Genomic DNA, 228,818 nt, shown 5'->3' on the forward strand with positions numbered 1-228,818 from the left:
ACCCCGAAGGGCCTTACCGCTCGACTTGCATGTGTTAAGCACGCCGCCAGCGTTCGTCCTGAGCCAGGATCAAACTCTCCGTTGAAGACTCTCGATTTCCTCCGAAGAGGCAATCAGAAAAATCACGTGAGTCCGAAAACCCAGCAAGATAACGCCAGCCGGAAATTAGCTGACTAAAAATGTCCGACCCTCACACGGGGGGTGAAAGGCCGGAACCAAATTAAATATTTGGCACTGACATTCATCGACACACTATTGAGTTCTCAAAGAACACACGCACAAACGATCTCCCGGGCTCTTTGTCCCGCTCGATCGTGAGGCAACTTTTACAGCTTAGCTCGCCAGTCGCAGCAGAACCAAATCCGCTGGTCAGGTGAAGCTAGTGTGATCATCAGGCGCTCCTCGTCCAACCTCGTTTCCCAGGCCCTCGGGGCTCCGGGTCGGTGTCCGTGTCGCTCTGACCTGGAATAAGTTACGTGTTGCCCCGAAGCGATGTCAAATCGCCTGGTCAGAGGCCCGAATTGCGCGGTTAGTACCAAGTGGTCTCGTAGCTGGCGGGTCAAACTCTTGAAAGCGGACGCCCGGCGTACGACCTTGGTTGTGTGTACGTCTGCGATTGGTCGATCACGAGCGCCCTCGTCGACGAGTTCGCGGAACGACTACCCGGCCCGCACGACACCTGGCGCGTCAGCTGGCTCCCCGGCCGCCTTCTCAGCAAAGCCGAGGCCATGGCCGCCATCGAATTGGTGGAACTCCTCTACGACCCCACCTACCCCAATGACGCCGACACCCAGGCGACCATCGCCGAGTCCGCCGCCCGCCTCGGCATCCGCCCCATCGATGCCGCCGTCACCCTGTCCGAACGCCACCCCCACCCCTGACGCGCGGCCGGCGACTAGCCCTCCAGATGTCCCAGCACCGCGAACATGGTGACGGACATATGGAAGTCGCCGGAGCGCACGCCGGCTTCGAGGTCCGCGAACAGCTGCTCGGCCTGCGCGGCCGTGATGACGCCCGCGGCGACGGCGGTCTCGGTGAACATCCGCTCCATCGGCAGCACGGCCTCCGGATCCCAGATCAGGGCCTGCGAACCGATGTCGTCGATGACGAATCCGGCCCGCACCAGCAGACCGCGCAACAACCGTCCCGACCCGGGATTGGTGCTGCGCGCCAGGGCGTCCGCGTCCAGAGCGGCCACCACCTGGGGATCCCCGGGATGGGTGATGGCGGTGTACCAGTCACTGTCGATCAGCACCACCCGCCCGCCCGGGCGCAGAATGCGGGCTATCTCCGCGGTCGCCGCCGCCGGATCATCCAGGTGCTGGTAGACGCGTTCACAGCGCACCGCGTCGAAACTGTTGTCCTCGAACGGCATCCGGTACACGCTCGCCTCGGTGAACTCGGCGTCCACCCCGATCTCGGCGGCCCGGGCCCGCGCGACCGCGAGCATGGCGGGATTCGGGTCCACACCGACCGCCGATCCGGCCGCGCCCACCCGACGTGCGAATTCGAACACCTCCGACCCGGTTCCGGACCCGATATCCAGCGCCCGCTCACCCGTGCGCACCGCCAGCGCCTGCTGCGCCCACTCCCGCAACCGCCGGATACCGGGCAGGGCGGCCTGCATATCGAGCACCTCGACCAGCTGGTCGATGGCCGTCGGCTCGATCTGGTCGGAACGGAAGGAGGGCATATGGTTCGAATCCGTCATCGGCTTCCTCTCTGCTCACTCTCGTCGAGGTCGGCGAGCTTGCGGCGCAACAGCCCGCGCTCGCGCTCGTTTCCGCAGCTGTCGATCGCGCGCTTCAATTCGTCGCGGGCCTCGGCGGTCCGGCCGAGCCGGATGAGCAGTTCGCCGCGCACGGTCGGGAGCAGATGCGACTTCGCCAGCGCGCCCGCCGCCACCAGATCGTCGGCAATGGCCAAGGCGGCGGCCGGGCCCTGCGCCATGGCGACCGCGGCGGCGCGATTGAGCTCCACGATCGGGGATGGCGCGAGCCGGCCCAGCGCCTCGTAGATGAGGACTATGCGCTCCCAGTTCGTGTCCGCCACCGAGCGCGCCACCGCATGGCATTCGGCGATCGCCGCCTGCAACCCGTAGGCGCCCAGCCCGCGGCCCAGTTGCTCGGCGCGCGCGAGAGCGGCGCGGCCACGGCGGATCTCGGCGTGATTCCAGCGGCGGCGGTCCTGGTCCTCGAGCAGGACCGGGTCGCCGTTCGGGGCGGTGCGCGCCGGAAAACGGGCGGCCGTGAGATCGAGCAGCGCCGAAAGTCCGTGCGCCTCGGGCTCGTTCGGGACGAGATGGGTGAGCACCCGCGCCAGGCGCTGGGCTTCCCCCGCGAGGTCGAAACGGATCAGGTCATCGCCGGAGGTGGCGGAGGAACCCTCGGTGAAGATCAAGTAGATGACGCTCAGGACCGAACCCAGGCGTTCGGTGCGCTCCGCCGCCGATGGCAGTTCGAACCGGACGCGGGCGGCGGCGAGTGTTTTCTTAGCCCGGGTGATGCGGGCCTGGACGGTGGCGGTCGGAACCAGGAACGCCTTGGCGATCTCGTCGCTGGTGAGGCCGCCCACCACGCGCAGGGTCAGCGCCACCCGGGCTTCGCGGGACAGCACCGGGTGGCAGGAGATGAACATCAGGGCGAGCACGTCGTCGTCGATCCGATCGGGATCCCAGAGCACGTCGCCGGACGGTTCGGCGGGCGCGCCGCCGGTCACGGCGCCGCCCTCGCCCAAGTCGCGGGCGAGGACGGCATAGCGCTCGTCGAGCGCGGAGCGGCGGCGGAAGGCGTCGATGGCGCGGCGGCGGCCGACCGTCAGCAACCAGCCGGCCGGATTGCGCGGCACGCCTTCGCGCGGCCACGTCACCAGCGCCTCCGCCAGCGCTTCCTGGGCGAGATCCTCGGCCAGCGCGAAATCGCCGGTATAGCGCGCCAGCGCACCGACGATGCGCGCGGATTCGATCCGCCAGATGGCGGCTACGGCCTCACGCCCGGTGGGATCGCCCATCGGCCGGCTCAGAGCTGACCGGTCTGCTCACGCCACTTGCGTTCCTTCTGAACCCACTCGTTGTCCTGCGGAAATTCGTCGATGGTGGGGACGCGGCGAATCTCGGTCTTGACGCCGGGCCGGGTCATGGGCAGGCGTTTGGCCCACTCCACGGCCTCTTCCTTCGAGGCCAGATTCAGCAGGTAGAAGCCGCCGAACAATTCCTTCGTCTCGCCGTACGGCCCGTCGGTGACAATCGGCGGCTCGGCGGAGTAGTCGACGACCACGCCCTCGCTCGCATCATCGAGACCCTCCGCGGCGAGCAGCACGCCCGCCCGCATCAACTCGTCGTTGAACTGCCCCATCGCGTTCAGCATCTCGTCGAAGTCGATGTCCTGCATCGACTTCATCGCCTCGTCGGTCGCGCGAAAGATCAGCATGTATTTCATGGTGGTGTCTCCTCGGTTGTCCGGGTCCCTCTCGACCCTCTCACCACTGGGTCGAACGGGGAGCGGCATCGATCGACACGACCGTCAGAATTTTCTTCCAGTTTTTCGAACCGACCGAGCGAACCGATTAGTTTCGCCGGTACCGGGCGTCTGCATCGATGTCCCCGGCGACCCGAACCAGAGAGATAGGCCCATGAGCAGCACCGACTTCACCCTCACCCACGTCTCGATCCTGGTCGACGATCAGGACAAGGCGGTCGAGTTCTACCGCGATGTCATCGGCTTCGAGGTACGGCAGGATATTCCGTTCCTCCCCGAGGCCCGCTGGCTGACCGTCGGCCCGGCCGCGCAGCCCGGCCCGGAGATCCTGCTGGAGACCCCGGCCATGAACCCGTCCGCCGAGGCGAGCGCGGCGGCCCGGACCCGCCTCGACAGCCGGGCCCAGGGCACCCTCATCTTCAGCGTTCCCGATGTGACCGCGCTGTTCGAGCGCCTCCAGAGCGCCGGCGCCGAGGTCGAGCAGCCGCTCATCGACCAGCCCTACGGCGTGCGCGACTGCGGCTTCGCCGACCCCTGGGGCAACCACCTGCGCTTCGCTCAGCCCTTGGGCTGACCGGCGCGGCGGTCCTGCACCATGGCCAGGACCGCCTGTTCGGTCGGCGTGGGCTCGATACCGAAATGCGCGATCGCCGCGGCGGAGTCGAGCACGAAGGGCCGGTCGAACTGGTAGCGCAGCTCGCGGATCTCCTTCGCGTCCGCATTGAACAGACCCGCCACCCACAGCAGGGCGTAGGGCATCCGGCTCACCCGCGCCGGCGGTGCGCCCGCGACGGACGCGACCAGCTCGGCCAGGGCGCGCATCGACATGGGCGGCGGGGTCGGCACATGCCACGGCCGGCCCCACGCGGTGTCATCGGCGGCGGCCGCGACCAGGGTGCACGCCACATCGTCGATGGCGGTCCAGCTGTGCGCCGCATCCGGATCGGCGGGCACCATGGCCTTCTTCCCGGCGAGCAGCGCGGGCAAGGCCATGGCGGTGAACGTCGAATTCGCGCCCGCCCCGAGGTAATCCGAGCCGCGCACCTCGACGGTGCGGATGCGGCCCGCCCGATGCGCGGCCAAGGCCGAATTCCACATCTCGGCCCGCACCCGCCCCTTCACCGAATTGGGCTGCAGCGGATGCGATTCGTCGACCGGCCCGTCGAATTCGCCGTAGCCGTACAGGTTTCCGACGGTCGCGAGCACCGCGCCGGTCTTCTCCGCCGCCGTCACGCAGGCCGCGGCCAGCGGCGGGAAGTCCGTGACCCAGTTCTTGTAGGGCATCCCCGCGCACTGGTAGAGCGCGGTCGCGCCATCGGCGTGCCCGATCAGCGTGGGCGCGTCCGTCGCGTCGGCGGCGACCAATTCGATGGCGGGATGCTCGGGACCGGTACCGCGGCGGGTCAGCAGGCGAACCCGCTCGCCCCGGTCGGCCAGCAGGCGGGCGGCGGCCGTGCCGACCGGGCCGGCTCCGATAACGATATGCAGGGACATGGCGTCCTCGATCCTGTGTTGTGCTCCGATGCGAGAACACTGTTCTCGCGATGGATTCAACGGTAGACCCGCGCCGCAGCGGCGTCAAGAACGATGTTCTCGCAATGACGCACTGTTCTCGAAACGGGCGAATGTTCTCTATACTGCGACCATGTCCGGACCGTCACTCCGCGCCCGCGTGCGCGCCGAAATGATCGAGGAGATCAAGGCCGCCGCCCGCAAACGGCTGGCCGTGGACGGACCCGCTCTCTCGCTGCGCGGCGTGGCCCGGGACATGGGCATCGTCGCCTCGGCCCTCTACCGGTACTTCCCGAGCCGCGACGACCTGCTCACCGCACTGCTGCTGGAGGGATACGAGAACCTCGGCGCGGCCGCGACCACCGCCGCCACCGCCCGCCCCGCATCCGATCACCGCGGCCGCTGGCTCGCGGTGTGCACCGCCGTCCGCGACTGGGCCATCGCCCACCCCGCCGAATACGGCCTGCTGTACGGCAGCCCGGTGCCCGGATACCGAGCGCCGCAGGACACCGTCGCACCCGCCGCGACCGTCGTCCTGCTGCTCGCCGATATCGCCACCGCCGCCGCCCTCGACGGCCGGCTGACGCCCCCGCCCCTGCCCTCGCCGCTCCCCGCCCCCGTCCGGGCGGACCTGCGCACGCTCATCGAACAGCGCCCCACCGCCGCACCGGCCGACCTCCCCGAGGAAACACTCGACCGCGTATTCGCCGCCTGGACACAGCTTTTCGGCCTGATCACCTTCGAGATCTTCGGCCGACTCGAAGGCACGGTCACCGCCCGCGCCGAATACTTCGATCACCACATGAACCTCATGGCCGACCTCATCGGCCTGCCCGCCCAGCCCTGAAAACGCCGCGGCCCGGCCCACCCCGGGGTGGGCCGGGCCGTGATCGGCCGACGCTCAGCTCGCGTAGCCGCTGCACTCCGAATCCAGCAGTTTGGCCTCACTGGCCGCCGCGCTCATGGTCGCGGGCCGCGGCGGGCCGAACGCGGCGATCGCCGCGCGCTCCGCATCGGCGCGGGTCGGGCCCACGGCCGTGGCGTAGCGGCCGTCGCGCTTCGCCAGCGCCACACACTCATCCACGAAACGCGCGATGACCGAGCAGTTCGAGTAGCCGCACTCGTCGACCGCGTCCCAGTCGGCTTCCTCCTGCGACGGGTAGTTCCAGGTGACGCCCCATACGGCCCCCTCCGGAGTGTTCGTCGCGAGGGCGAGCGAGCCGTAGTAGCGACCGTCCGGCCCGGGTTCGGCCGCTGCCGTTCCCGCCCCGCCGGTGACCGCCACCGCCGAGACGACCGCGAGACCCAATACCACCTTGCGCAGTGCAAACATCTGAATTTCTCCCCATCAGAACGGTTCCGGATCCGAAACCGGTTCCGATCTTGGCGGAACCCACCGACAAGTTCCACCAGAAATACTGCGCCCCAAGGACATCGACCGATTCACCGACCGATTCACCCCCGAAACGCCGAAGACCGGCCCACCCGAAGGTGAGCCGGTCCCCGGTTCGAAACAGGTTGCCGGAAGGCAGGACTCAGAAGTCCATGCCGCCCATGCCGCCGGTCGGGTCGCCCGCGGGGGCGGCCTTCTCCGGCTTGTCGGCGACGACGGCCTCGGTGGTGAGGAACAGCGCCGCGATGGAGGCGGCGTTCTGCAGCGCCGAGCGGGTGACCTTGACCGGGTCGGCAACGCCGGCGGCCAGCAGGTCGACGTACTCGCCCGAGTCGGCGTTCAGGCCGTGGCCGGCCGGAAGGTTCGAGACCTTCTCGGCGACGACGCCCGGCTCCAGGCCGGCGTTGAAGGCGATCTGCTTCAACGGAGCCGAGAGCGCGACGCGGACGATGTTCGCGCCGGTGGCCTCGTCACCGGTGAGGGACAGCTCGTCCAGGGCCGGAGCCGACTGCAGCAGGGCCACGCCGCCACCGGCGACGATGCCCTCCTCGACGGCGGCCTTGGCGTTGCGCACGGCATCCTCGATGCGGTGCTTGCGCTCCTTGAGCTCGACCTCGGTCGCGGCGCCGGCCTTGATGACCGCAACACCGCCGGCCAGCTTGGCCAGGCGCTCCTGCAGCTTCTCGCGGTCGTAGTCCGAGTCCGAGTTCTCGATCTCGGTGCGGATCTGCGCGACGCGGCCCTTGATGGCCTCGGCGTCGCCCGCGCCCTCGACGATGGTGGTCTCGTCCTTGGTGACGACGACCTTGCGGGCCTGGCCCAGCAGCTCCAGACCGGCGGTCTCCAGGGAGAGGCCGACCTCTTCGCTGATGACCTCGCCACCGGTCAGGATGGCGATATCGGCCAGCATGGCCTTGCGGCGGTCACCGAAGCCCGGGGCCTTCACGGCGATGGACTTGAAGGTGCCGCGGATCTTGTTCACGACCAGGGTCGACAGGGCCTCGCCCTCGACGTCCTCGGCGATGATCAGCAGCGGCTTGCCGGCCTGGATGACCTTCTCCAGCAGCGGCAGCAGGTCCTTGACGGTCGAGATCTTCGAGCCGACCAGCAGGATGTACGGATCCTCGAGGACCGCTTCCTGACGCTCCGGGTCGGTCACGAAGTAGCCCGAGATGTAGCCCTTGTCGAAGCGCATGCCCTCGGTCAGCTCCAGCTGGAGACCGAAGGTGTTGCTCTCCTCGACGGTGATGACGCCTTCCTTGCCGACCTTGTCCATGGCCTCGGCGATGAGCTCACCGATGGACGAGTCGCCGGCCGAGATGCCCGCGGTAGCAGCGATCTGCTCCTTGGTCTCGACCTCCTTGGCGGTGGCGAGGAGCTTGGTGGTGACGGCCTCGACGGCCTTCTCGATGCCGCGCTTCAGGCCCAGCGGGTTGGCGCCGGCCGCGACATTGCGCAGGCCCTCGCGAACCAGAGCCTGGGCGAGCACGGTGGCGGTGGTGGTGCCGTCACCCGCGACGTCGTCGGTCTTCTTCGCAACTTCCTTGACGAGCTCCGCGCCGATCTTCTCGTACGGGTCCTCGAGCTCGATTTCCTTGGCGATGGAGACGCCGTCGTTGGTGATGGTGGGGGCGCCCCACTTCTTCTCCAGCACGACATTGCGGCCCTTGGGGCCCAGGGTCACCTTGACAGCGTCGGCGAGGCTGTTCAGACCGCGCTCGAGACCGCGGCGAGCCTCTTCGTCGTACGCAATTGTCTTGGCCATTGCGTTGAGATCCTCCAGATCAGGGGATTGACACGATCTGGCCAGGCTCGGTGCCCGCGACGGACGACCTTGATTGGCCTCACCGTCCCGACCTAGCACTCACGGGTATGGAGTGCCAAAGCCATTTCTAGCACTCAGCACTCCCGAGTGCAAGGTTGGGGGCTCCGCCCCCAAACCCCCGGAAGAGGAAAACGGGGGCTAAGCCCCCGAACCCCCTTAGGGCTGCGCCCACCAGATCCCCCGGGACTACGCCCCACCAGAGCCCCAGGGCTGCGCTCACCGGATCCCCAGGCTATGCCCGCCAGATCCCCAGGCTGCGCCCGTCGGGCCCCAAGGCCGCGCCCGCCAGGCCCCCACTGCGTGCCCGCCAGATCCCCAGGGCTGTTGCCCGCCGGGCCCCAAGGCTGTGCCCGCCAGGCCCCCACTGCGTGCCCGCCAAGCCTGCGGACTGCGCCCGTCAGATCTCTGGGCCGTGCCTGCCGGACCTCCGCGCTATACCCCAGACGCTGAGCTATGCCCGCCGGACGTCGGGGCTCTGTCCGCCGAATCCCTGGCTGTTGCCCACCAGAGCTCTTGGGCTGCGCTCGCTCGACTGCCACCAGAGTCCTTGGGCCGCACCCGGCCGACTGCCACCAGAGCTCTTGGGCCGCACCCGGCCGACTGCCACCAGAGCTCCTGGGCCGCACCCGCTCGACTGCCACCAGAGTCCTTGGGCTGCGCCCGGCCGACTGCCACCGGAGTTTTCGGGCTGCGCTCGCTCGGCTCGGGCGGGGTTTCAGGGGCTTGCCCCTGAGAGTTTCGAGAGTTGTGGGATTTACATGACGAGGCGGTCGTCTACTCGGAGGAGGAGGGCTATCAGGGCGTCGGTGCGGCGTTCTTCGGGGGTGCGGGGTTCGCCGTGGTCTATGTCGACCAGGGCGGCGTCCTGGAGGAGGAGTTCGGCTTCTATGCGCATGATGGCGCGGATGAACGGCGGCGCCAGGTCGGGCGGTAGGTCGCCGTTCACTATGTAGCCGCCGTCCGGGGTGTCTTCGGTTGAGACATAGGAGAGGGCACGCAGCAGGTCGGCGCGTCTTTCCCCCGCAACTAGGTCGGAACCCTCGTCGTCCGCCATTGCTCCATGGTATCCGGCGCGGGGGCCGAAGCTGGGGAACTGGACGGCCGGTATTACTTCGCGTCGGATGGGCCGGGGGTTATCGAGGCCAGCAGGGCTGCTACGTCGGCGGAGATGGTGTCCTTGTCGAGGCCCAGACCGGAGAGGACGCCGGTGCCGTTTTCCTGGTCGAGGAGGGCGAGCAGGAGATGTTCGGTGCCGATGTAGTTGTGGCCGAGGCGGAGGGCCTCGCGGAAGGTGAGTTCCAGGGCCTTCTTGGCCTCGGCGTCGAAGGGGATCATGGCGGGGAGTTCGCCGTCGGCGGCGGCGGGCAGGGCGGCGGTGGCGACGCGGCGGACGGCGTCGACGCCGATGCCCTTGGCGGTGACGATGTGCACGGCGAGGGAATCCGGATCGCGCAGCATGCCGAGAATCAGGTGGGCGGTGGTGATCTCGGCATTGCCGGCGTCGCGGGCCTCCTCTTGCGCGGCCACCACGGTGGCGCGGGCCCGGGGGGTGAAGCGGGCGAAACCGGCGTTCGGGTCGAGCGCGGCGGCGTCACCGGCATCGACGGGCGACTTGGGGACGAAGCGCTTCTGGGCGGCCTGCTTGGTGACGCCCATGCTGCCGCCGATATCGGTCCAGGAGGCGCCGGAGCGGCGGGCCTGGTCGACGAAGTGGCCGATCAGGTGGTCGGCGAGTTCGCCGAGATGGTTGGCGGCGACCACGGCGTCGGAGAGTTGTTCCAGGACGTTGTCGGGGCGGGCCTTCTTGATGCCGTTGATCAGGTCATCGAGGCGGAAAGGGTTTGTCACGCGTCAACGTTAGGTTGACCATCTGTCGATAGTCAACCATTCATTGACGATTTCGCTGTGAGCAGATCGGGCTGTTCACACTCGACGGCCCGCCGCTCAGGGACGCGCCGCCTTACCCGCGCCGCGCACGACCAGCTCCTTGAACCTGGCCGCGGTGCGACCGGTCAACACGGTGCGGGCCGGGGCGTCATCGGCGCGCACGAACTGGATGACGCCATCGGCGCGGCCGAGGCTGAGGCACTGGATGACATAGCGGAACCGCCGCGGCGCGGGCTGCTTGCCGCGCAAGCGGGCGGCGATCGCGGTGGCCGCGTACGTGCCCGCGGGCAGCGCGGTCGCGCAGGCCATGCGCAGCTCGCGATCGCCGGGACCGGCCATGGTCGCCGCATCGCCGACCGCATAGATCTCCGGATGCGAGCGGGACCGCAGTTCATCGTCGACGAGGACACGACCGTGCGCGTTCACGGCCAGGCCGGAGTCGGCGGCCACCGGCGGAACCGCGAAACCGGTTGTCCACAGCACGATGTCGGCCGGGATCCGGTCGCCGCCGGCCAGTTCGACGCCGTCGGCGAGAACTTCGACGACCTTCGCACCGGAGTGCACCTCGACGCCCAGCCGGTCGAGGACCGCGCGAATGTGACCGCGCGCCTTGTCCGAGAGCCAGGCGCCCGGCTCCTCCGCGCTCAGCAGCAGCACGGTGAGATCCGGTCGGGCCTCGGCCAATTCGGCGGCGGTCTCGATTCCGGTGGAGCCGCCGCCCACCACGGCCACCCGTCCGGAGAGCGGCGGCAGGCCGCGCACATCCTCGGGAGTCGCCACCGTGCAGGCGAATTCGGCCACGCCGGGCACGCCGTCGGCCTGCCCGAAACTGCCGAGCGCGTAGATCAGCGAATCGTAGGAGACGGACCCGTCCCCCTCCAGTTCCACGCGCCGCGCCGCCGGATCGATCCGGGTCACCCGCGCCCGCACGAATTCGATTCCCTTGCGCTCCAGCAGTTCCCGCAGATCCCAGCGCGGAATCCGCTGCCCGGCCAGCTCCTGGTGCAACCGCACCCGCTCGACCAGCTCGGCCCGCGTGTCGATCACCGTGACCCGCGCCCCGCGCACGCGTGCCGCCCGCTTCGCGGCCGACAGTCCGGCGTATCCGGCGCCCAAGACGACGATCCGATGTTCTCCGGTCATGAGGGTGACTTCCTTTCGGTGGTCCGACACCCTCTAGACGGGATGGTCTCCGGATCCATGACGGATCCCGAGGTGTGCTGTGTCACAACCGGTTCAGCGGCTGGCGGCCTTGTCCGCATTGCTGAAGAAGGCCAGCTTGTCGGGGTTCAGGACCAGGTGCACGCCCGCGACCTTGTCACCGAGGAAGTCGACGGTGGCGATGCCGAAGACGGCTCCGAAGGTCCGGACCACCAGGGCGACGGCCCCGTTCACCTCCTCGACGGCGAGCTCCATGCCGGGCACCTCCTGCGCGAACAGACCGGCCACGTAGCGGGCGACCCGGGCCGGCCCCACGATCGGGCGGCGCGCCGCGGTGACCTTGCCGCCGCCGTCGGCCGTGGACACGATATCGGCGGTGAACATGGCCTCGAGCGAGGCCAGATCGCCGGAAGCCGCGGCGGCCAGGAACTTTTCGAACAGCTCGCGGGCGTGCGCCGGGGCCGGATCGAACCGCGGCCGATCCTCGCGAACGCGCTGGGTGGCGCGGCGATAGAGCTGCTGGGAATTCGCCTCGGTGAGATCGAGCATGTCGGCGATCTCGCGGTGGGCGTAGCCGAAGGCCTCGCGCAGCACGAACACCGCGCGTTCGGCGGGAGTCAGCCGCTCCAGCAGCGTGAGGAAGGCCAGCGACACCATTTCGCGCTGCTCGGCCGATTCCAGCGGGCCGAGTTCTCCCGCGGCCGTGGGCACCGGTTCGGGCAGCCACGGCCCGACATAGGTCTCGCGTCGCGCGCGGGCCGAATCCAGCCAGGTACGACACAAATTCACCAGAATGGTGGTCAACCACGCTTCCGCGGACCGGATTTCGCCGCGCAGCGTCGCATCCCACCGCAGGTACGTCTCCTGCACCGCATCCTCGGCCTCCCCGGCGGATCCGAGCATGCGATACGCGAGCGCGAACAGCCGAGGGCGATGCCGCTGGAATTCGATCAGCCCGTCGGCGTCCATCCGTCCACCCGTCCTCGCACTTCGCAACCGTTTTCCGACGATACGCCTGCGCGACGCGCGGACAGCGGTGACTATCCACACGCGCATTACGGTGCGCGCCACCCCTTATGAGGTGCCAACAACTCTCTAACGGAGATCGGGCGGGAAGTGTTTCGGGATTACTTGGGGGCGACGCGGATTGCCACGGCCACCGGGGTCTGGGTGTAGGCGTCGGCGAGGCAGGCCAGCTTGGCGGTGCCGAGGGCCACATTGGGGCTGCCTTCGAGGATGGAGCCCGGATTGGCGGCGAGGATCTGGTCGATGACGGTCTTCTCGGTGGCGTCGTCGAGGTCCCGGAATTCGCCACAGGTGGTCTGCGCGCCATTGGGCGCGGTCGTCTTCTTGGTCACCGGCGACACCGGGGCCTCGGCGGGCGGCTCGATCGGCGCGGCAGCCGTGGTGGTGGGCCGGGGGTCGGTTAGTCGGGCCGTCGTCGTCGCGGTGTTCGAGTTCTGGCCGGTCGCGGTGGTGGAACCGTCCTGCCCGCATCCGGCGAGCGCCAACGCCATCGCGCCTGCCGTGAGGGCGACGATCGAAATCCTCTTCATACCCTGCTTTCCGAGCTTCCGGGAGTGCCTGCGCGCCGAGCCGCCCGGCGCTCGCAGCAGCGTACCCGGACTCGGTGATTCACGCGGCGATAGTTCGCACACGCAAACGTCGAGCAGTTGACGGCGGGCACAGTGTCCACGCCGCATCGAAATGCATGCTCGCCGCGCCGAGTCAGATGCTCACTCCCGCTCGGCCACTGTGGGCGGCCGCGCGACCGACGCCTGGCGCCAGTCGCGCGGCCGCATTCCATAGGCGGCGCGGAAGCGGCGCGCGAAGTGCGATGGATCCTGGAAGCCCCATTTGCCCGCGATCGCCGAGATGGAGCGACGGCTGTTCTCCGGGCGGGCCAGCTCGCGACGAACCTGTTCCAGTCGTTCCTGGATGATCCACTGCTCGAGCCGGAGATCGGCACTGCCGCAGAGCTTGTACAGGTAACGCACCGATACGTTGTGTGCCCGTGCAATCATCGGCGCGCCCAACCGCGGGTCCGACAGGTTATCGCGTATGAACTGCCGAATCCGAGTCAAGAGGATCTCGCTCGGTACGGCAGCGCCGTCGCAATTGTCCGAGCCGGCGGCCGATGCCATCAGCGCACGCACCAGCTCCACACACGCACTGCCGATTTCCCGCGCCGCGGGGTCGCCTGCGACCTGGTCGGCCATTGCCGTCAGCTCGGAGATATGACCGGTCACCAGCCGATAGAGCGGGCTGGCCTGCGGTCTGGCGGCGCCGATGCGGATCATCTGCGAAGGTATCGCCAACTGATCCAGTGGCACCATGAGCAGGGCATGCTCACCCGCACCGTGCCAGTCGACCTCATACGGCACATTGAAGTCCATGACGAACAGCGCCCCTTGGCGGATGGTCTCGCGCACATCGCCGAACTGGCGACGCATCGTGCCCGTTTGCCGCACCGCCACCGCCAAGATCGGCGATGGCGCTCGACGCACCTGCCGCATGGTGCGCATGAAATGCAGACCGGTGGCGCGAATCCGGTAGATCCCGGCGGTGCCAAGGTCCCAGAGATCGACGCGCGCCTCGAGCCGGTCATCCGTGGGCACGACGTGCTGGGGCACCGATACCATCCGCACGGTCTCTTCCATGGCATCGGCGCGCAGATCGGGGTCGACAGCGTCGGTATCGAGTACTACGACCATGCCACGCCTCCGCAGGGTACCCGCACGACCGCCCCCAAGGGATCGATGCACTGAGGAGCCCGAGTCGTGCACGCTCAGTCCATTGTGCGCGTACCGGGTCACCTATGTTATCGAAACCGGTGCTCTCACAGACCAATCCGAATACCGGGTACCTGTCCGCACGCTGGCAGCGGCGCTGGATACCCGAGTCTGCCCGCCGTGCGGGCCGGCAAAGACGCCGAGCCCGTGCGGCGGGTGGCTCGGCGGCCGGGCGACTCAGTGAAGACGGCTCTGCCAATCCGCCGGCACCCGGTCGCGCGGGCCGGGAACGGTCTGGTCGAGCGGGTGATGGCGGGGCGGCTCGAGTTCGGGACCGCCGTCGTACATCTCGTCGGTCTCGTAGTTCCAGAACCAGTCCTCACCGGGTTCGAAGCTCTGCACGAACGGGTGACCGGTGTTCTTGAAATGCTTGGTGGCGTGCTGCGACGGCGAGGTGTCGCAGCAGCCGACGTGACCGCACTGCGCGCACCGGCGCAGGTGCACCCACCACCCTTGCGCCGCTTCGCATTCCACACAGCCCGGCCCGCTGGGCGCCATGGTGGTGTCGATTCCCGGAATCTGCTGCGACATCGAATGCCTCCCGTATCAGCTTGCGGTGCTTGTGGTTTGCAGTTCCTCGGCGAGCTCCGGGCTCTCCAGCGGCAGCCGGACGATGAAACGGGTGTTGCCCGGCTCGGATTCGACCCGGATATCGCCGTGGTGCTTGTTCACCACGATGCGGAAGGAGATGTCCAGGCCCAGCCCGGTGCCCTCGCCGACCGGTTTGGTGGTGAAGAACGGCTCGAAGATGCGGTGCCGCAACTCGTCCGGGACACCCGGCCCGGTATCGCCGATTTCCACTGCGGCGCAACCGTTCTCGCGATAGGTGCGGACGGTGAGGGTGCCGCGCCCGGCCATGGCCGCAATGGCATTGTCGATCAGGTTGGTCCACACCTGATTCAGCTCCGCCGCGAAGCACGGCACCGGCGGCAGCGCGTGGTCGTACTCCTTGACCACCTCCACCTCGTCGCCGATCTTGCGGCCCAGCATGACCAGCGTGCTGTCCAGCAACTCGTGGATATCGACCACCTGGAACGGCGCCCGATCCATCTGCGAGTACTGCTTGGCCGCATTCACCAGCGAGGAGATGCGCGTGGTGGAATCGGCGATCTCGTTCATGAGCAGCTCGGTCTCGACCGTGTAGTTGAGCCAGCGGATCGCGCCCTCGAAAACGCCCTGGCCGCAACCGGACAGCGTGCCGTGAATCCGCTCCAGCCAGTCGATGTCGAATCCGGCCTGCACGAAATTCGGCGCCAGATCCCAGCCATTGGCGATGTCGTGGCTCTCCAGCCAGTCGCCGAACTCGTCCTCCCGGTCGGCGGCCTCGAGCGAGGTCAGCGTCGGCGCCTTGCCGACCTGTTCGGCCGCCTCCTCCTGCAGGGCCACCAGCTTCTCGAGCGTCTTGGAGTCGAATTTGCCGTGCGCCATCATCTTCAGCTTGTGCCGCATGCCGGCCACCCGTTCGCGCAGCGAGTCGGTGGCGCGCACCGCGGCGGCGGCCGGATTGTTGAGCTCGTGGGTGAGGCCCGCCGACAGCGAGCCCAGCGCCACCAGCCGCTCGCGCTGCCCGATGATCTCGTTGGCATTGCGGTTGCCGAAGAACACGCCTTCGAGCAGGTGCAGCGCCATCGGGAACCAGGTCTGCACCATGCGCGCGAAGGTCCCGGCGTCCAGCACGAAGAACTTCGACGGCCGGGTCACATAGAACGATCCGGTGTAGTTCTGGTCGACCTTGTCGCCCATATAGGCCGTCCACGCGCCCGCGTAGGACCCGTGATGGTCGGTGCGGACGAGTTCGATCTCCTCGCCGCCGGACATCTTGGTCAGCCGGACCTCGCCGTCCATGAGCACGTAGAAGCAGGTGGCCGGATCGCCCTCGCGGAAGACCAGTCCCGGCTCGAAGTTCTCGACCCGCCCGTCGCGGCACAGCCAGGCCAGCTGCTCGTCGTCGAGCTTCTCGAACAGGAACAGCTCGCGCAGTTCCTCGGGGTTGCAGATCAATTGGGTACCCACGGCACTCCTACTGTTTCGCCAGATAGCGATGAACGAGCATGACGGCCATCGCGCCTTCGCCGACCGCGGACGCCACCCGCTTCGCCGATTCCGACCGTACGTCGCCGGCCACGAACACACCGGGAACGCTGGTCTCCAGATGTTGCGGCGGCCGCGGCAGCTCCCAGCCGGCGGGCCGGTCGCCGTCCACCATGAGGTCGGGCCCGGCCAGCACGTATCCGGCCTCGTCGCGTGTCACCAGGCCGTCGAGCCACTCGGTTTCCGGCGCGGCGCCGATGAACAGGAACAGCCGTTCCGCGTCCACCTTCTCCTCGACGCCGGTGTCATTGTCGCGCAGCACGATCCGCTCCAGATGATCGTCGCCGTCGACGGCGATCACCTCGGTGCGGGTGTGCAGCTTGATATTCGGAATCTGCTCGATCTGCTGAATCAGATAGTGCGACATGGAATCTTCCAGCGAGCCCGCCCGCACCAGAATGTGCACGGTGCGCGCGTGCCGCGACAGGTACACCGCCGCCTGCCCCGCCGAATTCGCGCCGCCCACAATGTAGACGTCGCGATCCGAGCAGTCGGCGGCCTCGGTCATGGCCGAGCCGTAATACACGCCGCGGCCGGTGAAATCGTCCACGCCCGGCGCCGGATGACGCCGGTAGTTGACGCCGGTGGCGATCAGCACCGAATGCGCCGCAATGGATCCGCCGTCGGCGAATTTCACCACGCGCGCCGAGCCGCACGCCTCCAGCGCCACCACTTCCCGCGCCGTGATCAATTCCGCGCCGAATTTCACGGCCTGCCGCCGCGCCCGGTCCGCCAGCTGCGCACCGGACAAGCCGTCCGGGAAGCCCAGGTAGTTCTCGATGCGCGAACTCTGCCCGGCCTGGCCGCCGGTGGCGGTGCGCTCCACCAGCACGGTCCGCAAGCCCTCCGACGCGCCGTAAACCGCCGCGCCGAGACCGGCCGGGCCGCCGCCCACCACGATGAGGTCGTAGAAATCGCCGGACGGGTCGGTGGACAGGCCCACCGCGCTGGCCAACTCCGCGTCCGAGGGCCCGATCAGCACCTCACCCGACGGATTGATGATCACCGGGCACTGGTCCTCGGTGGCGCCCGCGGCCGTCAGCAGTCGCGCGCCCTCCGGCTCGTCGAACTGATACCAGCGGTAGGGCAGCTGATTGCGCGCCAGGAATTCCCGGACCTCCGAACAGCGCGCCGACCAGCGATGCCCGACCACCTTGGTCTCGGTCACCGGCCGCTGCGGATCGCTGCGCCAGGCATCGAGCAGCGCGTCGATCACCGGATACAGCTTCTCCTCCGGCGGATCCCACGGCTTGAGCAGGTAATGGTCCAGATCGACCACATTGATGGCCTCGATGGCGGCATTGGTGTCGGCGTAGGCGGTGAGCAGCACCCGCCGGGCATGGGGATGCAGGTCCATGGCCTGCTCCAGGAATTCGACGCCGTTCATATTCGGCATCCGGTAGTCCGCGATGAGCACTGCCACCGGTTGACCACGCAGTTTCATCTCGCGCAGGGCGTCGAGCGCGTCCGCACCCGATTCGGCCCGCAAGATCCGGTACTCCGCGCCGTAGCGGCGGCGCAGGTCGCGGACCACGGCGCGGGAGACGCCGGGATCGTCGTCGACACTGAGGATGGCCGGCTTGGCGGCGGTTGCTGAGGTCACCCAAGAAGTATGCGGGGGGCCGTCAAACCCGCTGAAGAGCAGTTCACCATCGGCTAAATCCGATGATGCTGAACCAGATCCAGCTCGTTCGGAGTGAGCAGTCGTTCCAATCGTTCCTCGAGCGCGCCATTGGCCTTGCGTTTGGCCCCCTTGGCCGGCCCCGGCGCGATAGTCTCCTCGGCGGGGAGGAGCGGGACCGTCTTGGTCCTACGATGCAGGAGCGAGCGCAGTTTCACGGCCGATCACCTCACGTTTCCCATTCGGAAGCTCGTGGCTGTGTCGTTGCTTCGTCTATCCCATATTGTGCGCCGCCCATTACATTCGCCGGTCTTGCAACACCGGAATGTGATCTAGTTGATTTTCAGTGTTCGAACTAGGATTCGTGGTACCGATCGTCACACTCTTGGAGGGGCAGCGTTGCCGAAGAATCTCGAAGCCACCATCGATATCGCCGCGGCGCCCGACCAGGTCTGGAAGGTGGTCTCCGACCTCAAGCGGATGCCCGAATTCAGCCCGCAGTGCATCCGCATGCAGCCGCTCGGGGCCGTGAAGACCGGTACCTGGACCATCAACTTCAATCGGGACGGCCGCAAGGTCTGGCCGACCACCTCGCGCGTGGTGCGGTTCGAGCCGAATACCGCGATCGCCTTCCGCGTGAATGACAACCGGACCATCTGGAGCTTCACCCTCGAACCCACCGAGGGCGGCACCCGGCTCATCCAGCGCCGCGACTGCCCCAATGGCACCAGCTGGATCTCGCGCAAGGCCATCGAGGCCGCGCTCGGCGGCGAGGAGCCGTTCGAGAAGGCTCTGCTGCAGGGCATGAACGAAACCCTCGGCAAGATCAAGGCCACCGTCGAACGATGATCTGCGTGTTTCCCGGTGGCCGGGCGGCCGGGGCCGTAGGTTCGCAGCATGCGACGACTTACAGGTATCTGCGCCGCGGCCGCCGGGACCGCGCTGCTGTTGACCGGTTGCGGTAGCTCCGATTCCGATGGCGGCGCCCGCACGGTCACCGTGGTCGGCACCGGCAAGGTGCAGGGCGCGCCCGATGTGCTCAATGCCGACCTCAGCGCGGATGTGACCGCCCCCGATGTGTCCGCCGCCGTGGACGGCGCGAATGCCAAGGCCAAGGCCATGACCGACGCCATGGTCGGGGCCGGGGCCAAGCGGGAGGACATTCGCACCAGCGATCTGTCGGTGCAGCCCGAGTACGGGCCCGAAGGGCGGACCATCACCGGTTATCGGGCCACCAACTCGGTGCACGTCGCCATCCGGGAGCTGCCGAAGGCCTCGGCGGTGCTGGACGCGGCCGTCAAGGCGGGCGGCAATGAAACCCGCATCGGCTCGGTGTCGTTCGGGCTCGAGGACAATACGAAGCTGCTGTCCGATGCCCGCGCCCGCGCGTTCGAGGACGCCAAATCCCGGGCCCAGCAATACGCCGACCTGTCCGGGCTCGGGCTGAAGAGCGTCCAGACCATTTCCGAGGACAGCAGCGGCGACTGGCCGTCGCCGCTGACGCGCGAGAACGCGCCCAGCGGCGCGGCCGATTTCAGCCTCGAACCCGGCCAGCAGACGGTGACCTTCACCGTCACCGTCGTCTGGGAGATCGGCTGATCACCGCCTATTTCCAGTTCGGCAGGGTCACCACCTGCGCCGCGTAGGACAGCCCGGCGCCGAAGGCGATGAGCAGCGCGGCGCCGCCGGGTTTGGCATCGCCCTTGCGCAGCAGTGCTTCCATGGCCAAGGGGATCGAGGCGGCCGAGGTATTGCCGGTCTCCTCGATGTCATTGGCGAGCGCGCAGTTGTCGGGCAGCTTCAGCACCCGGGCCATGATCTCGATGATCCGGCCATTGGCCTGATGCGGGACCATGGCGTCCAGATCGCCGGGGGTGAGGCCGGCGCGTTCGATGGCGTCGCGGCACACCTTCTCCAGCGAGTGTGCGGCCCAGCGGAATACGGCCGTGCCCTCCATGGCGAGGTACGGGCGGACCGCGTCCAGGCCCTTGTCGTCGATCTCGCGGAAGAAGTCCATCCAGTCCTTGTCCTGGCGGATGGCGTGATGCTGGGTGCCGTCCGAACCCCACACGGTGGGGCCGATGCCGGGCTCCTCGGAGGGGCCGACCACCACCGCGCCCGCGCCGTCGGCGAACAGGAAGGCGGTGCCGCGGTCCTTGGGATTGACGGCGTCGGTGAGCTTTTCGACCCCGATGACCAGTACGTGCCGGGCGGTGCCGCCCTTGACCAGGTCCGAGGCCAGCGCCAGGGCGTGGCAGAAACCGGCGCAGCCGGCGGAGATGTCGAAGGCGGCGGGATGGTTCAGGCCCAGTTCGCCGGCGACCTGCGGCGCGGCGGCCGGGGTGAGCAGCAGCCAGGTGGAGGTGGCGACGATGACGCAGTCGATCTCGCCCGGTTCCAGTTCGGCGGCCTCGATGGCATCGCGGGCGGCCGCGACGCTCATGCTCAGGATGGTCTCCTCGTCCGAGGCGAAGCGGCGGGTATGGATTCCGGATCGGGTGCGAATCCACTCGTCGCTGGACTCGATCGGTCCGGCCACCTCCTCATTGGTGACTATGCGGGCCGGGCGGTACACGCCGAGCCCGAGGATTGCGGTGTGCTCTACCCCGCTGATCGAGGCAATTCGAGCAGCCATGGTGCTTCTCCTATGTACTGCGCGTCGAACGTGACCTTCATCGGGCCCTCACCCCCCGCGGAACAGCCGACACCGCAGACATGAGGCCCCCTCATATTAATTGAGGCAGCCTCTCATGTGTGTGCGTATGCTCACAATCGAGGGGTATTGCCAGGCCGATCACCCTCATTTCATATGCCGAGAACGCGAGCGCCGCACCACGTTCCCGTATCGTTTGAACGCGGTCCCCCCGGTCAACTTGAAACAGGGTCTCGACCGCACCTATCCGCGCATGAAAGAGGAGCTTGTGGCCCGCCGTCCCACCCCGCCCGGCACTCCCGAAGCCACCGGACTCGCCCACGTGGCCGATCTGGTTCGCACCGCCATTCCGCCGCTGCACCCGGCCGGCCTGCCGTTCGTGGCGGCGCCGCTGGCCGTCGCCGTGGTCGGCGTCCGGCACAAGTGGATCCGCCGCGCGGGACTGTTCGCGGCCGCGGCCTGCGCCGCCTTCTTCCGGCATCCGCACCGGGTGCCGCCGAACCGGCCGGGCGTGGTGGTCTCCCCCGCCGACGGGGAGGTCGCGCTGGTCGACACCGCGGTGCCGCCCGCCGAGCTGGGCCTGGGCGAGGCGCCGCTGCCGCGGGTGAGCATCTTCCTGTCGGTGCTGGACGTACACGTGCAGCGGGTGCCGGTGAGCGGCGCGGTGACGGAGATCGTCTACAAGAAGGGCGAATTCCTTTCCGCCGACCTGCCCGAGGCCAGTGACGCCAATGAGCGCAACACCATGGTGCTGGAGACCGAGTCCGGGCAGCGGCTCGCGGTCGTGCAGATCGCCGGGCTGCTGGCGCGCCGGATTGTGTGCGAGGCCAAGGTGGGCGACAAGCTCACCATCGGCGACACCTACGGCCTGATCCGGTTCGGTTCCCGCGTGGACACCTACTTCCCGGCCGGGACCAAGCCGCTGGTGTATCCGGGCCAGCGCACCATCGGCGGGGAAACGGTGCTGGCCGAACTGGATTCATGATGGAACAACTCGCGCCCGCACCGGTCGTGCGCCGCCGGAACCGCACGGTCCGGCTGCTGCCCAGCATGGTCACCATTCTCGGGCTGTGCTCCGGGCTGTCGGCGGTCAAGTTCGCCATGGAGGGCAAGCTCGGAGTGGCGCTCGCCCTGGTGGGCGCGGCCGCCATTTTCGACATGCTGGACGGTCGCATCGCCCGCATGCTGGATGCCACCACCAAGATGGGCGCGGAACTGGATTCGCTCTCCGACGCCATCGCCTTCGGCGTCGCGCCCGCCCTGGTGCTGTACGTGACCTACCTGCACGCCGACAGCGTCGGCTGGATCGTGGCGCTCATGTTCGCGGTCTGCATGGTGCTGCGGCTGGCCCGGTTCAACACGCTGCTGGACGACGACAATGTGCCGGACTGGCAGCGGGAGTACTTCGTCGGCGTGCCCGCGCCCGCCGGGGCGCTGATCGTGCTGCTGCCGCTCGCGCTGGGCGAGCAGTTCGGCGACGGCTGGTGGGTGAGCGTCGCGGCGGTGTCGGTGTGGACGGTGTTCACCGGGCTGCTGTGCGTGAGCACGCTGCCGACGCAGGCCATCAAGGCCGTGTCGGTGGCGCCGCGGACCGCGCCGGTGCTGCTGGTGCTGGTGGCGCTGGCCGCCGCACTGCTGGTCACCTACCCGCTGATCCTGATGATCGCGCTGGTGGTGCTGTACCTGGGGCATATCCCGTTCGCGGTGCGGTCGGCCCGCTGGGTCGCGGCCCGGCCGGAGACCTGGCATCACAAGCCCGCCGAGCGACGGGCGCAGCGCCGGGCCCAGCGGCAGCGGCGGTTGCCCCGGCCCATGGGCCGGGTGGGCCGGGTTTCCTCGGCCCGCCTGCGGCTGCGCCGGCCCGGCAGCAAGGTCTGACAGGGCACGATCGGCTTCACCCTCGCACCCCCGGCAGCGGTCCGTACCGACGCCGGGGGTGCGAGGTTTTGAAGGTCGGGTCAGCACCGCTCGACAGACGGCAGAATTGAACGCGTGCCTGAACTCGCGCTGACAGCTCGCCTCAATACGTCGGCCGCCGATGCCCGCAGAGGGCTGGTGCGGTTGCATCCGGAGGCGCTGACGGCGCTCGGGCTGCGGGAGTGGGATGGGATCGCGCTCATCGGGGCGCGGCGGACCGCCGCGGTGGTGGCCGTCGCTCCGCTGGGCACACCGGCCGGGGTGGCCCTGCTCGACGATGTGACACTGTCCAATGCCGGGGTGCGGGAGAACGCCGGCGTGGTGGTCATGCCCGCGACCGTCTATGGGGCCCGCCAGATTTCGGTGACCGGATCCGCCCTGGCCACCGGCACGATCCCGGAGACCACCCTGCGGCAGGCCCTGCTGGGCAAGGTCGTCACGGTCGGCGACACGGTCTCGCTGCTACCGCGGGATCTAGGCCCCGGAACCAGTACTTCGGCTGCCACGCAGGCGCTTTCGAAGACCTTCGGCATTGCCTGGACGGCGGAGCTGCTCACCGTCACCGCCACCGATCCGACTCCGGGCCCGGTGAGCGTGCAGCCCAATAGCGCCGTGGTGTGGGGACCGGGCATCGCCGCCACCGACAGCCCACGCCTGCTCATGGGAGATACGGCGGCGCAGGCGCCGGACCGGCTGGACCGGCCGTCGGCACCCGCCCCCATGTCGGCCGTGGCGGTGGCCGATCTGGCGGGTGTGCAAGCGCAGGCCGCGAAACTCACCGAATGGCTGAACCTGGCCCTGGACGAGCCGGAGTTGTTGAAAACCCTTGGCGCGCCCTCACATCTGGGCGTGCTCGTCACCGGCCCCGCGGGCGTCGGCAAGGCCACGCTGGCGCGGGCGGTGATCGGCTCCCGGCGCATGGTCGAGCTGGACGGGCCGTCGGTCGGCGCCGCCGAGAGCGGCTCCCGCCTGCGCGAAGTCGGAATGGCGGTCTCCGAGATCTGTTCGGGAGCAGGCGGAATCCTGCTCATCACCGATATCGACGCCCTGCTGCCCGCGGACGCCGAGCCGGTCGCCACGCTGATCCTCGATCAGCTGCGCGCCGCCGTGGCGGCGCCGGCGGTCGCGGTCCTGGCCACCACCGCCCACCCCGCCGCGGTGGACGCCCGGCTCCGCGCTCCCGATCTGTGCGATCGCGAAGTGTCGCTGCCGCTGCCCACGGCCGGTGTCCGGGCCGCGCTGCTGGAGCAGCTCTTGCGCAAGGCCCCCGTGGACGGCCTGAAGCTCGACGAGATAGCCGCACGCACACCCGGATTCGTGGTCTCCGATCTGGCCGCCCTGGTGCGCGAGGCGGCGCTGCGAGCGGCGTCGCGGGCCAGCCGGGAGCAGACCGAACCCATGCTCACCCAGCCCGACCTGGTGGGAGCACTGGAGGTGATCCGCCCGCTGTCCCGTTCCGGCTCGGAGGAGCTGGCCATAGGCAGCCTGAGCCTGGACGACGTCGGCGATATGAAGGAGACCAAGCAGGCCCTGACCGAGGCCGTGCTGTGGCCGCTGCGCCATCCGGATTCGTTCGCCCGTCTGGGCATCGACCCGCCTCGCGGCGTCCTGCTCTACGGCCCACCCGGCTGCGGCAAGACCTTCTTGGTGCGAGCCCTCGCCGGCACCGGCCAACTGAGCGTGCACGCCGTGAAGGGCGCCGAGCTCATGGACAAATGGGTGGGCTCCTCGGAACGCGCTGTACGCGAACTCTTTCAGCGAGCCCGGGACTCCGCCCCCTCGCTGATCTTTCTGGACGAAATCGATGCGCTCGCTCCCCGTCGCGGCCAATCCAGCGATTCCGGCGTGAGCGACCGAGTAGTGGCGGCGCTGCTCACCGAGCTGGATGGAGTCGAACCGCTACGGGACGTCGTCGTGGTCGGCGCTACCAATCGGCCCGATCTGATCGATCCGGCGCTGACTCGACCGGGACGCCTCGAGCGCCTGGTCTTCGTTCCGCCGCCGGATGCGGCGGCCCGCGCCGAAATCCTGCGGACCGCCGCCAAATCCGTGCCGCTGGCCAAGAGCGTGAATCTCCGGAAGCTGGCCGCGGAGCTGGATGGCTACTCCGCGGCCGACTGCGCTGCCCTCCTACGCGAAGCCGCCCTGGCAGCAATGCGGCGCGATGTGGACGCGGCTACCGTCACGGCCCAGGACATGGCAGCCGCACGCGCGACGGTGCGCGCGTCGCTGGACCCCCTCCAGGTCGAATCCCTTCGGCTGTACGCCGCCCAGCGCGCCGCCTCGAACTGACCGATCCCGTCACCCGGGTCTGCGAACCCACCCGACCAGCATTTTCAGACCAGTAAGTCTGTTTGCTGAATCGGGTTAGCAAACCTCACAACTCAGGCGAGTCGGACCGACCAGTCCGGGTTTGGGCGGTAGTTTCACCCAGGTGAGGGCGTATCAGGTAGCCATCGAGACCGTGACAGCGCTGGTCGCAACCACGGTTGCTGGGCTCTCGCTGGCGCTGCCGATCAACTTCGGCTGGACTTCGCAGTCATCGGCCCTGCAGCTGGACCTGCTCGCCTACAGCCTCCCGCGAGCAGTGGGCGCCGGGGTCTTGACCGCAATGATCATCGCGGTCCTCATCACCACCCTGGGCAGCATCGTCGCGGCGTGGGGCACGGCCCTGGTCGGGCTCCTGGTTCTCACCGCCAACCACGTCTTCGGCCAGACCGCGGAACCCCAAGCCGCCCTGACGACAATGAACTTCATCGATTCGCTGGCCGGCGGCGTAGTGCTCGGCGCGCTCGGCGCGGCGGTCCTGCACCACAAGCTCCCGGCCTTCGGCTGGACCCTGGGCGTGCTGATCAGCATCCTGCTGGGCTCGGTGAACCCGCTGCCGCACATCGGCGGCCTGCTGAGCCAGGATGTTTCGGACCAGTTGGGCGAATCCGATATGCCACCCCTCTGGATGATCGAACTGGCCCTGGTGCTGGTGATCATCGGCACCCTGGCCAACCGTCACCGCCGCCCGGCCGAACGCCCGTCCATCGAACTCCCCCTCGCCCCGATCCTGGCCGGGGTCGTCCTGGTACTGGTCACCCTGGCCAGCGCGGAATGGCTGGCGCGCCACGGCGACAGCCTCGCGGGCATCGGCCTGGCGGTGGTCAGCACCGTGGCCACGGGCATCATCGCCGCCATGCTCCTCCCGGGCCGCGACGGCGAGCTGGTCCTGATCGCGGTGGCCATCAGCGCCGTCGGATCCTCGGCCCTGGCGGCGGAGGTCCCGGCCTGGTCGATCCCCATCGCGGTAGCGGTCGCGGTCCTCGGCATGTGGTACGGCAGCCGCCGCGGCGCGCCGATCGCCTGCCTGCTCCTGCTCCTGGTGCTCGGCCTGTTCACCGCCGCGACCGCGAACACCGACCGCGCGATCCTGATCATGGGCGGTACGGCCGCCCTGGTCTGGCTGACCGGCTACGGTCTCTACTCCGCCGCTCCCCGCTACGTACCCAACCGAATCCTGGGCAGCATGGTGCTGTTCATCCCCTCGGCCACACTCGGCCTGCGCGACTATGTCGCCCGCGGGCACTACGCCATCCAGGACACCACGCAAGCCGCCGTGTGCACCGTGACCGCCCAGGATGCCTCCGCGCCCGCGTGGACCGCGGTGCTGATCACCATCGGCTGTATCGCGGGCCTGCAGGTACTCCGCAGCTGCCGTCCACCGGCGAGCCCGGCCACCGCATCGCCGGATCGTCCCGGCGACACCGAATCCAACGGCGGCACAGTACAAGAGCCGTAGCCGGCCTCAGGCCCGCGCGGTCTCCTCGATGCGCACCGGTTCCCGATCGGCGGCGAACCAGGTGCGGTAGAAGGCCGTGATGTAGGCCGTCAGCAGCGTAATGATGACGAGCGCCGCCGGAACCGGGTATTCGGCGTACGCCACCGACAGATAGCGGTAGGACAGCAGCAGCGCCGCCAGCAGCGCGGCCCCGGCCGCGACGAGCCGAATGCGCACCCGATCCCATCCGCGCTCCGGTTCCCGCAGCGCCGATTCGATGGCCAGCAGCACCACCACGCCGGCCACCAGGTCCGCGCCGTAGTGGTAGCCGAATCCGAGCGTCGCCGCCAGGGTGGCAATGAGCCAGAAAGTCCCGCCCCACCGCAGCCACCGCGGCGCGGGCGCGCCGGAGGCGTCCCGGCGCGAGTGCACGAAGATCGACAGCGCCCACGCGGTGTGCAGCGACGGCATGCAGTTGCGCGGCGCGAAATCGCCGAACGGCAGCGCGCCGGGCGTGAAGTCGATGGGCGGCACCACATGCGGCCAGTAGTCGCCGACCTGGAACCCGAGCCCGGCGGACCCGTAGGCGAACATGGGCCCGACCACGGGGAAGATCACGTAGAAGATGGGCCCGATCAGCCCGACCACCAGGAAGGTCCGCACCAGATAGTGGCTCGGCCAGGCGCCGGTCTTCACTACATTGCGCAGCTGCCAGATGGTCACGATCATGGCGCCCACGGGTAGCTCGATGTAGACCCAGTGCAGCACGTGATAGAGCACCGGACCGAAGAACTCGACGACCTGCCCCATCAGCCAGGAGGGATCACCGAGCGCGTGATCGACCAGCACCAGATGCTCGTCGAGCACCTGCGGTCCGGCGAGCACGGTGACGAACAGCCAGACCTCGGCCACCTTGCTGGACAGCACGAGCAGAATGCCCAGGGCCGCGGCATGCAGCGCATTGCCGCGCTCCTTGTCCCGCCACCGCCACGCCGCGATGATCACGATGCCGGTCAGCACGATGACGGGACCATTGCCCAGCGCCAGCGGCCCGCCCAGCAGGGTCCGCACCACCTGGTACGCGATATCGATGCCCGCCGCCGCGCCCACGGCGATGAACCGCCGCCGCCAGCTCAATCCGATGAGCGCGAGCCCGAGCCCGGCCCACGGCACGGTCACCGATCGCGGTGTTCCCGTGTAATCGAGCCAGAGGCTCTCGACCGGTCCCAGGAATCCATTGCGGGAAGCGACTATCTGAAGGGCTATGAGCAGCACCGGAACCGCGGCCAGCACGGCGGTGATCCGAATGCGCCTCGACGGCATCCGACCCCCGCGTGCCCCACCGCTGAGTTCGGAACGCGGACCGTCGAGCAACACCCAGCCATAGTAAACGTCATGTGAACGCAACCCCCGCAGCCAGGCAAACACGGGGTCGGCACCCAGATGAACAGGTCCCGGTCAGGGCATTGTCATTGCTGGCCAGGGCATACGGCGTACGCGTCCGGCCGTAGTCAAGATCACACCCTGGAAATGGCGGCGGGACGGCGCCGGCGGCGGTCTATTGATCGAGTTCCTTGACCAGGGAGTCGACCACCGCGACCAGATCCCCTTGGGCGGCCGCGGCGACCTTGCGCTGCCGCTGATAGCTCGCGCCCTTCTTCGGAATCTCCGCGACCAGCGCCAGCTCGGCCTCGCAGCCCAGGCTCTTGGCGGTCGGCTCGAGCCGGTTCAGCAGATCGTCGAGGTCGTCGGTGACCAGCCGCTCATTGCTGTCGGCGTCGGTGATGATGATGGCGTCCAGGCCGTAGCGGGCGGCGCGCCATTTGTTCTCCTGGACGTGCCAGGGCGGAATCGAGGGCATGGTCTCGCCCGCCTCCACGCGCCGGTCCAGGTCGACGATCAGGCAGTGGATCAGGGCCACCAGGGCCGATAGCTCGGTGCGGGTGGGCGTTCCGTCGCAGACGCGGACCTCGATGGTGCCCCATTTGGGCGCGGGCCGGATGTCCCAGTGCATGCCGCCGAGCTGTTCGAACACACCGGTTTTCATCTGGTCGTGCGCGAAAGCCTCGAACTGCGACCAGTTTTCGAATTGGAACGGCAGTCCGGCGGTGGGCAGCTGCTGGAACATGAGCGCGCGGTTACTGGCGTATCCGGTGTCGACCCCGGCCCACATGGGCGAGGACGCCGAGAGCGCCAGCAGGTGCGGATACGACAGCAGCAGCGTGTTCAGGATCGGGAAGACCTTCTCCGGATGCGAAATCCCCACGTGCACATGCACGCCCCAGATGAGCATCTGCCGCCCCCACCACTGGGTGCGTTCGATCAATTCGTCGTAGTGCGCACTGCGCGTGAGCTGCTGGGTGGACCACTGCGCGAACGGGTGCGTGCCGGCGCAGAACAGGTCGACCCCGAGCGGGTCGGCGGCGCGGCGCACCAGGTCCATGGTCCCGTGCAGTTCGTCCACCACTTCGCCGACGGTGTCGTGCTTGCCGGAGACGATCTCCACGGTATTGCGCAGCAATTCCTTGGTGATCTGCGGTGTCCCGTCCCAGGCGCGCAGGTCCCCGCAGGCCTCGAAAACCGCTGCGGCCGTGTTGGACAGGTCGCGCGTGTGCTTGTCGACGAGCGCGACTTCCCATTCCACGCCGAGCGTGGGCCGGGGCGAACTATTGAAGGGTACCTTCATATTGCCTGCCCCGGCCATGGTTCACCTCGGGTTATGCGACGACGCCGCAGGCCACCCGCGCGCCCGCGTCGCCGGTCGCCTTGGTGTCGGCGTCCGGCCCGGTGGCGCCGCCGGGCTGGGTGTAGCGGCTGGGGATATTGCCGAAGTTGTCCGCACCCGCGTGGATCATCAGGGCCTTGCCCTTGATGTCGTCCAGGGTGACCTTGTCGGTGGTGGTGGTCAGCTTGGCGGTGCCGTCGGAGCGGACCTCGAGGGAAGTCAGGTCGCCGCTGGCCGGATGGGCGCTCTGATCGCCCACCTGCAGGTGGCCGCCCGCGGAGAGGAAGTCGCCGGGCGCGCCGCCGCTGGGGGCGGTGGAGTTGGGCTCGCACTTGCCGAACTGGTGGAAGTGCAGGCCGTGGAAGCCGGGGGTGAGGCCGTGGGCCTCGATGGAGATCTCCAGGTGGTCGCCGACCTTGCCGATGGTGGCGGTGCCGACGGTCTCGCCGTTGGAGTTCTTCAGCGTCGCGCTGGTGGATTCGGTGGGCGGGTTCTGCATACCGCCGCCACCGCCGCCGCCATGGCCGCCGCCGTGTCCGGTCTCCAGGCCGGCCGGTGCGGGCGAGCTGGTGAACACCGGCGGGGTCGTCCCCTTGACGTCACTCGATTCCTGGCTGTTGGTGCAGCCGGCGAGGCCGAGGACCGCGACCGCAAGCACCGGGGTCACAGTCCGCCAGGACGGGCGACGAGTTGTGGACGGGGCCATCGGGGAACTCCTTTACGAGTACCGAGTTTACGGGTACGACTAGGGGCACATGGTTGGTACCGGACAAGATGATGCCAGAGGCAGCACCTCGTCTCGTGCAGGGGCTGTCCGAGTTGTTCAGTTACCGGTGACGATGACGATGACGCCGGCGGGCGAGTCCGCGATTCCGGGGAAACGCGGTTCCGCGCTGACGCCCAGCTCTTCCGCGATGGCCAGGGCCGCCGCCTTCTCGCTTGCCGAACTGCCGTAGTACACAGTTGTTTTGGGGATCACACCGGCGGCGTAGTTGCCGGTTTCGGCAATGGTCCAGCCGCTGGCGCTGAGCTCACCGGCGGTCTTGGCCGCCAGGCCCGCGACGGTGCTGTTGTTGTAAACCCTTACGGGGACCGATTTGTCGGCTTGGGCCGCAGCCGTGGTGGTGGGCGGCGCGGTGCTGACCGGCGGGGTCGTGGTGACCGGCGGCGTGACGACGACCGGCGGCAATGATGATGAAAGTCCCGGCGCCAGAGTGACACCCGGCACAGTGCTGCTCACGGCGGCGGTATCGGTCTCGGCGCCCTCGGAATCCGAACTCGACAGCGACATGGTGCCGATGCCGGCGAACACGATGGCCAGGGCGATCAGCACCATGGCCAGGGCCCGCAGCGGCGGGCCACCGGACGGCGAATTCGGGTTGCTCACAGCGCCGAGCCTAGTAGTTGAACGCTGCTCACACCTGGAACCCGAGACGGCGTGCGGCTCTGGTCTTCTGCCGGCTGGCGCGCAGCCGGCGCAGCCGCTTCACCAGCATGGGGTCGGCGGCCAGGGCTTCGGGCTTGTCGACGACGGCATTGAGGACCTGGTAGTAGCGGGTGGGCGACAGGTCGAACAGCTCCCGGATGGCTTCTTCCTTGGCGCCGGCGTACTTCCACCATTTGCGCTCGAAGTCCAGAATGTCGAGTTCCCGCCGGGAAAGTCCGTGCGCGCCATCCTCGTCGGGGGCGGCTGGGTTTTCCTCGCTTGCGGAAATGTTCCGTGCCGCTGCGCTGTCCATAGTGCTCCCTCGCCGAGTGGTCACCAGACGAATATGGTGCTTGTGCGTCGCCGATCATTCAACCACGCGGCGGAGACTTCCGAATGTGTACCTCTCGGCGTGTTTCTGTGATCGACACCCGGCGTGTCGCGTCTCGCTCGGGCAGCGAGCCGGGTCCGGCAACCACCCAGTAGGCTCTTCGACATGGCTATTCTCCCGATCGTCATCGTCGGCGACCCGGTTCTGCACAATCCGACCGAGAAGGTCACGCAGACACCCGAGGAACTGGCCGAGCTGATCGCGGACATGTACGAAACCCTCGACAAGGCCAATGGTGTGGGCCTGGCCGCCAATCAGGTCGGCGTGCCGCTGCGCCTGTTCGTCTACGACTGCCCCGACGAGGGCCCGGACGGCACCATGGTGCGCCGCCGCGGCGCGGTCATCAATCCGGTGCTGGAGACCTCGCAGCTCCCGGAGACCATGCCGGATCCGGACGACGACGAGGAGGGCTGCCTGTCGGTGCCCGGCGAGCAGTTCCCCACCGGCCGCGCCGACTGGGCCAAGGTCACCGGCACCGATGAGCAGGGAAATCCGGTCGAGATCGAGGGCGAGGGCTTCTTCGCCCGCATGCTCCAGCACGAGGTCGGGCATCTGGACGGCTTCCTGTACGTGGATGTGCTGATCGGGCGCAATGCCCGCGCCGCCAAGAAGGCCATCAAGCGCAACGGCTGGGGTCGGCCCGGGCTGAGCTGGGTGCCGGGCACGGTGCCGGATCCCTTCGGGCACGACGACTGAACCGAGCCGGACCGACGCCAGATTGGATGCTGCCCGCGGCATGCCGCCCAACCCCGCAGACTTCCCGCCACTCGGCCGCCGGGTGGTGGTGCGCTATCGCCTGCCCGAGGGGTATCCGCAGCCGCTCACCGATGTGATCGGCGAACTCGTGGACACCGATCCGCTCACGGTGCGCACGGCGGACGGCCAGGTGGTGTCGGTCGCCCTGGATCGGGTGCTGGCGTGGAAGGAGCTCGGCCCCCGGCCGATTCGCACCAGCGAGATCCGCGCCCTGGAGGCCGCGGCCGCCGACGCCTGGCCGGGCCTGCAGCGCTCCTGGATCGACGGCTGGCTGCTGCGCGCCGGCAACGGCTACACCAATCGCGCGAATTCCGCGGTGCCGCTGGGTGGTTCGGACGGTCCGGCGCTGGCCTCCGGGGAAACGCTGCACCGCATCGGCGAGTGGTACACCGCGCACGGCCTGCCACTGCGCCTCATGCTGCCCGACCGCCTGGCCCCCATTCCCGGCGGCTGGCAGACCTGGAGCGAAACCCTGGTTCTCGCAGTCGATCTCGAGAACGTGACGCTGCCGCAGGGCCCGCCCATGGTGCGTTTCGCCGACACCCCCGACGGTGGCTGGCTGTCGGTGCACCGGCATCGCGGCGGCGACTCGGATGTGGCGCCCATGCCGGACGTGGAGGTCCTCACCGCCGTGCGCGACGGCGAAGTCGCCTTCGCCGCACTGGGATTGCCCACTCCCCTGGCCGTCGGCCGGGTCGCGGTCACCACGGCCCCCGACGGCCGCATCTGGGCGGGCCTGACCTGTGTCGCGGTCACCTCCGGCCATCGCCGCCGCGGCCTGGGCACACTGGTCTGCGCGGAAATGCTGCGCTGGGGGCAAGCGCGCGGCGCGACCCACGCCTACGTCCAAGTGGAGGACGGCAATGAGGCGGCCCTGGCGTTGTACCGGGAGATGGGCTTCGTGGACCATCACCGATACCGCTACGCGGCCCCGTAGTCATCGACATCAATAGTCCCGAAAGGTTTACCGTGCGGCTCGCGACCTGGAACGTGAATTCGATTCGCTCCCGGCTGGATCGGGTGATCTCCTGGCTGGACCGATCCGATATCGACGTGCTGGCCATGCAGGAAACCAAGTGCAAGGACGAGCAGTTCCCCTTCGAAGCCTTCGAAGCCGCCGGCTACGAGGTCGCCCACGTCGGCCACAGCCAGTGGAACGGCGTGGCCATCGCCTCACGCGTGGGCCTGGAGAACGTCGACGTCGCCTTCCCCCACCAGCCCGGCTTCGACAAGGACGCCGGTGCGGCACTGCTGAGCACCCCCGTCGTGGAGGCACGGGCCTTGGGCGCGACCTGCGGCGGCGTGCGGGTGTGGAGCCTGTATGTGCCCAATGGCCGCGCGCTGGATGATCCGCACTACACCTACAAGCTGGAATGGCTTGCCGCCCTGCGCAATGCGGGCAGCGAATGGCTGACCGCGGATCCGCACGCGCAGATCGCACTGGTGGGCGACTGGAACATCGCACCCACCGACGTGGACGTGTGGTCCCCGGAATTCTTCAAGGGCAAGACACACACCTCCGACAAGGAGCGCGCCGCCTTCGATTTCATCAATGCGGCGGGATTCTCCGATGTGATGCGGCCGTTCCATCCCGGCCCGGGCGTCTACACCTACTGGGACTACACCCAGCTGCGCTTCCCGCGTAAGGAAGGCATGCGCATCGATTTCATTCTCGGCTCCCCCGCCCTCGCGGCCCGCGTCACCGATGCGAACGTGGACCGGGAGGAGCGAAAGGGCAAGGGCGCCAGCGATCATGCGCCCGTCGTCGCGGAGCTCGCCGACTGATCCCCCGCCTGCCCGTCAAACGGGCCTGGTTTTTATGGCGTCGCGCGATATGAACACGTCGTATGTCCCCGGCGTGGCGATGACCGCATTGCCGTAGGCCGAGCGCACGAACGGTTTGGTGAACCAGGTTTCCTTCTTCATATCGTCGAAGAACTCCCCGTCCCCGCCATTGAGGAAGATGTGGTTCTGGGTGGTGGCTACGCCGTCCAGCCGCTGGCCGTAAATCCTGGTGATCTTGTAGCCGGAGTTGAAGCCGAGCGCGTTCACCCATGGTTCCAGTTCGACGATATTGGCCTGCAACACCCACATATCGCCCTGGATCTGATACTTCAGATGCTGTTCGTCGTGCTCCTTGTCCCCGAACAGGGTGAGCTCCACATCCATCATGTGCTCTTGTCCCGCAACGGGAGTCGCCACGATATGCGCCGCCTTCACCTCCCCGGTGAGTCCGAGGAAGGTCTGCAACAGCGTGGTGACCCAGAGGATCACGACCGCCACCAGAATCAGCGAGATAGCGCCCGCGCCGCGCCCGGCGAGCACCTTGAATCCCACCTTGCGCGCTTTGAAGATCGCGGTCACCAGCAGTGCCACCGCCGCGACGGCCAGCACCACCAATAAGACCTGGATCCAGCCGAAAGTCACCGGGAAGACCATGCGGTAGTTGTACCCGCAACTGCCGACACAACACAGCAGGTCAACCCCGAAAAGCGCGTGTCCCCCCGGACGTGCCGCAACACGCCGGGCGGGACACGCGCTGAAGTCGTGTCAGTTCCGCGTCAGAACGCGGCCTCCTCCAGCTTCATGATGTCGTTGTCGATGTTCTCCACCACGGCGCGCACACCGGTGATGAGCGGCAACTTGTTCTTGGCGAACCACGAGGCCACCGCGACCTTGCCGGTGTAGAAGTTCTTGTCCTTCTCCGCCGCGCCCGCGTCCAGCGCATTCTGGGCGATGACGGCCTGCTCCAGCAGTCGCCAGGAGATGACGAGATCGCCCACGGCGTACAGGAATCGAACCGACCCCAGCCCGACCTTGTAGATCTCCTCCGCATTCTGCTGCGCGGCCATCAGGTACCCGGTGAGCGCGGCGGCCATGGCCTGCACATCGGCCAGGGCGGTGCCGAGCAGCCCCCGCTCCACCTTGAAGGCGTCCGGACCGCTCTCCACGAAGGTGTTGATGAGCCCGGCGACATGCCCGAGCGCCACGCCCTTGTCGCGAATGATCTTGCGGAAGAAGAAGTCCTGCGCCTGGATGGCGGTGGTGCCCTCGTACAGCGAGTCGATCTTGCAGTCGCGGATGTACTGCTCGATCGGGTAGTCCTGCAGGTAGCCCGAACCACCCAGGGTCTGTAGCGATTCGGTCAGGTTCTCGTACGCGCGATCCGAGCCGCAGCCCTTGACGATCGGCAGCAGCAGATCGTTGACCCGCTCGGCCAGCTCGGCGTCCACCCCGAAGTTGGCCGCGGCCACATCGGCGTTCTGGTAGGCCGCGCAGTACATGTACAGCGCGCGCAGACCTTCCGAGTACGCCTTCTGCTGCGCCAGCGAGCGGCGCACGTCCGGGTGGTGGGTGATGGTGACGCGCGGGGCGGTCTTGTCGGTCATCTGGGTCAGGTCCGCGCCCTGCACGCGCTGCTTGGCGTATTCCAGGGCGTTCAGGTAGCCGGTGGACAGCGCGCCGGCGGCCTTGGTGCCCACCATCATTCGCGCGTTCTCGATGACCCGGAACATCTGCGCGATGCCATTGTGCACCTCGCCGACCAGGTAGCCGATGGCCGGCTTCTCGCCGCCGAAGGTGATCTCACAGGTGGGCGAGGACTTGATGCCCATCTTGTGCTCGACGCCGGTCACGTAGGCGCCGTTGCGCTCGCCGATGGCCATGGTCTCGGGATCGAACAGGTACTTCGGCACGGCGAACAGCGACAGGCCCTTGGTGCCCGGTCCCGCGCCCTCGGGGCGGGCCAGCACCAGGTGGATGATGTTGTCGGCGGTGTCGCCGACATCGCCGCCGGAGATGAAGCGCTTCACGCCGTCGATGTGCCAGTCGCCATTGGGCTGCTGGGTGGCCTTGGTGCGGCCCATGCCGACATCGGAGCCGGCGTCGGGCTCGGTGAGCACCATGGTGCCGCCCCAGCGGTTCTCCCAGGCGTGCGCGGCCCAGCGCTTCTGCTCGTCGGTGCCCTGCTCGAAGAGCACCTTGTGCATGAGCGGGCCCATATTGAAGAAGGAGGCCGAGTTGTTGGCGGCCACGATCATTTCCTGGATGGCCCAGATGAGGGCGTTGGGGGCGGAGACGCCGCCCATTTCCTCGGGCATGCCGAGGCCGGAGTAGCCGGCCTCGTTGACCGCGGCGACGGTCTTCTTCAGCAGCGGCGGGACGCTGATGCTGTGGGTGGCCGGGTCGAATTCCACGGGGGTGCGGTCGCCTTCGATGAACGAGGCGGCGATCGGTCCCTCGGCGAGGCGCAGCGCCTCGGTGAGCATGTCACGTGCGGTCTCGGAGTCGAGATCGCCGTAGGCGCCCTGATCGAGCAGCGCGTCGATTCCCAGTACTTCGAACAAGTTGAACTCGATGTCACGCAGGTTCGCCTTGTAATGGGACACGGACTGGCCTCCTAGCCGAAGTTGTGGTGATCAAACTGAAGGCTGCCGTACGCTTGTCCGGCTACGCAACCGTAGGCGGAAGTGCCCCCGGTCACGCGCAGGGTTTATGTGCCCTCGCAGCGCAAACAGCGGAATTCCGAGTGCAGGGGCACAACTCTCGTGGCTCTCGGGGGCTTCGCCCCCGAACCCCCAACGACGGGAGCGGGGGGCGGGCCCAGCCTCTTTCTCAGGCGCTGGGTCGGGCGGCGCGGCCGTAGCGTTCGCGGGCCTGTTGGGGCGTGACCGTCACCGGGTTGTCCGGGATTCCGGCGTCGAGGTGTTCGCGCAGGAGGCGGCCGGTCATGGGGCCGATGGCGTTTCGGGCTACGAGGGCCAGGCGGCGGTCGCTTTTCATGGTGGCCATGGCGATTCGCATGGCGGGGCGGTAGGCGGCGTCGAGGAGGGCGGGTTGGTCGAAGCCGCCGGTTTCGCGCATCCATTTGGGGAGGGTGGCGATGGCGGCGGGGGCGACGAGGCGGCTGCCGGCCCAGAGGCGGGGGCCCTTCTCCCTGGGGGTGAACAGGAGGTAGTGCATGCCGCGGTGGGCGCGCTCGGAGGAGGAGAGTTTGGGGCGCATCCGGGCGAAGTATTCGCGGACTTCGGTGCGGGAGGTGGGGACGTCGGCGGGTTTGCAGGTCTGGAGTTCGGCGGCGATGACGCATTCGGCCCAGTACTGCTTCTCCTCGGCGGGGGTCAGCGGGCCCGGGCCGTACATTTCGTAGCACTTGAGGACCGAGTGCCAGCCGGTGACGTGGATCCACAGCTGGGAGTCGGGGTTGTTGGCGCTGTAGCGCTTTCCGCTGATCGGCTCGATGCCGGTGGCCTTGGCGTGCACCTGCATCAGGTGCTCGGACGCCTCGATGGCCATGCGGCTGTCGGCGACGGCCGCGATGAGGAAGTAGGCGAAGGTGTGGTCGAGCCGGCCGCGCGGATCGGTGTAGATCCCGCCGACGTCGGCGACGGCGGCGGTGAGCGCGGGATCGAAGTGCTCGAGGACCACCGCGCGCTGGAAGCCGATGAGTGCGGTGGGTGAGGTCCAGACCTTCCAGGTGGGCGAGTCCGGCCCGAAGAAGCCGTAGTCGATCTGGCGGATGGTGCGTGCGGGTGCGTCGAACTGGGGACGCGCGGACGCGGTCGTCATCGGGCTGCTCCTTTGCAGTGTCGATGGCATAGGTGTTTCGTACGGTTTCACCTATTCATTCACGAATGTAGCATTTGTCAGTCATTCATGGCGTAAGCCCCGGCCAGGCCCCTGACCTGCGTCAACACGCGTTCGAAGCGAGCCGCGTCGGCGACCGGACGGCGGATCAGATCGAGCGCGCGGGTCTGCTGCGCCTTGGAGGCGGACGGCTTGCCGTGCAGGGTGACCGCGTGGCTGGAGACCTCGCGGACGAACAGGTCGAAGATCTGGTCCAGCACCGGGGCATCGACGCCCTCGATCTCGGCTTGTTCGAGGATGAGCTGGGCGAAGGGGATCACCGTGAACAGTTCGCCGATGCCGAAGAGGAAGTCGACATCGCGCTGCTGCTCGGCGGTCGGGGTGGCGACGGCGAGCAACGTTTGCAGTGCCTGCGCCTGCTCCAGGAAGACCGCCACATTCGGGATGTGCGCGAACCGCTCGAATACCGGCCGCCAATCCTCGAAGCGAATCCGCCCGAGGCCACTGCTGGGACCTTGGCGGAACAGGAATTCGTCATCGGCGCTGTCGCGGCGCACCGGCACCGGAGCGTATGCGGCACTGGCGAATTCACTCTTCAGCTTGGGCACTGCCCGGCTGGCGGGTTTGGCGGCGCGGCGGCTGGTCCAGCTCAGCGCGTCGGAGACGGCGCGCACGGCCGGCTTCGGTGCGACACCCGCGCCGGGCAGGTAGCGCAGCGCGGCCAATCCGGCGTAGGACGGATGGAACATGTAGTTGGGCATGAACTTCAGCGACAGCGCCATGTTCACGTGCACCGTGCCCTCCAGGCGCGGCAGGCCGAACATGGGCGGCAGCGCCATGGCGAAGTAGGTGTCGTTCTCGAATCCGCGCGCGGCGATCACATCGGCGAGGTCCTCGAACAGCTGCTGGCCGTTGCGGGTGACCGACATCTTCTCGATGGCGTTGAAAAGCAGGTAGCGCCGGTCGTTTTCGTCGGCCGAGCGCATGTAGTCGATGGCCCGCTCGCTGTAGAGCTTCATGGCCAGCAGTCGCGCATAGCAGTCCACCAGCAGCGATTTCACCTGCGGGAACTCGGTCACGCGGTGCCCGAACAGCTTTCGATTCTCGGCGTGGGTGACCGATTCGTACATGGCGTGCTCGCAGGCGCCGATGGCGCCGAAGCCGAGGTTGAACTTGCCGACGTTCACGGTATTCATGGCGGCGTCGAAGGCGGCGCGACCGGTGTGCAGGATATCGGCGGCCGCGACCGGATAATTGTCGAGATCGAAAGCGGCGACGTACATCTGGGAGTCGATGACGTTCTTGCGCAGCTTGTAGTTCTTGTGCCGGGAGTCGGCGGCGAAGAACAGGTAGCCGGAGTACTCCTCCTCGGCCATCTTCCGCAGGAAGTCGGAGCTGTCGATGATCGGCTTGTCGGCGCGGCGGCCGAAGACCGAGACCATGGCGGCCGCATTGCCATTGCCGATGTAGTACTTGCCGCCGGTGGCGATGAAGCCGCCGCGTGCCCCACCTCTGGCTTGTGATGAATTCGGTTCGAGAACCATGTCGGTGGAGTAGACGTCCGCGCCGTGCGCCTGCTCGGAGAGACCGAAGGCGAAGATCTCGCCGGAATCCAGCAGCGCCGCCGCCCGCGCCTTGGCCTCGGCATTGGGGCTCTGCCAGATCGGGCCCAACCCGAGAATGGTGACCTGCCATACGTACCAGTACTGCATCCCATAAAAGCCCAGGATCTTGCTCATCATGGCGATGCGCGCGGTGTCCCAGCGCTTGTTCGGATCGCCATTGGCCTCGGCCGCCGGTGTCAGGAAGGTGGCGAAGACCCGCTCGCTCTTCACGAAGTCGAGGAATTCCGAGTACCAGATCCGGTCGCGGGCATCGGCCAGCAGGCGTTGCTTGCCGCGGGATTCGAACCAGTTGACGGTGGCGCGCAGCAGGCGACGGGTCTCGGCGTCGAACTCGGCGAATTCACAGGTCTTCGGATTGAAGAGGGTCTCGGTCATCTCGTCTTCCTCGGGCCGGGCGGGCAGTGCGCCGGAGCATTTCCTTCGTGAATGTAGCATTTTTGTTCGCGAATGTAGGAAATGATCTTGCAACCGCCCCGGACCTGCTGTTCCGGCTTCCGTCCGCGCTGCTATCGTCGGTGCCCATGGCTTCCGATTCGGCTGTACGACCCCGCCAGCGCGCGCGGCACCTCGGGCCGGAACGCCGCCGTCCGCAGGTGCTCGACACCGCGCTCACCATTGCCGCCGAGGACGGGATCGCCGCGGTCACCATCGCGGCCGTCGCGGATCGGATGAAGGTGACGCGGCCGGTCGTGTACGCCTGCTTCGCCGATCGGGTGGAGCTCATCGATGCGCTGATCCAGCGCGAAGAGGCCTTCATGATCACCGGGATTCTGGAGGCGCTGCCGCGGCGGCGGGTCGAGGCCGATGAGGCGGTCTTCGTGGAGGGCTTCCGCGCACTGCTGCACACCGCCACCGCGCGCCCGGACTCGTGGCGGCTGCTGTACGGGAATCCCGATCCCGCCGTGGCGAAGTCGTTCGGGCGGGGGCGCGAACTGGCGGTGGAACGCTGCACCCGTCGCCTGCGCCCGACCCTGCGCGCCTGGGGCACCGAGGATGCCGAGCGCAAACTGCCGGTTCTGGTCGAACTGTGGGTTTCGGCGGGCGAGGGCGCGGTCCGCACGCTGCTCAACGATCCGGGCGACTGGACCCCCGACACCCTGGGCGAATTCGTGGGCGCGGCGGTGTATCGGGCGCTGCGGCACGCCTGACGTGCGATCTGCTCAGCAAAACCGCCGTCTTCTCGGCAACTTGATGATTACCATGGGCCCCGGGACCATCCTTATCCCGCGAGAGGCCTGCGATGACGTTTTATCGACAAGTTGGGTCCGTGCCACCAAAGCGGCATACCCAGCACCGCAATGAGCAAGGACAGCTCTACTACGAGGAGCTGATGGGAGAAGAGGGGTTCTCGGGGGACTCCTCGCTGCTGTATCACCGCGCACTGCCGCCCGCCATCGTGGATTCCTCGGTGTGGGTGCTGCCGGAACAGCGGCTGTATCCGAATCATCCACTGCGGCACCGGCATTTGAAGCTGCACGAGCTGTTCCTGGGCGACAAGCCCACCGAGAGCGACGTGGTGAACGGGCGGCGGCTGCTGCTCGGCAATGCCGATGTGCGCATCTCCTATGTGGCGGCGCTGCAGGCATCGCCCTTGTACCGCAATGCCATCGGCGACGAGCTGGTGTACATCGAATCCGGCAGCGGCATGGTGGAAACGGTCTTCGGCGCCCTCGGTGTGCGACAGGGCCATCAGGTGCTGCTGCCGCGCGCCACCACCCACCGCTGGATTCCGGACGGCCCGGAACCGTTGCGCGCCTACATCATCGAGGGCTCGGGGCATATCACCCCGCCCAAGCGCTACCTGTCCAAGTACGGGCAGCTGCTGGAGCACGCGCCCTACTGCGAGCGCGATCTGCACGGCCCCGCCGAGCCGCTGCTGGCCGAGGGCGAGCAGGTGGAGGTGCTGGTCAAGCATCGCCCCGCCGGTGAGATCGTCGGCACCAGCATGGTTTACGCCACGCACCCCTTCGACGTGGTCGGCTGGGACGGCTGCCTGTACCCGTTCGCCTTCGATATCGCCGATTTCGAGCCGATCACCGGGCGCGTGCACCAGCCGCCGCCGGTGCATCAGGCCTTCGAGGGCCAGAACTTCGTGATCTGCAATTTCGTGCCGCGCAAGGTGGACTATCACCCGCTGTCGATCCCGGTGCCCTACTACCACTCCAATGTGGATTCCGACGAGATCATGTTCTATTGCGGCGGAAACTATGAGGCGCGCAAGGGATCCGGCATCGGGCAGGGTTCGGTGTCGGTGCACCCGGGCGGGTACGCGCACGGCCCGCAGCCGGGGGCCTATGAGCGCAGTATCGGTATCGAATTCTTCGACGAACTGGCGGTCATGGTTGATACGTTCCATCCGTTGCAGCTCGGCGAGGGCGCGCTGGCCTGTGAGGATCCCGGTTATGCGTGGACCTGGTCGGGGCAGGGGCCCGAGTAGTGGAGAGTATGGGTGCGGAGGAGAGGCGTGGGGTGGATATGAGCAGCCGGGTGCGGATCGAGGTCCCGGACGGTTCCGGATTCGGTCCCGCGCATCTGCCCTATTGCGTGTTCCGCCCGCGCGGCGGGCAGCCGCGGGTGGGTGCGCGGCTGGGGGATTCGATCATCGATCTGGCGGTGGCCCTGGATGATCCGATGTTCGCCCAGCCCAGCCTGAACGCCTTCATGACCCAGGGCCCGCAGTGCTGGCGGGAGGTGCGCGAGCGGGTGCGCACGGCGGCGGATTCGGAATTGCCCGCCGCCGCGGTGCATTCGGTCGCGGCGGTGACCCTGGATCTGCCGGTGGAGATCGCCGATTACGTCGATTTCTACGCCAGCATCGATCACGCCACCGCCATGGGCCGCATCTTCCGGCCCGACGGTGACGCGCTGCTGCCGAACTGGCGGCATCTGCCGGTGGGGTATCACGGCCGCGCGGGCACGGTGGTGGTGTCCGGCACGGAGATCGCCCGCCCGCACGGTCAGCGCCGGACCGAGTCCGGCGCACCGGATTTCGGCCCCAGCCGCCGCCTGGACATCGAGGCGGAGCTGGGCTTCCTGGTCGGCGCCGGTTCACCGCTGGGCAGCCCCATCGGCACCGGTGAGTTCGCCGAGCACGTCTTCGGCGTGGCGCTGGTGAACGACTGGTCGGCGCGCGATATCCAGGGCTGGGAGGCGCAGCCGCTGGGCCCGTTCCTCGGCAAGTCCTTCGCCACCACGCTGTCGGCGTGGGTGACACCGCTGGAAGCCCTGGCCGAGGCCAGGATTCCGCTGCCGGAGCAGCAGCCCGAACCATTGCCCTATCTGCGTGACAATGCGCCGTGGGGGCTGGATATCGAGCTGAGCGTGGAGTGGAACGGCCACCGGATCTCCACTCCCCCGTACGGCCGCATGTACTGGTCCCCCGCGCAGATGCTGGCGCACCTGACCGCCAATGGCGCGTCCACCCGCACCGGTGATCTGTTCGCCTCCGGCACCATCTCCGGTCCGGAGCGGCACGAGCGCGGGTCCTTCATGGAAATGAGCTGGGGCGGCACCGAACCGATCGATATCGGCGGCGACAAGCGCACCTTCCTCGAGGACGGCGACGAGGTGATGATCACCGCCTCGGCGCCGGCGGCCGGGGGCGGGCGGCTGACGCTGGGCGAGGTCCGGGGCCGTATTACCGGGTGATTGCGGGCGCACCGGCCGGTGCGCGATCAGCTGACCGATAGCTGATTTACATGATCATGAGCATGGTCACTGGCCGGTACCTGCACTGGTTCGGGAACGCTACCGTTCCGAAGTCAAGGGACCTTCGGAGGTGCGCGTCGATGTTGACCACTCTTGCCCGGTTCGCCATGACGCGTCCGCGCGCTGTTCTGGTGACCGCGCTGTTGCTGATGATCATCTGCGGTGGCTTCGGAGCCACGGCCAAATCCCACATGGTGGGCGGCGGCTACCTGACCGATGAGCTGGAGGCCGTGCAGGCCAACGACTTCATCGAGGACAACTTCCCGGGCGGCAATCCGAATCTGGTGGTCCTGCTGACCGCCCCGGACGGCGGGGTGAACGGCCCGGCGGCGCGCACCGAGGCCGAGCGCATCACCGGCCTGCTCACCGCCGACCCGAGTGTGACCGGCGTCCGGTCGTATTGGAACACCGTGACCGTGCGGTCCGATCTCGCGACGGCACTGCGCAGCAAGGACAGTCAGCGCGGTCTCATCCTGGCCACCATCACCGGCACCGATACCGAGGTGCAGAACCGGGCCAATGTCCTGAGCGCCGAACTCAATGGCGACCGCGACGGCGTGCAGGTGCGGGTGGGCGGCATGGCCGGCACCTTCGCCGATATCAATCACCAGGTCGAGAAGGACCTCATCCTGGCCGAGGCCATAGCGGTGCCGATCTCCGGCATCCTGCTGGTGCTGGTGTTCGGGAGCGTGGTCGCGGCCGCGCTGCCGCTGGGCGTCGGATTCTTCGCCATCGCGGCGACGCTGGGCATCCTGCGCCTGCTCACCACCGTCATGGACGTGTCCATCTTCGCGCTGAACATGACCAGCGCCCTGGGTCTCGCCCTGGCCATCGACTACAGCCTCTTCATTGTCAGCCGCTACCGCGAGGAGCTGGCCGCGGGCCGCGATACCCGCGCCGCCATCCTGCGCTCGGTGCAGACCGCGGGCCGCACCGTGGTGTTCTCCGGCCTCACCGTGGCGCTGGCCCTCGCCGCGCTGGCGGTGTTCCCGCAGCCGTTCTTCAAATCGTTCGCCTTCGCCGGTGTGGCGGTGGTGGCGGCGGCCGTGGGCGCGTCGATCCTGCTGCTGCCCGCGGCGCTGATCCTGCTGGGCGATCGGGTGAACGCCTGGGATCTGCGGAAACCGCTGCGCCGCTTGTTCGGTCGCGGTGAGCCGACGCCGAAGCCGGTGGAGCAGAGCTTCTGGTATCGCCTGGTGACCGTGGTCATGCGCCGCGCGCTGCCGGTCGCGATTGTGGCCGGTGCGGCGCTGCTGGCGCTGGGAACCCCGTTCCTGTCCGCGCATTTCGCCAGCCCGGACGATCGGGTGATCGGCGATTTCGCCTCCAGCCGTCAGGTCGGCGACGCCCTGCGCGAGGACTTCAATGCCGATATGGCCAATAGCGCGGTCGTGGTGCTGCCCGGATTCCACGGCGCGCCCAATGAACTCGGCGCCTACGCGGCGGCGCTGTCGAAGGTGCCGGACGTGCCCGCGGTGCTCTCCAGCGACGGCGTCTACGTGAACGGCGTCAAGATGGCGGCGGGCATTCCGGAGATGACCGGGTCCGAGGGCGCGTACCTGTCGGTGGGCGCCAAGGCCGCGCCCGGCTCCGAAGCGGGCGAACAGCAGCTGGCGGCCCTGCGGGCGGTGCCCGCGCCGGGCGAGACGCTCTTCGGCGGCGCGGCGGCGCTCAACGAGGACACCATGGATTCGGTCATCGAGCGACTTCCCGTGGCGGGTGCGCTCATTGCCGTCATCACCCTCATCCTGCTGTTCCTGTTCACCGGCAGCGTGGTGCTGCCGGTGAAGGCGCTGCTGCTGAACATCCTGTCGCTGACGGCCACCTTCGGCGCCATGATCTGGGTGTTCCAGGAGGGCCACCTGTCCGGCCTGCTCGGTTTCACCTCGACCGGCAGCATCGACCTGTTCATGCCGATCCTCATGTTCTGCCTGGCCTTCGGCATGTCCATGGACTACGAGGTGTTCCTGCTGTCCCGGATCCGGGAGGAGTGGCTGGCCTCGGATCGCAGCAAGGCGGCCAACACCACCTCGGTGGCGCTGGGCGTGGCGCGCACCGGCCGGATCTTCACGGCCGCAGCGGGTTTGATGGCGGTGGTGCTGCTCGCCGTCGCGACCTCCGCGGTGGCCGCCATGAAGCTGTTCGGCATCGGCCTGGCCCTGGCGGTCATCGCCGATGCGACGGTCATTCGCGGCCTGCTGGCCCCCGCCCTCATGCGCCTGATGAGCACCGGCAATTGGTGGGCCCCGAAACCCCTTGCCGCCCTGCACAAGCGGATCGGACTGGAGGAGGAGCCGGGCGACCTCGGAACCGAGGTCTTCGCAGCGGAGCGTTCACTCGGTACCGTTCGGTCCGGCTGATACAGCCGGATTGTACGAATAGAAGAGGGATTTCATGAAGAAGCGTATGGCCGGTGTCGTCCTGGCCGGTGCCCTGCTGTTCCCGGCCCAGCCGGCGGTCGCCGGCGCCGCGCCGGTGAGCCCGATCGTCGGCTCCTCGGGCTCGTCGGATCCGGGCTCCGCGGGTGGTTGCACCTCCGCACAGCCGCCGACCTGCTCCTCGCCGCTGGCGAAGGTGCTCATCGAGCTGCTCACCACGGGCTCGGCCACCGCGTCCGCCGACGGCAAGGCCAACTGAGCTATTCCAGCGCCCGCCTGCCCATCTCGACGACGGTGACGAACCGCGTCAGATCCTCGACCAGCGTCTCGACCACATCGGGGGCGCCACCGTCGTCGTGATGGTGCAGCCAATCCGCGACCAGTTCGAACATGCCGCCGATGGTCGCCAGGCTCAGCGCCAGGCTCTGCCGTTCGTCGAGCGAAACCTGTTCCGGCCACAGCTGATTCAAGAAGGCCGCCGACCAGCGCCGGTTGCTCCGCCGCTGCCGCTCCACCGCCGGTGAGATGCCGCCCGCCTCACCGAAGGTCACCTTGGCCAGCCGCGGGTCGTCCGCGATGGCGTGCACGAAGGCCGCCATGACCGCCCGCTTGCGCTCCGGCCATGCCAGTCCGGCCGTCTCCGCCGCGACTTCTCCCACGCGTTGCTGGATGCCCGCCGTGATCTGTTCCAGCAATGCGGTGTAGCAGGCTTCCTTACTGTCGAAGTGATCGTAGAAGCCCTTGGTGCCGACATAGGCGGCCTGGCAGATCTGCTCGATGGAGGTCCCCGAATAGCTTTGCCGGGCAAACAGTTCGGTGGCGGCGGCCAGCAGTTGCCGACGGCGTTGCGCGCTGCGCTCGTCGGCGTCGAGGCCGCGGATGCGACGCCGCGCGGGTGTCCGGTCTGGCGCCGCGGCTGGTTTGCTGCGGGTCATGCAACGACCTTAGCGGTGCAGGTTTGAGAAAGACATCTTGTTGATAACAGGATGCCATGTTGTAATCGCTGTCACGTCGATGAGGAAGGGAACGGACGTGGCAATCAATGGGGATCGCCGGCGGCGGGGATGGCGGCGGTGGACCGCGGCCGCGCTCGCGACGGCAGTGGCGGCGGCGGGGGCGGTGCTGGCGGCGGGGACCGCGGCCGCGCCGGCGGCCGCGCAACCCGGGCCCTTGAACGTGGACTCGTTCTATCAGGCGCCCGACGGCTTCGAAGCGGCCGCGCCGGGCGAGATTCTGAAGACCCGCGAGGTGCAGCTGGCCGTGCTGACCGTGCTGCCGGTACGAGTCCGGGCCTGGCAGTTGCTGTATCGCACCACCGATCTGTTCGACCAGCCGACGGTGGCGGCCACCACGGTGGCGGTGCCCATGGGCGCCGACACTTCTCGCAGCCGCCCGCTGGTATCGCACCACTTCTTCTACGACAGCACCGCGCCGCACTGCGCGCCGTCCTATGTCCTGCAGCAGGGGGCCGGGCTCCAAGCCTTGGAGGGCATTCACTCCACCGTCGAGTACCTGGAGCTGGCGGCCTCGATCAGCCAGGGCTACGCGGTGAACGTGCCCGACTACGAGGGCATGAACGGGAATCTGGCCGTGGCCAAGGAACCCGGCTACATGATTCTTGACAGCATTCGCGCCGCGCAGAACTTCGAACCGCTGGGCCTGGACACCGCGTCGCCGGTGGCCATGTGGGGTTACTCCGGCGGCGGCATGGCCACCGGCTGGGCCGTGGAGATGCAGCCGACCTATGCCCCCGAACTGAATATCAAGGGCGCGGCCATGGGCGCGCCGGTCTCGGATGTGCAGTCGCTGCTGCACGTGAACGGCTCCATGTTCGCCAGCCTGATCGGCATCGGCATCTCCTCGCTGCGCAATGCCTATCCGGAGTTCGCGGCCACCACCGAGCGCTATCTGACGCCGGAGGGCCGGGCCATCATGGACCGCACCGAGGGCCAGTGCCTGGTGCGCAATGTGATCACCCTGATGTTCACCGATTACCAACGGCTGCTGACGATTCCGATCCAGGAGTATCTGGCGCTGCCGGAGATCCGCGCGGTGTTCGACGCCACCGTGCTCGGCAAGAACCCGCCGACCGTGCCGGTCATGGTGTACCAGGGCATCTTCGACGAGGCCGTGCCGTACACGACCAATGACAAGCTGGTCGGGGAATGGTGTGCGGGCGGCTCCTCGGTGCTCTACAAGCGCGACCACCTGTCCGAGCATCTGACGCTCACCACCCTCGGCATGGGCGACGCCTTCAACTGGGTCAAGTCCCGGCTCACTCCCGGTGCGCCGGATCCGGTCGGCTGCCAGACCGAGAACCACCTGTCGCTGTTCCTGGACATCAACGACATCCTCACCATGACCGAGATCAACCTGAACGCCACCTTCGGGGCCCTGGGTTGGCCGATCGGACCGCAGGAGCGCTAGACACCTTCTCCTGGCTCTCCTGTGACTCGTGCCCTCGACCGAAACCGGATCGGTCGGGGGCACGGGCGTTCGTATCACCATCCAGGAGTCGCGGGGTGCGGTCGTTGGGTAAGGTCGCGGGCGTACAAATTCACACGCCAACGGGGGCTCGCACCAGCGGGCTGAGAGGACGGCTAGCCCATTCCGGGCGGACAGGGCCGTCGACCGTATGAACCTGACCGGGTAATGCCGGCGTAGGGAGGATTCACATGTCACACAACCGTGCCGCGTCCAATGGGACTCCGGTCGACACCGTGACAACCGGCCCCATCCAGGGCAGCGTCAAGCACTACGAGCAGGTCGAGGCCGAGGGCACGACGCTGCGGATTCCGGTGCGGCGCATCAACCTCACCAATGGCGAGCACTTCGACGTGTACGACACCTCCGGGCCGTACACCGACGACAGCGCGGTCATCGATCTGGAGGGCGGGCTGCCCAAGCTGCGCGACTCGTGGGCCAAGCCGGAGGTGCCGGGCCCGCGCACCCAGCTGGCCTGGGCGCGGCAGGGCATCATCACCCACGAGATGCGCTATATCGCCGCGCGCGAGGGCGTCGCGCCGGAGCTGGTGCGCGATGAGGTGGCCGCCGGGCGCGCGGTCATTCCGGCCAACCACAACCATCCCGAATCCGAGCCGATGATCATCGGCAAGAAGTTCGCGGTGAAGATCAACGCCAATATCGGCAACTCGGCGGTGAGCTCCTCCATCGCGGAGGAGGTGGAGAAGATGGTGTGGGCGACCCGCTGGGGCGCGGACACCATCATGGACCTGTCCACCGGCAAGAACATTCACGAGACCCGCGAGTGGATCCTGCGGAACTCGCCGGTCCCGGTCGGCACCGTGCCGATCTACCAGGCCCTCGAAAAGGTGAACGGCGATCCCACCAAGCTGACCTGGGAGATCTACCGCGACACCGTGATCGAGCAGGCCGAGCAGGGCGTCGACTACATGACCGTGCACGCGGGCGTGCTGCTGCGCTACGTGCCGCTGACCGCCAAGCGCGTCACCGGCATCGTCTCGCGCGGCGGGTCCATCATGGCGGCCTGGTGTCTGGCGCATCATCAGGAATCGTTCCTGTACACCAATTTCGCCGAGCTGTGCGAGATCCTGGCGAAGTACGACATCACCTTCTCCCTCGGTGACGGCCTGCGGCCGGGTTCCATCGCCGACGCCAATGACGAGGCCCAGTTCGCCGAGCTGCGCACCCTGGGCGAGCTCACCAAGATCGCCAAATCGCATGGCGTGCAGGTGATGATCGAGGGTCCGGGCCACGTGCCCATGCACAAGATCGTGGAGAACGTGCGGCTGGAGGAGGAGCTCTGCGAGGAGGCCCCCTTCTACACCCTCGGCCCCCTCGCGACCGATATCGCGCCCGCCTACGACCACATCACCTCGGCCATCGGCGCGGCCATCATCGCCCAGGCGGGCACGGCCATGCTCTGCTACGTCACGCCCAAGGAGCACCTGGGCCTGCCCAACCGCGATGACGTGAAGGTCGGCGTCATCACCTACAAGATCGCCGCGCACTCCGCCGATCTGGCCAAGGGGCATCCGGGCGCGCAGGCGCGCGACGACGCGCTGTCCAAGGCGCGCTTCGAATTCCGCTGGAACGACCAGTTCAACCTGTCGCTGGATCCCGACACCGCGCGCGAGTACCACGACGAGACCCTCCCGGCGGAGCCGGCCAAGACGGCGCACTTCTGCTCCATGTGCGGCCCGAAGTTCTGCTCCATGCGCATCTCGCAGGACGTGCGCGATTACGCCGAGAAGCAGGGCCTCACCGATGTGGAGGCCATCGAGGCCGGGATGGCCGCGAAGTCGGAGGAGTTCGCGGAGGCGGGCGGCAAGGTCTACCTGCCCGTCGTCTCCTGACCCACCTCGTCATCCCGGCGCGCTTCTTGGCCGGGATCCACCCGCTGCGGTGGATACCGGCCAAAAGCATGCCGGAATGACTGGGGTGCGGTGTTTTTCAGGCCCGCGAGGAAATCTGCTGCACACCCCAGGCATTGCCGTCCGGATCCTCGAAGAACAGGAACCCGACATTGTCCAGTGGGTGCGGTGTGGGGCGCGGATTCTTTCCGAGCACCTGCACCTCGCCTACTTCGAGCCCGCGTTCGAGGAGTTCGGCGCGGGCCTTCTCGATGTCCGGCACCACCAGTTGCAGGCCCTTCACGCTCCCCGGCGCCATGTCCGGGACCGCGCCCTGCGTGCCGATCTGGATCGAGCAGCCGGATCCGGGCGGCGTCAGCTGCACCACGCGCCTGCCCTCGCCGAATTCCGAGTCGAAATCGACGTGGAATCCCAGTGGCCCACTGTAGAAATCCTTGGCGCGATCGACATCCGACACCGGCACGATCACGACCTCGAGCGTCCAGTTCATAGCGCTTCCTTCCGGAGACGTGGTTCCCCCTGAGCAGAGACGGTCGGACTCGGCGAAATTCATCACTGGCCGCGCGGTTGCCATCGATGCGCGAATTCGTCCGGGGCCGGCGGAGGGCCCGGCAGCTCCCCGGGGGTGGCGAGGCCGTCGATGAGCAGGGCCAGCACGCGGCGGCGCAATTGCGCGGTCCGGGCCGCGTCCGGCAAGGTCAGGGCGGCGCAGGCCTCCAGCAGCAGGCCCAGGTCCTGCGCGGTGAAACTGGCCCGCAGGCGGCCGGATCGATGGGCGCGGGCAATGATCGACTCGCTCAGTTCCCCGGCGCGCAGCACCTCCGGCAGGATCGAATCATCGGGGGTGAAGGTGCCCGCCAGATGCACGGTCAGCGAGTGGACGTCGGCGTCCACCACCCGCACCAGGAACTCCACCAGCACCTGCCAGTCGTCCGGATTCTCCAGGGCGGCTTCGGCTTCGGCGTTGTAGCGGCGCAGGCCGTCGTAGCAGAGGGTGCGCAGCAGTTCTTCCTTGCCGGCATAGCGCCGGTACAGCGCGCTGATGCCGACGCCGGCGCGTTCGGCCACCGCGGAGATGGGCGCCTTCGGATCGGCGAGGAAGACCTCGCGCGCGGCGGCGAGGATCAGTTCGTCATTGCGGGCGGCCTGCGCCTTGCGGCCGGGCAGGGGGCGCGGGGCTGTGGCTTCGGCGGGGTTCGGCATGACTCCAGCATAGCACTTGAACGGAATGATCCGTTCCGTCGTGTGCGATATGGCTGAGACCTTGCCGCATGTCCGCGAGACTCACGACGATGGTTCCCGGCATCTCCCGCTGATGTACTGAATTCACCTTCGGAACAACGAAATTCACCGAACATCAGCAAGGAGAAAGACAATGCGAATCGCCATCTTCGGAGCCACCGGGACCATCGGCCGTCAGGTCGTGCGGCAGGCCCTCGCGGCGGGCCACGAGGTCACCGCACTCACCCGGAATCCGGCCAATATGACCGAATCCCATGAGCGGCTGCACGTCATCGCGGGCGATGTCACCGATCCGATCGCGGTGGACCGCGCGGTGGCCGGGCAGGACGCCTGCATCGTCACCCTCGGCGACGGCCGCAAGGGCGTGGTCCGGGCCGCCGGTACCCGCACCGTCATCGACGCCATGGAACGGCAGGGCGTGAAGCGGCTGATCGTGCAGTCCACCCTGGGCGCGGGCGACAGCCACGGCAACCTGAACTTCCTGTGGAAGTACGTGCTGTTCGGGATGCTGCTGCGCAAGGCCATGGCCGACCACAACACCCAGGAGGGCTATGTGCGCACCAGCAATCTGGATTGGACCATCGTGCGGCCCAGCGCCTTCACCGACGGTCCGCGCACCGATGCCTACAAGCGCGATTTCGGGCCGGACGCCAAGGATCTCACGCTGAAGATCTCGCGCGCCGATATCGCCGCCTTTCTGCTCGAACAGCTCGGCAGCGACACCTACCTGCATCGCACCCCGGGCATCTCGAACTGAGCGGCCCTGCCGAATCGAGCCTCCGGACCCGCATTTCGCCATACGGTGGAATGCGGGTCCGGTCGTTTCACGCGTGCTCGTGCAGTTCCCAATGCGGGAAAGGATCCGGATACGTGGCCCAAACCTCCGGTCCCGCAGCCAATTCCGCGTCGGTCAGCAAGGCGGAGTTCAGCAGATCCCGCACATGCGGGCGATCCAGTTTCACGCCGATGAACACGATTTCCTGCCCCCGCGGCATATCCAGCGCCGACCAGTACGCGCCCGCCTCGAAGGTCAGATTCGGGCCCGCCTGCGACCAGATGGCGCACAGGTCGGGACGGCTCGCCAGCCAGAAGAAGCCCTTGCTGCGCAGCAGCCGGTGCAACTGCTCCAGGGCCGAGTCCAGCCGCTGCGGATGGAAGGGGCGATCGGCGGTGAAGGTCAGGCTGCTGATGCCGTATTCCTCGGTCTCCGGGGTGTGGCCGCCCGCGAGTTCGTCCTCCCAGCCTTCGAATTGGGCCGCGAGGTCCGGGTTGTAGCGGCCGGTGCCCAGCACCTCGGACAGCTCCACCACGCCGTGCGCGGCATGCACGATGCGCGCGGCCGGATTCAGCCGCCGAATGGTGGCCTCCACGGTTCCGACGGCATTGGCGCTCACCAGATCCGTCTTGTTCAGGATCAGCACATTGGCGAATTCCACCTGATCCACCAGCAGATCGGCGATGGTGCGCGCATCCCCTTCGCCCGCTTGCATATTCCGTTCCGCCAGCGCCTGCCCCTTGACCACCTCGGCCAGGAAGGTGGAGGCGTCGACGACGGTCACCATGGTGTCGAGGCGGGCGATCTCGCCGAGCCGGAAGCCGTCCTCGAATTCCCATTCGAAGGTGGCCGCCACCGGCATGGGTTCGGAGATGCCGGTGGACTCGATGACCAGGTGATCGAAGCGCCCCTCGCGCGCCAGCTTGCCCACCGATTCGATGAGGTCCTCGCGCAGCGTGCAGCAGATGCAGCCATTGGTGAGCTCGACCAGCTTCTCCTCGGTCCGGTCCAGGTGGCCCTGTCCGGCCACCAGGGCCGCGTCGATGTTCACCTCGCTCATGTCATTGACGATGACCGCGACCCGGCGGCCCTCGCGATTGGCCAGGATGTGGTTGAGCAGGGTGGTCTTGCCGGCCCCCAGGAAGCCGGACAGCACGGTCACGGGGAGCGGGGCGGTGGGCTGGGCTGTAGTCATATCTTGATGATAATGGTTTTCATTAACAGTGTCGGCCCGGGGCCCGTTGCCCGCACTGTGCGTTCCTCCAACCGCGTAGGGTCAGCAGCTGTGAAACTCCTGCCGCTTACACCCAACGGGCAGACCCCCGTCCGCGCGCTCACCATTGCGGGCACCGACTCCGGAGGCGGGGCCGGGATTCAAGCCGATTCGCGGACCATGGCCATGTGCGGCGTGCACGCGTGCGTGGCCGTCGCGGCGGTGACGGTGCAGAACACGCTGGGGGTCAGCGGTTTCCACGAGATTCCGCCGCAGATCGTGGCCGACCAGGTGCGGACCGTGGTCGGGGACATCGGGATCGGGGCGGCCAAGACGGGCATGCTGGCCTCCACCGCCATCATCGAAGCCGTGGCGGCGGTGTGCCAGGAGGTCGGGATCGGGCGGAACGGGACCATTCCGCTCGTCGTCGACCCGGTGGCGGCTTCCATGCACGGCGATCCGCTGCTGCACGCCTCAGCGCTGGATGCCCTGCGCGACACCCTGATTCCGCAGGCCACGGTCATCACGCCGAATCTCGACGAGGTGCGGCTGCTCACCGGCATCGACGTCGTGGACGAGCAGACCGCGCGCAAGGCGGCCGAGGCGCTGCACGCGCTCGGACCGCAGTGGGCCATCGTCAAGGGCGGGCACCTGCGCTCCTCCGCCTTCAGCACCGATCTGCTGTTCGACGGGGAGACCTTTCACGAGCTCACCGCGCCCCGCATTGACACCGGCAATGATCACGGCGGCGGCGACACCCTGGCCGCGTCCATGACCTGCGCGCTCGCACACGGATATACGGTGCCCGAGGCTTTCGCCTTCGCCAAGGAGTGGACCCGGCGCTGCCTGGAGGCCGCCTACGATCTCGGCGCGGGGCACGGACCGGTGTCACCGCTGTGGCGACTCCGGCTCCCCGCCGAATAGGAGCGCCTACCCGGCCCCCAGGATCCGGTCGAGGAGCCGATCGACCAGGCCGAGAGCCACATCCGGGGTGTAGCGCGCGGGCTGCTGCACCATGGCCCCCGAGAGGCCGGCGACCGTGCCCGCGACCAACTCCCCGTCCAGCTCCGGCGAGACCGTGCTCGCCGGATCCAGCTCCAGCTGCCGGCGCAGCTGCTCGGCGCACGCATCGACCAGCCAGAGCGCCGCGCCCGCATTGTCGTCCCCGGTGATCGGCGAGCCGGCCAGTGAGGCCGCGTGATAGGCGGCGAAGATGACGACCTGCTGCCGACGTTCCTCGTCCAGCGGCAGCAGCTGAGTGATGATGGCCCGCAGCACCTCCCGTGGCGCGGCCCCGTCCCCCAGCGCGAACAGGGCCGCCGCCATGCGCTTGCCCGCGTCCTCGACCACGGCCAGGTGGGTGGCCAGCAGGAATTCGCGCTTGTTCCCGAAGTAGTACTGCACCAGCCGCACCGAGATCCCCGCCTCGGCGGCGACGGTCTGGAAGGTGGCGGCCTCCAGCCCGCCGCGCGCGATCACCCGCCGGATGGCATCGGTGATCTCGCGTCGCCGCTGCGTGTGGTCGACCAGCTTCGGCACGGGACGGCCTCTTCCTTTCGATCGTTCGGGCGAAAGTGTGGATGGTACGCGCATATCAGACAGGGGCCGCGTTCCGAATCGGAGAGGTGTCCGAAATGCGTCACGATCTCTCGCCGAATTAGGACCGCAACTGTCCTATCTCCGCGACATACTCGAATCATGAGCGAAACCGAATCGACTGCGGGACAGCCGGATCAGAACGACATCACCGACTACAACGATCCCAATGCGCCGTGGAACCAATCCTGGGACCAAGAGGGCAGCATCGCCAACTGGAACGATGACGTGATCAAGGAGTTCCGGGAGAACTCGGGCAAGGTCGGCGGGGCCTACGCGGGCGGCGACCTCATCCTGCTGACCACCACGGGCGCCAAGAGCGGCAAGCAGCACACGACTCCGCTGGGTCCGCTGTTCCGGGGCGACACCATGTACGTCAGCTCGTTCATCGAGGACAAGTACCCGGCCTGGTGGTACAACATCAAGGCGAATCCGCAGGTCACCGTCGAGCTGCGGGACAAGACCTACAAGGCGACCGGCAAGGTCCTCGAGGGCGCGGACTACGACGAGTTCGCGGCCTGGGTGCTCGCGAACAATCCGCTGCTCGCGGACTTCCAGTCCAAGATCGACCGGCCGATGCCGCTGGTGGTGCTGACCCTCGAGGGGCAATGACCGATCACCCCACAGGACCGGATTCCGTTCCGCCGCAACCACCGAAACTCCCAACCGGGGCGCGTTCGGGACTGGTTCGCGGTGTGGTCGGGGCACTCGTCGTCGCGGTGGGTACGGGCCTGTATTTCGGTGTCGTGCGAGACAGCGGTGGATCATCGTCCGACAGCCTGGACGGTGGCGGGTTCGACAATTTGCTGACGCTCGATCCGTGCTCGTATCTGGATCCGGATTCGTTCGCCGGGTTCGCCGACAAGGGCGTCGGGGACGCTCCCGCGGTGCGCATCGAGCCGACCGGGTTCGACTCGTGTGCCGTGGAACTCGAGCGCTCGGAAAAGGGAGGTCCGCGGTACACGGTCACCGTGCGCACGGAAACCGGGTACATCGTCCCGAGCGAGGTGCCCGACGACCTCGAGGTGGCGGAACGCGGTGCGGTGCAGGTGACCACGGCCGACGTGGCGCTCGATTGCGCCCAGCTCATCTTCCGCCCGGATGGCACCACGGTCTCCGTGGACACGAAGGCATCCGTGACCGACGCCGAGGGCGGCTACAGTCGCGAAACCCTGTGCCGGATACAGGACATCGCCACGGACGCCGCGGTGGCGGCGCTCGGTGCGAACACCGCGGACAGGATGGCGTATCCGGCGGATTCGCTGGGCGGGACCCGTCCGTGCAGTCGGCTCGAGGACGCGGAGATCATGTCCGCGACGGGTGCCGTGGAGGTCAGCAAGCGCGAGCGCGACCGTGACTATGTGTGCATTTGGTCTGCGGGACCAGCCAGTGTCACTCTCGCCGCCAAGCTCGTGCCGACCGCGGCCGACCGGCCGGACGGGGCGAGGGAGACAATCGCCGGCCGCCAGTCCACGATCGTGGACCAATTCTTCTTCAGCAATACGGAGACCTGCGACATCACGCTGTACGGCCGGACCTGGACGCCGTGGCCGGGCAAGCAGTACGACTACGCCGAAACGGGCGACGACAGCTCGTCCGGATTCATCGAGCTGACGGAGCTGAGTGTCTCGCTGTTCTCCGGGGGGTCGAGGGAGGAGGCATGCCGCATGGCGCGGGAGCTGGCCGAGCGCGCTTGGCCGAGACTGCCGGGGGCGTAGTCGAAAGCGCGGTGATCATGGGGTGCCGGGATTTACCCTGATGGCATTCCCCACCAGCACTTTTCAGGGATGGTCGGTATGTGCGATCCCTTCAGGTCAGGACCGTTGAGCGACGAGCACCGCGAAGCCTTCTGGCGCAGAGTGGGCTGGTCTCCGGACCTCCCGGAACCCGAACGCGAGGTCATCGAACAACGCTGGGATGACGAATCCATCGAGATGGCAGAGGTTTTCGGCTGGTAGCCAAGAGAAGGGGGGTGGGGGCTAAGCCCCAAACCCCCTTAGGCTGGCGCAGCCCCCAACCCCATCGGCTGGCGCAGCCCCCAACCCCATCGGCTGGCGCAGCCCCCAACATCCTTGGCTGGCGCAGCCCCAATCTCCTTGGCGGGCGTCAGCCGCGACTCCAAAGGGGGTGTGGGGGCTTGCCCCCACATCTCTTATCCCTCACCACTTTGGGTGAGCGCCATATGCAGTGTCGCCGCCCACTGCTGGACGATTTCCTTGCGGCGCAGGGAGTCGTCGGTGAGGACGTCGGCCAGGCCGAGGCCGCGGGCCAGGTCGAGGGTGGCCTGGACCAGGTGGTGGGCTACCGGGTCGGTGTCGTCCACGCCGAGGGCTGCTACCGCCATGCGGTGGGAGATGCGGCCGAAGCGGGCCTCGAGCGGGACTATGCGTTCGCGGAGGACCGGGTCGGCGGCGGCGTGGGTCCAGACTTGGAGGGCCGCTTTGAAGAGGGTGGTGGTGTAGGACTCGACCAGGCCGGCGACCACGGCTTCGGTGCGGGCCTGGCCCTGGGCGATTTCGGCCAGAGCCAGGGCGTCGGCCTTGGATTGCTCCATGCGGGTGTCGAACATGTACTCGAGGGCGGCGGTGATCAGGTCTTCCCGGGTGGGGAAGTGGTGTTGCGCCGCCCCGCGGGATACCCCGGCGCGCTCGGCGACCACGGCCACGGTGGCTGCCGCCCAGCCCATTTCGGCCAGGCAGTCGATGGTCGCCTCCAGCAGCCGCTGCCGGGTGGCCCGGCTGCGGTCCTGCTTGGGTTCGTGGGGTGTCGCCATGGTTGCCTATTGTGCCGAGTCGGCTATTCGGCCCAGCCGGGTGGGCGGCGCTGGAAGAAGGCCGTCATGCCCTCGATCACCTCGGGGGTGCCGAAGAAGCTCGCGGAGCGTTTGGCCAAGTCCTCGGCGGAGCGGTCGAAGGCGGTGAGCAGGTCGGCATTGACCAGCCGCTTGCTCTCGGCCAGTCCTTGCGGTGAGCCTTTGCGCAGTTCCGCGCACAACCGGTCCGTCTCGGCCGCCGGGTCTTCGGCGGCCACGGTGATGAGCCCGATGCGCTCGGCCTCGGCGGCGTCGAAGGTCTCGCCGGTCGAGAAGTACCGGGCCGCCGCGCGGGCGGACACACGCGGCAGCAGCGGCAGCGAGATCATGAACGGGGCCAGGCCGATGCGCACCTCGGTGAGACCGAAACTGCTGTTCCGCCCGGCCACGGCGATATCGCAGGCGGCCAGGATGCCCATCCCGCCCGCGCGCACATTGCCGTCGACCCGCGCCACCACCGGTTTCGGCATTTCGAGAATGCCGCGCAGCACCGAGATCATCCAGCGGGTGCGGATATCGGCGGCGGCCGCCGGATCGGCGTCCACCGCCTCCTTCAGATCCGCGCCCGCGCAGAAGGTATTGCCGGTGTGGGTGAGCACGACGCCGCGCACCGCCGCATCGGTCCCCGCCCGCTCCAGGCCCGCGAGCAGCTCGGTGATCAGCCGCGCGGACAGGGCATTGCGGTTGTGCGGGGAGTCCAGGGTGAGCGTGGCGAATCCGCCCGCCACCTCGTACCGGACGTAGGGCCCCTCGGGAGCGTCACTCATCAGTACGACCTCGGCAGACCCAGCGAATGCTGTGCGACGAAGTTGAGGATCATCTCCCGGCTGACCGGGGCCACGCGGGCGATCCGGCTGGCCGCGAGCATGCCCGCCAGGCCCACATCGGCGGTGAGACCGGACCCGCCGTGCGTCTGGATGGCCTGGTCGAGAGCCTTGATACTGGCTTCGGCCGCAGCGTATTTCGACATATTGGCGGCCTCGGCGGCGCCGAAGTCGTCACCGGAGTCGTAGAGGACCGCGGCCTTCTGCATCATGAGCTTGGCCAGCTCCAGTTCGATCTTCACCTGGGCTAGGGGATGCGAGATGCCCTGGTGCGAGCCGATCGGCGCGCCCTTCCACACCGCGCGCTCCTTGGCGTAGGCGACCGCCCGGTCGATGGCGTAGCGGCCCATGCCCACCGCCATGGCCGCGCCCATGATGCGCTCCGGGTTGAGGCCCGCGAACAGCTGCGCGATGGCCGCGTCCTCCTGGCCCACCAGCGCGGTGGACGGCAGCCGCACATCGTCGAGGAACAGCGTGAACTGGTTGTCCGGCTCGATGATGTCCATCTCCTGCTTCGTCTTCACGAAGCCGGGCGCATCGGTCGGCACGATGAACAGGGCGGGCTGCAGATTGCCGGTCTTGGCGTTCTCGGTGCGCGCCACGATGAGCACCGCCGCGGCCTGGTCCACGCCGGAGATGAAGATCTTGCGGCCGTTGAGGATCCAGTCGTCGCCGTCGCGGCGGGCGGTGGTGGTGATCTTGTGCGAGTTGGAGCCGGCATCCGGTTCGGTAATGCCGAAGACCATCTTCGACGAGCCGTCGGCCAGCCGGGCCAGCCAGTACTGTTTCTGCTCGTCGGTGCCGTATTTGGTGATGATCGTGCCGCAGATGGCCGGGGACACCACCATGAGCAGCAGGCCGCAGCCCTGGGCGGCGAGTTCCTCCTGCACCAGCGCCAGCTCGTAGATGCCCGCGCCGCCACCGCCGTACTCCTCCGGCAGGTTCACGCCCAGGAAGCCGAGTTTGCCCGCCTCGTCCCACAATTCGGTGAGCGGTTCGCCTTGGCGCGCCTTCGGCCCGGCGTAGTCGCGCAGGTTGTATTTGGCGGCCAGCTTGGCGACGGCGGCCCGCAGCGCCTTCTGCTCGTCGGTTTCGATGAAGCTCATCGTCTACTCCTGGTTGTCGCTGTCATCGGTCTGGACCACGGCGAGGACTGCGCCCACTTCGACCTGCTGGCCGGCCGTGACATTGAGTTCGGTGAGCAGGCCCGCGGCGGGGGCCGCGATGGTGTGCTCCATCTTCATGGCCTCCAGCCAGAGAATCGGCTGCCCCTTCGCCACCCGCGTGCCGACCTCGGCGCCGAGCCGGATGACCGAGCCGGGCATGGGGGCCAGCAGTGAGCCCTCGGCCACTTGATCGGCGGGATCCTCGAAGCGCGGGAGGCGGCGCAGGGCCACCGGGCCGAGCGGGGAATCCACCGCCACCAGGTCGCCGTAGCGGGCGATCTCGAAGCGGCGGCGTACCTTGCCGCGCTCCCCCGGCACCAGCAGGGTCACCGAATCCGGTGTGGCTTCGAGCAATTCGAGGCCCTCGACGCCGTCGACCGCGAGCCCGGCGCGGGTGATCCGGTACCGCACCACGTGCTTGCCGGTGACCCGGCTCTCGTAGGACTTGGATTGCGGCTGCGACGGGAGGTTCCGCCAGCCGCTGGGCAGGCCCGCGCCGACGCGCGCCTTCGCCCGATTGGCCGCGGCGTCCGCGAGCGCGGCGGCCACCACGGACAGCTGCTCATCGGACTCGGAAACCAGTGGGGCGGACAGATTCTCCAGGCCGTGCGTGGCGAAGAACGCCGTATCGGTGTCGCCGGCCAGGAACGCCGGATGCCGCAGCACCCGCACCAGCAGATCCCGGTTGGTGACCAGGCCGTGGATCTTCGCGCGCTGCAGCGCGGACGCGAGCAGATGCGCTGCCTCGTCGCGGGTTTCGGCGAAGGAGATGACCTTGGACAGCATGGGGTCGTAGTGCACGCCGACCACGGAGCCGTCCACCACACCGGTGTCCAGGCGCACGCCAGGCTGCTCCAGAACGACAAATTCGCCGATAGTGCCCGGGATTTCGATTCGATGCACGGTGCCGCTCTGCGGCTGCCAGTCGTGCGCCGGATCTTCGGCGTAGAGCCGGACCTCGATGGAGTGGCCGCGCATGGCGGGCGGCTGCGCGGGCAGCTTGCGGCCCGCAGCCACCTGCAACTGGGTGCGCACGAGATCCAGTCCGGTGACGTTCTCGGTGACCGGATGCTCCACTTGCAGACGGGTGTTCATCTCCAGGAAGAAGAACTCGCCGCGCTCGTCGGCCAGGAATTCGACGGTGCCCGCACCCTCGTAGCCAATGGCCTCGGTCGCCAGCCGGGCGGCCTCGAACAGTCGCGCCCGCATTCCGTCGACCCGCTCCACCAGCGGTGACGGCGCTTCCTCCACGACCTTCTGATGCCGCCGCTGGATCGAGCACTCGCGCTCGCCGACCGCCCATACGGTGCCGTGCGTGTCGGCCATGACCTGCACCTCGATATGGCGGCCGGTCTCCAGGTAGCGTTCGCAGAACACCGTGGGATCACCGAAGGCCGACTCCGCCTCGCGCCGTGCGGCTTCCAGCTGCTCGGGCAGGTCCGCCAGATCGCGCACCACGCGCATGCCCCGGCCGCCGCCACCGGCGGATGCCTTGATGAGCACCGGCAGCATGTCCGCGGTGACCTCGGCGGGATCGAGTTCGGCCAGCACCGGGACCCCGGCGGCGTCCATCATCTTCTTGGATTCGACCTTGGAGCCCATCTGCTCGATGGCGCTCACCGGCGGCCCGATCCACACCAGTCCGGCGGCCTGCACGGCGCGCGCGAAATCGGCGTTCTCGGAGAGGAATCCGTAGCCGGGGTGTACAGCGTCGGCACCTGCGGCGAGCGCGGCTTCGATAATCAGCTCCGCGCGCAGGTAGGTCTCGCCGGGCGTATTGCCGGGCAGCCGGATGGCGGCGTCCGCCTCCGCCACATGCGGGGCGTGCGCATCGGCGTCCGAATACACCGCGACCGTGCCGATTCCCATGCGCCGGCAGGTGGCGAACACCCGCCGCGCGATCTCTCCGCGGTTGGCGACCAGAACGTTCGTGATCTCCATACCTGGCCTCACATCCGGAAGACGCCGAAGCCCTCGGCGCCCTTGATCGGGGCATTGTGGATGGCGGACAAGGCCATTCCCACTACCGTGCGGGTATCGCGGGGATCGATGACGCCGTCGTCGTAGAGGCGGCCCGACATGAACATGGGCAGCGATTCGGCCTCGATCTGCGCCTCGATCATGGCGCGCAGCCCGGCATCGGCGGCCTCGTCGAACGGCTGGCCCTTCGCTTCGGCGGCGGCGCGGGCCACGATGGAGATGACGCCCGCCAGCTGCGCACCGCCCATGACGGCGGATTTCGCACTGGGCCAGGCGAAGACGAAGCGCGGATCGTAGGCGCGCCCGCACATGCCGTAATGCCCCGCGCCGTAGGACGCGCCCATGAGCAGCGAGATGTGCGGCACCTTCGAATTGGACACCGCGTTGATCATCATCGCGCCGTGCTTGATGATGCCCTTCTGCTCGTACTCCTTGCCGACCATGTAGCCGGTGGTGTTGTGCAGGAACAACAGTGGCGTGTTCGACTGGTTGGCCAGCTGGATGAACTGGGTGGCCTTCTGCGATTCCTCGGAGAACAGCACACCGCGCGCATTGGCGAGAATGCCCACCGGATACCCGTGCAGCTCCGCCCATCCGGTGACGAGGCTGGAACCGTAGAGCGGTTTGAACTCGTCGAAATCGGAGCCGTCCACCACGCGGGCGATGACCTCGCGCGGATCGAACGGGATCTTGAGGTCGCCGGGCACGATGCCGAGCAGTTCCTCCTGGTCGTACAGCGGTTCGATGACCTCGGTCAGCGGGCGCGGGGCCGGGCCCTGCTTCTTCCAGTTCAACCGCTTCACGATGGAGCGGCCGAGACGGATGGCGTCCTGCTCGTCCACGGCCAGGTAGTCCGCCAGACCCGAGACGCGCGCGTGCATTTCGGCGCCGCCGAGGGATTCGTCGTCGGACTCCTCACCGGTGGCCATCTTCACCAGCGGCGGGCCGCCCAGGAACACCTTGGAGCGCTCCTTGATCATGACCGTGTAGTCGGACATGCCCGGGATGTACGCGCCGCCGGCGGTCGAGTTGCCGAAAACCAGTGCGATGGTGGGGATTCCGGCCGCCGACGCCCGGGTCAGATCCCGGAACATGCGCCCGCCCGGCACGAACACTTCCTTCTGCGTCGGCAGATCCGCACCACCGGATTCCACCAGCCCGATGACCGGGAGGCGGTTCTCCATGACGATGTCGTTCATGCGCAGGTTCTTGCGCAGCGTCCACGGATTCGAGGTGCCGCCGCGCACCGTCGGATCCGGCGCCACGATCATGCATTCGACGCCCTCGACAATGCCGATGCCCGCGATCACGCTGCCGCCGACATGGAAGTCACTGCCCCACGCGGCGAGCGGGCACAGTTCCAGGAACGGCGAATCCTCGTCGATGAGCAGTTCGATGCGCTCGCGCGCGGTCAGCTTGCCGCGCTTGCGATGCCGCGCCATCTTGTCCGGGCCGCCGCCGGCGATGTTCTTGGCGTACTCCGCCTCCACCTCGGCCAACTTGGTGGTCATCGCCTCGGCGGCGGCCCGATACTCCGCCGAGCTCGAATCCAGGGACGTGCGCAGAATGGTCAAGACTGGAACCCCAATCGCTTTGCCGCCAGGGCGGTCAGGATCTCGTTGGTGCCGCCGCCGATGCCGAGGATGCGGACATCCCGGTAGTGGCGTTCCACTTCGGACTCGCGCATATAGCCGAGCCCGCCGAACAGCTGCACGGCCTGATGGGCGACCCATTCGGCCGTTTCCACCGCGGTGTTCTTGGCGAAGCACACCTCGGCGATCAGATCGGTGTCGCCGTGCGCGGCGCGCTCCACCACATGGTGGGTGTAGACGCGGGCGATATCGATGCGGCGCGCCATCTCCGACAAGGTGTTCTGCACGGATTGCCGGGAGATGAGCGGGCGGCCGAAGGTCTCGCGATCGCGGCACCATCGCAGGGTCAGGTCCAGGCAGCGCTGGGCATGCCCGTACGCCTGCGCGGCCAGGCCCACGCGTTCGCTCACGAAGGCCATGGCGATCTGCGCGAAGCCGGTGTTCTCCGGGCCGACCAGGTTCGACACCGGCACGCGCACATCGACATACGACAGCTCGGCGGTATCGGAGGCCAGCCAGCCCATCTTCTCCAGCTTGCGGCTGACGGTGAAGCCGGGCGTGCCCTTCTCCACCACCAGCAGCGACACACCGGCCGCGCCCGGACCGCCCGTGCGAACCGCCGTCACCACGTAGTCGGCGCGCACGCCGGAGGTGATGAAGGTCTTGGCGCCATTGACGATGTACTCGTCGCCGTCGCGCACCGCGCTGGTGGTGAGGTGCCCGACATCGGAGCCGCCGCCGGGTTCGGTAATGGCCAGCGAGCCGATCTTCTCGCCCGCGAGAGTCGGCTTGACCCAGCGGTCGATGTGCTCGGCATTGCCGGAGGCGATGATGTGCGGCACCGCGATACCGCAGGTGAACAGGGAGGCGAACAGGCCGCCCGAGCAGCCCGCGTAATGCATCTCCTCGCACACGATGGCGGCGTCGATGCCGTCACCGCCGGAACCGCCGACGGCTTCGGGGAACTGGATGCCGAGCAGGCCCAGCGCACCGGCCTTCTTGTGCAGTTCGCGCGGGATCTCCCCGGCGCGCTCCCAGCCGTCCAGGTACGGCAGCACCTCGCGTTCGGCGAAACCGCGCACGGTGGCGCGTAATTCGCGGCGCTCGGGCGTCTCCCAGGGATTCACGTATCCGCTCATGACAACAGCTCCACCGGAATATCGATATGGCGGGAGCGCAGCCATTCGCCGAGCCCCTTGGCTTGTGGATCGAATCGGGCCTGATAGGCCACGCCCTCGCCGAGCAGACCCTCGACGATGAAGTTCACGGCCCGCAGGTTCGGCAGCACATGCCGGGTGATGGGCAGCTTCGCGGTTTCGGGCAGCAGCAGGCGCAGTTCGTCGGCGGTCAGCGCGTGCACCAACCAGCGCCACTGCTCGTCGGTGCGCACCCAGACGCCGATATTGGCATTGCCACCCTTGTCACCGCTGCGGGCCAGCGCGATGGTCCCCAGCGGGACACGCTTGGTCTCCCCAGGCGAAAGCGGCTGCGGGAGTTCCGGTTCCGGTACGTCGGCGAGTTCGAGCGTCTCGGCGGCCGGTGCGATCTCGACGGTGCTGTCATCCGGCAGGACGGCGATGTGCGGGACATCGGTCGCGGCCACATAGCCCGGTTTGAACACGCCGTAGGGTCCGCCGTTTCCGGGCGGGGCCGTCAGCGAGAAGCCCGCGTAGCTGGCCAGCGCCAATTCCACGGCCACACTGGAGAATCCGCGGCCCACCTTGTTCGGATCCGGATCGCGCACCACACAGCGCAGCAGCGCGCTGGCCTGCTCCTCGGTCTCGGAATCGGGCCGGTCCAGTCGCACCAGCGACCAATCCAGTTCGGCCGGACGGACTTTCAGCCACGACTCCAGCTGCTGCTGGACGAGCCGCGCCTTGGCCTCGATATCCAGGCCGGTCAGAATGAACTCCACCTCGTTGCGGAATCCGCCGATGGTATTGAGCGACACCTTGGTTCGCGGCGGCGGCGCCTCGCCCGTGACACCGCTGATGAGCACCCGATCCGGGCCCTCCTGCGCGAGCCGGATGGTGTCCAGCCGCGTGGTCACATCGGGCCCGGCGTAGCGCGCGCTCTGGATCTCGTACATGAGCTGCGCTTCCACCGTGTCCACGGTGACCGCGCCGCCGGTGCCCGCATGCTTGGTGATCACGCTGCTGCCATCGCGGCGCACCTCCGCGATGGGGAAGCCGGGCCGGTTCAGATCGGCGATCTCGGTGAAGAACGCGTAGTTGCCACCGGTGGCCTGGGTGCTGCATTCGATGACATGACCCGCCACCACGGCCCCGGCGAGCGCGTCGTAATCGCCACGCCCCCAGCCGAAGTGCGCGGCCGCCGGCCCGACCACCAGCGCGGCGTCGGTGACCCGGCCGGTCACCACCACATCCGCGCCCGCGTTCAGGCATTCGGCAATGCCCCAGGCGCCGAGGTAGGCATTGGCGGTGAGCGGCGTCCCGAGCCCCAGCTCCGCGGCGCGCGGCAGCAGATCGTCACCGGTCACATAGGCGACCTTCGCCGCGAGACCGAGCTTGTCCGAAACCTCCCGCACCCGCTGCGCCAGCCCGGCGGGGTTCAGCCCGCCCGCATTGGCGACGATCCGCACCCCCGATTCGAGGGCCAGCCCCAGGCAGTCCTCCAACTGCCGCACAAAGGTTTTCGCGTATCCCAGGTTCGCGTCCTTCATGCGATCCCGCCCCAGGATCAACATGGTTAGTTCGGCGAGATAGTCGCCGGTGAGCACATCGAGCTGCCCGCCCTCGAGCATCTCCCGCATGGCGCTCAACCGGTCGCCGTAGAAGCCGGAACAGTTGCCGATCCGGAGGAGTTCCGGGTCTTCGGCGAGCTGACTCATAACTGGGCCTCCCTGTGCACCCGAGTCCGGGCGCAGCGTCATCGCTGCGGTCGGTTACAGGGTCACATCGGCCCGTCAGAAAATCAAGCCTGCGCGCTTGTTTTTTCCCTGAAATCGGCGCGACCTGCGAATTTGCGGGTGAATTACCCAGCTACCGCGCGCCTGGGGGTTCGGGGGCGAAGCCCCTGAGAGTCCCGAAAGTTGGATCAGGGCACACTTGTCGGGTGTCCTCCGACGTCATCGTGGTCCTGCTGCTCGCGCTCGCCGGCTTTCTGCTGGGCGGCGCCTACAGCCTGTGGAAATCCACCCGTCCGCTCGCCATCGGCATTGGAGTTTGCGGAGTGTTAGCTCTCGCGGGTGCGATCCTCTATTTGGTCGGCTGACAGGAGTCGCCGCGGCTTCTGGGGGTTCGGGGGCGAAGCCCCTGAGAGTCCCGAGAGTTGGGTGGAGTCACTCGGCTTCGAGCCGGAAGATGCGCAGGTCCTCCGGGACCCCGCTCAGCGGCGCGGCGAAGAAGCTGCGCCGATACGGCCGCACCCCGAAACCCAACTCCTCCAAGGTTTCCGGATCCAGCGCGTCGAGGGTGGCCGCCGACATCATGGTGTTGCCATTGCCGCCCGCCTCCATGACGCGCGCCGCGATGGTCACATCGACTCCCAGCCAGTCCCCGCCGATCTCGCGCGGGCTGCCGGTGTGCAGGCCCATCCGCATCTGCGGCTTGTAGCCATCGACGGCGACGGCGGTGAGGTTCTCCTTGGCCGCCACGGCCGCCCGAACCGCCCGGTCGGCGGACGGAAACACGGCCATGACCCCATCGCCCATGCGCTTCACGACCGACCCGCCCCGATCCACGATGGGCGGTTCGATGGCCTTGGCGACCCGGCGCAGCAGTTCCAGGGTGGCCTCGTCGCCGGCGGCCAGCGACCAGCTGGAGAACGCCACCAGATCGGTGAACATGATGGTGATGTCCTGCGGGCCGCGACCCTTGCCCACCCGCTCCAGCATGGCCTGCCAGACCTGGAGCGCGCCGAGGCCCAATTCGCGCGCGGCACTGGGACTGTCACCGACGATCTTGTCCGCGGCCCGCGCCACGGCGCGGGCGCTGCCGGGACCCGACACCGACAGCGGATCACCGAACGCGGGATCGCCGGGCAGGTTCTCGCGGGCCTTGCGGATCACCCCGATGAGGTCCCCGCGCTGGTTCGCGGCCGACATCAGAGCCGACAGCTGGCCGGGCAATCGGCCGCGGCGCGGCCGCACCGGCTCGGCATCGATATCGGACGGCGTCAGCGGTATGACGACCTCGGGTTCGATGCCGGGCTCCTCGGACTCGGCCGCAGCACCGTCGGAGGGTCGTTCGCTCACGCCCAGAGCGTATCTCAGCGCTTGTTCGTCGGATGGATGAATGATTGCCACCTGGACACCTCCCGATCGGAACGAGCGGCCACACCATTGGACCCGCCGATGTTCGAGTGCTTTGGTTGCTGAGGCGATGCTACTCACGGTTCAGGACCGCGGCTAGATGCTTCCGGCCGGAAGCGAAACTTTTCACAGGCCGTTAAACAACCACCCTGGTGACGACATCGGCCCGATACGGAAGAACCGTATCGGGCCGATGCACACCGTCGATCGGGCAGTGACCGACGGCCCCGGGCAGGGCTTGTTACGCGTCGCGCTCGTTCACCACGAACAGCGCGGCGCCGAACACGAGGGCGCAGAAGACGGCGAAGTACACCAGGCTGCCCCACGGGCCCCAATGCCAGTTCGCGCTGGAGGACTCCTGCATGCTGAAGAACCGCTGGCCGTTCTGGAAGGGCAGCCACGGGCCCACATTGCGGCCGAAGCTGCCGAAGGCGCTCAGCAGCGGCTCGATGACCAGCGGCCACAGCACGATGATGGAGATGGCCGCGGCCGACTGCCGCACCAGCACGCCGACGCCGATGGCGAAGAGAATGCCCAGCAGGGCATAGACCGGCACGCCCCACAGGGCCCGCTGCTCCTCGCTGGTCGCCAGCTCCAGCCCCGGCACGCTGCCGTAGATGCCCCGGGTCAGGAAGAGCGCGGCCACGGCCAGCACCGCGGTCAGCACGGTCGCGTACACGGCCAGCAGGGCCGTCTTCACCGCGATCACCGTGGTGCGCTGCGGCGTCGCCAGGAAGGTGGTGCGGATGATGCCGAAGCGGTACTCGCTGGTCACCGACAAGGTCGCCATGATCATGAGCACCAGGACGCCGAAACCGCTCACGCCCGCCACCGCGGAGGCCACGTTCAGCGGCGGCACCTCCGGATTGTCCTTGGTGGAGCTCGATACCGCGGCGATGAGCGCCGCGAAGCCCAGTCCCAGCACCACCACCACGGCCGAGCACCACCAGGGCGAGCGCGTCGAGGTGAGCTTGATCCGTTCCGCTGCCAGCACGCCCATCAGAGCGCACCTCCCATCACCTGGTCGAAACCTTCGGCGTGGTATTCCACCGCGCCTCCGGTCATCCGCATGAACGCCTCCTCCAGCGAGGCCCGCTGCGGGGACAGCTCGAAGAGCGTGATGTCGTTGGCGCCGGCCAGTTTTCCGACCACGTCGCTGGTCACCCCGGCCACCACCAGCGCCGGGCCGTCCTGGTCCGCGCCGTCCTCGCGCACGGTCATGCCGTTGGAGGTGAGCAGGCTGCGCAGCTGGTCCAGCTGCGGACTGCGCACGCGCACCGACGATTCCGACGCCTTCTCGATGAAATCCTTGGTGGTGGTGTCGGCAATGAGCTTGCCGCGGCCGATCACGACGAGATGATCCGCGGTCTGCGCCATCTCCGAGAGCAGGTGGCTCGACACCAGCACGGTGCGGCCCTCGGCGGCCAGGCGCTGCATGAAGCGGCGGATCCACAGAATGCCCTCGGGATCGAGGCCGTTGACCGGCTCGTCGAACAACAGCACCTGCGGATCGCCCAGCAGTGCGCCCGCCAGGCCCAGCCGCTGCGACATGCCGAGCGAGAAACCGCCGGCGTTCTTATTGGCCACCTCGGCGAGGCCGACCAGGCGCAGCACCTCCTCGACCCGCGAGTTCGGGATGTTGTTGGAGGCGGCCAGCCAGGCCAGATGCGCGCGCGCCGAACGATTCGGGTGCACCCACTTGGCGTCCAGCAGCGCGCCCACCGATTCGAGCGGGTTCTTCAGCTCCTTATAGGGCTTGCCGTCGATGAGCGCGGTTCCGGAGGTCGGCTTGTCCAGGCCCAGGATCATGCGCATGGTGGTCGACTTGCCGGCGCCGTTCGGGCCGAGGAAGCCGGTCACCTGGCCGGGACGGACGGTGAACGTCAGATCCGACACCGCGACGGTCTGGCCGTAGTGTTTGGTCAGGCCTCTCAGTTCGATCATGGGGACCAGTCTTCCTCGAGATCCGGCGGCCGACCATCGATCGCAGGTCGCGCGTCGACTACCTCTTTCGGATTACCTGGTCCGGGGATGCGCCAGGGGGCTTACCCCGAGGCGGCCCCCAGCGCTTTCATCGAGGTCAGAACCCCGGCGACGAGGCTTGTGCCCAGAACCGCTTGGGAATCCGGCCCGCCTCGCGAGCCAGGTATCCGGCCCGCACCGCCGCGGCCATGGCGGCCGCCATGGTGGCGGGCTTGCGGGCGCGGGTGACCGCCGTGGCCAGCAGCACCGCGGAGCAGCCCAGTTCCATGGCCAGGGCCGCGTCACTGGCGGTGCCGATGCCCGCGTCCAGGATCACCGGGACCCCCGCGTCGGCGACGATCATCTCGATATTGTGCGGATTCCCGATGCCCAGACCGGTGCCGATGGGCGAGCCCAGCGGCATGACGGCCGCGCAGCCGGCGTCCTCGAGGCGGCGGGCCAGCACCGGATCGTCGGTGGTGTAGGGCAGTACGGTGAAACCGTCGTCCACCAACTGCTCTGCGGCGCTGACCAATTCGATGGCGTCCGGGAGCAGGGTGCGCTCGTCGGCGATGACTTCCAGCTTGACCCAATCGGTTTCGAGGGCCTCGCGCGCCAGCTGCGCGGTGAGCACGGCCTCGGCGGCGGTGCGGCAGCCCGCGGTATTGGGCAGCGGCGCGATCTCCAGCCGCTTGAGCAGATCCAGCACGCCGGTGCCGCCGGCGGCGTCCACCCGGCGCATGGCGACCGTGGTCAGCTCGGTGCCCGAGGCCACCAGGGCCTCCTCCAGCACCGCCAGGTTCTCCGCGCCGCCGGTGCCCATGATCAGCCGGGAGCCGAAGCTGCGACCCGCGATCACCAGGGGTTCCATACCGTTATCCACCCTGCACCGCCGTCAGCACCTCGATCTCCCAGCCGCGCCCGACCCGCTCGTCCCAGCGGGACTTGGGGAACAGCGCGCCGTCGACCGCCACCGCGACACCCTGGCACGGGAGATTCAGGGTCTCCAGCAGTTCCCGCACCGTGGGCGGCTCGGCGAACGAATGTTCTGCGCCATTGACGGTGACGCCGATCGGGATTGCGGTCATCGGGCTCCTCCTTAAGACGGGGCGGCGGTAGTAGCTGTGGGGTGCGCGACGGCGAAACGACTCGGCGCGGCGGCGCGGGCGGCGGGCAGCTCGCTACCGTCGAGCAGGGCCGTCACTGCGTCAACGGTGACGGGCACACCGAGAATTCCATTGCGGCCGTGGCCGGTCGCGGCGATCACGCGGTCGTCGAGGTGGCCGATGAGCGGCAGATTGTCCGGGGAGCCGGGGCGCGAACCCGCGATGGCCTCGGCGAATTCGTATTCGCCGATACCCGGGAAGACCGCTTCGGCATCGGTGATGAGGTCGCGGACGCCCGCGACGGTGACGGCGGTGTCGAAGCCCGCCTCGTATTGCGTTGCGCCGAGCACGATCCCGTCGTGGCGGGGCACCAGATAGATGGGGTGCCCATGCACGCGGGCGCGAATGACGCGCTGCGGCGGCGGGGGCGCGCTCGGACGGCGGCGCAGGCGCAGGATCTCGCCCTTCACCGGATGCACGGGCAGGTCCGGCCAGAGTTCGGCGGCCGCGGCGCCCGTGGCCAGGACGATCCGGTCCTGCGGCAGGTCAGTCAGGGCCCGAACCTTTTCGGCCCGCAATTGCACGCCCGCCGACGCGCAAGCCTCCCGCAGCGCCGCCACCAAAGCGCGGTTGTCCACGGCCGGTTCGGTCGGAGACAGCAGCCCCGCCCGGATGCTCCGGCCCAGACCCGGCTCGGCGGTGCGCACTCCGGCGCGGTCCAGCACACGCAGCGCGCCGCCGCGCTCGTTCACCCAGTCGGCAATGGTGTGCAGATCGGCGGCGTCGGCCGCGTCCAGGGCCACGGTCAGCGTCTCGTCGGCGGTGAAGACGTCCACGCCGGTGCTCGTTTTCAGGCGCGCGGCGAAGTCCGGCCAGCGGTCCAGGGAGGCTGCCCCGAACTCGAGCGCGGCGTCCTCACCGGGCCAGCCCTCGGACAGCGGGGCGAGCATGCCGCCCGCCACCCAGGAGGCTCCGGTTCCGATCGCCGGGTCGTACAGCGTGACCGTCCAGCCCGATTCGGCCGCCCGCCAGGCCGCCGACAGCCCGATCACACCGCCGCCAACGACGGCCAGGGTCCGCATGTAATTCCACCTCACTCGCCCGGATCACCCGGGACCTGCACAGACGTCGCGCTGAGGAATCCGTGTTCTGCGCCGGACCGATATTCGTCCGACGGGCGCGTCGCGCGTTCCACGGTAGCGCGACTACCGTCAGTCAGGTGCAACCCTCCCACCCGAATCGGCCAGTACCACCGCGGGAGCGCCTGGCCAGCGCCCGGCTGTACCTGTGCACCGACGCCCGCCGGGAGAAGGGCGACCTGGCCAAGTTCGCCGAAGCGGCGCTGGCCGGCGGCGTCGACATCATCCAGCTGCGCGACAAGGGTTCGCCCGGAGAAAAGCAGTTCGGCCCCCTGGAAGCCAAGGCCGAACTCGGCGTCCTCGCCGAGCTGAAAGCCGCCGCCCGCCGCCACGGTGCCCTGGTCGCGGTCAACGATCGCGCCGATGTGGCCTTCGCCGCGGGCGCCGATGTGCTGCACCTCGGCCAGAACGACCTGCCGCCCTGGTACGCCCGGCGCCTCCTCGGCCCCGACGTGGTCATCGGCCGCTCCACCAACAACCGCGCCCAAGCCGGACTGGCCGCCATCGACGAGCACCTCGACTACTTCTGCACCGGGCCCGTCTACGCGACGCCCACCAAACCCGGCCGGCAGCCCTCAGGACTCGACCTGGTGCGCTCGACCGCCGAATCGCACACCCACCGGCCCTGGTTCGCCATCGGCGGCATCGACGACGTGAGTCTGCCGGAAGTCCTTGCGGCAGGGGCGACTCGCGTGGTGGTGGTCCGCTCCATCACCGAAGCCCGCGACCCGGAAGCCGCGGCGCGCGCGCTCAAACAGCGAATTCTCGATAACGTCGCGCCCTGAGCCGAACGGCTGCGCTAACATGGCGGAGTCACGAAAGTGATGGTTGATGAGGGGCAGGCCGCCCTGGTACGACGGCCCACCCCGTGGATCAGCGGTCCGGCCGGACCAGGTCCAAAATCAACCTGACCGCTTGGAAGAGAGCCCCGGTGACTGCGGCGGCCGTCCGTACAGACGCCCAGTTGATCCGGGGTTTCTCATTCGGATTCGTCATCCAATCCACACCTCCTTCCTGGCGACGGCGTAGACCGTGCCGCCGTCCCTCGGAGGGAGGTGATGCACACGATATCCGCTGGTGCAGACGCATTTTGGCGTGTTGCACTAACTACTGCGCAGTAAATCTGCTGGTCTGATTTCTTCAGGCCGACGCCACGGGGTCGAGGCGGATGGGGACGCCATTGAGGTTGGACATCCCGGCCAGGCGTTCGACATCCGTTGTGGCGGTGGACATCAGATCGTTGACGTTGGCGCCGCCCGCGGCGTTGGCTCGCCACCACCCGCCGCGGTGACCCCAGCCGTGCGGAATGGCTACCGCGCCTTCGGTCATGTCCTCGGTGAGGCGGGCCGTTACCTCGATCGAGCCGTGCGGGGAGGTCACCCGGCAGCGGGCGCCGTCGGAAATGCCCGCCGCGGCGGCGTCTTTGGGGTGGATGCGGGCGGTGTGGTCGCGGTCGCCGCGCATGAGCAGTTCGGAGTTGTGCATCCAGGAGTTGTGGGATTTCAACTCGCGCAGGCCGATTACCCGCAGCGGGTAGGCGGGATCCTGCGGCGGTGCGGTCAAGGACGCCAATTCGGCGATGATCTCCGCCGGAGCCAGCTGGACGCGACCGCCCTTGTGCCGCACTACTTCCCGCAGTACGCCGGTGGCGATCCTGTCGGCGAGCACGATGCCGTGCGGGTGGCGGCGCAACATGCGCAGGCTCAGGCCGCCGCGGCGCAGCCCGAACCAGTCGCCGTACGGGCCGGTGCGCAGGGCCAGATCGGCGAGCAGCGGCGGGGTGGGACGGGCCGCGGATCCGCCGGGCAGGCGGCGCAGGCTGCTCAGGACGCGACCGGCCGCGCGGGCGGGGCCGAGAACGAAGGGCTGGATGCCGATTCGGGTGGCGATGGCATCGATGATCTGCCATTCCTCACGCGCCTCGCCGTACGGCTCCAGGACCCGCTCGGTGTATTGGGTGTACGGGGTCGTGGACAGCGCGGTGAAGGGCAGCGGCAGATCGTCGCGTTCCAGGAATGTGGTGGCGGGGAGGATGTAGTCGGCCAGCCGGTTGGTGTCGTTGATGTACAGGTCTATCGACACGAAGAGATCGAGTTGGGATAGGGCTGTGGATAATTCGCGCGTGTTGGGGACCGAGGAGGCCGGGTTGCCCGCCGAAGTGAACAGTGCGCGCAGCCGGCCGGGACCGGGCGTGGTGATCTCCTTGGCCATGACAGCCGCCGGGAAGGTGCCCAGCACGTCCGGGAAATCGCCTACGCGGGAACGTGTTCTGCCGTAACCGATCAGGCCCAGGCGGGCATTGAGTTCGGAGACGGCCGCCAGTTCCTTGCCGAACACACAGCCGCCGGGGCGGTCCAGATTGCCGGTGACCAAGGCGAGAGCATCGATCAGGAATGCGACCAGGGTGGCGTGGCGGCCCAGGCAGGTACCGGTGCGGCCGTAGACGGCGGCGGATTCGGCGCGCGCCAGGTCGCGGGCCAGTGCACGGACCCGATCCGGATCGAGACCGGTTGTCGCGGCGGTGGCTTCCGGGGTGAATCCGGCTACGGCCCGGCGCAATTCGCGCACGCCCGCAGCATGCCGTTGCAGAGCGGGGCGATCCTCGAGGCCCTCGGCGAAGATCACCTGCAAGAGCGCGGCGAGCAGCCAGGCGTCACCGTCGGGCCGGATGCCGACATGCTCGAACAGGCGCGCGGTTTCGGTGCGGCGCGGATCCACGACCACCACGCGGCCACCGCGCTTGGGGATGGCGGTGAGCTTCTCGCGAATACGCGGAGCACTGATCGCACTGCCGTGCGACACCAGCGGATTCGCGCCGAGCATGAGCAGGAAATCGGTGCGGTCCAGGTCGGGGACGGGCACCGAGGTGAGCGAGCCGTAGAGCAGGTGGCTGGCGACGAAGCGATTGTTGATGTCCTGTGACCCTGCGGAATACACGTGGCGCAGGCCCGCGGCGAGCTGGAAGCCGACTATCCACAGGGTGTGTGAATAGGAGAACGTGGCGGGATTGCCGAAATACCAGCCGAGGCTTTCCCGGCCGTGCGCACCGATGAGGGTGCGCAGGCGGGCGCCGATCTCGTCCAGGGCGGTATCCCAGGAGACGCGCTCGAATTCGCCGTCGGGCCGGCGGCGCAGCGGGTAGAGCACGCGATCCGGGTCGTTCTGAATATCGGTGAAGGCAATGCCCTTCGGGCACGCCGTGCCCTGGGACAGCGGATGCGCCTTGTCGGGCCGCAGGCGCACCAGCTTGCCGTCCTCGACGGTGGCGATCAGCCCGCAGAGCGGTTCGCAGATCCGGCAGTACGTGGGGACTTCACGGATGCTCACGCACCTAAGACAACACCTGGGCCAAGGTGAGCAACAACACATTTCCGGCCAAATCGGGCGGCCCCGCGGGCGGGTCGGCGGCCGCGATCCGGGCGGTGCGGCCATTCCCATTGGCCTCGGCCCGCAACCAGAGGAAGCCCTCCCCGGCCAGATCCAGGGTGCGTGGCAATGCGGCCGCCACCGCCGCCGGATCCGCCAGGCCGTCCAGGCTGACACCGATCGGGGTGGCGCGCAGCGCGGGCCAGGCGGCGGCGAAGCCGGGATGCAATTCGCGGGCGTCCACCTCGTCCTCGGGAATCCACGCCAGTTCGCGGCTCTCCTTGTTGCCGCGGGTGCGCAGCGGGGCGGCGGCATCGGCGATGACCGTGGTGTACGTCCAGCCGCTGGGCGCGGTGGTGGTCACCCGGGAGCCGCGCACCCGGATGGCGTCCGGCGTGATGCCCGCTTCCTCGCCGGCCTCGCGGACGGCGGCGTGCACGGTGCTCTCGTGGCTGTCGCGGGCGCCGCCGGGCAGGGCCCAGGTACCGCCCTGATGGCTCCACGCGGCGCGGTGCTGGAGCAGCACGGCCGACCCGCCATCCGCGAGCGGGGCGCGCAGCAACAGTCCAGCAGCCCCGAATCGGCCCCAGTGCCGGCTCCCATCGGGACTTTTCGACCAGCCGTCGCCGTCACCACGCATACTCGATCCCATCCTCGAATCCACCGTGCGGACCGGCGGGTGTTCCCGCGTCACGGCATCGGTAAGTCCACAATAAGCTCAATCGACAGAAACCAGTCGGGCGATCGTTTTCGGTAAGTGGGAGGTGAGCATGGCTCGCACCGAGCAGTTGCGGCTCGACGAGCTGTCACCGCGCGCCGCTGCCGCCGCCGTCCGCGAACGTCTCGCGACCACCGAACTGAGGATCTTCGCGCAATCCTCACCGGCCAAATTGATTGCGGTCGGTTTGATTCTGCTGAGTATGTGCCTGACGGCCGGCGCGGTCACCGCCGTGGCGGTCAACGATCGGCAACACGCCCTGGACGTACTGCTGGTACAGGCCGAACCGGATGCCTTCTCCGCGCAGCGGCTCTACACCGCGCTGTCGGTGGCCGACGCCTCCGCGGGCACCGCGTTCATCTCCGGCGGGCTGGAACCGAAAACCGTGCGCGACCGCTACAACCAGGCCGTCGGCGAGGCGGCGGCCGAACTGGTGATCCAATCCAATCGGACCGACGGGGACTCCGATACGCACCTGCGCACCGGCATCGCCACCGGGATCCCGGTGTACTGCGGCCTGGTGGAGACCGCGCGCGCCAATAATCGCAGCGGCTTCCCGGTCGGGGCGGCCTATCTCAGCGAGGCCTCCAATCTCATGCAGGCCACCATGCTGCCGATGGCGCAGGAATTGCAGGAGCATCGCTCCGAGGCCATTACCGCCACCCAGCGCAATCATGTGCGGCCGCCGTGGCCGGCCATCGTGCTGCCGCTGCTGGCGGTGGGCGCGCTGGTGGCGGCGCAGTGGTTCCTGTTCCGGCGCTGGCATCGCGTGCTGAACGCCGGACTGCTGCTGGCCACCGGGACCATGGTGGTGCTGTTGTCCTGGACGGTGATCGCGGGCGTCATCTCGGCGGTGTCGACCACGCATTCGCGCGACTACGGCAGCATTCCCGCCGCCGCGCTCACCGAGAGCCGGATCCTGGCGCAGCAGGCGCGCACCGCGGAGACGCTCAAACTGGTGCGCCGCGATACCAGCACCGAATACGACCGCACCTATGACGAGGCCACCAATAAGCTGAAGGCGATTCTGCTCGGCTATCCGGGCGACGCGCCCGGCGCGAAGGATGTCGGCAGCGCCGGCGCCGCGCTGGATCGCTGGCTGGCCGCGCATCAGCGCATGAACGAGGCGCTCTCGCGCGGCGATTTCATCGGCGCGGGCGCGGTGGCCACCGGGCCCGGGGCCAATGAGGCGACCGCGCAGGTGGACGCCCTCGACAAGGCCCTCGCCGACGGCATTACCGACAGCCGGAACATGTTGCGCACCAATACCTCCCATGCCGCCCGCACGCTCGATCTGCTGGCGCCGGGGGCGCTGGTGCTGAGCACCGCGGCGGCGGTGTTCATTGCCGCCGGGCTGTGGCCGCGACTACGGGAGTACCGATGACGAGCCGAAGACGCATTCTGGCCGCGGCGCTGGCCGCGCTGTCGCTGACCATGGCCGTCGGCTGTAGCACCGAGGACCCGCCGCCCGCGCCGTCCACCCGGGTGCCGAGTTATGTGGAGCCGCCGCTGCCCTCGGGAGCCGTTGCGGCGCAGACCCACGCACCGCTGCCGCCGGACACCCAGACCTGTGACGATCCGACCGCCAGCCTGCGACCCACCAGCAAGGACGGGCCCACCGTCGAGGCGATCCGGGCGCGCGGGCGACTATTGGTGGGGCTGGATCCCGGCAGTAACCTCTTCAGCTTCCGTGATCCGACCACCGGCGCGCTCGCCGGTTTCGACGTGGATATCGCCCGCGAGCTGGCGCGCGATCTGCTCGGCAATCCGGAGCTCATCGAATACCGCATTCTCGGCTCGGCCGATCGCGAACGCGCGCTGCAGGAGAAGTCCGTCGACGTCGTGGTGAAGACCATGACCATCACGTGCGATCGGCGCCAGCGTGTTTCGTTCTCAACGCCCTATCTCCAGGCGCATCAAAGGGTGCTGACGGTCCGCAATTCCGGGATCGGCGGTCTCGGGGATCTGGCCGGCAAACGCGTGTGCGTGGTCCGCGGCACCACCTCGCTGGACCGCATCCGCCGCGAGCAGCCCGCGGCCTCCATCCTCACCGTGCCCAGCTGGGCCGACTGCCTGGTGGTGCTGCAACAGCGCCAGGTGGACGCCATCAGCACCGATGACGCCATTCTCGCCGGCCTCGCCGTGCAGGACCCGCTCACCGAGGTCGTCGGCCCCAACCTGAGCACCGAGAACTACGGCATCGGCATGCCCAAGGACGCCGACGATCTGGTCCGCTACGTGAACGGCACCCTGGAACGGATTCGCGGCGACGGCACGTGGAATCGCCTCTACAGACAGTGGCTCGCCACCGTACTCGGCGACGCCGCGGTACCGCCGCTCCCGAGGTACCAGGACTGATATGACCGAACCCGCCGAACCCGAGAATCCCGCCCCCGCCGGCCAACCCGCCGACGGCGGGGAACCCACGCGCGCGACCATGCGGGGCGATGACGGCGGTGATGCGACGCGAGCGACCGCACGCGGCGAGGAGGGCGGCGCGACCGCGGCTACGGTGCGCGGTGGTGACGGCGGCGACGAGACCCGGGCCGAGCTCCGGGTGGCGGAGGGCGACGAGGGCGCCGCGGCCGATGAGGTGCAAGGGGTTTCGGGGGGAGCGGGTAGCGGGCGGCCGGAGTCCGGGTCCGAGGGCGATGGGCGGACGCCGACGCGGCCGTCGCAGCGCACGCAGCGGTTGACGCGGCCGCGGCCGCCGGTGCGGCGGCTGGGGGCGGGGCTGGTGCCGATTCCGGCGGTGGAGCCGGTGGATCCGGAGCGGGCGGTGCTGGCGGATCCGGAGGTCAAGGAGGGGCGGCGGTTCTGCTGGCGGTGCGGGAAGCCGGTGGGGCGGGCGACCGCGACGACACCCGCCACGACAACCGGGACCTGTGAGACGTGCGGGGCGCCTTATGATTTCCGGCCTTCGCTCATGCCGGGGGATCGGGTGGCGGGGCAGTACGAGATTCAGGGGTGCATCGCGCACGGCGGGCTGGGGTGGATCTATCTCGCCATCGACCGGAATGTGAGCGACCGGTGGGTGGTGCTCAAGGGCCTCTTGCATGCCGGTGACGCGGAGGCGCAGGCTGTTGCCGTGGCGGAGCGGCAGTTCCTCGCGGAGGTCGTGCATCCCGGCATCGTGAAGATCCACAACTTCGTGGAGCATCCCGGACCCGACGGGGAGCCGATCGGGTACATCGTCATGGAGTACGTGGGCGGGCATTCGCTGCGCGACATGCTCGACAAGTACGCCAAACCCGAGCGGATGCCGGTCACCGAGGCCATCGCCTATGTGCTGGAAGTGCTTCCGGCGCTGGACTATCTGCATTCGGTGGGGCTGGCCTACAACGATCTCAAGCCGGACAACATCATGGTCACCAGCGACCGGGTGGAGCTCATCGACCTGGGCGCGGTGGCGCAGTTCGAGGCCTACGGAAATCTGTACGGCACCAGAGGTTTCCAGGCTCCCGAGATCGCCCGGACCGGGCCGACCGTGGCCTCGGACATCTACACCGTGGGCCGCACCCTGGCCGTGCTGACCCTCGACATGCCCATGGAGAAGGGCGCTTACGTCGAGGGCATTCCGGATGCGGCGACGCAGCCGGTGCTGGCGCGGCACGAGTTCTACCACCGCCTGCTGCTGCGCGCCACCGATCCGGATCCGGAGCGCCGCTTCCCCACCGCGCGATTGTTCGCCGGCCAGCTCACCGGCGTGCTGCGCGAGATCCTGGCGGCCGAGACCGGCGCCGAACATCCGCAGCTGTCAACGCTTTTCAGCCCGCCCCGCACCAGCTTCGGCACGGCGGAGTACGTGGCCCAGACCGATGGACTGATCGACGGCGTCGCGCGCAGCACCCTGCTGCGCCCGCGCGAGGTGATGGCGGCGCTGCCGGTCCCCATCGTCGATCCGGCCGACCCGTCCGCACCGCTGCTGGCCGGTGCGGCGCATCCGGAGCCCGAGCACGCCCTGGACGAACTGCGGCATGCCCGGCAGCGGGCCGCGGCCGAACCCGGCGGCGCGCCCGATACTTTCGAGCTCGAGGTCACCCTGGCCGAGGCGCGCGCCCACCTCGATCTGGAGGAGCCCGCCGCCGCCCGGCTGCTCTTGCAGCGCCTGCTGGAGGAGGCCGCGCCCGCCGTTCCGGACTGGCGCATCGACTGGTACCTGGGCATGACCGAACTGCTGGAACAGGATTACGAGAGCGCCTTCGAGCGCTTCGACGCCGTGCTGCAGGCGCTGCCCGGCGAGATCGCACCCAAGCTGGCGCTGGCGGCGACCGCGGAACTCATTCTGCAGCAATGGGACTCCGCCGATCCGGAGCAGTGGCGCGCCTACGCCGAGAAGTACTACGCCACCGTCTGGCGCACCGATCGCGGCGTGGTGAGCGCGGCCTTCGGGCTGGCCCGGCAGCTGGCCGCGGGCGGGGACGTCACCGCCGCGGTGCACGCGCTGGACGAGGTGCCGCCCGCGTCCCGGCATTACGCGGAGGCGCGCATGACGGCGGTGCTGATGCTGCTGACCTCCGCGCCCGTGCACGAACTCGACGAATCGATTCTGCACGTGGCCGCCGCCCGGGTGCAGGCGCTGCCGCCCGGGGAGAGCCGCACGGCGCAGCTGCGGGTGCTGGTGCTGGGCACCGCGCTGGGCTGGCTGCAGGCCGGGAAGATCCCGAAAACCGTTGACGTCAGGATCTTCCGCGCGCCGTTCACCGAACGCGAGCTGCGCCGCGGCATCGAATCCGGCCTGCGCGGGCTGGCGCGCTCGGCGCCGGGCCGGACCCACCGCTACGCCCTGGTCGATCTCGCCAATGCGGTGCGCGCCAAATCCTGGTTCTGACTCCCCCGCGTACCGCACAGCCCCGATCCGGCCCGCCTGAGCCAACGGTGGCGGGACCGGATCGGGTCCGGCGTCCGGGGATCCCTGATGTCCACGACTGCGGCGGCCTGCGGGGGCAGCCGCAGGCCGGTAGGGGCAGGCGAGGGAGAGTTCAACCCCAACCGCAGGTGCGTCTCGTGGCACGGATTCCGGTGGACCGGAGGAACCGGATCCGAGAACTACTGTGCCAAATCGATCGTGATGTTTTCGTGAAGCGGATATGCCCAGGTCAACCGACCAGGCGGGCGGACGCGCGGGCGATGGCGAGCTCCTCGTTGGTGGGCACCACCAGCACCGCGACCTCCGCGCCCTCGGGCGAGATGTAGCGGGCGGAGCGGTCTTTCGCGGTATTGCGGGCCTCGTCGACCCGAATGCCGAAGTGCTCCAGCCCCGCCAGCGCCGCCGCGCGCACCGCGGCATCGTTCTCGCCCACGCCGGCGGTGAAGGTGATGGCGTCCACCCGCCCCAGTTCCACCAGGTACGCGCCGATATAGCGCCGCAGCCGATGGATGTAGACCTCGAAGGCGAGTCGCGCTGCCACATCACCGGTTTCGATGAGCTGCCCGAGTTCGCGGAAGTCGTTCACGCCGGACAGGCCCTTGATGCCGGAGCGGCGATTGAGCAGCGCGTCCACCTCGTCCACGTCCATGCCCGCGGTGCGGATGAGGTGGAAGATGATGCCCGGATCGAGATCACCGGAGCGGGTGCCCATCACCAGGCCCTCGAGCGGTGTCAGGCCCATGGTGGTGTCGACGGCCTTGCCGCCGCGCACGGCCGAGGCGGAGGCGCCGTTGCCCAGGTGCAGCACGATCTGGTTCAGCTCGCCGCGGTCCCGGCCCAGGAACTCCGCGACCTGCCCGGAGACGTATTCGTGCGAGGTGCCGTGGAAGCCGTAGCGCCGGACGCCGTGCGCGGCGGCCACTTCCGCGTCGATGGCGTAGGTCTTGGCGGCGGCCGGCAGCCCGTGGAAGAAGGCGGTGTCGAAGACCGCCACCTGCGGCACATCCGGCAGCAGCGCGCGGGCGCCCTCGATGCCCACCACATTGGCCGGATTGTGCAGCGGCGCGAGCGCGGACAGGTCCGAGATGGCCTCGACGACCTTGTCGTCGATCAGCGTGGGCTCGTAGAACACCTCGCCGCCGTGCACCACCCGGTGCCCGACCGCGCCCAGCCCCTCCGCGGCCAGGTCGTGCCCGCTCTCGGCGAACAGCTCGAACACCAGACGCAGCCCGGCGGCGTGATCGGGCACCTCGCCGTCGTGGGTGAAAGTCTTTCCGTCGGTTTTGTGTTCGATGGTCGGCGACCCGTTCGCGACGGGTTCCCCGATGCGCTGCACCACGCCGGAGGCCACCACGGCCGCCGAATCCGCGTCCAGCAGCTGGTATTTGATGGACGACGACCCGGAATTGATCACCAGGACCTTCACTGCGCCTCCTGCTGGGCCTGAATGGCGGTGATCGCCACGGTGTTCACGATGTCGGCGACCAGCGCACCGCGCGACAGGTCGTTGACCGGCTTGCGCAGACCCTGCAGGACCGGGCCGATGGCGACCGCGCCGGCGCTGCGCTGCACGGCCTTGTAGGTGTTGTTACCCGTATTGAGGTCCGGGAAGATGAACACCGTCGCCTGCCCGGCCACCGCCGAATCCGGCAGCTTGGTGCGCGCCACCGCGGGCTCGATGGCGGCGTCGTACTGAATCGGGCCCTCCACCAGCAGCTCCGGCGCGCGATCGTGCACCAGCTTGGTGGCGGCGCGCACCTTGTCCACATCCGCGCCGGACCCGGATTCACCGGTCGAGTAGGACAGCATGGCCACCCGCGGCGAGATGCCGAACTGGTTCGCGGTGGTCGCCGAGGAGATGGCGATATCGGCCAGCTGATCGGAGGTCGGATCGGGCACCACCGCGCAGTCGCCGTACACCAGCACCCGGTCGGCCAGGCACATGAGGAACACGCTCGACACCGTGGAGACGCCCGGCGTGGTCTTGATGATCTCGAAGGACGGGCGGATGGTGTGCGCGGTGGTGTGCGCCGCACCGGAGACCATGCCGTCGGCCACGCCCATGTGCACCATCATGGTGCCGAAATACGAGATGTCGCTCATGAATTCGCGGGCGCGATCCACCGTCATGCCTTTGTGGGCGCGCAGCCGCGCGTACTCCTCGGCGAATTCGTCGCGCAGCGGACAGGTCTTGGGATCGAGCACCTCGGCGGCGTCGATGTCCACGCCGAGTTCGGCGGCGCGGCCGCGCACGGCGCCCTCCTCGCCGAGGATGGTGAGATCGGCGATCTTGCGCTGCAGCACCCGTCCGGCGGCGCGCAGGATGCGGTCGTCGTCGCCCTCGGGCAGCACGATGCGCTTGCGATCGCCGCGGGCCCGCTCGATGAGCTGATACTCGAACATCTGCGGGGTCACCACGCTCGGGATGGGAACCTCGATCTGCTGCAAGAGTTCTCGCACGTCCACCCGCTCCTCCATGAGCGCCAGCGCGGTGTCCACCTTGCGAATGCTGGACAGCGACACCCGGCCGCGGGTGTTGGCGGCGGCCTTGGCGGTCTCGAAGGTGCCCAGGTCGGTGGCCAGGATGGGCAGCTTGGGCTTGAGGCCCTCGATGAGCCGCGCGATGGACGGCGCGGGCTTCATGCCGCCGTTCATGATGATTCCGGACAGCGACGGAAACCCTTCCGCCTCATGGGCGTTCACCAGCGCCAGCAGCACGTCGGAGCGATCGCCCGGGGCGATGACGGCGACGCTGTCGGTGAGCCGCTCCAGAATGTGCTCGGTGGTCATGCCGCCGATGATCACGTCGAGGGCCTCGCGCTGCATGAGTTCCGGGTCGCCGCTGTAGATTTCGCCGCCGATGGCCTCGCGCAGCTCTTCCATGGTGGGCGCGGTGAGCAGCGGCACCTCGGGCAGCGTCCAGGACGGCACCAGCGCGGCTTGCGCGAGCGCGGCGCTGTCGGCGTCGATCTGCTCGGGCGCGCAGCGGTTGGCGATGACGGCGACCAGTTTGGCGTGCTCGCCCACCAGCTCGCCGCGGCACAGCTCGACCAGCTGGATGAGTTCCTCGGGCCTGCGGTCCGCGCCCTTGACCACCAGCAGCACCGGCGCGCCCAGGTTCACCGCGATGCGGGCGTTGTAGCGCAGCTCGCTGGGGCTGGCCACATCGGTGTAGTCGCTGCCGACGATGAGCACGGCATCGCAGTGCTTGGCCATGGCGTGATAGCGCATGACGATCTCGCTGATGGCGGCGTCCGGATCGGCGTGCACCTGCTCATAGGTGACGCCCACGGCGTCGTCGTAGTCCACATCGGCGGTGGAGTGCTCGAGCAGCAATTCCAGGATGTAGTCGCGGCCGGTGGCCGACCGCGTGATGGGCCGGAACACGCCCACGCGCGGCGTGGTGGCGGCCAGTGCCTGGAGCACGCCGAGCGCCACCGTCGACTTGCCGGTGTCACCCTCGGGGGACGCGATGTACACACTGGAAACCGTGTGGGCAGCCATAGCCGCAAAGCCTACCGACCGTTATGTGCCGATTCGCTGTGGACCAGGCGACACGTGCGCTGTGCCACAGCGTGCTGATCGTTTGCCGATAGGCTCCGCGGCATGGTCGGCGCTTCCGGTCTCGACTGGGGACACGAAACGTTTCACAGCCTGTTCTGGATCGCGAAAGCCTTCGTCATCACCGCGATCGTCTTCCTTCTCGGCGCCGCCGCCATCGTGCGGTTCACCGAGTGGGGGCGCATGTTCTGGCGGATCGGCGGCGGGTACTTCACCGGGCGGCAGAGCTGGCCGGCCTGGGGACTGTTCGCGGTCGTGCTGCTGCTCACCGTGTACAGCGTGCGGATGACGGTATTGATGACCTACTTCTACAACGATCTGTACACCTCGCTGCAGCGGGGCGTGCAGGCGCTCGCGGAAGGAAAGTCGACTGCCCCCGCCAAGGCATTGTTCTGGCACGCCCTCGCGGTGTTCGGCGTGCTGGCCACCATCATCGTCGTCATGGGCGTGGTCGCCTACTACCTGCAGCAGGCCTTCCAAATTCATTGGTGGCAATGGCTGAACACGCGTTATCTCGACGACTGGATGAGCGGGAAGGCGTACTACCGCAGCCGGTTCATCGACAAGACCATCGACAATGCCGATCAGCGCATCCAGCAGGATGTGAAGGATTTCGTGGACGGGTCCTACGCGCTCTGTTTCGGCGGCAATGTCGGCCCGTACCAGATCAGCGGCAATGGCGTGATCGGCAGCGGGCTCTCGCTGGTGTCCTTCACACCGATCCTGTGGCGATTGTCCGGTCCGGTCGACGTCCTCGGCACGACGATCCCCCGGGCGCTGGTGTTCGCGGCCTTCCTGTGGATCGCGTTCGCCACCGTGGTCGCGTTCTGGGTCGCGAATCCCTTGATCAAACTCAACTTCTGGTTCCAGCGGCGTACCGCCGACTACCGTTTCGCGCTGGTGCGGCTGCGGGAGAACGCCGAGAACGTCGCTTTTTACCACGGTGAACGCGAGGAGCGGGAGGAGCTGGACAACCGGTTCGGCGCGGTCATCGACAACGCCTGGGCGCGGGTGTACCGGTTGCTGAAGTTCTACGGCTGGAATCTGGTGACTCAGCAGACCGCCAATGTTTTCACCGTGCTGCTGCTCGGGCCGCGTGTCTTCGCGGGCACCACCACGATCGGCGATTTGCAGCAGGCCGCCAGCGCATTCAGCCAGGTGCAGAGCGCGCTGTCCATGCCGCAGAGTTCCTACGACGCGTTCACCTACTACCGCGCCACCCTCATCCGTCTCGACGGGCTGCGCGAGGCCGACCGCAAGGGGCGGGAGCTTCCGGCCATCGAAACAGCGGACACTCCAACGGGTTTGGAGCTCGAGCAGGTGTGGGTGAGCAAGCCGGACGGCACCGAGCTCATCGCCGATCTCTCGCTGCGGCTGCGGTCGGGTGACGCGCTGGTGGTGAAAGGCCCCTCGGGCGTAGGGAAGACGACGCTGCTGCGCAGTATCGGCGAACTGTGGCCCTACACCGAAGGCCGGGTGAAACGACCGCTCGGCAATGACACATTGTTCCTGTCGCAGCGGCCCTATATCCCGCTCGGGGATCTGCGCAGCGCCCTCACCTACCCGGCAGGTCCCGGCGAGATCGGCGAGGCACGGCTGCGCGAGGTGCTGGTCAAGGTCAACCTCGGGCATCTGAGCGACCGCCTGGACGAGGTGATCGACTGGGCGTCAACGCTTTCCCCGGGTGAGCAGCAGCGCGTCGCCTTTGCGCGCATTCTGCTGCTGCAGCCGAAACTGGCCTTCCTGGACGAGGCCACCTCGGCGGTCGACGAGGGCCTCGAATTCACGCTCTACCACCTGGTGCGGACCGAGGCGCCGGACACCGTGCTGGTGAGCGTGGCTCATCGCAGCACGGTGGACCGGCATCACAATCAGCGCCTCGAACTCGCCGGCGGCGGGCAGTGGAAGCTGTCGCCGGTCGAGCTCGCCGAGGTCTGAGCCAGGCGGAAATCCGGAGCGGCCTACGCGAGGGCGCGCAGGCGCGGCGCGAGATCGCGCTTGAACAGGTCGAGGAATCGCATCTGGTCGTGACCCGGGGCGTGGAAGACCAGGTGGTTCAGGCCCGCGTCCAGGTACGGCTTGATCAGCTCCACGGCCTGATCCGGATCGCTGGCCACGATCCAGCGCTTGGCGATCTGCTCGATGGGCAGCGCGTCGGCGGCGGCCTCCATCTCGATGGGGTCGGTAATGGAGTGCTTCTGCTCGGCGGTCAGCGACAGCGGCGCCCAGAAGCGCGTGTTCTCCAGCGCCAGTTCGGGATCGGTGTCGTAGGAGATCTTGATCTCGATCATCCGATCGATGTCCTCCACCGTCCGCCCGGCCTTGGCCGCGCCCTCGGCCACCGCCGGCATGAGCTTCTCGGTGTAGAGGTCCATGCCCTTGCCGGAGGTGCAGATGAAACCGTCGCCCGCGCGCCCCGCGTACCGGGCCACCAGCGGGCCGCCCGCCGCGATGTAGACCGGGATGCCGCCCTTGGGCACGTCGTAGATGGAGGCGCCGACGGTCTTGTAGTACTGCCCGTCGAAGTCCACCCGGTCACCGGTCCACAGCGCCCGCATGAGCTCCACCGACTCGCGCAGTCGCGCGAAACGCTCCTTGAATTCCGGCCATTCGCCCTGGAAGCCGGTGGCGATCTCGTTCAGCGCCTCACCGCTGCCCACACCCAGCATGATGCGATCCGGGTACAGGCAGCCCATGGTGGCGAAGGCCTGCGCGATGACCGCCGGGTTGTAGCGGAAGGTCGGCGTCAGCACCGAGGTGCCGAGCTGAATGCGCTCGGTGCGCTCGCCCACCGCCGCCATCCACGCCAGTGAGAAGGGCGCGTGCCCGCCATTGTGCCGCCAGGGCTGGAAGTGATCGCTCACGGTCGCGCTGTCCAGGCCGTGCTCCTCGGCCGCCACCGCGATCTCCACCAGTTCGCGGGGACCGAACTGTTCCGCCGACGCCTTGTATCCGAGCTTGAGGTTCTTCACCTGCGCCACTCCTGTCGCCTTGCTGCGCTAGTTGTGCGGGCTGATCTCCCGCTCGTCCTCGACGATAGTCAGCTCCGGGCGGGGGTGTGTCAGGGGTCGCACCGGCAGCTGGGCCATCCGAGCCCGGGCAAACCGGACGCTAATTAGACTCGGCGGTGTGACCTCCACCGATGAACCGATCCTCTCGTACCTGACCGACATGGACGGCGTCCTGGTGCACGAGAACCACATGATCCCGGGAGCCGATCAGTTCCTGGCCGAGCTCCGCGACAACGAGATTCCGTTCCTGGTGCTCACCAACAACTCGATCTACACCGCGCGCGATCTGCAGGCGCGGCTGCGGCACACCGGCCTCGACATCCCGGTCGAGTCCATCTGGACCTCCGCACTGGCCACCGCGACCTTCCTCAAGGAACAGCGGCCCAATGGAACCGCTTACGTGGTGGGCGAATCCGGCCTCACCACCGCCCTGCACGAGGTCGGCTACGTGCTCACCGACAGCGATCCGGAGTACGTGGTGCTGGGCGAGACCCGCACCTACTCCTTCGAGGCCATCACCACCGCCATCCGCCTGATCGCGGCGGGTGCGCGCTTCATCGCCACCAATCCCGACGTCACCGGGCCCTCCCGCGAGGGCATCCTGCCCGCCACGGGTTCGGTGGCCGCGCTCATCACCCGGGCCACCGGCAAGGAGCCGTACTACGTGGGCAAGCCGAATCCGCTCATGATGCGGTCGGCGCTGCGGCGCATCGGCGGGCACTCGCAGTCCAGCGTCATGATCGGCGATCGCATGGACACCGATGTGATCTCCGGCCTCGAAGCCGGAATGCGCACCATCCTGGTGACCACCGGCATCTCCACCCAGTCCACGGTCGAGCAGTACCCGTACCGCCCGACCAGCATCCTGAAGTCGGTCGCCGACCTGGTCGGCCACACCAAGGACCCGTTCGCGGCCTGAACACCCGTCATCGGCGACCAAGCGTGCGGACAGAAGTCCCACTCGTCATCCCGGCGGGTCCCACTCGTCATCCCGGCGTGCTTGTGGCCGGGATCCACCACGCGGGGGGAGAGAGATTCCGGCCAAAGCACGCCGGAATGACGGGGAGAGCTTTCGAGCAGGCGCTCAGGCGGACTGTTCGCCGAGTTCCGCCAAGGCGTCGAGTGCGGCGGACAGCTCGGTCAGACCGTCGACGATCTGCGCCAGCCGTTCCACGCCGAGTTCGGCCGTCAACCGGGCCGCCATCTTGGCGTGCTGCGGCTCGATCCGCCGCAGCGCCTCGTGACCGGCCTCGGTGATGGCCACGAGCTTGGCGCGCCGATGCGCCGGATTCGGCCGGTACTCGGCCAAACCCTTGTCCACCAGCAGATCCGCGATGCGCTGCACGCTCTGCCGGGTAATGCCCATCGCCCGCGCGACCCCGGCCACCGGCAGCGGCTCGTGCAGCACCGCACCGAGCACCTGCCACCAGGCCGCCGTAATGCCGGCCGGCTTGGCCAATTCCTCTGCGATGGCGAGGAATTGGCCATTGAGCCGGAACGACGTGATCGCCGCCGTGCTGAACAGCTCTTGGTCGGTGTTCACCGCGCCGCCTGCTCGGCCGCCCGCTTCTCCTCGTACTCGGCGAGGGCGAAGAATCCGGCCGGATCGCTGTCGGCGTAGAGCTTGGTCCACGCGTCGAGAATGTGCGGTTCGTAGACGCCGAGCCGCGCGAAAATGGCCCGCGCGAAATCAACCGGCTTGGTACCGCTGGCGGTGATCAGATCACCGTCGAGCACGGCGGGTTCGTACACGAAGTGGTCACCGCCCGAATATCCGCTGAACGCAAGGTATTCCGCCGCATTGCTGGTGTGCGGGCGACTATCGAGCAGGCCCGCCGCCGCGAGCCCGAAGGTCGACCCGCAGATGGCGGCCACCGGCACGCCCGCCGCGAGGAATTCACGCGCCTTCTCCGCGAACGGCGCGAGCTCACCGGCCTCCCAGGTATCAGCGCCGGGCAGGATCAGCATGGCGCTGTCCCCCGGCGCGAGATCGGCGAGCACGACGTCCGGCACGACCCGCATGCCACCGGCCGACACGACCGGCTCCGCAGTCGGCCCGACCGTCTTGACCTGCCAGGTCCCGGGTTCCCGCTGCCACATCGCGCGATTGATGTGCGCGGTGGCGTGGCCGGTCTCCCAGTCGGAGAAGGTGTCGTAGATGGCCAGGTGCACTGTCTTCATCGTCATGACAGTATCCTGTCATATTTGACAGCACGCTGTCAATGGACCGCGTCCCGGAAAACGACGAAGGCCGGAACCGTCGATAGACGGTTCCGGCCTCACGGCGAAACACTCAGCTCAGTGCGTGATCCAGATCGCCGAGCAGATCCTCGACATCCTCCAGGCCGATCGAGATGCGCACGACGCCATCCGAAAGGCCGATGCTGGCACGGCCTTCCGGCCCCATCGCGCGGTGCGTCGTGGTGGCCGGATGGGTGATCAGGGTCTTGGCATCACCGAGATTGTTGGAGATATCGATGATGCGCAGGCGGTTGAGCACCTCGAAGGCGCGCTTCTTGGCCTCGTCCGCGGGTGCTGCCAGTTCGAAAGTGACGACCGTGCCGCCGCCCGACATCTGGCTCTTGGCCAGCTCGTACTGCGGATGGGAGGGCAGGAAGGGGTATTTCACCCAGGAGACCGCCGGATGCTGCTCCAGGAATTCGGCAATGCGCAGGGCGGAGGCATTGGACTGCCGCACCCGCAGCGGCATGGTCTCCAGGCCCTTGAGCAGCGTCCAGGCATTGAACGGGCTCAGCGCCGGACCCGTGTGGCGCATGAGGTTTTTCACCGGGCCGTCGATGTAGTCGTGCGGGCCCAGAATGGCGCCGCCGAGCACCCGGCCCTGACCGTCGATGTGCTTGGTGCCCGAGTAGACGAGCACGTCCGCGCCGAGGTCGAAGCCGCGCTGCAGCAGCGGGGTGGCGAAGACATTGTCCAGCACCACCTTCGCGCCCGCGGCGTGCGCGAGCTCGGTGACGCGGCGGACATCCACCAGGGTCTGCATGGGGTTCGAGGGGGTCTCGAAGAACACGGCCTGGGTGGGCACCGACAGCGCCCGCTCCCACTGCTCCAGATCCTCGCCGTCGACGAAGACGGTCTCCACTCCCCAGCGCGGCAGAATCTCGTTGGCCACCACAAAACACGAGCCGAACAGGCTGCGCGCCGCGACCAGGCGGTCACCCGCGCCGAGCAGGGCGCCCAGGGCGGTGAACACGGCCGACATGCCCGACGCCGTGGCGAAGGCCGCCTCGGCGCCGTCGATGAGCCGCAGCCGCTCCTCGAACATGGCGACGGTGGGATTGCCGTAGCGGGAGTAGACGAAATGCTCGATATCGCCGGTGAAGGAGGCCTCCGCCGCCTCGGCGCTCTCATAGACGAAGCCCGAGTTCAGGAACAGCGCCTCGGACGTCTCGTCGTAGCCGGAGCGCCGGATGCCGCCGCGCACGCCCAGGGTGGCGGGGCCGACGCCCTCGGGCAGCGGCTTGTCGAACGAGCCACCGGTGATCATGACTGCCTCCACGGAAGTCCATCGGCCCGCCAGCCGGTCTGGCCGCGATGCCCGCGCGCGTCCAGCGCGCCTTCGAAACCCTCGACCACATTGAACGACGGCGCGAAGCCGACGGCGGTGGCGGCGGTGGCCGCGCCGATGGACCGCTGACCGGACCGGCAGATGAAGATGACCGGCGCGTCCGACTCGGCGGCACGATCCGCGAGGGCCTGCTTCAGCTGGTCCACGAAACGGGCATTCGGGGTGCCGCTGGTGTCCACCCACTCGATCAGCGCGGTCGGCCGGCCGATACCGCTGGTGTCGGGCACGCCGACGAATCGCCATTCGGCTTCGGTGCGCACGTCCACCAGCACCGCATCCGGATTGTCCCGCAACAGTTCCCACGCCTGTTTCGGCGTGATGTCACCCGCGTAGCTCACTTCGAACCTCCTGTGAATCCGCACTTGCCGCACCATTTTTCCGGTGCGCGGCCAGGTCGTCACCCGGAGCACCCCACCGCGGAGGAGGGTTGCCGACCAGCCAGCCGGGGCTTGGCGCTGGTACTCATGACCTGGGATGAGAGTGCCTGGGCCGGAGCCCGGCTGTCAAACGTTCAGTTGCAGACCAGCCAGCGGCTGCCGGATTTGGTGAAGGTCCAGGTCGCCGTCCGTTCGGCGCCGTCGGCCTTGTAGGTGACCTGCGCGGTGGCGCGATCACCGGTGATCACGGGGTCGGTGAGCCGCACGAATTCGAACTGGACGCCCTCGTCACGAGGGTTGCTCAGGGGTGAGCGGTTCTCGTCGAAGCCCTGGCACACCGTATTCGGATCCAGGACGTCGGTGCCGCTGCGGGATTGGGTGAAGGCGCTGGCGGCCACCGCGAGCCGGTCGGAGTCTGTGACATTCTTCTCAACCGGCGACACCAGGGCAGCGACCACGATGCCGATGATGACGACCAGGATTACGCCCGCAGCCAGCAGGAACGGCCACAGTGAACGAGTTTCGCTCTGGCTGATTTTAATTGGCTGATCGGATTGGCCGTCATCGCTCATGACTAGATCATGCCTGGTCGGAATGGGTGCGATGACCGCGACACCGGGTACTCGTGAGGATGAGGGGCCGCCGGGATCCAGCACACCGACGCGGGGGACAATCCAGACGCACGATTAGAATCGGCACAATTCCCGCAAAAATGCGGGAATTACCGAGAACCATGCAGCAACGCCGCAGCGTCGGGGGTTCCTATCCCGGCACCGCCCGCAGCCGGACCATCAACTTAGCCTAAGCTAAGAACGAAGGCCGCAGGCCGACGACACGTAGCTCCAACCAAAGGGTGCGCATAAGAATGACCGAACAGAGTGCAGCGACCCGCCCGCTCCGCATTGCGATCGTGGGCGCCGGCCCCGCGGGCATCTATGCCGCCGACGCGTTGATGAAATCCGACGCCGAGGTGAGCATCGACCTGTACGAGCGGATGCCCGCTCCGTTCGGTCTCATCCGCTACGGCGTCGCACCCGACCACCCGCGCATCAAGGGCATCATCACCGCCCTGCACAAGGTGCTCGACAAGCCGCAGGTCCGCCTGCTCGGCAATATCGACTACGGCGTCGACATCACCCTCGAGGACCTGCAGGGCTTCTACGACGCGGTCATCTTCTCCACCGGCGCCAATGCCGACCGCGCCCTGGAGATCCCGGGCATCGAGCTGGACGGCTCCTACGGCGCCGCCGACTTCGTGTCCTGGTACGACGGGCACCCGGACGTGCCGCGCACCTGGCCGCTGGACGCGGAGAAGGTCGCGGTCCTCGGCGTCGGCAATGTCGCCCTCGACGTGGCGCGCGTGCTCGCCAAGACCGGCGACGAACTGCTGCCGACCGAGATCCCGCCGAACGTCTACGAGGGTCTCAAGGCCAACAAGGCCCTGGAAGTGCACGTGTTCGGCCGCCGCGGTCCCGCGCAGGCCAAGTTCACCCCGCTCGAGCTGCGCGAGCTGGATCATTCGCCGACCATCGAGGTCATCGTCGATCCCGAGGACATCGACTACGACGAGGGCTCGGAAGCGGCCCGCCGCCATTCCAAGCAGGTCGACATGATCTGCAACACCTTGGAGCAGTGGGCCATTCGCGATGTCGGCGCCCGCCCGCACAAGCTGTTCCTGCACTTCTTCGAATCCCCCGCCGAAATCCTCGGTGCGGACGGCAAGGTCGTGGGCCTGCGCACCGAGCGCACCCAACTCGACGGCACCGGCAACTGCAAGGGCACCGGCGAGTTCAAAGACTGGGACATCCAGGCCGTGTACCGCGCGGTCGGCTACCTGTCGCAGAACATCCCGTCGCTGCCGTTCGACGACCAGGCCGGCACCGTGCCCAACGAGGCCGGTCGCGTGCTGGTGAACGAGGACGCCGACGGCGCCGAGCGCTACCTGCCGCAGACCTACGTCACCGGCTGGATCAAGCGCGGCCCGGTCGGCCTCATCGGCCACACCAAGGGCGACGCCAACGAGACCATCGCCTGCCTGCTCGACGACGCCCCGACCTTCACCCCGGCCGCCAAGCCGGAGCCGGAGGCCGTGACCGAGTTCCTGGAGGCCAAGGGCATTCCGTTCACCACCTGGGCCGGCTGGTACCGCCTGGACGCGCACGAGCGCGCCCTCGGCGAGCCCGAAGGCCGCGAGCGGGTGAAGGTCGTGGAGCGCGAGGACATGCTGCGCGCCAGCGAGCCGGACAAGGTCGGCCACTAGTCCATCCCCTGACCTGGCCCAATAAGCCAGGTGGACAAGGGCTTCGGCACTTGTCACCGTTCTGAGGCATGCTGATCACGTGTTCGATGCCCATGTCCACATCATCGATCCGCGGTTCCCGCTGATCGAAAACGAAGGCTACCTGCCCGACCCGTACACCATCGGCGACTATCGCGCGCGCATGGCGCGCTTCGATATCGACGGCGGGGCCGTGGTCAGCGGGTCCTTCCAGGGCACCGATCAGAGCTATCTGCGCGCGGCCCTCGCCGAACTGGGCGAGGGCTGGGTGGGCGTCACCAACCTGCACGTGGACGCCTCCGACGCGGAGATCATCGAACTGGACCGGGCCGGCGTGCGCGCGGTCCGGTTCAACCTCAAGCGCGCGGCCCTCGACATCGTCGGGCTCACTATGCTCGCGCTGCGCGCCTACGACCTGGTCGGCTGGCATGTGGAGCTGTACATCGACGGGTCCATGCTGGGCTCGCTGGAACCGGTCATCTCCAAGCTGCCCACGCTGGCCATCGATCACATGGGCATGAGCGACGACTGCCTGCCGTATCTGCTGAACCTGGTGGACCGCGGCTCCAAGGTGAAGGCCTCCGGCTTCGGCCGGGTGTCGATGCATGTGGGGCAGGCGCTGCGCAAGATTCACGCGGTCAATCCGGAAGCGCTCATGTTCGGCTCCGACCTGCCCGGCACCCGCGCCGGGCGGCCCTTCCGCGATACCGATATCGAGGTCATCGCCGACGCCGTCGGCACGGATCTGCACAAGGTCCTGGAAGACAATGCGCGCGCGTTCTACCGGCTGCCCGCCAAGGAACGGCCCTTCGAGGATCCGGCCCCGACCCGGCCGCTGTACACCGCGGAGTCGCCGACACTGCGGCTGCACCGCTCGGAACTGCCGAAACCACCTCCGCCGCTGCCGGATACGATTCCGCTGCCGATCATCGAGAACTAGACGACCACCGCGCCGGACGCCCACACGGCGGTGGCGATCAGGGCGCCGAGCAGTTCGATGAGCATCGACAGGCCGACGCCCTTCAAGGCGTGCTTGGTGGACTCCCAGGCGGGCTGCTGCACGCGCAGCCGCTGGAATTCCGAAAGATAAACGCCCAGCACGAATCCCAGGAACAGGCCGACGATCGGGACGACGAAGAACCCGATGATGCCGAGCACCGCGCCCAGGAACAACGAGCGGTTGGCGACTCCCGCCTCGCGCAGTTTCGCGCCCGGCCAGGTGTACTTGATGACGCCGCTGATCACGAGAAGCGTTGTGCAGATGGCGAATACCGCCCAGGCGGTGGTGCCGCCGGTGAGGATCGCCCACACCAGGATCGCGGCGAAGATCAGAATCACGCCGGGCAGGATGGGCACCACGATGCCGATCAGGCCGACCAGGATCGCGAGGCCGACCAGAACCTCACCCCATGCGCTCACTTCGATGCCTTCCGCTGGTAGCTGCTACGCATTCTCGCCCACACTGGTCGGGGAGGGTACCTGCGCGACCGCTCACGCCCTATTGTCACAATGTCAACACCGGCGCGTGCTGCCGGTCACAGGATCGACGATGAACCGAGGTAGGGCGTGAGCACTCCATCCACCGCCACCAAGCAGGGCCCGCTCGCGGGCATCCGGGTTGTTGAACTGGCCGGAATCGGACCGGGTCCGCATGCGGCGCTGCTGCTCGCCGATCTCGGCGCGGACGTGGTGCGGGTGCAGCGGCCGAATCAGCTGCCCGGCTTCATGGAACGGCCGCAGTGGCGCGGGCGCACCATTGTCGAGGCGAACCTCAAGGATCCGGCGGACATCGAGCAGGTCCTGGGCCTGATCGAGAAGGCGGATGTGCTGCTCGAGGGCTTCCGGCCCGGCGTCACCGAGCGCATGGGCCTGGGTCCGGAGACCGCGCTGGAACGCAATCCGCGCCTGATCTACGGCCGCATGACCGGCTGGGGCCAGTACGGCCCGCTGGCCGACCGCGCCGGGCACGACATCAACTACATCTCCCTCACCGGCGTGCTGAATGCCATCGGCCGCAAGGGCGAACGGCCCGTCCCGCCGCTGAACATGGTCGGCGATTTCGGCGGCGGCTCCATGTTCCTGGTCTTCGGCATTCTGGCCGCCCTGGTCGAGCGGCAGTCCTCCGGCAAGGGGCAGGTCATCGATGCCGCCATGATCGATGGGGCGCTCGCCCTCTCGCACATGATCTGGGGCATGAAGGGCATGGGCCTGTGGTCCGATGAGCGCGGCACCAACCTGCTCGACACCGGCATGGCCTTCTACGACACCTATGAGACCTCCGACGGCAAGTACATGGCGGTCGGCTGCATCGAGCCGCAGTTCTACGCCGAACTGCTGCGGGGGCTGGAGATCGATCCCGAGGGTCTCCCCCATCAGATCGATCCGGCGGGCCAGGACCAGCTGCGCAAGCTGTTCACCGACAAGTTCAAGACCAAGACCCGCGACGAGTGGTGGGCCATCTTCGAGCACACCGACGCCTGCACCACCCCGGTGCTGACTTTCACCGAGGCGGAACAGAATCCGCACATCCAGGCGCGCACCGGCCTCATCGAGATCGACGGCGTGGTGCAGCACGCCCCGGCCCCGCGGTTCTCCCGCACCCCGGCCGGGACGCCGACCCCGCCGCCGACCGAGGGCACCCCGATCGAGCAGGTCTGGGCGGACTGAGACCGAACACGAAGGGGCGGCGTCCATTCGGATGCCGCCCCTTCGTAATTCGTTATCAGGCAGTCGGTTCCACGAGCTGGATGTCGAGCTCGATGGCGATCTTGTCGCCGAGCATGGCGGTGGGCAGGCCGGGCGCGACATTGAAGTCGCTGCGCTTGAAGGTGCCGGTGGCGGTGAAGCCGGCGTGCTGCTTCTGATCGCCGGGGAAGACCTGGACGCCGCCCCACTCCACGTCGAGGGTGATGGGCTTGGTGACGTCACCGAGGGTGACCTCGCCGGTGACCTCGAACTCGGCGGCCAGTGCCACCGGCTCGACGACGCGGAAGTGCAGCTTGTCGAGGTTGGCGGTGTCGAGGATCTCGGCGGAGCGGACGTGGCCGTCGCGCATCTCGTTGCCGGTGTCGAAGGAGTCCAGGTAGATGGTGGCCTCGATGGCGGCCTTACCGGACTCGTCGGCGACGAAGCTGGTCTCGAAGTTGTTGAAACGGCCGCGAACCTTGGAAATGCCCAGGTGGCGGACGGTGAAGTTGACCGAGGAGTGGTTGGCGTCCAGGGTCCAGGAGCCGGGGGCGATCACGGTCTGTTCGGAAGTCGTCATGCCGACAATTCAAGGGGACCCTGGTCCGGTTAGCCACACCGTCTTGATCCTGGACCTGACAGGGCGGGGATAACGGAGCTGGGATCGGGCACCATGGTGGGGTGTCCAGATCCGAATTCGCCGAGTTCCTGATCGCCCGGCGCGCGCAGCTGCAACCCGAGGACGTCGGGCTGCCCGCGGGCCGCCGGCGGCGGACACCCGGACTGCGCCGCGAGGAGGTCGCCGCGCTGGCCGGGGTGAGCGCCGACTATCTGGCACGGCTCGAGCAGGGCCGGGACACCAATCCCTCCACCGCGGTCCTGGGCGCGCTCGCGGATGCGTTGCGACTCAACGAGGTCGAGCGGCATCACCTCGGCACGCTGGCCATCCACATGGAGCAGCGCAACAACTGCCCCTCCGCCGGGCAGGCCCGCGAACAGGTCAGCGAGACCATGCAGGCCGTCATCGACGCCCTGCACCCCACCCCGGCGTACCTGCTCGGGCGGGGCATGGACATGCTGGCCTGGAATCCGTCCTGGCGGGACTTCGCCGAACCGCTCGGCATGTTCGACGAGGCGGTGCACGGCAACTTCGCGCTCTACCTGTTCGCGCATCCGGAGGCGACCCGCCGGATCACCAACTGGGCCGAGGCCGCCGACCTGATCACCTCCGCCCTGCGCGCCTCCTATGCCCGGTTCTCCGACGACCAGAACCTGGACGCCCGCATCCGGCAACTGCAGCGGTTCCCCGAGTTCGAATGCCGCTGGCGCGAACACCGCGTGACGCTCACCCGGTCGGTGGTCCTGCACATCGATCATCCGGTGCGCGGGGCGGTCGAGGTGGAGGTCGAGACCCTCGATCCGGCCGCCGACCAGAGCATCATGGTGTGGCTGGTGGACCGCCGGCAGGCCCGCAGCCCCGGATTGCGGCTGGTCAACGAGTAAGACCCCGGTTTGTGGGACTTTCGTTCACGCTGCTCACTAACGGTCCTGGAACTACAGTTGACACATGGCTCGGAATTGGCCGATGGTCGAACGCGAGAGCGAACTCGATCTCATCCGGTCGGCGCTGCAGGGGGACGACTTCGTCGGCGCCGTTCTCACCGGTGACGCGGGGGTAGGCAAAACGACGCTGGCACGACTGGCCACGGCCGGCGTGGGCGGGAATATCCGCTGGGTGGCGGGCACCGAATCCGCCCGCAGCATCCCGCTGGGGGTGTTCGCGCACATGGTGGGGGTGTACACCGCCCACGATCCGGTGACCTTCATGGCCGCGGCGCGCGAGGCGCTGCTGGCGGACGGGCACACCATCATCGGCGTCGACGACGCGCATCTGCTGGACCAGCTGTCGGCGACCCTGCTGCTGCAGCTGGCCATCGACAAGGCGGCGCACATCGTGTGCACCGTGCGCAGCGGGGTGCAGGTGCCCGACGCGGTGACCTCGCTGTGGAAGGACGGGCATCTGCTGCGGATCGACCTGTCGCCGTTCACGCAGCGACAGAGCGTCGAGCTGGTGGAGTCCATGCTGGGCGGGCAGCTGGAGGGGTTCACCGCCAATCTGATGTGGGAATCCTCCGGGGGGAACGCGCTTTTCCTGCGGCACCTGGTGGAGGGTGCGCTGGAAGCCGGGACGCTGCGGCAGGTGAAGGGCGTGTGGCAGTTGCGCGGCCGGGCCGCGGTCACCTCGGAATTGGCCGCGCTGCTGGAGGATCGGGTGGAGCAGCTGCCCGAACCGGTGCTGCGGGTGCTGGAGCTGCTCACCTTCTGCGAGCCCATCGATCTGGACGTGCTGGCCGAGCTGGCCGGTGAAGAGGCCGTGGAAACCGCCGAATCACGCAGTCTCATACGGATTGTGGAGAACAGCCACCAGTTGCTGGTGCGATACAACCATCCCCTGTTCGGCGAGGTGATCCGGCGGCGGCTGGGGATCGCGTCGGCGCGGCGACTGCGCGGACGGCTGTACTCCTCGCTGAAGGAACGGCCGATCAACTCGTCCTCGGATCGCATCCGGTTGGCCGAATTGGCTTTGGACAGCGATAAATCCGCGGATCTGGAGCTGTTCGAGGCGGCCGCGGCCGATGCCATCGGGTTGGCGAATCTGCCACTGGGCGAGCGGTTCGCGCGGGCGGCCGTGGAGCGCCGGGGCGGTGTCGAATCGGCGGATCTGCTGGCGCGGGCGCTGCTGTGGCAGGGGCATCGCATCGAGGCCGAACGGACGCTCGCCGGGTTCGATCCGGACCGGCTGAATCAGGCGCAGCTGGCGCGCTGGGGCGGCACCCGGGTCGCGAATCTGTTGTGGTCCATGGGCGATGCCGATCGCGCCGACGAGGTGCTGCACTCCGTGCGCAGCCGCGCCAAGCATCCCAGGGTCGTCGCCATACTGGACGGGCTCGCCTCCGCCTGTGCGGTCAACGAGAACAAACTCGACGAGGCCTTCGCCCTCGCCGAACCCGTCATGAATACCGAGGGCGCGCCGCCGTGGGCGGTGTGGTGGGCGGCCTTCGGCGGCGGGCTCGCCCTGGCGCTCATGGGTAAGGGCGATGCGGCACGGCAGTACGCGGCGCGCAGCCACCAGGTCGAGCACGAGATCGACGGGCTCAACCGGTTCATGTCCACTCATGCGGAAGTCCTGGCGCTCACCTTCACCGGTGATCTGCAGGCCGCACAGCGTTGTGCCAGTAGCCCTTACGCGTATTCCGCGCCCGGGCAGTACCTCGCCTGGGGCATGTCGAAGATCCTGCAGGGCACCGTCGACGTCGCCCAGGGCAATTTCCCGGTGGCCATCGACAATCTCGAACAGGCGCTGGCCGCGCTCACCACCGAGGGCGCCGCCGCCTGGATGTTCCCCGCGAGACTCCGTCTGGCCGAGGCGTATTCGGCGCTGGGGCGGGCCACCGAGGCCGCCGAATCCATTGCCGCCGCGGTGGAGCGCGGCGGGCGGCACAGCGCCGTCTACGAACCGCAGCTGGAGATCGCCAAGGCCTGGCAGGCGGCCGCCGAGGGCACCGCCACCCCCGCCATCCGCCTGGCCCTGGGCGCGGCCGACGCCGCGGCCCGCTCGCATCAGCACGCCATCGAGGCCATCGCCCTGCACACCGCCGCCCGCTTCGGCGATCACAGCGTCGCGGGCCGCCTCGCCGATCTGGCCGCCCGCGTCGACGGCCGCCTGGTCCAGGTCCAGGCCCGGCACGCGGTGGCCGTGGCCGCCCACGACGGCCCCGGATTGGACGCCGCCGCAGCCGAATTCGAAGCCATCGGCGTCCTGCTCTCCGCCGCCGACTCCGCCGCCCAGGCCGCCTCCGCGCACGAGCGCGCCGGCGACCGCCGCCGCCTGCTGGAATCCGCCGCCACCGCCAACCGCCTGGCCGCCGCCTGCGGCGGCGCCTCCACCCCCGCGCTGCGCCAATCCGCCCAGCCCCTCCCCCTCACCGCCCGGGAACGCGAAATCGCCAACCTGGTCGCGGCGGGCCTGTCCAACCGCCAGATCGCCGACCGCCTGACCGTCTCCGTCCGCACCGTCGAGGGCCACCTCTACCGCGCCTGCATCAAACTCGACGTCACCGATCGCGAGGCCCTGGCCGAACTCATGCGCGGCGGGTAAACTCCCGGCAAATCCGAACCCTGACGGGCGGATCCCCAAGGAATCCCATTTGACCAGCGAATGTGTCACTTCTCTCGCTCGTCAACGTCAATCCACAGTTCCGACCAGTCGTGACTGGAACCACCAGTTTCTCATCAGCTAACATCCCCGCCGAGGCGGCCGAATCGCAGGCCGCGGGGGGCAGTTCCAATCTGATCCAACCTGATGAGGGTGGTGTATTCGGCGTGAGTCGGCATCGAGAATTGAAGACCGGCGCGGCCCGCCGCGCACTCTTCGTTGGCGCAATCCCCCTGGCCCTCGCCGTGGCCTGCGCCAACACCAGCAACCCCCAGTCCGCGGCCCCGGCCGGCACGGCTCAGTCGACCCCGGGTGCACCCAACACCGCCACCCCGCCCACCGGCCCTCGGACCGGAACCGGCGACGTCGCGGCTCCCCAGCCCGCCGAGCGCCCGGTCACCGGCGAACGCTGGATCGGCCAGCAGCCCCTCCTCACCGACAACCCGCATCAGCCCGGCGTCACGGCCCCCGCCGCCGACCGCCCGTCCCGGCCCGGCCCCCAGCAGCCCGGCGTGACCACCCCGCCCCGCCCGCAGGCGGACTACCCGGTGCCCGCCAACTACCGTCCGATTCCGAATGCGGAACCGGCCCCGCCGGTCGACATCCAGGCCCTGCACGCCCCCGTCGGGGTCGCGCCGGTCGCCCCGATCGCTCCCCCGCCGCGCACGCTGCGCCTGGGCAACTTCACCTCCCCGGTCCCGGACGACGTCCCTAACAATGTCCTCGACGGCGTGAACACCACTGCCGCCAATGGTGAAGCGGCCCTGGCCACCACGCTCAACTCCGTCGGCATCAACCCGAGCCGCTCCGACAAGATCGCCGCGGGCACCATTGCCGGCGCTGCCGCCGGTGCGGTCGCCGGCGCCGCGCTGGCCGGTATCCCGGCCGCGGCCCTCGGCGGCGCGGCCGGCGCGATCGTGGGAGCTCCCATCGGCGCGGGAATCGGCCTGGGCGTCGGTATCGCGACGAGCGCCGCCGCCGGCGGCATTGCGGCCGCCGCCACTGCCGTGCCCACCGGCGGCGTCGGTGCTGCCATCGCACTCGGCTCCGCCGTGGTCGCCGCACTTCCGCTGGGTGCAGCAGGTGCTGGAGCCGGCGCACTGATCGGCCTCGGCGTCGGCGCCGCCGCTGGCGCCGCGATCGCGGGCATCCCGGCCGCAGCCGTCGGTGGTGTCGTCGGCGGCATCGCCGGTGGCGCGGCGGGCGCTTTCCTCGGCGGCGCGCTCTAGTCCCGAACGGCGACCGCCGGGCCCACCCCTCCCAGGTCCGGCGGTCGTCGCTGTGGAGTGTGCCGGGCGGGCTGCGGGGCGTGCATCTCCATTCGGACAGGGCCGAAGGGTGTGGGACCGCGGGGTCAGAAGAGGGTGGGTTCGCCGAAGCCGGGGGTGCGTTCGATTTCCAGGAGGCGCTGTTTGGTGGTGATGCCGCCGGGGGCGGAGAAGCCGTGCAGAGCGTTGTCGGCGGCCAGGACGCGGTGGCAGGGGATGATGAGCGGAATCGGGTTGCGGCCCAGGGATTGGCCTACGGCCTGGGCTCCGCCGGGGGCGCCGATGCGGTTGGCGATGGTGCCGTAGTTGAGGGTGTGGCCGGGTGGGATGGCGCGGGTGACCTCGTAGACGGCGCGGTCGAAATCGTTGAGGGCCTTGGTGTCCAAGGGGATCCAGTGCAGGTCGTCCAGGTCGCCCTCCAGATGGGCGCGGATTTTCGTTATGGCCGCGGCGATTTCGGGTGAGGGGTCGGCTTCGCGGAGGGTCACCAGGCGGTGGCGGCGCAGGATGTAGGAGCGGGTCGCGTCCGGATCGGGTTCGGGAAGCGCGAAGCGCAGCACCCCGGCGGCGCTCCAGGCGATGGCGCAGGCGCCGATCGCGGTGTCGAAGAGCGCCGCCGAGGCGAGCGGGCGGTCACGGTCGGACATAGGGCCAGTGTGCACCGGGATACCGACAGAACCTTGTTTTCAGGCCAGTTATTTAGAACTGGACTGTCTCCTGGCGGCAGGGGATATCCGCGAGATCTGAGAGCGCGGATCTGCGGGTGCGCACGCGATGCGCGGGGTTGAGGGTGACGTCCAGGTCGTGCCGGGCGTGGATGGCGGCCAGGTCGGCGTGCTGGCGGACATAGTCATAGTCGCCGACCGACCAGTCCGACATGGGGGCATGCGGACGGTAGCGCTCGAGCATCGCACCCCAGCGCTCGCCGGGCGTGGGTGCGAACCAGTACACGAGACCGGCGAACGCGGCGACAACCAGCAGGGAGACGAGCAGAGCGATCATGAATCCATAGTGGCCTGGCACTGGACTTGAAGAAAATATCCAGTACCCCGATACTGGCCTTTATGGCGACACGAGTTATCGGCGCGGCCAGTCTCACGCGCGACCTGGGACGGTGGCGGCAGGAGGAGCCCGGCGCACCCGCCGGCGACAATGCCAAGCGGTCCACCCGGCCCGCGTATGTGGCCTTGGCGGAGAGCATCCGGCTGCTCATCCACGATGGGCGCGCACCCCTGGGTGTGGCCCTGCCGAGCGAGCGCGATCTGGCCACCAGCCTGAATGTCAGCCGGACCACCGTCACCTCGGCGTATTCGCTGCTGCGCGAACACGGTTACCTCATCAGCCGGCAGGGCTCGCGCAGCACGGTCGCGCTGCCGCCCACGGTCGTGCACGACGGCACCAAACCGGCCCGCAGCCTGCTCGCCATGATGGCGCAGCCGGAGGTGCACACCATCGACATGACCTACGCCGCCATGTCCGCGCCCGCGCAGATGACCGACGCGTATGCGGCGGCGCTGCAAGGACTTCCGACCTATCTGGGCACGCACGGCATGGATCCGGTCGGCATGCTCATGCTGCGCGAGGCGCTGGCCCGCCGCTACACCGAACGCGGGCTGCCCACCGATCCGGACCAGATCCTGGTCACCCTCGGCGCCCAGCACGGTCTCCGGCTGCTGCTCAATGTGCTCACCACGCCCGCCGAACGGGTGCTCATCGATCACCCGAGCTATCCGAATGCCATCGAGGCCATTCGCGATGTCGGCGCCCGCCCGGTGCCGGTCCCGCTGCGCCCGGACGGCTGGGATCTGGACGGAATCCGCAGTGCCGCACGGCAAACCGCGGCCAGCGTCGCCTATCTCGTGCCGGACTACAACAATCCGACGGGCCTGCTCATGGACGCCGAAGGCCGCGCCGCCCTGGCCGCCACCGCCCGCGAAACCCGCATGACCGTCATCGTCGACGAGTCCATGGTCGACCTGCACCTCAGCGACGGCGAAATCCCGCCGCCCGCAGCGGCCTTCGCGCGCAATTCGGAGATCGTCACCATCGGCTCCGCGTCCAAGTCCTTCTGGGGCGGCCTGCGCGTCGGCTGGGTCCGCGCCAACCAGGCCCTGATCACCAAACTCCTGGGCACCCGCTCCACCATGGACCTCGGCACCCCCGTCATGGACCAGCTGGCCACCGTCCACCTGCTCCAGCACGCCGACGAAATCCTCACCGTCCGAAGGGAACAGCTCCGCTCCCGCCGCGCCACCCTGCTCGACGCCCTGGCCGAGGACCTCCCCGACTGGCGTGTCACCCCCGGCGAAGGCGGCATGTCCCTGTGGGCCCAACTTCCCACCCCGGTCTCCACGGCCTTGGCCGCCACCGCCCCCAACCACGGCGTAATCCTCGCCGCGGGACCACGTTTCGGCGTCCAGGGCGCCTTCGAACGCTTCATCCGCATCCCGTTCACCCACGAGGAGTCCGACATCCGCCTCGGCATCAAATCCCTCGCCGCGGCCTACTCCTCGCTGAGCCCGCACGCCGCGGACCCACTGGCGCCGCTCATCACCTACTAGCCGTCACGCCCCGGCGGTCCGGCGTCGTTCGGCGCGGTGGGCAAGCGCGGACATGATGCGCTGCCACGCCGGCGATGCCTCGGAGATATTGGATGAGACCAGCGGCTGTGCTACCGGATCGCCGCTGCCGGTTTCGTGTGCGATCTCCCAGGCGTCCAGGTCGTCGATGAGCTGATCCAGGCGTGGGTCGCGGGGCTCCCAGTCGACCGCTCGATCGCAGGCGAGCATCAAGCGTGTCGTCTCCGGGTCGTCGAGTTCGTCCTTCTTCTCGCGTATCCGCTGGGGCATGGCCTGCGGGTGCAATGCCTGCATCAGGATCCACGAATCGCGCTCGAGCCGGACCCTCAGTTCGCTGATACCGAGGCCGCGCATCCGGTTCAGGATGGCGACCACTTCGGTGGGCAGGACCAGACTTTCACCGCTGTCCAATTCGGCGATCCGGCGGCGGTATTCGGCGAGCTGATCGATCTTCCGCCGCAGCTCGGCGTCGATGTCGATGATCGCCGCGGCGAACTCGGCCGGTCGCGCGTGCAGCAGCGCGTCGATCCGGGCCAGCGGCACCCCGGCGTCCGCGAGGGTCCTGATCCGGATGAGATCCACGGCCGCCTGCGCGCTGTAGCGGCGGTAGCCGGAGGCGTCGCGCTCGGGCTCGGGCAACAGGCCGACCTGGTGATAGTGGCGAACGGTGCGCACGGTCACGCCGGCGGTCGCCGCCAGCTGCCCGATCGTGAGCACCGTCCTCCTAGGGTCTCCGTGAAACGTGATCGTGCCGAGTCTAGGTGCGGCCCGCTCGGTCGACGACGTCGCGGATGGCCTGCACCACCGCATCGGGACGGTCGAAGCAGAGCCGGTGGTGGAAGGTGTCGGGGACGAGGCGCTGCTCCCCCTGCGAGACCGTGGACACCAATGCCGCGTCCAGTCGCTTTCTCCCCTCGACCATCTCGTGCGCCAATCCCGCGGACAGCGCGGGATCGATGCCCGACACGGTGAGCGCGATGACCGGCACATCGGGCAGGCCCGGCCCCGCCCGCAATTCCGCGGCACGGTCCGCCAGCCCGCCCCGCTCGGCGACACCGGAACGCAGCCACTCGTCACTTCCCTTGGCCGCGATCAGCGGTTCCCGCACATGCTCCGGATAGTCCGCGAGCAACTCCACCCGCATCGCGTGCAGGGCCGGGCGCATTTGCTCGAGCTGCTCCAAACCGGGCGCCATCCGCTCCGCCTCCGCCAATCCCGCTGCGGCAGGCATGAAGTCGTCCCAGTCGCGGTGCAGAGCATCCAACCAGACCAGCCCCGCCACATCCTGTGGATACAACTGCGCAAACCGATACGCATAGAACCCGCCGAGTGAATGCGCCGCGAGAACGTAAGGGCCGGCGACGCCCTGGGCATTCAACAACTCGTGCAGTTCCGTGGCCACCGCAGCAGCGGTGCGCGGCAACGGGACAGGATCGCTGTACCCCGTCCCCGCCCGGTCATAGACCACAGCGGTGGTGAACCGCGAAACCTCCTGCTGGACCCCGAAATAATCCAGCCCCACCGCACTGGCCCCCGGCAGAAACACCACCGCCGGTCCCCCGGTCCCCAGCCTGTGCACGAAAACCCGTCGCCCGTCGATCTCCTGAAACCCCCCGACCGGCGGAACAAGCCGAGCCAGGGAAATGCCGTCCTTCGTCATAAGACAAGCCTCCAACCCTGACGCAGCGTCAAGGTCAACCCCGAGCTCGAGCTTCGCCCAAAGCACCCGTGCGTATTGGTCAAGCGATCACCGGGAACTGGTGGCGGCATCGTGCGAGAAGCCACCGCCACCAGTTCCCGGTCGGCGTCGTTTCAGATGGGCGCGGGGTTTTAGCCGGCGGCGTTGGCCGGATCGCACACCTTCCAGCCGCCGTCGGTGTTCTGCAGGTCGAATGTGCGCGCCGACTGCTTCGACGGGTCGGCTTCGGTGTACACGGTCGCCTGCGCCATGGCGGTTTCGCCGGTGATCCGAATGGCATCCACGCTCTTCACGACAGGAATGCTCTTCTGCTCCTTGGAGGTCTGGTAAACCCCGGCGAACTGCTCCGCCGAAATATTCTGATAGAAGTCGTGCTGCGCCCCGCACGTGATCCCGCGCAACTGCTCCAGATCCCCGGAAGCCAGCGCATCGGTATACGTCGAAATAGCCCGCTTCACCTGCCCCTCAGGCGAATTGTCGGTCCGATTGGCCACCACCGCGACCACCACACCCACGATCACCAGCACCGCCACTACGGCCGCGGCGAGAATGCCCAGCTTCTTCTTCGAACCACTGGCGCCACTCGCCGCCGGAGTCCCGGCATCAACGGGCACCTCACCGGTAGCCGGAACCCGCTGCGGCGCCGCCACCGGTCGCGGCTGCGCTCCACCGGCCGAACTCAGTTGCCCGCCTTGCCCTTGCTGCCCGCTCCGGCCCTGTGGTCCGTCATGCCCCGGCCCCTGCGGCCCACCGCCCTGACCCGCTCCCGCACCGGCCTTCTGAAGCCCGCCCGGTCCCTGCGCGCCCGCGCCAACCTTCTGCGGCCCAGCCGGTCCGGAGCCCTGCGGCGCACCAGCGCCGACCTTCTGCGGACCGGCCGGCCCGCCCTGAGACGCTCCCGGCCCAACCTTTTGCGGCCCCGCTTTGCCGGGCCCCTGCGGTCCCCCGGGTCCCTGAGGTGCTCCGGGTCCAGCCTTCTGCGGGCCGGCCTTACCCGGCCCCTGCGGCGCACCCGGCCCGCCCTGCTGCGGCGCGCCCTTGCTCGGTCCTTGCGGTCCGCCTTGCCCGGGTCCCTGCGGTGCGCCGGGCCCGACCTGCTGCGGCCCGGCCTTCTTCGGTCCGATAACCCGCGCGCCCCCAATCGGATTCGCGGGCATGGTCGGCTGCATGTCCGCGGGCGACGGCGCGCTGGCCGGTCGCCGCGGCCCCATCGGCGGCCGCACGGACGGCGGCGACGGGCGAGTCTCCTCGATGCCTCCGGCCTTGCCGTGCGGACCTTCCGGCCCCTGCGGTCCTTGCGGCGAACCCCCGCGCGGCCCAGCATTCCGCGGCCCCGCATTCCCCCGCGGCGTCTGCGGCGGCTTGCTGACCGCTCGCCCCTGCGGACCCTGCACCCGCATCTTCTCGGTAGCTTGCTCACCCGAGACCACCGGGAACGCGGTAGTCGGCGCATCCGCTCCCGAAACCTGCTGCATAGCAACGGTTTCAGCGTCGGAAGTGGCGGATTCCCGGCTGCCCTCACCAGCCTGCGGCGCGTCCCCGCGCTCATCGGCATCCGACGGCTTCCCGGATCCGCTCCGCGCACCGCCCTCCGCAGCCGACTGCGCGGCAGCCGCGCCCGCCGCTCCGGAACCTGTTCCCGCGGCAGCGGCGCCGGGCTTCCATGCGCCCGTCGGCCCGCGATCACCCGGAGCGGCCGACGGCTGCGCCCCCGCACCGGACACGTCGGTGGGCCGACCGGACTCGCTCCGATTGCCCGGTTCTCCGCCCCCGGCCACACCGCCAGTGCTCGACTCGCGGTCGCTCCGGCTCACACCTTGGTTCGGAACCTTGATGATCTGCGTCGTAGCGGAGTCGGCCGGGCCGGATTCCCCGGTTCCGCTCCGGCCCGCTTGCGCGGTGTCGATACGCGCGGTGTTGGCATCGGCCGCAGTGCTTGGCTTTTGGTTCGCCGCTTGCCCTTCGCGGCCGGCTCCGGCCAGGCCGGCGGGCCGCTGTCCGATACCGGACGCGGGCGGGCGCTGGCCGCCTTGCGCAGTGTTTACGCGGGGGGTGTTCGCGTCAGCCTCCGCCGAGGCGCCCGGGGTTCGGCCTGGCGCCGATCCTGGTTGCCCTGTCCCAGCGGTGCCGCCGGGTCGCTGTCCACCGCCTGGTTGCGTCGCATCGTCGTTCCCGGCTGCTCGGCCGGAGGCGCTCGCAGGGGTTCCGGAACCGCCTGGTGCACCGGCGGTTCCGGGCTGTCCGCTACCACCAGGTGTGGCTTGCGGCGCCGGCGGCCGACCGCCTTGCGGGGCGTTGGCGTCGGCTGCGGTGTTCGGGGCTGGTTTCGACCCGGCTGGGCCGGAGGCCGGTGGCTGGACGCGGCCGGAGCCGGCGGCTTGGAAGCGGGCGGCTGGGCCGACCGGTTTGGGGGCCTCGTACTGGATGGTGGCGAAGCCGGGGGTGCCGGAGTCGGCGGGTTTCGCGGCCGGGCCGGGCTGGGTGGCTTGCGGCTGCGGGTTGTCCTGGGCGGGGGCCGGTTCGGCCGCGCCGGTGCGGATCACTTCGGTGGCCGCGGTGGCGGAGGGGTTCGGCTTGGGGGATGGGATGGCTTCGGTGGCGGCCGTGGCGTCGGTGGGGGTGGCGGGTTTTGCGGTGTCCTCGGCGGCCGGGCCCGGGGTCGGGTCGGCAGAGCCTTGCGGCTGCTGGTCGTCGTTCGAGTCGGACACGCGCTACCCCTCGCTTCGGCGGAACTGTGATTCGGTGGTCAGCCTACTGAGCAATCGGGCGGTCGGTGCAGAATGATCGGCATGACCTCCTTCGGTGATCTGCTCGGACCGCAGCCGGTACTCCTGCCCGAAAACTCCGATGCGGAGGACGCGCTGCTGGAGAAACAAGATCCGGTGCAGGTCGCCGCCGCGCATCCGACGGCCTCGATCGCCTGGGCGTATCTGGCGGAGGCCGCGCTGGCGCGGGGCGAGGCCGCCGAGGGCGAGGTGAATCACGACATCATCGCCGCCTACGCGTTCGCGCGGACCGGCTACCACCGCGGGCTGGATCTGTTGCGCCGCAACGGCTGGAAGGGCTTCGGCCCGGTGCCGTGGTCGCACGAGCCGAACCAGGGCTTCCTGCGCAGTGTCGGCGCGCTGGCGAAGGCCGCCCGCGCCATCGGCGAGAACGACGAGTACGCGCGCTGCCTGGATCTGCTCGAGGACTGCGATCCGCGCGCGGCCGCCGAGCTCGGCCTGGACTGAGCCCGCCGACTTGACCAGCGGCCTAACCGAAACCTTCGACGCCGCGAAGGAGTCCACCGCGGCGCGGCTGCGCAATGCCACCAAGCGTGTGCGCACCTCCCTGCTGCCGATCGTGCAGTGCGCGATCGGCGCGGGCCTGGCCTGGTTCATCGCCCACAATGTGATCGGCCATCCGCAGCCGTTCTTCGCGCCCATGGCCGCCATGATCTCCATCGGCGTGTCCTATGGTGCGCGGCTGCGCCGGGCGGTGGAGCTGATCGTCGGCGTCGCGGTCGGCATCGGCATCGGCGACCTGTTCGTCTCCCAGTTCGGTACCGGCGTGTGGCAGATCGGCCTGCTGGTGCTGGTCGCCATGAGCACCGCGGTGTTCATGGACGGCGGCCCGGTCATCACCATGCAGGCGGCCAGTTCCGCGGTGCTGGTGGCGACGCTCATCCCGCCGCACACCGCCGGTTCCGGGCTGCGCATGATCGATGCCCTGGTGGGCGGTCTGGTCGGCATCGTGGTGGTGGCGGCCATCCCGCTGCATCCGGTGCGCCGCGCCCGGCAGCAGGAAGCCGACATTCTCTCGGTCGTGAGCAAGTCCCTGGCCGAATGCGCCGACGGCCTGCTCGAACACGATGCCGCCAAGATCAAGGCGGCCCTGGACGCGGCCCGCAAGACTCAGGCGCCCATCGACGCGCTGCGCAACACCCTCGAGGGCGGCGCGGAGATCAGCCGGATCTCCCCGATGTACTGGAACTCCCGTAAACGCCTGGAGACGCTGCGCGCCACCGCGGACCCGGTCGACAATGCCGTCCGCAATACCCGTGTGCTGCTGCGCCGCGCGCTGAGCGCCGTGCAGGACGACGAGATTCTCGACCCGCGCCTCATCGAGGAGGTGCGCAAGCTCGGCCAGGCCGTGGACGTGGTGCGCAGCTACGTGCTCGCCGATCCGGACGAGCAGCCCGATGCCGCCGAGGCCACCCGCGTGCTGCGTTCGGTCGGCAAGGGCGCCACCAAGGATCTGGTCACGGGCGCGGGCATCTCCGCGCACGTGGTGTTCGCGCAGATTCGTTCCATCGTGGTGGATCTCATGCAGGTATGCGGTATGCGCCGGCTGTCGGCGATGGCCCTGCTGCCGCCTACCGTCCCGAACCCCTACGTGACCCCGGTCGACTGATCTGCGCGCGCTGATGTTGATCTTCGAGTAGTCGTCTACTCGGGTGTACGCGCTTGTGCGCCTATACCGTTCGAATCAAAGCCGGGCCCGGAGGGGTGGTCCGGCTTTTACTCTGTCCGGAGGATTCGCTCAGAGCCAGAATTCGCTCAGAGCCAGAACCGGGTGAGCGATCCGCCGTAGCCCGGCCACCGCGACGGCACGCCCGACAGGTCGAACAGCGCGTGAATCGCGTTGAAGAACAACTGATTCAGCTCCGGCACGAACAGCAGCGCCACCAGCAGCAGAATCCCGTACGGCTTGATCTGATCCAGCGACCGCCGCGTCTGATAGCTCAGCGACGGCTCCAGGATCCCGTAGCCGTCGGTGCCCGGAATCGGGATGAGATTCAGGATGGTCGCCGTGATCTGCAGGAAGGCAAGGAAACTCAGCCCGAACCAGAACGCGGCATGGGATTCGTCGCTGCCGAACAGCTTCACGATCACCAGCAGCACGATGGCGCACACCGCGTTCACCGCCGGTCCCGCACCGCTGAGGATCCGCTGCGTGCGCGGGCTGAAGTTGTGCGAGTGCACGTACACCGCGCCGCCGGGCAGGCCGAATCCGCCGAGCGCGATGAAGACCACCGGCAGCACGATCGACAGCAGCGGATGGCTGTACTTGAGCGGGTTCAGGGAGAGATACCCGCGCATCTCCACCTCGTGGTCCCCGGCCCGCCACGCCACGTACGCGTGCGCGAACTCGTGCAGGCAGACCGACAGGATCCAGCCCGCCACCACCATGACGAAGACGCCGAATTGCGCCCAGCGCGAGAACAAGTCGGCATTCCAGGCGAGCGCGCCGCCCGCGACCGTGATCGCGACGACGAGCAGGAAGACGGGACTGGGCCGCACCGCACCGGCCCGGCCGATCGCGCGTGGAGAGTTCATCGGACTCCTCGAGTGGAACCCGGTCCGTCGAGCCGGGTGTACTCGCAGTATGTCAACGGACCAGCAGCCACGGCTCGTGGTGCCGGTAGAAGGTGGAGCGCGGCACGATCCGCTCGGTGGTGATGCCGTCGCGGGTCACCACGCCGCCGCTGGTGCCGAGCTGCATGGCGCGGCCCTCGATCCAGCGCTTCTTGCGCAGGCCGCGCTGCACGGTGGCGTGCAGGCCGGGCATCTCCAGCATGGGTGAGACGTGCAGGGCCGCGACTTTCCCGGTGAACAACCGCGTGTCGTCGACGTAGGCCTCGCCCTCGAGCTTCTCCCCGCGCGGGCCGACGATGGTGGCGCGGCCGATGAGCACCTTGCCGGTGTCATCGCGGATCAGGGGGGTTTCCATGGCTTTGCCCTCGAGCGCGCGCTTGGCGGCGGCATTGCCGGTGCCGGTCTGGTAGGCGCGCGAGCCGTAGGTGCGGTCGACCGGCACGAAGCCGATCTCCACGCCGAGCCGTTCGGTGCGCATGAGATGGGTGAGCACCGCCGCGAGTCCGGCGTCCTCGCCGAGCACGATCAACCGGGGCAGGCTGTCGGCGGCCATGACGGGCAGCAGCTCGTCCAGATCGTCGGTGTCCGGGATCGCCGAAGTCTGCGTGAGCGGGAGTGAAGCCAGGGCGATCGGTACCGGCGCGCCGTCGCAGCGGAGAACATGGGTACTCAACTGCCGAACACCCTCCTCTGGGCCAACTCCATCGCCTCGCTGCGCTCCGTGCCGGACCCCCTTGCCGGTCCGTCTCCCCGTGTCACCATAGCCCCGTTGGATTTGCCGCGCCGTTCGCGCGACCCATCCGTTACGTCGCGTTCGTCCGGTGCCGGGCCGTAAACCAGGAGGTATTCGGGCATCTACTAGACTGTGCCTCCGGCCACCGCCTTCTGACGGCGGGTAGCTGCAGCATCACCGATGTTGCGCGTCGAACCCGTAGGAGACTCCAAGATGCCGGCAATCGTGCTGATCGGCGCCCAGTGGGGCGACGAGGGCAAAGGCAAAGCAACCGATCTGCTCGGTGACCGGGTCCAGTGGGTAGTTCGCTACCAGGGCGGCAACAACGCGGGTCACACCGTGGTGCTGCCGAACGGTGAGAGCTTCGCCCTGCACCTGATCCCCTCCGGCATCCTCACCCCCGATGTGACCAACGTCATCGGCAATGGCGTGGTGGTCGATCCGGGCGTGCTGCTGGCCGAGCTCGCCGGCCTGGAAGAGCGCGGCGTGGACACCACCCGCCTGCTGCTCTCGGCCGATGCGCACCTGATCATGCCGTACCACGTGGCCATCGATAAGGTCACCGAGCGCTTCCTCGGCAACAAGAAGATCGGCACCACCGGCCGCGGTATCGGCCCCTGCTACCAGGACAAGGTCGCCCGCGTCGGCGTGCGCGTGGCCGATGTGCTGGACGAGAAGATCCTCACCCAGAAGGTCGAGGCCGCCCTGGAATTCAAGAACCAGGTGCTGGTGAAGATCTACAACCGCCGCGCCCTGGACGCGGCGCAGGTCGTGGACGAGGTGCTCACCAAGGCCGAGGGCTTCAAGCACCGCATCTCCGACACCCGCCTGCTGCTCAACCAGGCCTTGGAGGCGGGCGAGACGGTGCTGCTGGAGGGTTCGCAGGGCACTCTGCTGGATGTCGACCACGGCACCTACCCGTACGTGACCTCCTCCAACCCGACCTCCGGCGGCGCGGCCGTGGGCGCCGGCGTCGGCCCCAACAAGATCACCACGGTGCTCGGCATCCTCAAGGCCTACACCACCCGCGTCGGCTCCGGCCCGTTCCCGACCGAGCTCTTCGACGAGTCCGGCACCTACCTGGCCAAGACCGGCGGCGAGGTCGGCGTCACCACCGGCCGCGCCCGCCGCACCGGCTGGTTCGACGCCGTGATCGCCCGCTACGCCACCCGCGTCAACGGCATCACCGACTACTTCCTCACCAAGCTGGACGTCCTGTCCAGCCTGGACACCGTCCCGATCTGCGTGGCCTACGAGATCGACGGCGAGCGCGTCGAGCAGATGCCCACCACCCAGACCGATTTCCACCACGCCAAGCCGATCTACGAGGAAATGCCAGGCTGGTGGGAGGACATCTCCGGCGCCCGCACCTTCGAGGAACTCCCCGCCAATGCCCGGGCCTACGTCGAGCGCCTCGAGGAACTATCCGGCGCCCGCGTCTCCTGCATCGGCGTCGGCCCCGGCCGCGACCAGACCATCGTCCGCCACGACATCCTGAGCTGAGCCTCGTAAACCGCTCGCGCCCACTGTGAATCACAGTGGGCGCGAGTCGTTTCAGGGAGCACGCCGGTGTCAAGCCAATGAAAATTCGTGCTGCACAAGGTTTCTCGATCGGCTAATGTCGCACTGTTGTTCGACCGGCTAGTCGCGATCGTGGGGACCCAATGGCCGATATCTTGAAGGTGGACGCGGATGCGCTACGGGCACTGGGCAATTCGCTGAGTACGTATGCGGATGACATTGCGGCCATCAAAATCGGCGTGGCGGTGACGATGCCCGGATCGCCGGTGCACGGCGTATCCACTGCCATGGACGAGAACGCGGAGGCGGCATTCCACGCCCTGGGCGGCCATGTGCGAAAGATGGCTCAGGTGGCCAAATCCGGTGCGAAGACCTACGAGGAAGTCGACCAGGCCTTCGGGGAGCATTTCCGGCAGTTGGAGCGTGAGTCGCCCTCGCCCCGCCCGCGCGGACGGATTCCCGAATGACCACGATCAGCCATGTGCGCGGCTGCCTGCCGTCGACCATGGTGAGCTTCGGGACGGCCCTCACCACGGGCACCAGCGAATTCACCAAGCAGGTCGGCAATATGGGCAGCGCCGTGGACAAGACCTCGCTCGGCTGGAAGGGCTCAGCCAGTGTGGCGGCGACGGCCAGCGCGATCTCGCGAAAAGTGACGGCCACCCGAATCGACGAGATCGTCACCCAGGTCGCCGACTATTACAAGACCTACGGCGCCCGGTTGGACGGGACCCGGACGGCATTGCTGACCATCGTCGACAATACCGCGCCCGCGGCGGGCATGAAGGTCGCCGACGACGGAACCGTCACCGCGCCGACATATCCGAAAACCGAGGGCAACACCATGCTCGCCTTCATCATGCAGGCGCGGCTGGACAGTCAGGCGAGCTGGCTCCAAGGCCGGCTGCGGGAATTGCTGAAGGACTTCGGTGACGGTGAGCAGCAGTCCGCCACCTTCATCAAGAAGGGCGTCGACGCGCTGCAGACGCTGAAGGACAAGCCGACGGCGCCGATGATCGACCTGCCGCCGATCCCGCCGCCGAAATCCCCGGACGGCCGCTACACGATCGGGGATCCCAAGCGTCCGTTCCTGCCGCACGACGACACCTTCCTCTACGACTCCAAGGACGCCGGCTTCAAGGACTGGCTGAAGAAGATGGAGTGGCAGGGGAAGATGCTGGGCGGCGAGTACGTCAGGTCCGACTTGGACGACGCGACCGCCCTGTACCGCCACTACTGGGAGAACAACGGTAAGACACAGGAATTCGACTACGACGAGGCCTACCGCGAAGACGGAGCCATTCGGCGTTCGGTGGATTCCGAGATCAGCCGCGCCGCCATCGCGGCCGACCACTTCGCGCGCACCGGAAATCGCAACTTCCAGATGACGGGTGACAAGACCACCATCGGGAAGAACAACAACTATCCCGAAACCGAGAACTGGCAGAAGGCGATCGGCGGATATCAGCAGTGGAGTCACGCCAATGTCCGCGTCGAAGGCAATCGCGTCACCATGGACATCACGGTGGAGGCCGACGACTACTACAACTTCGACAAGGGCAAGAACGACAAGGGAACCGGCACACCCGATGAGGTGAACGGCCGCTTCACCGAGGTCGGCTGGGCGAAGCCCTTCGAATCCCACGGCAGCGTGACCAGAACCGTGTCCTGGGAAGTCGGGCAGCCGCCCGCGAGCGGGTCCACCGACGCCGCCTCCACCCCCGATCGGAACGTGGGCCGCGAGGACCGCTCCGACGGCCGCGACGACGGTGACGACGCGCGCAAACCGGATAACGACCGGGGTACCGGGACGGCCCGGCCGAAGTGACGACTCCGAAGCGGGCCGTCCTGGTGGCCGTCCACCTCGCCGCGCTGTCCGTACTCGGCTGCTCCGCAACGCCTTTCGATTCGACGCCGGCAGCGGGCACCAGCGCAGCCGAGGACCCGCGCAGCGATCCGGAGCCGCTGCGGCAGTACTTCCCGATCATCGGCGCCCCGGTCGCCGTCTCCTGGCTCGGCCGGGACAACTCCGGCGGGAGAGCGCCCGGCCCGTCCATCTATTGGATCGACGCCGTCGTGGAACTCCAGCCGGACACGGCGGCGGCACTGCGCACCCGCTACGCGCCGAGCGAATCGGCATCACCGCCGGATCTGCCGGAGGTACTGCGGAACCGGGTGCCTGCCGGAACATACGTCACCGGAACGGAATTCGACGCCGCGCTCGGCGGCGCCGCCGAATGGGGCGGCAGCGCAACGGGATACCTGCACACCACGAGACCGGTTCTGGTCTTCACCGCATCGGCCGGGGGATAGATGGCAAGTGAATACGACGAGCTGGGCCTGAAGGTCCAGCGGGCCCAGCACGCGCTGGAGAAGATTCGGGGCACCGGCTCCGTCGACGGCGTGACGGTGGAAGTCGACGCCGAGAACCGGCTGGTCGCGGTCAGCGGCTCCCGAGGGGAGACGATCATGGCCGCCTACCTGCTCGCGGTGCGGGATCTGCAACCGCGGGTGGCGGAGGCACTGCGTGAACTCGCCGCCGATCCCCAAGTGACCTCGGCAATGGTCTTCACCGAGGCGAATGCCGCCCACCTGGAAGCCGAGCGCGTCGACCGCGCCGCCGCCGAGGTCGACGAGTATTTCGAACGCAGCTGGTAGTCGTTTCGCTGCGGGTTGGCCGGGGATTTGCGCGAGTCGTTTTGCCCGGATTCGGGGCGGGACACATTCGGGCCGGGGCCGCGATGAAGGTCACAAGCCCCTGGTCAACGGACCGGTCCGCCGGTAGCATGGCCCGGATTGTCTGGGCCAGCCACGACGGCACGTCCGCGCCATGGCGGCTCCCCTGCCGTTGTTTGCGTGGACACGGAAGTGGCGTGGGCCCACCAGATTTCGAATGCAGGGAGCAGAACACCATGCCGGAGACGGCAGAGGCGGTCGCCGCCACCACCGCCGCCGAACTGGTCGGCCGGCACTTTCGAGTCCGTGATCACTACGACGTGGGCCGCGAGAAGATCCGGGAATTCGCTCGCGCGGTGCGGTGCGATCACCCCGCCCATCATCAGGAGGCAGGCGCCGCCGAGCTCGGGTACGACGCGCTGCTGGCGTCGCCGACCTTCGCGTCCGTCATCGGGGCCGCCACCACGCGCGCGCTGATCGGCACCGTGCTCACCGAGTACGACGTGTCGCAAATCCTGCAGACCGATCAGATCTTCGAGTACTACCGCCCGGTGCTGGCCGGTGACCGCCTGTCGGTGGACGTGGTCGTGGAGAACATCCGCAGCTACGGCGACAACGACTTCATCACCATCAAGGTGACCCTGGCCGATGCCGAGCGCCTGCCGGTGCTGGTCTCGACCACCACCATCGTGGCCCGCAAGGGCGTGGAGATCGATCCGGACACCGTGCAGACGGTGGCGGGCGTGGTCATGCACGGCCACGTCTCCGACGGCCTGTCCGACGCCCCGAGCGATCTCATCCTGCTCGCCCCGGACGAGGTCGCCGACTTCCCGGCCCCCGCCGCGGCGCGCCCGGTGCACACCGTCCCGACCGCCGCCGCCGTCACGGCCGGCACCGAACTGCCCGCCGCCAAGGTGCCCGTCACCCGCGGCGACCTGGTCAACTACGCCGGCGTCTCGGGCGACCCGAACCCGATCCACTTCAGCGACACCGCGGCGAAGCTGGTCGGCCTGCCCACCGTGGTCGCCCACGGCATGCTGACCATGGGCCTCACCGCCGGCTACCTGACCTCCTGGCTGGGCGACCCGTCGGCGCTCACCAAGTTCAGCGTCCGCATGTCCGGCTTCGTCCCGGTCGAGCCCACCAGCCCGACCATTGTCGAATTCACCGGCAAGGTGAAGTCGATCGACGCCGAATCCGGCGCCGCCACCGTCGTTCTCGGCGCCACCTCCGACGGCAAGAAGCTCTTCGGCCGCGCCGTCGCCGAGGTCCGGCTGTCCTAGCCCGGCTGCTCCCGTCACCCGGCCTTCGTGTCGAGGTAACAAATCAGCCACGGAGGGCACTGCCCGACTGGCACCATATGTCCTATGACATCGCGGACCGGGCGCAATACCGAGCCGACCGCCGCGCTCTGGGCGGAGCGTGCCGATCTGGCGGAGTCCGCGATCGTATCCCGGCATCTGAGATCGCTATGGGGCATTCCGGGCACCTCACTCGGGGTGGTGGGATGGCCGCCGACGAAACGGGACCGGACCTTCACCTCCTGGCACTACTGGTGGCAGGCGCATCTCATCGACTGCGCGGTCGACGCCGCCAATCGCCATCCCACGCCCGCGCGGCAGCGCCGCATTCCGGCGGTCGCGAAGGGCGTGCGAATACGCAATATGCGCGGCTGGACCAATAACTACTACGACGATATGGCCTGGCTGGCAATCTCTTTGGAGCGGGCCGAGCGCACGCAGGGCATCGAGGAGGTGCGGCGCGGGCTGGCCATCCTCGACAAAGAGCTCTACGACGGTTTCGACCCCCGGTTCGGCGCGGTGCCGTGGCGCAAGGGATCCGACTTCTTCAATGCCCCCGCCAATGGCCCGGTGGGCATCGCGATGGCGCGGCTCGGCCGCTACGCCCGCGCCCAGGAGATCTCCGACTTCATCGACAACACCTTGCGGGACAAGGAGAGCGGTCTCATCTTCGACGGCATCCACCTGCCCTCGGGCGAACTGGAGACGCCGATCTACAGCTATTGCCAGGGCGTGGTGCTGGGGCTGGAGACCGAATTGGCCGTGCACACCGGCGATACCCGGCATGTCGAGCGCGCGCTGCGACTACTGTCCGCCGTCGAGGAGAGCCTGGTCGCCGGCGGCGTCGTGGCCGGTGGCGGGGGTGGCGACGGTGGCCTGTTCAACGGGATCCTCATCCGCTATCTGGCGCTGACGGCGGTCATGCTGCCCGGTGAGGAGCCCGAGCACGTCAATGCCCGCCGGTCGGCCGCCGCCATTGTCCGCAATTCGGCCAAGGCCGCGTGGGAGAACCGGCTCGATGTGGAGGGCGAACCGCTCTTCGGCCATGACTGGCGGCAACCCGCCCAGCTGCCCGGTATCAAGGGCGCGGGCCACAGTACCCCGGGCGGCTCGGTGAAATCCTCGCGCAGCCCGGAACGCGATCTGTCGGTGCAGCTTTCCGGTTGGAAGCTCATGGAGGCGGCACACACTGTGACCGCCGCCGGGTTGTAGGCGAACGCTCGGGCCGGGTTGTCGGCGGAACGCTCAGGCGTTGTGCCGGTGCACCTTGGGGAGCGGCACCGTCTCGGTGTCCAGGTCGAAATCCTCGGCGGGGCGCGCCATTTCCAGGCGGTACTGCCGAATTCCGACAATGGTGCCCAGAATCAGGCCCACCACGAGCGTGCCGATGACCGCGGGCATGAGCCAGGACATGTCCTGGATGAAACTGCCTGCGTAATAGCCGATGAGCAGCAGCACCGGCGCCCAGATGATGGCCCCGATGGTGGAGGCGATGGTGTACTTGCGGTGCTCCATGCCCGCGGCGCCCGCCACCAGCGGGCACAGCGTGCGCACCCACGGAATCCAGCGCGCCACCAGGACCGCCAGGAACCCGTGCCGGTGTAGCAGTTCGGCCACCCGCGTGAGGTTGCGGGTATTGATGTACTTGCCGTTCTTGCGCGCCACCAAGTGATGCCCGGTGCGCTGGCCGATCACGTAGCCGACCTGATTGCCCGCAATGGCCGCGATCATGGCGCCGACCGACAGCGCCCACACCTGCGCCTCGCCGGTGGCATGCGCGGCCAGCACCACGCCGGCGGTGATGAGCATGGAGTCACCGGGCAGGAACAGCCCGATGATGAGCGCGCACTCCAGGAAGACGAAGGTCAGCACGATCGTCCAGACGAGCGCGGGCCCGGCTGTGTCGAGCGGGTTGAAACCGCCCATCGCGAGGTTCAGCGGGGTGGCGGTCAATTTCTCAGTGGGTGTGTTCGTTGGTGCGTGCGGGTGATTCAGCGGTGTCGGCGGCCGCGGCGGCCGGGCGACGACCCAGCAACGCCCGCGCGACGGAGCCGATCATCGGCAGCACCGACACGAAGACGATGACCAGGAAGATGGCCTCGATGTTGTCGCGGATGACGGCCACATTGCCCAGGAAGTAGCCGAGCACGGTGACGCCGCCGCCCCACAGGATGGCGCCCACGATGTCGAAGGCCACGTACTTGCGGTAGCTCATGGCCGACACACCCGCGAGCACCGGCACGAAGGTGCGGGCGATCGGGACGAATCGGGCCAGGATAATGGCGGCCGGGCCCCACTTCTCGAAGAACTCGTGCGCCTCGGTGATGTACTTCTTCTTCAGGAAACGCCCGTCTTCCCGGTGGTAGAGGGCGGGCCCGAAGCCCTTGCGGCCGATCCAGTACGCGCACTGGTCGCCGAGGAAGGCCGTGAGCGCCACGGCGGGCGCGAGCACCCAGATGGAGACCGGCGGGTTCGGCTGCGCCGCGAGCAGACCGCCGGTGAACAAGAGCGAGTCGCCCGGCAGTAGCGGGAACAACAGCCCCGTCTCGATGAAAACGATCACCAGGATGGCCGGCAAGACCGCGTTCTTCAGCCATGACTCCGTCAGGAGGTACATGGGATCGAGAATCTGGGGCATCGCCAGAGTGGTCGTCACGGTCTCGGAAGCGGCCAGCAAGGTCACGGCCACCACAGTACCGGTGATTCGCACATCACACCGAACCCTGAACCAACCTCACAAACTTGTCGGGTATTCCGAGGCCATTGCCGGTGGAAAACCGGACTGGCCTATGGTGTGGCCTGACAGAATTTGTTGTACGCAGCACACACAACGGAGGTCATTGTGCCCATCGCGACTCCGGAGATCTACGCCGAGATGATTGCTCGGGCCAAGGAGAACTCCTTCGCGTTCCCCGCGATCAACTGCACCTCGTCCGAGACGATCAACGCGGCCATCAAGGGCTTCGCGGATGCGGGCAGCGACGGCATCATCCAGTTCTCCACCGGCGGCGCCGAATTCGGCTCCGGCCTGGGTGTGAAGGACATGGTCACCGGCTCGGTCGCGCTGGCCGAGTTCGCGCATGTCGTCGCCGCCAAGTACGACATCACCATCGCGCTGCACACCGACCACTGCCCCAAGGACAAGCTGGACGGCTTCGTCCGCCCGCTGCTGGCCATCTCGGCCGAGCGCGTGAAGGCCGGGCAGAACCCGCTGTTCCAGTCGCACATGTGGGACGGCTCCGCCATTCCGATCGACGAGAACCTGGAGATCGCCAAGGAACTGCTCAAGCAGTGCCATGCCGCGAACATCATCCTCGAGGTCGAGATCGGCGTCGTCGGCGGTGAAGAGGACGGCGTCGAGAACGCCATCAACGACAAGCTCTACACCTCGCCCGAGGACTTCGAGAAGACCATCGACGCGCTCGGCGCGGGCGAGAACGGCAAGTACCTGCTGGCCGCCACCTTCGGCAATGTGCACGGCGTCTACAAGCCGGGCAATGTGAAGCTCAAGCCCGAGGTGCTCGCCGAGGGCCAGCGCGTGGCCGCCGCCAAGCTGGGCCTGGGCGCCGACGCGCAGCCGTTCGACTTCGTCTTCCACGGCGGTTCCGGCTCGCTGAAGTCGGAGATCGAGGATTCGCTGCGCTACGGCGTGGTGAAGATGAACGTCGACACCGACACCCAGTACGCCTTCACCCGCCCGGTGGCCGCGCACATGTTCTCGAACTACGACGGCGTGCTCAAGGTGGACGGCGAGGTCGGCAACAAGAAGGTCTACGACCCGCGCTCCTACCTGAAGAAGGCGGAGACCAATATGGCCGCCCGCGTCGTCGAAGCTTGCAACGACCTGAAGTCGGCTGGTCGTTCCATCAGCGCCAAGTAAGCTCGTGCAGTCGGGATTTCACCGCCGCGCGCGGTGGAATCCCGCATGCAATGAGAGCGGCGAGTGTCGTGCCCGGAATGTTCGGGGGCGATGCAGGCTTCACCTGAGGTGGCAATGACTGTGGATGTGCGGGTCCTCGGCCCCGTGCAATTGCTGGTCGCCGGACGGCCCGTGGCCGTCGGCGGCCCGAAGCCGCGCGCCCTGCTCGCCGCCCTCACCGTCAACCGGCGGCGAGCGGTGTCCTCGCAGGCGCTCGCGGATATCGTCTGGAACGACGATCCGCCGGACTCGTACCAGGCCAGTTTGCAGGTGTTCGTCTCGAACATTCGCAAGACGCTGCGCACCGCCGGCTTGGACCCGGCGGCGCTGCTGCGCACCGAATCCTCCGGGTACCGGCTGGAAATCGAGGACGACGAATGCGATCTGGGGCGGTTCGAGGCGGTCCGCCGCTCCGGCCGCGAGGCCGCCGGAGCCGGTGACCACGAGGCGGCCGCCCAGTTGTACGGCGCGGCGCTGGCCGAGTGGAGCGGGCGCGCCCTGGACGATCTCTCGGGGCTCTCCTTCGCCGAGAGCTTCTCCACCGCCATGGACGAGGAACGGCTGCTGGTCGCCTCCGCGCGCATCGACTCCGAAATCGCTTGCGGGCGTGCCCAGTCGGTGGTGAGCGAGCTGTTCACCATGACCAATGCGCATCCGCTGCGGGAACCGCTGTGGGCGCAGTTGATCACCGCGCTGTATCTCTCGGGGCGGCAGGCCGACGCGCTGGAGGCGTGCCGGCGGGTGCGTCAGGTGCTCGACGACGAACTCGGCATCGATCCCGGACCGGCGCTCATCGATCTGGAACAGCGGGTGCTGCGGCAGGAATCGCTGCCCACCGCGCAGCTGGCCGAGGTGAACCGGATCGCCAAGGCCATGACCGAGACCGTCACCGAGATGCCGCGGGCGGTGCGGCGGGGACAGCTGCGGCTGCCCGACGGGCGGGTGGTGCCGATCGGCGTGAGCGGGATGAAGATCGGCCGCATGACCGATAACGACCTGGTTCTCGACGACCCCAAGGCCAGCCGCTATCACGCCCAGATCACCCCCAGCAGGGCCGGACTGATCATCAAGGACCTGCATTCGGCCAATGGGGTGTACATCAAGGAAGAGCCCATCGATTCGGCCGCGGTGCTGGCCGATCGGGACGCCATCCGGATCGGCGCGACCGTGCTGATCTTCGAGGCGCTCGACTAGTCCGGGGCGGCGAGTCGCCCGGTCGGCGGGACGGTGACTTCCCTGCGACGGTGTGCACGCTGTATTAGGCTGCTGCCCTGTTGAATTCGGTGCGCAGTGAGCTTGCTGTCGTCTGCTAGGTCTCGATTCGGTTGATCTTGGGCGAGTGCCGGGGGTTCGCCCGCAGCCGAGGGTAGGGTCGTGGGCCGGATGTGTCCGGTTCGACCCGAAATATCGAGAGGTTGAATGCATGGCCAAGCGGCTCGTGGCCGCTGTGGGAGCGGTCGTGTTCGGGGCAGGCATGCTGGTGTCCGCGAACCGTCCGATCGCCACCGCGCTACCGCCGGAATCCGATGCGACAGCAGCGATTCCCGGGGTGGGCCCGTGTAAGTCCGATCCGGCGCCGGTGCACGAGTCGATCGTGCCCAGGACGCTCGAGGTGCCGATCAACTACCCGGTCATCACCGTGGATCCCGGCCCGCCGCCGGAGAACCGGACCCGGGTGAAGATGGAGCTGCCCGCGGACCCCTGCGTCAATCCCTGCCCGGACCTCACCGACGGGCCGGCGCGCCCGCCGAGCGTCTTCGAGCAGCTGGGGATCCCGCAGCTCATCCTGCGGCCGCAGCCCTTCCACTTCGCCTTCCCCAATCCGAACGAGCCGGAGAAGCCGCCCGCCCCGGAACCGGCGGATCCGCCCGTCGAAACCGCCCCGCAGTCACCCGCCCGCGCGCTGCCGCAGGTCTCCCAGGTGCGCGAGGTGGCCAAGCTGACCGGCGCCAACTCCATCAACCGCACCGATAAGCGCTGGCAGGTCATGGGCACCGACCTGGGCATCTTCTGGGAGAGCAAGCCCGGCGAGGTGGCCATCGCCTTCGGCGACACTGTCGGCGCCAACTTCCATCCGCCCGGCGGCTTCGGCGACGACTGGCGCTCCAACCTGCTCGCCTTCAGCACCGACCGCGACCTGACCGACGGCGTCACCTTCGACCGCATGGTCACCGACAGCCGCTGTCACGCCGTGGAACTGCTGAGCAGCAAGAAGCTGGACAATATCGAGATCACCACGATTCCCACCTCGGGCTTCGCCATCGGTGACCGCCAGTACATGAGCTACATGTCCATCCGCACCTGGAACAGCATTCCGGGCACCTGGTTCACCAACTACGGCGGCATCGCCTACTCCGACGACCACGGCGAAACCTGGACCAAGGACCCGCACGCCCAGTGGGACAACATCTTCGGCGTGGCCAACTTCCAGGTCACCTCGATGGTGCCGCAGGGCGACCACGTCTATATGTTCGGCACCGCCAATACCCGCCTGGGCTCGGTCGGCCTGGCGCGCGTGCCGAAGGACCAGGTCCTCAACAAGACCGCCTACCAGTACTGGGTGGACGGCAACTGGACCCCGGTCGGCGGCCAGCACGTGGCCTCCGCCATCGCCGAGGCCCCCGCCGCCGAACTCTCCGTCCGCTACGACGAGACCCGCGACGTATGGCAGATGAGCTATCTCGACACGGCGAAGGCGGGACTCGTTATCCGCGAATCGGATTCACCCCAAGGCATCTGGTCCCCCAGCGCCGTCACGGTGAGCGCCCTGCAATTCCCGGAACTCTACGGCGGTTTCATCCACCCGTGGTCCACCGGCAACGACCTGTACTTCACCATGTCCACCTGGAGCGACTACAACGTCTACCTGATGCACGCCAAGGTGGACTGAGCGCACAACGCCGCGACGAGCGCACCACACAAGCCGGTGCGCTCACCTGTGATTGATCTGAGCGGAATCAGCTGGGCGTTTCTCCTCGTTACTTCCCTGATCATGTCTCGACTCGAACGAGCAGTTTCCTGAGCGCCCTCGGCCTAAGATGCCACCAAGATCACTGTTATTCGATCGTTATAAACCGGTCTGGAAGTACCGATCAACCTGCAGTGAAAGCGCTGAGCACTGGGTTTGGACAGGGTTTGAATGGCCACTTGGAATCCGAAGATCATCGTTGCGTCGAGATTGCCGGGCCGCTGTAACGCTTGGAGACGGTTCCGAGCTATTCACGTTGGCCGTACACGCGCCCGGTGGCGCTCGTCGGTGAGCCGGGTCGCATTTGCGCACCCGGCTGTTTGTGCGCAGTGAGTGCTCGGAAGTGTTCCACAGGCACACGAAGATCGCCCCAAGCTCGACAGCGTTGTCGCCGTAGCCGGTATGAGCTCGCACCGACCCGACATCACCCTGGGAGTGGCTTCGTGTCGTCGAAAGCCGTGGTTTCGACCAACAAGGAGTTCGAAGATGATCAGTTCGGTATCCGGCCTTGCCTCAACCCGCAGAGCGGTCAGAACACAGTCCGTCCGAGTGCGCGCGCGACGACTACCCGCGATTGACATCGCCGATCGCGGCCGTTGCGCACCTTCATGAGTGCCACGGCAGCAGAAGCTGCGCAGATCGCTCGCAAACTCAACCTCGTGCTGGACCTGGACGAGGAGTCCTATCCCGCCGTACGCGCGGAGTTCTTCGATATGACGAGGGCGGCGAAGAAGCGATCCGGACTAACTTTGGACGAGATCGCGGCGCGAGCCAACGGACTGTTCCAGCGGACTACGGCCGCAAACTACGCTGGTGGTTCTGGATATGACTGTTGGCCTTCCACCAATCACCTCGAGGTTTTCCTGCGGATCTGCGGTTTCAGTCCTACGCACGTGCAGGTCGCCGTCAATCGGATGACGGAAATCCAGCGACGCTGGCCGAATGGCCGTGCGATCCTGCGTGAATTGGCACCGGAGTCCTTACGCAGCAGGTTTGCGCTGCACCACGTCGGGATCCACGTCCCATCGCCGGGTGAGAACGCGCTGAAGGTAGCCCTGAAACTAGTCAAGACCAGGGCTGATCCAGACGGAATAAGCGGTCCAGCGTTGGTGTCCATGGCGTTTGCGTTTGAGGACTTTCCCCGCCGAGGGGAATATCTTCCGGCTACCCTGCGGGGGCAGGCTCGTATGGGCGAGGCCGTCAACGGCAAGCTGAGGCGCGGTGACATTGTTGTCCTCAGCAGAAGCCGAAGCTCCGGCTTCTACCTCGGCGCCAGTACGGTTCTCACCGGCAATGCCGACAACCCCGAGGTGAAGTTGGTGCAGAAGGGCACCGCCGAGACGGACGGTACCGACGTACCTGAAGCTGTCCGACGCTTTTGCTGGCCTTCGGCACCTCTACCTGCGCCGCCGGGCATCCAAGCACTGGAAGCGGCCGGCACCATACGATCAACGACACCGTTCGACGGAAGTCAAACCGACTTCGTGCGCGCCCTCTTTGCCAACATCGGAGTCGCCCTACCCTCGAACACCTTCGAGATGCCTGTAGTTTCGTTCCCGGAGAAGCGGTTACGGCCATACCTTGGAGACATCATCTTCACCACAGGCGGGAACGTGGGTGTATACGCTGGCCCCCGCCAGCTGCTGTACCTGGGGCCGGATCGCTGGCCCACCACTCTCGCAATAGGCCCCAAGGAGTACGTGGCCGCGCGACGTGTCCTCTCGCGGCCTGGATCCCAGCCTCCGGTGGCCCTCCTCGATGTTCCGGGGATCAGAGAAGCGCACGAAATTTTCGTCCCTCAACGCATTGTCGAGCTCAGCGAAACCCGAGAATCGCGCCTGCGGGAAGCGGCGGAACTCGCTACGTGGGGCGCCGCGCACCGTGCTGAAGAAGAACTCGCTCGCATCTTCGCTCAAGTCATCTACCGAGTTCAGGAGGCCGAGGCAAGACAGATTCGCCCCGGAACCAGCGCCAAAGAATTCCGTGATGCGGCCAAGCAGCGGGTCGCCCACCGCATCCTCGACATCGCCGAGGCTCGTCAAGCACGGTACCCACTGCTGCACAGCACGAGAGTTCCCAACATCGTGTTCAGCCCAACCGAGCCGCTTCCTGTCGGGGACAGTGTTCCTCTTCGCACCCGCGGTTGGATCGATCACGCCAGAATTCCGCCTCACGCTTAATCGAATATTACCAAGTATCAAATGCTGCGTAGCTGCAGACGAGGGCTGCAGCTACGCGCGCTCCCTTCATCGGGTGCGAAGGTGCGTTGACCGTTTTCGATTCACCGGATCCGATCACTGAGATTCTGCCGCTCGCAGGGCGTATCGAGTTGATTAGAGTGGGCCTCCGCTTGCCGACAGGGCCCACAGATTCCACCATTGCTTCGATCACATCCCCAAATGCGCGTGATGACTCTCCGGAGGAAGCGACGCCGAACGCGGAGGCGTGCAGTCACGATCGGCTTCGGTCAAATCGAATCAGGCTTGAGGATAGGTAGCAACAGGCAAATTTGAAAGAATTAAGGAACCGAAAGGTACGGTGTCGTCCAAAACGTTCAAATATGCAGGTAGAGGCTGATTTTGAGTTCGCTAAAATTTTTGGTTTGGACGAAAAGTTTGCTGCGATATCGGTTGTTTGGACAACATTTGGATAGAGGCGTCCAATGGCTGATGAGCAAGAACTGGACAACCTTGAGCAGGCATTGATCCAGGGCGTCCGATGTGCTGTAGTACTCCCCGAACCTCCACCGTCAGGTGGAGGTTCGGGCGCGACTGAAGATTTGCCGATCGATGGTCACGCTGAAGGTTCACGGTCTCCAAACCCCAAATGCGCAGAAGATTCAGGAATGTTGAAGGGAGCGTAAGTTTGATGAATCTGTCGGCAGGAACTATTGCCTTCATATTCGGCGTGATGGTCCTGATTGGGATTGTCTGTGGTTTTGGCGCATACCTGCTACTTCGAGCACGAAGCCAAAGTATTCCGGCGTCTGTCGCAGTTGCGTTCACTGCAGTCGCTGCAGTTCTGATCATCGGCTGCAGTTTCGTGCAAGCTCTGGCGGCAATGGTCTAAAGACATAGTCGCGAGGGGTAGGCCATCCGACCGTATGGCTTGCCCCTCGCACTACACTTCAGCTGCCCGGTCGGACGCAGCATTCGTCGTACCTGCACCCGCCGTGCCGAGTAGGCGATTGAGCACGGCGGTGACCTCGTCGACGCCGGGTGGGTCAGGAGCGGTCATGCCCATGTCGACCGCGGCGGCGGTGCGGGCAGTCAGCGGATCGGTGCAGCGGGCAATGGCGGACTCGCTGGCTCGGGTCATGCGGCCGGCGATGGGGCGCAGCTCGGGGCGGCGCATGGCGGCGAAAAGGGGATCGCATTCGATGGCCGTGCGATCCCGTCCAGCCGTACATGGTGGGGAAGTGGGAGGTGTTGTCATGTCAGAGGACGCTCGGAACCGCCGCTGTATCCGGCCTGAACGGTCAATACACCCTCGAACTTGGCGGTTTCCCGCCGAATCCGGCGCGTTAGTGTCCGCCCAGGCCGCCGGACCTCAGCGGGAGCGCAGGCAGTGAGTAAGGCGTCGCCGTTCGATCACCGCGGCTGCTGTTCCGCGATGACCGCCCAGTCGTCCGCGCCGTGACCGTTGGCGATGGCCTCATCGAAGACGGCACGCAGTAGTTGACCGATGGGGAGCGGAATGCCTTGGTGGGTCGCTGCGTCGAGTGCGAGGTGGAGGTCCTTGCGGCCCAGGGCTGTGGTGAATCCGGCGGGCTGGTAGCGCCGTTCGGCGATCATCGATCCGTAGCCGGTGTAGACGGGTCCGGGGAAGAGCGTTGAGGTCAGTAGTTCGACCAGCTGCGCGGAGTCGACACCGGCGCCTTCGGCGATGCTGACGGCCTCGCCCAGTGACTGGATCGCGCAGGCGATCAGGTAGTTGCCGAGGATCTTCACGATGTTGGCTTGCTCGGGACGATCGCCTAGTCGCCATGTCCGCGAGCCGATTACGTCGAAGAACGGCTGCACGCGGTCGAGCAGCGCAGGCTCACCGGCCGCGAGGATGTTGAGCGCTCCGGCTTCGGCCACCGGGACACGGCCGAAGACCGGTGCCGCGACATATCCGACACCGTGCTCGGCGTGCGCTATCGCGGCCCGGCGGGCCAGGTCGGTGCTCACCGTGGCGAGGTTGACGTGAACAGTTCCGCCCGGGGTCTGGGCGAGGACGCCGGAGTCGATGAACGTTTCGGCGACGGCCCGGTCGTCGGACAGGACCGAGAAGACCACTGGCGAGCGCATGGCCTCGGGGACCGATGCGGCACGACGGGCACCCAGTGCGACGAGTTCGTTCGCGGGCCCGTCGGAGCGGTTCCACACCAAGACGTCGTGACCGGCCTTCACGAGGTTGCGTGCGATGGGTTTCCCCATGGCTCCCAGACCGATGACCGCAATGCTGCTCACTTCAGCACCCCTTCCCTTGAACCGTCTAAAGAGGTTCAAGCATGCCATGGGGCTACGATCACAAAGAACCGTCTGAAGCGGTTCGTCGCGTGTTGTCGCTCACTGCGGAGGATGGAATGACCGGGGATGTACGTCGTGTGTTCCGGATGGACAACGAAGTCCTGGCGTTCCGGTTCACCGCCACCGTCAGCGATCGCGGCGGCCTGACGCCGCGAGAACGCCTGGCCGACCCCGCACGACTGAAGGTGTGGCTAGGGGCTACCGGGCTCGATGTCGCCGACGTGTCGCCGGGCGATCTGGCGGATGCCATCGAACTACGCGAGGCGATCTACCACATCGGTTCGGCGATCGCCGCAGGCGGACAACCAGATTCCAAGGATGTCCGCACACTCAACATGATGGCTGCCGCCGGTCACGCGAAGGCCGTGCTGGAACACGAACACGCAGGGTGGCACCTGACGAAGACGACCCCGGTCCGTGACGCCCTCGGGGTCCTCGCCACGGATGCCATCCACATCCTCGGCGGCCCCGACCGCGCCCGCATCAAGAACTGCGAAGGCCCCGGATGCGCGGGACTGTTCCTCGACACCAGCCGGGCGGCCAACCGCCGTTGGTGCTCGATGAACACCTGCGGCAACAAGGTCAAGAAGTCACGAATCGCCGCGGGCTGACCCAATCGACGCCTGGCGGGGCTCAGCGCGCGCGGAGGGCGGACAGCAGGGCGTCGCCGTCGGCTCCGGCCCACCAGGCGGTGTGGCCGAGAAAGTAGTCCCGGTAGGCGATTTCGGCATTGTCGGGGTTGCCGCCGGGGACCACGCTGAGGAAGTAGTCGATCTCCGACAGCTCGTATTCGGCGTGCACCAGGGGGACGAGTTCGGGCAGGGCCAGGGATTCGATGACGCTGAGTGGGCGGAGGGATTCGTAGCCGGTCAGGAAGGCTTCCACCTGTTCGAATTGCACGTGCGCCGGGCCGCCGTCGCGCAGGGAGATCCAGTCGACGGCGCTGCGTTCGAGGGCGATGGCGATGTCGTGGACGGCGGTGGTGCGGTCGCAGAGGCCGAAATCGATGACCGTCGACGGGGTTTCGCCGGTCCACAGCAGGTTGGTGCCGTGCCAGTCGTTGTGCGTCCACAGTGGTTCGAGTTCGTCGAGCCAGGGGTAGAGGCGGGCGTGGAAGGGCAGTTGCAGGCGCTCGACATCGGCGCGCCAGCGTTGTGAGGTGAGGAAGATGCCGAGGTCGGGGCGGGTCGCGGCGAGCCGTTCGATGGCGCCGATAGGATCCAGGGAGGCGAAGACGGTGAAGCTGGCCAGAAGCGGGCGGGGCGGGCGCGGGGGAGCGTCGTAACCGGTTGCGGCCAGGTGTGATTGGGCGAGCATGCGGCCGGCTGCCTCGGCCTGGGCGCGGGAGAGGTACGGCGACCAGGAGAAGGCGCCGCGATAGAGATCCTCGCCGCTGCCGAGTTCCTGTACCTCGTAGACGAATTCGCCGGTTTCCCGGGTGCGCAGCACCTCCGGAACCGGAATCCCGCGCTCGCGCAGGTGATTCATGAAACCGTGTTCCTCGCCCAGCGCCGCCGCGTCCCGCAGCGTGCACGGCAGGCGTTTGACGATCACGGGTTCGCCGTCGCCCGTCCGCACCCGCGCGGTGGCGGAAAGCGGCCGGGGACTGCGCCATTCGATGACGGCGTCCCCGCCGAGCAGCGCCCCGACCTCGGCCGCGGACAGCGGCGGCCAGTCGGGGTCGACCAGCGGATCCGAGCCCATCCCGAAAACCCGGTCCCCCGTCATTCGCTCAGCCCCTCCGGCGCTCGACGAACACGATGATCCCGGTGACGGCCGCGGCCACCAGGAACGAGAACAGTGAAGCCGACGTCCACCACTGCGCGTGAATCCCGGTGGCGTCCTGCACCTTGGTCCAGAAGTCCGCCCACCAGCTGATGGATCCCGGATTGAGCAGCTGATACGTCACGAATCCGCAGGCCCACGGCAGCAGCATGAGCGGCCGCGCGGGCGCGTCCTGGGTGAGGTTCCAGCCGTGCCGGCCGCTGCCGAAGAAGTAGTCCACGATGAGCACGGCGCACAGCGGCACGAACACCGAGCCGATCAGGTACAGGAAGTTGGCGTATCCGCTGAAGTCGCGCACCGGCAGCGCCAGCAGGGTGACGATCGTGCCCACGCCCAAGGCCAGGACGCGGCGGTCGATGCGCGGCAGCAGGTTCTGAATGGACATCACCGTCGAATACACATTGGCGAAGGACTGATCCGCCTCGCGCAGCACCAGCACCGCGAAGAAGGCCCAGCCGGCGGTGACGCCGAGGAAGGTGTCGAAGATCTTGGTGGCGTCCCCGCCCGCCTGCAGGATGGCGAGAATGCCCAGGAAATAGCACCAGATCTGAGCCGTCGAGTAGCCGATGATGGTGGCTCCGGCGGCGGTGCGCGCCCGCAGCGAGTGCCGGGTGTAGTCGGCGGCCAGCGGCACGAACGACACCGCGACGGCGAGGGTGGTGTCCACGGCGGGGAAGAATCCGCTCCAGTCGGTATCTTCCGGCGCCGGAATCGGTTGCCGCAGTAGCTGAACCGAGAAGTAGACCAGCGCGATGCCGACGGCGATCGTGATGTACTTGCGCAGGATGTGCAGCACCCGCAGCGGCCAGATGGCCATGACGGTCGACAGCACCCCCGCGGCCACGATCACCAGCCCGTGCGGCACCCGGTCGTCGGCCAGCGCGGAGACGCCCAGTGCGATGACGGTCAGCTCGTACACGCCCCACCCGATGCACTGCACGATATTGGCGATCGTCGGCAGATACGAGAGCTTGGTGCCGAACAGCCCGCGCAGCACCGCCATGGCCGGGGCTCCGGTGCGCGTCCCCACCATGCCGGCGCCGGCGACCATGGCCGTGCCGACCAGGGTGCCCAGCAGGGTGGCCAGCAATGCCCCGGCGATCGGCAGCGGCGGATGGCCGGTTGGAAACAGGACATACGCCGCGCCGCTGAAGCCGATGAGGCTGACGCCGAGGTTGAACCAGAACGCCCCCTGATCGGCGAAGCTGAGCGTGCGCGGCGGCTCGGTGTCGAGCAGCAGCGGCGCTTCCTGGTCCGCGTCCTTACGACTCTCGGGCATAGCGGTGGTCATGGGCTGTGATGCTACGGCTCTTGACGGGCAAAACGGGCAGGCTGCCCTGGTCATCCCGGCGTGCTTGTGGCCGGGATCCACACCTGCGGCCTGCAGATTCCGGCCAAGAGCACGCCGGAATGACGGGGCGGGTGCTCCGATCTCAGAGGCAGATCATGATCCGATCGCGGTTGCGCGGATCCACGCGGATCGAGATCGTCCCGCCCACAGTGATTTTCGGCCGCACCACCGGTTCCACATCGAAGACGACCGTGCCGTGATAGGTCTCCGAGCCCGGCACGACCAGTTCCAGATCGAGTTCGGTGAGCTCGGTGCAGTGGTCGGTCGGCAGCAGCGGATGCACGCCCTCGATGGTCGCCCAGCCCTCCAGCCCGTGCCGCAGCAGTCGGCGGTCCGCCCGAGTGGGGCGCTGAGCCAGGAGCATTCCGATGCCGAGGAAGGATCCGAACAAGCCGACCAGTGTGATCACCTGGACGGGCAGCGTGCCGGGCGGTGTCAGCGGCATCAGCCAGCCGAGCCAGACCGCGAGGGCGATGACGTAGGCGACGGTCACGCCGAGCACTGTGCGGAGCATGCGCGCGTGGTCCATGACGACCTCCAAACCACGGCTTCCGGAATTCCAGGATAGTCCGGTATACCCCGCCCGGTGGCGGATCACACGAGGTCAGGCGGGCGAACGGAGGGCGATCAGCGCATCCAGATCGAGCGGCAGGGCGATGCCGTCGAGATCGAGGGTCACCTGCCCGGAGTATTGCCCGGTCATTTCGTATCGGGTGCCCTGCAGCTTGTGCGCGGTCAGCCGCACCGACCCCTGGATGTCCAGCAGCCAGTAGTGCGCGATGCCGCATTCGGCGTACTCGGCGAACTTCATGATCCGGTCCACCCGCCGCGATCCGGGCGAAAGGATCTCGATGGCGGCCAGCACATCCGCGGGCCGCACCCGGGTGGCGTGCGCCGCCCCGGCCGCACCGCCCACCACCAGCACGTCCGGCACCCGCACCGTCGGCGGCGTCCCCTCGTCCACCACCAGTTCGATGCGCGCCAGGGCCGCGACGCGCCGCGGCAGCGCCCGCTCCAGCTGGGCGGCCAGCCGCCACACTGCCAACTGATGCCGCGGCGGCTGCGGGGCCAGGACCAGCACTCCGTCCACCAATTCGCGGGCCTGCCCGCGCTGCAGCTCCGGTAGCGCCGACCATTCCGCGAGGGTCAATAGGTGATCAGGCCAGTACGCAACAGCTTTCAGCAATTCCGCGGAACTCGACCGGGTCATGCAGCCAGTCTTCCACGCTCCGCAACCGCGCAGCGACGTTTCACCCCTTCAACCGCAGAACCGCCAGCACGCGCCGGTGATGCATATCCGAGGGCGGCAGTTCCAGTTTGGTGAAGATGTTGCCGATGTGTTTTTCGACCGCGCGCTCGGTCACCGTGAGCGCCTCCGCGATGGCGGCATTGGACAGCCCCTGCGCCATGCGCTCGAGCACCTCGCGCTCGCGCGGGGTGAGCCGGGCGAGCGAATCCTGTTGCCGGGCAGCGCCCATGAGCTGGCTCACCACTTCCGGATCGAGGGCGGTGCCGCCGGTGGCGACGCGGCGCAGGGCATCGGTGAAATCGCCGATATCGGCGACCCGGTCCTTGAGCAGGTAGCCGACGCCGCCGGCGCCGGCGGCGAGAAGTTCGGTGGCGTAGCGGGTTTCGATCCATTGCGAAAAGACCAGTACGCCTGTTTCGGGATGGCTGCGCCGCAGTTCCAGGGCCGCCAGCAGGCCCTCATCGGTGAAACTGGGCGGCATGCGTACATCCACCACCGCCACATCGGGCCGATGCTCGGCCACCGCCGCGCGCAGCGCCGCGGCATCGCCCACCGCGGCCTGCACCTGGTAGCCGCGCTCGGCCAGCAATGCGGTCAGGCCGTCGCGGAGGATGGCATTGTCCTCCGCGACGATCACCCGGAGCGGGGCGTTCATTGCGGTCCCGCCAGCGGGAGGGTCATGGTGACCACGGTAGGCCCGCCGATCGGACTGTCGACCAGCAGATAGCCGTCCACCGCGCGCGCCCGCGCCGCCAGCCCCGAAAGCCCGCCGCCGACAGCGCGTTCCACGGTGCTGTCCAGGGGTTGCAGCGCCCCGCCGGTGCCGTTGTCGCGCACGCTCACCGCGATCATGTCCGTCCCGGTGGGCAGCACCGACACCCAGATGCGGGTGGCGCCCGCGTGTTTCACCACATTGGTGAGCAGCTCCGCGACCGAGAAGTAGGCGATGGCCTCGATGGCCGGGCTGGGCCGCTGCGGCAGCATGACGCCCAGCTCCACCGGGATGGCGCAGCGCGCGGCCAGGGTCTGCAGGGCGGGCTCGAGCCCGAGGTCCAGGGCGGGCGGATGGATACCGCGCACCAGCTCGCGCAATTCGGTCAGCGCCTCCTTGGAACCGGCGCAGGCATCGGCGATGAGGGTGCCGGCGTCCCCGCCGGCGGCCAGGCGCTCCTCGGCGCGGGCCAGCGTCATGGCAATGGTGACCAGGCGCGCCTGCGTGCCGTCGTGCAGATCGCGTTCCAATTGCCGCAGCGTGGCGGCGGCGTCGTCGACGGCGGCGCGACGACTCTCCTGCAGTTCCGTGATCCGCCGATCACGCGCGGTAGGGCCCAGCAGCAGCACCGTCAGCCACCGCTGCACCCAGCAGACGCCGCGAACCAGCCACGGCAGGAACAGGCAGAGCACCACGCCGATCGCGGCGACGCCGAGGACCTGCGGCCAGGTTTCGATATAGGTGTCGTTGAACTGGAACAGCGAGTGGTGCTCGACGCCGTTCTCGTCGACATTGATCGGATGCACGAGCACCCAGGGAATAGGGGAGATGGCGGTGAACACGGCCATCGCAATGGCGACCAGCACGAAGTAGCCGAGCAGCACGCCCATGAACGCCTGGGTGAGCAGGAACAGCAGCGCCCGCCAGCTGGTGCGATCGGTGAACACGCTCTTGAACCAGCCGAGGAAGCCCGGGTCCGGACGGAAGTCCGCCGGCGCCGCCACGTCGATGTCCAGTAAGCCGCGGGCAATCGCGCGGTAGACCGCGCCCCAGATCCGCCCGCCCAGGATGATCACCGCCAGAATCGGCAGGCCGACCACGAAGATCGAGAGGTACACGCCGCCGCCGATACCGAGGAACAGGTAGCAGACCGCCAGGCAGCCGAGCACGAAAGCGACCACCAGATAGGCGAATTCCTTCCAGGTGCGCGCCTGGAAGGGGGCCGTGAGGATTGCGCGCAGCACGGCGGCCGGGCCCGTGCGCACGGTGGATTCGGGTACCGGTTCGGTCATCTCGAGCACGACTGTGGGTTGGTCGGCGGTTTCGCTCATGGTCTCCATCGTTGTTTGCCAGGGGTTGCGAGCGCGAGGGAGCAGGCTCGGAAATCCCCGGTGGTGCTGGCACCACCACCTAGCATCATGCCTATGACGTATGACTCGCCGCCGCCGGGCTACAACGCGCCGCCACCCGGCTACTACGGTATGCCGCCGCAGGATCATCCACAGGCCACCATCATTCTCATCCTCGGCATCCTGAGTCTGGTGCTGTGCCAGTTCCTGGGCCCGGTGGCCTGGGTGATGGGCCGCCGGGCGCTCACCGAGATCGATACCGCGCAGGGCGGGCTCGGCGGACGCGGCATGGTGCAGGCCGGATACATCTGCGGGATCGTGGCGACCGCGCTGCTCGCACTGGGCCTGCTGGTCGTGCTCGCCGCCCTCGTCCTGGGCGCTTTCGCGAGTACCACCTCGGCCTGACCCGGTCGTCCGGCTCGCCCCGCGCACCCGCATCGAAATACGATGCGGCCGTGAGTTATCCCGAATACCAGTACAACCCGTACCCGGAGCAGCCGTTTCCGGGTTACCGGCCGCCGGCGGACCATCCACAGGCCGTCACCATTCTGGTGCTGGGCATCCTGAGCCTGACCTGCTGCCAGCTGCTGGGCCCGGTGGCCTGGATCATGGGCCACAAGGCGCGCCGGGAGATCGATCAGTCCGGCGGCATGCTGGGCGGGCGCGGGAATGTGACGGCGGGGTACGTCTGCGGGATCGTCGGCACCTGCCTGATGATTCTCTACGGCGTGGCCATCCTGATCTCCATCCTGTTGGACAGCGGCTCGAGCAGCTACTGACCAGCCCATTAGGCTGGTCCGGGTGAGTCCCATCCCGACCTCCGACGAATCGCTCGCTCCCGGTCCCACCGAGTGGGGTGAGCATCCGCACGGTGTCGGGCCGTGGCGCGACGAGTTCGGCACGGAGCCGCCGGCGGATCCGCGTCTGGATCCGGAACTGCTCGCGCACGGGGACCGCCGCAATGTGGTGGACGCCTACCGCTACTGGACCCGCGAGGCGATCGTCGCCGATATCGATCGCCGCCGACATCCCTTCCACGTGGCCATCGAGAACTTCGGCCACGACGCCAATATCGGCACCGTGGTCCGCACCGCGAATGCCTTCGCCGCGGCGGCCGTCCACATTGTGGGACGCAAGCGCTGGAATCGGCGGGGCGCCATGGTGACCGACCGCTATCAGCACATTCGGCACCACACCGATATCGACGAGTTGCTGGAGTATGCGGCGGCCGAGGATCTCACCGTAGTGGCGGTGGACAATGTCCCGGGCTCCGTGCCGCTGGAAACCGCCCAGCTGCCTCGCAATTGCCTGCTGCTCTTCGGCCAGGAGGGCCCGGGAGTCACCGACGCGGCCAAGAAAGCCGCCACCCTGACCGTCTCCATCGCCCAATTCGGCTCCACCCGCAGCATCAATGCGGGTGTCGCCGCCGGTATTGCCATGCACGCCTGGATTCGCCAGCACGCCGACTTGACTACTGCCTGGTGATCCAGCAGGGCGGCACCCTCGCTAGGCCAGGTGCCGCTCACGCACCCGATGCAGATTGTGGAGGGGCACCCGCCGGAACGGGTAACCGTCGGCAAGGCGGAGCTCGGCAACCCCCAGAAGTGCAGTGTGACAGCAGATTCAGGACTGATCGACCGGTCCGGACTCGAACGCCGCGACATCGTCGACGGCCAGCTCGATCAACTCGGCGAAGGTGAACGGCGAGCCGATGCGCCCGTCCCGCCAGACGGGCGCCCATGACCCGTCGTGGTACTGAAGCCAACCGGCGGCTCGCTCCCCGCCGATCAGCGCGAGCGCGTCATCGGCTTCCATCGGGACCGGTCCGGGTGTAGGTGTTCTCGGGACTCACGGTGAACACGTCCACCAGCCGCCGCAGCTCGCGAGGAATGGTCGCAGACTCGAAATGCATTGTGCTCGGCACGAATACGGCTTCCACCGGGATGCGAGCAATGGTGGCCTTCAGCCCCGCGAGCAAAGGCTTTCCGGTCCGCCCGTCGATGACGATCATCTTCGCGAAGTCGAATCCGCGCAGCGCCGCCGTGCTGCGAACCTCCGTCTCGTCCCACGCCTGCCTGATGCCGCTGATGTCGGATCGGATGTAGCCGATCGCGGTTGGCCGGAATTTCATGATGTGTCCGTTCTGTCTGGTGATGGTTGCGGATGAACAGCACCGGGCGCACCTCAATGGCACACCCCGCAGAAACGACACGCCCACCGAATCGGAGGCTCCGGGGAAACTGCCGCGAAACCCCTGCATGACCTCCGCGCCAGGTGAGACGATTTCACCGCAATGGTGAATCCGACCTCCCCGCAACGGAGGATTGCAATGACACAGCCAATCGCTGAGGCTGGATCGACACTGCCGCGCCGTCAGCTCGGTCGCTATCTGCTGGAGTGGCGCAATCGCGCCGGATACACGCAAACCAAGGCCGCCCAGCTATTGGAAATGGGGGCAACCAGTCTCGGGCGATTGGAGAAGGGCGAGAACTCTCGGATCAAGTCTCGGGACATTCAGGCCGCGTGCGACTTGTACGGCGTGCCAGAGGATCTCACCGCCGGCCTGGTCGGGTTGGCGAAGCAGGCCAATGTGAAGAACTGGTGGCATCAGTACGGCGACCTCATCCCCAAGGACTTCGATGTCTACGTGGGTCTCGAGGCCGCTGCATCCAAAGTCGTTACCTATCAGCCTGATCTGGTACCTGGCCTGCTTCAGATCGCGGACTACGATCGATCACTCGTCAGTCATATCTGGCCAGACGATTCCCCCGAAGAATGGGAACGGCGAGTGCAGTTGAAGATGCAGCGCCAGCGGATCATCACTCGACGAACCCAACCGGTTTCGCTGGACGCCGTTGTCGGCGAAGCCGCATTGCGCCGGGTCACAGGCAGTCGGAACATCATGGCCGCTCAGCTCCGGCATCTGGCGGATCGATCGACCGAGGACAATGTTGAACTGCGAATACTCCCCTTCGAGGCCGGGTTTCCGGGTGGCACGTCGATGCCCCCATTCGTTCTGCTCCAATACGGAGACTCGGCACCCGGAGAGCCGGTAGAGCCCCCTGTTGTGTTCCTGGAGGGCATCGTGGGCAACATGTACATTGAGGACGCGGACGACGTGGCCAACTTCTCGCGGTCGTTCGATCGTCTGAAGAACGGGGCACTCGACGGCAACGACAGCCGACAGATGCTCAGGCAGATAGCAAGGGAGCACGAGAGTGGACGTTGACCTGTCCGGTGCGCACTGGTTCAAGAGCAGCTACAGCCAGGGCGGCGGCGAATGCGTCGAGGTCGCATTCCTCGATGGTGGCACCGTCGGCGTCCGCGACTCCAAGAACCCGACCGGCCCGGCGCTAATTTTCACGCCCGGCGAGTGGAGCGCCTTCACAGCGGGTGTCACTGACGGGGAATTCAACCACCCCAACTGATTCCGCAGCCTATCCCGCGAGCCGAGCGACTATCGGTCGGCTATTGTGCTCACCTGCGATGCGGCGAACGAATCCACCAGCACGAGCCGCTTGGCCGGATTCTTGTTGCAGGCCACCGCCCACAAGAATCGCGGCGAGGCGCGGTCCGGCTACGAGATGGACGCGCGATTCGACAAGAACGCTTCCGAGGTCACCTCCAGCGGTGCGCTGTCCGGTCTCGGCTCCGAGGCGTTCTTCGTCTGGACGCAGCGCGGGTTCAACTCCGGCGCCGTCCCCTCCACTCAGTTCGACACGACGGTTCTCGAGCGGATCGTCGCCTACAACGAGAAGGCATGCATGAAGTAGCCCCCGGGGCTGCGATCAGCCCTGTCGCTCGCCTCCAACAGCGATGAGCTTGGCAGCAAAGGCGTCGGCCTGGGCGGACACTAACGCGATGGATTTGGCGGGAAACCGCCAAACTCCGGGGTGTGTTGACCGTTCAGGCCAGTGCTTATGGTCGGGAATCACCGTTCGTGCGGTGGCAGCTTCACTGTCCGGTGACGGACCGCCTCCGCTATCCCGAGTTGTTCGGCGAAGGCGACCAAACCGGCTGTGAGAGCGGCAAGGCCGGGTTCACCGAGCCGTCGGGCAAGGGCTGCTTGGGATTTGGCGCGCGCCCGGCGCGCGGTCGTGATGCAGGCGGTTCCGCGTTCGGTGAGGGTGATGCGTCGCGCCCTGCGGTCGGCGGGGTCGGCGTTGCGGGTGACGTAGCCCAATGATTCGAGCTCGACCACGAGTTTCGATGCGCCCTGCTGGGTCATGCCCAGCTGCTCGGCGAGCTCGCCGACGGTGGGATTGCGGTCGATCAGATGTTGGAAGACGAAGCCGTGCGCCGGGCGGATATCGGCGAACCCGGCGGCATGCATCTGCTCGATCACCTTGGCGCTCACCGCTTCACCGGTGAGCATGACCAGGGTCGGGATGTCGAGCCCTTCCAGTGCTACATCACCCATATGCACAACTATAGTTGAACAACTACAGTTGTGCATATGACGCACTTCGACGACAAAGCCCGTGACCTGATGGCGGCTCTGGAAAGCGGGGCCACCGGTGATCAACTGCGCCCGTTCTTCCACCCCGACGCCGTCCAAGTCGAACACCCCAGCCGTGTAGTGCCGGCCGGCCGCACCCGCGCCTTGAACGCGATGCTCGAGGCGTCCATTGCCGGAGCGCGATTGTTCGCATCGCAGCGCTACGACATCCAGAACACGATCGCCGTGGAAAACCGTGTCGCAGTTCAACTTCGGTGGTCCGGCGTACTGGCGCAGCAATTGCAAGACCACAAACCGGGCGATGTCTTGGAGGCCGATGTGGCCATGTTCCTCACCTACGACGACGCGGGCCGAATTCTGCGGCAGGAAAGCTACGACTGCTATCCGTGATCGATCGGAGAGCGGACTAGCGGCGGTGTGCCCGGGGGTCGGCGAGCAGGTATTGCGCCGCCGCGTAGGTGCCCAGGATGACGCCTTCGGTGACGCGGCGCGAGCGCTCGGTGCGCGCGAAGATCTTGCGGAGCACGATGAGTCCGTCGGAGAGGGTGAACAGCAGTGCGCCCACGCCCAGGCGACTGCGCGGATCGGAGTTCGGGATATTCAGGCCCGCAATGTTTTTCGCGTCCGCGGCCAGGCCCGGATCGGAGGCCAGGGTGGCGGCGGAGCCCAAGGTCGCGCCATAGGCGGTGAGCGGCAGGGCAACTGCCGGAGCCTTGGCTCGCATGAGCGCGGCCGCGCCCAGCCAGGCCGCGAGTCGCTGACCCGCGATTGCCGGGCGCGGGCGCGCCCCACGACGCCACCACAGCCACGAGTAACCCGTCTGCATGACGGCGAAAGATGATGCGCCCGCGATCAATCGGCGGTCATTGTCCGGTTCTATAAGCAGCACGTCGCCGACCGTCGCGGCGGCCAGCGAGCCCAGTAGCACCGCGCGATCCGCGGGATCCAGATCCGAGCCGTTGACCGCCACATCCGCCGCCAGCAGCGGCATCATGAGCGGCTTGGCGAGCCATTGCAGCTTGTCGCGGCCGGTGACGGCGCCGAACACCGTCACCGCCGCGGCGCCGGCGAACGCGGCGCGAAACGGTCCGGCCATGACTAGAAGCTGGGCTCCGCCGGAGCCGGCGGCAGCACCGCGACCTGACCGGCGTAGGACAGGCCGGCGCCGAAGCCGAGCAGCAGCGCCAGCTGACCGCCCTTGGCCTTGCCGGTGACCAGCATCTCCTCCATGGCCAGCGGGATCGAGGCCGCCGACGTATTGCCGGTGTTCTCGATGTCATTGGCCATGGGGATGTCGTCGGCCAGGCCCAGGTTCTTCTTCATGAGCTCGTTGATTCGGGCATTGGCCTGATGCGGGATGAACACCTCGATGTCCTCCTTGGCCACGCCCGACACCTCGATGGCGCTGGACAGGGCGCGCGGCAGGGTGACCGCGGCCCAGCGGAAGACCTTGGGGCCCTCCATGTGCAGCGACATGCGGCCGACGGGCTCGACCGCCGGATCGGTGCCCTGCAGCCGCTGCGCCTTGTTCATGAATTCCAGGAAGTCGACGTCCTGGGCGATGGCCTCGGCGTTCTCGCCGTCGCTGCCCCACACCGTCGGGGAGATGCCGTTCTCCTCGGCGGGCCCGACCACGACCGCGCCGGCGCCGTCACCGAAGATCATGGCGGTGCCGCGGTCGGTCGGGTCGAGACCCACGGTCATGGTCTCGGCACCGATGACCAGGATGTATTCGGCCGAGCCGGAACGGATCATGTCCGCCGCGATACCGAGGCCGTAGCCGAAGCCGCCGCAGCCGGAGGTCAGGTCGAAGGCCGGAATGCCATTGATGCCGAGATCCGAGGCGATGGTGGGCGCGCCGTGCGGGGTGAGCTTGAGCCAACTGGAGGTGCACAGGATCAGCGCGCCGATCTTAGCGCGATCGAGGCCGGTGTTCTTCAGCGCGCGATCGCCCGCCGCCACCGCCATGGTGCGCAGCGTCTCGTCGCCACTGATCCAGCGCCGGTTGTTGATCCCGGTGCGGTCGAAGATCCACTCGGGAGTGGAGTCGAGCACCTCGCACACCTCGGCATTGCTGACGAGGCGCTGGGGGCGGTATGCCCCGATGCCGAGCATCGCGACATTCTGATGACCCTTGTTGACCGCAATGCTCACCACAGGTGACTCAACCCTTCACAACAGCGTGTCGACTTCGTTGTCGGACAGAAGACCAGGACCAGGCTAACTCAGAACAAATCGTTAACCCAGGGCAAGATCTTTGAGGCCGAGAATCGAACGATACTCGAGGCCCTCGGCCGCGATGACGCCGTCCGCGCCGGTCTCCCGATCCACCACCGTGGCCACGCCGACCACGATTGCTCCGGCGTCGCGGAGCGCGCGCACCGCGGTCAGCGGCGAGTTGCCGGTGGTCGTGGTGTCCTCCACCACCAGCACCCGCTTGCCCACGATGTCCGGGCCCTCGATCTGCCGCTGCATACCGTGCGACTTGGCCGCCTTGCGCACCACGAAGGCGTCGATGGGCCGGCCCGGCGCATGCATGACCGCGGCCGCCACCGGGTCCGCGCCCATGGTGAGCCCGCCGACCGAGTCGAAGTCCCAGTCCGCGACCAGCTCGCGCAGCAGCTTGCCGATCAGCGGCGCCGCCTCGTGATGCAGGGTGGCGCGGCGCAGATCCACGTAGTAGTCGGCTTCCTTGCCCGAGGACAGGGTCACCTTGCCGTGCACGACAGCGAGCTCGCGCACCAGGTCCGCCAATCTATCTCGATCGGTCGTCGTTACCTGCATTTCTGTGTTCATGTCCTTCCGAGTGCGTTGTACAGGCCCCGATTCAGGCGGGTCACCAGCGACCGGGGGATCAGTCCGGCGACCGCAGCGATCGCTTTGTACTGCATTCCGGGCACGCTGATCACCCGGTTCTTCTCCAGATCATCGAGCGACCCGGCCACCACCTCGTCCACGGTCAACCACAGCTGGCGCGGCAGCGAACCCGTATCGATTCCGGCTCGCTCATGGAATTCGGTGCGGACGAGTCCCGGGCACAATGCCTGCACCCGGACGCCGGTCCCGGCCAGCCCGCCCGCCAGCCCTTGCGAAAAGGATACGACGTACGCCTTGGAGGCCGAGTAGGTCGAGCCCCTCCCGGGTATCAGGCCGGCCATGCTGGCCACATTCACCACCGTGCCATTGGCCGCGTGCACCATGGCCGGCACCGCCGCCCGGGTCAACTGCATGACGGCGGTGACGTTCACATCCAGCTGGCGTTGCAGCAGTTCCGGATCCACCGTCCAGAACTCGCCCGAATTCCCGAATCCCGCATTGTTGACCAGGAATTCGACACCTTCGGCGAGCCGCGCCGCGACCCGCTCACGATCCTCGGCGCGCGCCAGGTCCGCGGGCAGTATCTCCGCCCGCGCCCCGAAGCGCACCTCGCAATCGTGCGCCAGCGCGACGAGCCGCTGCTCGTCGCGCGCCACCAGCACCAGGTCGTAGCCGAGCGAGGCGAGCCGGATGGCGTACGCCGCGCCAATACCCGAGGTCGGCCCGGTGACCACGGCCACCGGCCGGTGCGCGCCGGGCAGGCGCGATACGGGAGAGCTCTCGGTCATCGACTACCCATCGCTCGACAGACAGGGGGCACGGTCGCCGGTGACCGAGACTGCGCACCCATTCTTGTCCCTCGAGCCCCCTGGCGCGGGAACAACGCGCTGTATTTGATTTGTGGGGGACACCCCCACGCCCCCGGCGGGGGCACCCCGCACCCCACAGGGGCCAGCCCCCGCACCCCCGCAAGGGGCTCCGCCCCTTGACCCCGATGCCGGGTTGGGCGCGTCGGGAGGATCAGCGGGGGGTCGGGCCCTGGTATGGGCGGAAGCCGGGGTGGAAGGGGCCGCCGGGTGGGGCGCTGCGGCCCTGGTCCTTGCGCCAGCCTTCCTCGGGTTCGCGGTCGTCCTCGGGTTCCTCGTCGGGCCAGTCCTCGGGGTCGGGGTATTCGCCGTCCGGGTATTCGGCGGCGCGGCGGGCGTCCTCGGCGGCCCAGTCCTCTTCCTCTTCCGGGGCGGGCGGCCAGTTGCGGCGCGGGCGGTTGCGCGGGTCGGGCACGACTTTCAGTGCGGGACGCCAGGATTCGGGCTCGGAATCGGAGCCGGGATCGGATTCGTCGCCGGCGATATCGTTCACCAGCGGGCTGTAGTCGTCCTCGTCCTCGGGTTCGGGGCGGCGCGCCGGCTGGGTGCGGGCGGTCGGGCGCTCGGCCTCGTAGTCGCCGTCCTCGTCGTAGCCGTCGTAGTCGTCGTCCTCCGGAACCGGGTGCGAGCGGCCGGGTTCGGGCAGATCGTCGCGGGCGCGCTCGGAGCTGATGACCGGCGGCAGCACGTGCAGCAGACCGGACAGCCGCAGCACCGCGTCGATGGCGGTCTCCCAGTCCTTGGAGGTGGAGCCGACCGGCAGCATGCCGAGGGTCCAGTTGCCCTCGCTCCACAGCTGCTGCACGGTATCGGGCAGCGATTCGATGAACGCCACCATGCGCTGATCCACGGCGTGCCGGGCGATATCCGGATTGGTGGCGAACACGACCCGATCGCCGATGGCGCCGAGCAGTTCCAGATCGTGGTCCTTGGGCGGCGCGGCGGTCTTGAGCCGCAGGTCGATATCGATGTCCGAGCCGATCTGCCGGCGCACCGCGACCAGGGTGGCGGAGTCCTCCAGATCGAAGAGCACGAACTTCTCGCCCTTTCGGTTGCCGGACACCACGTCCACCGCCGACAGATAGCCGAGCTTGGCCAGCGCGCCGCGCCGCCAGGTGGAGGCCAGCGCCGGTTCCACCGAAACATAGGTGTAGCCCTGGGATTTCGCCCAGACCTGCCGCACGTGCCCGGTGCGCTGCCGTTGCAGCCGATCGAAATAGAGCAGCACGATCGCACCCACGAGCGCGATCGCCGCCAACCCGAACCATATAGCCGTCATCGCCGCCTACCCTATCCAGCCGGGACGTGAAATGCCCGGTACGCCTGCACGTTGTCGTGCGCGAGCCGCCGCCGGATCGCTCATCGGGGCGCGCTCGGCAGCGAGGTGCTGATGATGATCTTGGCCTGAATGGTTCCGTCGGCCGCCTTGTCCCCCTCCACCATCACCATCTCGCCGACCTTCAGGTCCGCCACGGTGGTGCTGGACAGCGAGATCACCTGGGTGCTCGCATCGGTTTTCACGGTGACGGTATCGCCGGCCAGGGTGGTCATGGTGAGCGTCTTGCCGTCGTTGCTCGCGATGGTGCCCATGTCCGCGCCGAGGCCCTCGATATCGCCGAAGCCGGGAATCTGCGGGATGCCGCTGGGTAGTGGCACCCCGGACGTACCGGTATCGAGGGGAAGCGGGAAGGCGTTGCCGGTGGTGGTCCGCGTCGAGGACGCGGTGTCGGAGGACGAATCCTTGTTCGCCAGCAGCACTCCCACGCTCACACCGGCCAGTGCGACGAGCACGAAGGCGGCGATGCCGAGGACCACCCAGAGATTCTTGTTGCGCTTGGGCGGTTGCGGACCGCCCGGGGGCGGATAGCCGCCGGGCTGCTGACCGCCCGGAACCCCGGGGGCGACCGGGTAGCCAGGGTAGCCGCCCGCGCCGGGTGGAGCGTACGCGCCGGGCTGCAGGTACTGGGTTTCGTAGCTGCTCGTCGGCGCGTACCCGCCGCCGCTCTCGTAGGCGCCCCAGGCGGCGTCGGGCGGCGGCATCACGCGGGTGGCGTCCGGCCCGGGCGGCTGCGCGAAGTAGTCGGTGGGCGCCGCGTAGTTCTCGGTGGGCCCGTACGCCGCACCTGCCTCCGCGGTGTGCCCGGCCGGCCCGCCGGCGCGACCGACCTTCTCGGTCGGCCCGTCCACCGGATCGGGGTCCGGCCGCCGCGACCACGGATCGCTGGGGTTGGTCATGGCCTCCAGGGTAGGCGGCGGCACACCGCGCGGCGCAGAACTACACCGCGCGGTGTGCGATTCGCCCGATTCAGCGGCCGACGATGAGGTGGTCGCCGTCTCCGCTGACATTGACCTTCACCGTGTCGCCGTCCTGGACCTCACCGGCCAGCAGCTCCTTGGCGAGGGTGTCGCCGATGGACTGCTGGATGAGCCGGCGCAGCGGGCGGGCGCCGTAGGCCGGGTCGTAGCCGCGCACGGCCAGCCAGAAGCGGGCCGAGTCGGAGACGTCCAGCTTCAGGCGGCGCTGGGACAGCCGCTGCTGCAGCTGGTCCAGCTGGATGTCGACAATGGTCTCCAGCTGTTCCTCGTCGAGGGCGTGGAACATGACCACATCGTCGAGCCGGTTGAGGAATTCCGGCTTGAACGCGGCGCGCACCGAGTTCATGACGAAATCCTTGTCGCCGCCCGCACCCAGGTTGGAGGTCAGGATGAGGATGGTGTTGCGGAAATCGACCGTGCGGCCCTGACTGTCGGTGAGCCGGCCCTCGTCGAGCACCTGCAGCAGGATGTCGAACACGTCCGGGTGGGCCTTCTCGATCTCGTCGAACAGCACCACCGTGTACGGGCGCCGGCGCACCGCCTCGGTGAGCTGGCCGCCCTGGTCGTAGCCGACGTAGCCCGGGGGCGCGCCGACCAGGCGGGCCACCGAGTGCTTCTCGCTGTACTCGCTCATATCGATGCGGACCATGGCGCGCTCGTCGTCGAACAGGAAGTCCGCCAACGCCTTCGCGAGCTCGGTCTTGCCGACGCCGGTGGGGCCCACGAACATGAACGAGCCGGTCGGCCGGTTCGGATCGGCGACGCCGGCGCGGGCGCGGCGCACCGCGTCCGAGACCGCCTGCACCGCTTCGGCCTGCCCGACGACGCGCTTGCCCAGTTCGTCCTCCATGCGGAGCAGCTTCTGGGTCTCGCCCTCCATCATCTTGCCCACCGGCACACCGGTCCACGACGACACCACCTCGGCGATATCGTCCGGCCCGACCTCCTCCTTGAGCATGACGTCGCCGTCGGCCGCGCCCTTGGCCTTGACCTCGGCCTCGCCGAGTTCCTTCTCCAGCTTGGGGATTCGCCCGTACCGGAGTTCGGCGGCCTTGCCCAGATCGCCGTCGCGCTCGGCGCGATCGGATTCGCCCCTGAGCTTGTCCAGCTCCTCCTTGATGTCGCGCACCGAGTCGATGGCCGCCTTCTCGTTCTGCCAGCGGGTCATCAACTGGTTGAGCTTCTCGCGATCGTCGGCGAGTTCGGAGCGCAGCTTCTCCAGGCGCTGCTTGGAGGCGTCGTCGGTCTCCTTGGCCAGCGCCATCTCCTCGATCTCCAACCGGCGCACGGCGCGTTCCACCTGATCGATTTCGACCGGGCGGGAATCGATCTCCATGCGCAGCCGCGAGGCGGACTCGTCCACCAGGTCGATGGCCTTGTCCGGCAGGAACCGCGAGGTGATGTAGCGATCCGACAGCGTGGCGGCGGCGACCAGCGCGGAGTCGGTGATGCGCACGCCGTGGTGCACCTCGTAGCGCTCCTTGAGCCCGCGCAGGATGCCGACGGTGTCCTCCACCGACGGCTCGCCCACCAGGACCTGCTGGAACCGGCGCTCCAGGGCCGGATCCTTCTCGATGTGCTGGCGGTATTCGTCGAGCGTGGTGGCGCCGACCAGGCGCAGCTCGCCGCGCGCCAGCATGGGCTTGATCATGTTCCCGGCGTCCATGGCGGATTCGCCGGTCGCGCCCGCGCCGACAATGGTGTGCAGTTCGTCGATGAAGGTGATGATCTGCCCCGCACTGGATTTGATCTCCTCCAGCACGGCCTTGAGCCGCTCCTCGAATTCGCCGCGGTACTTCGCGCCCGCGACCATGGCGCCCAGGTCGAGCGAGACGAGGCGCTTGCCGCGCAGCGATTCCGGGACGTCGCCGGCGATGATGCGCTGTGCCAGACCCTCCACGATGGCGGTCTTGCCCACGCCCGGCTCGCCGATGAGCACCGGATTGTTCTTGGTGCGCCGCGACAGCACCTGCACCACGCGCCGGATCTCGGCGTCGCGCCCGATGACCGGATCCAGCTTGCCCTCGCGGGCGGCGGCGGTGAGATCGGTGGAGTACTTCTCCAGGGCCTGATAGCTGCCCTCGGGATCGGGGGTGGTGACGCGGGTGTTGCCGCGCACGGCGGTGAACGCCTCGCGCAGATTGTCCGCGGTGGCGCCGTACTTCAGCAGCAGCTGCGAGACGTCCGAGTCCCCGGCGGCCAGGCCGACCATGAGGTGCTCGGTGGAGACGTATTCGTCGCCCATCTCGGTGGCGAGCCGCTGGGCCGCGGTGACGGCGGCCAGGGCCTCGCGCCCGAGCTGCGGGGTGGTGGTCGCGCCGCTGGCGCGGGGCAGGCGGTCGACGATGTCCTGGGCCTCGCGCCGGACCGTCGCCGGGTCGACTGCGACGGCCTTCAGCAGCGGGGCGGCGATGCCGTCGGTCTGATCCAGCAACGCCACCAGCAAGTGCGCCGGACGAATCTCCGGATTGCCGGCGGCGGAGGCCGCTTGCAATGCGGCGGTCAGGGCCGCCTGAGTCTTGGTGGTGGGATTGAACGAGTCCACTGTCACCTTCCTACTAGTCGTTTACTCGATCCAACGCGGCAGAAGTTGAGTCTGTTCCGCTCAAGTCTGACGAGTTTTCGACAACGGCACCAGAGGGACGTACGTCACACACAACGCTACGCTGGAACCAGTTCGTTGACGCATCACCGCAGCCGTTCCGTCCCGGTAGTTCCGAACGAATGGAGCCCCATGCGCGCGATCGTGATTCGAGAATTCGGCGGCACTCCCGAGCCGGCGGATATGCCGGTCCCCGAGCCGGGACCGGGGCAGATTCAGATTCAGCTGGAAGCGGCCGGGGTGAACCCGTTCGACAAGCGCATCATCGACGGCTATCTGGACGGCAAGCTGCCGCACGACTTTCCGCTCATACCGGGCGTCGACGGCGCGGGCAGCGTCTCGGCGGTGGGCCCGGACGTGACGGATTTCGAAATCGGCGAGCGGGTGGTCGGCAAATTCCTCGTACCGCCGGTCGGGCACGGCACCTTCGCCGAATACATCGTGGTCCCGCGGGTCAGCAGCATTGCCAAGGTCCCCGACGAGATCACCGCCATCCAGGCCGCGGCGCTGCCCACCGCGGGCATTACCGCGCTCGATCTGGTGCACGCCGCGAAGGTGGGGACCGGGCAGACGGTGCTGGTGGTCGGGGCGACCGGCGGGGTGGGGTCGTATCTGGTGCAGCTGGCGACCCTCGCGGGCGCGCACGTCATCGCCACCGCACGGCCCGACGCCACCGATCGGATGCTGCGGCTGGGCGCGGCCGAGGTGGTCAACTACGGGCGGATCCCGGTCGGCGATTCCCCGACCCAGCAGCAGACGGCCGAGCTGTCCATCGCCGATTCGGTGCGCATCACCGTGCCCGGCGGGGTCGACGTGCTCTTCGATCTGGTCAGTCCGCCGGAGGTCTTCGCCCAGCACCTGGAACTCGTCAAGGCGGGCGGCGCGGCCTACACCACGGTCTGGTCCGCCGACGAGGAGGAGCTGAAGCGGCGCGGGATAACCGGCGGCAACTTCGAATCCCACGGCGGCGCACCCGAGTTGCGGGAGCTGCTGCGCGATGTCGGCAACGGTGATCTGGTGGTCCCCATCGACGCCACCCCGCCGCTCGCCGACGCCCCGGAAGTTATCGGCGCATCCGGCGCACGCGGCAAGACGGTGCTGGTCATCTGAACCTTCGGTTCCGCCTCCGGCCTCTCCGCGGCTCCGAATGACCCCAGCTTGGCTATATCCGTGCGACCACCGTTTTTTCAGGGATACTTGACGCGGAGGGCAGCCCGGAACCGGGCTCGTCCGGGGTAGCAGCAGAGGAAGGAAAGCTCGACGTCGTGGATGCGCGTTCGGCAGCGCTGGTCCGCGCAAACTTTCGGACAGTCGTCGAGGCCCAGCACGGGCCCGAACGACTGATCAGCGCGTTCTACGGTCACCTTTTCGCGGAGATACCCGCCCTGCGGGAGCTGTTCCCCTCCGCCATGGACATGCAGGCGAAACGCCTCGTCACCGCCATCCAGTTCGTCCTCGACAATCTGGAGGACTGGGATCGCGCCCAGCGCTTCCTGGAGCAGCTGGCGCGCGATCACCGCAAGTACGGCGTGGAGGCGGCGCACTACGACATCGCGGGTCGTGCGCTGCTCTCGGCCTTCCGCAGTTACAACGGGGTCGGGCACTGGAACCGGCAATTGGAGGCCGGGTGGCGCGATGTCACCATCCTGATCTCGGCGTCCATGGCCATCGGCGCCAATTCCGACAAATCGCAACCCTATTGGGAGGCGACGGTAGTCGGGCACCGGCGGGTGGTGGACGATCTGGCCATTGTGCGGCTGCAATCGGATACGCCCATCCCGTACGGGGCCGGACAGTACGTTCCGGTCGCCATTCCGCAGCGGCCCAAGATGTGGCGGTACCTGTCGCCGGCCATCCCCACCAATCCCTACGGCGAGATCGAATTCCATGTGCGCAAGGTCCGCACCGGCTGGGTGAGCCCGGCCATCGTGAACGAGACCAAGGTCGGCGACCGCTGGATGATCGCCGCGCCGCTGGGCGGCCTGCACGTGGATCTGAGCAGCCGCAAGGATGTGCTCATGATCAGCTCGGGCACCGGCATCGCGCCGATTCGCGCCCAGCTGATCGAGATGGGGCGGCGCGGCATCAATCCGCGCGTGCACCTGTTCATGGGCGGGCGCTACCCCTGCGATCTCTACGATGTGGAGAACATGTGGCAGCTCTCGCAGAGCAATCCGTGGCTGACCGTGATTCCGGTGTGCGAGAACGAAACCAACCCCTGGTGGCATCCGTATCCGCCGGCCGAGACGCCGTTCGGCATGCACCGGCGGCTCATCGGTAACCTGGGCGCGGTGGTGGCCAGTTTCGGCGCCTGGGCGGATCGGCAGATCCAGATCGCCGGGTCGGCCCGCATGATCGCCGATACCAAGCGGGCGCTGCTCGCGGTGGGCACCCCGGAGCGGAACATCATGTCCGATCCCGTCTAGATTCGGGATTCGGTGTAGCACAACATATTTCGATGATCAGGAGTTTGCCTTGACGCGCGGCCCGGACGATACCGACGAGTTCCCGATCATCAAGGCGGTGCCGTCCTACGCCGATACCGACGAACTACCCATCGTCACACCGGATACCCCGCCGCCGGACGGGCATCCGGCCGCGGCCCGGACCGCGGCTCCGTCCGCGCCCGGGCCCGGCGCCGCGGACGGGGAATGGTCGGCGACCGTGGTGGGCGCGCACCGGCTGCGCGAGGACCTCACGGTGATCCGGCTGATCGGCGAGTTCGTGCCGTTCGCGGCCGGGCAGTCGATGGAGGTGCGCACGCCGCAGCATCCGAATATCGCGCGGCGCTTGTATTCCGCCCTGCCGCCCTCGCTGGACGGCAAGCTGGAATTCCATGTGCGCACCGTGCCCGGCGGCTGGTGCAGCGGTTCGCTGGTATCGGACACCCGCGCCGGGGACGAATGGCGGATCAGCAATCCGGGCGGCTGGCTCACGGTGGACGAGGACGCCACCGAGATCGTCATGATCGCCGACGGCATCGGCCTGGCCCCGCTGCGCGCGCTGCTGCTGGACCTGTCCCGCCGCGCTACACCGCCGAACCTCACCCTGTTCCTCGGCGGACGCTACCCGCGCGACCTCTACGCCGCCGACATGCTCTATCTGCTGACCGAGCAATTCCCTTGGCTCACAGTGCTTCCGGTGGTGCAGGACGAGCACGATCCCAGCCGCGCCGATGCCTGGTACGAGGCGTGCAAGGTGGATGTCGGCTTCCAGCCGGAGGAAATGCTGCCCGGGACACTCGCCGAGGCCGTCGCACGATTCGCGCCCTTCGATCACCAGCAGATCCTGGTGTGCGGCAATTCCGGTCAGGTGCAGGCCGTGGTCGATCGCCTCATCGCGACCGGGACGCCGCGCGAAAACATTCGATACGAAGGGTTTTGAGACGCCCGTCATCCCGGAATGACGAGGGGAACTGCTCAGAACAGCGGGTCGTGGCGAATGTTCTGGGTCGGGGTGCCCGCGGCCATGAGCCGGAACTTGGTGGTCTGCACCATGGAAGGTGAACCGACGATCTGCACGTCACGATCCGCCCAGGGCCCGAATCCCGCCACGATCTTGCCGATCTGACCTACCCGCCGTGGCTGTAAGCCCGGAAGCTCCTTGGGCTCATCGGAATCCGCGAAATGCCACCACGGGTTCTCATTGCTCTCGGTGACCGGGTTGACGCTGAGCCACTTGTTGGCGCGCGCCAGCTGACTCAGGATCTCCAGATCGTAGAGATCGCACGGGTAATGCCCGCCGACGAACAGATCCACCTTGGGATTGGAGCGCCGCGCGGTCATGGCCATGAGCTGGGCGCGCAGCGGGGCGATCCCGGTGCCGCAGCCGATCATGAGCATCTTGCGGCGAGTATTGCGCGGCACGCCGAGCCCGCCCAGCGGCGAGCCGATCAGCCACTGCTCGCCGACCCGGGTGTGCCCGACCATGGCCGGGCTGACCCAGCCGCCGGTGACGCCGCGAATGTGGAATTCCAGTTCGCCGCTGGCATTGGCCGGTATGGCCGGGGACAGGTAGCGCCACATGCGCGGCCGGGACGGGATCTGCACGCTCATGTACTGCCCGGCCGCGTACTGCATGGGCTGGTCCAGCTTCAAGCGCACCACGGCGAGATTGCGCAGCACCTCGCGGTGTTCTGTGACGGTGCCGGTCCAGACCGGCGGGGTGCCCTCCTGCTCGGCGGCGCCGATCATGGTGTCGGCGATGACGCCGATGCCCTCGTCCCAGGCGCGGTCGACCTCGTCGGTCCACATCTCGGTGCCGGCATAGGCCTGCATGGCGGTCTTGAGCGATTTCCCCACGGCCGCATAATGTTCGGCAACCACACCGTATTTGCGATGGTCGCGCCCGAGCTGGGCGAGGAAGGGCAGTAGTTTGTCCGGTTCCTCCAGGCGGTCGACCACATAGGCGATGGCCCGGACCAGCCGGTCGCGCTGGGCGTCGAGGGCGGCCGGGAAGAAGTCGCGAACTTGTGGGTAATCCGTGAAAAGGATGGCGTAGAACGATCGTGCGAGTTTTTCGGGGCCGCCTTCCTCCGCAGCAACCGCCTTGAACGTCGTTCTAATCAATGCGACGGTCCGCGAATCCATTTGTGTCACAACCCCATTTCGCACTCGAACACGGGCGAGGCCGGCGAGTGCAGTGCTGCGGGACACTCGACAGCAGCCGTTGCCAAGCAAGTGTAGGTGAGGTTTGCCAGCAACGGAACGGGACGTTTCAACAACACGCCTGTAATTCCCTTAAATTGAGGACAGCGCAGGGTTATTTACCTGAAAACAGACTGTTCACCTGGAACACGCCGAGAGACACGGGGTTTCACTCGCCGATCTTGCGAGATCCGTTTTGCAAGACTCAGAAACTCAGCGACCGCACCGCAACCTCGCTCGCACATTAATTGCCTTGTCTCACAAGGACAAAACTCACAAACGGAATAATTCAATAACCGTCCGGTCTGTATCTATTTCCGCCCAACCCCAACTCATCAAAAAAGGTGCGAGAGCCGAAGCCCCCGCACCTTTTCCGCTACCCGCGGTGCGTACCGCCTACTGCGAGTGCCGCCGATTGCGCGGCTGCCACACCACGAGCGCGGTGCTACGCGGGGCGGGAGTCAGGTCGGGGCGGTACCCCGACCGGAGTCTTTCCACCTCGGCGGCCAACTCCGCGACCCGGTGCTGCAGCTCCTCGACCTGATTGGTGAGTTCGATGATCCGTTTGATGCCCGCCAGGTTGACGCCCTCGTCCTGGGACAGGCGCTGCACCTCGCGGAGCAGCTCCACATCCCGGTTCGAGTAGCGCCGGCCGCCGCCGGAGGTGCGCTGCGGCGAGACCAGGCCCAGCCGGTCATAGGTGCGCAGCGTCTGGGCGTGCATGCCCGCCAGCTGCGCGGCCACCGAGATCAGGAAGTACTGCGCCTCGGCCTTTTTCGGATCGGAACTCATTTACGCACCTGCCCATCCGGCACGCGGATCGAAGCCACTTTCCTTCTCCGCCTCCGCATAGCGCCGCAGCGCCTCGGTGGCATTGTCGTCCAGTTTCTGCGGGATCGCGACCTTCACCGTGACCAGCAGATCGCCCGCACCGCCGCCGCCCCGCTTGGGCACGCCGCGGCCGCGCACCCGCAGGGTACGGCCGTCCGCGGTGCCCGGCGGCACCTTGACGCCAACGCGGCCGTCCAGGGTCGGCACCGAAACCGTTGTGCCCAGCACCAATTCGCTGTAACTCACCGGCAGCACCAGGGTCAGGTCGTCGCCATTGCGGCCGAACACCTTGTCCTGGCTGACATGCACGGTGACATACAGATCGCCCGGAGGCGCACCGCGCAGGCCCGCCTCGCCCTGACCGGCCAGCCGGATCCGCTGTCCGTCGCGCACACCCGGGGGAATGCGGACGGTAATGGTGCGGGTCCGGTTCTGGATGCCGGTGCCGCGGCAGTCGCCGCACGGATCGTCGATGATCGACCCGGTGCCCCGGCAGTCCTCGCACGGCTCGCTGAATCCGAACGCACCCTGATTGCGGCTGATCACGCCGGAACCATTGCAGTGCGGGCAGACTCGCGGACTGGTGCCCGGCTTGGCGCCGCTGCCGTGGCAGGTGGTGCACGCCGCCGGGCTGGTCATCCGCAGCGGGACCGTCACGCCCTGGGCGGCCTCGCGGAAGCCCAGGGTCGTCTCGGTCTCCACATCGCTGCCGCGCCGCGGGCGCGACGAGGTGCGGGCGCCGCCGCGATTGAACAGGCCGCCGAGGATATCGCCGAGACCGCCGTCCCCGGCGGTCGCACCGGCGCCGCCGAAGATATCGCCCAGGTTGAACTCACCGGAGAACCCGCCCGGCTGGCCGTAGCCGCCGCCGGGCGAGAAGCCGCCGCGGCCGTAGCCGCCGCTCGCGAAGAGCCGGCGGGCCTCGTCGTACTCCTTGCGCTTCTCCGGATCCGACAGCACGGCATGCGCCTCGCTGACGGCCTTGAATCGCTCCTCCGCCTTGGCATCTCCCGGATTCTTGTCCGGATGCAGATCCCGGGCGAGCTTGCGATAGGCCTTCTTGACCTCGTCCTGGGTGGCGCTGGAGGAAACACCCAGCTCCTTGTAGAAGTCCTTCTCGAGCCACTCCCGATTCACCGGGCATCTCCTCCTCTCGGATTACTCGTATTACTCGGTAGCAGCGGCATCGGAGCCGGCGTTCGTCGAATCCGATGCGCTGCCGGTCTGTTCCGCTACGCCGTCGGTGACGCCGACCAGCGCGTGGCGCAAGACGCGATCGCCGAACTTGTAGCCCTTGCGCATGACCATGCCGATCACCGGATCGTGTCCGGAGCCCTCGTGCTGGACGGCCTCGTGCAGGGTCGGGTCGAAAGGCTCACCCTCCGAACCGAAGTCGACGAGTCCCTGTTTCTGCAGGGCGGTGACCAGTTTGTCCGCGACCGACTTGAGCGGTCCGGTCTCCAGGTCGCCGTGCGCGCGGGCGCGGTCGAGATCGTCGAGCACGCCGAGCAATTCGCTGACCACCGACGCCTTGGCGGTTTCGATGGTGGCCTGGCGGTCGCGCTCGACGCGGCGGCGGTAGTTGGCGTATTCGGCGGTCAGCCGCTGCAGGTCGGAGGTGCGCTCGGCGAGTTCGGCGCTGATGGCGTCCGCGAGCGAATCCTCGCTCGTGGCAATGTCATCCGCGGCCGAAGCCGCGGCGGAGGACTCCGCCGCGGCCTCGCCAACCTGACCCGCGAGCGGATCAACGACATCGTCGATGATGACCGGCTCTTCTTCCGGGTTCGGCTTGGTCACTTCTTCTCCGGCTCCTCGACGACCTCGGCGTCGACCACGGTGTCATCGGACTCCGGCGCGGCCGCGCCATTGCCCTGGGCGGCCTGCTCGGCGCCCGCGGCCTCGTAGATGGCCTGGCCCAGCGCCTGCGACTCGGTCGCGAGCTTCTCCACCGCGGTCTTGATGACCGCGATATCGGTGCCCTTGAGCGCCTCGTTGGCCTCCGCGATGGCCGCCTCGACCTTGGTCTTGACCTCGGCCGGGACCTTGTCCTCGTTGTCCTTGATGAACTTCTCGGTCTGGTGCACCAGCGACTCGGCCTGGTTGCGGGTCTCCGCCTCCTCGCGACGCGCCTTGTCCTCGGCCGCGTGCGCCTCGGCGTCCTTCACCATGCGGTCGATCTCCTCCTTGGACAGGCCGGAGCCGTCCTGGATCTTGATCGTGTTCTCCTTGCCGGTGCCCTTGTCCTTGGCGGTGACGTGCACGATGCCATTGGCGTCGATGTCGAAGGTGACCTCGATCTGCGGCACGCCGCGCGGGGCCGGCGGGATGCCGGTCAGCTCGAAGGAGCCGAGCAGCTTGTTGTGCGAGGCGATCTCGCGCTCACCCTGGTAGACCTGGATCTGCACGGACGGCTGGTTGTCGTCGGCCGTGGTGAAGGTCTCCGAGCGCTTGGTCGGAATGGTGGTGTTGCGCTCGATGAGCTTGGTCATCACGCCGCCCTTGGTCTCGATGCCCAGCGACAGCGGGGTGACATCGAGCAGCAGGACGTCCTTGACCTCACCCTTGAGCACACCGGCCTGCAGGGCGGCGCCGATGGCGACGACCTCGTCCGGGTTCACACCCTTGTTGGGCTCCTTGCCGCCGGTCAGCTCCTTGACGAGCTCGGAGACGGCGGGCATGCGGGTCGAGCCGCCGACGAGCACCACGTGGTCGATATCGCTCACGGAGATGCCGGCGTCCTTGATGACGGACTGGAACGGCTTGCGGGTGCGGTCCAGCAGATCGGAGGTGATCTTCTGGAACTCGGCGCGGGTCAGCTGCTCGTCCAGGAACAGCGGGTTCTTGTCCGCGTCGACGGTGATGTAGGGCAGGTTGATCGAGGTCGACTGCGAGGACGACAGCTCGATCTTGGCCTTCTCCGCGGCCTCCCGCAGCCGCTGCATGGCCATCTTGTCCTTGGTCAGGTCGATGCCCGAGGTGCCCTTGAACTTGTCGACCAGCCACTGCACGATGCGCTCGTCCCAGTCGTCGCCACCGAGGTGGTTGTCACCGGAGGTGGCGCGGACCTCGACGACGCCCTCGCCGATCTCCAGCAGCGAGACGTCGAAGGTGCCGCCGCCGAGGTCGAAGACCAGGATGGTCTGTTCCTTGTCGCCCTTGTCCAGGCCGTACGCCAGCGCGGCGGCGGTGGGCTCGTTGACGATGCGAAGCACGTTCAGGCCCGCGATCTGGCCGGCCTCCTTGGTGGCCTGGCGCTGCGCGTCCTCGAAGTAGGCGGGGACGGTGATCACGGCGTCGGTGATCTCTTCACCCAGGTAGGCCTCGGCATCGCGCTTCAGCTTCATGAGCGTGCGCGCGGAGATCTCCTGCGGGGTGTACTTCTTGCCGTCGATCTCGACCGACCAGTCCTCGCCCATGTGGCGCTTGACGGACCGGATGGTGCGGTCGACATTGGTGACGGCCTGGTTCTTGGCGGGCTGACCGACGAGCACCTCACCGTTCTTCGCGAATGCGACAACGGACGGGGTGGTGCGCGATCCTTCCGAGTTGGCGACGACGACCGGCTCACCGCCTTCGAGAACAGCGATGACCGAGTTCGTGGTCCCGAGGTCGATACCGACCGCACGAGCCATGGTGATTCCTCCTGGTTGACGTACTTACACAGTCCTCAGCAAGTAACACTGAGCGTGGTCGGCTCAATCCTGCCTCCGGATTGCTCCGAGTGCAAGCTGAACTTGAGTCGTACCCGCTCAACCTTGTCTGAACAGCTCCAACGGGTGATGCACGTCGCCTATTCCCAGGCGTGCGAAAAATTCTCCCCGGAGCCCGGGGGTCATTTGTCGGCGGGATACACCGAGAGGGGCTCACCGGCCAGGGTCAGCGTCATATGCCCGGACCGGGGGCCGTCCTTGGCGTAGATGGCGACGGTCGCTGCGGTGACGGTCGAGTTCGGATCGGTGAGATTCGCACCCGGCGTGCGATCGATGAGCACGTGGGTGATCTCGCCGCCGGGCACGCCCAGGGTCTGCGGGGCTCCGGCGATCAGGCGCGCCAGCTTCGCCACATCGAGGGTCGCCAGATCCAGCGGGGTCGTCGAATCGTCGCGCGAGGTGCTGTCGATCCGGAAGCCGGACGCGTTGTAGTAGATGTCCTCGGCGCGTTCCGGATCACTCGTGGCACGCTCGGCCAGCACGTATTCCGGATACAGGCTCACCTCGTCCACCATCAGGTCCCCGTACCGATCCCGGTACGCCGCAAGGAAACTCGCGATCCCCGGCCCGGTGGTGGGGTCCGGCAGCGGCGGATTCGACGCGGTCGTGCGGGCCACGCACCCGCCCAGCGCGCCGAGCAGGGCGGCCACCACGACCACGACCCCCGCCGCCTGCCAGCGCAGCGACGGTTTGCGCCGATCCACCCGCACCACCGGCGCATCGGCCAGATTGCGCGGAATCTGCAAGTCGTGGATCAGCCGGTCGAGATCTCCGAAAGTCTGGGCGCGCATGGCTTTCGCCGTGCGCTGCGTGTGCTCGGCCTCGGTCAGCTCGCCTTCGGCCCGGGCGGCGTCGAGCAGCGCGCACGCGTCCACGCGGTCGGCGTCGCGGACCCGCAGCTTGGCGTGGCGTCGATTCTCGGTCATCTCGCCGCCTATCGCTGGAACGGCCAGCTGCGCACGACGACGCCCGCCGGGGTCGCGTAGAGGTGACCGTATTCCTGAAACTTGTTGCTCACGTAGACCGAGACGAGCGGTCCGGCGCCGTCGTCGGCGAAAGCCGGGTCGGGTTCGAAGCTGAGATGGCTCAGCGTGCCGCCGTCGACCCGCAGCAGCGTGGGTGCGTCGGCTATCAGCGTGGCCAGCGCGGCCACGTCCAATGCGGCGAGATCGAATACGGCGGTGGTCGTTTCGCGCGTGGCGACCGAGTTCGACTGCTCGAATCCGCCCCGGTATCGGTATTCCACCTTCCGATTCGGCTGACCGGGCACCGCACGCGTCAGGCTCGCATGCTCGTCGAACAGATCCAGACCATCGACCAGCGTGTCACCGAACTTGGCGCGATACACCTCCCGGAAGTGTGTAATGCCTTCCGCCGTCAGCAGATTCGGCGTCGGCACCACCAGCGGCTCGATCACCCCGAGGTCCACCGCCGGCGCACCGGCCGGTTGCGCGGCGGGCCGGTCCACCCACACGAACATGCCCACCGCCGCGGCGACCGCCGCCGCCGTCACCGCCGCGCCGAACCAGGGCCGCCGCCGCGCCCCCGGCGGCCGCGGCGGTTCGGGCGCGTCCGCCGCCCGCTGCAAATCCGCCGTCAGCGCCTCCAGATCGCCCAGAGTCCGTGCCCCCGCGGCCAATTCGACCATCGTCCGATGATCGTCCGCCGACAACTGCCCATCCCCGTGCGCCGCATCCAAAATCGCACTGGTCGCAGCCCGATCCGCGTCCCGGGCCCGCACATGCCCCGGATACACCCCCGCCCGCCGCCGCGCCCGCGCCTGTTTCGCCTCCGGCAGTCCGAGATCCGCGGTCCCCGCCGACTGCTGCAAGTCCCCCACCAGCTCGCGCAGCTCCCCCAACGTCTGCGCCCGCCCCGCCGCCTCCGACCGCTCGTGATACTCCTCGGCAGTGAGCTGCCCCTCCTCATAGGCGGCATCCAGCCGCCCCCGCACATTCACCCGATCGATATCCCGCGCCCGCACCCGCCCGGCCGCACCCGCCTCCCCCGACGCCCCGGCCGAACTCGCACTCACGCCCGAATCGTAGATCCGCCCCGCCCCCGATGCGCACCGAAAGACAACATTCGCGGGAACCCACGTCGTACGAGGTAAAAGCCCGTCCCGACCGCCCAGCACGTGGACGGAGATCCCTCGTCACCCGACGCGAATCCCTCTCGGCATCCCGGCACGAGCCGCTTTCACGATCCCGGCGTGAGCCACGCCGTCATCCCGGCGTGAGCCACTCCGTCATCCCGGCGTGCTTTTGGCCGGGATCTCCAGCAATGCGGTGGATTCCGGCCAACCGCACGCCGGAATGACGGGACCGGCGCGCGGTACTGGGTCGTGTCCGCCGCGCGGCGGCAGGCGGGTCGCACTCAGCGGACGGCGGCGAGGACCTCCTCCGCGAGGTCGTGGTCGAGGGTGACGCGGACCAGGGCGGCGGCGAGGTCGGCGGTGCGGCCGTCGGGGCACAGGTCGTCCAGGGCTTGCGGGTCGGTGGGGAGGTTGAGTTCGGCGGCTCCCTTCAGGGCGCGTTCGTCGAAGTGCGGGCGGATCCAGGTCCAGGTGTCCTGGACTTCGCGGAGGAAGATCTCGGCGCCGGTCGGGCCGATGCCCTGGAACTGCTGGAGGAGCTGGGCCAGGCGGCAGGGCTGGTTGTCGGCTTCGGCCGCCAGTCGGCGCAGGTCGCCGTGGTATTCGTCCAGGAGGAAGGCGACATTGGCGCCGAGGCGGGTGGCGGTGGACTCGTCGTAGCGGCGGTAGCGGGCGCGGCCGAGGGCGTCGACCAGCTCCTGCCATTCGGCGTCGGCGACGCGGTGGGTGGTGTTGTAGCCGCTGCCGATGAGTTCGCGGGCGGCGGCCACGGCGATGTCGGCGGAGATCCGGGTGCTGAGCAGTTGGGAGAGGATCAGCAGCTGGAACAGCGGAGCGGGCTTGTCGGCCAGTTTGATGCCGGCTTCCCGGGCGTAGCTGGTTCCGGCTCGGTCGAGTAGCGCGCGGACGATTTCTGGTGAATGCATGGTGCACCTGCCCTTCCACCGTGCGCGTACCCACTGGCGGGCCGGGAATGCACGCTGCCGGGGCGGGAATGCCCGGAGCGGCGGTTCATTCCAGCAGGGGAAACCGGCCGGAGCGGAGCAGGCTGCCGATCGCCTCCATGCGCGCCCGCGGCGCCGCGTAATCCGGATGCGCGCCGATGACGGCGGCCGCATCGTGCAACCGCACCATCTGCCGTTCCGCCTCCTCGACGCTGCGCCCGCCCGGCGTGATCGGATGCGCCGCGAAGGCGGGGCGGCGCGGGTCCACGCGGCCGAGTTCCAGGGCCTTGCCCACCCGCCGCGAGCACTTGCAGAAGGCGTCCGGATTCGACAGCCCGCAGGTCCGGGTGAGGAAATTGCCGAGCCGTTTCTTGGCTCGCTCCAACCGCTTTCGATATGCGGCCGGGGTGGTGTCGGCGATCCAGGCGGCCTCGGTGGAATTCAGTTCGAACACATCGGAGAGTACGAAGGCGACGCGTTCCTCGCGGGCCAGGCATTGCAGCATGGCCTGGCTGCAGTTGAGCCGCACCTCGTGGGTGAGCAGCGTGGATTCGGGGCCGCGGTAATCCTCTTCCGCCAGGCCGTCTTTCAGACCCTCGCTGAACTCGTCCAGGCTGAGCTGCCGCGCCTCCTGCGGGGTCCGCCGGTTCAGGTTGATCAGATAGTTGACGCCGATCCGGTACGCCCAGGTGAGCAGCTTCGCCTCACCCCGCCAGGTATCCAGCTTGCCGACCGCCCGCAGCAGGATCTCCTGGGTGGCGTCCTCGGCGTCGGCGGGCCGCCACACCATGCGCAGCGCCAGCCGGTAGATGGGGTCCTGCAACTGCCGGACGATGTCGCCGACGGCGGTGGAATCCCCGGCCACGGCCCGGGCGACCAGGTCCCGTTCGGCGCTGTCCGGGCCGCGATCGCCGTCCGCTTCGATCTGCATACTGCCAGCCTCGATGCGCGAACCGCGCTCCGCAAGCCCTGAGTTCGAGTGCCGCACAGGCACACCGGAAAGCGCACCGGCACGCCGGAAAGGGATCGCGGGGCGCGATCCACTAGGTCCGCCCCGCGATCAGCCCTGCCACGGCGATTTCAGGCTACAACGCCGGACGTGGTGAGCGCGTGCCGCCGGATCCATTCCGCGACCGCGGTGCCGATGGCGTCGGGCTGGTCCTCGGGGCAGTGGTGTCCGGCCGGGCCGATATTCGCGAGCTCGACGGATGCGAAGGTCCGCGCCGCCCAGTCGATCACTTCCCCGGCCCCGAGGCCGACACCGTGCTCGACGGCCATGACCAGCTTGGGGATCTCCGGCGAGTCCGCCATCCAGCGGCCGTAGTCCTCGACGATGGCGACCACGTCGGCCGGTTCGCCGCCGAGCGGGAATTCGCGCGGCCACACCAGCATCGGCTTGCGCGATTCCGGGGTCGGGTAGGGCTTGCGGTATGCCTCGAGGGCTTCCTGGGACAGGTTGCGGGTGGAGGCGGGGAGGTTGAACTCGATGAACATATTGCGTTCGAGGACCATCTCCTCGCCCTCGGGGGAACGGAAGCGGCGGAACAGCTCCGCGCCCTGCGGCGGCATATCCGACCATTCGAGCGGGCGGAGGAAGGTCTCCACCACCGCGATGCCGCGCACCCGTTCGGGATGCCGTGCCGCCCAGTGCATTCCGAGCGCGCCGCCCCAGTCGTGGCCGACGATGACCACCTGATCCAGGCCGAGCGCGTCGAACCAGGCGTCGAGGTAGCGGGCGTGGTCGGCGAAGCGGTAGTCGCTGTCCGGCTTTCCGGAGTCGCCCATGCCGATGAGATCCGGTGCCAGCACCCGGGTTTCACCGCTCACATGCGGAATCACATTGCGCCAGATGTAGGACGAGGTCGGGTTGCCGTGCAGGAAGACGACGGGGATGTCACCGCTGCCGACGTCGGTGTAGTTGATGTACGAGTCAAGGATGTCGATGGTGGCCATGGGAGGTGTTCCTTCCGGGTGAATTGCCTTCACCTGGTTGGACACACCGAATCCGCGGCTGTGACTCGGCCTTTCAGTGACGCTCGTCACAGGGTGATTCGGCCCGGTCGGCGGTCAGGCCGGGATGAATGCCGGGCGTGAGCCCATTGCCGACGGCGACCCGCTGCAGCAGTTCGACCAGCGCGGTCCGCTCGCCCGGATCCAGCGGCGCGAGCAGTTCCGCGTCCAGCCCGGTGACCAATTCCTCCGCGCGGGCCAGAATCGCGGCGGCGGCCGGGAGCAGGTGCACGGCGTGCGCGCGCCGGTCGGTGGGGTGCTTGCGCCGTTCCACGAGTCCGCGTTTCTCCAGATCGTCGACGAGCCCGACCATCACATTGCGATGGATGCCGAGCGCCTCGCACAACTGCTGCTGCGAAAGTCCGTCATTGGCCTCGAGAATCCGCAGCGTGCCGAACTGCGGCGGTTTGATGCCGAGCGGGGCGAGCAGGTCGGTGAAGCGATAGGCGGTGTGACTTCCCAACTGCCCGAACAGGAATGCGGCGTGGTTGTACAGCGGCGGATAGCCGGGCGCGGTATCGGTCACCGACCCAGCGTACCTGAATGCACAATTCATGATTGCCATATTGCGGGATAATCACTTCAGGTGCATAGTTTGAGGCGTCGCCCACCCGCACCGAATCGAAGAGAGACCGCCGTGGACACCGACACCGACCCCACAACACTCGACCCCCGCCGCTGGATAGCCTTCGCCGTCGTCCTGGCCGCCGGGTTCATGGACCTGCTCGACGTCACCATCGTCAATGTGGCGATACCGAGCATTCAGAACGATCTGAAAGCCGAGTACTCGCAGATCGAATGGATCATCGCCGCCTATGTGCTGTCCTTCGCGGCGGTGCTGATCACCGGCGGCCGGCTCGGCGACATCTACGGCCGCAAGCGGTTGTTCCTGCTCGGCATGGCCGGATTCACCCTCGCCTCGGCGGCCTGCGGGCTCAGCACCGATCCCGCCATGCTCATTGCCTCCCGGTTCGCACAGGGCGCCATGGCCGGGCTCATGGTGCCGCAGATTCTGGCCATCATCCGGGTCACCTTCCCGAAAGCCGAGCGCGCCAAGGCCATTGCCATCTACAGCGGTGTCGGCGGTTCCGCGTCCGCGGTCGGCCTGGCGCTGGGCGGGCTGCTGGTGCAGTGGGATCTGTTCGGCCTGGGCTGGCGGCCGATCTTCCTGGTGAACATTCCGATCGGCATTCTCGGGCTCGTCGCGGCCGCCGTGGTCATGCGGGATTCGCGGTCGGCGCAGCCGCCGCGGCTGGACATCATCGGCATGGTGCTGGCCGTCTCCGCCGTGCTGCTGCTGGTGTACCCGCTCACCGAGGGCCGCCGATTGGATTGGCCCGCCTGGACTTTCGTCATGATCGCGGCCTCGCTGGCGGTCTTCGCGGTGTTCGGCGTCTACGAGCGGTGGCGAGCGCGCACCATCGGCTCCCCGCTCATCGATGTCGAGCTGTTCCGCTCCCGGCCGTTCACCGTGGGCCTGGCGAGCTGGCTGCTGTTCTGGATCGGCTTCGGCGGATTCTTCCTGGTGTGGAGCCTGTTCATGCAGGCCGGCCTGGGCTGGTCGCCCATGCGCGCCGGATTGACCTCGGTGCTGTTCGCGGTCGGCGCGGGCATCGGCGCCGGGGTCTCGGTGAGCGTGCTGGCGCCGAAGTTCGGCCGCTGGGTGCTGCTGGGCGGCGGACTGGTGACGATCGCGGGATTCGGGCTCTACGGCTGGCTGGCGGCGCGCTACGAATCCGATTTCAGCTCGTGGCAGATGGCCTTGCCGCTCATCGTGACCGGTATCGGCTTCGGGTTCGTGGTGGCGCCGACCATCGACATGCTGCTGGGGCAGATTCCCGGTCGCGAGGCCGGTGCGGCGTCCGGGCTGCTCAATACCGGGCAGCAGATGGGCATGGCGCTCGGCGTGGCGCTGGTCGGCATCGTGTTCTTCGCGCAGCTGGATAACGATTCCGGGCGCGGGGTGGACGCGGTGGAAACGCAGACCCGAGTCGAGCTGGCGACCGCCGGACTGCCCACGCCGGTGCAGGACGAGATTCTCGCCAATTTCCGGGCCTGCGTGCGGGATCGGTCCGCCGAGGTGGATCCGTCCGCGGTCCCCGACAGCTGCCGGACCGGCGACGGCGATCCCGCCCTCGCCCGCACCCTCGCCGAGGCGGGCCTGGAAGCCAATGCCGTGAACTTCTCGCACACCTTCGATTTCACGCTGAAATGGGGCATCGGCCTGATGGCCCTGATGTGCCTGGGCTTCCTCGCGCTGCCCCGGGACGCCCGCTTCGAATCGCACGAAGCCGAACTCGCCGATGCGGAGCCCCAGCTGGTCTGACTCCGGCAGAATCCAGCCTTGTCACCGTCTTTCGACAGGAGCGAGTCATGCGCGCAGTCACGTGTACCAAGGGCGAATTCCAGGTGGAGGAGCTGCCGGCCCTCACCCCGGGCCCGGGCCAAGTGCTGATCAACGTGCTGCGCTGCGGTATCTGCGGATCCGATCTGCACGCCCGCAGGCACTGCGACGAACTCGCCGACCTCGCCGCCGCCACCGGCTACGACCACTTCATGCGCTCGGATCAGAGCGTGGTCATGGGTCACGAATTCGTCGGCGAGGTGGTCGATTACGGGCCGAAGACGCGCCGCCGCTGGACCTCCGGCACGCCGGTGGTGGCGCTGCCCGTCATTCGCAACGGCCGGCAGCCGCAGCTGACCGGATTGTCGGCGGCGGCCTCCGGCGGCTATGCCGAGCAGGTCCTGGTGCAGGAATCCATGGCCTTCGCCGTCCCCAACGGGCTGCCCGCCGACCATGCCGCCCTCACCGAGCCGATGGCCGTGGCCTGGCACGCGATCCGCAAGGCGCGGGTCGACAAGCGCCGGCCCGCCTTCGTCATCGGTTGCGGCCCTATCGGTTTGGCGGTCATCGCCATGTTGAAGGCCGCCGGAGTGCGGACGGTCATCGCCAGCGACCTCTCGCCCCGCCGGCGCGAGCTGGCCACCCGCTGCGGGGCCGATATCGTCGTGGACCCGGTCACCGACTCGCCGTGGACCGCTTCGCCCAAGAAGTCCCGGATCAGCGGCGCCACCGATGTGCTCAATCTCGGCTTCGATGCCATGGAACGCCTGCGCGGCCTGCCCGGCCTCCCCTGGTGGTATCTGTTCCGGGCCGCCCACACCTTCAACCAAGGTCCTTCCGGTCCGGCCATTTTCGAATGCGTGGGGGTTCCCGGCATCATCGATCAGATCCTCGCGGGCGCGCCGCCGATGTCGCGCGTGATCGTGGTCGGCGTCTGCATGCAGCCGGACACCTTCCGCCCGGCGCTGGCCATCAACAAGGAGATCGAACTCCGCTTCGCCTTCGGCTACGACCCGGGCGAATTCCGCGACACCCTGCACATGCTCGCCGACGGCAAGGTGGATCCGGCGCCGCTCATCACCGGAACCGTCGGCCTCGACGGCGTGGACGCCGCCTACACCGCCCTCGCCTCCCCCGAACACCACGCCAAGATCCTGATCGATCCCCGCAGCAGCGTCGCGACCGTGTGAGAACGCCTCAGCGGTAGGGGCGCAGGCTCGGGAAGGGCGTGGTCGGCAGCTCGTGCAGGATGTCGAGCAGGCCCTCCGCGCTGCGGGCGGCGATCGAGCAGGCGGAGGCCATCATCTGATCGGCCAGCGGGTGACGGGCCCGCGACCGCCACTTGTGCACGGCGGCAAGGGCTTCCTCGCGCTGGGTCGCCAGATCGGTGTGGGCGGACAGGCCCAAGCGCAGATGCGGAGCGACGCCCGCGCCGCCGATGAGCCGATGCAGTTCGGCCAGATCCGCTGCGGGCAGCGGCAATTCGTCGGCCCGCAGATGACCGAGCAGGCGGAGTTCGGCGAAGCCGTGCACATCGGCGAGCAGGGTCCGCACGCGCGGAAGGAGCGCGTCGGCCGGAGTGCCCGGATTCGCCGCGAGAATCCGGGCGAGGGCGGTCAGGGCGGAGTGGGCCTTCAATTCCTCGGCGCGCTGGGCGAATTGGACGTCCAGGATGGTGCGGAGTTCGTCGAGCCCGGAGCGCGCGGTGAGCTCGGCGGCCAGCGCCTGGGAATCGCGGACCCCCAACCGGATGAGGGTGACGGCCAGGCGGATGCCGAACAAGCCGAAGCGGGCGGCCAAGTGGGCGCGCAACTCCGGCGGGACCGGGAGCGGCAGGTCGGGGCGCGCGAAGCGATCGGCGGAGAGCAGGGCCGCGCTCAGCTCGTCGACGGGCAGCGTGGCGAGTTCCTCGAAGGCCGCGTATTCGCGTTGCCGCAGGGTGGCGGCGGCGAAGGCGAGCAGGCCCGCGACCGGGATCACGGACTGGCACAAGCCGGTTCGCTCCAGCTCACCCGCGAACCGCGAGGCCACATCGCGGGCGGAATGCAGCGCGTCGATGCGGCCGGCACCGATCTCGTCGGCCCGGGACACCACGCCGATCACACCCAGCGGACCGGAGGTTCCGACGCCGGAAAACCCGTGCACCGCAGCCGATCCCATGGCATTCGACATGCTCCGCGATGCGCCGTGGCCGCTGTTTCCGCCCGCGCCGATCTGCTCGAGGAAGTCCACATCGGCGGCGTCGAGCCTGCGCAGCAGGTAGAGCACCGCGTCCGCACTGGGTAGCGCCGCACCTCCGCCCGGGGTGAGCAGCCGCGAGGTGCGCGCCGACACGTCGCGCGAGAGGGAGGAGATGCCGGGCGTGTCGATGATGGTGGTCTGTTCCAATTCGGCAGAGGGCCATTCCACCGCGAGATGGTCCACCTCGCGGGGCCGTGCCGAATTCCAGCGCAGCGCCGACAGATCGAAGGTGAGCCCGTGCGCCCCCGGCAGCCCCTCGGCCCCGCGCCCGCGCCGGACCACCACATCGGCGCGGGCGCCGTCCATCGAATACGCGGTGACCCGCGGGGCCGCGCCATTGCGGTACCAGGTGACCAGCCGGGTGCACTCGGTCGCGTCGGTGGGCGCGATGTCCTGCCCCACCAGCGCATTCAACAGCGTCGACTTACCCGCCTTGAGCTGTCCGGCCAGCGCCACCCGCAATGGCTGATCCAGCCGGCGCGCGCATTCCTCGAGCTGCGCGCGCACGCCCGGCTGCTGCGCGAACGCCCGCCGCGCCGCCGCCACGAGCCCGCGAGTCTCGGGTCCCAGCCCGAATCCCGGTCCCGCTTCATCCCTCATCGGCTCCCGATTCCGAAGCACGCCTCACCTCCAGCCATCGCAAGGCATTCGCCCGAAACCCGCCCCGCGTTATCACTCCCCGCCCGGCCCGGGGCGGCTGCTCGGATGTCTGCCTCGTCATTCCGGCGCGGTTTTGGCCGGAATCCACCACGTGGTGGGAGATCCCGGCCAAGAGCATGCCGGGATGACGGGGAGGACCGATGACGGGGAGGGCCTCTGCCCCCCGGCTACCCGTTCAATTCCCGCTGGGGTTTGGGCGGGGTGAGGATGGCGTCCGCCTGGCGGCGGAGTTCGGCCACCACGCGCAGGCGGCGCTCGAGTTCGGCGCAGCGTTCGGTGCGGCGGGTGGATTCGACGGTGGCGGCCTGCTGGGCGGCGCGCAGGGATTCGTCGAGGGAGCGCAGGGTGCGGTCGGCGATGGCCGTGAAGTGGTCGCGCAGCAGACGGTGAATGCGGTGCAGGCGGTCCTTGGTCTCCTTGGCGGTGTGGAAGGCGACATCGTCGAGATAGCGGCGGACCGCGATCTTGGCGTCATTGCGGCGCTTGGCCAGGCGGGCCTGTTTGTCGTCACGGAAGGCCTTGCCGCCGAGGATGGCTCCCGCGCCCAGGGACAGCGGATTGATGAGGGCCATGCCCGCGAGCGTGCCGACCAGACCGACCATGACCACGCCGCCGTAGGAGCCCTTGACGCCCACCAGCACCTTGTGGGTGAAGCCGAGGTCCGGTTCCAGATCCGCGAGGGTGCAGGATCCGGCCCGGGATGCGTTGTCCTCCAGGTTCTCCCGGACGTCGGGGAGATCGACCGTGCCGAGTTCGGTGAAATGGGTCGCCACCTTTTCGGCGAGGCGGACGGTGCGGGTGCTGGTCCACAGCAGATTGTCGCCCACGGCGGTGCCGACGGTGGTGGTCAGCCATTCGTCCATGCTGTCCCAGTGCCGGCCCGGATCGTGGTCGTCGATCCAGTCCTCGGCGGTGCGGGCGATATTCCGGAGGCGATTGCGCAGGTCGTGGTCGATATCGCCGGCCAGGTCGGTAATGCCGTCGGCGAGGGTCTGCTGCCAGGCCGCGGTGCGGCGCTGTAGTTGCTCCGCGGCGGATTTGGCGGAGTGCAGTTCGCGGATGGCGGCCGCGCCGCGTTCCGGATCGCGCAGCGCGACCAGCTCGCTGCCCAGCGCCAGGGCCAAATGCTCTGCCGCCGAACCGATATCGAGGGCGACCGTGCGCCGCATGGCGGATTGATCGCGGGCCACGACCTGGTCGCGCAGGAATTGGAATACCGGGCCGAACCCGGATTCGCGGCCGAGCTGCTCGTCCTGCAGGCGCAGCGCGTGCGTGCGCAGCACGGACGACACCGGCAGCATCGCCACCTCGAGACCGGCGGTGCGCAGATGCCGTTCGTTCGCCTCGAACACCTGCCGCCAGTGCGGATACAGGTCGATCTTGGTGAGCAGCAGCGCGACCGCCGGGCACAGTTCCCGCACCTGGCGCAGGAAATCCATTTCCGGATCGGTGATCTCCGTGGAGGCGTCGGTGAGCACCAGCACCGCGTCGGCGGCGGGGGCCTGGGCGAGCACCGCCGCCCCGCCGCCGCTGCCGTGCGTGCCCAGTCCGGGGGTGTCGGCGACGACGATCCCGTCGGCCAGCAGCCGGTTCGGCATCTCGATCTCCACCCGCAGCACCGGCCGCCCCTGGGCCTGCGGGGCCCGGGCGGTGCCGGCGCCGATCTCCTCGACCGGCACCGGCACCCGGGTGGTCTCGCCGCCCTCATTTCCGGCGAGCACCAGCTCCGCGCGCGCTTGCGCGCCGTGGGACAGCAGCGCCGTCACCGTCGTGGTGGTGTCATCCCCCACCGGGCAGATCTCCAGGTTGAGCAGCGCGTTCACGAACTGGCTCTTGCCCTGGTTCCCCAGCCCGGCCACCACGATCCGCCGCCGCGGATCGCGCACCCGCCCGGCGAGCGTCTCCAGCCGCCCGACCAGATCCCCGCGTTGCGCGTCCCGCGCCACCGCAATGGTCTCCGACAGCATCGACAGCAGCGGATGCGCGACCACAGTCCCCGACACAGCGATTCTCACCGATCCTTCAACTACGTTCAGCGGACATCAGGAGTGCAGCATGTCGCCCACGACATCCCCGCCCGCCCCACCACCGAACTCCACCCCGCCCTGCACCCCGCCATCCGCGAACAATCCCCCATCCAGGCCGCCCTCCACCCCGCCCCCGAACGCCTGCGAAACATCCACCCCCGCCCAAGGATTCGCCCCCACCGAAACCCCGGCCTCCACCGCACCCCCGCCACCCACACCGACCTCGACCCCATTCCCCACCGAAGTCTCCACCCCCGCAACCGCATTCCCCACACCGGTCAACCCGGTCTCCACACCGCTACCCAGCTCAGCACCCACCCCGGCCGCACCGCCCAAACCGGCCTCGAGCCCTGTGCCGACCGCCCCACCTGCGTTCGCCGCCGCATCGAGCCCACCGGAGATTCCAGCGTCGAGCCCCGAACCGAGCTGCGCGCCAGCGCCCACGGTGGTATCCACAGCACCCGAAAGACCGGTCTCCAGTCCGGCCCCGACCTGCGAGCCCAATCCCAGCCCCGCGTCGACCCCGCCAGAAATCCCAGTCTCCAAACCACTTCCGAGTTCCGCACCCACCCCGGCCGCACCGTTCAAACCAGCCTCGAGTCCCGTGCCCACCGCACCGCCCACGTTCGCCGCCGCATCGAGCCCACCGGAGATTCCAGCGTCAAGCCCCGAACCGAGCTGCGCGCCAGCGCCAACAGTGGTATCCACCGCACCCGAAAGCCCGGTTTCCAACCCACTTCCGAGCTCAGCGCCCACCCCTGCGGCGCCGGACAGACCGGCGTCCAGCCCGGTACCCAGCACGCCGCCCGCATTCGCGGCCGCATCCAGCCCGCCGGAGATTCCAGCGTCAAGCCCCGAGCCGAGCTGCGCGCCAGCGCCGACGGTGGCGTCGACCGCACCCGAAAGACCAGCCCCCAAACCGCTTCCGAGCTGCCCGCCCGCTCCGACGACCGCGTCGACCGCTCCGCCCAGCCCCGTTTCCAGTCCGGCACCTACCTGCCCACTGGCATCCACAGCCGCACCAAGGCCCGCACCGAGACCGGTTTCGAGACCGGCACCGACCTGTCCACCGGCATTCACAGCCCCACCGACAGCTGTGGACAACCCCGCGCCGAGATCCGCACCCAAACCCGTTGCCGCGTCAATGCTTCCACCGAGTCCGGCTCCTACCTCGATACCGGTGTCGAGGGCCGCCTCGAGGCCCGCACCTACCTGCGCACCAGCACCCACGGCCGCACCGAGACCCGCATCGAGTCCGGTTTCCAGTCCGGCACCCACCTGCGCACCGGCATCCACGGCCGCGCCGAGGCCCGCACCAAGACCGGTTTCCAGTCCGGCGCCGACCTGTCCACCGGCATTCACAGCCCCATCGACAGCTGTGGACAACCCCGCGCCGAGATCCGCACCCAAACCTGTTGCCGCGTTGATGCTTCCACCGAGTGCGGCTCCTACCTCGATACCGGTGTCGAGGGCCGCCTCGAGGCCGGCCCCTACCTGCGCACCGGCATCCAGGGCCGCGCCGAGGCCGGTTTCGACACCTGCGCCGACCTGTCCACCGGCATTCACAGCCCCATCGACAGCTGCGGACAAACCGGCGCCGAGGCCCGCGCCGAGTTGCGCGCCCAAGCCTGTTGCCGCGTCGATGGTTCCGGCGAGGCCGGTTTCGAGGCCGGCTCCTGCCTGGAGGCCGGTGTTCAAGGCGGTCTCGAGGCTTGCGCCCGCTTGTGCGCCGGCGTTCACGGCCGCACCGATTCCGGCGGACAGGCCGGTTTCGAGGCCTGCGCCGAGTTGGGCGGCCGCGTCGATCGCGCCGCCGAGGCCGGTTTCCAGGCCGCCGGTGAGGGCGGTGCCCGCGCCGAGAGCCGCGCCGAGACCGGCTTCCAGGCCGGCGGCGGCGTCGGCGGCCGCGGAGACGGCGGTGCCGAGGCCCGCCGACAGGTCCGCGCCGATGGTGGTGGCCGCGCCGACGACGCCGCCCAGGCCGGTGGCGAGGCCGAGGTCGAGGCCCGCGGCGAGGTCGGCGCCCAGGCCGACCTCGGCGCCGGCGCCGATATTCACGGCGGCTCCGGTCGTCCCCGCCGCGACCGTGCCGAGGTTCACTCCGGTGGCGCCGTTCGCGCCGAGCGCACCGTTGAGGCCCGCGGCGCCATTGAGACCGGCGGCGCCATTCAGTCCGGCGGCGGCCCCGGCTTCGGCGGCCGCGCCGGCGCCCGCGGCAATGATGGCGGACAGCTGCGAACCGCCGGCTACCAGCGCGGATTCGGCGACCATGGGGGCGACGGCGGCAATGTCCTCGGGGGTGACGGCGCCCAGGCCGGCGGCGGCGAGGGCTTCGCCGGGGGCGGTGCAGTAGGCGGCGGCTGCGTCCTGATCCCGCAGCAGGTTGAGGATGAACTCGAGAATTGCGTTGGGGCTCATGGTTAATCGTCTCCTGGATGGGCGGGTCCGGTTGACCCGCGCTGCTCGAATTGCCTTTCACGCTAGGAAGCCGACGCGTTACGCCGAAACGGGGTGAAACCCCCAGGTTTCCGGTTGGTCCGGATTGGGGGGTTGGCGGCCATTAGGGGAATTTCCCCGAACTGGGGGGTGAACAGTAACGACGGTCGCCCAGCAACCGACAGGAACGGTGGGCCGCCCGGCCTACCCACGGTTTTCGTACTTATCGGACTGAAGAGCTTTCGAGCCGCACGCGATTCACCCGACGCGTGTCTGGAAATGTGACAGGGGAACTCGAATGAGTCAGGGTCTGGCGCTCGGCATCACGGTCGGGTCGTCGAACACGGTCGCCGTGACGGCTTCGGGGGGACAGCGCACCGTACACCCGCTGCCGAACGCGCTCGGCGGCGAACCGGAACTTCCGGACAGCTTCCTTTCCCGGGTGGGGGACCCGGTGGACATCCGCACCAGAGACGGATCCGCTGTTCGCGCAGCGGATCTCGTGGCGCGCGCGATCGGCCGCGCCATCGACGCCACCGGGCCGGCCGCAGCCACGGTCGCCTGCTATCCGGCCTGGTGGCCCCAGCACACGGTGGAGGTGCAGCGGGCCGCCCTCAGCGCCGCCGGACTCGACGGCGTGGCGCTCGTCCCGGAGCCCGCGGCGGCCATGCGATGGCTACAGGAAGTCCACGAATCCAGCCACGACGGCGCCATGGTGGTGTACGACCTGGGGGCAACGGGTTTGACCGTTTCCGTCGCCCGTACCGGCAGTATGTCCGGTTTGCTCGGTGAACCGGTGCGCGCCACCACCGTGGCGGGTGCGGAATTCGATCTGCTGACCATGCGCCATGTCCTCGCATTCGCGGTGGGCGAAAAGGATTTCGACCCGTTCGATCCTTTGCTGGAGCAAGAATTGTCGGCCCTGCGCGACCGCTGCAGAATTGCGAAAGAAACGCTCTCCAAAAAGACGGCGACCATGGTTCCCGTCCGTTTGCCCGCCCTCGGTATGGACGTCCGCCTGGTCCGCGACGAAGTGGAGGACCTCTACCGCTCCCGCCTGGTCACCTCCCTCGACCTGGTCCGCGAGGCCATCCGCCGCGCCGGCCTGACCAGCGGCGAGCTCGACGGCATCCTGCTCACCGGCGGCGGCTCCGCCATTCCGCTGGTCACCGAGCTGCTCTCCACCGAATTCGGCATCCCGGTCGCGACCGCCGCCGATCCGGCCCACCTCAGCACCCACGGCGCCGCTCTATTGGCCGCCGACCTGCTGGCCGACACCACCCCCACCGAACCACACGCGGCACTGTCGGCGCTGCCGTCCACTCGCGCCCGCCACCCCGAAGACCGGTCGGCCCCGCCCGTCGAGACCCGCAACGCCCCGGCCCGGATCGGCGAGTCCGGCCAGGGTGACGACCGCACCGGGCCGATCGCGGCGGTTCCAGCCGTCCGCGACGCGCACGAGGAAGCCGCCGTGGACCGGGCACTCCCGGCGCTGCCGAGCGAGGCGAACCGCCCGGGCGGCTTCACGCACTGGCGGCGCGCGGCCGTCATCGGCGCCGCCGCGATCGCGGTGGCAGCCCTGGCCACGGGCACGCTCGCCATGGGCACCGGCGCGCAGTCCGCACCCTCGGAACCCGCTGCCCCGCAACCCGCTTCGACCACGGTTGCGGCCATCGGCGATCCGGAGGCCCCGCAGTCCTCCGATCCGGCCGCCCCCGTCGGCAATCCGGTCGTCACGGCCGCGCCGCCGGGCGCCGCCGCCCCGGGTTCGGCGCCGGCCGCCGCCACCGGTCCCACCCCCGGTCAGCCCACCACCGACCCGTCCACCCAGCCTGTCGCCGCGGGTCCCTCGTCACCGCAGCAGGATCCGTCCGCCCCCGCTCAGCTACCCGCGCTACCGCAGCCCGATGTGCAACATGCGCCGTCCATCCCATCGCTCCCCACCGGGGCCCTCACCGATGCCGTCGACCAGCTCGGCAGCGCGGTTCCCCCGGTGCCGGGCCAGATCCTTCCGCGTTCCGGCGGCTGAGAGTTGGTTTTTCGTGATAGGCAATTCCCCGATCGCGCTCGAATCGCTGCCGTGCGCGCGAGAAATCCTGCGGGAGCTGGACTCCGATGATCCGGCTCCCCCGCTCTACCTGATCCGCGGCCGCTCCGGCACCGGCAAGTCCATCCTGCTGGCCGCCGCCCGCACCAGACTCCGCCACCGCGGGCTCACCCTCACCGACAATCCGCGCGATGCGCTCCCGTCCGCCGGATCGGAGAGCGCCGGCGCGCAGGCCGCCGACGCAGCCGCGCCCGGCGGTCCGGCCGCTCCGGCGCGGCCGGCGCTGGTGCTCGACGACGTGCACACCCTGGACCGGACCGCGTTCGAACTCCTCTGCACCACAGTGGAATCCGCCCGCTGCCCGGTGATCCTCGCGATGCGCCCGCGGCCGCACGACGCCCGGCTGCGGGAACTGGCGGATCTGGTGGCGCGCCGCGGCCGGGTGCTGGATCTGCGGGCGCTCGGCGTGGCCGAAATCGCGCCCTTCGCACGCGAACTCGGCATGATGGTGCCGCCGAGCCTGGCCCAGCACATCCACAACCGGACGGCCGGGATCCACGGCGGCGTGGTGGCGGCGCTCACCGCCGCCTGCGCGACCCGCTTGGACGCCGGTGTCGCCGCCGTGGACGACGCCGTCGCCGCCTGGGCGCGCACTCGTCTCGACGAGGCGGACCCGGACCTGCTCGACACCTTCGTGGTCGCCGCCATCGGCGCGGGCCTGGACACCAGCGAGATCACCGAGGTGCTGGACGTATCGCCCAGCGCGGCACAGGCGCTGGTGGATCGCGCCCGCGGCAGCGCCCTGATCACCGATGCGGACCTGCTGCTGGAGCCTGCGGTCCCCGCCCTGCGCACCCTGGTCGGCGACCGCCGCTACCTCGCCGTGCAGCGCCGCCTCCTGCACGCCCGCCTGGACGCCGGACTCTTGCGTGAGCACACCGCCCTGCTGCTCGCCGAGTCCGGTGTGCGCGACCCGCAGCTGGCCGAATTCCTCTGCACGACAGCCGAGAAGGCCGGAGACGAGGCCGTCCGCCACTATGCGGCCGCCTCGGCGGCGGGCGCCGACCGCGAGGCCATCGCGGTCCGCTGGGCCGACGCGGCCGCTCGCGCCGGCGATTGCGAGACGGCGCTGCGACTGGCCGAGCCCGTCCTGGCCCGTGCGGACGTCTCACCGCCGGAATTGGCTGCCGCCGTTCGCATCTGCGCCGGCGTCTGGACCCGCCGCGGCCTGACCGCCCGTGCCGCGCAGCTCTACACCTGGCTCGGCCCGCACCGCATCGGCGCGGACTGGGCGGTCGGCGCGACCATCCTGTCCCTCGCCGGTGACGCCGCGGGCGCCCGCACCCTCGCGGCGTTCTCCTCCCACTGGCCCCCGACCGAGGCCACGGCGCGCGCCGCCTTGATCGCCGACGCCCTGTCCGGCACCACGGCGGCCGCCGAAATCCCGGTCCGGCCAACTGATTCCATCCCCTCGACATCCGACTCCAGCCAACTGCCGCACGGTTCGACTCCGGATCGGACCAGCAGCGAAACCCCGCACGGCGCAGCATCGGCCACCCGGCGCTCGGCAGGCGCGCTCCCGGCCGAGCCGCAGGATGATCTCGGCCCCGCGGATGCTGGTTTCGACCGGCCGCCAGGGACTCCCGCGGCAAGCGATATCGGATCTCGATCGCGGTCCACACCCGGCGGATCCGGCAGGTCGGTGCCGGCGGCCCCGATCACGCGGCGCGCTGATCGCAGGCCCGACACGCCCGGTACCCATTGGCCGCCAACTCTTTCCATGACGAGCGACTCCGCACCGCGACCCGCGTCCATTCCCGATGGAGCCGGCGACTCGCTTCCGACAACCTCCATCCCGGGGGCGCTCGCATCCGCCACACGGCGCGCGGGTCCCGCGCCCGGCGGGCGCGGCGCGGCTGTGGCGGCGGCCGCCGCGCTGATTCACGCCGCGCATTCCGGGGTGGCGCCCGCCGACAATGGCGGGGATCGATTTCTGCCGTGCTCGGCCGTGTCGATCGCGACGCTGCTGTGCCTGAGCATGGGTGATCCGCGCCGGGCGGCGGATGCGCTGCGGGATGGGGCGCGTGATCCACAGCAGCGGGTGCTGGGGGCGTGGGTCGCCATGCTCGGCGGTAATGAGCAAGCGGCGGCGGAGGCGCTCGGCGGGGTGGACCTGGCCACGCTGGCGCCGCGGGATCGGCTGCTGGCCCACGGTGCGCTGGTGGGGCTGGCGCGGCGAGGCGGCGATCACACCGCGCTGACCGTGGCGTGGCGGGCCGCGTGCCCACTGTTCGACGAGGTGGGCGCGGATCTGCTGGCGCTGCTGCCGATCGGGGAGCTGTGGCTGGCGGGTGTGCGCCTGCGGGACGAGGCGCGGGTGCTGCCGCTGGTGGACGCGGCGCTGGAGCTGCTGCGGCGCCTGGGCGATCCGCCCGCGTGGGCGAATGCCTTCCACTGGTACGCGATTCAGGCCGCCATCGCGCACGAGAGCCCGGGTGACCTGCTGCCGCACGCCCATCGGCTCAAGACCGCGGCCGCGGCGGGCGATCCGCAGGCGGCCGCCCTGGCCGATGCGGGCCGCACCTGGGTGCTGGTACTGCGCGGTGAGGTGGAGCGGGAGGCCGTGGAGGCGGCGGTGCAGCGGCTGGCGGCGCTCGGCGCCAGCTGGGATGCGGCCCGGCTGGCCAGCGAGGCGGCGCTGGCGGCCGATGACGCGGCCACCGCCACGGCGCTGCTGAAGCTGGCCCGGACGGTGCGCGCGCAATCGCGGCCGCCGGAGGCTCCGGTGCGTCCGGGCGCTCCGGAGGCCCCGGTCCCGCGGCCGCAACCGGTGGTCGACGCCGTGCTCAGTGATCGCGAGCGGGAGGTCGCCGAACTGGTGCTACTGGGCTTGACCTATCGTGAGATAGGCGCTCGCCTCTATATCTCCGCGAAAACCGTGGAGCATCACGTGGCCCGGATCCGGCGCCGGATCGGTGCGAGCAGCCGATCGGAGTTATTGTCGATGCTCCGCGCCATGGGTCACGGATCACTCCTCGTATGATCACGGCGCGGGGAGGACCCGGACGCACCGAGTGAGGTAACGAGGATGGCCACAGGGGTGGGCCTGCGGATCGCGGACGACGAATGCGTCGTGGCGGTCGTCACCGGTGACGACTCCACACTTCCGGTGCACTACATCGTGCGCGAGTCGGTCCTGCACATGTCCGATGACGGCGATGCCGCGCTGGGCGGACCGCAGCCGGACGGGCATACGCATTCCATCAGCGGTTTCGTGACGGCGGTCGGCGATCCGGCGGGCATCCCGGTCGACGACGGCGAGGCGTACCGCGCCGAGGATCTGATGGCCACGGCCGCCTTCTGCCTTATTCAGCTGGCGGCCGATCACCTCAACGGCCCGGCCGAGTTCTATGCCACCCATCCGACCGGATGGTCCGAGGCGCATATCCGCGCCCTGCGCGAGGCGCTGGACTACCTGGGCCTGAAGTCGGTGGTGCTGGTCAGCGAGCGCGACCTACCCCAGCCGGAGGGCGAGACCGGAAAATCGCTCGTCTACAACGCCGCCCGCGCGGCCCTGGCCGCGGTGCTCTCGACTCCGGCGGGTCTCACCCCGCCCGATCCCACCGCGAGCACCGAGAACGCCGCCGAGGTCACCGAGGTGCTGCCGGCGCTGAAGTTCCCGGAACCGGTGGCGCAGGCGTATTCCGCGGCGCTCTCGATCTCCACCACCGCCGAGCCCGCCGTGCGGACCGACACCGCCGAATCCGAGGCGGTCAAGATCAAGCCGCGCTCCCATCGCGGCCCCTACGTGATCGCCGCGGTCACCGCGGTGATCGGTTTGCTCCTGGGTGGCCTCGGGGTGGCGGCGATGTTGCGCGCCGACGAGGAGAAGCCCGGCCCGCCGCGCGGCGAGGTAGTCTCCGATCCGGGGACCGCCGGTGCGGTGCCGCCGCTGCTACCGCCGCCGACGAGTTCCGAGGAACCGGCTCCGATCGCCCCGCCGATCGCCGAGCAGCTGGAGCCGACGACGGAGCCGCCGAGCACCACCAGCGAGACCACCACCGTCACCACGCCGCCGCCCACGACGCCGCCGCCGAGTTCGACCACCACGACCCGTCCGGTGCCGCCCATCTACCGTTACCCGCCGGTACCCACCTTCGACTTGCCGATGCCGCCGGGGTGGGAGGATCCCTGGGCGCAGAATCCGCGATAGTTCACTGCGACCTTCTGTGGTTTGTGCCCTAAAGTGATGCGCTGACCGATGTTCCGCGAAGTAACCGGCTCGTCGGTCTGCTGGGTGCACTACGAAGGGACTCCATGCGCAAGTTCATGGCGCGCCGCGCCACGGTCATCGGATTCGCTGCGGCCGTCCTCGCCGGTCCCTTGCTCACCACCGCACCCGCCACCGCGGAATCGCCGAATCAGCTTGCGGCCGAGAACCTTCCCGCCGAACTGGCGCAGGCGATCGAGCGCGATCTGCGGATGACGCCGGTCGAGTACCTGGACCGCGCCGCCAAGGCCCAGCAATTGCAGGATTACGCAAAGGAATTCCGCACCGAGCGACCCGAGGAATTCGCCGGCGCGTGGATGGGCGCCGACGGTAAGCCGGTGCTCGCCGTGACCTCTCTCGACGCCGCCCGCGTGGTGGCCGAGGACGGTTATCAGACCCGCCTGGCCCCCATCAATGCCGACGGCCTCGAGGGTTCCCTCGATCAGCTGAACAAGTGGATCGGCGGTCTGCCGCGCGAAATCTCGGGCGCCATCAATTCGGTGGCCATCGATTTCCTCAACAGCCAGCTGGTCGTGAATGTCGCCAACACCCCGGGCGGGCATCTGCTGAATCTGCCCACCCTGATCGCGAATATCAAGGTGATCCTGTCCCCCGACGCCGGCGGCCCGATCGAGCGCCGGCCCATGGGCGGCGACACCTACATCAGCGCCCCCACCTCGCTCGGCGACTCCTCGCTGCAGAGCGTGGACGTGTGCTCCTTCGGCTTCAATGCCACCGACGCCTCCGGCAATGCGCTGAATATCAGTGCCGGACACTGCAATCCGAATCTGGGCAAGGCGAACGACCGAGCCTCGGTCTACCTGCCCGATGTCAAGAATCTGATCGCCAGCCCGCAGGTGGGCACCTTCGTGCACTCGCAGGTGGGCGGCGGCGCGGCCCTGGACTACTCGGTCATCGAGCTCAATGCCGACGCCGTGGCCGCTGGCATGGACCAGCCCAGCGTGCGCGGCGCCAACGGCACCACGCTCGCCATTACCGGCATCGCCAACCCGATCACCGGCGCGCCGGTCTGCAAGTCGGGCCAATCCTCCACGTTCACTTGTGGTTTCGTGATCGCCGACCGGGTGGAGACGCAGCTCTACACCTCCGAGGGCCAGTCCAAGACGGTCCGCGGTTTCGCCTCCAGCGCCTGCACCCTGGGCGGCGACAGCGGCGGCGCCATCGTGTCCGGCACCCTGGCGCTGGGCATCACCAGCGGATCGAATGCGGCCGACGCGCCGAACTGCAACGAGGCCAATGCGGTCATGGCGCAGTACGGTGGTACCGCGACCCTGGGTATTCCGATCCGCGCCATCCTGGCCGATATCGAGGCCAATTCCGGTGGTGGACTGGGCAACGGAATTCAGGTGCGGACCAAGCCCAACGCGGGCTAGTGGGCGACACGCCCCGATCTTGAATCCGACACGCCGTTCGTTTGCCCTGCGAATACCGAATCGTCACCCGGCAATAAGTAGGCATAACGGGCCCGACACCATATAGTCGGCTCATGCTCCTGCCACGTATGCGCTTTTCCTCGCCTGCCGTGGGCACCGGCCCACGCTCCCTTGTCCGCAGAACAGCCATCGCGGCCTCCGCATTGCTGATCACCGGAACACTGGCGGCGAGCGCACACGCGGAGCCCGCGACCCCCGATCTGCCCGCGGAACTGATCACCGCCATCACCCGCGATCTGAAGATCTCGCCGAAGGACTACCTGCAGCGCGCGGATCTCGCCCAGCAGGTGGCCGCCTTCGCCGCCACCGCGCAGCGCCAGTACCCGGAGGTGTTCGCCGGCGCCTGGCTCGACGAGACCGGTAAGGCCGTCATCGGCCTGGCCCCCGGCACCGGCGCGGAGGACGCGCGCAAGGCGGCGCAGGACGCCGGCTTCTCGGTCAAGGACGTCAGCAAGAGCGAATCGGTGCTGCGCAGCGAGAAGAACGCCTTCCAGAAGTGGCTGGAGGATCAGCCCGCCGATGTGTCGAAGGCCGTCCTCGGCGTCGCCATCGACACCGTGAACAACTCCATCGCGGTGCGCGCGGCCGAGGCCGGCCTGCCGCTGCCCGGTTTCGTCGACCCGGCCCGCGTCATCGTGATGCCGGTCCCGCCGACCGGTAGCGAGGAGCTCGACGTCCAGCAGGCCGCCGCCATCGCCGGCGAGGCCCCGGGCGTGAAGGCCGCCGGCGACGGCTACGCCTCGGTGGCGGGCCGCATGTCGCTGCGCTGCTCGCTCGGCTTCAACGGCACCGACGGCGCCGGCAATGTCGTGAACATCACCGCGGGACACTGCAACCCGAACATTCCGGCCACCGGCGGCGCGAATTCGCCCTCGGTGCACGAGATCCTGGCCGGGGACCGGGTCGGCCCGCAGATCGGCACCTTCCAGAAGTCGGTGCTGGGCAACCAGGACTACTCCATCGTGTCGGTCAACGACAACGCCCGTGACGCGTTCTCCAACAACCTGGTTCGCGTCCCCAACGCCGCGCCCATCGCGGTCACCGGCGTGGCCATCCCGGTGGTCGGCGCCCCGGTCTGCAAGTCGGGCTCCCGCACCGGCTTCAGCTGCGGCGTGGTGAATGCCATCGATCAGACCGTCCAGGTCGGCGACCGCCTGCTGACCCAGTCGTTCTCCGCCAATATCTGCGCGCTGCCCGGCGACTCCGGCGGCCCGATCGTGACCGGCACCCTGGCCCTGGGCATCTCCAGCGCCTCCTCGGTCGCCGACTACCCGATCTGCGAGATCCCCAACCTGATCGGCCTGCTGACCGGCAACGCGCCGCAGCTGTTCGCCCAGCCGGTGAGCGTGGTGCTCTCCGACAACCCGGGCCTGCGGGTGCGCACCTAGAACGAAACGGCAAGAGCCGCAAAGGCCGGTAGCCCCCTCGGGGGCTACCGGCCTTCTGCTGTCCACGGGAGTCCGCGAAACGAGGGGCAACCTCACAGCGGCGGCGTTCGGGCGGCACAGGGGCATTGGGCGGGCATTGCCGCGGGCATGGGCGGCGCCGCCGGAGGCATCGGGTGGGCACCGCCGGGCCTGCACGGGTATTCGGCTGATCCGGCATGCTGGAGGCATGTGTTTGGTGTTGGCCGGATGGCGGGCGCATCCGGAGTATCGGCTCATCATCGCCGCGAATCGCGATGAGTTCTTCACGCGGCCAACCGAATCGCTGCGCCGCTGGGAGGAGGTCCCGGGCCTGCTCGCCGGGCGTGACCTGGGCGCGAGCGGCGACCTCCCGGGCACCTGGCTCGGGCTGGCGGCCGACCAGCGCCGCTTCACGACCGTCACCAATGTGCGCGGCCACGGCGTGGAGCGCGGGGACGCCCCCTCTCGCGGCGCACTGCTACTCGATTTCCTGCGCGGCGACGCGGGTCCGGAGAAGTTCGTCCGCGGCGTCGCGGCGGCCCCCGATGACTACAACGGATTCAACCTGCTGGTCTCGGATCTGGAAACGCTGTGGTGGCACAGCAACCGCAGCGCACTCGCACCGCGCGAACTGGCGCCGGGCTTCCACGGCGTCTCCAACGGCTACCTGGTCGGCTCCCTGGAACCCGACGGCCAGGTCGTCACCGGCACCGACACCCCCGCCTGGCCCAAGGTCCGCGACGGCGTGCTGGCACTGCGCTCGGTCGTCGAGTCCAACCCCGCGAATGTGGCGGGCTACCTGGAAGTCCTGGCAGACCGCAAACGAGCCCCCGACGCCGAACTCCCCGACACCGGCATCGGCAAACACGCCGAGCGCGCCGCCTCCTCCCGCTTCGTCAACAGCCCCCTGCACGGAACCCGTTGCAGCACGGTCCTACTGGTCCGCGAAGACGGCTCCTTCGAAATGACCGAACGCACCTTCGCCCGCTTCGGCCGCCGCAAGGGCACGGTCACCCTCACCGGCCAACTCGAAATCCCGGCCTGAGAACCTCCCCGCAAACACACAACCGGCCCGCCCCGACGAGGGAGGCGAGCCGGTTGTGCAGAGCGAGAACCCGGAGGCCTAGGGGCGAAGCCCCGAGAACTCCTCGAGGTTCAGGGGCGAAGCCCCGAATGCCCTTGGGGTTCAGGGGCGAAGCCCCGAGGTGCTCCTGGGGTTTCAGGGGTGAAACCCCTGAGAGCCTAGAGAGTTTAGTTAGCCCACTTGGTGGTGCCGTCCGGCGCCTGGATGACCTGGATGAGCTCCAGGCCGGCGGCGATCAGCGTCGGGCCGCCCACGGCGATGGTGCCCAGGATGCCGCCGATGCCGGCGCCCGCGACCAGACCCGGCACGCAGCCCGCGACGAAGGTCACGATGCAGCCGATGATGGCGCCGACCGCGGTGCCCACGAAGCCGCCGATGGCGGTCGAGATGCCGAACTGGCTGGAGAACTGGCTCATGGCGCGCTGGTTCTCGACCGGCGAGGCGATCTCGGTGGCGATGATCGGCCGCGCGGCGACCGGCTCGGCGCTCGGCTGGAAGCCGGCCGGCTTCTCGGGGGTGACCTCGAGAACCTTGCCGTCTTCCTTGACCTCGGCCGTGGTCGGGATCTCGACGCCGGCGTTGACGAACTGCAGCGGGAAGGTGATGACGGTGGCGCCGTCCTTGTCCTTCACATTGACCAGAGTCGTCTTCGGGTCCTCAGGAGTCGCACCCTCCTGCTCGGAAAGCTCGAACGTCCCGTTCTTCAGCGTGGAGACAACGGTCTTGACGTCCTTCTCGTCGATCTTCTGATCGATGAGCTTGGTGGAGTAGGAGATGTCCGCGGACTGCGCGGGCTGCGCAGGTTCGGCATCGGCGTGGGAGACCGTGGTGCCCATGGTCATTGCGCCGATGACCAAAGCAGCCGCCGCGGTGGTGCTGCGAAACTTCATTCGGTTTTTCCAATCCGTCATCAGGTAGAGCCGCTGTGAGCATCTCCGACACGCGAGACCCAGGCTTCCCTCAGGCCTAGTCGCGCGCGAAACGAAACCTCCCCGAGCATGTGAAGATGCGCACAGCAATCGGACAGCGCGAGCCTACTCGAACACCCCGCTAGATGCGACATTCCTTCCAACCCGAACTGATCGGTAACCCAGAGCTTTTCGCAAGTAAGCCTGACCTTTGTTGGGTTTCGGAAATGCCGGGATTTACGGTGTCGGTACACCCTGGACAGATAAGTTACCGACGGGTAACTTACTGTTCGTTAGGATACGAGCCAACCGGGCGTACCAGGACGTCCTCGGAAACTCGTAGGAAAGGTCGCGACATGAATGCCCTGACAGTGACGCTGGGCACGATTGGAGCAGTGCTCACAATCTTTTGCTGGGCATCGCTCATCGATGGCGTACGGACGATCGTGCGCACCATCATGGTCGGTCAGTCCGCCCCCGACCGCTGGCGGCCGTTCTTCCCCCGCCTGAAGACGATGCTCATCGAATTCCTGGCGCACACGCGGATGAACAAGTTCCGCACCGTGGGCTGGGCGCACTGGCTGGTCATGATCGGCTTCCTCGCCGGGTTCATCCTCTGGTTCGAGGCGTACGGCCAGGTCTTCGACCCCGAATTCCATTGGCCGATCGTCGGTTCCTGGGGCATCTACCACCTCGCGGACGAGATCCTCGGCATCGGAACGGTTGTCGGCATCGTGACGCTGATCGTGATTCGCCAGCTGAACCATCCCCGCGTGCCGGAGCGCCTTTCCCGTTTCAGCGGTTCGAAGTTCGGCCCCGCCTATGTGATCGAGAGCATTGTCCTGGTCGAGGGCCTGGGCATGATCTTCGTGAAGGCCGGGAAGATCGCGACCTATCACCACTCCGCGACCTGGTCCGACTTCTTCACCGAGCAGGTCGCCAAGCTGCTGCCCGAGAGCGCGATCATGGTGTCGATCTTCGCGCTGATCAAGCTGCTCTCCGGCGCGCTCTTCCTGCTGCTCGTCGGGCGCAATGTCACCTGGGGCGTTGCCTGGCACCGTTTCTCGGCGTTCCCGAACATCTACTTCAAGCGTGAGGACGACGGCGGCGTCGCCCTGGGCGCGGCCAAGCCGATGATGTCCAAGGGCAAGGCCATCGATATGGAGACGGCCGATCCCGACAACGACACCTTCGGCGTCGGCAAGTTCGAGGACTTCTCCTGGAAGGGCATCCTCGACGTCACCACCTGTACCGAGTGCGGTCGCTGCCAGTCCCAGTGCCCGGCCTGGAACACCGGTAAGCCGCTCTCGCCCAAGCTGCTGATCATGTCGCTGCGCGACCACGGTTACGCCAAGGCCCCGTACCTGCTGGCCGGCGGCCGCAAGGATATGGCCGGTGAGGAAATCGGCCTGGTCGACGCCGAGGGCAAGCCGAACGAGCGTGCGCTGGCGAAGATCTCGGAGGAGGCCCGCGCCGAGGCCGAGCGGCCGCTGGTCGGCGGCGAGGATGTCAACGGCATCATCGATCCCGAGGTGCTGTGGTCCTGCACCACCTGTGGCGCCTGCGTGGAGCAGTGCCCGGTGGATATCGAGCACGTCGACCACATTATCGATATGCGCCGCTACCAGGTGCTCATCGAATCGGAGTTCCCCTCCGAGCTGGCGGGCCTGTTCAAGAATCTGGAGAACAAGGGCAATCCGTGGGGCCAGAACGCCAAGGATCGCCTGAACTGGATTTCCGAGGTGGACTTCGACATTCCGGTCTTCGGACAGGATGCGGAATCCTTCGACGGCTACGAATACCTGTTCTGGGTGGGCTGTGCCGGCGCCTATGAGGACCGCGCCAAGAAGACCACCAAGGCGGTCGCGGAACTGCTCGCCACCGCGGGCGTGAAGTTCATGGTGCTCGGCCAGGAGGAAACCTGCACCGGCGACTCGGCGCGCCGCGCGGGTAATGAATTCCTGTTCCAGCAGCTCGCCATGCAGAACATCGAATTGCTGAATTCGGTGTTCGAGGGTGTCGAGCAGGCGAAGAAGAAGATCGTCGTCACCTGTGCGCACTGCTTCAATGCGCTCAACAATGAGTACCCGCAGGTGGGCGGCACCTACGAGGTCGTGCACCACACCCAGCTGCTGAACCGCCTGGTGCGGTCCAAGAAGCTGATCCCGGTGTCGCCGGTGGCGCAGAACGTCACCTACCACGACCCCTGCTATCTGGGCCGGCACAACAAGATCTACAACGCGCCGCGCGAGCTGATGGAAGCCTCGGGCTCGACCCTGGTCGAAATGCCCCGCCACGGTGAGCGTTCCATGTGCTGTGGCGCCGGTGGCGCGCGCATGTGGATGGAGGAGCAGCTCGGCAAGCGCATCAATGTCGACCGTGTCGACGAGGCGCTGAGCACCCTGAACGGCGGCAACGAGCCGTCCATGATCGCGACCGGCTGCCCGTTCTGCCGCGTCATGCTCACCGACGGCGTCACCGCCCGCAAGGACGGCGGCGAGGTCGGCCAGGGTGTCGAGGTCGTCGACGTCGCGCAGCTCATGCTGAACTCCATCGACCGCATCGAGGCCGCGCAGCTCAGCGAGAACCTGAAGGTCGTCCAGGAGCCCAAGGTCGCTGAGCCGGAACCGGTCTCGGAGCCCGCGACCGCCTCGGCCGCTGTCGCCGAACCGGAGGCTCCGGCCGCGCCGAAGGCCGCACCGGCCGGTGGCGGACTGGGCATGAAGGGTGGCCTGAAGCCGCCCGGCGGCGGCAAGGGCCTGGCCATGAAGGGCGGGCTCAAGGCTCCGGGCGCGAAGGCGGAAGCGGCTCCGGCCGCCGAGGCCGCTCCGGCCGCCGAGGCTCCGGCCGCACCCGCCAAGGGTCTGGCCATGAAGGGTCCGGCCAAGGCTCCCGGTAAGGGTCTCGCCATGAAGGGCGGCCTCAAGGCTCCTGGCGCGAAGTCCGCGGGCGCTGCTGCCCCGGCCGAATCCGCCGCTACCGCTTCGGCTCCGGCCGAGTCTGCTCCGGCGGCCGAATCGAGCGCGGCGCCGGCGACCCCGGCCGCCAAGCCCGGCGGCCTGGCCATGAAGGGCGGGCTGAAGGCCCCCGGCGCCAAGCCGGGCGGTCTGGCCATGAAGGGCGCGGCCAAGGCTCCGGGCGCCAAGCCCGCCGCCCCGGCCGCTCCGGCTCAGCCCGCGGAGACCGCTTCGGCCCCGACCGCCGCTCCGGCTGCTGCCCCGACCGAGGCTCCCGGCCCGGCCGCCGAGGCCAAGCCGACCGTTGCCGCCAAGGGCTTGGCCATGAAGTCCGGGCTCAAGCGTCCCGGACCGAAGGCTCCGGGCGCGGCCGCTCCGTCCCCGGCCGCCGAAGCACCTGCCGCCCCGGCTGATTCGGCTCCGGCCGCCCCGGCCGAATCGGCTCCGGCTGCCCCGGCCGAATCGACTCCCGCAGCTCCGGTCGAGTCGGCTCCCGCGGCTCCGGCCGCGACCGAGGCCAACGGCACGGCGAGCAGCGCCGCCGAGGGCAATGGCGCCGCCAAGCCCCCGGCCGCCAAGCCAGGCGGTCTCGGCTTCAAGTCGGGCATGAAGGCGCCGGGCAAGAAGAGCTAGCCCGCACCAACGCGTGAAGGCGCGTCACCGATTTCGGTGGCGCGTCTTCGCCATTTCCAGGCAATGCATTTCCGGGCACCTGGCCATCTCGAGCCATTCCGGATTGTCCGTTGTGCGAATCTCCAAATAGCACTCGGATCGCTATCACTCCAGGCAGGCGCGAGTTGCCGGAGTTCGGCGCGGCGCAGAAGCGCCACGCGCCCAACCGCGTATGGCGCCGTCAACTGGGGAGAGATCCCTTGACCGGAATGTTGCTGAACCTCTAACTTCTGGAACACCCAACTTTCAATTGTGATCCGCGTCTCAGCCGTGGATCCGCGGGACGCACGCCGGCCCCTGCGTCCCAACAATTTTCGAGGGAGTTTCAGTAATGGTTGGTAGAAGACTGCTATCCACGGTCGGGGCTGCTGCCGGCATCGCCCCGTTGCTGGTGGCCTTGTTGCCCGCGGCCACCGCGAACGCGCACGGCTATGTCACCGGACCGGCGAGCCGCCAGGCGCAGTGCGCGGCGGGCACGGTCTCGTGCGGGGCCATCAAATACGAGCCGCAGAGCGTGGAAGGCCCGCAGGGCCAACGCAATTGCAGCGCGGGCGATCCGAGGTGGGCCGAGCTGGACGACGACAGCAAGGGCTGGCAGGTGCACTCGGTCGGCACCACGGTCGACTTCACCTGGAAGTTCACCGCCAACCACCGCACGAAGGACTGGGAGTACTTCATCGGCGGCACCCGCGTCGGCCACGTCGCCGGGAACGGCGAGAACCCGCCCATGTCGGTGACGCACAGCATCGACCTGTCGGGCTTCTCGGGCAAGCAGAAGCTGCTCGCCGTCTGGAACATCGGCGATACGACCAATGCCTTCTACAACTGCATCGACCTGAACATCGGCGGCGGTGAAACCCCGCCCACCACAACGCCGCCCACCACGACCGCGCCGACCACTACGGCGCCGCCGACGACCACCGCCCCGAGCACGACGACCGCGCCGAGCACGACTCCGCCGGTCACCACCACGGCTCCGGGCACGACCACCGATCAGCCCGCCGGCGGCGAATGGCGCACACACGCCTCCTACGCGATCGGTGACGTGGTCACCTATCAGGGCAAGCAGTACCGCTGCCTGCAGGCGCACACCGTGCACGATCCGAACTGGACCCCGGACGCGACGCCCGCGCTCTGGCAGGCGCTCTGATCGAGCCCCCGAGGTGACTGCCCGGCAATACCGATACGGCATATCGCCAGGCAGTCACCTCGCATGATCAGTTCTGCTAATCCCGGGCAATCGAACCCGGCGCCGTTCGCCCATACTGCAAGGTATGACGGATGCGCGTACGGTTCGGGTCGAGATCGGGGTGGAGTCGGTGGCCGGGGTCCGCATTGCGGAAGCGGCGGGCGCGACACGGGTCGAACTCTGCACCGGACTATCCGCCGGCGGCCTGACCCCCGGGGCCGCGCTGGTCGAGGCGGCGGTGGCCGCGGCCTCGACCACCGAGATCCATGTGCTCGTCCGTCCGCGCCCCGGCGACTTCCGCTACAACGACGACGAGGTGGCGCTCATGCGCGCCGATGTCGCGCGCATGCGGGAGCTGGGCGCGCACGGCGTGGTGGTCGGCGTGCTCGGCGAGGACGGGAACGTCGACGCCGGGGCCAATACCGAATTGCTGGCGGCCGCCGAGGATATGGAGGTCACCTTCCATCGCGCCTTCGATGTCTGCGCCGATCCGTACGGCGGCTTCGACCGGCTGCTGGAATTGGGTTTCACCCGGCTGCTCACCTCCGGCCGGCAGGTATCGGTGCTCGACGGCGCCGCGCTCATCGCCCGCCTGGTCGCGCTCGCTGACGACCGCATCGAGGTGATGGCCTGCGGCGGCCTGCGCGCCGACAATGCCCGCCGCGTCATCGAGCTGACCAATGTGCGCGATCTGCATGCCGCCGTGCGCATTCCGGTGCCGGGCCTGGCGCCGGGGGACACCGAGGTCGACTTCGCCGAATTCGGCGTGCCGCGCGGCTTCGACCACTTCGAGACGGATGCCGCCGGGGTCGCCGCGCTCTGCGACGCGGTCCGGTGAAACTCGATCTGAACATCGTTCCCACTCCGGAATTCCACCCGCACACCGGGTTCCGCGGTCTACAGCCCCGCCGGGGTTGAGTTCGGCACGCACGGGACGACCAGCGGCGCTTCCGGATCCAGGCCCTGCATCGCCAGCGTCGCCGCCACGGGATCGCTGGTCAGGAACAGATGCCCGGTCATGTCCTGCGGGCAGACCTGCTGCAGAATCACATTCGTCGCATTGGGCGCGTCCTTCAGCCCATTGGTGTACGGCACGACCTGGTTGTCGGCCTCGGTGAGAACCGAGTAGTAGCGGACCTTCGGCGAGTAGACGCCGCTCTCCTGCAGCTGCTGGATGAATCCGGAGCCGGTCAGCATGTCCACGCAGGCGGCGCACGGCGGATTCATGGCCGCGTAGACCTGGTTGTAGATGCCCAGCGCCCGAGCGGTATCGGACAGGCTCTGGGCGACCCGCGTGCCCTTCCAGATCGGCGCCAGCGACACCTGGGTGTCGACCAGCTCGTCCCCGCCCATGAACTGGATGTAGGCCGCGGCCACCAGCGTGCCCTCCGACCAGGTCAGCAGCTTCACCTTCGGCGCTCCGGTCGCGGCCAGCACGCGATCCACGTACCGGGACAGCTCCGGCGCCGAATTCATGATCGGAATGCGCCCGCCGACACCCTCCAGCAGCCCGCTGTCTCCCGGATACGTGCCATAAGTGAGCGCGAAGACACAGTAGCCCAGATTCTTCAGCAGCGGTGACACCGCCTGCCAGCTGTTCTCGCCATTGCCTGCGAGCCCGTGCACCAGGACCACCGGCAGCGGATGGGCCGGATCGGGTGTGCAGCTCCAGTCGTTGCCGCCCGGTGGATCGTAGGGGGCCTTGGCATTCAGCGAGGAATCGATGAACGGCCCCATGCCCCACACCACCGGCAGTTCCGCCGCCGACGCGGTGCCCGGCGCCGCACCCGTCGCGGCGGCGATCCCGGTGATCCCGGCGGCCACGATCATCTTGAATTTCGTGAGCATCAGGACAGCGCTCCTAACCGAAACGTGACGACGCTACGAACCAGGAAAACTGCTACCCCACGGCGATCTCGGGATGTGGGTCACCGTACTCGATGGTGCGATCAGGGCCTGGAATGCCGACCGCCGCCGCGCGGCGGATTGGGCGGATTCGGCGGCTCCTGCGGCGGCCAGACGGGCAGATCCTCGGTATCCGGGTCGTACGGCTCGGGCGCCGGGCTCGGATTCAGCCGCACCACACCGGTATACGGATTCGGCGGCGCGGGCTCGGCCGGGGCGGTGGTGCGCGGCGCGTCGTCGGCCGCGACCTTGCGCAGCGTCCCGGTCGTGGCCGCCGAGCGCGTCCTGCCGGCCGGCGCGGGCCGCTCGGCCGCGGTCCGGCTGCGCTTGGCGGGCCGCACCGGCTCCGGCTTGTGCCCGAACGGCCGCGCCAGCATGACCGCGATACCGGTGGTCAGCGGCACCGACAGCGCGAGCGCGATACCGCCGACCGCGGATCGCGCGATCTCGATGCCGACGGCGTCGCCGGTGAGCACATCGGTGATATTGCGGCCCGCCACGCTGAACAGCAGCAGCAGCGGCAGCGCGCCGCCGGCGTAGGCGAGCACCAGGGTGTAGACGGTACTGGCGATATGGTCGCGACCCACCCGCATGGCGGCGCCGAAAATGCTGCGGCGATTGGCCTTTTCGTCCAGCGCCGCCAGCTCGAAGGCGGCCGAGGCCTGCGTGATGGTCACATCGTTGAGCACGCCGAGGGTGCCGATGATGAAGCCGGCCAGCAGCAGTCCGGTAATGCTGACGTGCTCCAGATAGGTGGCGACGTTGGTGTTCTGCTCCTCCGACAACCCGGTCAGATGCGTGACCTTCAGAGTGAGCCAGGACAGGAAGGCGGCCAGGCCCATCGAGGTCAGCGTGCCCAGCAGGGCGGAACTGGTGCGCAGGTTCAGCCCGTGCGCGAGGTACAGCACCACATAGAGAATGAGCGCGCCCGCCACCAGGGCGACCGGTATGGCGGGCTTCCCGTCCAGCAGGGCGGGCAGCAGGAATTTGACCAGCACGGCGAAGGCGAAGATCAGTCCGATCAGCGCCCGCAGCCCGCGCCAGCGCGCCACCGCGATGATGACCACCGCGAAGGCGATGACGATGACGGTCAGCGGCAGCCCGCGCGAATAGTCGTCGAACCCGTAGATGGGCGCACCGGTCGGATCCGTCGATCGCACGATGCGGATCTCGTCGCCCACCCGCAGGTCGGGTTGCCCTGGGCCGGGCGCGATTTCGAACAGCGTCCGCTTACCCTCGTCGGGCCCGGATTCGATGGCGACGATACTGCGCTGGCACTCATAGGCATTGGTGCGCGGCGCCTGCGGCTCGTCCGCGAACGGCTTGCCCAGCGACGCGCTGCCGCACGCCCCGAGGTCCTGCCGGATGACGGTGCCCGCCTCGGTCTGGAAGGCCCCGCCGCCCGCGCTCTGCATCGGCAGCGGAATGTCGACGCGCTGGGCGCTCGGCCACAGCCACACCAGCCCGGCCACCACCGCGATTCCGATGAGTACGAGAAGCCCGATGACAACGCGGGCGGCCTTGGCGCCGACCGGGACCGGGCCCGAATGATCGTGGTGGTGATGGTGGTGATCGCTCACTCGGACGACCCTAAACGAAAATCGTTCTCTGTTCCGCCTCCCCGGGACTTTTGCGCCCGGCCGAGAGCCGTCGACGTCGAGCACGCGTAGTGCGGTCGGGTGCCGAGCCGATTTTGGGCGTACCCGATGAGTTACCCGGACCTCACGAGATCAGTTGTCACCTACCATGCGGCCGGAATTCGGCATGAGGTCGGGATTTCCTGGAGGGGGCGGCGGAGAGCAGGGGGATGTCTCCGCCGCCCGGGATCGGCGGCCCAGGGGGGGTAGGCCGGCCCAATCCAGGGCCGGACGGCCCAGGGGGGGTAGGCGGTCCGGCCGGGCACTCAAGGTGCCGAGGACCACTGTACACAAAAGGCGGTTCTTTGCGCTAGCTAAGTCTCTAAAAACCCAACTTTTTCGAACCAGCGGTTTGTTTTAACCGGAAGCGATGTGGGGGTTCAACTCTCAGATCCCCTATCACTGCCGGTAGGAGGCGAGGAAGTTGCCGAACCGCTCGATGGCCACCGACAGGTCCCGCGCCCAGGGCAGCGTCACGATGCGCAGATGATCGTGATGCGGCCAGTTGAAGCCGGTGCCCTGCACCATCAAGATCTTCTCCTGCAGCAGCAGATCCAGCACCAGTTTCGAATCATCGTGGATCTCATGGACTTCCGGATCCAGCCGCGGGAACGCGTACAGCGCGCCCTTGGGCTTGACGCAGGAAACGCCCGGAATCGTGTTGAGCTTCTCCCACGCCACATCGCGCTGCTCGAGCAGCCGCCCGCCGGGCAGTACCAGATCCTCGATGCTCTGATGCCCGCCGAGAGCCACCTGAATCGCATGCTGCGCGGGCACATTCGGGCACAGGCGGGTGGAGGCCAGCAGGTCGATGCCCTCGATGAAGCCGGCGGCGTGATCCTTCGGGCCGGTGATCACCAGCCATCCGGAGCGGTACCCGGCCACCCGGTACGCCTTGGACAGCCCGTTGAAGGTCAGGCACAGCAGATCCGGCGCGAGCGTGGCCAGCGACACGTGCTTGGCATCGTCGTAGAGGATCTTGTCGTAGATCTCGTCGGCCAGCAGCAGCAGCTGATGCTTGCGCGCCAGGTCCACGACCTGCTGCAGCACCTCGGCCGAGTACACCGCGCCGGTCGGGTTGTTGGGGTTGATCACGACAATGGCCTTGGTCTTGTCGGTGATCTTGGATTCCATATCGGCGATATCCGGCTGCCAGTCGTTGGACTCGTCGCACAGATAGTGCACCGGCGTGCCGCCGGCGAGGGAGGTCATGGCCGTCCACAGCGGATAGTCCGGCGCCGGGATCAGCACCTCGTCGCCATTGTCCAGCAGCGCCTGCATGGTCATGGTGATCAGCTCGGAGACGCCGTTGCCCAGGTACACGTCGTCGACATCGAACTCCGGGAAGCCCGGGACCAGCTCGTAGCGGGTGAAGATGGCGCGGCGCGCGGGCAGGATGCCCTTCGATTCGGAGTAGCCCTGCGCGTACGGCAGCGCCGCGATGATGTCGCGCATGATCACGTCGGGCGCGTCGAATCCGAACGGCGCGGGGTTGCCGATATTCAGCTTGAGGATGCGGTGACCCTCGGATTCCAGCCGTGCCGCGTGTGCGTGTACCGGCCCCCGGATTTCGTACAGGACGTTCTGGAGCTTGGTCGATTGCTCCAGGGTGCGCGGGGACCGATGCGGTAGGTGACTGGAAGGGCTCACCCGAACAATGGTGCCATCCGCCCGCATACCGGCTCGTCCACCACCTGTCTTGGTCGCGGGCCTCAAAATGTGGGCGTTGTTTTCACCGCGAGGTATCGGGTGGCAACATGCCGGTCGCGGCCGTGTTCCCGCAGAATTCCTCGATTCGCTCGTCCAGATACCGCGCCTCGACCGCATCCCGGAACTCCGGCCGGGTCAGCCGCTGCCGCAGCCCCGTGAGCCGTTCCTCCAGCTGCGCGATGCGCTTGTCCTCGTCCAGTTGCAGCACCGGCTGCAGCGCCTCGGCCGCCCCGTCCAGACTGCCGTTGATCAGGTGCGCGGCCGCGCTGTCCACCCGGGCCAGCGACTCCGCGCCGTAGGAGCGCTGCTCGGTCGGGCCGTTGGCGTACAGGTCGATGGCGCGGCGGGTGTGCTCCAGCGCGGGCTCGGCCTGCCCGAGATGGATATAGGTGGCTCCCGCGTAGTAGTGGCTCTTGGGCTGGTTGAACCCGAACACGCCGCCGACCTCGTCGTGCAGGGTGTCTCCGACCTCGCCCTCGCGGGCGCCGTCGGCCTCCCGGATACACCGTTCGGTATCGGCATTGCTGCCCAGCTTGGACCAGATACGGGCCTCGATATTGTGCAGCCGCACCTTCGAGGTGGCCGATTCGGCGTACTGCTGGCCGGACTGAGCGAGCAGCACCGCCCGGCGCGGGCGCTCCGACCAGTATTCGATGAGCGCCTGCATGCCGCGGGTCCAGGCGCGTAATCCGTTGTGCCCGCACAATTCCGCGTAAGCCCATGCCGCCCTTGCCTGTTCGCCGGCGGCATCGACATAGCCGAGATCGGTGCTGGCATTGGCGAGCAAACCGGACAGCGTGCCGGCCAGCAGATACAGATGCCCGGTGTCGGCGGGCCGCTGATGGCCTTCGAGCAGGCGGTAGACGCGGCGGCGCACCCGCAGCATCTCCACCATCATGGGTACCGGCGGTACGTGCACATAATCGTTGGCGATGCGCGTGACATCCGCATCGAGCTGTTCCAGCGTGGTCGCGCCGACATTGGAGCTCTCGGCCCTCCCTGCGTGCTCGCTGGCTTCGTGGGCTGCCGCCATGATCAGATCCCTCTCCGAAATCGCTGCTAACGCATCGCCTCTCATCGCACCCGTGTCGACGAGTGCCAGCAGTTCCGCGTCGCTGGAATAACTGGCTTGCACCGGATTGCCCAGGCCCAAGGGGGAACCGGGCTGGCGCACATCGAAACCGGGTACGGCGGGGCGGTCGATCAGAGGCTGGTCGATCAAGGCCGCGAACCGTGCCCGCACAACATCGTCGGACCTGGCCAGAGAGGTATCGAGGGCGGCCTGATTCACGGGACGGGGATGGACCCGATCCCCCCCGGCTTCCCACTTCGAAACCAAGCGTTCGTGCACGCCCAAGTGCGCCGCGAACTCTCGGATACTCATCCGCTTGGCATCGCGGAGGGCGCGGGCCTCTTTGCCTGACCACTGCCGGACCACGACGTCATCCTTCCGAACGAACTCCATGTCCAGGGTACGAGCGTGAGGTGCCTGCGGCCACAAGCGAAACCTACCTGGTACCAGGCTTTATACGGGTTGGTAATAGTGGCGGCGGAAGGGCAGCGCAAGGAGGGCATGCGGGCGTTTTCACAATGCCCCGGCAGCCGCGACCCTGTAACCGGGAGGCGAAGAGGAGCGGGGATCGTGAACGCGGACAGGCTGAGAACCATCGATGACTGGGTGGCGTACTACCGTCACGAGTTCGGGCTCCCGGTCACCGAGCGCGGCGGCTTCGTCATGCTTCCCGTCACCGGAAAGATCGGCGTGGTGCATTTGCCCGTTGCGCGCGCCGAAAAGGTCCGCACCGCACTGGAACAGCGCAAACGCGCCGGACCCATGCTGGCGCGGCAGATCCGCTGGAGCTTTCTGACCGAACCCGATTCCACTCCCGGCGAGCAGATCATGGATGTCCTCAACCGCCTCGACATCGGCATACCCGCCATTGGCAGCGCCGTCATGCTCCCCACCGGTCTGGGCCGGTGGACTCGTGAAGGCTGCCACTGGGTTTCACCGCCCACCCGCGATCTTCGTCTCCCACCCCTGTCCGTGGTCATCACGACAGCTCTGGCGGTGGGAACCGGAAGCGAGGACTGAACGCAGCAGGTCCTCGCACCGGCGCGGCACCGCAACAACCTCCGCGGACGCGCGCCGGACCCACCGAGTCCGCCCCTTTCTGGCAGTCGACGGGGCGGACTCGGCGTGTGCGGTCAGGGTGCGGGGGCCGGGAAGAGCGGCGGAATGGTGGGCACCACCACCGGCGGCAGGCCCGGAATGATGGTGATGGTGTTGGGCCCCGGCGCCGGGGTGGTCTCCTCGGTGGTGGTCGGCGCCCAGCGCGGCGGCGGCGCGGCCAGGGATTCATTGGTGGCGTCCGTGGTGACCGGGACCTGGGTGGCCGGGGCGCTCGCGGCGGGAGTGGTGGTGGCCGGCGCCGAGGTGGTGGCGTCGGTGCTCTGCGAATCGTGTTCCAGCACTTGCGGACCCCAGCCCAGCGAGACGCCGATGGCGGCCACCACGACCAGTGCGCCCACCGCCACGCCGGCCACGCTGATCTCGCGGCGCCGGGTGAACTTCTCCCCGGAACCCGAACTCGATAGCCAGGACGTCCCGGCCTCCGCGGGCGCCGGGGCGGCGTCCTCGGGCAGCAGGGCCACAGGGAACGGCGCGGGCGCGGAGCGCTGCCGCACCGGACGGGCCAGCATGGCGGCGCCGCGGGTGGCGATGGTGTCCGGGCCCGGGGCCACGATCACCGGCACGCCCAGCCAGCGCCGTAAAACCCGTGCCACGAGCGGAATCTGGGCGCAGCCGCCGATGACGGCGACGGCCTGCACCGGCTGTTCGGAGCGCAGGATGACATCGCGGGTCATGCGCGCGGAGGACTCCACGGCCAGCATGATCAGCGCTTCGAAGTTCTCCTGGGACAACAGCACCAGGCCCTCGGTGGACGGCAGCGCCACCGCGCTGTTGGCGGACAGCTGCTCCTTGGCCTGCCGGCACAGCGCGTCCAGCTCGGCCAGGCCCGCGGCATCCGGCGGATGGGCGATGCGCCCCGAGGCGATCTGCTGTTCGCGGATCAGCGAATCCAGGTAGTCGCCGCTGATATCGCTGGTGCGCTCGCTGATATTGATCTGCCGGGCGCCGGTGTCCACCACGGTTACCGACAAACCGGACGCGCCGAGATCGTAGAGCGCGACGGTGCCGAAACCCTGCAGCTCACCGGAGTTCTCCAGGAACTCCAGGGCGGTGATCACATCGGGCACCAGCTCGTAATTGGTGAACTGCCGGCGCGCCAGCTCCGCCCGGACGGCCCGCGCGTGCTGTTCGTCGCGGTAGGCGATGGCGGTGGCGCTGATCTGCGGATCCGCCGCCAGCACCGCGCCGACGGCATCGGCGACGAGCACCTCCACCGGACGGTCGCCCACCGGGACGGTCTGCACGTCGAAGGCGCGCTCGGCGGAATTCCCGGCAACGGGCCGTGCGACGCGAACCGCGCCCGCCCCCACCGAAACTCCCAGTACCGAACTCATCTGCAGCCCATCTCGTTTCCACATTCACCGAATCGAGCGGATGCCGTCGAACGGCCGACCTGCATCGCGTCACGTGCGGTGATCACACTTGCGGTGGGGTCACTGTACCTGTCGCGATCACCCTACGATGCCGAGAGTCCCGAGTACACCCGGGAGTTCACCCCGCAGGCACCGATCAAGCCCCGCAGACAGGAGTCCGCTGCGGCGCAGCGGTATTCGCCGATCAGGAGCCGACCGGGAAATTCAGGTAGGCGCGCGAGGGGGTCGGGCCGCGCTGGCCCTGGTACTTGGATCCGGCGGCCGCGCTGCCGTAGGGGTTCTCGGCCGGGCTGGTCAGCCGGAACAGGCAGAGCTGGCCGATCTTCATACCCGGCCACAGCGTGATGGGCAGATTCGCCACATTCGACAGTTCCAGGGTGATGTGGCCGCTGAAACCCGGATCGATGAAGCCCGCGGTGGAATGGGTGAGCAGGCCGAGCCGGCCCAGGCTGGACTTGCCCTCCAGGCGTCCGGCCAGATCATCGGGCAGGCTGCACACCTCGAGGGTGGAGCCGAGCACGAACTCGCCCGGGTGCAGTACGAACGGCTCGCCCTCGGTGGGTTCGACCAGGGTGGTCAGCTCGTCCTGCCGCTGCGCGGGATCGATATGGGTGTAGCGGGTGTTGTTGAACACCCGGAACAAACTGTCCAGCCGCACATCGATACTCGACGGTTGCACCAGTTTGTCGTCGAACGGGTCGACCCCGAGACGACCGGCGTCGATTTCCTTGCGGATGTCGCGATCGGAAAGCAGCACGCCGAACAGGGTAGTTGCTGCCGGGTGCGGCACCGCGCCGGGTGTGGTCAGGGCTTGGTCAGGTCCGGGCCCTCCGGTGGTTTCGGCGGTAGTTCGGCGGGTGCGCCCGCCGCTTCGGTGACCTGTTGCGGTTTGCGCAGGCCGAAGGTGGAGTACGCCTCGGCGCGCATGCGCTCGATCATGTGCGGGTAGTGCAGCTCGAAGGCCGGCCGCTCGGACCGCACCCGCGGCAGCTCGTAGAAGTTGTGCCGGGGCGGCGGGCAGGAGGTCGCCCACTCCAGGGAGTTGCCGTAACCCCACGGATCGTCCACGGTCACCAGTTCGCCGTAGCGGTAGCTCTTGAAGACGTTCCAGACGAAGGTCAGCATCGAGAAGCCGAGCACGAACGAGCCGATGGTCGAGATGGTGTTCAGCATGGTGAACCCGTCCATGGGCAGATAGTCCGAGTACCGCCGCGGCATGCCCTCGTTCCCCAGCCAGTGCTGCACCAGGAAGGTGAGGTGGAAGCCGAGGAACGTGGTCCAGAAGTGCAGTTTGCCGATCCGCTCGTCCAGCAGCCGCCCGGTCATCTTGGGGAACCAGAAGTAGATGCCCGCGAAGGTGGCGAACACGATGGTGCCGAACAGCACGTAGTGGAAGTGCGCCACCACGAAATAGGTGTCGGAGACGTGGAAGTCCAGCGGCGGGGAGGCCAGCACCACGCCGGACAGACCACCGAACAGGAAGGTCACCAGGAAGCCGAGGGAGAACAGCATGGGTGTCTCGAAGGTCAGCTGACCGCGCCACATGGTGCCGATCCAGTTGAAGAACTTCACGCCCGTGGGCACCGCGATGAGGAAGGTCATGAGCGAGAAGAACGGCAGCAGCACCGCGCCCGTGGCGTACATGTGATGCGCCCACACCGCCACCGACAGCGCGCCGATGGCGAGGGTGGCGTACACCAGCGTCGAATACCCGAACAGCGGTTTGCGGCTGAACACCGGGAAGATCTCGGTCACGATGCCGAAGAACGGCAGCGCCACGATGTACACCTCGGGATGCCCGAAGAACCAGAACAGGTGCTGCCACAGCATGGCCCCGCCATTGGAGGCGTCATAGATGTGCGCACCCAGGTGCCGGTCGATGCCGAGCGCGAACAGCGCCGCGGTGAGAATCGGAAACGCCAGCAGCACAAGCACACTCGTCACCAGGATGTTCCACACGAAGATGGGCATCCGGAACATGGTCATACCCGGGCAGCGCAGGCAGATCACCGTCGTGATCATGTTCACCGCGCCCAGGATGGTGCCCAGGCCGGAGACGATCAGCCCCATGATCCACAGGTCCGCGCCCACCCCCACCGAGTGCGTCATATTGCTGAGCGGCGTGTACCCGGTCCAGCCGAAGTCCGCGGCCCCGCCCGGCGTGATGAACCCGGCCGTGGCCATGGTGGCCCCGAACAGATACAGCCAGTAGCTGAAGGCGTTCAACCGCGGGAACGCCACATCCGGGGCCCCGATCTGCAAGGGCAGCACCGCATTGGCGAATCCGAAAACGATCGGCGTCGCATAGAACAGCAGCATGATCGTGCCGTGCATGGTGAACAGCTGATTGAACTGCTCGGGCGAGAGCATCTGCAGTCCGGGCCGCGCCAGCTCCACCCGCATCAGCAGCGCCATCAGCCCGCCGATCAGGAAGAACGTCATGGCCGTGAACAAATACATGTTCCCGAGCATCTTGGGATCGGTGGTGGTGATGGCCTTCCACAGATAGGACCCCTTGGGACCCATCCGCGCCGGAAACGGCCGCGCGGGCTCGAGACGGGAGACTTCACGCGCAGGTGTCGCGGTCATACGTCCTCCTCGACCGCCGAGCAGGAGACGCCGCACGCCTCAGCAAACGTCCAGCATATCCAAACTACTTGTGGTGGACGGGTTTTCGATCTGCGAGCACAGTCTACGACCGCCCGTAGCTGAAACTCCCTGCTTCGACGAAACAACCCGCAAGATCACCGGCGCGCCGCCCCCGGCCCGCCGCGGCCGCCACCCCGACCAGGCACAACACCTAAAGAGTTGCGTCCCGTCAGCCCCCGTCTGATAGAGTCGCGAACGCACCTCGACCCCCCGGGGCCGAGCAAATGCCGATGTAGTTTAGTGGTAGAACATCAGCTTCCCAAGCTGAGAGTGCGGGTTCGATTCCCGTCATCGGCTCTTTCCGGCAAGCCCCCTGACCAGCAGCAATGCGGCAGGGGGCTTGTTTCGTTCTCAGCGCAGCAGCGAGCGTGCGGTCGGCGCGAGGAGCAGCTGCTCGGCCGGGGCGCAGGACCGTTCGCGCAGCTCCGGCAGGATCCGCTCGGTCCACTCCCGCGATTCCTCGAGCGCGTCGAGTGCCGCGGCGCGCGCGTCCGCGTCGGGGAACAGCGCGAACCAGGCGAACACCGTCTCCGTCCGCACCGGGAGCCGGGTGAAATCGTTCGGGGTGGGGTCGGTGCGATAGCAGCCGATAGGGGTCACGCCCAGCGCGGGACGCACCCGGCGGTCGAAGAACTCGGTGAAGTCCTCCGGAGCACATCCCGGGTAGTAAATCGTCGCCAGCGCACGGGATTTCGGGAGTTCGTGGGCTCCTGCCGGTGGACGTTGGCCGGAGAGATCGAAGGCGGAGTCCGCGGTCGCGGGGCGCAGCAGCAGCGCATTGTCGGTGTCCAGCATGGTCGCCCGCGCGGCCGGGGCGTGTTCGCGCCAGACCGCGCCGTCGACATAGAAAGCCGTCAATGATGCCGTGCGCGCGGGGATATCCGGAAACGCTCGCATCCAGACGAAGCGGTCCGGATTCGATTCGTCCCGGAACTGCGCGACGACGCGGATGCCGACCTCTTCCTGCGTCTCCACGAGCTCACGGTCGAACAGCTCGATCATGACGTCCCGCGTGCCCGGGCGCAGGGTGTACTGCCGCAATTCGACTACCGGCCAAGGATTTTCCATCATGTGCCGACCCTGCCAGCGGTGGCTCCGGCGTTCGAGTGGCCTAGGGGCCCACATTCGTCAATATCTGGCCAGCGGCACCGGATCTCCTGCGCCATAAGATCGTTCCCATGGGAATCCAGCGCGCCACGGCCCGGGTCATCCTCGTCGACCCGGACGACCGCGTCCTGCTCTTCCGGTTCAAGCCACCGCCGCCGTTCGAACCCGATCCGGGCTGGCTCACCCCGGGCGGCGGGCTCGATCCCGGGGAGAGTCTCGAGGACGGTGCGGTGCGAGAACTGTTCGAGGAGACCGGATATCGCATCGATCGCGCGCAGCTGAGTCCGGTGGTCGCGGTCAGCGCGGGACAGTGGTCGGCCGAGGACGGTACGGTCTACGACGCGACCGACTCCTATTTCTTCGTGCGGGCCGCGGCCTTCGAAGTGGACATCTCCGGCCACGAGGAGATCGAACGCCGCGCGCTGTCCGGCCACCGCTGGTGGGCGCTGCCGGACCTGCGCGAAACATCCGATCACGTTTTCCCGCTCGGCCTGGCCGGACTATTGGAGCGACTCCTCATCGGCGACATTCCGGGCGAACCGCTGCGCCTGCCCTGGCGCCGCGACTGATCGATCAGGCGCATTCCGACACAACGCGACTGGTCGCCTTGCTGACCTTGCGGAAGTCATCGCTGGACAGGCCGAGCGTGGCCGGGTTGATGGTGATCGAGCCGGAGCTGTAGCCCTCATCGATGATCTTGCCCAGGCCGCTCTGCGAAATGCCTTCCTCGATATAGATGTTCGCGATGCAGTTGGCGGTCTGCTGATTCAGTTTCGCCTTGTCCTGCAAGGACTTCGAGATCTGCTCAGAGGTCAGGCCGCCGGACGCGACCACGCCGCCCGAAGTGGTCGTGGCGCCCGAAGTGGTCGTGGTAGGCGGCACGACGGAGGCCGGCGCGCCCGAGGTCGTGGTGACCGGCGCGGAGGTCACCCCCGCCGAGGTCGAGGGCGCGGCGACCGGTCCCGCCGGCGTCGACGACTCCTTGGTGCTACAGGCGGCCAGCACCGGCAGCGCCAGCAATGCCACGGCGGCAACGGTTTTCTTCATCGCAGTCCTCGGATCTCCTGGGTGACGGCTCGTCACATCACCCAAGAGACTGGCCGCGACCGCTTGGGATCGGGCAATGGATCGCTAAAACCGCAGGCACCCAAGGCGTACCGTGAGCTCAGCTCACTTCTTCAGGCATTCCCCGACGATCTTGTTGGTGGCCGCGCGCGCCTTGTCCGCATCCTCGCCGGTCATGCCGAGCTCCTCCATATTGGTGGCGGTGGCGGCCTTCTGATCATTCTTGATCATCAACCGCAGCCCGTCCTGCGAAATCCCCTGCTCCACATAGATGCGCGCCGCACAGTCGGCCAGCGCCGCATCCTTGAGACCACCCGCCTGCAGCGCCTTCGACACCTCCGCCGGGGTGATGTCCGGCGCCTTGTCGTCACTGCCGCAGGCGGCCAGCAACGGCAGGGCGACGAGCGCGGCGGTGAGCAGGGAAATACGCACGGGTTCCTCGTTTCTCACGGAACTGGATATGCCGGAGAGACGATCTCACAGATCCATGGCCGCGCGCAGCGCTGTGTCGATTCGATCCGCGGTCTCGGCGTCGACGGCATCGATGCGCCGGGCCAGCCAGCCGCGATAGATGCGGCCCAGATTCCCGGCGTGCACCCAGCCGTGACCCGGAATGGGCACGGCCAGAATGTCGCGCGGATCCTCGGCCTCCACCTCGGCGGCGATCAGCCAGGGCCGCGGTGACTCGTTGATGCCGTCACTGCTGATGAGAATGATGTTGCGTGTCTTGCGAGTGCCGTGTGGGTGATAGACCCAGAGCTCACCCCTGCGCACGCAGCTCCTTCTCCGCGGCGGCGCGCTCTCGCTCGTCGGCTTCCGCGATATCGACCGGGTCGGGGCCGGGGAGGCAGCCCGTGCGCACGGCTTCCCGCCGGGCGGCGCGCGATATCCACGCCGAGGGCGACATGCCCGCACGAGCGGCTGCTTGCTCCGCATACGACCAGGCCGCCGCGTCCAGCGACAAGGTCACTTTCCGGGTTGCCATACCTTTTATCGTACCGCCGGATGCCCCCTTCCAAAGCTACGAAAGAAGGGGTTCTCAGGGGCTTTGCCCCTGAGAACCCCACACATGCGGGGTTGGCGGGGAGGGGCCGAAAACCTCAATTGGCCGTGCGACAACCGCTGTTAGGGTCAGACCGCAGGGACCTTTTCCGGGGAGTCGACGATGACGAAATTGAACTATGTCCGCGCGGGCAGCGGCGAACCGCTCGTGCTCGTGCACGGCGTCGGCAGCCGCTGGCAGGTCTGGGAACCCATTGTCAGCACGCTCGCCGAATCCTTCGATGTCATCGCGGTCGATCTGCCCGGTTTCGGCGGCAGCGAACCGCTGCCGCACACCACGGTGTCCACGCTCGCCGACGCCCTGGTCGACTTCCTGGCCGAGCAGGGCATCGAAAGACCGCATCTGGGCGGCAATTCCATGGGCGGCGGCATCGCGCTGGATCTGGCCGCGCGCGGGCTGGCCCGCTCCGTCACCGCGTACTCACCGATCGGGTTCTGGGACAAGCCCGGCCGCATCTGGTGCCAGCAGGCCCTGGGCCGCGCCAAGGATCTCAGCAAGCTGCTGCGCCCGGCGGTCCCCGGGCTGCTCGGCACCGTCGCCGGGCGGACGACGTTCATGGGCCTGGTGCTCGGCAAGCCGTGGGCGGTCGATGCGCGAGTCGCCGTCGACACCGTCGAGGCCCTGCTCGCCGCCGAGGGCTTCGAGCCCGCGCTGGCCTCCTTCACCGACTTCCGGCTGCCCGATCGCAGCGCCGTCGCCGATATCCCCGTGACCATCGCCTGGGGCAACCGTGACATCCTGCTCACCTACGCCACGCAAGCCCGGCACGCCCGCGAAGTGCTGCCCGGCGCACGGCATGTCACGCTGCACGGCAGCGGGCACACGCCGTTCTACGACGACCCGGCCGGCTGCGCCCGGCTGCTACTGGACCAGCTCTGACCCGGAGGTACGACCGTGGGCACCAATGTCACCCTCACCGTGGACGGCGATCGCGCCTACGTCGCGCTGGACCGGCCGGACAAGCACAACGGCCTCACCATCGAGATGCTGCGCGAGCTGGTGCGCCTGGCCGGAGTCATCGCGCGGCGCACCGATATTCGCGTGGTCATCCTGTCCGGCAACGGCCCCAGCTTCTCCTCCGGCCTGGACATCGCCAAGGCCATGGGCAATCCGCTCGACGTGCTGCGCGCCTTCGTCCCGCTGCCGTGGCGCGGCACCAATGTGTTCCAGGAGGCGTGCTGGGCGTGGCGGCGGCTGCCGCAGCCGGTCATCGCGGTGGTGCACGGACGTTGCTACGGCGGCGGCCTGCAGCTGGCGCTGGCCGCCGATTTCCGGTTCGTCACACCGGATTCGGAATTCTCGGTGATGGAGGCCAAGCACGGTCTCATTCCGGACATGACCGGCGCGGCGACCCTTTCACGCCTGGTCGGCATTGATCAGGCCCTGTTGCTGACCATGACCGCCGACCCGGTGGATGCCGCCTATGCGGAGCGAATCGGCCTGGTCACCGAGGTATCCGCGGATCCGCGGGCGGCCGCGGAGAAGCTCGCCGACCGCATTGCCGCGCGCCCGGCGCATGCCGTGGCGGCCGCGAAAAAGCTCTTCGATCGCACGTGGCAGGCGTCGGTTCGCCGTACGCTGTCGATCGAACGTGCGACACAGCTGCCTTTGATCGTCCGGCAAGCCCTGAACCGAGGATCGAATTCGCACTGAGCAGGACGCGATTTCGCAAAAGTAAGCGAACTCACTGCAAACAATCCGGTTTGGAACCCCAACCTCCGGGGTAACGCTGTTAGCATTTTCACACTTTGCCAGCGAGTCGAACACTTTGTGCGGCCCGTCACACACGGTCCGGTCCGCGCACACCATTCGGCGAGACTCGGAGGAAGCACCGCATTGACCAAGACCGCCCCCCTGCTGCTGTCCGCGATAGCAGGTGCCACGGCCTTGCTCCTTACCGTGACCACCCCGGCCGCAGCCAACCCCAATGCCATCAATCCGATCCCGGTGCTCAACGGCACCAATGGTTTGCCGCAATTGCCCGGACGTTCCAAGGCGGTCTTCCAGGTCACCGGAATGGCCAGCCCCAACAACACCCAGAACTACAACGTGCTCGGCACCGACCTCGGCATCATGTGGGACAACGGGCACGGCGAAATGCTCACCGCCTTCGGTGACACCGCCGGACTCGGCTTCCCGAATCTGCTGGTCGGCAGCACCTGGGCCTGGCGCTCGAACATTCTGGTGCGCTCGCACACCCAGAACCCCGCCAATGGCATCTACTTCGACAGCGTCGTGCGCGATATCTTCGGCCAGGCGCGCGATCTGATCCCCAGCCCCAAGATTCCGTGGCTGGAGATCAGCCGTATTCCCACCGCCGGCATCTCGGTGGGCGGCGTCCAGTACATGAGCCTCATGTCGGTCAAGACCTGGGACGACGTCGGCGAGTGGACCACCAATTTCTCCGGCCTCGCCGTCTCCGGCGACAATGGCGAGAACTGGCTGGAACTGCCCGCCACCCGGCGCCCGGACGACGGCGGCAACAGCAACTTCCAGATGAACGCCTTCCTCAAGGCCGACGGCTTCGTCTACGAATACGGCACCGCCTCCGGGCGCAACAATCCCGCCTTCGTGGCGCGCGTCCCGGAGGCCGCCATCGGCGACCTGCCCGCCTACGAATACTGGAACGGCGACAAGTGGGTGAAGGACGACGTGAACGCGGCCGCGCCCGTGATCGGCGGCGGCGTCTCCGAAATGTCGGTCATGTGGAACGACTACCTCGGCGAATACATCATGCTCACCACGGATCCGTGGAATTCGGTGGTCATGTACCGCGCCCCGCATCCGGAAGGCCCGTGGGGCGGCCCGGAGGTGCTCATCGACACCCGCGAACTGCCCAGCGCCTACGCCCCGTCGATCTTCCCGTACCAGACCGGGCGTGACCTGTACTTCCTCACCACCGTGCACAGCCAGTACAACGTCATCCTCATGCGCACCACGCTCTGAGTCCGACTGATCCGGCGGCGAACACCCGCGCGTGTTCGCGGCCGATTCGTGTGCGGGATCAGCCCATAGACTCGGGGCATGGACGCCGCCGAGTGGGACGAGCACTACGCCCGAACCGAATTGGTCTGGGGCGCACCGCCCAGCGACACCGTCGTGGAGCAGGTCTTCGGCCTCGAACGCCGACTGCCCGCGGGTCCCTTCACCGTCGGGGAGCCGCGCCCCGAACTCCCCCGCGCCCTGGACCTCGGCTGCGGCGACGGCCGCAACACCCTGTGGCTGGCCACCCACGGCTGGCAGGTCGACGCCGTCGACTTCTCCCAGACCGGCATCGACAAGGGCCGCACCGTGGCCTCGCGGCTGTCCCGGTCGGTGCGCGGCCGTATCAGCTGGCACTGCGCCGATGTCACCGAACTCGACGGCACCGATCTCACCGGGCCCTACGAGCTCATTCTCATGGCGTTCCTGCAACTGCCCGGCGCCGACCGCCGCACCCTGCTGCTGCGCGCGGTCGAGATGCTCTCCCCCGAGGGCACGCTGCTGATCCTCGGCAACGACACCCTCAACCGCACCGAAGGCTATGGCGGCGAACAGGATCCCGACCGGCTGTTCACCCCTGACGACATCGTCGACGAGCTGGGCGTGGCCGGCGACGAGATCCGCATTCGCGTGGCCGAACGCATCGCCCGGCCCACCGAGGACCGCGACGCCATCGACGCCCTGGTCGTGGCCACCAAACCGGGCCCGGTCCCGCCCGAGGATCCGCTGGCGCTGGAGGACTAGCCCGCCCAGCGCTCCAGCCAGGGCGCGACGGCCGCGGCGATCTCGTCGAATCCCGCGCGGTAGGAATGCGCCTGGCCCGCGATTACCCGCACCTCGGCGGCGTCGGCGGCCGCCGGAATTCCGAACGGATCGCGCCCGCCATTGACCACGACCACCTCGATATCGCCCGGCGCCAGCAACTCCTCCCGCCGCGACTTCTCCGGCTTGCCCGGCGGATGCAGCGGGAAGGACAACGCCACCACGCCGCGCGCCCCGGCCTCCCGGGCGGTGCGGCAGGCGACCCGCGCGCCATTGCTGCGCCCGCCCTGAATCAAGGGCAGCGCGGCGAGCTTCGTCTTCAGCACCGTCTTCTTGCGCAGCGCCGCGACGATCTCCAGCCACGCCGTGTCCTGCGCCTCGGCATTACCGGGGGCGCGCCGTCCCGCCACCCGGTACGGCTGCGTCACCAGCGCCACCACGCCGCCCCGCGCTACGGCCGAATCCCGCACGGCCAGAATGTCTTTCGCATCGTTCCCGCCCCCGGCCCCGTGCGTGAGCAGCAACAGGAACCGCGGCGTCCCGCCCGCGGGCCGGTCGATCTCCACGTCGGCCGGTCCGGCACTCGTTTCGATGCGCATAGCGCACGGTAACCGGGCCTGTCGGTGATCTCACAACGGCGCGCGCGGCCCGGCGAGAACCGCCCCTACCTGCGGTTCCGGGATCGCCTCGGGCTCAACGGAAACGCGCCGCCAAGCAACGCGCGTGCTTCTCGTCACAATCGCCCATGATCGCCTTGGCGACGGTTCTACCCGTCGGTAACATGGCGCATAAGTTACCCGCCAGTAGCGCTGCTTTACGGTGTCTACCCGGTGGAGACCTAACGGGCGGGAACGGCACCAACCGAACCGCACCCATCTCAATGGAGAGTGAGTACGACCATGGGTCACTACAAGGCAAACGTCCGCGACCTCGAGTTCAACCTCTTCGAGGTCCTCGGCATCCAGCAGCTGCTCGACGCCGGCGCCTACGGCGACCTGGACGCCGACACCGTCAAGGAAATGCTGAACGAGGTCCGCCGCCTGGCCGAGGGCCCGCTCGCCGACTCCTTCGTCGACGGCGACCGCAACCCGCCGACCTTCGATCCGGCTACTCACACCGTGACTCTCCCCGAGTCCTTCAAGAAGTCCTACAAGGCCCTCGAGGACGCCGGCTGGTCCAAGGTGCCCGTGCGCGAGGAGCTCGGCGGCCTCGGCGCCCCGTCCGTCGTCGGCTGGGCCCTGGGCGAAATGATCCTCGGCGCCAACCCGCCGGCCCAGATGTACGCCGCCGGCGCCGGTTTCGCGCAGGTCTTCTACAACAACGGCACCGATGAGCAGAAGAAGTGGGCTCAGATCATCGCCGACCGCAACTGGGGCGCCACCATGGTGCTGACCGAGCCGGACGCCGGCTCCGACGTCGGCGCCGGCCGCACCAAGGCGGTGCAGCAGGAGGACGGCTCCTGGCACATCGAGGGCGTCAAGCGCTTCATCACCTCGGGCGACTCCGACGACCTGTTCGAGAACATCATGCACCTGGTGCTGGCCCGCCCCGAGGGCGCCGGCCCGGGCACCAAGGGCCTGTCGCTGTTCTACGTGCCGAAGTACCACTTCGACTTCGACACCCAGACCCTGGGTGAGCGCAACGGCGTGTTCGTCACCAATGTCGAGCACAAGATGGGCATCAAGGTCTCGGCCACCTGTGAGGTCACCTTCGGCGGCCACGGCGTGCCCGCCAAGGGCTGGCTGGTCGGCGAGGTGCACAATGGCATCGCGCAGATGTTCGACGTCATCGAGAACGCTCGAATGATGGTGGGCACCAAGGCCATCGCCACCCTGTCGACCGGTTACCTGAACGCGCTGGAGTACGCCAAGACCCGCGTGCAGGGCGCCGACCTGACCCAGATGACCGACAAGTCGGCTCCGCGCGTCACCATCACCCACCACCCGGACGTGCGCCGCTCGCTGGCCATGCAGAAGGCGTACGCCGAGGGCCTGCGCGCCATCTACCTCTACACCGCCGCCCACCAGAACGAGGACATCGCGAACCTCGTCTCGGGTGCGGACAAGGATGTCGCCTTCCGGGTCAACGATCTGCTGCTGCCGATCGTCAAGGGCGTCGGCTCCGAGCGCGCCTACCAGTACCTGACCGAATCGCTGCAGACCTTCGGCGGCTCCGGCTTCCTGCAGGACTACCCGATCGAGCAGTACATCCGCGACGCCAAGATCGACTCGCTGTACGAGGGCACCACCGCCATCCAGGCGCAGGACTTCTTCTTCCGCAAGATCGCCCGCGACCGCGGCGTGGCGCTGGCCCACGTGGCCGGCCAGGTGCAGGCCTTCATCGAGCGTGAGGGCGGCAACGGCCGTCTCAAGGCCGAGCGCAAGCTCCTCGCGACCGCCCTCGAGGATGTGCAGGCCATGGCCGCCACCCTGACCGGGCACCTGATGGGCGCCCAGCAGGATCCGAAGGAGCTCTACAAGGTCGGCCTGGGTTCGGTGCGCTTCCTGCTCGCCGTGGGCGACCTGCTCATCGGCTGGCAGCTGCTGGTGCAGGCCGAGGTCGCCATCAAGGCCCTCGACAACGGTTCCACCGAGCCGTTCTACACCGGCAAGGTCGCCACCGCGCAGTTCTTCGCCCGCAACGTGCTGCCGGAGCTGACCTCCGTCCGCACCGTGCTGTCGGCCCTGGACAACGACATCATGGAGCTGGACGAAGCCGCCTTCTGAGGCTGAGCAGTACCTGAAAAGCACTGCGGCCCGGATGAATCCGGGCCGCAGTGCTTTTCATTTCCTACGACGACTCGGCTCCGGCCATGATCACGGCGTTGCCGCCCAGGTTCTTGGCTTGGTACATGGCCGAATCCGCTGCTCGCAGCAGTTGGTCCGGGGTCAGGGGGGATTCGGGGCCGTCGTTGACGGCTATGCCGATGCTGGCGGTGATGGCGGTGCGGGTTCCGGTGGCGGTGGCTATGGCGCGGCGGATGCGTTCGGCGGCTGTGCGGGCGTCGGCGCGGTTGAGGTGGGTGATGATGACGAATTCCTCGCCGCCGCTGCGGGCTACGAGGGCGCCGGGGTCTACCGAGGAGCGGAGGCAGCGGGCGGCGCGGACCAGGACCTCGTCGCCGGCGGAGTGGCCGTAGGTGTCGTTGACGGCTTTGAAGCGGTCCAGGTCGACGATCATGACGCCGATCGGATCGTCCGGGGCGGCGTCGAACCATTGGGACAGGTAGTAGTCGAGGCCACGGCGGTTGAGCAGCATGGTCAGGGGGTCGGACAGGGCGTCGGTGCGCAGCAGCCAGTAGAGGAATTGCAGGGCGGGCAGGACCAGGACGGTGGCGGCGGCCATGATCAGGATGATGGACAGGGCCAGGGCCAGGTCACCGGTGTCGGTGATGACCATGAGGGTGCTGAGGGTCAGGACCGACAGCAGTGACCAGATGGTGTGCGCGGCCAGCACCCGCGGGCCGTGGAAGAAGGTCAGGTAGCCGCCGGTGACCACCAGCAGGATGGCGCCGAGTGAGCCGTAGACGCGGTTGCGGTCCATCAGGCAGGCGGCCGTGACGAGCACATCGGCGCCGCCCAGGAGCAATAGCGAGGTGTTCGCGCTCGGCCAGGGCGCGATCCACCAGTACAGCGTCCACAGCCCCGCCCCGGCTGCCACGCAGCCGAACACCAGCTGACCGGTGAATCCGGACGGACCGGCGGGCGAGATCCAGGTCAAGATGGAGATCACGAACATCATCGCGCCGCCGGTCGCGACCACGATCTTGAAGCTGCCCAGTGCACCGCGGGCCTCCAGCCGATGCACCAGCCAGGTGTAGTCGACCGGATCTCGCCACCAGGTTCGCACCATCGTGCACCTGTCCGCCCGCGAGATGTGCACCGCCGACAACATCAACCCCTTCCCCTGATCCCCGGCCCGCCGCGTGGGGCGGGCACCGGAATCCCCAGTGTAAGTACGTTCAGCCCGGGCCGCTGCCCCCGAAACCCCAGGCAGCGGCGCTGTCCGGGCCTACTCGCACTTGACCACCGGAATGGGGTCGTACTTCACCGTGCGGGTGGTCCGGGAGATCTCCTTGCCGGTGCGGATGTCCTTGATGACGCGGGTGTCGGATGTGGTGAATCCGGGCGCGCCCTCGGTGGCGATGCATTCCTTGCCCTTGGGAAGGGTAATGGTCTGCGGCTCCGTCGGTTTGCTGCGGTCCCCCGTAATGGATTCCACCTCAACGGTTTTGGTGCTCCACAGCCGGACCGTCACCTCGGAATCGGTGGTGGCCGTCTCGATGAAGACGCCGTAGGGGGTGTTGTTCTTGAACTTCAGATCGATGGCGCCGTCGAAGACGGTGGCCTCGCGTGCGGCCGGATACCGCGAGATGTAGTAGCTGTGCTCGGTGTGGCCCGCGTCCTCCATGCCCGCGAAATAGGCGGCGTTGTAGAGGGTGGTGGCGAACTGGCTGATGCCGCCGCCCACCGCGGTGCTGGGGCGGCCCTTGTCGATGATGCCGGACTCGACATAGCCCTGCTCGACCCCGCGCGGACCGGTGAAGTCGTTGAGCGAGAAGGTATCTCCGGGTTTCACCACCGCGCCGTTGACCTGGCGGGCCACCACCTTGATATTCACGCCGGAGGGGCCGCTGAAGCCACTGGTGGTGAAGGTGCCGACCATTTGGACCACGCCGAGCTTCTCGGCATCCTCGGTGGCGAGCTTGGGCTTCACCTGCTCGTAGACCACGGCCCGGGAGCGGTCGCCCGCCGAAACCACCAGGGTGTCAAAGGATTCCAGCGTCTTGTCCCAGGTGATGGTGTCGCCCACGACCGCGGGGACCACGGTGGGGCGGCCGCCGGTGAGATTGAAGGTGGCGTCCTTGGGCTCCACCTCGGTGGGCTTCAGCTGGGGTTCGAGGGCGGCGATGAGCGCCTCGGAGTTGTACGAAAGTTTCAGTCCGCCTTCGCCGTCCGGCTGGAAGGACAGCGCGCCGGCGATCTGCGCGGGCTCCAGGACGGCATTGCCGCCCTTGCCGGTGAAGGTGATGGGCGCGGCGACCGCGGGGGCGGCCTTCTCGCGCAGTGCGCGATCCACCGCCTCGGCGCGGACCGTCGCGAGGGTTTCGACGGCCGGGAGTTCCAGCACCGGTCCGTCGGCCCAGTGTTCCGCCAGCACAACGCGGGCCGCGGGGACGTCGAGCACTCGACCGGGCACCGGCTGCACCGGCACGGGTCTGGCGTCCTCGAACACGACACCGCCCTCCACCGGTTGCCGATCGTGCGCTCGCAGCGTCTCCAGCTGCGTGGTCATGGCGGTGTCGTCGATGGTGGCGGCGGGTTCCACCGTGCGCGTGGTGAAGAAGGACGCCAGGCGGGTGAAGGGATTCACGGACTGGCTGCCGATGCGATCCCAGGTGCCGTCCCAGTCCACCGACAGCCCCGCCTCGCGCGGCACCAATTCGGTTCGCACATCACCGATCTGGACCGTCAGCGGCTGCGCGGCGCGCTGATTCAGCACGGTCTCCAGCCGGGACTGCGCCAATTCCCGGTCCATGCCGCCGATATCGATGCCCGCGACCTGCACCCCGCGCGGCACCTCGCCGGAAGATAGCGACCAATCCACCGCGAAGGCCAGCCCGCCCGCCGCCATCAGCACACCCGCCGCGATTCCGGCGCGGCGTGCGGCCGCGGAGTTCAGGATCTGCCGTCCGGACGCTGGTTCCTCCGCGGCGCTGCGCGCACGCGAATGCCGCCCGGGACTACCGCTGGTCACGAACCATCCTCCCAATGGTTGAATGCCGACTCACACAGCGCGAGTTCACCGCCCACCATAATGGTCGGCACCGACACGCGCGCCCCGGCCAGGCCGACAGCAAACTCTGTGCAACATCTCACCCGCATACCAAAAGAGCTCCGTGCGGTTGCCGGGTCGGGGGTCTGGCAACAGCACGGAGCCACCTCGTCTATCGACGCCCACCCGGGCGCGTTACACACCTTCGCCACGAGACCGGAAAATTCTTCCGCCCGGCGAACCTGGGACAATCGGACAAGTTGCCGCAATCAGGCAGTGAGACCGACACGAGGAGATGAGTCATGCAGCTCGGAATGATCGGGCTCGGCCGGATGGGCGCCAATATCGTGCGGCGCATCGTCAAGGACGGGCATACCGCGGTCGGCTACGAGCGCCACCGCCCGCATATCGACGAACTCTCCGGCGAACTGGGCGACAGCTTCGCCGGGACCACCGATCTGCCCAAGTTCGTGGCCATGCTCGAGGCCCCCCGCGTGGTCTGGGTGATGATCCCCGCCGGCGCCACCGGCGCGGTCATCGACGAACTATCCGGTCTGCTCGAACCCGGCGACATCATCATCGACGGCGGCAACAGTCGCTACCACGAGGACATCAAGCGCGCGAAGGCGCTCGGCCCCAAGGGCATTCACTATGTCGACATCGGCACCTCCGGCGGCGTGTTCGGCCTCACCCGCGGGTACTGCCTGATGATCGGCGGCGAAGCCGACACCGTCTCCTATCTCGAACCGCTGCTGAAATCCATCGCCCCCGGCGTCGACGCCGCCGAGCGCACGCCCGGCCGCACCGGCGAGCCCGGTCCGGCCGAGCAGGGCTATCTGCACTGCGGCCCCGCCGGTGCGGGCCACTTCGTGAAGATGGTGCACAACGGCATCGAATACGGCGCCATGGCCGCCTATGCCGAGGGCATGAACATCCTGCACAACGCCAATGTCGGCAAGCAGCAGGATCAGGAGCACTCCGCCGAGGTCACCCCGCTGGAGAACCCGGAGTACTACCGGTACGACATCGACGTCCCCGAGGTCACCGAGGTGTGGCGGCGCGGTTCGGTGGTCGCCTCCTGGCTGCTCGACCTGACCGCCGCCGCGCTGCACGCCGATCCCGGCCTGGACTCCTTCGGCGGGCGCGTCTCCGACTCCGGTGAAGGCCGCTGGACAGTCGACGCCGCCATCGACGAGGGTGTGCCCGCGCCGGTGCTGTCGGCGGCGTTGTTCCAGCGTTTCTCCTCGCGCGGCAATGCCCTCTACGCCGACAAGGTGCTCTCCGCCATGCGCCAGGCCTTCGGCGGCCATCACGAGCTGCCCAAGCAGTAAGCGGCCCTTGGCACCCCGCGGCGCGCACGGCCAGCTACCGTCGGGGGCATGCGCATTGTCCCGGGGATCGTCCTCGCAATGACCGCGGTCGTGCTGACCGCCTGCTCGGGCGGCGGCTCCGCCCCCTCCAACGAATCGGCAACCCGCAGCACCGAATCCGGCGGCAGCACGGCGCCCACGACCACGACCGGGCAGCAGGACTGCGCGGCCGGCTATCTGGCGCAGTTCACGCTGCGGCAGAAGCTGGCCCAGCTGCTCACCGTGGGCGTGACCGGGGCCGCGGACGCGGAGAACGTGATCGCGACCGAGCAGGTCGGCGGCATCTTCGTCGGCGGCTGGACCGATAAGTCCATGCTGTCCGGCGGGCGGATGGAGCAGGTCAAGGCCGCGGCGCGCACCCCGCTCATGGTGACCATCGACGAGGAGGGCGGCCGGGTCTCCCGGGTCAAGGACCTGATCGGACCGGCCCCGTCCGCGCGGGTGGTCGCGCAGACCATGAGCCCGGACGAGTTCTATCGGTTCAGCCTGGAACGCGGGCAGAAGTTGAAGGCGCTGGGCATCACCGTGGATTTCGCGCCCGACGTGGACGTCAGCGGCCAGCCCGATGATTCGGTGATCGGCGACCGGTCCTTCTCCGACGATCCGGCCGTGGTGGTGCAGTACGCGGACGCCTACATCCGCGCCATGACCGAGGCCGGCGTGGGCACGGTCATGAAGCATTTCCCGGGTCACGGCTCCGGCTCCGGCGATTCGCACACCGGCGCGGTGCGCACGCCGCCGCTGGCCGACCTGCAGGACAAGGATCTGGTGCCCTACCGGGAGCTGGTCGGCTCGGGCGCGGGCGTCATGGTCGGGCATCTGGATGTGCCGGGGCTCACCGAGCCGAATATTCCGGCGAGCATCAGCCCGCAGGCGATGGCGCTGCTGCGGCAGGGCGCGGGATACGGTGCGGCGCCCTTCGACGGTGTGATCTTCACCGATGATCTGAGCGGCATGGCGGCCATCACCAGCCGCATGGGCATTGCCGACGCGGTGGAAGCCGCCCTGGTCGCGGGGGCCGACAATGCCCTGTGGATCAGCACGGACGCGGTGTCGAGCGTGCTCGATCAGCTCGAACAGGCCGTCGCCGCGGGCCGGCTGCCGGGACACCAAGTGGATGCTTCGGTGCTTCGCATGGCAAAGTTCAAAGGCACCGCCCCGCAGTGCTGAGGGCCCAGTCGGCGAATCACCGGCAATTCACACTCACGGAACTTACCTTGGAGTAAGATAGGGGCTTCATCCCTGCTTTGAACAAGCACGGTCTAGGAGAGTGAATGGCAGGCGGAACGAAACGGCTTCCTCGCGCTGTGCGCGAGCAGCAGATGCTCGATGCCGCCGTGGAGGTCTTCTCGCGCAAGGGGTATCACGACACCTCCATGGACGCGATCGCCGCCGAGGCGAAGATCTCCAAGCCCATGCTCTACCTGTACTACGGCTCCAAGGACGAACTCTTCCGGGCCTGTATCCACCGGGAGAGCATGCGCTTCATCGAGGCCGTCGCGGTCGCGGGCAACCCCAAACTCACCCCGCACGAGCAACTCCGCGCCGGCCTCGAGGCATTCCTGTCCTATGTCGACCAGAACCGGCTGTCCTGGCAGGTGCTCTACCGGCAGGCCCTGGGTCAGCAGTCCTTCGCCTCCGAGATCCTCAACAGCCGCGACCGGATCATCGAGCTGACCTCCAAACTGCTCGAATCCAGCGCCAAATACGCCGAGCCCGGCACCAATTTCGAAGTGGTGGCGGTCGCGGTCATCGGCGCGGGCGAGGCCATCGCCGACCGGGTCGCCGCCGGGCAGGTGGATATGGCCGAGGCCGTGGATCTCATCGACAACCTCGCCTGGCGCGGTCTGGCAGGCAAGAAGAAGGACGTATAACTTCTCCACCAGGACGGCCGGATCGTTCGGCCGGGGACGGGGAACACGTTGTTCGGATTGCTCACGCCATGTGCGCACAGTGCCGCCGACTACGGCATGGACACCACCGCCTGGCAAACCCAGATGTGCGGACTCTGCCTGGGCCTGCGGGACGGGCACGGCCAATTGGCCCGCGCCGCAACCAATACCGACGCCATCGTGCTGGGCGTGCTCACCGAGGCCCAGCAGGACCGGCCCGCGGCCCGCACCACCGCCGGACCATGCCCCTTGCGCGGCATGCGGCGAGCCAGCGTCGCGCCCGCCGACTCACCCGGGATCCAACTGGCCGCCACCGCGTCACTGCTGTTGGGCGCGGCCAAGATCCGGGATCACGTCGACGACGGGGACACCGGCCGCCTCTCCGCGGGACCGCTCACGCGCGTCTCCGACCGCTGGCGCGCCCGGGCGCAGGCGGCCGCGGCTCCGATCGACTTGGATATCGAACCGCTCATCGCGGCGATCGAATCCCAGGCCCGGCTGGAGAACTCCGCCGACAGCCGGCTCGACGACCTGACCGCGCCGACCCAGCTCTGCGCTGCGGAACTGTTCGCGCACACCGCGATTCTCGCCGGAAAGCCCGAAAACGCGGACGCGCTGCGGGAAGCCGGATGGCATTTCGGTCGCATCGCTCATCTCGCCGATGCCATCGAGGATCTGGACGAGGACCGGGAGCGGGGGCGGTTCAACCCGCTCGCGGCCACGGGAACCAGCGCCGAGCAGGCGCATGCGCTACTGCACGAATCGAATTCGCTGCTGCGGGCGGCGCTGACGCGCGTCGGCCTGGAACGCGCCGCCACTGTGCGCTGGATGCTGCTGGATCCGCTCACCAGCGTCGTCCGCAGGCTGGGCCGGGTCTCCGGTGTGGCGCACGTCTGCGCGAGCGCCCGCCACAGCAAATCCCCGTACGAGAAGCGAAAGGTCGAACCCACGCGCAAGAAGTGCGTGGTCGAACCCAAACGCGCGAAGCCGACTCTCCTGGAGGGCATCGGCATCATCTGCACCCAGTACTGCACCTGCTACGCCTGCTGCAATGACCACAACCGCCCGTGCAGCGGCGAACCCAAGGATCCCTGGATCAAACGCTGCGGCTGCGATGGATGCGGTGACTGCGGCGATTGCTGCAACTGTTGCGAATGCTGTGGTTGCGACTGCTGAACAACGTCAGAGCCGCGCGCCGATTCGCGGGCCGGATGTCGAAACCCCTGCGTGGCGACATACGGTGGCGATTCGGAGCGCGGCTCTTGTCCCGCCCCTGAGGGGCCGACGAGGTCGGCTGCCCGACCCTACCTGGGGTAGCAGGGCATTGTCGCCGGAAGACGACCAGTCGTCCCTTGTCGGCCCCGGCTCTGATGAGCGTATGGCGCATCTGCGCCACGACCCTCGCAGCTCCTGAGGTCTCGGGTACCTGCTCCGGAGAATCCCGAGGACCCACAGCTCTCGGGTTTCGGCGGCTCGCCCCTGAGAGTCCCGAGGGCCCTCGACTCCCGGGGTTTCAGGGGCTTGCCCCTGAGAGTCCCCGAGAGTTGGGTCCTCCTGTTCAGCGGATGGTCGCGGTGAGGTGGGGGTAGCCCTTCTTGGGGTGCTTCAGGGCGAGGTCCCAGCCGTCGGCGACCTTGTCGGCGTACACGTTGACCGTGGACGGGAGGAAGATCGGCTTGCCGAATTTCACGGCGTAGGCGGCCTTTTCGGGAATCCGGCCCTCGATGGCGCCGAGAATGGCCGCCGCCGACCACATGCCGTGCGCAATGGGCTTGGGGAAGCCCAGCGCCTTGGCGCCCAGCGCGGACATGTGGATGGGGTTGCGGTCACCGGAGGCGGCCGCGTAGCGGTGGATCATGCCCTGATCCACACGCAGCTGACGCAGCGGCAGCGGCGGCTGCTCGTCCGGCTTGGGTTCCGGCTTGGGCCCGCCCGACAGCGAGGTCTTCTGCTGGTGCAGGAAGGTGGTGACCTGCCGCCACACCTGCTCGCGACCCACGCTGACCTCGCTGATGGCATCCACCAGCAGGCCCTTGGGATGCTCGCGCAGGTTCTCGATGTGGGTCTTGATATCGAGCGGCTCGGAGACCGAGATGTCGCGGGTGCGCTCGATCAGGTTCTCCGCGTGCACCGCGCCGACCGCCACGAACGGGAAGTCACGCTGCACCACCAGCGCCATGGCGAGCGGAAAGGTGAGCACGAACGGGTAGGTCAGCGGCAGCGCGTCGCCGAACCGCAGCCCGGTGGCATGGCAGTAGGCGGCCAGGTGGTCGGGATCGACCTTGAACCCTTCGAGGGTCAGCGACCGGTCCGGGATCTCCTGCTTGCGGTTGGCGAGCCCCGGCACCGGCAGCGCGCCCAGGGCGGCCTTCAGGTACAGGCCGCCCGCCTTGGGCACCTCGGTGAGCGTGTGATTCTGGCTCATCATGCTCCGATCAGGCTCTGACCGCAGACGCGAACGATATTGCCGCTCACCGCATTCGAGGCCGGGGAGGCGAAGTAGGCGATGGTCTCGGCGACGTCGACGGTCTGGCCGCCCTGCAGCAGCGAGGACATCAGGCGGCCGGCCTCACGGGTGGCCAGCGGGATGGCGGCGGTCATGGCGGTCTCGATGAAGCCGGGCGCCACGGCATTGATGGTGATGCCCTTCTCGGCCAGCTTGGGGGCCTCGGCATTGACCATGCCGATGACGCCGGCCTTGGAGGCGCCGTAGTTGGTCTGGCCGCGGTTGCCCGCGATGCCGGCGATGGAGGACACGTCGATGACGCGGCCGCCGGACTTCAGCGCGCCCGCGGCGACCAGGCCCTCGGTAATGCGGTGCGGCGCGGCCAGGTTCACATTGATGACCGAGTTCCAGCGGCCCTCGTCCATGTTCGCGAGCAGCTTGTCGCGGGTGATGCCGGCATTGTGCACGACGATGTCGATGCCGCCGAAGCGCTCGGCGGCGAAGGCGGCCAGCTTCTCCGCGGCGTCGGCGGCGGTGACGTCCAGCGCGAGGGCGGTGGCGCCTACCTTGTTGGCGGTGGCCGACAGCGCCTCACCGGCGGCCGGGATATCGGCGACGATGACGGTCGCGCCATCGCGGGCGAAGACCTCGGCAATGGTGGCGCCGATGCCGCGGGCGGCGCCGGTGACCACGGCGACCTTGCCTTCGAGGGGCTTGTCCCAGCTGGCCGGGGCGGTGGCGTCGTCCTTGCCGACCCGGAAGACCTGGCCGTCGACGAAGGCCGACTTGCCGGAAAGCAGGAAGCGCAGGGTGGATTCGACGCCGGTGGCCGCGGCGGCGGCCTCGGGGTGCAGGTAGACCAGGTTGGCGGTGGCGCCCTTGAGCAGTTCCTTGGCGACCGAGCGGCTGAAGCCCTCCAGGGCGCGCTGGGCGATCTGCTCGTCCACGGACGCGGCCAGTTCCGGCGTGGTGCCGATGACCAGGATGCGGCCGGAGGCGGCGACGCTGCGCATGGCCGGCTGGAAGAAGTCGAACAGCTGCTGCAATTCCTCGACGGTGCGGATGCCGGTGGCGTCGAAGACCAGGCCGCCGAACTTCACGCCGGGGGTGACGGAGTCCACGAAGGTGTAGTCCGACAGCAGGTTTCGCACGGCGTCGGCGACGCGGCCCTTACCGCCCACCAGCACCGGGCCGGGCAGCGGCGGCTGGCCGGCGACGTAGCGGCGCAGGTTCTCCGGCTGCGGCAGGCCGAGCTTGCTGGCCAGGAACGCGCCCGGAGCGGAGTGGATGAAGGATCCGTACAGGTTGGGAGCGCCCTTGCTCTTGCTGGCAGCCACTTTTCCTACCTTCTCTGTCTCGGTTGCGGGATACCCGGTGTCGACAATGAACTTACTCCAGAGTAAGTTTAATGTAAACCGACCGACGCCGGTCCCGCGGGATCGGCCGTGACGGACATCCCCGACGAGATCTGGAGACTCGAGTGACCACCAAAGCCCGTTCGGCGAAGACCGCGGCCAAGAGCAGCAAGCAGGCCCGCCCCGTTGCGATCCTGGGCGGCAACCGGATTCCGTTCGCCCGGTCGGACGGCAAGTACGCGCACGCCTCCAACCAGGACATGTTCACCGCCGCGCTGAACGGTCTGGTCAGCCGCTTCGGCCTGCAGGGCGAGCGCCTGGGCATGGTCGTCGGCGGCGCGGTGCTCAAGCGCGTCGGCGAGCACGGCATGATCCGCGAGAGCGTCCTCGGCTCCACCCTGTCGCCCTACACCCCCGCCCATGATCTGCAGCTGGCCTGCGGCACCGGCCTGCAGTCCATCGTGACCGTGGCCGACGGCATCGCGCTGGGCCGGCTGGAGAACGGCATCGGCGGCGGCACCGACACCACCTCGGACGCGCCGATCGGCGTCAGCGAGTCCATGCGCGAGTGGATGCTGGACGCCAACCGCGCCCGCAACAACAAGGATTACGTCAAGCTGGTCGGCCGGCTGCGGCCGTCCATGGTCGGCATCGAGATCCCGCGCAATGCCGAACCGCGCACCGGGCTGTCCATGGGCGAGCACGCCGCCATCACCGCCAAGGAATTCGGCATCGCCCGCGAGGCCCAGGACGAGCTGGCCTACCTGTCGCACAAGAACATGGCCGCCGCCTACGACCGCGGGTTCATGGACGACCTCATCACCCCGTTCCTGGGCCTGACCCGCGACGACAACCTGCGTCCCGGCTCCACCCTGGAGAAGCTGGCCACCCTCAAGCCGGTCTTCGGCACCAAGCTGGGCGACGCCACCATGACCGCCGGCAACTCCACTCCGCTCACCGACGGCGCCTCCGCGGTGCTGCTGGGCAGCGAGGAGTGGGCGGCCTCGCGCAATCTGTCGCCGCTGGCCTACCTGGTCGACTCCGAAGTCGCCGCCGTCGACTACATCCACGGCCCGGACGGGCTGCTCATGGCCCCGACCTACGCGGTGCCGCGCCTGCTCGCCCGGAATGGGCTGACGCTGCAGGACTTCGACTACTACGAGATCCACGAGGCCTTCGCCTCCGTGGTGCTCGCCACCCTGCAGGCGTGGGAGTCGGACGAGTACTGCAAGGGGCGGCTGGGCCTGGACGGCGCGCTGGGGCCGATCGATCGCAGCAAGCTCAATGTCAACGGGTCCTCGCTCGCCGCGGGTCACCCGTTCGCCGCCACGGGCGGGCGCATCATCGCTCAGACCGCCAAGCAGCTGGCGGAAAAGGGCGGCGGGCGCGCACTGGTTTCCATTTGCGCCGCCGGAGGTCAGGGTGTTGTCGCTATTGTTGAGCGCTGACAGCCAAGGACTTTCGCGTCGGTAGGTAGGCGCGGGGGATAAGAGGGCGGCATCGGGTCCCGGACGACGACCAGATGCCGCCCTTTCAACTCTCGTGGCTCTCAGGGGCTTCCCCTGAAACCCCTTACCAGCTCTCAGACGGCTTCCCCTGAAACCCCTTTACCGACCAGTCGCACAGTGCGGGCGGCCAATTCGGAGATGCTGCTGCCGTCATAGCCGGCTACCGCGCTGCGGAGGCGGTCGTGGAAGGGGTCGGTCCAGTGGGCGGGGATGGCGGCGGCTCCGGTGAGGATGCCCGCGACCGAGCCGGCGGTGGCCGTATTGGAGTCGGTGTCCCAGCCGCCTTGGACGGTGAGGGCGATGGTTTTGGTGAAATCGCCTTCGCCCCAGAGCAGTCCGGCCGCGATGACGCAGGCGTTGCCGATGGCGTGCACCCAGTTGTAGCGGGAGTGGCGGGCGCGGATCTGGGCGATGGCCTCCTCCCAGCTGCGGCCGTCGCCGTGGTCGAGGACCACTTCGGTCAGGGCGATGCCGAGGCGGGACTGGGCGGGGATCACCGTGTGCGCGGCGAGCAGGGCCTGTTCGGGGTTGGGCGCGGTGAAGGACGCGGAGATCAGCGCCGCCGCCCACCTGGCGGCCCATAGTCCGTTGCCCACATGGGAAACCGAGGCATCGCGGGCGGCAAGGGCCGCCGCGCGCGACGGATTGCCCGGGTTCGTGTAGCCGTGGATGTCGGCGCGGATGAGGGCGCCGATCCACTCCCGGTAGGGATTGCGGTAGGTGGCGGTGTCGGGCGGGGCGTAGCCGTCGATCAGATTGCGGTAGGCGACGCGTTCGGCGGTGTAGGTCTGCAGGAACGGCAGCCGTTCCAGCCACAGCGCCGCGACATCGTCGGCGGTGAAGGCCGGGCCGTGCTGTTCGAGCAGGTGCAGGCCGAGCACGGTGTAGTCGAGATCGTCGTCGCGCGGGCAGCCGTCGATATTGCCCAGCGTGGATTCCGGCCAGGTCCAATGCAATTCGGCATCCGGCGGCATGGGGTCGCGGACCGGCACGTAGTCCCGCAGCGGATACGCGCCGATGGGGTCGAGGTAGCCGCGGATGCGCCGCGGCGTCCACACGAACCCGTTCTCCAGCGGCTTGCCCAGGGTGCACCCCACACAGCGGCCCAGCCAGCCGCCGTGAATACGGTCCGGTAGCTCCGCCGAATGCCGCAGCGCGGCAGCCGGACTCGCCACCGGTGTGGTCGCGGGCGCGGTCACGGGATCGAATTCCGCGGCGGCGTCCACCCATTCGGTGTACGGCCACTCGGGCAGCCGCGGCGCGGACTCGATGCGATCCAGCAGCCGCCAGCAGGCCGCCTCCATGGGCAGGTCGGTATTGGTGAGCTCACGCACCTCCTCCGCGAAATCGTCCACCGCATAACCGGATTCGCGCCGCTGACACCATTCGTAGTACAGCAGCGCCCGCGGATCGGCCTCGTGATGGCCGAAGAACGCCGATTCCACCGTGTTCGACGTCGTGTCCACCGGCATCAGAGCACCGCTCGGGTGGCGGCGACCACCTCCGAGAGCAGGGGCAGGGACTCGTCGCGCTGGGGTGCGCGCGCCCACCAGCGCCCCTCATGGGTATGCCTGCCGAAACCGGTGGGCAGGATGACATTGCTACGATGTGGTCCGATGTCCACGCTGTTCCGCTCCAGTAGTTCGAGACATTCCTCCGAGGGGTATCCATCGAACACCGCGAGAAACGTTCGGCGCGGCGGTTTTTCCCGGACCAATACGGGTCCGGGCGTACCGCGCACGGTGAGTTCGCCGAGTATCAAGGCGCCCAACGGTTCCGGCGTGTTCAGGGCCGCGACGGTGTCCACCAGAGGTAACACCACGAATCCGGGTGTGGTCACGTGCACATGGGGTAACCCGAACAGTGAGCGGTATACCCGTGCCCACTCCTGCGGGGTCGTCAGCTCGTCCAACCGCACATTCCACCCCTCGTTCGGGCCCTGCTCCAACGACGGCGATGTCGATCGTCGGCACGAGAAGCCGACGTTTCCAGTGAAAACCGGACCGAGCCCCGGCACCACTGAATTGGGTGAATCGTTCGCAAACTGTGGAGAGACTGTGGTGCTTTCGTTCGGAGTCGCTACAAGTCCCGGCCGGGACCTGCCGCGTAGCGCGGGGTCCGTGCATCGCACTCTTTCCGGAGTAGGCTCGGGTCGGAGACATGCGTTCCTATCAGGAGGTTCGTCATGCCGTGCGATTTGATGCTCATCGCCTACGACGGGTCCGAGAATGCGCGGCGGGCCGTCGAATACGCGGGCCGTTTCCTGTCCGCGAACAGAGCGGTCGTGCTCACGGCCTGGGAGCCGATGGTGCGCCAGGCGGCGCGCCTGTCCGGGCTGTCCGGGGTCATGCAACCGGAATGGGTGCCCGACGACGAGATCGAGGACGTCGCCTTCGTCGACGCCAAGAACATCAATGCCGAAGGGGTGCGGCTGGCCAAACTGGCCGGGCTGAACGCCGAGGCGCGCACCGCCGAATGCACCACCACCATCTGGAACGCCATTGTCGAGGTGGCGGACGAACTGGATGTGGACATCATTGTGGCCGGCACCCGCGGAGCCACCGGAATCCGGGCGCTGCTGCACTCCAGCGTGGCCGACGCGGTGGTCAAGCACAGTCATCGCCCGGTGCTCATGGTGCCGCCCGGCAAGGAACCCGCGCCAAAAGGCTGAGTGGCACAACAGCACTGAGCTGTGGTGGAAGCGCCGTGCGGCGCGGCAGGCCCGACACCCACTGAGAGCTGTATCGCTCTCCGGGTTCGCCGCCGCGCGGCCGGACTATGGTCGAGAACATCATGGACGGATTCCTGCTCGCGACGCCCGACGGCGTCGTCCGCACCACCGGCGTCCGCACCGCGTTCGACAGCGCGAGTGCCGCCGCCGCGGCGCTGCGCATCGGATCCGCCGACCTCATTGTCGGCGCCCTCCCCTTCGATCCCGGCCGTCCCGCCGCGCTCTGCGCACCCGCCGAGGCGGCGCACACCGTGGGACCGTGGCGGCCCGCCGCGCTGCCCGACCTGCCGCCGGTGCGGGTCGTCTCCGAAATGCCCAGTCCCGCAGAGCATGTGGCGCGCGTGACGAAACTCGTCGAGCAGCTCGGCGATCCGGGACAGCCCTTGCGCAAGGTGGTAGCCGCCCGCTCCCTGCTGGCCGAGGCCGACGCCCCGCTGGAGCCGGAGGTCATCGCGGCGCACCTGGTCACCCGGCATCCGCGCGCCAATGTGTACGCCGTCGACCTCACGCCCGCGGGACGCCCCGGCGACGTGCTGCTCGGCGCGACACCCGAGGTCCTGGTCGCCCGGCACGGCCGCACCGTCAGGCTGCGCCCGCTGGCCGGGACCCTGCCCCGCCTGACCGATCCCGGCGCGGATGAGGCGCAGGCCCGGGAGCTGCTGGCCAGCACGAAGAATCGCGAGGAGCACGCCTACGTCGTCGAATGGATCCGGCGGCAGCTGGCGCCCGTCTGCGTCGAGCTCACCGTCCCGGAGGGCCCGGAACTGCTGAGCACCCCCGAGGTCTGGCATCTGGCCACGCCCATCACCGGCCGGTTGCGCGATCCGGAGATCACCGCCCTGGATCTGGCGGTCCTGCTGCACCCCACCCCGGCCGTCTGCGGCACACCCACCGACCTGGCCCTCGACGCCATCCGCGACCTGGAGGGCGAACGCGGCTTCTACGGCGGCGCGGTCGGCTGGTGCGACGATCGCGGCGACGGCGAATGGGTCGTCGCCATCCGCTGCGCCGAACTCGCCGCCGACGGCCGCTCGCTGCGCGCCTTCGGCGGCGGCGGCATTGTCGCGGCCTCGGATCCGCAGGTCGAGCTGGTGGAGACCACCGCGAAACTGCGCACCTTCCTGGGTGGTCTGCACTGCGCCGTCCCGGAGTAAATGCCAGACGGTACGGACCTCGCTGCCTACCGGAGATCAACCTGCTAGGTTTGCTCGAGTTACGCATGCGTCGATGTATGGGAGTACCGCGATGAAGTTTGCCGTTCCTGGTGTAGCGAGCGCTGCCGGCGGAGCCCTCCTCGGCCTGGCCGCGGTGCTGGTCATCACGATGGCTGCGTCGCAGGACAAGCGTCCCGATGTCGACCGCAGCGGCGACGCGTCCTCGTCGCTGCTCAACAACGTTGAGTACGGCGCCCGCTGACAACCGGCTGACCTCCGTTCCACCCGCGCCGACCGGTCCGGCCGAGGACCGGTCGCCGACTACCGCACCGCTGGGCCGCCGCTGGCTGCTCGGCACCGTCATCGCCGCATTCCTGCTGACCTTCCTGCAGGCGCCCGGCCGCACTGTCGCCGACACCAAATACGATCTGGCGCAGAATCCGCTCGGCTTTCTCGAGCGCGCCTCCCACCTGTGGAGCAGCCAGGCGCCCATGGGTCAGGTGCAGAACCAGGCGTACGGGTACTTCTTTCCGCACGGGGCGTTCTTCTCCCTCGGCAATCTGCTCGGACTGCCCGCCTGGGTGACCCAGCGCATCTGGTGGGCGCTGCTGCTGCTCGCCGGGTTCTGGGGCATCATCCGGCTCTGCGAAACCCTCGGGATCGGCAGCCGGGGATCGCGTGTCATCGCCGCGATCGCCTTCGCGCTGTCCCCGCGCGTGCTCACCACGCTGGGTTCCATCTCCTCCGAGACCCTGCCGATGATGCTCGCGCCCTGGGTGCTGCTGGCCCCGGCCGCACTCGGTGTGGCATTGCGAAGGCAAGGCACGGGTGCCACCACCACGGTCACCGCCGACCCGACCCCCGCCACTTCGGCCCTGAATTCCGTCATCCCGGCGCGCTTTTGGCCGGGATCCATCGCCCGCATCCGTAGATTCCGGCCAAAACCACGCCGGAATGACGAGGTTGACGGACGCTGGCAGGGCGCTGCCACGCCTGCCGGGAGTGCTCTTGCCCTGGCGCTCATGGGATCGGTCAACGCAGTCGCGACGGCCGCCGCGTTCCTGCCCGCCGCGCTGTTCTGGATGTCCTACCGCCCGAACCGGCGCTGGTGGCGGTTCACCCGCGCATGGATTCCGCTGCTGGTGCTCGCCACCTTCTGGTGGGCTGTGCCATTGCTGTTGCTGGGCAAGGTGAGTCCGCCGTTCCTGGACTACATCGAATCGTCGGGGGTGACCACGCAGTGGGCCTCGCTCGGGGAGGTGCTGCGCGGCACCGATAGCTGGACGCCGTTCGTCTCGCCGGAGCGGATCGCGGGCGCGGTGCTGGTGACCCAGCCCGCCGCCGTCCTCGCGACCGGCATGCTGGCGGCGGCCGGCATGGCGGGGCTGGCCATGCGCTCCATGCCGGCTCGCGGGCGGCTCACGCTGGTGCTGTGCGTCGGCCTGGTGGGCATCTGCGCCGGTTATGTGGGCGAATTGAGCGGACCGTTCGCGGAGCAGATACGGGTGTTCCTCGACTCCGGGGGCGCGCCGCTGCGCAATGTGCACAAGCTGGAACCGCTCATCCGATTGCCGCTGGTGCTGGGGCTGGCGCAGCTGCTGAGCCGGGTGCCCCTGCCCGCCTCGGTGCGAATGCCGGAGTGGCGCACGGCCTTCGCGCATCCGGAGCGGGATCGGATGGTGGCGGTCGGGGCGCTCATTCTCACCGCGCTGGCACTGTCCACCTCGCTGGCGTGGACGGGGAAGCTCGCGCCGCGCGGCGACTACGACAAGGTGCCGGACTATTGGCATCGGACCGCGGAGTGGCTGGCGGACAACGCCTCCGACACCCGCGCGCTGATCGTGCCGGGCGCGCCGTTCGGCAGTCAGGTGTGGGGATTGACCCGCGACGAGCCGATTCAGGCCCTGGCCAGTACGCCGTGGGCGGTGCGGGACGCGGTGCCGCTCAATCCTCCCGGCGCCATCCGGGCCATGGATTCGGTGCAGCGGCTCATCGCCGACGGGCGGCCCTCCGCCGGGCTGGCGGCCACGCTCGCCGATCAGGGCATCGGAATCCTGGTGCTGCGCAATGATCTCGATCCGGAGACCTCGCGGTCCACGCGGCCCATGCTGGCCCATCGCGCCATCGAGGGCTCGCCCGGGCTGAGCAAGGTCGCGGAATTCGGGGATCCGGTGCAGAGCGGGCAGGTCGAAGGACTCACCGCCGATGAGGATCTGCGGCCCGCCTATCCGGCCATCGAGATCTACCGGGTCGACGCTCGCGCGCCCGGCACGCCCGCCGAGGTGCGCAGCGGAACCGGTGCGCCCGGCGCGTTCCCCGGGGCGTACACGGTGCCGCTCGACGGCGTGCCCGTGGTGCAGGGCGGACCCGAGGTGGTGGAGCGGCTGCGCCGCGATCCGGCGACGCCCGGCGGACCCGCCCTGCTCGCCGCCGATGCCGCGGCGGCCGGGCTGCCCATCGAGAACCTCACGGTCACGGACACTCCCATGGATCGGGAAACCGATTTCGGGCGGGTGGACAACCACAATTCGGCACTGCGCGCCCCCGGTGAGGCGCGCCGCACCCACAATCTGGTCCCCGACTACGCGGTGCCCGGCGCGCCGCTGGTGGAGGGCGAATGGTCCGGGGCCACCCTCACCGCCTCCAGCGCCGCCGGTGACGCCACCCAGCTGGGCGGGGCCGCGCCCGGCAGCTCCACCGCCGCCGTGGTGGACGGCGATCCGGCGACGGCGTGGATCAGCAACGGCACCGAATACGCGGTGGGGCAATGGCTCCGGCTCGATCTCGACAAGCCGGTCAGTGCCGCGGCGCTGCGCCTGACCACCAGCGGGGCCGCCATCGGCAGCCCGGTGAAATGGCTGGAGGTCGAGACGGCCAAGGGCACGGTGGCCGCGCGGGTCACCGAACCGGGTGCGCCGGTGTCGATCTCGCTGCCGCCCGGGACCACCGACTGGATCAAGATCACCGCCAAGCGCACCGAGAACGGCAGCCGCGGCGGGCAATTCGGCATCAGCGAACTCAGCCTGTTCGACTACGCCGACCGCGACAACCCGGTGCAGGTGGATATCCGGCATCGCACCGTGCTGCCGCCCGTCCCCGCCGGGGCGCAGGTGCAGGGCTGGGCACTCGGACAGGAATTCCCCGGCCGCAGCGCCTGTTTCGACTCCCCAGACCGGGTGCGGTGCAGTAAGGCGCTCGCGCTCGCCGCGGAGGAACCCGGGCTGTTCGAGCGCACCCTGCAAGTGCCGCAGCCGGTCACCGTGACACCGGAGCTGCTCGTCCGCACCCGGCCCGGACCCGCACTGGAGAATCTGCTCGCCGATCCGGATCGGCCGGTCGCCCGCGGCCAGGCCGATGTCGCCGATCCGCGCGGCGCCGCGCTCGCCGCCACCGACGGCGATCCGCGCACCACGTGGACCGCACCGGAAACCACGGTCCGCAATCCGGCCGGCGCCAAACCCACCCTGACCATCGACCTGCCCGAACCGGCCCTGGTCACCGGCCTCGAACTGACGCCCTCCCTGGGTGATCTGCCCGCCCACCCCACCTCCGTCTCGGTCAATCTGGGCGACGGACCGCAGGTGCGCGAGGTCGATCCCGCCGCGGGCGTCCCGACCCGCGTCGACCTGCATCCGCGCGTCACCGACCGCATCGAGCTCAGCCTGCAGACCTGGGACGGCGTACTCGACCGCACCGCACTGGGTTTCGCCCAGGAACAGCCGCCCGGCATTGCCGAGGTCCAGGTCCTCGGGCCCGACTATCCGGCCCCCGCCCCCGCCGACCGCCTTATCACCATCGACTGCGCCGACGGCCCGACCATCGCTGCGGCGGGCAAGATTCTGCACACCGCGGTCGCCGGCACCGCCGCCGAATTCCGGTCCGGCGCACCACTACCCGCACACGTGTGCGCGGTGGAGGACGCCACCGCACCGGATGCGAGCGGTTCCGGCGGTGGCGCGGACGACCCCGGCGCGACGACCGGCAGCACGGACGGTCCCGGCGGGACGCCCGATTCCGCATCCACGCCCAACAGCGGCTCGGACAGCACCCGGATGACCGACGCGAGCGCGGAATTCGAGCTGCCGGCCGGACGCGTCGATATCACCGTCGCGCCGAACGAACTGTTCACCGTCGATGAGCTTCGCCTCGGCCGGGCCGAACCGGGAACCGATCCCCATGGGCAGCGAACCTCCGGCGATGCGGCGGTGCCGACAGCTGATTCACCGAGTTCCGAGGCCCTGCCCCCGCAGCCGCCGACGGCAGACGCCGATACCGCCGACGCCGGGCAGGCGACCGGTGAATCAGCTGCGCCCGAGGGCGATTCGGCGACTTCCGGGACCGACGCCACACGGTCGTCGACGAGCGAACCCGCGCGCGCGGGCGTGCGCGCCGCGCCCGGCACGCGACTGCTGGTCCTTCCCCTCAGTACAAATGTCGGCTGGCAGGCGCAGACCGCCGACGGCACGAAGCTCGAGCCGGTGGTGATCGACGGCTGGCAGCAGGCGTGGCTGTTGCCGCCCGGCGCCGACGGAGCGGTCACCGTCTCGTTCCCGGCGGATCGCTGGTACCGGTTGTCCATCTTCGGCGGTCTGCTGCTGCTCATCCCCCTTGCGGTCCTTGCCTTCCGGAGTGCGCGCACGCCAGTTAGGGACGCGGATCCCACGCCGCGCACCTGGCGCAGCCGCACCGCGGGCGCTCTCGGGCTGGCCGCCGCCACCGGATTGATCGCCGGTCCGGTCGGAATCGGCCTCACCGCAGTGGGACTCGTCGCCG

General features: G+C 68.2%; 205 protein-coding genes, 1 tRNA gene, 1 rRNA gene, 1 pseudogene and 2 riboswitches (1 of these 210 running past the window's edge). Of the genes and pseudogenes, 90 read left to right on the forward strand and 118 right to left on the reverse strand.

Annotation, left to right across the window (positions count from 1 at the left end; translation table 11 throughout):
* Window positions 1-85: ribosomal RNA gene (locus ACFVIV_RS16185) — 16S ribosomal RNA — on the reverse strand; the annotation flags it as partial.
* Between the two features lie 517 nt (window positions 86-602).
* On the opposite strand from ACFVIV_RS16185, the gene ACFVIV_RS16190 reads away from it, so the two are divergent.
* Window positions 603-881, forward strand: coding sequence for a hypothetical protein (locus ACFVIV_RS16190; protein WP_379196888.1), 279 nt, complete (start codon window positions 603-605; stop codon window positions 879-881).
* 14 nt (window positions 882-895) lie between these two features.
* Here the strand turns inward: ACFVIV_RS16190 and ACFVIV_RS16195 are convergent, their stop codons facing one another.
* The 3 genes from ACFVIV_RS16195 to ACFVIV_RS16205 are packed head-to-tail and all read right to left on the reverse strand — an operon-like array spanning window position 896 to window position 3,437.
* On the reverse strand, window positions 896-1,711 hold the full coding sequence (locus tag ACFVIV_RS16195; protein ID WP_379196890.1) for a methyltransferase domain-containing protein: 816 nt from the start codon (window positions 1,709-1,711) through the stop codon (window positions 896-898).
* Window positions 1,708-3,009 (reverse strand): RNA polymerase sigma factor, encoded by a 1,302-nt coding sequence (locus ACFVIV_RS16200; protein ID WP_379196892.1) that lies wholly within the window; start codon window positions 3,007-3,009, stop codon window positions 1,708-1,710. Before ACFVIV_RS16200 ends, ACFVIV_RS16195 begins: the two co-directional genes overlap by 4 nt.
* An 8-nt stretch (window positions 3,010-3,017) precedes the next feature.
* Window positions 3,018-3,437 (reverse strand): YciI family protein, encoded by a 420-nt coding sequence (locus ACFVIV_RS16205; protein ID WP_379196894.1) that lies wholly within the window; start codon window positions 3,435-3,437, stop codon window positions 3,018-3,020.
* Between the two features lie 193 nt (window positions 3,438-3,630).
* Between ACFVIV_RS16205 and ACFVIV_RS16210 the strand changes: the two genes are divergently transcribed.
* Complete coding sequence (locus ACFVIV_RS16210; RefSeq protein WP_379196896.1) at window positions 3,631-4,050, forward strand: VOC family protein; 420 nt, start codon at window positions 3,631-3,633, stop codon at window positions 4,048-4,050.
* Here ACFVIV_RS16210 and ACFVIV_RS16215 read toward each other — a convergent pair.
* Window positions 4,035-4,970, reverse strand: coding sequence for an NAD-dependent epimerase/dehydratase family protein (locus ACFVIV_RS16215; protein ID WP_379196898.1), 936 nt, complete (start codon window positions 4,968-4,970; stop codon window positions 4,035-4,037). The two genes, ACFVIV_RS16210 and ACFVIV_RS16215, sit on opposite strands and share 16 nt — an antisense overlap.
* A 151-nt stretch (window positions 4,971-5,121) precedes the next feature.
* On the opposite strand from ACFVIV_RS16215, the gene ACFVIV_RS16220 reads away from it, so the two are divergent.
* Window positions 5,122-5,835, forward strand: coding sequence for a TetR/AcrR family transcriptional regulator (locus ACFVIV_RS16220; RefSeq protein WP_379196900.1), 714 nt, complete (start codon window positions 5,122-5,124; stop codon window positions 5,833-5,835).
* A gap of 54 nt (window positions 5,836-5,889) precedes the next feature.
* Here the strand turns inward: ACFVIV_RS16220 and ACFVIV_RS16225 are convergent, their stop codons facing one another.
* The 12 genes from ACFVIV_RS16225 to ACFVIV_RS16280 form a co-directional block, all read right to left on the reverse strand.
* Window positions 5,890-6,321, reverse strand: a complete 432-nt coding sequence (locus ACFVIV_RS16225; RefSeq protein ID WP_379196901.1) for a DUF4189 domain-containing protein — start codon at window positions 6,319-6,321, stop codon at window positions 5,890-5,892.
* Between the two features lie 202 nt (window positions 6,322-6,523).
* A complete protein-coding gene (gene groL / locus ACFVIV_RS16230) occupies window positions 6,524-8,146 on the reverse strand; it encodes a chaperonin GroEL (RefSeq protein WP_379196903.1) in 1,623 nt (540 codons plus the stop codon).
* Window positions 8,147-8,960: 814 nt separating this feature from the next.
* Window positions 8,961-9,260 carry a hypothetical protein gene (locus tag ACFVIV_RS16235; RefSeq protein WP_379196905.1) on the reverse strand — a complete coding sequence of 100 codons (300 nt, stop codon included), beginning with the start codon at window positions 9,258-9,260 and terminating at the stop codon, window positions 8,961-8,963.
* Window positions 9,261-9,313: 53 nt separating this feature from the next.
* Window positions 9,314-10,054, reverse strand: coding sequence for a Clp protease N-terminal domain-containing protein (locus tag ACFVIV_RS16240; protein ID WP_379196907.1), 741 nt, complete (start codon window positions 10,052-10,054; stop codon window positions 9,314-9,316).
* A gap of 96 nt (window positions 10,055-10,150) precedes the next feature.
* Window positions 10,151-11,236: an NAD(P)/FAD-dependent oxidoreductase gene (locus ACFVIV_RS16245; protein ID WP_379196909.1), complete on the reverse strand. Its 1,086-nt coding sequence runs from the start codon at window positions 11,234-11,236 to the stop codon at window positions 10,151-10,153.
* A 93-nt stretch (window positions 11,237-11,329) separates the two neighbouring features.
* The gene (locus ACFVIV_RS16250) at window positions 11,330-12,223 is read right to left on the reverse strand and encodes an RNA polymerase sigma-70 factor (RefSeq protein WP_379196911.1); all 894 of its coding nucleotides are present in this window, start codon (window positions 12,221-12,223) and stop codon (window positions 11,330-11,332) included.
* Between the two features lie 158 nt (window positions 12,224-12,381).
* Window positions 12,382-12,810 (reverse strand): hypothetical protein, encoded by a 429-nt coding sequence (locus ACFVIV_RS16255; protein ID WP_379196913.1) that lies wholly within the window; start codon window positions 12,808-12,810, stop codon window positions 12,382-12,384.
* Window positions 12,811-12,990: 180 nt separating this feature from the next.
* A complete protein-coding gene (locus tag ACFVIV_RS16260; protein WP_379196915.1) occupies window positions 12,991-13,968 on the reverse strand; it encodes a helix-turn-helix domain-containing protein in 978 nt (325 codons plus the stop codon).
* Between the two features lie 255 nt (window positions 13,969-14,223).
* Window positions 14,224-14,577 (reverse strand): UBP-type zinc finger domain-containing protein, encoded by a 354-nt coding sequence (locus ACFVIV_RS16265; protein ID WP_379196917.1) that lies wholly within the window; start codon window positions 14,575-14,577, stop codon window positions 14,224-14,226.
* 15 nt (window positions 14,578-14,592) lie between these two features.
* On the reverse strand, window positions 14,593-16,059 hold the full coding sequence (locus ACFVIV_RS16270) for an ATP-binding protein (protein ID WP_379196919.1): 1,467 nt from the start codon (window positions 16,057-16,059) through the stop codon (window positions 14,593-14,595).
* Window positions 16,060-16,066: 7 nt separating this feature from the next.
* Entirely contained in the window at window positions 16,067-17,740 is a 1,674-nt protein-coding gene (locus ACFVIV_RS16275) for an FAD-dependent oxidoreductase (RefSeq protein WP_379196921.1), read from the reverse strand.
* 53 nt (window positions 17,741-17,793) lie between these two features.
* Window positions 17,794-17,976 (reverse strand): hypothetical protein, encoded by a 183-nt coding sequence (locus tag ACFVIV_RS16280; protein WP_379196923.1) that lies wholly within the window; start codon window positions 17,974-17,976, stop codon window positions 17,794-17,796.
* A 181-nt stretch (window positions 17,977-18,157) separates the two neighbouring features.
* Here ACFVIV_RS16280 and ACFVIV_RS16285 point away from each other — a divergent pair, with 181 nt between their 5' ends.
* Together ACFVIV_RS16285 and ACFVIV_RS16290 are read left to right on the forward strand one after the other, a co-directional pair.
* Window positions 18,158-18,607 carry an SRPBCC family protein gene (locus ACFVIV_RS16285; RefSeq protein ID WP_379196925.1) on the forward strand — a complete coding sequence of 150 codons (450 nt, stop codon included), beginning with the start codon at window positions 18,158-18,160 and terminating at the stop codon, window positions 18,605-18,607.
* Between the two features lie 48 nt (window positions 18,608-18,655).
* Complete coding sequence (locus ACFVIV_RS16290) at window positions 18,656-19,357, forward strand: SIMPL domain-containing protein (RefSeq protein ID WP_379196927.1); 702 nt, start codon at window positions 18,656-18,658, stop codon at window positions 19,355-19,357.
* A gap of 7 nt (window positions 19,358-19,364) precedes the next feature.
* Here the strand turns inward: ACFVIV_RS16290 and ACFVIV_RS16295 are convergent, their stop codons facing one another.
* Complete coding sequence (locus ACFVIV_RS16295) at window positions 19,365-20,393, reverse strand: beta-ketoacyl-ACP synthase III (RefSeq protein ID WP_379196929.1); 1,029 nt, start codon at window positions 20,391-20,393, stop codon at window positions 19,365-19,367.
* A gap of 286 nt (window positions 20,394-20,679) precedes the next feature.
* Between ACFVIV_RS16295 and ACFVIV_RS16300 the strand changes: the two genes are divergently transcribed.
* From ACFVIV_RS16300 to ACFVIV_RS16315, 4 genes are all read left to right on the forward strand, one after another.
* Entirely contained in the window at window positions 20,680-21,396 is a 717-nt protein-coding gene (locus ACFVIV_RS16300; protein ID WP_379197425.1) for a phosphatidylserine decarboxylase, read from the forward strand.
* Window positions 21,393-22,289, forward strand: a complete 897-nt coding sequence (gene pssA / locus ACFVIV_RS16305; RefSeq protein WP_379196931.1) for a CDP-diacylglycerol--serine O-phosphatidyltransferase — start codon at window positions 21,393-21,395, stop codon at window positions 22,287-22,289. Before ACFVIV_RS16300 ends, pssA begins: the two co-directional genes overlap by 4 nt.
* Window positions 22,290-22,403: 114 nt before the next feature.
* On the forward strand, window positions 22,404-24,620 hold the full coding sequence (locus ACFVIV_RS16310) for an AAA family ATPase (RefSeq protein WP_379196933.1): 2,217 nt from the start codon (window positions 22,404-22,406) through the stop codon (window positions 24,618-24,620).
* A 142-nt stretch (window positions 24,621-24,762) separates the two neighbouring features.
* Window positions 24,763-26,115 carry a hypothetical protein gene (locus ACFVIV_RS16315; protein WP_379196935.1) on the forward strand — a complete coding sequence of 451 codons (1,353 nt, stop codon included), beginning with the start codon at window positions 24,763-24,765 and terminating at the stop codon, window positions 26,113-26,115.
* A 6-nt stretch (window positions 26,116-26,121) separates the two neighbouring features.
* On the opposite strand, the gene ACFVIV_RS16320 is transcribed toward ACFVIV_RS16315, so the two are convergent.
* The 5 genes from ACFVIV_RS16320 to ACFVIV_RS16340 all read right to left on the reverse strand — a co-directional run bounded on the left by ACFVIV_RS16320 (window position 26,122) and on the right by ACFVIV_RS16340 (window position 30,558).
* Window positions 26,122-27,417 (reverse strand): DUF5933 domain-containing protein, encoded by a 1,296-nt coding sequence (locus tag ACFVIV_RS16320; RefSeq protein ID WP_379196937.1) that lies wholly within the window; start codon window positions 27,415-27,417, stop codon window positions 26,122-26,124.
* A 235-nt stretch (window positions 27,418-27,652) separates the two neighbouring features.
* Entirely contained in the window at window positions 27,653-28,780 is a 1,128-nt protein-coding gene (locus ACFVIV_RS16325; RefSeq protein WP_379196939.1) for a glutamate--cysteine ligase, read from the reverse strand.
* A gap of 31 nt (window positions 28,781-28,811) precedes the next feature.
* Complete coding sequence (locus ACFVIV_RS16330) at window positions 28,812-29,525, reverse strand: superoxide dismutase family protein (protein WP_379196941.1); 714 nt, start codon at window positions 29,523-29,525, stop codon at window positions 28,812-28,814.
* A 117-nt stretch (window positions 29,526-29,642) separates the two neighbouring features.
* Window positions 29,643-30,206 (reverse strand): LytR C-terminal domain-containing protein, encoded by a 564-nt coding sequence (locus tag ACFVIV_RS16335; protein WP_379196943.1) that lies wholly within the window; start codon window positions 30,204-30,206, stop codon window positions 29,643-29,645.
* Between the two features lie 28 nt (window positions 30,207-30,234).
* On the reverse strand, window positions 30,235-30,558 hold the full coding sequence (locus ACFVIV_RS16340) for a DUF3263 domain-containing protein (RefSeq protein WP_379196945.1): 324 nt from the start codon (window positions 30,556-30,558) through the stop codon (window positions 30,235-30,237).
* Window positions 30,559-30,741: 183 nt separating this feature from the next.
* Here ACFVIV_RS16340 and ACFVIV_RS16345 point away from each other — a divergent pair, with 183 nt between their 5' ends.
* The 3 genes from ACFVIV_RS16345 to ACFVIV_RS16355 are packed head-to-tail and all read left to right on the forward strand — an operon-like array spanning window position 30,742 to window position 33,177.
* The gene (locus ACFVIV_RS16345; RefSeq protein WP_379196947.1) at window positions 30,742-31,332 is read left to right on the forward strand and encodes a peptide deformylase; all 591 of its coding nucleotides are present in this window, start codon (window positions 30,742-30,744) and stop codon (window positions 31,330-31,332) included.
* 40 nt (window positions 31,333-31,372) lie between these two features.
* The gene (locus ACFVIV_RS16350; protein WP_379196949.1) at window positions 31,373-32,329 is read left to right on the forward strand and encodes a GNAT family N-acetyltransferase; all 957 of its coding nucleotides are present in this window, start codon (window positions 31,373-31,375) and stop codon (window positions 32,327-32,329) included.
* Between the two features lie 32 nt (window positions 32,330-32,361).
* Complete coding sequence (locus ACFVIV_RS16355) at window positions 32,362-33,177, forward strand: exodeoxyribonuclease III (RefSeq protein WP_379196951.1); 816 nt, start codon at window positions 32,362-32,364, stop codon at window positions 33,175-33,177.
* Window positions 33,178-33,192: 15 nt separating this feature from the next.
* On the opposite strand, the gene ACFVIV_RS16360 is transcribed toward ACFVIV_RS16355, so the two are convergent.
* From ACFVIV_RS16360 to ACFVIV_RS16375, 4 genes are all read right to left on the reverse strand, one after another.
* Window positions 33,193-33,831, reverse strand: a complete 639-nt coding sequence (locus ACFVIV_RS16360; RefSeq protein ID WP_379196953.1) for a hypothetical protein — start codon at window positions 33,829-33,831, stop codon at window positions 33,193-33,195.
* Between the two features lie 122 nt (window positions 33,832-33,953).
* Complete coding sequence (locus ACFVIV_RS16365; protein ID WP_379196955.1) at window positions 33,954-35,780, reverse strand: acyl-CoA dehydrogenase; 1,827 nt, start codon at window positions 35,778-35,780, stop codon at window positions 33,954-33,956.
* Between the two features lie 226 nt (window positions 35,781-36,006).
* Window positions 36,007-36,960, reverse strand: coding sequence for an oxygenase MpaB family protein (locus ACFVIV_RS16370; protein WP_379196957.1), 954 nt, complete (start codon window positions 36,958-36,960; stop codon window positions 36,007-36,009).
* Between the two features lie 77 nt (window positions 36,961-37,037).
* Entirely contained in the window at window positions 37,038-38,978 is a 1,941-nt protein-coding gene (locus ACFVIV_RS16375; RefSeq protein ID WP_379196959.1) for an acyl-CoA dehydrogenase family protein, read from the reverse strand.
* Between the two features lie 146 nt (window positions 38,979-39,124).
* Here ACFVIV_RS16375 and ACFVIV_RS16380 point away from each other — a divergent pair, with 146 nt between their 5' ends.
* From ACFVIV_RS16380 to ACFVIV_RS16400, 5 genes are all read left to right on the forward strand, one after another.
* Window positions 39,125-39,751: a TetR/AcrR family transcriptional regulator gene (locus ACFVIV_RS16380; RefSeq protein WP_379196961.1), complete on the forward strand. Its 627-nt coding sequence runs from the start codon at window positions 39,125-39,127 to the stop codon at window positions 39,749-39,751.
* Between the two features lie 92 nt (window positions 39,752-39,843).
* The gene (locus tag ACFVIV_RS16385; RefSeq protein WP_379196963.1) at window positions 39,844-41,040 is read left to right on the forward strand and encodes a homogentisate 1,2-dioxygenase; all 1,197 of its coding nucleotides are present in this window, start codon (window positions 39,844-39,846) and stop codon (window positions 41,038-41,040) included.
* Between the two features lie 38 nt (window positions 41,041-41,078).
* A complete protein-coding gene (gene fahA, locus ACFVIV_RS16390; RefSeq protein ID WP_379197427.1) occupies window positions 41,079-42,251 on the forward strand; it encodes a fumarylacetoacetase in 1,173 nt (390 codons plus the stop codon).
* Between the two features lie 140 nt (window positions 42,252-42,391).
* On the forward strand, window positions 42,392-44,671 hold the full coding sequence (locus ACFVIV_RS16395; RefSeq protein WP_379196965.1) for an MMPL family transporter: 2,280 nt from the start codon (window positions 42,392-42,394) through the stop codon (window positions 44,669-44,671).
* 34 nt (window positions 44,672-44,705) lie between these two features.
* The gene (locus tag ACFVIV_RS16400; protein WP_379196967.1) at window positions 44,706-44,948 is read left to right on the forward strand and encodes a hypothetical protein; all 243 of its coding nucleotides are present in this window, start codon (window positions 44,706-44,708) and stop codon (window positions 44,946-44,948) included.
* A 1-nt stretch (window position 44,949) separates the two neighbouring features.
* On the opposite strand, the gene ACFVIV_RS16405 is transcribed toward ACFVIV_RS16400, so the two are convergent.
* A complete protein-coding gene (locus ACFVIV_RS16405; protein ID WP_379196969.1) occupies window positions 44,950-45,624 on the reverse strand; it encodes a TetR/AcrR family transcriptional regulator in 675 nt (224 codons plus the stop codon).
* Between the two features lie 97 nt (window positions 45,625-45,721).
* On the opposite strand from ACFVIV_RS16405, the gene ACFVIV_RS16410 reads away from it, so the two are divergent.
* Both ACFVIV_RS16410 and thiC read left to right on the forward strand, forming a co-directional pair.
* Complete coding sequence (locus ACFVIV_RS16410; protein WP_379196971.1) at window positions 45,722-47,116, forward strand: lipase family protein; 1,395 nt, start codon at window positions 45,722-45,724, stop codon at window positions 47,114-47,116.
* A 130-nt stretch (window positions 47,117-47,246) separates the two neighbouring features.
* Window positions 47,247-47,373: riboswitch (TPP riboswitch) on the forward strand.
* Window positions 47,365-49,026, forward strand: a complete 1,662-nt coding sequence (gene thiC, locus ACFVIV_RS16415) for a phosphomethylpyrimidine synthase ThiC (protein WP_379196973.1) — start codon at window positions 47,365-47,367, stop codon at window positions 49,024-49,026. Its footprint overlaps the riboswitch before it by 9 nt.
* Before the next feature lie 97 nt (window positions 49,027-49,123).
* Here the strand turns inward: thiC and ACFVIV_RS16420 are convergent, their stop codons facing one another.
* A complete protein-coding gene (locus tag ACFVIV_RS16420; protein ID WP_379196975.1) occupies window positions 49,124-49,534 on the reverse strand; it encodes a VOC family protein in 411 nt (136 codons plus the stop codon).
* A 62-nt stretch (window positions 49,535-49,596) separates the two neighbouring features.
* Window positions 49,597-50,247 carry a TetR/AcrR family transcriptional regulator gene (locus tag ACFVIV_RS16425; protein ID WP_379196977.1) on the reverse strand — a complete coding sequence of 217 codons (651 nt, stop codon included), beginning with the start codon at window positions 50,245-50,247 and terminating at the stop codon, window positions 49,597-49,599.
* A gap of 172 nt (window positions 50,248-50,419) precedes the next feature.
* On the opposite strand from ACFVIV_RS16425, the gene ACFVIV_RS16430 reads away from it, so the two are divergent.
* Window positions 50,420-51,043: an NAD(P)-dependent oxidoreductase gene (locus ACFVIV_RS16430; protein ID WP_379196979.1), complete on the forward strand. Its 624-nt coding sequence runs from the start codon at window positions 50,420-50,422 to the stop codon at window positions 51,041-51,043.
* Between the two features lie 67 nt (window positions 51,044-51,110).
* Here ACFVIV_RS16430 and ACFVIV_RS16435 read toward each other — a convergent pair whose 3' ends face one another.
* On the reverse strand, window positions 51,111-52,256 hold the full coding sequence (locus tag ACFVIV_RS16435) for a GTP-binding protein (protein WP_379196981.1): 1,146 nt from the start codon (window positions 52,254-52,256) through the stop codon (window positions 51,111-51,113).
* A 90-nt stretch (window positions 52,257-52,346) separates the two neighbouring features.
* Between ACFVIV_RS16435 and thiD the strand changes: the two genes are divergently transcribed.
* Window positions 52,347-53,198, forward strand: coding sequence for a bifunctional hydroxymethylpyrimidine kinase/phosphomethylpyrimidine kinase (gene thiD / locus ACFVIV_RS16440; protein ID WP_379196983.1), 852 nt, complete (start codon window positions 52,347-52,349; stop codon window positions 53,196-53,198).
* Window positions 53,199-53,204: 6 nt separating this feature from the next.
* Here the strand turns inward: thiD and ACFVIV_RS16445 are convergent, their stop codons facing one another.
* Window positions 53,205-53,813, reverse strand: a complete 609-nt coding sequence (locus ACFVIV_RS16445) for a TetR/AcrR family transcriptional regulator (RefSeq protein WP_379196985.1) — start codon at window positions 53,811-53,813, stop codon at window positions 53,205-53,207.
* A gap of 159 nt (window positions 53,814-53,972) precedes the next feature.
* Between ACFVIV_RS16445 and ACFVIV_RS16450 the strand changes: the two genes are divergently transcribed.
* From ACFVIV_RS16450 to ACFVIV_RS16460, 3 genes are all read left to right on the forward strand, one after another.
* Entirely contained in the window at window positions 53,973-54,482 is a 510-nt protein-coding gene (locus ACFVIV_RS16450) for a nitroreductase/quinone reductase family protein (protein ID WP_379196987.1), read from the forward strand.
* An 83-nt stretch (window positions 54,483-54,565) separates the two neighbouring features.
* Window positions 54,566-55,588, forward strand: coding sequence for a hypothetical protein (locus ACFVIV_RS16455; RefSeq protein ID WP_379196989.1), 1,023 nt, complete (start codon window positions 54,566-54,568; stop codon window positions 55,586-55,588).
* Window positions 55,589-55,693: 105 nt separating this feature from the next.
* Entirely contained in the window at window positions 55,694-55,828 is a 135-nt protein-coding gene (locus tag ACFVIV_RS16460) for a hypothetical protein (protein WP_379196991.1), read from the forward strand.
* Window positions 55,829-56,022: 194 nt separating this feature from the next.
* Here ACFVIV_RS16460 and ACFVIV_RS16465 read toward each other — a convergent pair whose 3' ends face one another.
* The 7 genes from ACFVIV_RS16465 to ACFVIV_RS16495 are packed head-to-tail and all read right to left on the reverse strand — an operon-like array spanning window position 56,023 to window position 65,095.
* Entirely contained in the window at window positions 56,023-56,643 is a 621-nt protein-coding gene (locus ACFVIV_RS16465) for a TetR/AcrR family transcriptional regulator (RefSeq protein ID WP_379196993.1), read from the reverse strand.
* Between the two features lie 23 nt (window positions 56,644-56,666).
* A complete protein-coding gene (locus ACFVIV_RS16470) occupies window positions 56,667-57,449 on the reverse strand; it encodes an enoyl-CoA hydratase family protein (RefSeq protein ID WP_379196995.1) in 783 nt (260 codons plus the stop codon).
* A complete protein-coding gene (locus ACFVIV_RS16475; protein ID WP_379196997.1) occupies window positions 57,449-58,612 on the reverse strand; it encodes an acyl-CoA dehydrogenase family protein in 1,164 nt (387 codons plus the stop codon). The genes ACFVIV_RS16470 and ACFVIV_RS16475 overlap by 1 nt, the downstream gene beginning before the upstream one ends.
* Before the next feature lie 3 nt (window positions 58,613-58,615).
* Window positions 58,616-60,613: an acetyl/propionyl/methylcrotonyl-CoA carboxylase subunit alpha gene (locus ACFVIV_RS16480; RefSeq protein ID WP_379196999.1), complete on the reverse strand. Its 1,998-nt coding sequence runs from the start codon at window positions 60,611-60,613 to the stop codon at window positions 58,616-58,618.
* An 8-nt stretch (window positions 60,614-60,621) separates the two neighbouring features.
* Window positions 60,622-62,226 (reverse strand): acyl-CoA carboxylase subunit beta, encoded by a 1,605-nt coding sequence (locus ACFVIV_RS16485; RefSeq protein WP_379197001.1) that lies wholly within the window; start codon window positions 62,224-62,226, stop codon window positions 60,622-60,624.
* On the reverse strand, window positions 62,223-63,371 hold the full coding sequence (locus tag ACFVIV_RS16490) for an acyl-CoA dehydrogenase family protein (protein ID WP_379197429.1): 1,149 nt from the start codon (window positions 63,369-63,371) through the stop codon (window positions 62,223-62,225). The genes ACFVIV_RS16485 and ACFVIV_RS16490 overlap by 4 nt, the downstream gene beginning before the upstream one ends.
* Before the next feature lie 8 nt (window positions 63,372-63,379).
* Window positions 63,380-65,095 carry an acyclic terpene utilization AtuA family protein gene (locus ACFVIV_RS16495; RefSeq protein WP_379197003.1) on the reverse strand — a complete coding sequence of 572 codons (1,716 nt, stop codon included), beginning with the start codon at window positions 65,093-65,095 and terminating at the stop codon, window positions 63,380-63,382.
* A gap of 224 nt (window positions 65,096-65,319) precedes the next feature.
* Here ACFVIV_RS16495 and ACFVIV_RS16500 point away from each other — a divergent pair, with 224 nt between their 5' ends.
* Entirely contained in the window at window positions 65,320-65,478 is a 159-nt protein-coding gene (locus ACFVIV_RS16500; protein ID WP_379197005.1) for a hypothetical protein, read from the forward strand.
* Window positions 65,479-65,545: 67 nt separating this feature from the next.
* Here the strand turns inward: ACFVIV_RS16500 and ACFVIV_RS16505 are convergent, their stop codons facing one another.
* The 6 genes from ACFVIV_RS16505 to thiO form a co-directional block, all read right to left on the reverse strand.
* Window positions 65,546-66,460, reverse strand: coding sequence for an adenylate/guanylate cyclase domain-containing protein (locus ACFVIV_RS16505; RefSeq protein WP_379197007.1), 915 nt, complete (start codon window positions 66,458-66,460; stop codon window positions 65,546-65,548).
* Between the two features lie 298 nt (window positions 66,461-66,758).
* Complete coding sequence (locus ACFVIV_RS16510) at window positions 66,759-67,517, reverse strand: ABC transporter permease (protein WP_379197009.1); 759 nt, start codon at window positions 67,515-67,517, stop codon at window positions 66,759-66,761.
* A complete protein-coding gene (locus ACFVIV_RS16515) occupies window positions 67,517-68,461 on the reverse strand; it encodes an ABC transporter ATP-binding protein (RefSeq protein ID WP_379197011.1) in 945 nt (314 codons plus the stop codon). The genes ACFVIV_RS16510 and ACFVIV_RS16515 overlap by 1 nt, the downstream gene beginning before the upstream one ends.
* 136 nt (window positions 68,462-68,597) lie before the next feature.
* On the reverse strand, window positions 68,598-69,350 hold the full coding sequence (locus tag ACFVIV_RS16520; protein WP_379197013.1) for a thiazole synthase: 753 nt from the start codon (window positions 69,348-69,350) through the stop codon (window positions 68,598-68,600).
* A 4-nt stretch (window positions 69,351-69,354) separates the two neighbouring features.
* Complete coding sequence (gene thiS / locus ACFVIV_RS16525) at window positions 69,355-69,567, reverse strand: sulfur carrier protein ThiS (RefSeq protein WP_379197015.1); 213 nt, start codon at window positions 69,565-69,567, stop codon at window positions 69,355-69,357.
* Window positions 69,568-69,578: 11 nt separating this feature from the next.
* Window positions 69,579-70,667 carry a glycine oxidase ThiO gene (gene thiO / locus ACFVIV_RS16530; protein WP_379197017.1) on the reverse strand — a complete coding sequence of 363 codons (1,089 nt, stop codon included), beginning with the start codon at window positions 70,665-70,667 and terminating at the stop codon, window positions 69,579-69,581.
* A gap of 137 nt (window positions 70,668-70,804) precedes the next feature.
* Between thiO and thiE the strand changes: the two genes are divergently transcribed.
* Window positions 70,805-71,509 carry a thiamine phosphate synthase gene (gene thiE, locus ACFVIV_RS16535; protein ID WP_379197019.1) on the forward strand — a complete coding sequence of 235 codons (705 nt, stop codon included), beginning with the start codon at window positions 70,805-70,807 and terminating at the stop codon, window positions 71,507-71,509.
* Between the two features lie 355 nt (window positions 71,510-71,864).
* On the opposite strand, the gene ACFVIV_RS16540 is transcribed toward thiE, so the two are convergent.
* Together ACFVIV_RS16540 and ACFVIV_RS16545 are read right to left on the reverse strand one after the other, a co-directional pair.
* Window positions 71,865-74,051: a molybdopterin-dependent oxidoreductase gene (locus tag ACFVIV_RS16540; protein WP_379197021.1), complete on the reverse strand. Its 2,187-nt coding sequence runs from the start codon at window positions 74,049-74,051 to the stop codon at window positions 71,865-71,867.
* Between the two features lie 4 nt (window positions 74,052-74,055).
* Window positions 74,056-74,730: an NUDIX domain-containing protein gene (locus ACFVIV_RS16545; protein ID WP_379197431.1), complete on the reverse strand. Its 675-nt coding sequence runs from the start codon at window positions 74,728-74,730 to the stop codon at window positions 74,056-74,058.
* A 130-nt stretch (window positions 74,731-74,860) separates the two neighbouring features.
* Between ACFVIV_RS16545 and ACFVIV_RS16550 the strand changes: the two genes are divergently transcribed.
* The 3 genes from ACFVIV_RS16550 (at window position 74,861) to ACFVIV_RS16560 (ending at window position 79,639) form a co-directional block, all read left to right on the forward strand.
* The gene (locus ACFVIV_RS16550; protein ID WP_379197023.1) at window positions 74,861-76,192 is read left to right on the forward strand and encodes a hypothetical protein; all 1,332 of its coding nucleotides are present in this window, start codon (window positions 74,861-74,863) and stop codon (window positions 76,190-76,192) included.
* Complete coding sequence (locus ACFVIV_RS16555) at window positions 76,189-77,166, forward strand: glutamate ABC transporter substrate-binding protein (protein WP_379197025.1); 978 nt, start codon at window positions 76,189-76,191, stop codon at window positions 77,164-77,166. The genes ACFVIV_RS16550 and ACFVIV_RS16555 overlap by 4 nt, the downstream gene beginning before the upstream one ends.
* Before the next feature lie 79 nt (window positions 77,167-77,245).
* Window positions 77,246-79,639 (forward strand): tetratricopeptide repeat protein, encoded by a 2,394-nt coding sequence (locus ACFVIV_RS16560; RefSeq protein WP_379197433.1) that lies wholly within the window; start codon window positions 77,246-77,248, stop codon window positions 79,637-79,639.
* Between the two features lie 268 nt (window positions 79,640-79,907).
* Here ACFVIV_RS16560 and ACFVIV_RS16565 read toward each other — a convergent pair whose 3' ends face one another.
* Together ACFVIV_RS16565 and pta are read right to left on the reverse strand one after the other, a co-directional pair.
* Window positions 79,908-81,104: an acetate kinase gene (locus ACFVIV_RS16565; protein WP_379197027.1), complete on the reverse strand. Its 1,197-nt coding sequence runs from the start codon at window positions 81,102-81,104 to the stop codon at window positions 79,908-79,910.
* The gene (pta, locus tag ACFVIV_RS16570; protein WP_379197029.1) at window positions 81,101-83,182 is read right to left on the reverse strand and encodes a phosphate acetyltransferase; all 2,082 of its coding nucleotides are present in this window, start codon (window positions 83,180-83,182) and stop codon (window positions 81,101-81,103) included. The genes ACFVIV_RS16565 and pta overlap by 4 nt, the downstream gene beginning before the upstream one ends.
* 102 nt (window positions 83,183-83,284) lie before the next feature.
* Between pta and ACFVIV_RS16575 the strand changes: the two genes are divergently transcribed.
* Complete coding sequence (locus ACFVIV_RS16575; protein ID WP_379197031.1) at window positions 83,285-85,177, forward strand: ABC transporter ATP-binding protein/permease; 1,893 nt, start codon at window positions 83,285-83,287, stop codon at window positions 85,175-85,177.
* 23 nt (window positions 85,178-85,200) lie between these two features.
* On the opposite strand, the gene fgd is transcribed toward ACFVIV_RS16575, so the two are convergent.
* Window positions 85,201-86,211, reverse strand: coding sequence for a glucose-6-phosphate dehydrogenase (coenzyme-F420) (gene fgd, locus ACFVIV_RS16580; RefSeq protein ID WP_379197033.1), 1,011 nt, complete (start codon window positions 86,209-86,211; stop codon window positions 85,201-85,203).
* Between the two features lie 157 nt (window positions 86,212-86,368).
* On the opposite strand from fgd, the gene ACFVIV_RS16585 reads away from it, so the two are divergent.
* Window positions 86,369-87,169, forward strand: coding sequence for an HAD-IIA family hydrolase (locus ACFVIV_RS16585; protein WP_379197035.1), 801 nt, complete (start codon window positions 86,369-86,371; stop codon window positions 87,167-87,169).
* A gap of 165 nt (window positions 87,170-87,334) precedes the next feature.
* Here ACFVIV_RS16585 and ACFVIV_RS16590 read toward each other — a convergent pair whose 3' ends face one another.
* The 5 genes from ACFVIV_RS16590 to ACFVIV_RS16610 form a co-directional block, all read right to left on the reverse strand.
* A complete protein-coding gene (locus ACFVIV_RS16590) occupies window positions 87,335-87,793 on the reverse strand; it encodes a MarR family winged helix-turn-helix transcriptional regulator (RefSeq protein WP_379197037.1) in 459 nt (152 codons plus the stop codon).
* On the reverse strand, window positions 87,790-88,431 hold the full coding sequence (locus ACFVIV_RS16595; RefSeq protein ID WP_379197435.1) for a type 1 glutamine amidotransferase family protein: 642 nt from the start codon (window positions 88,429-88,431) through the stop codon (window positions 87,790-87,792). Before ACFVIV_RS16595 ends, ACFVIV_RS16590 begins: the two co-directional genes overlap by 4 nt.
* A 112-nt stretch (window positions 88,432-88,543) precedes the next feature.
* On the reverse strand, window positions 88,544-89,758 hold the full coding sequence (locus ACFVIV_RS16600; protein WP_379197039.1) for an O-succinylhomoserine sulfhydrylase: 1,215 nt from the start codon (window positions 89,756-89,758) through the stop codon (window positions 88,544-88,546).
* Complete coding sequence (locus ACFVIV_RS16605; protein WP_379197041.1) at window positions 89,755-90,177, reverse strand: rhodanese-like domain-containing protein; 423 nt, start codon at window positions 90,175-90,177, stop codon at window positions 89,755-89,757. Before ACFVIV_RS16605 ends, ACFVIV_RS16600 begins: the two co-directional genes overlap by 4 nt.
* A 15-nt stretch (window positions 90,178-90,192) precedes the next feature.
* A riboswitch (SAM riboswitch) is annotated at window positions 90,193-90,309 on the reverse strand.
* A 41-nt stretch (window positions 90,310-90,350) separates the two neighbouring features.
* On the reverse strand, window positions 90,351-90,788 hold the full coding sequence (locus tag ACFVIV_RS16610) for a hypothetical protein (RefSeq protein WP_379197043.1): 438 nt from the start codon (window positions 90,786-90,788) through the stop codon (window positions 90,351-90,353).
* Window positions 90,789-91,081: 293 nt separating this feature from the next.
* On the opposite strand from ACFVIV_RS16610, the gene ACFVIV_RS16615 reads away from it, so the two are divergent.
* Both ACFVIV_RS16615 and ACFVIV_RS16620 read left to right on the forward strand, forming a co-directional pair.
* Window positions 91,082-92,476, forward strand: coding sequence for an FAD-dependent oxidoreductase (locus ACFVIV_RS16615; RefSeq protein ID WP_379197045.1), 1,395 nt, complete (start codon window positions 91,082-91,084; stop codon window positions 92,474-92,476).
* Between the two features lie 79 nt (window positions 92,477-92,555).
* Entirely contained in the window at window positions 92,556-93,434 is an 879-nt protein-coding gene (locus ACFVIV_RS16620; protein ID WP_379197047.1) for an amidohydrolase family protein, read from the forward strand.
* Here ACFVIV_RS16620 and ACFVIV_RS16625 read toward each other — a convergent pair.
* Window positions 93,431-93,913, reverse strand: a complete 483-nt coding sequence (locus ACFVIV_RS16625; protein WP_379197049.1) for a DUF456 domain-containing protein — start codon at window positions 93,911-93,913, stop codon at window positions 93,431-93,433. The two genes, ACFVIV_RS16620 and ACFVIV_RS16625, sit on opposite strands and share 4 nt — an antisense overlap.
* 147 nt (window positions 93,914-94,060) lie before the next feature.
* On the opposite strand from ACFVIV_RS16625, the gene ACFVIV_RS16630 reads away from it, so the two are divergent.
* A complete protein-coding gene (locus ACFVIV_RS16630; RefSeq protein ID WP_379197051.1) occupies window positions 94,061-95,161 on the forward strand; it encodes a CaiB/BaiF CoA transferase family protein in 1,101 nt (366 codons plus the stop codon).
* Window positions 95,162-95,216: 55 nt separating this feature from the next.
* Here the strand turns inward: ACFVIV_RS16630 and ACFVIV_RS16635 are convergent, their stop codons facing one another.
* Window positions 95,217-95,759: a YceI family protein gene (locus tag ACFVIV_RS16635; protein WP_379197053.1), complete on the reverse strand. Its 543-nt coding sequence runs from the start codon at window positions 95,757-95,759 to the stop codon at window positions 95,217-95,219.
* Between the two features lie 101 nt (window positions 95,760-95,860).
* Here ACFVIV_RS16635 and ACFVIV_RS16640 point away from each other — a divergent pair, with 101 nt between their 5' ends.
* The 3 genes from ACFVIV_RS16640 to ACFVIV_RS16650 all read left to right on the forward strand — a co-directional run bounded on the left by ACFVIV_RS16640 (window position 95,861) and on the right by ACFVIV_RS16650 (window position 100,624).
* Window positions 95,861-96,682: a helix-turn-helix transcriptional regulator gene (locus ACFVIV_RS16640; RefSeq protein ID WP_379197055.1), complete on the forward strand. Its 822-nt coding sequence runs from the start codon at window positions 95,861-95,863 to the stop codon at window positions 96,680-96,682.
* 64 nt (window positions 96,683-96,746) lie between these two features.
* A complete protein-coding gene (locus tag ACFVIV_RS16645; protein WP_379197057.1) occupies window positions 96,747-99,338 on the forward strand; it encodes a LuxR C-terminal-related transcriptional regulator in 2,592 nt (863 codons plus the stop codon).
* Window positions 99,339-99,562: 224 nt separating this feature from the next.
* Window positions 99,563-100,624: a hypothetical protein gene (locus ACFVIV_RS16650; protein WP_379197059.1), complete on the forward strand. Its 1,062-nt coding sequence runs from the start codon at window positions 99,563-99,565 to the stop codon at window positions 100,622-100,624.
* Window positions 100,625-100,749: 125 nt separating this feature from the next.
* On the opposite strand, the gene ACFVIV_RS16655 is transcribed toward ACFVIV_RS16650, so the two are convergent.
* Both ACFVIV_RS16655 and ACFVIV_RS16660 read right to left on the reverse strand, forming a co-directional pair.
* Window positions 100,750-101,310 carry a methylated-DNA--[protein]-cysteine S-methyltransferase gene (locus tag ACFVIV_RS16655; RefSeq protein WP_379197061.1) on the reverse strand — a complete coding sequence of 187 codons (561 nt, stop codon included), beginning with the start codon at window positions 101,308-101,310 and terminating at the stop codon, window positions 100,750-100,752.
* 52 nt (window positions 101,311-101,362) lie between these two features.
* Window positions 101,363-101,665 (reverse strand): hypothetical protein, encoded by a 303-nt coding sequence (locus ACFVIV_RS16660; protein WP_379197062.1) that lies wholly within the window; start codon window positions 101,663-101,665, stop codon window positions 101,363-101,365.
* 62 nt (window positions 101,666-101,727) lie between these two features.
* Between ACFVIV_RS16660 and ACFVIV_RS16665 the strand changes: the two genes are divergently transcribed.
* The gene (locus ACFVIV_RS16665; protein ID WP_379197064.1) at window positions 101,728-103,224 is read left to right on the forward strand and encodes a PLP-dependent aminotransferase family protein; all 1,497 of its coding nucleotides are present in this window, start codon (window positions 101,728-101,730) and stop codon (window positions 103,222-103,224) included.
* 3 nt (window positions 103,225-103,227) lie between these two features.
* Here the strand turns inward: ACFVIV_RS16665 and ACFVIV_RS16670 are convergent, their stop codons facing one another.
* The 3 genes from ACFVIV_RS16670 to ACFVIV_RS16680 all read right to left on the reverse strand — a co-directional run bounded on the left by ACFVIV_RS16670 (window position 103,228) and on the right by ACFVIV_RS16680 (window position 105,555).
* Window positions 103,228-103,959, reverse strand: coding sequence for a MerR family transcriptional regulator (locus ACFVIV_RS16670; protein WP_379197066.1), 732 nt, complete (start codon window positions 103,957-103,959; stop codon window positions 103,228-103,230).
* Window positions 103,960-103,999: 40 nt separating this feature from the next.
* Entirely contained in the window at window positions 104,000-104,791 is a 792-nt protein-coding gene (locus tag ACFVIV_RS16675) for an alpha/beta fold hydrolase (RefSeq protein ID WP_379197068.1), read from the reverse strand.
* 281 nt (window positions 104,792-105,072) lie between these two features.
* Window positions 105,073-105,555, reverse strand: a complete 483-nt coding sequence (locus ACFVIV_RS16680) for a nuclear transport factor 2 family protein (protein WP_379197069.1) — start codon at window positions 105,553-105,555, stop codon at window positions 105,073-105,075.
* A gap of 2,175 nt (window positions 105,556-107,730) precedes the next feature.
* Here ACFVIV_RS16680 and ACFVIV_RS16685 point away from each other — a divergent pair.
* Both ACFVIV_RS16685 and ACFVIV_RS16690 read left to right on the forward strand, forming a co-directional pair.
* Window positions 107,731-108,174: a DUF3151 domain-containing protein gene (locus ACFVIV_RS16685; protein ID WP_379197071.1), complete on the forward strand. Its 444-nt coding sequence runs from the start codon at window positions 107,731-107,733 to the stop codon at window positions 108,172-108,174.
* A gap of 10 nt (window positions 108,175-108,184) precedes the next feature.
* Window positions 108,185-109,336: an aromatic acid exporter family protein gene (locus ACFVIV_RS16690; protein WP_379197073.1), complete on the forward strand. Its 1,152-nt coding sequence runs from the start codon at window positions 108,185-108,187 to the stop codon at window positions 109,334-109,336.
* A 146-nt stretch (window positions 109,337-109,482) separates the two neighbouring features.
* Here ACFVIV_RS16690 and ACFVIV_RS16695 read toward each other — a convergent pair whose 3' ends face one another.
* Both ACFVIV_RS16695 and ACFVIV_RS16700 read right to left on the reverse strand, forming a co-directional pair.
* On the reverse strand, window positions 109,483-110,262 hold the full coding sequence (locus ACFVIV_RS16695) for a site-2 protease family protein (RefSeq protein WP_379197075.1): 780 nt from the start codon (window positions 110,260-110,262) through the stop codon (window positions 109,483-109,485).
* A 52-nt stretch (window positions 110,263-110,314) separates the two neighbouring features.
* The gene (locus tag ACFVIV_RS16700) at window positions 110,315-110,974 is read right to left on the reverse strand and encodes a hypothetical protein (protein ID WP_379197077.1); all 660 of its coding nucleotides are present in this window, start codon (window positions 110,972-110,974) and stop codon (window positions 110,315-110,317) included.
* Between the two features lie 273 nt (window positions 110,975-111,247).
* On the opposite strand from ACFVIV_RS16700, the gene ACFVIV_RS16705 reads away from it, so the two are divergent.
* From ACFVIV_RS16705 to ACFVIV_RS16735, 7 genes are all read left to right on the forward strand, one after another.
* Entirely contained in the window at window positions 111,248-112,537 is a 1,290-nt protein-coding gene (locus tag ACFVIV_RS16705) for an adenylosuccinate synthase (protein ID WP_379197079.1), read from the forward strand.
* Between the two features lie 161 nt (window positions 112,538-112,698).
* The gene (locus tag ACFVIV_RS16710; RefSeq protein ID WP_379197081.1) at window positions 112,699-113,022 is read left to right on the forward strand and encodes a hypothetical protein; all 324 of its coding nucleotides are present in this window, start codon (window positions 112,699-112,701) and stop codon (window positions 113,020-113,022) included.
* Window positions 113,019-114,383 (forward strand): hypothetical protein, encoded by a 1,365-nt coding sequence (locus ACFVIV_RS16715; protein WP_379197083.1) that lies wholly within the window; start codon window positions 113,019-113,021, stop codon window positions 114,381-114,383. The genes ACFVIV_RS16710 and ACFVIV_RS16715 overlap by 4 nt, the downstream gene beginning before the upstream one ends.
* Window positions 114,380-114,868 carry a hypothetical protein gene (locus ACFVIV_RS16720; RefSeq protein ID WP_379197085.1) on the forward strand — a complete coding sequence of 163 codons (489 nt, stop codon included), beginning with the start codon at window positions 114,380-114,382 and terminating at the stop codon, window positions 114,866-114,868. Before ACFVIV_RS16715 ends, ACFVIV_RS16720 begins: the two co-directional genes overlap by 4 nt.
* Window positions 114,869-115,213, forward strand: a complete 345-nt coding sequence (locus ACFVIV_RS16725) for a hypothetical protein (protein WP_379197087.1) — start codon at window positions 114,869-114,871, stop codon at window positions 115,211-115,213.
* A gap of 254 nt (window positions 115,214-115,467) precedes the next feature.
* Window positions 115,468-116,514: a fused (3R)-hydroxyacyl-ACP dehydratase subunits HadA/HadB gene (locus ACFVIV_RS16730; RefSeq protein ID WP_379197089.1), complete on the forward strand. Its 1,047-nt coding sequence runs from the start codon at window positions 115,468-115,470 to the stop codon at window positions 116,512-116,514.
* Between the two features lie 84 nt (window positions 116,515-116,598).
* The gene (locus ACFVIV_RS16735) at window positions 116,599-117,744 is read left to right on the forward strand and encodes a glycoside hydrolase family 76 protein (protein ID WP_379197091.1); all 1,146 of its coding nucleotides are present in this window, start codon (window positions 116,599-116,601) and stop codon (window positions 117,742-117,744) included.
* A gap of 33 nt (window positions 117,745-117,777) precedes the next feature.
* Here ACFVIV_RS16735 and ACFVIV_RS16740 read toward each other — a convergent pair whose 3' ends face one another.
* Window positions 117,778-118,458 carry a DedA family protein gene (locus tag ACFVIV_RS16740; protein ID WP_379197437.1) on the reverse strand — a complete coding sequence of 227 codons (681 nt, stop codon included), beginning with the start codon at window positions 118,456-118,458 and terminating at the stop codon, window positions 117,778-117,780.
* A gap of 31 nt (window positions 118,459-118,489) precedes the next feature.
* Window positions 118,490-119,170: a DedA family protein gene (locus ACFVIV_RS16745; protein WP_379197439.1), complete on the reverse strand. Its 681-nt coding sequence runs from the start codon at window positions 119,168-119,170 to the stop codon at window positions 118,490-118,492.
* 204 nt (window positions 119,171-119,374) lie between these two features.
* Here ACFVIV_RS16745 and fbaA point away from each other — a divergent pair, with 204 nt between their 5' ends.
* From fbaA to ACFVIV_RS16765, 4 genes are all read left to right on the forward strand, one after another.
* Complete coding sequence (fbaA, locus tag ACFVIV_RS16750; protein ID WP_379197093.1) at window positions 119,375-120,412, forward strand: class II fructose-bisphosphate aldolase; 1,038 nt, start codon at window positions 119,375-119,377, stop codon at window positions 120,410-120,412.
* 114 nt (window positions 120,413-120,526) lie between these two features.
* Window positions 120,527-121,645: a BTAD domain-containing putative transcriptional regulator gene (locus tag ACFVIV_RS16755; protein ID WP_379197095.1), complete on the forward strand. Its 1,119-nt coding sequence runs from the start codon at window positions 120,527-120,529 to the stop codon at window positions 121,643-121,645.
* A 229-nt stretch (window positions 121,646-121,874) separates the two neighbouring features.
* Window positions 121,875-123,341 carry a DUF4185 domain-containing protein gene (locus tag ACFVIV_RS16760; protein ID WP_379197097.1) on the forward strand — a complete coding sequence of 489 codons (1,467 nt, stop codon included), beginning with the start codon at window positions 121,875-121,877 and terminating at the stop codon, window positions 123,339-123,341.
* Window positions 123,342-124,027: 686 nt separating this feature from the next.
* Window positions 124,028-125,599 (forward strand): hypothetical protein, encoded by a 1,572-nt coding sequence (locus ACFVIV_RS16765; RefSeq protein WP_379197099.1) that lies wholly within the window; start codon window positions 124,028-124,030, stop codon window positions 125,597-125,599.
* Between the two features lie 940 nt (window positions 125,600-126,539).
* Here the strand turns inward: ACFVIV_RS16765 and ACFVIV_RS16770 are convergent.
* Window positions 126,540-126,854: a hypothetical protein gene (locus ACFVIV_RS16770; protein WP_379197101.1), complete on the reverse strand. Its 315-nt coding sequence runs from the start codon at window positions 126,852-126,854 to the stop codon at window positions 126,540-126,542.
* A gap of 155 nt (window positions 126,855-127,009) precedes the next feature.
* Window positions 127,010-127,921, reverse strand: coding sequence for an NAD(P)-dependent oxidoreductase (locus ACFVIV_RS16775; RefSeq protein ID WP_379197103.1), 912 nt, complete (start codon window positions 127,919-127,921; stop codon window positions 127,010-127,012).
* Here ACFVIV_RS16775 and ACFVIV_RS16780 point away from each other — a divergent pair.
* The gene (locus ACFVIV_RS16780) at window positions 127,915-128,544 is read left to right on the forward strand and encodes a CGNR zinc finger domain-containing protein (protein WP_379197105.1); all 630 of its coding nucleotides are present in this window, start codon (window positions 127,915-127,917) and stop codon (window positions 128,542-128,544) included. The genes ACFVIV_RS16775 and ACFVIV_RS16780 overlap by 7 nt on opposite strands.
* A 22-nt stretch (window positions 128,545-128,566) precedes the next feature.
* Here the strand turns inward: ACFVIV_RS16780 and ACFVIV_RS16785 are convergent, their stop codons facing one another.
* From ACFVIV_RS16785 to ACFVIV_RS16810, 6 genes are all read right to left on the reverse strand, one after another.
* Window positions 128,567-129,661: a phosphotransferase enzyme family protein gene (locus ACFVIV_RS16785; RefSeq protein ID WP_379197107.1), complete on the reverse strand. Its 1,095-nt coding sequence runs from the start codon at window positions 129,659-129,661 to the stop codon at window positions 128,567-128,569.
* A 4-nt stretch (window positions 129,662-129,665) separates the two neighbouring features.
* Window positions 129,666-131,009 (reverse strand): purine-cytosine permease family protein, encoded by a 1,344-nt coding sequence (locus ACFVIV_RS16790; protein ID WP_379197109.1) that lies wholly within the window; start codon window positions 131,007-131,009, stop codon window positions 129,666-129,668.
* A 142-nt stretch (window positions 131,010-131,151) separates the two neighbouring features.
* Window positions 131,152-131,598, reverse strand: a complete 447-nt coding sequence (locus ACFVIV_RS16795; protein ID WP_379197111.1) for a hypothetical protein — start codon at window positions 131,596-131,598, stop codon at window positions 131,152-131,154.
* Between the two features lie 75 nt (window positions 131,599-131,673).
* Window positions 131,674-132,279: a Uma2 family endonuclease gene (locus ACFVIV_RS16800; protein ID WP_379197113.1), complete on the reverse strand. Its 606-nt coding sequence runs from the start codon at window positions 132,277-132,279 to the stop codon at window positions 131,674-131,676.
* A 40-nt stretch (window positions 132,280-132,319) separates the two neighbouring features.
* Complete coding sequence (locus tag ACFVIV_RS16805; RefSeq protein WP_379197115.1) at window positions 132,320-132,973, reverse strand: response regulator; 654 nt, start codon at window positions 132,971-132,973, stop codon at window positions 132,320-132,322.
* On the reverse strand, window positions 132,970-134,361 hold the full coding sequence (locus ACFVIV_RS16810; RefSeq protein WP_379197117.1) for a sensor histidine kinase: 1,392 nt from the start codon (window positions 134,359-134,361) through the stop codon (window positions 132,970-132,972). Before ACFVIV_RS16810 ends, ACFVIV_RS16805 begins: the two co-directional genes overlap by 4 nt.
* 93 nt (window positions 134,362-134,454) lie before the next feature.
* Between ACFVIV_RS16810 and ACFVIV_RS16815 the strand changes: the two genes are divergently transcribed.
* Genes ACFVIV_RS16815 through ACFVIV_RS16825 form a run of 3 tightly spaced genes read left to right on the forward strand, consistent with a single transcriptional unit; the run spans window position 134,455 to window position 135,864 of the window.
* Window positions 134,455-134,784, forward strand: coding sequence for a DUF4190 domain-containing protein (locus tag ACFVIV_RS16815; protein WP_379197119.1), 330 nt, complete (start codon window positions 134,455-134,457; stop codon window positions 134,782-134,784).
* A gap of 50 nt (window positions 134,785-134,834) precedes the next feature.
* Window positions 134,835-135,158, forward strand: a complete 324-nt coding sequence (locus ACFVIV_RS16820; RefSeq protein WP_379197121.1) for a DUF4190 domain-containing protein — start codon at window positions 134,835-134,837, stop codon at window positions 135,156-135,158.
* Between the two features lie 22 nt (window positions 135,159-135,180).
* Window positions 135,181-135,864, forward strand: coding sequence for a TrmH family RNA methyltransferase (locus ACFVIV_RS16825; protein WP_379197123.1), 684 nt, complete (start codon window positions 135,181-135,183; stop codon window positions 135,862-135,864).
* Window positions 135,865-136,002: 138 nt separating this feature from the next.
* Here the strand turns inward: ACFVIV_RS16825 and ACFVIV_RS16830 are convergent, their stop codons facing one another.
* Window positions 136,003-136,194 carry a hypothetical protein gene (locus ACFVIV_RS16830; RefSeq protein WP_379197125.1) on the reverse strand — a complete coding sequence of 64 codons (192 nt, stop codon included), beginning with the start codon at window positions 136,192-136,194 and terminating at the stop codon, window positions 136,003-136,005.
* Window positions 136,181-136,510 (reverse strand): hypothetical protein, encoded by a 330-nt coding sequence (locus ACFVIV_RS16835; RefSeq protein WP_379197127.1) that lies wholly within the window; start codon window positions 136,508-136,510, stop codon window positions 136,181-136,183. Before ACFVIV_RS16835 ends, ACFVIV_RS16830 begins: the two co-directional genes overlap by 14 nt.
* 198 nt (window positions 136,511-136,708) lie before the next feature.
* Here ACFVIV_RS16835 and ACFVIV_RS16840 point away from each other — a divergent pair, with 198 nt between their 5' ends.
* From ACFVIV_RS16840 to ACFVIV_RS16850, 3 genes are all read left to right on the forward strand, one after another.
* Entirely contained in the window at window positions 136,709-137,608 is a 900-nt protein-coding gene (locus ACFVIV_RS16840) for a helix-turn-helix domain-containing protein (RefSeq protein WP_379197129.1), read from the forward strand.
* Window positions 137,598-137,807 carry a DUF397 domain-containing protein gene (locus ACFVIV_RS16845; protein WP_379197131.1) on the forward strand — a complete coding sequence of 70 codons (210 nt, stop codon included), beginning with the start codon at window positions 137,598-137,600 and terminating at the stop codon, window positions 137,805-137,807. Before ACFVIV_RS16840 ends, ACFVIV_RS16845 begins: the two co-directional genes overlap by 11 nt.
* A gap of 90 nt (window positions 137,808-137,897) precedes the next feature.
* Window positions 137,898-138,152 carry a hypothetical protein gene (locus ACFVIV_RS16850; protein ID WP_379197133.1) on the forward strand — a complete coding sequence of 85 codons (255 nt, stop codon included), beginning with the start codon at window positions 137,898-137,900 and terminating at the stop codon, window positions 138,150-138,152.
* A gap of 158 nt (window positions 138,153-138,310) precedes the next feature.
* Here ACFVIV_RS16850 and ACFVIV_RS16855 read toward each other — a convergent pair whose 3' ends face one another.
* A complete protein-coding gene (locus tag ACFVIV_RS16855) occupies window positions 138,311-138,799 on the reverse strand; it encodes a MarR family winged helix-turn-helix transcriptional regulator (protein ID WP_379197135.1) in 489 nt (162 codons plus the stop codon).
* Window positions 138,800-138,835: 36 nt separating this feature from the next.
* On the opposite strand from ACFVIV_RS16855, the gene ACFVIV_RS16860 reads away from it, so the two are divergent.
* Window positions 138,836-139,228, forward strand: a complete 393-nt coding sequence (locus ACFVIV_RS16860) for a nuclear transport factor 2 family protein (protein ID WP_379197137.1) — start codon at window positions 138,836-138,838, stop codon at window positions 139,226-139,228.
* Between the two features lie 16 nt (window positions 139,229-139,244).
* Here the strand turns inward: ACFVIV_RS16860 and ACFVIV_RS16865 are convergent, their stop codons facing one another.
* The 7 genes from ACFVIV_RS16865 to clpB all read right to left on the reverse strand — a co-directional run bounded on the left by ACFVIV_RS16865 (window position 139,245) and on the right by clpB (window position 147,382).
* Entirely contained in the window at window positions 139,245-139,934 is a 690-nt protein-coding gene (locus tag ACFVIV_RS16865) for a lysoplasmalogenase (RefSeq protein ID WP_379197139.1), read from the reverse strand.
* A gap of 2 nt (window positions 139,935-139,936) precedes the next feature.
* Window positions 139,937-140,995 carry a beta-ketoacyl-ACP synthase 3 gene (locus tag ACFVIV_RS16870; protein ID WP_379197141.1) on the reverse strand — a complete coding sequence of 353 codons (1,059 nt, stop codon included), beginning with the start codon at window positions 140,993-140,995 and terminating at the stop codon, window positions 139,937-139,939.
* Between the two features lie 81 nt (window positions 140,996-141,076).
* Window positions 141,077-141,622, reverse strand: a complete 546-nt coding sequence (gene pyrE, locus ACFVIV_RS16875) for an orotate phosphoribosyltransferase (RefSeq protein ID WP_379197143.1) — start codon at window positions 141,620-141,622, stop codon at window positions 141,077-141,079.
* An 8-nt stretch (window positions 141,623-141,630) separates the two neighbouring features.
* Complete coding sequence (locus ACFVIV_RS16880) at window positions 141,631-142,443, reverse strand: SDR family NAD(P)-dependent oxidoreductase (protein WP_379197145.1); 813 nt, start codon at window positions 142,441-142,443, stop codon at window positions 141,631-141,633.
* Window positions 142,444-142,675: 232 nt separating this feature from the next.
* Entirely contained in the window at window positions 142,676-143,800 is a 1,125-nt protein-coding gene (locus tag ACFVIV_RS16885) for a hypothetical protein (RefSeq protein WP_379197147.1), read from the reverse strand.
* Between the two features lie 80 nt (window positions 143,801-143,880).
* Window positions 143,881-144,756, reverse strand: a complete 876-nt coding sequence (locus ACFVIV_RS16890; protein WP_379197149.1) for a DUF5666 domain-containing protein — start codon at window positions 144,754-144,756, stop codon at window positions 143,881-143,883.
* Between the two features lie 70 nt (window positions 144,757-144,826).
* Window positions 144,827-147,382: an ATP-dependent chaperone ClpB gene (gene clpB / locus ACFVIV_RS16895; protein ID WP_379197151.1), complete on the reverse strand. Its 2,556-nt coding sequence runs from the start codon at window positions 147,380-147,382 to the stop codon at window positions 144,827-144,829.
* Window positions 147,383-147,571: 189 nt separating this feature from the next.
* On the opposite strand from clpB, the gene ACFVIV_RS16900 reads away from it, so the two are divergent.
* From ACFVIV_RS16900 to ACFVIV_RS16910, 3 genes are all read left to right on the forward strand, one after another.
* Window positions 147,572-148,549, forward strand: coding sequence for an NADP-dependent oxidoreductase (locus ACFVIV_RS16900; RefSeq protein WP_379197153.1), 978 nt, complete (start codon window positions 147,572-147,574; stop codon window positions 148,547-148,549).
* 155 nt (window positions 148,550-148,704) lie between these two features.
* On the forward strand, window positions 148,705-149,865 hold the full coding sequence (locus ACFVIV_RS16905) for a globin domain-containing protein (protein WP_379197155.1): 1,161 nt from the start codon (window positions 148,705-148,707) through the stop codon (window positions 149,863-149,865).
* 238 nt (window positions 149,866-150,103) lie between these two features.
* Window positions 150,104-150,823, forward strand: coding sequence for an FAD-binding oxidoreductase (locus ACFVIV_RS16910; RefSeq protein ID WP_379197441.1), 720 nt, complete (start codon window positions 150,104-150,106; stop codon window positions 150,821-150,823).
* Between the two features lie 35 nt (window positions 150,824-150,858).
* Here ACFVIV_RS16910 and ACFVIV_RS16915 read toward each other — a convergent pair whose 3' ends face one another.
* The 11 genes from ACFVIV_RS16915 to ACFVIV_RS16965 form a co-directional block, all read right to left on the reverse strand.
* Window positions 150,859-152,028, reverse strand: a complete 1,170-nt coding sequence (locus ACFVIV_RS16915; protein ID WP_379197157.1) for a globin domain-containing protein — start codon at window positions 152,026-152,028, stop codon at window positions 150,859-150,861.
* 453 nt (window positions 152,029-152,481) lie between these two features.
* A complete protein-coding gene (locus tag ACFVIV_RS16920) occupies window positions 152,482-152,877 on the reverse strand; it encodes a heat shock protein transcriptional repressor HspR (protein ID WP_379197159.1) in 396 nt (131 codons plus the stop codon).
* Window positions 152,878-154,053, reverse strand: a complete 1,176-nt coding sequence (dnaJ, locus tag ACFVIV_RS16925) for a molecular chaperone DnaJ (protein WP_379197161.1) — start codon at window positions 154,051-154,053, stop codon at window positions 152,878-152,880. It abuts the gene before it with no gap.
* A 30-nt stretch (window positions 154,054-154,083) separates the two neighbouring features.
* Entirely contained in the window at window positions 154,084-154,713 is a 630-nt protein-coding gene (gene grpE / locus ACFVIV_RS16930; protein ID WP_379197163.1) for a nucleotide exchange factor GrpE, read from the reverse strand.
* A complete protein-coding gene (gene dnaK, locus ACFVIV_RS16935; protein ID WP_379197165.1) occupies window positions 154,710-156,548 on the reverse strand; it encodes a molecular chaperone DnaK in 1,839 nt (612 codons plus the stop codon). Before dnaK ends, grpE begins: the two co-directional genes overlap by 4 nt.
* Before the next feature lie 200 nt (window positions 156,549-156,748).
* Window positions 156,749-157,552, reverse strand: coding sequence for a DUF1707 domain-containing protein (locus ACFVIV_RS16940; RefSeq protein ID WP_379197167.1), 804 nt, complete (start codon window positions 157,550-157,552; stop codon window positions 156,749-156,751).
* An 8-nt stretch (window positions 157,553-157,560) separates the two neighbouring features.
* Window positions 157,561-158,661, reverse strand: a complete 1,101-nt coding sequence (locus ACFVIV_RS16945) for a DUF1707 domain-containing protein (protein WP_379197169.1) — start codon at window positions 158,659-158,661, stop codon at window positions 157,561-157,563.
* 341 nt (window positions 158,662-159,002) lie between these two features.
* Window positions 159,003-159,647, reverse strand: a complete 645-nt coding sequence (locus ACFVIV_RS16950; protein WP_379197170.1) for an endonuclease — start codon at window positions 159,645-159,647, stop codon at window positions 159,003-159,005.
* Window positions 159,648-159,732: 85 nt separating this feature from the next.
* Window positions 159,733-160,596, reverse strand: a complete 864-nt coding sequence (locus ACFVIV_RS16955; protein WP_379197171.1) for an RNA polymerase sigma factor — start codon at window positions 160,594-160,596, stop codon at window positions 159,733-159,735.
* 149 nt (window positions 160,597-160,745) lie between these two features.
* The gene (locus tag ACFVIV_RS16960) at window positions 160,746-161,618 is read right to left on the reverse strand and encodes a haloalkane dehalogenase (RefSeq protein ID WP_379197172.1); all 873 of its coding nucleotides are present in this window, start codon (window positions 161,616-161,618) and stop codon (window positions 160,746-160,748) included.
* Between the two features lie 73 nt (window positions 161,619-161,691).
* Complete coding sequence (locus ACFVIV_RS16965) at window positions 161,692-162,201, reverse strand: MarR family winged helix-turn-helix transcriptional regulator (RefSeq protein WP_379197173.1); 510 nt, start codon at window positions 162,199-162,201, stop codon at window positions 161,692-161,694.
* Window positions 162,202-162,312: 111 nt separating this feature from the next.
* Here ACFVIV_RS16965 and ACFVIV_RS16970 point away from each other — a divergent pair, with 111 nt between their 5' ends.
* Both ACFVIV_RS16970 and ACFVIV_RS16975 read left to right on the forward strand, forming a co-directional pair.
* Window positions 162,313-164,001: an MFS transporter gene (locus tag ACFVIV_RS16970; protein ID WP_379197174.1), complete on the forward strand. Its 1,689-nt coding sequence runs from the start codon at window positions 162,313-162,315 to the stop codon at window positions 163,999-164,001.
* A 47-nt stretch (window positions 164,002-164,048) separates the two neighbouring features.
* Window positions 164,049-165,209: a zinc-binding dehydrogenase gene (locus ACFVIV_RS16975; RefSeq protein ID WP_379197175.1), complete on the forward strand. Its 1,161-nt coding sequence runs from the start codon at window positions 164,049-164,051 to the stop codon at window positions 165,207-165,209.
* A gap of 7 nt (window positions 165,210-165,216) precedes the next feature.
* Here the strand turns inward: ACFVIV_RS16975 and ACFVIV_RS16980 are convergent, their stop codons facing one another.
* From ACFVIV_RS16980 to ACFVIV_RS16990, 3 genes are all read right to left on the reverse strand, one after another.
* Window positions 165,217-166,860 (reverse strand): dynamin family protein, encoded by a 1,644-nt coding sequence (locus tag ACFVIV_RS16980; protein ID WP_379197176.1) that lies wholly within the window; start codon window positions 166,858-166,860, stop codon window positions 165,217-165,219.
* A 227-nt stretch (window positions 166,861-167,087) separates the two neighbouring features.
* Entirely contained in the window at window positions 167,088-168,887 is a 1,800-nt protein-coding gene (locus tag ACFVIV_RS16985; RefSeq protein ID WP_379197443.1) for a dynamin family protein, read from the reverse strand.
* Window positions 168,888-168,962: 75 nt separating this feature from the next.
* Window positions 168,963-171,365, reverse strand: coding sequence for an IniB N-terminal domain-containing protein (locus ACFVIV_RS16990; RefSeq protein WP_379197177.1), 2,403 nt, complete (start codon window positions 171,363-171,365; stop codon window positions 168,963-168,965).
* Window positions 171,366-171,681: 316 nt separating this feature from the next.
* On the opposite strand from ACFVIV_RS16990, the gene ACFVIV_RS16995 reads away from it, so the two are divergent.
* The 6 genes from ACFVIV_RS16995 to ACFVIV_RS17020 all read left to right on the forward strand — a co-directional run bounded on the left by ACFVIV_RS16995 (window position 171,682) and on the right by ACFVIV_RS17020 (window position 181,605).
* Window positions 171,682-173,412, forward strand: a complete 1,731-nt coding sequence (locus tag ACFVIV_RS16995) for an Hsp70 family protein (protein WP_379197178.1) — start codon at window positions 171,682-171,684, stop codon at window positions 173,410-173,412.
* Between the two features lie 13 nt (window positions 173,413-173,425).
* Complete coding sequence (locus tag ACFVIV_RS17000; protein ID WP_379197179.1) at window positions 173,426-176,473, forward strand: LuxR C-terminal-related transcriptional regulator; 3,048 nt, start codon at window positions 173,426-173,428, stop codon at window positions 176,471-176,473.
* Between the two features lie 45 nt (window positions 176,474-176,518).
* The gene (locus tag ACFVIV_RS17005; RefSeq protein WP_379197180.1) at window positions 176,519-177,643 is read left to right on the forward strand and encodes a hypothetical protein; all 1,125 of its coding nucleotides are present in this window, start codon (window positions 176,519-176,521) and stop codon (window positions 177,641-177,643) included.
* Window positions 177,644-177,747: 104 nt separating this feature from the next.
* Entirely contained in the window at window positions 177,748-179,094 is a 1,347-nt protein-coding gene (locus ACFVIV_RS17010; RefSeq protein WP_379197182.1) for a S1 family peptidase, read from the forward strand.
* Between the two features lie 113 nt (window positions 179,095-179,207).
* The gene (locus ACFVIV_RS17015; RefSeq protein WP_379197184.1) at window positions 179,208-180,542 is read left to right on the forward strand and encodes a S1 family peptidase; all 1,335 of its coding nucleotides are present in this window, start codon (window positions 179,208-179,210) and stop codon (window positions 180,540-180,542) included.
* Between the two features lie 226 nt (window positions 180,543-180,768).
* Window positions 180,769-181,605, forward strand: a complete 837-nt coding sequence (locus ACFVIV_RS17020) for an NRDE family protein (RefSeq protein ID WP_379197185.1) — start codon at window positions 180,769-180,771, stop codon at window positions 181,603-181,605.
* A gap of 206 nt (window positions 181,606-181,811) precedes the next feature.
* Here the strand turns inward: ACFVIV_RS17020 and ACFVIV_RS17025 are convergent, their stop codons facing one another.
* Window positions 181,812-182,534 carry a hypothetical protein gene (locus ACFVIV_RS17025; RefSeq protein ID WP_379197187.1) on the reverse strand — a complete coding sequence of 241 codons (723 nt, stop codon included), beginning with the start codon at window positions 182,532-182,534 and terminating at the stop codon, window positions 181,812-181,814.
* Window positions 182,535-182,908: 374 nt separating this feature from the next.
* Here ACFVIV_RS17025 and ACFVIV_RS17030 point away from each other — a divergent pair, with 374 nt between their 5' ends.
* The 3 genes from ACFVIV_RS17030 to ACFVIV_RS17040 all read left to right on the forward strand — a co-directional run bounded on the left by ACFVIV_RS17030 (window position 182,909) and on the right by ACFVIV_RS17040 (window position 188,208).
* Entirely contained in the window at window positions 182,909-186,142 is a 3,234-nt protein-coding gene (locus ACFVIV_RS17030; RefSeq protein WP_379197189.1) for a (Fe-S)-binding protein, read from the forward strand.
* Window positions 186,143-186,512: 370 nt separating this feature from the next.
* Window positions 186,513-187,331: a lytic polysaccharide monooxygenase gene (locus ACFVIV_RS17035; RefSeq protein ID WP_379197191.1), complete on the forward strand. Its 819-nt coding sequence runs from the start codon at window positions 186,513-186,515 to the stop codon at window positions 187,329-187,331.
* A gap of 124 nt (window positions 187,332-187,455) precedes the next feature.
* On the forward strand, window positions 187,456-188,208 hold the full coding sequence (locus ACFVIV_RS17040) for a copper homeostasis protein CutC (protein WP_379197193.1): 753 nt from the start codon (window positions 187,456-187,458) through the stop codon (window positions 188,206-188,208).
* Between the two features lie 59 nt (window positions 188,209-188,267).
* Here the strand turns inward: ACFVIV_RS17040 and ACFVIV_RS17045 are convergent, their stop codons facing one another.
* The 4 genes and pseudogenes from ACFVIV_RS17045 to ACFVIV_RS17060 all read right to left on the reverse strand — a co-directional run bounded on the left by ACFVIV_RS17045 (window position 188,268) and on the right by ACFVIV_RS17060 (window position 194,087).
* Window positions 188,268-189,218, reverse strand: coding sequence for an esterase/lipase family protein (locus tag ACFVIV_RS17045; RefSeq protein WP_379197195.1), 951 nt, complete (start codon window positions 189,216-189,218; stop codon window positions 188,268-188,270).
* Window positions 189,219-189,592: 374 nt separating this feature from the next.
* Window positions 189,593-190,855: pseudogene (locus ACFVIV_RS17050) on the reverse strand (YibE/F family protein); the annotation flags it as partial.
* A gap of 456 nt (window positions 190,856-191,311) precedes the next feature.
* On the reverse strand, window positions 191,312-192,589 hold the full coding sequence (locus ACFVIV_RS17055; protein ID WP_379197197.1) for a pyridoxal phosphate-dependent aminotransferase: 1,278 nt from the start codon (window positions 192,587-192,589) through the stop codon (window positions 191,312-191,314).
* Between the two features lie 55 nt (window positions 192,590-192,644).
* On the reverse strand, window positions 192,645-194,087 hold the full coding sequence (locus tag ACFVIV_RS17060) for an XRE family transcriptional regulator (protein ID WP_379197199.1): 1,443 nt from the start codon (window positions 194,085-194,087) through the stop codon (window positions 192,645-192,647).
* Window positions 194,088-194,264: 177 nt separating this feature from the next.
* Between ACFVIV_RS17060 and ACFVIV_RS17065 the strand changes: the two genes are divergently transcribed.
* Window positions 194,265-194,714, forward strand: coding sequence for a hypothetical protein (locus tag ACFVIV_RS17065; RefSeq protein ID WP_379197201.1), 450 nt, complete (start codon window positions 194,265-194,267; stop codon window positions 194,712-194,714).
* A 113-nt stretch (window positions 194,715-194,827) separates the two neighbouring features.
* On the opposite strand, the gene ACFVIV_RS17070 is transcribed toward ACFVIV_RS17065, so the two are convergent.
* The 3 genes from ACFVIV_RS17070 to ctaD form a co-directional block, all read right to left on the reverse strand.
* Window positions 194,828-196,147, reverse strand: coding sequence for an Hsp70 family protein (locus tag ACFVIV_RS17070; protein ID WP_379197203.1), 1,320 nt, complete (start codon window positions 196,145-196,147; stop codon window positions 194,828-194,830).
* Window positions 196,148-196,370: 223 nt separating this feature from the next.
* On the reverse strand, window positions 196,371-196,943 hold the full coding sequence (gene dcd, locus ACFVIV_RS17075) for a dCTP deaminase (RefSeq protein ID WP_379197205.1): 573 nt from the start codon (window positions 196,941-196,943) through the stop codon (window positions 196,371-196,373).
* 47 nt (window positions 196,944-196,990) lie between these two features.
* The gene (gene ctaD, locus ACFVIV_RS17080) at window positions 196,991-198,775 is read right to left on the reverse strand and encodes a cytochrome c oxidase subunit I (RefSeq protein WP_379197207.1); all 1,785 of its coding nucleotides are present in this window, start codon (window positions 198,773-198,775) and stop codon (window positions 196,991-196,993) included.
* A gap of 286 nt (window positions 198,776-199,061) precedes the next feature.
* On the opposite strand from ctaD, the gene ACFVIV_RS17085 reads away from it, so the two are divergent.
* A tRNA-Gly gene (locus ACFVIV_RS17085) sits at window positions 199,062-199,132 on the forward strand.
* Between the two features lie 54 nt (window positions 199,133-199,186).
* Here ACFVIV_RS17085 and ACFVIV_RS17090 read toward each other — a convergent pair.
* On the reverse strand, window positions 199,187-199,906 hold the full coding sequence (locus ACFVIV_RS17090; protein ID WP_379197209.1) for an NIPSNAP family protein: 720 nt from the start codon (window positions 199,904-199,906) through the stop codon (window positions 199,187-199,189).
* Window positions 199,907-200,013: 107 nt separating this feature from the next.
* Between ACFVIV_RS17090 and ACFVIV_RS17095 the strand changes: the two genes are divergently transcribed.
* Window positions 200,014-200,511 carry an NUDIX hydrolase gene (locus ACFVIV_RS17095; protein WP_379197211.1) on the forward strand — a complete coding sequence of 166 codons (498 nt, stop codon included), beginning with the start codon at window positions 200,014-200,016 and terminating at the stop codon, window positions 200,509-200,511.
* 4 nt (window positions 200,512-200,515) lie between these two features.
* On the opposite strand, the gene ACFVIV_RS17100 is transcribed toward ACFVIV_RS17095, so the two are convergent.
* From ACFVIV_RS17100 to ACFVIV_RS17115, 4 genes are all read right to left on the reverse strand, one after another.
* Entirely contained in the window at window positions 200,516-200,989 is a 474-nt protein-coding gene (locus ACFVIV_RS17100; RefSeq protein ID WP_379197213.1) for a hypothetical protein, read from the reverse strand.
* 123 nt (window positions 200,990-201,112) lie between these two features.
* Window positions 201,113-201,439: a hypothetical protein gene (locus ACFVIV_RS17105; RefSeq protein WP_379197214.1), complete on the reverse strand. Its 327-nt coding sequence runs from the start codon at window positions 201,437-201,439 to the stop codon at window positions 201,113-201,115.
* 45 nt (window positions 201,440-201,484) lie between these two features.
* Window positions 201,485-201,781: a hypothetical protein gene (locus ACFVIV_RS17110; RefSeq protein ID WP_067533165.1), complete on the reverse strand. Its 297-nt coding sequence runs from the start codon at window positions 201,779-201,781 to the stop codon at window positions 201,485-201,487.
* Entirely contained in the window at window positions 201,768-201,992 is a 225-nt protein-coding gene (locus ACFVIV_RS17115; RefSeq protein ID WP_379197216.1) for a hypothetical protein, read from the reverse strand. The genes ACFVIV_RS17110 and ACFVIV_RS17115 overlap by 14 nt, the downstream gene beginning before the upstream one ends.
* Window positions 201,993-202,172: 180 nt before the next feature.
* Here ACFVIV_RS17115 and ACFVIV_RS17120 point away from each other — a divergent pair, with 180 nt between their 5' ends.
* From ACFVIV_RS17120 to ACFVIV_RS17135, 4 genes are all read left to right on the forward strand, one after another.
* Entirely contained in the window at window positions 202,173-202,949 is a 777-nt protein-coding gene (locus ACFVIV_RS17120) for an alpha/beta fold hydrolase (RefSeq protein WP_379197218.1), read from the forward strand.
* 15 nt (window positions 202,950-202,964) lie between these two features.
* Window positions 202,965-203,723 carry a crotonase/enoyl-CoA hydratase family protein gene (locus ACFVIV_RS17125; protein WP_379197220.1) on the forward strand — a complete coding sequence of 253 codons (759 nt, stop codon included), beginning with the start codon at window positions 202,965-202,967 and terminating at the stop codon, window positions 203,721-203,723.
* Window positions 203,724-203,906: 183 nt separating this feature from the next.
* Complete coding sequence (locus ACFVIV_RS17130) at window positions 203,907-205,016, forward strand: DUF4185 domain-containing protein (RefSeq protein WP_379197222.1); 1,110 nt, start codon at window positions 203,907-203,909, stop codon at window positions 205,014-205,016.
* Between the two features lie 78 nt (window positions 205,017-205,094).
* Window positions 205,095-205,796, forward strand: a complete 702-nt coding sequence (locus tag ACFVIV_RS17135; RefSeq protein ID WP_379197224.1) for a class I SAM-dependent methyltransferase — start codon at window positions 205,095-205,097, stop codon at window positions 205,794-205,796.
* Here the strand turns inward: ACFVIV_RS17135 and ACFVIV_RS17140 are convergent.
* On the reverse strand, window positions 205,793-206,413 hold the full coding sequence (locus ACFVIV_RS17140) for an alpha/beta family hydrolase (RefSeq protein WP_379197226.1): 621 nt from the start codon (window positions 206,411-206,413) through the stop codon (window positions 205,793-205,795). The two genes, ACFVIV_RS17135 and ACFVIV_RS17140, sit on opposite strands and share 4 nt — an antisense overlap.
* Before the next feature lie 300 nt (window positions 206,414-206,713).
* On the opposite strand from ACFVIV_RS17140, the gene ACFVIV_RS17145 reads away from it, so the two are divergent.
* Window positions 206,714-208,540 carry an acyl-CoA dehydrogenase gene (locus ACFVIV_RS17145; protein WP_379197445.1) on the forward strand — a complete coding sequence of 609 codons (1,827 nt, stop codon included), beginning with the start codon at window positions 206,714-206,716 and terminating at the stop codon, window positions 208,538-208,540.
* Window positions 208,541-208,604: 64 nt separating this feature from the next.
* Here ACFVIV_RS17145 and ACFVIV_RS17150 read toward each other — a convergent pair whose 3' ends face one another.
* Both ACFVIV_RS17150 and ACFVIV_RS17155 read right to left on the reverse strand, forming a co-directional pair.
* The gene (locus ACFVIV_RS17150; RefSeq protein WP_379197228.1) at window positions 208,605-209,666 is read right to left on the reverse strand and encodes a GGDEF domain-containing protein; all 1,062 of its coding nucleotides are present in this window, start codon (window positions 209,664-209,666) and stop codon (window positions 208,605-208,607) included.
* Window positions 209,667-209,825: 159 nt separating this feature from the next.
* Window positions 209,826-211,571, reverse strand: coding sequence for a VanW family protein (locus ACFVIV_RS17155; RefSeq protein ID WP_379197230.1), 1,746 nt, complete (start codon window positions 211,569-211,571; stop codon window positions 209,826-209,828).
* A gap of 320 nt (window positions 211,572-211,891) precedes the next feature.
* On the opposite strand from ACFVIV_RS17155, the gene gnd reads away from it, so the two are divergent.
* From gnd to ACFVIV_RS17175, 4 genes are all read left to right on the forward strand, one after another.
* Window positions 211,892-212,920 carry a phosphogluconate dehydrogenase (NAD(+)-dependent, decarboxylating) gene (gnd, locus tag ACFVIV_RS17160; protein ID WP_379197232.1) on the forward strand — a complete coding sequence of 343 codons (1,029 nt, stop codon included), beginning with the start codon at window positions 211,892-211,894 and terminating at the stop codon, window positions 212,918-212,920.
* Window positions 212,921-212,968: 48 nt separating this feature from the next.
* Window positions 212,969-214,129: a glycoside hydrolase family 3 N-terminal domain-containing protein gene (locus ACFVIV_RS17165; protein WP_379197234.1), complete on the forward strand. Its 1,161-nt coding sequence runs from the start codon at window positions 212,969-212,971 to the stop codon at window positions 214,127-214,129.
* A gap of 104 nt (window positions 214,130-214,233) precedes the next feature.
* A complete protein-coding gene (locus ACFVIV_RS17170; protein ID WP_379197236.1) occupies window positions 214,234-214,833 on the forward strand; it encodes a TetR/AcrR family transcriptional regulator in 600 nt (199 codons plus the stop codon).
* Between the two features lie 57 nt (window positions 214,834-214,890).
* Window positions 214,891-216,027: a DUF5685 family protein gene (locus ACFVIV_RS17175; protein WP_379197238.1), complete on the forward strand. Its 1,137-nt coding sequence runs from the start codon at window positions 214,891-214,893 to the stop codon at window positions 216,025-216,027.
* Between the two features lie 382 nt (window positions 216,028-216,409).
* Here ACFVIV_RS17175 and ACFVIV_RS17180 read toward each other — a convergent pair whose 3' ends face one another.
* Both ACFVIV_RS17180 and ACFVIV_RS17185 read right to left on the reverse strand, forming a co-directional pair.
* Window positions 216,410-217,279 (reverse strand): MaoC family dehydratase, encoded by an 870-nt coding sequence (locus ACFVIV_RS17180; protein WP_379197240.1) that lies wholly within the window; start codon window positions 217,277-217,279, stop codon window positions 216,410-216,412.
* On the reverse strand, window positions 217,276-218,634 hold the full coding sequence (locus ACFVIV_RS17185) for a 3-oxoacyl-ACP reductase (RefSeq protein ID WP_379197242.1): 1,359 nt from the start codon (window positions 218,632-218,634) through the stop codon (window positions 217,276-217,278). The genes ACFVIV_RS17180 and ACFVIV_RS17185 overlap by 4 nt, the downstream gene beginning before the upstream one ends.
* Before the next feature lie 143 nt (window positions 218,635-218,777).
* Between ACFVIV_RS17185 and ACFVIV_RS17190 the strand changes: the two genes are divergently transcribed.
* A complete protein-coding gene (locus tag ACFVIV_RS17190) occupies window positions 218,778-220,100 on the forward strand; it encodes an acetyl-CoA C-acetyltransferase (RefSeq protein WP_379197244.1) in 1,323 nt (440 codons plus the stop codon).
* Between the two features lie 134 nt (window positions 220,101-220,234).
* Here ACFVIV_RS17190 and ACFVIV_RS17195 read toward each other — a convergent pair whose 3' ends face one another.
* The gene (locus ACFVIV_RS17195; RefSeq protein ID WP_379197246.1) at window positions 220,235-221,626 is read right to left on the reverse strand and encodes an ADP-ribosylglycohydrolase family protein; all 1,392 of its coding nucleotides are present in this window, start codon (window positions 221,624-221,626) and stop codon (window positions 220,235-220,237) included.
* Window positions 221,627-221,631: 5 nt separating this feature from the next.
* Complete coding sequence (locus tag ACFVIV_RS17200; RefSeq protein ID WP_379197248.1) at window positions 221,632-222,072, reverse strand: hypothetical protein; 441 nt, start codon at window positions 222,070-222,072, stop codon at window positions 221,632-221,634.
* Between the two features lie 273 nt (window positions 222,073-222,345).
* Between ACFVIV_RS17200 and ACFVIV_RS17205 the strand changes: the two genes are divergently transcribed.
* The 4 genes from ACFVIV_RS17205 to ACFVIV_RS17220 form a co-directional block, all read left to right on the forward strand.
* Window positions 222,346-222,831, forward strand: a complete 486-nt coding sequence (locus tag ACFVIV_RS17205; RefSeq protein ID WP_379197250.1) for a universal stress protein — start codon at window positions 222,346-222,348, stop codon at window positions 222,829-222,831.
* A gap of 122 nt (window positions 222,832-222,953) precedes the next feature.
* Window positions 222,954-224,045 carry an isochorismate synthase MenF gene (locus ACFVIV_RS17210; RefSeq protein ID WP_379197447.1) on the forward strand — a complete coding sequence of 364 codons (1,092 nt, stop codon included), beginning with the start codon at window positions 222,954-222,956 and terminating at the stop codon, window positions 224,043-224,045.
* Window positions 224,046-224,136: 91 nt separating this feature from the next.
* The gene (locus tag ACFVIV_RS17215; RefSeq protein WP_084528554.1) at window positions 224,137-224,307 is read left to right on the forward strand and encodes a DUF2613 domain-containing protein; all 171 of its coding nucleotides are present in this window, start codon (window positions 224,137-224,139) and stop codon (window positions 224,305-224,307) included.
* Window positions 224,288-228,818, forward strand: partial view of an alpha-(1->3)-arabinofuranosyltransferase family protein gene (locus ACFVIV_RS17220; protein ID WP_379197252.1) — the 5' portion only. 200 nt of this gene lie beyond the right edge of the window; only the first 4,531 of its 4,731 coding nucleotides appear in the window; the start codon lies at window positions 224,288-224,290; its stop codon lies off the right edge, out of view. Before ACFVIV_RS17215 ends, ACFVIV_RS17220 begins: the two co-directional genes overlap by 20 nt.

The organism is Nocardia sp. NPDC127526, assembly GCF_042672265.1.
Taxonomy (GTDB): Bacteria; Actinomycetota; Actinomycetes; order Mycobacteriales; family Mycobacteriaceae; genus Nocardia.

Coding starts and splice junctions, on each gene's coding strand:
- ACFVIV_RS16195 (WP_379196890.1), bottom strand. CDS start 1,711: ATGACGGATTCGAACCATATGCCCTCCTTCCGTTCCGACCAGATCGAG.
- ACFVIV_RS16200 (WP_379196892.1), bottom strand. CDS start 3,009: ATGGGCGATCCCACCGGGCGTGAGGCCGTAGCCGCCATCTGGCGGATC.
- ACFVIV_RS16205 (WP_379196894.1), bottom strand. CDS start 3,437: ATGAAATACATGCTGATCTTTCGCGCGACCGACGAGGCGATGAAGTCG.
- ACFVIV_RS16210 (WP_379196896.1), top strand. CDS start 3,631: ATGAGCAGCACCGACTTCACCCTCACCCACGTCTCGATCCTGGTCGAC.
- ACFVIV_RS16215 (WP_379196898.1), bottom strand. CDS start 4,970: ATGTCCCTGCATATCGTTATCGGAGCCGGCCCGGTCGGCACGGCCGCC.
- ACFVIV_RS16220 (WP_379196900.1), top strand. CDS start 5,122: ATGTCCGGACCGTCACTCCGCGCCCGCGTGCGCGCCGAAATGATCGAG.
- ACFVIV_RS16225 (WP_379196901.1), bottom strand. CDS start 6,321: ATGTTTGCACTGCGCAAGGTGGTATTGGGTCTCGCGGTCGTCTCGGCG.
- groL (WP_379196903.1), bottom strand. CDS start 8,146: ATGGCCAAGACAATTGCGTACGACGAAGAGGCTCGCCGCGGTCTCGAG.
- ACFVIV_RS16235 (WP_379196905.1), bottom strand. CDS start 9,260: ATGGCGGACGACGAGGGTTCCGACCTAGTTGCGGGGGAAAGACGCGCC.
- ACFVIV_RS16245 (WP_379196909.1), bottom strand. CDS start 11,236: ATGACCGGAGAACATCGGATCGTCGTCTTGGGCGCCGGATACGCCGGA.
- ACFVIV_RS16250 (WP_379196911.1), bottom strand. CDS start 12,223: ATGGACGCCGACGGGCTGATCGAATTCCAGCGGCATCGCCCTCGGCTG.
- ACFVIV_RS16255 (WP_379196913.1), bottom strand. CDS start 12,810: ATGAAGAGGATTTCGATCGTCGCCCTCACGGCAGGCGCGATGGCGTTG.
- ACFVIV_RS16260 (WP_379196915.1), bottom strand. CDS start 13,968: ATGGTCGTAGTACTCGATACCGACGCTGTCGACCCCGATCTGCGCGCC.
- ACFVIV_RS16265 (WP_379196917.1), bottom strand. CDS start 14,577: ATGTCGCAGCAGATTCCGGGAATCGACACCACCATGGCGCCCAGCGGG.
- ACFVIV_RS16290 (WP_379196927.1), top strand. CDS start 18,656: ATGCGACGACTTACAGGTATCTGCGCCGCGGCCGCCGGGACCGCGCTG.
- ACFVIV_RS16295 (WP_379196929.1), bottom strand. CDS start 20,393: ATGGCTGCTCGAATTGCCTCGATCAGCGGGGTAGAGCACACCGCAATC.
- pssA (WP_379196931.1), top strand. CDS start 21,393: ATGATGGAACAACTCGCGCCCGCACCGGTCGTGCGCCGCCGGAACCGC.
- ACFVIV_RS16320 (WP_379196937.1), bottom strand. CDS start 27,417: ATGCCGTCGAGGCGCATTCGGATCACCGCCGTGCTGGCCGCGGTTCCG.
- ACFVIV_RS16325 (WP_379196939.1), bottom strand. CDS start 28,780: ATGAAGGTACCCTTCAATAGTTCGCCCCGGCCCACGCTCGGCGTGGAA.
- ACFVIV_RS16330 (WP_379196941.1), bottom strand. CDS start 29,525: ATGGCCCCGTCCACAACTCGTCGCCCGTCCTGGCGGACTGTGACCCCG.
- ACFVIV_RS16340 (WP_379196945.1), bottom strand. CDS start 30,558: ATGGACAGCGCAGCGGCACGGAACATTTCCGCAAGCGAGGAAAACCCA.
- ACFVIV_RS16345 (WP_379196947.1), top strand. CDS start 30,742: ATGGCTATTCTCCCGATCGTCATCGTCGGCGACCCGGTTCTGCACAAT.
- ACFVIV_RS16350 (WP_379196949.1), top strand. CDS start 31,373: ATGCCGCCCAACCCCGCAGACTTCCCGCCACTCGGCCGCCGGGTGGTG.
- ACFVIV_RS16360 (WP_379196953.1), bottom strand. CDS start 33,831: ATGGTCTTCCCGGTGACTTTCGGCTGGATCCAGGTCTTATTGGTGGTG.
- ACFVIV_RS16370 (WP_379196957.1), bottom strand. CDS start 36,960: ATGACGACCGCGTCCGCGCGTCCCCAGTTCGACGCACCCGCACGCACC.
- ACFVIV_RS16375 (WP_379196959.1), bottom strand. CDS start 38,978: ATGACCGAGACCCTCTTCAATCCGAAGACCTGTGAATTCGCCGAGTTC.
- ACFVIV_RS16380 (WP_379196961.1), top strand. CDS start 39,125: ATGGCTTCCGATTCGGCTGTACGACCCCGCCAGCGCGCGCGGCACCTC.
- ACFVIV_RS16385 (WP_379196963.1), top strand. CDS start 39,844: ATGACGTTTTATCGACAAGTTGGGTCCGTGCCACCAAAGCGGCATACC.
- fahA (WP_379197427.1), top strand. CDS start 41,079: ATGAGCAGCCGGGTGCGGATCGAGGTCCCGGACGGTTCCGGATTCGGT.
- ACFVIV_RS16395 (WP_379196965.1), top strand. CDS start 42,392: ATGTTGACCACTCTTGCCCGGTTCGCCATGACGCGTCCGCGCGCTGTT.
- ACFVIV_RS16400 (WP_379196967.1), top strand. CDS start 44,706: ATGAAGAAGCGTATGGCCGGTGTCGTCCTGGCCGGTGCCCTGCTGTTC.
- ACFVIV_RS16405 (WP_379196969.1), bottom strand. CDS start 45,624: ATGACCCGCAGCAAACCAGCCGCGGCGCCAGACCGGACACCCGCGCGG.
- thiC (WP_379196973.1), top strand. CDS start 47,365: ATGTCACACAACCGTGCCGCGTCCAATGGGACTCCGGTCGACACCGTG.
- ACFVIV_RS16420 (WP_379196975.1), bottom strand. CDS start 49,534: ATGAACTGGACGCTCGAGGTCGTGATCGTGCCGGTGTCGGATGTCGAT.
- ACFVIV_RS16425 (WP_379196977.1), bottom strand. CDS start 50,247: ATGCCGAACCCCGCCGAAGCCACAGCCCCGCGCCCCCTGCCCGGCCGC.
- ACFVIV_RS16430 (WP_379196979.1), top strand. CDS start 50,420: ATGCGAATCGCCATCTTCGGAGCCACCGGGACCATCGGCCGTCAGGTC.
- ACFVIV_RS16435 (WP_379196981.1), bottom strand. CDS start 52,256: ATGACTACAGCCCAGCCCACCGCCCCGCTCCCCGTGACCGTGCTGTCC.
- ACFVIV_RS16450 (WP_379196987.1), top strand. CDS start 53,973: ATGAGCGAAACCGAATCGACTGCGGGACAGCCGGATCAGAACGACATC.
- ACFVIV_RS16465 (WP_379196993.1), bottom strand. CDS start 56,643: ATGGCGACACCCCACGAACCCAAGCAGGACCGCAGCCGGGCCACCCGG.
- ACFVIV_RS16470 (WP_379196995.1), bottom strand. CDS start 57,449: ATGAGTGACGCTCCCGAGGGGCCCTACGTCCGGTACGAGGTGGCGGGC.
- ACFVIV_RS16475 (WP_379196997.1), bottom strand. CDS start 58,612: ATGAGCTTCATCGAAACCGACGAGCAGAAGGCGCTGCGGGCCGCCGTC.
- ACFVIV_RS16480 (WP_379196999.1), bottom strand. CDS start 60,613: ATGGAGATCACGAACGTTCTGGTCGCCAACCGCGGAGAGATCGCGCGG.
- ACFVIV_RS16495 (WP_379197003.1), bottom strand. CDS start 65,095: ATGAGTCAGCTCGCCGAAGACCCGGAACTCCTCCGGATCGGCAACTGT.
- ACFVIV_RS16510 (WP_379197009.1), bottom strand. CDS start 67,517: ATGGGCGTGCTGGCAGCGGAACGGATCAAGCTCACCTCGACGCGCTCG.
- ACFVIV_RS16515 (WP_379197011.1), bottom strand. CDS start 68,461: ATGATCGAACTGAGAGGCCTGACCAAACACTACGGCCAGACCGTCGCG.
- ACFVIV_RS16520 (WP_379197013.1), bottom strand. CDS start 69,350: ATGGAACCCCTGGTGATCGCGGGTCGCAGCTTCGGCTCCCGGCTGATC.
- thiS (WP_379197015.1), bottom strand. CDS start 69,567: ATGACCGCAATCCCGATCGGCGTCACCGTCAATGGCGCAGAACATTCG.
- thiO (WP_379197017.1), bottom strand. CDS start 70,667: ATGCGGACCCTGGCCGTCGTTGGCGGCGGTGTGATCGGGCTGTCGGCG.
- ACFVIV_RS16545 (WP_379197431.1), bottom strand. CDS start 74,730: ATGCGTGGTGACGGCGACGGCTGGTCGAAAAGTCCCGATGGGAGCCGG.
- ACFVIV_RS16550 (WP_379197023.1), top strand. CDS start 74,861: ATGGCTCGCACCGAGCAGTTGCGGCTCGACGAGCTGTCACCGCGCGCC.
- ACFVIV_RS16555 (WP_379197025.1), top strand. CDS start 76,189: ATGACGAGCCGAAGACGCATTCTGGCCGCGGCGCTGGCCGCGCTGTCG.
- ACFVIV_RS16560 (WP_379197433.1), top strand. CDS start 77,246: ATGCGGGGCGATGACGGCGGTGATGCGACGCGAGCGACCGCACGCGGC.
- pta (WP_379197029.1), bottom strand. CDS start 83,182: ATGGCTGCCCACACGGTTTCCAGTGTGTACATCGCGTCCCCCGAGGGT.
- ACFVIV_RS16575 (WP_379197031.1), top strand. CDS start 83,285: ATGGTCGGCGCTTCCGGTCTCGACTGGGGACACGAAACGTTTCACAGC.
- ACFVIV_RS16595 (WP_379197435.1), bottom strand. CDS start 88,431: ATGAAGACAGTGCACCTGGCCATCTACGACACCTTCTCCGACTGGGAG.
- ACFVIV_RS16600 (WP_379197039.1), bottom strand. CDS start 89,758: ATGATCACCGGTGGCTCGTTCGACAAGCCGCTGCCCGAGGGCGTCGGC.
- ACFVIV_RS16610 (WP_379197043.1), bottom strand. CDS start 90,788: ATGAGCGATGACGGCCAATCCGATCAGCCAATTAAAATCAGCCAGAGC.
- ACFVIV_RS16615 (WP_379197045.1), top strand. CDS start 91,082: ATGACCGAACAGAGTGCAGCGACCCGCCCGCTCCGCATTGCGATCGTG.
- ACFVIV_RS16635 (WP_379197053.1), bottom strand. CDS start 95,759: ATGACGACTTCCGAACAGACCGTGATCGCCCCCGGCTCCTGGACCCTG.
- ACFVIV_RS16645 (WP_379197057.1), top strand. CDS start 96,747: ATGGCTCGGAATTGGCCGATGGTCGAACGCGAGAGCGAACTCGATCTC.
- ACFVIV_RS16655 (WP_379197061.1), bottom strand. CDS start 101,310: ATGTCCGACCGTGACCGCCCGCTCGCCTCGGCGGCGCTCTTCGACACC.
- ACFVIV_RS16660 (WP_379197062.1), bottom strand. CDS start 101,665: ATGATCGCTCTGCTCGTCTCCCTGCTGGTTGTCGCCGCGTTCGCCGGT.
- ACFVIV_RS16665 (WP_379197064.1), top strand. CDS start 101,728: ATGGCGACACGAGTTATCGGCGCGGCCAGTCTCACGCGCGACCTGGGA.
- ACFVIV_RS16685 (WP_379197071.1), top strand. CDS start 107,731: ATGACCTCCTTCGGTGATCTGCTCGGACCGCAGCCGGTACTCCTGCCC.
- ACFVIV_RS16695 (WP_379197075.1), bottom strand. CDS start 110,262: ATGAACTCTCCACGCGCGATCGGCCGGGCCGGTGCGGTGCGGCCCAGT.
- ACFVIV_RS16705 (WP_379197079.1), top strand. CDS start 111,248: ATGCCGGCAATCGTGCTGATCGGCGCCCAGTGGGGCGACGAGGGCAAA.
- ACFVIV_RS16710 (WP_379197081.1), top strand. CDS start 112,699: ATGGCCGATATCTTGAAGGTGGACGCGGATGCGCTACGGGCACTGGGC.
- ACFVIV_RS16715 (WP_379197083.1), top strand. CDS start 113,019: ATGACCACGATCAGCCATGTGCGCGGCTGCCTGCCGTCGACCATGGTG.
- ACFVIV_RS16725 (WP_379197087.1), top strand. CDS start 114,869: ATGGCAAGTGAATACGACGAGCTGGGCCTGAAGGTCCAGCGGGCCCAG.
- ACFVIV_RS16730 (WP_379197089.1), top strand. CDS start 115,468: ATGCCGGAGACGGCAGAGGCGGTCGCCGCCACCACCGCCGCCGAACTG.
- ACFVIV_RS16735 (WP_379197091.1), top strand. CDS start 116,599: ATGACATCGCGGACCGGGCGCAATACCGAGCCGACCGCCGCGCTCTGG.
- ACFVIV_RS16740 (WP_379197437.1), bottom strand. CDS start 118,458: ATGGGCGGTTTCAACCCGCTCGACACAGCCGGGCCCGCGCTCGTCTGG.
- ACFVIV_RS16745 (WP_379197439.1), bottom strand. CDS start 119,170: ATGCCCCAGATTCTCGATCCCATGTACCTCCTGACGGAGTCATGGCTG.
- ACFVIV_RS16755 (WP_379197095.1), top strand. CDS start 120,527: ATGACTGTGGATGTGCGGGTCCTCGGCCCCGTGCAATTGCTGGTCGCC.
- ACFVIV_RS16760 (WP_379197097.1), top strand. CDS start 121,875: ATGGCCAAGCGGCTCGTGGCCGCTGTGGGAGCGGTCGTGTTCGGGGCA.
- ACFVIV_RS16765 (WP_379197099.1), top strand. CDS start 124,028: ATGAGTGCCACGGCAGCAGAAGCTGCGCAGATCGCTCGCAAACTCAAC.
- ACFVIV_RS16770 (WP_379197101.1), bottom strand. CDS start 126,854: ATGACAACACCTCCCACTTCCCCACCATGTACGGCTGGACGGGATCGC.
- ACFVIV_RS16780 (WP_379197105.1), top strand. CDS start 127,915: ATGCCATGGGGCTACGATCACAAAGAACCGTCTGAAGCGGTTCGTCGC.
- ACFVIV_RS16775 (WP_379197103.1), bottom strand. CDS start 127,921: ATGGCATGCTTGAACCTCTTTAGACGGTTCAAGGGAAGGGGTGCTGAA.
- ACFVIV_RS16785 (WP_379197107.1), bottom strand. CDS start 129,661: ATGACGGGGGACCGGGTTTTCGGGATGGGCTCGGATCCGCTGGTCGAC.
- ACFVIV_RS16790 (WP_379197109.1), bottom strand. CDS start 131,009: ATGACCACCGCTATGCCCGAGAGTCGTAAGGACGCGGACCAGGAAGCG.
- ACFVIV_RS16795 (WP_379197111.1), bottom strand. CDS start 131,598: ATGGACCACGCGCGCATGCTCCGCACAGTGCTCGGCGTGACCGTCGCC.
- ACFVIV_RS16800 (WP_379197113.1), bottom strand. CDS start 132,279: ATGACCCGGTCGAGTTCCGCGGAATTGCTGAAAGCTGTTGCGTACTGG.
- ACFVIV_RS16805 (WP_379197115.1), bottom strand. CDS start 132,973: ATGAACGCCCCGCTCCGGGTGATCGTCGCGGAGGACAATGCCATCCTC.
- ACFVIV_RS16810 (WP_379197117.1), bottom strand. CDS start 134,361: ATGAGCGAAACCGCCGACCAACCCACAGTCGTGCTCGAGATGACCGAA.
- ACFVIV_RS16815 (WP_379197119.1), top strand. CDS start 134,455: ATGACGTATGACTCGCCGCCGCCGGGCTACAACGCGCCGCCACCCGGC.
- ACFVIV_RS16830 (WP_379197125.1), bottom strand. CDS start 136,194: ATGGAAGCCGATGACGCGCTCGCGCTGATCGGCGGGGAGCGAGCCGCC.
- ACFVIV_RS16835 (WP_379197127.1), bottom strand. CDS start 136,510: ATGAAATTCCGGCCAACCGCGATCGGCTACATCCGATCCGACATCAGC.
- ACFVIV_RS16840 (WP_379197129.1), top strand. CDS start 136,709: ATGACACAGCCAATCGCTGAGGCTGGATCGACACTGCCGCGCCGTCAG.
- ACFVIV_RS16855 (WP_379197135.1), bottom strand. CDS start 138,799: ATGGGTGATGTAGCACTGGAAGGGCTCGACATCCCGACCCTGGTCATG.
- ACFVIV_RS16860 (WP_379197137.1), top strand. CDS start 138,836: ATGACGCACTTCGACGACAAAGCCCGTGACCTGATGGCGGCTCTGGAA.
- ACFVIV_RS16865 (WP_379197139.1), bottom strand. CDS start 139,934: ATGGCCGGACCGTTTCGCGCCGCGTTCGCCGGCGCCGCGGCGGTGACG.
- pyrE (WP_379197143.1), bottom strand. CDS start 141,622: ATGCAGGTAACGACGACCGATCGAGATAGATTGGCGGACCTGGTGCGC.
- ACFVIV_RS16880 (WP_379197145.1), bottom strand. CDS start 142,443: ATGACCGAGAGCTCTCCCGTATCGCGCCTGCCCGGCGCGCACCGGCCG.
- ACFVIV_RS16885 (WP_379197147.1), bottom strand. CDS start 143,800: ATGACGGCTATATGGTTCGGGTTGGCGGCGATCGCGCTCGTGGGTGCG.
- ACFVIV_RS16890 (WP_379197149.1), bottom strand. CDS start 144,756: ATGACCAACCCCAGCGATCCGTGGTCGCGGCGGCCGGACCCCGATCCG.
- ACFVIV_RS16900 (WP_379197153.1), top strand. CDS start 147,572: ATGCGCGCGATCGTGATTCGAGAATTCGGCGGCACTCCCGAGCCGGCG.
- ACFVIV_RS16915 (WP_379197157.1), bottom strand. CDS start 152,028: ATGGATTCGCGGACCGTCGCATTGATTAGAACGACGTTCAAGGCGGTT.
- ACFVIV_RS16920 (WP_379197159.1), bottom strand. CDS start 152,877: ATGAGTTCCGATCCGAAAAAGGCCGAGGCGCAGTACTTCCTGATCTCG.
- dnaK (WP_379197165.1), bottom strand. CDS start 156,548: ATGGCTCGTGCGGTCGGTATCGACCTCGGGACCACGAACTCGGTCATC.
- ACFVIV_RS16940 (WP_379197167.1), bottom strand. CDS start 157,552: ATGACCGAGAATCGACGCCACGCCAAGCTGCGGGTCCGCGACGCCGAC.
- ACFVIV_RS16950 (WP_379197170.1), bottom strand. CDS start 159,647: ATGCATTCACCAGAAATCGTCCGCGCGCTACTCGACCGAGCCGGAACC.
- ACFVIV_RS16955 (WP_379197171.1), bottom strand. CDS start 160,596: ATGCAGATCGAAGCGGACGGCGATCGCGGCCCGGACAGCGCCGAACGG.
- ACFVIV_RS16960 (WP_379197172.1), bottom strand. CDS start 161,618: ATGGCCACCATCGACATCCTTGACTCGTACATCAACTACACCGACGTC.
- ACFVIV_RS16975 (WP_379197175.1), top strand. CDS start 164,049: ATGCGCGCAGTCACGTGTACCAAGGGCGAATTCCAGGTGGAGGAGCTG.
- ACFVIV_RS16980 (WP_379197176.1), bottom strand. CDS start 166,860: ATGAGGGATGAAGCGGGACCGGGATTCGGGCTGGGACCCGAGACTCGC.
- ACFVIV_RS16985 (WP_379197443.1), bottom strand. CDS start 168,887: ATGCTGTCGGAGACCATTGCGGTGGCGCGGGACGCGCAACGCGGGGAT.
- ACFVIV_RS16990 (WP_379197177.1), bottom strand. CDS start 171,365: ATGAGCCCCAACGCAATTCTCGAGTTCATCCTCAACCTGCTGCGGGAT.
- ACFVIV_RS16995 (WP_379197178.1), top strand. CDS start 171,682: ATGAGTCAGGGTCTGGCGCTCGGCATCACGGTCGGGTCGTCGAACACG.
- ACFVIV_RS17005 (WP_379197180.1), top strand. CDS start 176,519: ATGGCCACAGGGGTGGGCCTGCGGATCGCGGACGACGAATGCGTCGTG.
- ACFVIV_RS17010 (WP_379197182.1), top strand. CDS start 177,748: ATGCGCAAGTTCATGGCGCGCCGCGCCACGGTCATCGGATTCGCTGCG.
- ACFVIV_RS17015 (WP_379197184.1), top strand. CDS start 179,208: ATGCTCCTGCCACGTATGCGCTTTTCCTCGCCTGCCGTGGGCACCGGC.
- ACFVIV_RS17020 (WP_379197185.1), top strand. CDS start 180,769: ATGTGTTTGGTGTTGGCCGGATGGCGGGCGCATCCGGAGTATCGGCTC.
- ACFVIV_RS17025 (WP_379197187.1), bottom strand. CDS start 182,534: ATGAAGTTTCGCAGCACCACCGCGGCGGCTGCTTTGGTCATCGGCGCA.
- ACFVIV_RS17030 (WP_379197189.1), top strand. CDS start 182,909: ATGAATGCCCTGACAGTGACGCTGGGCACGATTGGAGCAGTGCTCACA.
- ACFVIV_RS17035 (WP_379197191.1), top strand. CDS start 186,513: ATGGTTGGTAGAAGACTGCTATCCACGGTCGGGGCTGCTGCCGGCATC.
- ACFVIV_RS17040 (WP_379197193.1), top strand. CDS start 187,456: ATGACGGATGCGCGTACGGTTCGGGTCGAGATCGGGGTGGAGTCGGTG.
- ACFVIV_RS17045 (WP_379197195.1), bottom strand. CDS start 189,218: ATGCTCACGAAATTCAAGATGATCGTGGCCGCCGGGATCACCGGGATC.
- ACFVIV_RS17055 (WP_379197197.1), bottom strand. CDS start 192,589: ATGCGGGCGGATGGCACCATTGTTCGGGTGAGCCCTTCCAGTCACCTA.
- ACFVIV_RS17060 (WP_379197199.1), bottom strand. CDS start 194,087: ATGGAGTTCGTTCGGAAGGATGACGTCGTGGTCCGGCAGTGGTCAGGC.
- ACFVIV_RS17070 (WP_379197203.1), bottom strand. CDS start 196,147: ATGAGTTCGGTACTGGGAGTTTCGGTGGGGGCGGGCGCGGTTCGCGTC.
- ctaD (WP_379197207.1), bottom strand. CDS start 198,775: ATGACCGCGACACCTGCGCGTGAAGTCTCCCGTCTCGAGCCCGCGCGG.
- ACFVIV_RS17090 (WP_379197209.1), bottom strand. CDS start 199,906: ATGATGGAAAATCCTTGGCCGGTAGTCGAATTGCGGCAGTACACCCTG.
- ACFVIV_RS17095 (WP_379197211.1), top strand. CDS start 200,014: ATGGGAATCCAGCGCGCCACGGCCCGGGTCATCCTCGTCGACCCGGAC.
- ACFVIV_RS17100 (WP_379197213.1), bottom strand. CDS start 200,989: ATGAAGAAAACCGTTGCCGCCGTGGCATTGCTGGCGCTGCCGGTGCTG.
- ACFVIV_RS17115 (WP_379197216.1), bottom strand. CDS start 201,992: ATGGCAACCCGGAAAGTGACCTTGTCGCTGGACGCGGCGGCCTGGTCG.
- ACFVIV_RS17120 (WP_379197218.1), top strand. CDS start 202,173: ATGACGAAATTGAACTATGTCCGCGCGGGCAGCGGCGAACCGCTCGTG.
- ACFVIV_RS17135 (WP_379197224.1), top strand. CDS start 205,095: ATGGACGCCGCCGAGTGGGACGAGCACTACGCCCGAACCGAATTGGTC.
- ACFVIV_RS17140 (WP_379197226.1), bottom strand. CDS start 206,413: ATGCGCATCGAAACGAGTGCCGGACCGGCCGACGTGGAGATCGACCGG.
- ACFVIV_RS17145 (WP_379197445.1), top strand. CDS start 206,714: ATGGGTCACTACAAGGCAAACGTCCGCGACCTCGAGTTCAACCTCTTC.
- ACFVIV_RS17150 (WP_379197228.1), bottom strand. CDS start 209,666: ATGGTGCGAACCTGGTGGCGAGATCCGGTCGACTACACCTGGCTGGTG.
- gnd (WP_379197232.1), top strand. CDS start 211,892: ATGCAGCTCGGAATGATCGGGCTCGGCCGGATGGGCGCCAATATCGTG.
- ACFVIV_RS17165 (WP_379197234.1), top strand. CDS start 212,969: ATGCGCATTGTCCCGGGGATCGTCCTCGCAATGACCGCGGTCGTGCTG.
- ACFVIV_RS17170 (WP_379197236.1), top strand. CDS start 214,234: ATGGCAGGCGGAACGAAACGGCTTCCTCGCGCTGTGCGCGAGCAGCAG.
- ACFVIV_RS17180 (WP_379197240.1), bottom strand. CDS start 217,279: ATGATGAGCCAGAATCACACGCTCACCGAGGTGCCCAAGGCGGGCGGC.
- ACFVIV_RS17205 (WP_379197250.1), top strand. CDS start 222,346: ATGCCGTGCGATTTGATGCTCATCGCCTACGACGGGTCCGAGAATGCG.
- ACFVIV_RS17210 (WP_379197447.1), top strand. CDS start 222,954: ATGGACGGATTCCTGCTCGCGACGCCCGACGGCGTCGTCCGCACCACC.
- ACFVIV_RS17215 (WP_084528554.1), top strand. CDS start 224,137: ATGAAGTTTGCCGTTCCTGGTGTAGCGAGCGCTGCCGGCGGAGCCCTC.